We start from the raw sequence: 230686 nt of genomic DNA, 5'->3' as shown, positions 1-230686 counted from the left end.
ACAACGACCCGGGCCCGATCCGCCTCCGCGACACCGGCCAACCGCTCAGCCAACAGACCGGAGGACCCCCCACCCGCCCCCCGCCCCACACGCTTCACCAGCGCCCGCAGCAACGGCGCCACCGCTTCGGTCCGCGCCCGCGAGCGCAGCGCGGGGAGGTCCAGCACTGCTGGGATCAGTACTGGCGGGATCAGCACTGGCGGGGTCGGGGGCGCCGGGGCCAGTGCTGGCGGGACCGGCGCTGCCGAGGCCGGGGCGGATCGAGCCGGGGCTGATGCGTCGGGTCCGACCAGGCCCGCGTCGGATCGAGCCGGGTCGGAGTGAGCGGCGCCGGGCCGATCGCTGTCGGATTGCGTCGCGCCGGACCGAGCGTTGTCGGATTGAGTCGCGTCGGACCGAGCGTTGTCGGATTGAGTCGCGTCGGATTGAGCTGTTTCGTGTCGAGTTGTGTCGTGTCGAGCGGTGTCGGTTCTGGAGGTTGCGGACAGCGCTGCGTCGAACAAGGCCAAGCCCTGCTCGACCGTCATCGCGGCCACTCCGCCTCGCGAGATTCGCCGCAGGTCGTTGTCGCCGAGGTGGCCGGTCATGCCGCCTTCCTTTGCCCAGTGTCCCCACGCGAGTGAGGTGGCGGCCAGGCCCAGGGCGTGGCGGCGGGTGGCGAGGGCGTCGAGGGCGCTGTTGGCCGCGGAGTAGTTCGCCTGGCCCGGGTTGCCCAGCACGCCGGAGATCGAGCTGAACATCACGAACGCCGCGAGGTCCAGGTCCCGGGTCAGGTCGTGCAGGTTCCACGCGGCCTCGGCCTTCGGCCGCAGGACGGTGGCGATCCGCTCCTGCGTCAGAGCGCTGAGGACGCCGTCGTCGAGCACCCCGGCCGTGTGGACGATCGCGGTCAGCGGGTGCTCCGGCGGGATGTTGGCCAGCAGAACACTGAGTGCCTCGCGGTCCGCGGCGTCGCAGGCGACGATGAGCGCTTCGGCTCCGAGTTCGGCGAGTTCGGCTCGCAGTGCGTCGGCGCCCGGTGCCTCGGGACCGCGCCGGCCGGCCAGGATCAGGTTCCGCACTCCGTACGAGGCCGCCAGGTGTTTGGCGATCAGGCCGCCCAGAACCCCGGTGCCGCCGGTGATCAGGACGGTCCCGTCCGGATCGAGCCGCACCGGTTCGCCGGGCGCCGTCGTCGCCCGGACCAGCCTCGGGACCAGCGGGCGGCCGTTGCGGAGTGCGATCTGCGGCTCGTCGGCTTCCCGCGCGCCCGCCAGGATCGGTGTGAGATCGGGGGAGGGGACGTCGGTGTCGACAAGCGTGATCCGACCGGGATTCTCCGTCTGCGCCGAGCGGATGAGACCCCAGACCGCCGCCTGCGCCGGGTCGTGGACCGGCTCCGCGTCGTCGGCGGCCACGCCTCCGCTCGTCAGCACGACGAGGTGGGAATCGCGATCGCCCTCGGTGGCGAGCCAGGTTTGGACGGCCTCCAGGACCTGCCCGGTGGTGTCCTGGATCCGCGCCACTTCGTCCTCGGCGTCGGCCGACTCCACCGTGAGCACTGTGAAATCGCCCCGCTCGACATCCCCGCGAGTCGGGAGCGCCAGCGTCGACCACGCGATCCGGAACAGCGACCGCCACGCCTGCTCCTGCCCGGCGTCGAGCTGATCGGCCCGGACCGGCCGCACCGTCAGGGAACTGACGGAGGCGACGGGAGCCCCGGACTCGTCCGTGATCGCCAGGGCGGCAGTGCGAGCGCCGTCCCCGGCGTCGGCCCGCGTCAGGCGGACGCGGAGCGCGACGGCCCCGGCCCGGTGGATCGCCACACCGTTCCAAGCGAAGGGGAGCAGTATCGTCCCGGCCCCTGAGCTGGCCTCTGAGCCGGCGCCCGAGCCCGCCCCCGAGCCCGCCCCCGAGCCGGCATCCACCCCAGCCGTGGCCAGCGTCATGGTGTGCAGCGCGGCGTCGAGGAGAGCCGGGTGGATCCCGTAGCGCTCGGCCTCCCCGAGCTGCTCCTCGCCGAGCCGCACCTCCGCATAGACGTCATCCCCGTCCAGCCAAGCGGCGCGCAGGCCACGGAAAGCGGGCCCGTAGTCGTAGCCCCGATCGGCTAGCCGGTCGTAGTGGTCTGATACGTCGATCGCGACGGCGGAGGCCGGCGGCCAGACCACGTCGGACCCGGACGGCGCCGCACCGATTCCGACCGCCTCCGCACTGAGATACCCCGAGGCGTGTCGGATCCAGACCGCCTCGGTCTCCTCAGAGTCCTGCGTCACGTCCGGACGGGAGTGGATCTCCACCGCCCGCCGACCGTCGCCGTCCGCAGCCCCCAAGCTCACTTGGAGCCGAACCGCGCCGTGCTCCGGGACGACCAGCGGCGCGGCCAGCGTCAGCTCGTCCAGGGTGTCGGCGCCGACCCGCGATCCCGCGGCGATCGCCAACTCGACGAACGCCGTGCCCGGGAACAACAGCGAGGTGCCGACGGCGTGATCCGCCAGCCACGGATGGGCCGCCGCCGACAAACGCCCGGTCAGCACCAGCGCATCGGACCCCGCCAGCCCGACCCACGCCCCCACCAGCGGGTGGCCGGTCGGATCGAGCCCGAGTCCGGCCGGATCGCCCGAGCCCGGAGGCAGGGCCAGCCAGTAACTCCGGTGCTGGAAGGCGTAGGTCGGCAACTCCACATGCGCGGCCGCGCCCCGTCCTGCCGGCTCCGGCCAGCGGACCGGAGTACCCCCGACCTGGACGCGGGCCAGGGAGGTGAGCAGCGGTGTCCAGTCGTCGGCGTCCCGGCGCAGCGAACCCACGACCGTGGCCGCGCTATGGCTGTCGCCCTGATCAACACTCTCCTGGATCCCGAGCGTGAGCACCGGGTGCGGACTCGACTCGATGAACACGCGGTGGCCGTCATCGAGCAGAGCTTGCGTCGCCTTGTGGAACTCGACCGGCTCGCGCAGATTTCGGTACCAGTACTCAGAATCCAGGCCCGTGGTGTCCAGTCGACCGCCGCTGACGGTCGAGTAGAACGCGATGCTCGAAGCCTGCGGCGCGATGCCTTCGAGATCGGCGAGGATCTGCTCCCGGACCGCCTCCACGTGCGGGGAATGCGACGCGTAGTCCACCGGTATCAGGCGTGCGCGAAGGCCCTCGGCATCACAGGCCGCGACGAGCTCGTGCACCGCGTCGTGGTCGCCGGAAACGACCGTGGACGTCGGACCGTTCACGGCTGCGACCCCCACGCGTCCGTCCCACCGGGCCAGCCGGTCGGCCAACGTAGCGGCCGGCAGCCCGATCGAGGCCATCGTGCCGAGCCCGGCGATCCGCCCGAGCGTCCTGCTGCGCAGGCTGACGATCCGCGCGGCGTCGTCCAGCGACAGCGCTCCGGCGACGTACGCCGCCGCGATCTCGCCCTGGGAGTGTCCGACCACCGCGGCCGGTTCCACCCCGAAGTCGCGCCACGCCGCAACGAGCGAGACCATGACAGCGAACAAGGTCGGCTGGACGACGTCCACCCGCTCCAACGCATCCGGCGCGTCACTGCTGAGCACGTCGATCAGCGACCAGTCCGTATACGGCGCCAGCGCGGCCGCGCACGCCTCGATCTGTGCGCGGAACGCCCGGTTCGAGGCGAGCAGCCGCCGGCCCATGCCGACCCACTGTGAGCCCTGTCCCGGAAAGACGAAGACCACTGCCCCCGCACCAGTACCGGCCGTCCCCACCACCAGGTTTTCGGGAGCGGCGGCACCATGGGCCAGATCTTCGAGTGCTGCGAGGGTGGCCTCGCGGTCGCGTCCCAGGACCACCGCCCGATGCGCGAACTCGGTCCGAGACCGGAGCGCCACGCCCAGATCGGACAGGTTCACCATCGGATCGCCGGCCAGCAAAGCCCGTAGGCGCTCGGCTTGGCCTCGCAACGCCAACTCGGTGCGCCCCGACAGGACCAGGGGAGTCGGGCCGACCGATTCTCCGGGCACGGCCGGAGAGTCCCCGCGGTCGGCCGGAGAGCTCTCAGACTCGGCGGCCTCCGCCGCAGGCGGCTGCTCAATAATGAGGTGAGCGTTGGTACCGCTGATCCCGAACGAGGAGATGCCCGCACGGCGCGGATGGCCGTTCTCGGGCCAGGCCACCGCTTCCGTCAACAGCGAGACGCTCCCCGCGCTCCAGTCCACATGCGGCGTCGGCTCGTCGACGTGGAGCGTGGCCGGAAGCAGGCGGTGTTCCAAGGCCTTGACCATCTTGATGACGCCCGCGACCCCGGCGGCAGCCTGGGTATGACCGATGTTGGACTTGATCGAGCCCAGATACAGCGGCCGGTCGTCGGACCGGTCCTGCCCATAGGTGGCCAGCAGCGCCTGCGCCTCGATCGGGTCGCCCAGCGTGGTGCCGGTGCCATGGGCTTCGACAGCGTCGACCTCGGTGGGCAGGACTCCCGCGTTGGCGAGGGCTTGGCGGATGACGCGTTGCTGGGACGGGCCGTTGGGGGCGGTGAGTCCGTTGCTGGCGCCGTCCTGGTTGACGGCGCTGCCGCGGATCACGGCCAGGACGCGGTGCCCGTTGCGCTGGGCGTCGGACAGCCGCTCCAGCATGACCAACCCGGCACCCTCGCCCCACCCGGTGCCGTCGGCCGACCCGGCGAAGGCCTTGCAGCGGCCGTCCGGGGACAGGCCGCGCTGGCGGCTGAACTCGATGAAGATGCCCGGCGCCGCCAGCACCGTCACGCCGCCAGCCAGGGCCAGGCCGCACTCGCCGTTGCGCAGGGCATTGACAGCCATATGGATCGCGACCAGGGACGATGAGCACGCGGTGTCCACCGTGACCGCCGGACCCTCCAGGCCCAGCGTGTAGGCGACCCGGCCGGACGCCACGCTCGTGGTGTTGCCGGTCAGGTGGTAGCCGTCGAGGTTCGGCCCCGGCTGGTTCGGCCGGGGGGCGTAGTCCTGCGCGATCACCCCGGCGAACACTCCGGTGTCGCCGCCGCGCAGCGTGGTCGGGTCGATCGCCGCGTTCTCGATGGTCTCCCAGGCGGTCTCCAGCAGCAGCCGCTGTTGCGGCTCCATCGCCAGCGCCTCGCGCGGGTTGATGCCGAAGAAGTCCGCGTCGAAGGCGTCGGCGTCGTGCAGGAAACCGCCGTCCCGGACGTAGAACGTGCCGCTGTGGTCGGGATCCGGGTGGTAGAGCCCGTCGATGTCCCAGCCCCGGTTGGTGGGCAGACCGCCGATGGCGTCCCGGCCGGACGCGAGGAGCCGCCACAAAGCCTCCGGGGTGTCCGCGCCGCCGGGATACCGGCAGCCCATGCCGATGATCGCCACTGACTCGTCGCGGCCGTCCGCCGTCGCCCGACCGGTTCCGGCGACGGTCATGGCTGTCGACGGTCGGGATCCCACGGCCTCGGCGACCAGATACGCGGCCAGCGCGGTCGGCGTCGGATGGTCGAAGACCAGCGTCGCCGGAAGGGACAAGGCAGTGGCGGCGCCGAGTCGGTTGCGCAGTTCCACTGCGGCCAACGAGTCGAAGCCCGCGTCCTTGAAGCTGCGCGTCGCGTCGACCGCCTGGGCGTCGGTGTGCCCGAGCACTCCGGCGACGGTCGTCCGGACCAGATCGAGGGCGGTCTTCCGGCGCTCGTCCGGGTCCAGCGCGGCGAGTTGTTCGCCCCAGGACGTGGTCCGCGCGGGTCCGGCTGCCGCGGTTCGCAACCGGGGACGGATCAACGCGCGCAACAGTGCCGGCACGGTGCCGTCCGGGCTCTCCCGGGTCAGCGCGCGCACCGCGGCCAGATCGAGCGGCGCGCAGACGGCGACCGGTGCCGCGCCGGCAAGCGCCGCGTCGAACAGTCCGGTGCCGCGTTCCGGGGTGAGCGGGACGCCACCGGTGCGGGCCAGCCGGGTCCGGGCCGCTTCGTCGAGCGCGGCGCCCATTCCCTGTTCCCACAGTCCCCAGGCCAGGGCGGTCGCCGGCCGGCCGTGGGCTCGCCGGTGCCGGGCCAGGGCGTCGAGGAAGGCGTTGGCGGCGGCGTAGTTCGCCTGGCCAGGGTTGCCCAGCGTGCCCGCCACCGAGGAGAACAGCGCGAAGACCGCGAGGTCGTGGTCCCGGGTCAGGTCGTGCAGCAGCCAGGCGGCGTCGACCTTGGGGCGCAGGACGGTGTCGAGCCGGTCGGGAGTCAGGGTCGTGATGGTCGCGTCGTCGAGGACACCGGCGGTGTGCACGACCGCGTTCAGCGGGTGGTCGGCGGGGATCTGGTCGATCAGTGTCCGTAGTTGCTCTCGGTCTGCTGTGTCAGCGGCAACGAAGCGCGCGTTCGCGCCGAGGACAGTCAGTTCGTCGAGCAGTGCGGCCGCTCCTGGGGCTTCGGCCCCGCGTCGGCTGGCCAGGACGAGGTGCCTGGCGCCGTGGTGGGCGACCAGATGCCGGGCGCACAGGGCGCCGAGGGCTCCGGTGGCGCCGGTGATCAGCACTGTACCGTTCGGGTCCAGGCTGTTCGTCTCGCTGGCTTCGGCGTTGATTTCGGCTGCGTCGGCACGGACCAGGCGCGGCGCGAGCACCGCCTGATCACGGACGGCGATCTGCGGCTCGGCCGCCGCGCGAGCCGTTCCGATGACCACGTCGAGACCAGCGGAATCATCAGTGTCGACCAGGGTGATGCGGCCCGGATACTCGGCCTGCGCCGACCGGATCAGGCCCCAGACTGCGGCCTGCGCCAAGTCGTCGACGTCTTCCGCGGCCGACGTGCTCACCGCGCCGTGTGTGAGCACGATCAGATGCGAGTCCGAGGGCTGATCCGCCGTGAGCCACTGCTGGACCTCGGCGAGCACTCGTGCCGTTGTGGCGTGGACAGCTTCGGGGACGTCGGCCGGTGCGGCGGAGCCGACCGGTGCCGAGGCGTCGAGCACCGTGAATTCGGCACTGTCAGTCGGAGGGAGGTCGCCACTGATGGCCACCCAGTCCACGGCGAACAGCTCGTTCTGGGTCCGGATCGGACGGTCAGGTTCGGCATCCGTCGAGCGCAGCGTCAAAGAGCTGATGCCGAGGACGGGTTCGCCGGTCGTGTCGGTGAGGCTGAGCCATCGACCCTCCGACGAGGCGGTACCACCGGCTTGGGCCCGGACCTGCGCGGCTTCGACGGCGTGGAGGACGACGCCATGGACCGATCCGAGTTCGAGTCCTTCTTCGCCCTCCGCAAGCAGCGAACGAACGGCAGCGGTGATGAGAGCCGGGTGCACAGCGTGCCGACCGGCGTCGTCGCGCTGGTCCTCGGGCAGGACCAGATCGGTGCTGTCCGCCTCCGTGGCCGTGGCCGTCGCCTTCGGACCGCCAGGTTGCACGTTCGTCAGGAAGCCGTGCGCGTGTCGGAGCCACGCCCGATCGTCCCCGGCCTCGTCGCCGCCGGTGTCCGGCCTGGAGTGCACGGTCAGTGCGCGACGGGTTCCGTCCGGGGCGCCGACGGTCAGCTGAAGCCTGGTGGGACCGGTCGGCCGCAGCGGACGGTCGAAGGTCAGCTCGTCGATATAGGGGTGATCGGTGTCGGCGGCGGCCCACAACGCCACATCGAGCAGTGCCGCCGTCTCGGCAACCCATGGAGCGGTCGCGGGGGAGATGCGGCCGGTGTAGAGGATGCCGCCGGTCTCCGGAAGCGTCGTGCTCGCGGACAGGAGAGGGTGCCGGTGGGCGACCAGCCCGGCCGCCCCGGACGGAGCACCGGGGATGATCCAGTACGGCCGGTGCTGGAACGGGTAGGTCGGCAGGCCCGGCACAGCACCCGGCACGGCGCCGGGAGCGGTCGGCTCCTGCCAGGCGACGTCCTGGCCCGTCGTGTGCAGCGTGGCCAATGCGCTGGTCAGCGTCTCGGCCTCGGGACGGTCCGGACGCAGGACGGGCACAGCGACCAGGCCCACCTCCGGATCGGCGGAATCGAGGGCGTCGAACGCGGTCCGCGCGAGTGTTGTCAGGGTGCTGTCGGGACCCAGTTCGAGATAGTGAGTGGCTCCCAGCTTGTGCAGCGTCCGGATCCCGTCGTGGAAGCGGACCGGCCGGCGGATCTGCACGGCCCAGTACTCGGGGTCGGTGAGCCGGTCGGCCTCCGCCACCTCGCCGGTGAGGTTGGACACGACCGTGATCGTCGGCTGGTGGAAGGCGACGGTCTGCGCGACGCGCCGGAACTCCTCAAGGGCCGAGTCCATGTGCGGCGAGTGGAAGGCGTGCGAGACGGTCAGGGCTTTGATGCGACGCCCCTGGTCGCGGAACCGCTGCGCGATGCCCCACACCGCTTCGGCGTCGCCCGCGATCACCGTCGACGCAGGGCTGTTGATCCCGGCGATCGACACCAGGTGTTCCAGGCCGGTGAGCAGGGGGCTCACCTCGTCCTCGCCGGCCTCGACGGCGATCATGGCGCCGCCGGGCGTCGCGGCCTGCATCAGCCGTCCGCGCGCGGCGACCAGCGCGGCCGCGTCCTCCAGGCTCCAGACCTCGGCCAGGTAGGCCGCGCTGAGTTCGCCGACCGAGTGGCCGAGCAGGGCGTCCGGGCGCAGGCCGAAACTCGTCGCCAGGCGGTAGAGGGCTACATGGATCGCGAACAAAGCGGGCTGCGCATAGCGGGTCTCGTTGATCAGTGTGGCGTCCGATTCGCTGATGTCGCCGAGAATCAGTTTCCGGACAGAGCGGTCCAGGTGGACGTCGAGCGCGCCGGTGACTTCGTCCAGGGCCTCGGCGAACACCGGGTACGCCGCGTAAAGTCCGGCGCCCGCACCGGAACGCTGGCTGCCCTGCCCCGGGAACAGGAACGCCAGTCTGCCCGGCTGGGCCAGCCGCCCGACCACGACGTCGGGGGATACGGCCCCGGCTGCCAGCTGGTCGAGAGCGTCGAGGGTCTGCGGCAGATCGCGGCCGTGAATCAGGGCTCGATGTTCGAACGCCGATCGGGTCGTCGTCAGCGCCTGCCCGAGCTGCGGCAGCGAGATATCAGGGCTCAGTGCCAGGTACGACCTCAAGCGAGCGGCCTGGTCCCGGAGCGCCGCTTCCGATTTTGCCGACAGCGGCAGCGCGGTCAGTACCGCCGGCTCGTCCGGCCCGCTCGTCGGTCCACTCGCCGACCGGCTCGTCGGCGCGCCGTCGGCGGCCGCCTCGGGCTCGGGGGCCTGCTCGATGATGAGGTGCGCGTTGGTCCCGCTGACCCCGAACGAGGAGATCCCGGCCCGGCGCGGCCTGCCGTTCCGTGCCCAGGGGACGGGCTCGGTCAGCAGGCTGACGGTGCCGGAGTCCCAGGCCACATGCGGCGTCGGCGCGTCGACGTGCACGGTGGCCGGCAGCAGCCCGTGCTCCAGCGCCTTGACCATCTTGATGACGCCCGCGACCCCGGCGGCGGCCTGGGTGTGGCCGATGTTCGACTTGATCGAGCCCAGATACAGCGGCCGCTGACCGTCACGCTCCTTGCCATAGGTGTCGAGCAGCGCCTGAGCCTCGATCGGGTCGCCCAGCGTCGTGCCGGTGCCGTGGGCCTCGACCGCGTCGACCTGCGAGGCCGGGATCCCGGCGTTGGCGAGCGCCTGGCGGATGACGCGCTGCTGCGACGGTCCGTTGGGAGCGGTGAGTCCGTTGCTGGCGCCGTCCTGGTTGACGGCGCTGCCCCGGATCACCGCGAGAATCCGGTGGCCGCTGCGTTGTGCGTCCGAAAGGCGTTCCAGCACCAGCAGTCCGGCGCCCTCGCCCCACGCGGTGCCGTCCGCGCCGGCCGCGAACGGCTTGATCCGGCCGTCGGCGGCCAGGCCGCGCTGCCGACTGAACTCGATGAAGATCGACGGACTGGTCATCACCGTCACGCCGCCGGCCAGCGCGAGGTCGCACTCTCCCTGTCGCAGGGCATTGACGGCCATGTGCATGGCGACCAGCGAGGAGGAGCAGGCGGTGTCGACCGTGATCGCCGGGCCCTCGAATCCGAGCGTATAGGCCACCCGGCCGGAGGCGACGCTCGTGGTCGTCCCGGTCAGCAGGTAGCCTTCGAGCCCGCGCGGATCGCCCTTGGCCTGGGATGCGTAGTCCTGGGCGATCACTCCGGCGAACACGCCTGTGCTGCTGCCGCGCAGGGCGGCCGGGCGGATGCCCGCGTCCTCCACGGCCTCCCACGCGGTCTCCAGCAGGATCCGCTGTTGCGGTTCCATCGCCAGCGCCTCGCGCGGGGAGATGCCGAAGAAGTCGGCGTCGAAGTGCCCGGCCCGGTCGAGGAACCCGCCTTCGCGCACGTACGAGGTGCCCTCGGCGTCCGGGTCCGCGTCGAACAGGGCGTCCAGGTCCCAGCCCCGGTCGGTGGGGAAGCCGCCGATCGCGTCGCCGTCGTCGGCGACCAGCCGCCACAGGTCCTCCGGGGTGCGCACCCCGCCCGGGAACCGGCAGGCCATGCCGACGATGGCGACCGGCTCGTGGGTCCTGGCCTCCAGGTCGTGCACCCGTTGGCGCGCCTTCTGGAGGTCGGTGGTGGCCCGCCTCAGGTAGTCGCGAAGCTTGTCCTCGTTACCGGCCGCCATCGCGACGGTCCCCTCCCTGGCCTGTGGTGCGCTTGTCGGTGCGGGTGTTCATGACCGGCCGGGGACGCCGAGTTCCCCGTCCAGGGCCTCGAACAGCTCGTCGTCGGTGGCGTCGCCGAAGTCCGCGGACCTCGGCTCGGCGTCGGCGGACCGCCGGGTGGCGCTCCAGGTCCAGAGCACCGATTCCAGCCGGGCCAGGACCGTGGCCAGCGCCGCGGCGTCGCCTTCGGAGCCGACCTCGGTCAGCGCGGCTTCGAGCCGGTCGATCTGGGCCAGCGCCGCGGTCTCGGGGGTCGCCGGGCCGTCCGGGACGAGTTCGTCGTACACGTGCCGGGCGACGGCCACCGGGGTCGGATGGTCGAAGATCAGGCCGGCCGACAGGCGCAGCCCGACCGCCGTGCCCAGCCGGTTGCGCAGTTCCACCGCGCTGAGCGAGTCGGCGCCCAGATCCTTGAACGTCGCCTCGGCGGAGAGCGAACCAGGGTTCGGATAACCGAGTACCAGAGCTGTCTCCGCGCGGACGATCTCGATCAGCGCCTCGATGCCCTCCTCGCGGGAAAGCACTGCGAAGTCCGCCGGCCGGGCCGCCCCCGGGGCGGTCTTGCGAGCTGCGACCCCGGTCGCGGGCCGGCCCCGGTTCGCGTCCCGGACCAGACCGCGCAGGATCGGCGGGACCGGAGCTTGTCCGGCTCGCAATGCACTGAGGTCGAGCACGATCGGCACGGCGTCCGGCCGGGACAGCGCGCGGGCGTCGTCATAGAGGCGTACACCGTGCTCGGGCTCGATCGCGGTGACGCCGCCGCGCCGGAGCCGGCCCCGATCCGCGGCCGTCAGGTCCCCTGCCATGCCGGTGGACCACGGCCCCCACGCCAGGGACAGTCCCGGCAGGCCGGTGGCCTTGCGGTGATGGGCCAGGGCGTCGAGGAAGCTGTTGGCGGCGGCGTAGTTCCCCTGCCCGGGGCCGCCGAGGGTTCCGGCGATCGAGGAGAACACCGTGAACTCGGCCAGGTCCAGCTCCCGCGTCAGATCGTGCAGCAGCCACGCGGCGTCGACCTTGGGGCGGAGCACCGCCGCCAGGCGGTCGGCGGTGAGGTTCTCGATCAGCGCGTCGTCCAGCACGCCGGCGCTGTGCACCACGGCGGTCAGCGGCCGGTCCGCCGGGATCGCGGCGAGCAGTGCGCGCAGCGCGTCCCGGTCCGAGGTGTCGCAGGCCACGAGTTCCGCCTCGGCGCCGAGCCGGGCCAGGTCGTCGAGCAGGGCGGCGGCGCCCGGGGCGTCCTGGCCCCGGCGGCTCGTCACCAGCAGGTGCCGAGCGCCGTGCCGCTCGGCGAGGTGCCGGGCGAACAGCCCGCCGAGGGCGCCGGTAGCCCCGGTGACCAGGACGGTGCCGTCGGGGCGCGGCACCCTGGGCAGCGTGAGCACGATCTTGCCGACGTGCCGGGCCTGGCTCAGGTAGCGGAACGCTTCGAGCGCGTGGCCGACGTCCCAGGACGTCACCGGCAGCGGACGCAGGACGCCCGCCTCGAACAGCGCGGTCAGCTCGGCGAACATCTCCCGGATCCGCTCCGGTCCGGCGTCGAAGAGGTCGAAGGCCTGATAGTCGACGTCCGGATGGGCCGCGGCGACGGCGGCGGGGTCGCGCACGTCGGTCTTGCCCATCTCGATGAACCGGCCGCCGCGCGGCAGCAGCCGCAGCGACGCGTCGACGAATTCGCGGGCCAGGGCGTCGAGAACCACGTCCACGCCGCGTCCGTCGGTGGCGGCCAGAATCCGTTGCTCGAAGTCGAGGGTGCGGGAGGAGGCGATGTGCGCCTCGTCGAAACCCTGGTCGCGCAGCACCGGCCATTTCGCGGGGCTCGCGGTGGCGAAGACCTCCAGCCCCCAATGCCGGGCGAGCTGGACGGCGGCCATGCCGACGCCGCCGGTCGCGGCGTGGATCAGGACGCGCTCGCCGGAGCGGACCCGCGCCAGCCCGGCCAGGCCGTGATAGGCGGTGAGGAAGACCACGGGCACGGCCGCCGCCTGGGCGAACGTCCACCCGGCCGGGATCCGGGCGACGAACCGGTGGTCGGTCACCGCGAACGGCCCGACGCCGCCGGCGAACAGCCCGGTCACCCGGTCGCCGGGTCGCAGTCCACTGACGCCGGATCCGGTCTCGGTGACGATCCCGGCCGCCTCCGCGCCGATGACGGCGTTCCCCGGATACATGCCGAGGGCGATGAGGGTGTCCCGGAAGTTCAGACCGGCGGCCCGGACCGAGATCCGGACCTCCTCGGGAGCCAGGGCCCGCGTTCCCGCATCGGTCGGCAGGAGAGCGAGGTTCTCGAAGGTGCCGGTGGCGCTCGTGCCCAGATGCCAGTCGGCGGACCCGGCCGGCGGTGCCAGCACCGAGGATCCCGCGCCCTGCGGCCGGTTCCGGACCAGGCTCGGAATCAGCAGCTCGCCTCGGCGGACGGCGATCTGCGGCTCGCCGGTGGCCAGTGCGTCGGTGATCGCCTCGTGAGAAGCAGGATCCTGATCGAGGTCGAGGAGAACGAGGCGGCCGGGGTGCTCGGTCTGCACGGCCCGGACCAGGCCCCACGCGGCAGCGTGGACGAGGTTCGAGACGTCCTCTTGCGGGCTGACGGCTACCGAGCCCCGGGTGACGACGGCCAGACGCCTGGCCTCGTTCTCCGGGGCGGCGAGCCAGGTTTGTAGCTGGGCCAGCAGTTCCCGGGTGGCCGCGTGCACGCGGTCGGGGAGGTCCGCGTCGGAACCGGGCTGAGGATCGAGCTGGTGGAGCTCGGCTTCGGGTAGTTCGCCGTCTGCGACGTTGTCAGGAAGCACCCCGGCCGCCGGGATCCAGTCGAGGTGGTAGAGGTCGTCGGTCGCCGGAGCCGGAGCCCGACGGAGTTCGGCCGGGTCGATCGGGCGCAGCACGAGGGCCTGTGCGGTGGCGACGAGCGTTCCGTCGGGTTCGGCCACGTCCAGCGCATAGGAGTTCGAGCCGTTCGGCGTCAGGCGCGCGTGCAGTGTCCTCCAGTCGGCGTCGGGCCCCAGGAGCCTGACACCGTTCCAGGAGAAGGGGAGGAGCGTCTGGGCCGCGTCGCCCAACGCCAGGGTGTGCAGCGCCGAGTCGAGGATCGCCGGACGCAGGGAGCGGCCGTTGTCGTCCACGGACAACTTGTCCGGCAGGGCGAGTTCGGCATACAGAACACCGCTGTCTTCACTCCGCCAGGCGTGGACCAACCCCTGGAAGGAAGGCCCGTAGTGGTAGCCGAGATCCTCGAGCGTGGCGTAGAGGCCGTCGGTCGCCAGCGGCGTCGCCTCGGCCGGCGGCGCGATCGGGGAGTCGACAGTGTGCTGATCCGCCCCGGCCACGACCTGCACCAGGTGGCCGTGGGCATGCCGAGTCCACGTGGCGCCTGCCTCGGACCGGGAGTGCACAGACACGGGACGCCGCCCGGTGTCCGGCTCCGCCGACCCGATCACGAGGTGGATCCGGACCGCGTCGGTCCCGGTCAGAACGAGCGGGCTTTCGATGGTTAGCTCATCCACCTGCGGATGCTCGGTGGCCGACGCGGCACTCAAGGCCAGATCCAGGAAGGCGGTGCCCGGCAACAGCACGGCGCCGCCGACAGCGTGGTCGGCCAGCTGCGGATGCGTCTCCACGGACACCGTGCCGGTGAACAGGACCGCTTCGAGCCCGGGCAAAGCCGTGGTCGCGGTGAGGATCGAATGGTCGAACGGCTTAAGCCCGCCGGTCCCCGCCACCGGCGCGGGCGTCAGCCAGTACGGCTGGTGCTGGAACGGGTACGTCGGCACATCGGCGACGGCACTCGGGACAGAACTGCCAGCTGCCCAGGCCACGCTACGTCCGGTCGTGTACAGGGCGCCCAGAGCCGTGGCGAAAGTGTCGGGTTCCCATCGATCGGCGCGGAGCGTCGGGACGGCGACCGGCTCGGAGGCTTGGAGGGTGTTGTGGGTCAGCGTGGTGAGCGTCGAGTCGGGGCCGAGTTCGAGGAAGTGAGTGGTGCCAAGAGCGTGCAATGCCTTGGTGCCGTCGTGATAGCGGACGGCTTGGCGGATGTGGTCGGTCCAGTAGTCGGCCGTGGTGATCTGGTCGGGGTCGGCCAACGCGCCGGTGAGGTTGGAGGCGATCGGTATGACAGGCTGCTGGTAAGCGACCGTCGCCGCGATCTCCCGGAACTCCTCCAGCACCCTGTCCATGTGGGGTGAGTGGAAGGCGTGCGAGACAGTCAGGGCCTTGACGCGTCGACCGTCCTTGCGGAAGCCCTGGGCGATCTCTTCAGCCGCGCCCGTGTCCCCGGCGATGACGATGGCCTGCGGACCGTTGACGGCAGCGAGCGATACGCGGCCCTCGTACTTGTTCAGCAGCGGTGTGATCTCGTCTTCGGTGGCCTCGATGGCGATCATCGCGCCGCCGGGGGTCGCGGCTTGCATCAGGCGACCTCGGGCGGCCACGAGCTTCGCGGCGTCCTCCAACGACCACAACCCGGCCAGATACGCCGCGCTCACCTCACCGATGGAATGACCGATCACCACATCCGGAGTCACCCCGTGTGCGGCGACCAACCGGTAGAGCGCGACGTGCAGAGCGAACAGCGCCGGCTGCGTGTAGCGGGTCTCGTTGAGCAACGCCGCGTCCGGGCTGCCGGGCTCGGCGAGCACCAGGTCACGAACCGACCGGTCCAAATGGGCGTCGAAAGCGGCGGCGGCCTCGTCCAACGCGGCGGCGAAGACCGGGAAGCTCCGATAGAGCCCGGCCCCCATTCCGCCACGCTGACTGCCTTGCCCGGAGAACAAGAAGGCTGTTTTACCGACAGTCGCCACCTGCCCGGTCACGGCATCCGGCGACGGGCCGCCGACGGCCAGGGCGTCGAGAGCGGCCAGCGCGCGGTCCCGGTCCCGGCCCAGGACGATCGCCCGATGGCCGAAGGCAGCGCGCGTCGCCAGAGCGGTGGCCACGTGGCGCACCTCGTCGGCCGGTCGAGCACGCAGGTACGCGGCGAGCCTGGCCGACTGGTCCTGAAGCGCAGCGCGGCTTCGGGCCGAGAACGCGAGAACCGGCGGCGTCTCGCTCGGTGACGCGTCGTCGCCGACTTCCGCCGGGGGCTGCTCGATGATGAGGTGGGCGTTGGTGCCGCTGATCCCGAACGAGGACACGCCCGCACGCCGGGGATGCCCGTTCTCCGGCCACGGGACGGCCTCGGTCAGCAGCCGGACGGTGCCCGTGCTCCAATCCACATGCCGGGACGGCGCGTCCACGTGCAGCGTCGGCGGAAGCAGCTCGTGTTCCAGGGCCTTGACCATCTTGATGACGCCCGCGACGCCGGCGGCGGCCTGGGTGTGGCCGATGTTGGACTTGATCGAGCCCAGATACAGCGGCCGGTCCGAGGACCGGTCCCGTCCGTACGCGGCCAGGATCGCCTGCGCCTCGATCGGGTCGCCGAGCGTGGTCCCGGTGCCGTGGGCCTCGATCGCGTCGACGTCCGCGGCGCCCAGACCCGCGTCGGCCAACGCCTGCCGGATCACCCGCTGCTGGGACGGACCGTTGGGCGCGGTCAGTTGGCTGCTGGTCCCGTCCTGGTTGACGGCGCTGCCGCGGATCAGCGCCAGGACCCGGTGCCCGTTGCGCTGTGCGTCCGAGAGCCGCTCCAGCAGCAGGAGGCCGGCGCCCTCGCCCCAGCCGGTGCCGTCGGCGGAGTCCGCGAAGGACTTGCAGCGGCCGTCCGGGGACAGCCCGCGCTGACGGCTGAACTCGATGAACGTGATCGGCGTGGCCATGACCGTCACGCCGCCGGCCAGCGCGAGCGTGCAGTCCCCGGCGCGCAGCGCCTGCGCGGCCAGGTGCAGGGTGACCAGGGACGACGAGCACGCGGTGTCGACCGTGACCGCCGGGCCCTCGAACCCGAAGGTGTAGGAGACCCGGCCCGAGGCGATGCTTCCGGCGCTCCCGGTCCCGATGTAGCCCTCGAACCCGGGCGGCGCGGCCTGGAAGAGGCGGCTGCCGTAGTCGTCGTACATCACCCCGGCGAACACCCCGGTTCGGCTGCCGCGCAGGGTGTGCGGGTCGATGCCGGCCCGCTCGACCGTCTCCCAGGCCGTCTCCAGCAACAGGCGCTGTTGGGGATCGATCGCCAGTGCTTCGCGGGGGGAGATGCCGAAGAACTCCGGGTCGAAGTCCTCGGCCCGGTCCAGGAAGCCTCCCTCCCGCGCGTAGGAGCGGCCGACCTGTTCCGGATCCGGGTCGTAGAGTCCTGCGACGTCCCAGCCGCGTCCGGCCGGGAAGCCGCCGATCGCGTCGACCCCGCCGGCGACCAGGCGCCACAGGTCGTCCGGAGTCCGCACCCCGCCGGGGTAGCGGCAGCCCATGCCGATGACGGCGATCGGCTCGGCCGCCGCCTCGGCGAGGTGCCGGTTCTCTTCGCGCAGCCGTTCGGTCTCTTTGAGGGACGCGCGCAGCGCGGTGACGAGGTCTTCGGAGGATGCAGTCATCTGTCTTTCCATGGTCAACGGGCCGTCGGGGATTCGAGGGCGAGCTGGATCAGGCTCGTGACGTCCATGTCGTCGATCGAGGTGGGGGTGGGGGCCGGAGCAGCGGCGGGCGCTGGGGTGCCGGCAGCGGCCGGAGCGGCGGCGTCGGCCGGATCCGCGAGCCGCAGCAAGGCGTCCAGCAGGCCCGCGTCGCGCAGCCGGGTGAGCGGGATCCGGCTGAGCGCCGAGCGGATCCGGGTCTGGTCGTCGGCCGACGGCGCCTGTTCGGCGGCGTCCGGTCCGGGGGCGAGTTCGTCCTGGATCAGCGCGGCGAGGACCGCGGAGGTCGGATAGTCGAAGACCAGCGTGGTCGGCAGGCGCAGTCCGGTCGCGGCGTTCAGCCGGTTGCGCAGCTGCACGGCGCTCAGCGAGTCGAAGCCCAAGGTGAGCAGTCCGCGATCGGGATCGACCGAGTCCGCCGTTCCGTGGCCCAGGACCGAGGCGACGGCGGACTGCACGAATCCGAGGACCCGCTGGGCCCGCTCCGCCTCGCCGAGCCCGACAAGCTGCCGTCGCAGATCGGGCTGGGCCGCGCCGCCGTTCGTCCGGCCGGGTCGGCGCACGAGCCCGTGCAGCACTGTGGGCAGGGCGTTGTAGCGGGCTTGGAGGCGCAGAGCCGCCAGGTCGAGCGCGGCCGGCACCGCCAGCGGATGATTCGCGGCGAGCGCGGCGTCGAACAACGCTGTGCCCTGATCGGCGTCGAGTGGCGTGACGCCGTCGCGCGCAATTCGTGCCTGGCCCGCGTCGTCGAGAACGTCGGCCATGCCCGCGCTCCACAGTCCCCAGGCCAGGGACACGGCCGGCCGGCCGCCGGCCCGTCGATGGTGGGCCAGGGCGTCGAGGAAGGTGTTCGCGGCGGCGTAGTTCGCCTGTCCCCGACCGCCCAGGACGCCGCCGAGCGAGGAGAACACGGCGAAGATCGCGAGTTCCCGGTCCTTGGTGAGCTCGTGCAGGTGCCAGGCCGCGTCGAGCTTCGGCCGCAGGACCGTGTCGAGCCGTTCGGGAGTCAGGGAGCTGAATGTCCCGTCGTCCAGGACGCCGGCGGTGTGGATCACAGCGGTGAGCGGGTGTTCGGCGGGAATCGAGGCGAGCAGTCGGCGCAGGCTCTCGCGGTCGGCGGCGTCGTTCGCGACCACGGTGACTGTGGCGCCGAGCCCGGCCAGCTCGTCGCCCAGCTCGGCCGCACCGGGCGCGTGGAGGCCGCGACGGCTGGTGAGCAGCAGGTGCCGGGCGCCGTAGCGGGTGACCAGGTGCCGCGCGAACAACGCTCCGAGCGCTCCGGTGGCTCCGGTGATCAGGACAGTGCCGTCCGGGTCCAGGGTCGGCGCGCCAGAGGCCGAACCGTCGGCCCGGACCAGGCGCGGAGCCAGGACGACTCCTTGCCGAACCGCGATCTGCGGCTCCGAGGCCTCGCGCGCGATTCGCAACAGCACGCGCGGTTCAACAGCGAGGTCGGCACCGGCACCGGCACCGGCATCGGCATCGGCACCGGCGCTGGCGCTGGCGCTGGCGCTGGAGTCGGAGTCGATGGTGTCGGTGTCGGTGTCGGAGGTGGAGGTGGAGGTGGTGTCGCTATCGAGGTCGATGAGGGTGAGCCGGCCCGGGTGCTCGTTCTGCGCCGAGCGGATCAGTCCCCAGACAGCGGCCTGGGCCAAGTTGGCGACATCCTCCTCGTCGCTGGTCGCGACGGCGTGGTGGGTCAGGACCAGCAAATGCGAGTCCTGCGACTCGTCGGCGAGCCACCGCTGAACCTCGGCCAGTACGCTCCTGGCCACGTCGTGGGCCTGGTCCGGCAGATCGCCAGCACCGCTCCGCGCCGCCACCAGGCCCACATCCAGCACCGTGACGTCGGTCTGCTCGTCCGCGACCGCCCCACCCCCACCGGCCGGGATCGCGCTCCACCGCACCCGGTACAGCTCGCCCCCGCTCCGGCCGACGCCCAGCTCCCGGGGATCCACCCGCCGGAAGGACAGAGTGCTGATGCTGAGGACCGGCGCGCCGGACTCGTCGGTCAGGACGATGGCCAGCGAGTCCGGTCCGGTAAGTGTGGCCTGGACCCGGACCCCGGTGACCGGCCCAGTCCGGCTGCCGTCCTGGTGCAGCGTGATGCCGCTCCACGAGAACGGCAGGTACATGCCCTCGGCGTCCGAGGGGAGCAGCGTGCCCAGCGCCACGACGTGGAGCGCGGCGTCGAGCAGGGCGGGATGGAGCACGTAGCGGGCGGCGTCGTCGTGCTGGGCAACGGGCAGCGCGATCTCTGCGGACGTGGTCCGAGCAGTGGAGTCGTGCCACGCCTCGCCGAGCCCCTGGAACGCCGGACCGTAGTGGTAGCCGAGCTCGTCGAGCCGGGGATAGAAGTCGCCGGTCTCCACCGGCTCCGCCTGCGGCGGCGGCCACGCGCCGGAGGAATCAGGAAGCTGCGGTATCGCATCGCTGGCCCTGGAGGACAGGTGGCCGTGGGCGTGCCGGGTCCACTCCGACGACGTGTCGTCGCCCTTCACCGGACGGGAGTGGACGGCCAGCGACCGGCGGCCGGTCTCGGCCTGCGGCGGACCCAGCGTCAGGTGGAGCTGTACCGGCTCGGCCAGGCTGAGCGGCTGTTCGAGCGTCAGCTCGTCGACGAAGGGATATTCGCTGTCGGCGGCGGCGTGCAGAGCCATCTCCAGGTAGGCGGTCGCCGGGAGGACGGCGTTCGCGCCGATGGTGTGATCAACCAGCCAGGGATGGGTCGACACCCCGATCCGGCCGGTGAACAGGACGGTGTCGCTGTCAGGGAGCGTGGTCGTCGCGGTGAGCAGAGGATGCCGGGAAGATCGCAGTCCACTGGCTTCGGTGCCCGCCGCCGGCGTCGGGTTCAGCCAATAGGGCTGACGCTCGAAGGGGTAGGACGGCACATCCGGCGCGGCGGCCGGATCCCCGATCCGCGGCCACGTGACCGTACGGCCGGTGACGTGCAGCGCGGCCAGCGCGGCGGCGAACGTCTCCGTCTCGTCGCGATCCGACCGCAGCACAGGGGCAACTGTGGGCGCCGGTGCCGCCGCGTCATCGGTGCTGAACGCCGCATGCGTCAGCGCGGCGAGCGTCGAGTCCGGGCCGAGTTCGAGGTAGTGGGTGGTGCCGTGGGCGTGGAGTGCCTTGGTGCCGTCGTGATAGCGGACGGCCTGGCGGATGTGGTCGGTCCAGTAGTCGGCCGTGGTGATCCGGTCGGGGTCGGCCAAGGCGCCGGTCACGTTGGAGATGAGCGCTATCGCGGGCTGCCGATAGGTGACGGTTGCCGCCACGTCGCGGAACTCCTCCAGCACCGCATCCATATGAGGCGAGTGGAAGGCATGCGAGACAGTCAGCTCCTTGATACGCCGACCGTCCTTGCGGAACCGGCGTGCGATGGACTGAGCCGCCTTGGTGTCACCGGCGATGACGATCGCTTGCGGACCGTTGACGGCGGCCAGCGATACCCGACCCTCGTGCTTCCTCAGCAGCGGCGCGACCTCGTCCTCGGTCGCTTCGATGGCGATCATGGCCCCGCCGGGCGTGGCGGCCTGCATCAGGCGGCCACGAGCGGCCACGAGCTTCGCGGCGTCCTCCAGGGACCAGACACCGGCGAGGTACGCGGCGCTGAGCTCGCCGATGGAGTGGCCGATCAAGACATCCGGTGCCAGGCCGTGGTGCTCTGCCAGACGGTGCAGGGCGACATGCAGGGCGAACATGGCCGGCTGGGTGTACCGGGTCTCGTTGAGCAGTGCCGCGTCAGCCTCATCAGGCCGTGCGAACATCAGGTCTCGAACAGGCCGGTCCAGGTGGTGATCCAGCGCGGCGGCGACCTCGTCCAGAGCCTCGGCGAACTCCGGGTACGCGGCGTAGAGACCAGCCCCCATGCCAGGACACTGACTGCCCTGCCCCGAGAACAGAAACGCCGTCTTGCCGACCCTGGTCACCCGACCGGAAACGGCGTCCGGTGATTCGCCACCCTCAGCCAAGGTGTCGAGTGCCGCGAGAGTCCGCGTGCGGCCCTGACCGAGCACGACCGCGCGATGGTCCAGGTCGGCCCGGGCGGTCAGCGCGGCGGCCAGATCGCGTTCCGCCACGGTCGGCGCGGCGTGCAGGTAGTCGCGAAGGCGCGCAGCCTGGACCCGGAGCGCGGATGCGGACTTGGCTGACAACGGCAGAGCGACTGGTCCGGTCGGTCCGGGGTCGGGATCATCCGTCGGCGTGTTCACGGTGCCCCGCGCCGTCGGCGCCTGTTCGATGATGAGGTGGGCGTTGGTACCGCTGATGCCGAAAGAGGAGATCCCGGCGCGGCGCGGATGGCCGTTCTCGGGCCACGGCACCGGCTCGGTGAGCAGCTGAACGGTCCCGCTGTCCCAGTCGACATGCCGAGAGGGCTCGTCGACGTGCAGTGTCGCCGGAAGCAGTTCGTGTTCCAGGGCCTTGACGATCTTGATGACGCCCGCGACGCCGGCGGCGGCCTGGGTGTGGCCGATGTTCGACTTGATCGAGCCCAGATACAGCGGACGATCCGCCGCCCGGTCCTGTCCGTAGGCGGCCAGGATCGCCTGCGCCTCGATGGGATCGCCGAGGGTGGTGCCGGTGCCGTGGGCCTCGACGGTGTCGACCTCGGTGGCGTCGATTCCCGCGCTCGCCAGAGCCTGGCGGATCACCCGTTGCTGCGAGGGCCCGTTCGGCGCGGTGAGTCCGTTGCTGGCGCCGTCCTGGTTGACGGCGCTGCCTCGGATCACGGCCAGGACGCGGTGCCCGTTGCGTTCCGCGTCCGACAGCCGCTCCAGCAACAGCAGTCCGGCCCCCTCGCCCCAGCCGGTGCCGTCGGCCGCGTTGGAGAACGCCTTGATCCGGCCGTCGGCGGCCAGCCCGCGCTGCCGGCTGAACTCGACGAAGATGGTCGGGCTGGAGATCACCGTCACGCCGCCGGCGAGCGCGAGACCGCACTCCCCGTTGCGCAGGGCCTGCGCTGCCAGGTGCATCGCCACCAGCGACGACGAGCACGCGGTGTCGACCGTGACCGCCGGCCCCTCCAGCCCGAAGGTGTAGGCCACCCGGCCGGAGGCGACGCTGCCCGCGCTGCCGTTGCCGACGTATCCTTCGAGCTCCGCGGGGATGTTGGCGAGCAGACGCCCGGCGTAGTCGGAGTACATCACGCCCGCGAAGATCCCGGTGTCGCCGCCGCGCAGCGCGGCCGGATCGATGCCCGCGTTCTCGATGGTCTCCCAAGCCGTTTCCAGCAGCAGCCGTTGCTGTGGATCGATGGCCAGGGCCTCGCGCGGCGAGATGCCGAAGAAGTCCGCGTCGAAATGGTGTGCCCGGTGCAGGAAGCCGCCGTGGCGGGTGTAGCTCGTCCCCGGCCGGTCCGGGTCCGGGTCGAACAGTGCGTCCAGGTCCCAGCCGCGCGAGTCCGGGAACCCGGTCACCGCGTCGGTTCCGGACGCCAGCAGCCGCCACAGGTCCTCGGGGGAGTCGACATCGCCGGGGTAGTGGCAGCCCATGCCGATGATGGCGATCGGCTCGTCGGCCGGGGCCGTCGTCGTCCCCGTTGCCGTTGCGGCCGGACGCGGACGTCCGGCCTCTTCGCGCTCGCCGGTGACCTGACCGTGGAGGTACGCGGCCAGGGCCGCCGGAGTCGGGTGGTCGAACACCAGAGTCGACGGCAGGCGCAGGCCGGTGGCCGTGGCGAGCCGGTTGCGCAGATCAACGCCGCTCAGCGAGTCGAACCCGGCATCACTGAAAGTACGCGTCGGCAGGACTCTGTCGATGTCGGTGTGACCAAGCACCTCAGCCACAATCGCGATGACGAACGAGGCGACCGCCTCGCGCTGCGCGGCATCGGACAGGCCACTGATGCGCTGAACCAGCGACGCGCCGGTCCGTGCCGATGCGGCCGCCGTTGGCTTCCGGGAAGGAACCAGGTCGCGCAGCACCGCGGCCACCCGCGAGGTCCGGGCCTGCTCACGCAGGACGGCCAGGTCAAGCGTCGCGGGAACCAGCATCGCGTAGTCGGTGGTCAGCGACCGGTCGAACAGCTCGGTCCCGAGCTCCGGGGTCAGTGCTATGACACCGTTTCGGGCGATCCGGGACTGCTCAACCTCATTGAGGGTGGCGGCCATGCCGGTGTTCCACAAGCCCCAGGCCAAGGACAAGCCCGGTAGACCGAGGGCGCGGCGGTGGGCCGCGAGCGCGTCGAGGAAGGTGTTGGCGGCGGCGTAGTTGGCTTGACCGGGGTTGCCGACGGTGCCCGCGACGGATGAGAAGAGGGCGAAGACGGCGAGGTCGCGGTCCTGGGTCAGCTCGTGCAGGTGCCAGGCGGCGTCGACCTTCGGCCGCAGCACGGTGCCGAGTCGCTCCGAGGTCAGGGAACTGATCGCACCGTCGTCGAGCACCCCGGCGGCATGAATGACGGCTGTGAGCGGACGCTCGGCCGGGATCGCGGCCAGAACACTCTCGACCTGGTCACGGTCCGCGAGATCGGCCGCGGCCCAGGTGACCTCGGCGCCGAGGCCGGTGAGTTCGCTGTTGAGCTCCTCGTCCCGTCCTCGACGGTTGACCAGCAGCAGATGGCGCGCGCCGTACCGGGTGATCAGGTGCCGGGCGAACAACGCCCCGAGCGAACCCGTGGCACCGGTGATCAGGACGGTACCTTCGGGGTCCAGCTCGGTCCGGTCTCTGTCCGAGTCAGAGGCGGCGACGCGAGTCAGACGCGGGACGAGCAGCGCGCCGGACCGGATTGCCAGCTGGGGTTCGCCGGTGGCGACCGCCGCCGTGACGTCGGCCTCGGAAGCATCGGTGTCGATCAGGATCAACCGGTCGGGATGCTCATTCTGGGCCGACCGAATCAGGCCCCAGACTGCTGCCTGAGCGAGGTCGCTCACGGGATCGTCCTCGCCGGTCGTGACAGCACCCTGTGTGAGGACGACCAGCCGAGAGCCTTCCGGGCGTTCTGCGCCGAGCCAGTCCTGTACTGCCTCCAAGACGCTTCGGGTCACGGCGTGCGTACGGCTAGGCACATCTTCGGGAACCCCGTCGTCGAGGTGAGTCAGTGCACGGAGAATCGCGAAGTCCGGAATCTGCACGGCGGGGGCCGGCGGCAGAGTGTTCCACGCGATGTGGAACAGATCTTGTTGTGGCGTCGCGACCGTCAGCCGCCGGAACACCAGAGCGTCCACCGACAACAGAAGCCGACCGGCGGTGTCCGTGATGCTGATCGTCAGCGTGTCCGTTCCGTTGGGCACGGCACGGACGCGGACCTCTGTTACCGGCGTGCCCACGTCCCCGAACCCGTGCGGGGTGACGCTGTTCCAGGTAAACGGAAGGTAGCTGCCGTCAGAGTCCAAAGGCAGAAGGTCACCCATCGCCACCACGTGAAGGGCGGCGTCGAGCAGCGCGGGATGGAGGAGATAGCCCGAGGCGTCAGCGAGGTGGCCGGACGGTAGTGCGACGTCGGCAAAGACCGCGCCGGACGCGGAGTCGTACCAGGCTGCGGTGAGTCCCTGGAACGTGGGGCCGTAGCGGTAGCCGTGGTCGGCGAGCGCGGGATACAGGTCCTCGGTGTTGACGGCCTGCGCATCGCCGGGAGGCCACGCCGCCGGGAGTTCTGGCAACGCGACGTCGGGCCGCACCTCGGTCGCGAAGCCATGCGCGTGGCGCGTCCAGGTGAGTGCGTCGTCGTCCGGGCGGGAGTGGATCGACACAGAGCGTCGCGATCCGTCCGCGGGGCCGAGCGTGAGGAGCAGCCGGACCGGCCCGGTGAGCGCGAGCGGGTGTTCCAGGGTGAGCTCGTCCACGTGCGGGAAGCCCGAGCTGCCGGCTGCGTGCAGAGCCATCTCCAGGAACGCGGTCCCGGGGACGAGCAGCGCGTCGCCGATGACGTGGTCGGCGAGCCAGGGATGAGTGGCCGGCGCGAGCGTTCCGGTGTAGAGGACCGTTTCGGTGTCGGGCAGGGTGGTTGTCGACGTCAGGATCGGGTGCTGATTCGCCGCCAGCCCGCCGGTTCCGGGCGCGGGCTGGGACGTCAGCCAGAAGTCCTGGTGCTCGAAGGGGTAGGTCGGCAGACCTGGCAGCGGCGTGGCCGCTGACCGCGGCACCCAGCTGACGTCGCGGCCCGTCGCGTGCAGGGTGCTCAGGGCGGCGAGGAAGGTGTCGGGTTCCGGCCGGTCGGCGCGGAGGGCCGGTACGGCGACGGCTTCGAGGTCCTCGAGAGCGGTGCGGGTCAGTGTGCTGAGGGTGGCGTCGGGTCCGAGTTCGAGGTAGTGGGTGGTGCCTTGGGCCTGGAGGGTCCTGGTGCCGTCGTGGTAGCGGACGGCTTGGCGGATGTGCTCGGTCCAGTAGCCAGGAGTGGTGATCCGGTCGGGGTCGGCCAGGGTGCCGGTCACGTTGGAGATGATCGGGAGGACGGGCTGCCGGTAGGTGACGGTCGCGGCGACCTCGCGGAACTCTTCCAGCACGGTGTCCATGTGGGGTGAGTGGAAGGCGTGCGAGACAGTCAGGGCCTTAACACGCTGGCCGTTCTTGCGGACGCGCTGAGCGATCTCCTCGGCCGCGTCCGTGTCCCCGGCGATGACGACGGCCTGGGGACCGTTGACGGCTGCCAGTGAGACGCGGCCTTCGTACTTGTTCAGCAGCGGCGTGATCTCGTCTTCGGTGGCCTCGATGGCGATCATCGCGCCGCCGGGCGTTGCGGCCTGCATCAGGCGGCCGCGGGCGGCCACGAGCTTCGCGGCGTCCTCCAGCGACCAGACCCCGGCGACATAGGCGGCGCTGAGTTCACCGATGGAGTGGCCGATCAGGACGTCGGGCACAAGGCCGAAGGAGGCGGCCAGGCGGTGGAGTGCTACGTGGAGCGCGAACAGTGCCGGCTGCGTGTAGCGGGTCTCGTCGAGCGGTGCGCCAGTCAGGATCAGGTCGCGGATCGGCCGGTCCAGGTGAGGGTCGAGCGCGGCCGCGACCTCGTCCAGCGCCTCGGCGAACACCGGGTAAGCGGCGTACAGACCCGAACCCATTCCAGGGCGCTGACTTCCTTGCCCGGAGAACAGGAACGCGAGCTTGCCCGGCTCGTCGACCTGACCGACCACCACGCCGGGCAGCGAAACTCCCGCCGCGACGGCGCCCAGTGCGGACAGGATCTGCGCCCGGTCCCGGCCCAGGATCACGGCCCGGTGGTCGAATCCGGCCCGGGTCGTCGCCAGCGCGTCGCTCAGGCGCGATGGCGAGACCTCCGGCGCGCTGCTGTAGAACGCGTGCAGGCGATCGGCCTGGGCACGCAGAGCAGCCGAGGACTTGGCAGACAGCAGTATTGGTGTCGGGGTCTGCGGCTGGTCGGATGCGTCAGGGCTGTCCGGCTCGGCGGTCTTGTCAGGGCTCGCAGGCACGCCTGGCGGCTGTTCGATGATGAGGTGGGCGTTGGTGCCGCTGATACCGAACGAGGACACGCCGGCCCGGCGCGGGTGGCCGTTCTCGGGCCAGGTGACCGCCTCGGTCAGCAGCTTGACCGTGCCGCTTGACCAGTCGACGTGCTGGGACGGTTCGTCGACGTGCAGCGTCGCCGGAAGCAGTCCGTGCTCCAGCGCCTTCACCATCTTGATGACGCCTGCGATGCCCGCGGCGGCTTGGGTGTGGCCGATGTTGGACTTGACCGAGCCCAGATACAGCGGCCGGTCGGCAGCCCGGTCCTTCCCATAGGTGGCCAGGAGGGCCTGCGCCTCGATGGGGTCGCCGAGGGTGGTACCGGTGCCGTGGGCCTCCACCGCGTCGACTTCGTCCGGGCGCAGTCCGGCGGCGGCCAGGGCTTGCCGGATCACCCGCTCCTGGGACGGGCCGTTGGGCGCGGTGAGCCCGTTGCTGGCACCGTCCTGGTTGATCGCGCTGCCTCGGATGACGCCCAGGACTCGGTGCCCGTTGCGCTGGGCGTCGGAGAGCCGCTCCAGGACCAGGAGGCCGGCGCCCTCGGCCCAGCCGGTGCCGTCGGCCCCGGCGGCGAACGCCTTGACCCGGCCGTCCGGCGACAGCCCGCGTTGCCGCGCGAACTCCACGAACACCATCGGGCTGGCGATGATGGTCGCCCCGCCGGCCAGCGCCAGGCCGCACTCGCCGCTGCGCAGCGATTGCGCGGCCATGTGCAGCGCCACGATGGAGGAGGAGCAGGCGGTGTCCACTGTCACGGCCGGGCCCTGCAACCCCAGCGTGTACGCGATCCGGCCGGAAGCGACGGACGTCGTGGTTCCGGTCAGGAAGTAGCCGTCCAGATCGTGCGAGTCCTCGTGCGTGCCCGGTCCGTACTGCTGAGCGATCACCCCGGTGAACACGCCGCCGTCGGTGCCGCGCAAGGACGTCGGATCGATGCCCGCCTGCTCGACGGCCTCCCACGCGGTCTCCAGCAGGATCCGCTGTTGAGGGTCCATGGCCAGCGCCTCGCGCGGGGAGATGCCGAAGAACTCGGCGTCGAATCCTCCTGCGTCGTAAAGGAATCCGCCTTCGCGGACGTAGAACTTGCCGGGCGCGTCCGGGTCGGGATCGTATTTGCCCTCGATGTCCCAGCCGCGGTTGTCCGGAAGGCCGGCGATGGCGTCACCGCCGGAGGCGACCAGATCCCACAAGCCGTCGGCGGAGGTGACCCCGCCGGGGAACCGGCAGGACATCCCGATGATCGCGATCGGCTCGTCGGACTGGATCCCGGTGGCCGCCGAGGCGCCGCCGCCGGCACTCGCCACGATGCCGCCGGCCTCGCCGGACACCTGCTCGCGCAGGTACCCGGCCAGCGCGAGGGGCGTCGGATGGTCGAAGACGAGGGTGGCGGGCAGGCGCAGACCGGACGCGGTGGTGAGCCGGTTGCGCAGCTCGACCGCGGTCAGCGAGTCCAGTCCGAGGTCTTTGAAGGTCTGGTCGTCGCGGACCCGGCCGGCGCCGGTGTGTCCGAGTACTGCCGCGACGGCGGTACGGACCAGGTCGATCAGTACCGGATCCCATTGCGCCGAGGGCAGCGTGGACAAACGCTGGACGAGCGCCCCGGACGTCGCCGCCACCCCGGCCGAGCCGCGCGCCGCGCGTCGCGTCACCGTACCCCGGGTCCGCGACCGCAGGATCGGCGGAACGGAATCGGCGTCGGCCCGGCTCCGAAGCTCCCGCCGGTCGATCCGGGCCGGGACGACGGACGGCTCCGCGGCGGCTGTCGCGGCGTCGAACAGTTCCAGGCCGCGGGCCGAGGAGATCGGCTGGATCCCGTTGCGCGCCAACCGGGCTCGGGCGAGTTCGTCCAGCGCGGCGGTCATGCCGCTGTCCTGCTCCCACAGTCCCCAGGCGATCGAGGTCGCGGGCAGCCCGGCGGCGCGGCGGCGGACCGCGAGCGCGTCGAGGAAGCTGTTGGCCGCGGCGTAGTTGCCCTGGCCCGGGTTGCCCAGGGTGCCGGCCAGCGAGGAGAAGACGGCGAACACGGCCAGGTCGGCGTCCCGGGTCTGTTCGTGCAGCCACCAGGCGGCGTCGACCTTGGGACGCAGCACCGCGTCGAGCCGCTCGGGGGTCAGGGAGCTGATGGTCCCGTCGTCGAGCACACCCGCGGTGTGGAGGACGGCGGTCAGCGGGTGCGCGGCCGGAATGCCCGCCAGCAGCCGCCGGACCTCCTCCCGGTCGGCCATGTCGGCGGCCACCACCGACACGTCCGCGCCGAGTGCTGCCAACTCCGCGCGCAGTTCCGACGCGCCCGGCGCGTCCGGTCCGCGACGACTGGTGAGCACCAGGTGGCGGGCGCCGTACCGGGTCACCAGGTGGCGGGCGAACAGCGCGCCGAGGGTTCCGGTCGCGCCGGTGATGAGGACTGTGCCCTCCGGCGCCAGTGCGGGGAGTGCGGTGTCCGGGTCGGCGGCGGTGCGGACCAGGCGTGGTACGAACACTGCGTCGCCTCGGATCGCGAGCTGGGGCTCGCCCAGGGCCCGCGCCGTGGTCAGCAGGGTCCGCAACCGGGGCCCCATCCCGCCGGAGTCCGACTCTGCCACGAGCTCTGGCTGCGCTTCCAGTTCCGGCTGCGCCTCCAGCTCTGCCTCGGCCTCTGCGTCGAGGTCGACCAACGTCAGACGCCCAGGGTTCTCGGACTGCGCCGACCGGATCAGACCCCAGATTCCGGCGTTCGCCAGGTCGGCGACGCCTTCTCCGGACTGGACCGCGACGGCGCCTGCGGTCAGCACGACCAGGTGCGTGTCGGCCAGAGTCTCGTCGGCCAGCCATTCCTGAACGGCGGCCAGGGTGCGTGCGGTGTTGGCGTGCACCTGGCTCGGCAAGTCCGCGTCGGGATCGGTCGGCGCCTGGCGGAGCACTAGCACGTCCGCCATGTCGGCGCTGGCTCCGGCCGAGCTCGGGATCTCCAGCGCGCTCCAGGCCACCCGGTGCAGGTCGTCCTGCCGCGAACGCCGCGTGCTGGGCACATCGAGCACGAACGGACGCACAGCGATCTTCTCGACGGTCGCCACGAGGGCCCCGGCGGTGTCGGTGATCACGAGCGCGGCGGTGTCGGGCCCGGTCGCGGTCACCCGGATCCGGAGCGTCGTCGCGCCGACGGCGTGCAGGGTGACGCCCTGCCAGTCCGCCGCCTGCCGTGGCCGGTCCCGATCGGTGCCGAATCCGGGAACCGCTGCCAGTGCCTGGAAAGCCGCGTCGAGCAGCACCGGGTGGATCCCGTAGTGGTCGGCCTCAGGGGCCTGATCGTCGGTCAGGGCCACTTCGGCGTAGACCGTGCCGCCGGTACCCGCCGTACCCGGCTTCCGCCACACCTCCACGAGCGGCTGGAATCCGGGCCCGTACTCCTGGCCCCGATCGAGATGGTCTTCCAAGAGGTCTGATACGGCCACGGCGGTCGCGTCCGCCGGTGGCCAGACCTCCAGGCCGGTCCCTCCCGCCGGAGTGTCGGCGGTCGCGACGGACAGATGGCCGTAGGCGTGCCGCACCCACTTCTCGGCCCACGGTGCTTCGCCGTCGTCGTGGTCCGCTTCGGTCCCGCCGGAGCCGGAACGGCTGACGTGGACAGCGATCGGACGCCGTCCGCCGCCGCCCGATTCCGGACCGCCGACCGTCACCTGGACGCGGACCTGGTCACCGAAGGGCATTGCGATCGGTGCCTCGATGCGCAGATCGTCCAGCCGGCCGTAACCGAGTGGCCGTCCGGCCTCCAGAGCGATCTCGACGAGGGTGGCGGCCGGCAGCACCGGCACGGTCTCGACGGTGTGGCCGGCCAGCCAAGGCAGCGTGTCGTGGGCCACCCGCCCGGTGAAGATCCAGTCCTCGGAGCCCGCGACGCCGATCGACGCGGCCAGCACCGGGTGGCCGCTGGTGCGCAGGCCGAGCCCGGCGGCGTCGGCCGCCGGGCGCGGGGCGTCGAGCCAGAAGCGCTCGTGGTCGAACGCGTACGTCGGCAGGCCGACGCCGCCGGGCCCGGCCGGGCCCCGCCCGGCCGTCAGCGGCCGCCAGTCGACGGTCACCCCGTGGACGTGCGCGCCGGCCAGCGACCGGGTGAACCGCTCCCAGCCTCCCTGGTCCCGCCGCAGGGTGCCGAGCGCCACCGCATCGGCGATCCCGGCCGGGCCCGAGGTCCGGTCGGCGTCCTCGATCGTCTCCTGGACCCCGACGGTCAGGACCGGATTCGGGCTGGACTCGATGAACACCCGGTGGCCGTGCTCCAGCAGCGCCCGGGTCGCCGTCTCCAGCAGGACGGGTTCGCGCAGGTTCCGGTACCAGTACTCCGGGCCCAGTTCGGCGGTGTCGATCAGCCCGCCGGTCACCGTCGAGCAGAACGCGACCTCGGCGGCGAGCGGCCGCACGTCCGCCAGCGCCTCGATCAGCTTCTCCCGCACGACTTCCACATGCGCGGAGTGCGACGCGTAGTCCACCGGGACTGTCCGAGCCCTGATCTCCTCGGCTTCGCAAGCGGCGACGAAGGCCCGGACGGCCGCGGCGCCCCCGGAGACCACTGTCGAGGACGGGCCGTTGATCGCGGCGACGCCGATGTCCCCGGACGAGCGCGCGATGCGCTCCTCCACCTGGGCGACCGGCAGCGGGATCGAGGCCATCGCGCCGTCGCCGGCGATCTCGGCCAGGATCCTGCTGCGCAGCGCCACGATCTTGGCCGCGTCCGCCAGCGACAGCGCCCCGGCGACGTACGCGGCGGCGATCTCGCCCTGCGAGTGGCCGAGAACAGCGGCCGGGCGCACACCGAAGGACCGCCAGAGCGCGGCCAGCGACACCATCACCGCGAACAGCGCGGGCTGCACCACGTCCACCCGCTCCAGGGACGGCGCCCCCGGCTCCGCACGCAGGACGGCGGTCAGCGACCAGTCGGTGAAGGGGGCCAGCGCCGCCGAACACGCCTCGATCTGCTCCCGGAACACCTCGGACGTGTCCGACAGTTCCACGGCCATGTTCGCCCACTGCGAACCCTGGCCGGGGAAGACGAAGACCGCCTTGCCGCCGACCGGGCCGCCGACCGGGCCGCCGACCGGGCCGCCGTCGGGTCCGCGGACGACATGCGCGGCGGGTTCGCCCCGGACCAGGGAGGCCAGGCCCTGGATCAACTCGTCCCGGCCGGCGCCGATCACGACCGCGCGGTGGGCGAACGAGGGCTTCGTCGCGACCAGGGCGTCGGCGAGGTCTGCGACATCGGCCTGCGCCGCGTTCCCTCCTTGCGGCGTACCCTCCAGGTGGGCGAGCAGCTTGGCGGCCTGGAGCGGCAGGGCCGCGGCCGTCTTGGCGGACAGCACCCATGGCAGCGGCGCCGTGCCGGTATCAGAGTTCGTTCCTACTGTGTTCGGCTCCGCAGCCGGCGCCTGCTCGATGACGACATGCGCGTTGGTACCGCTGATCCCGAACGAGGAGACGCCCGCGCGGCGCGGATGGCCGTTCTCCGGCCACGGCACCGGCTCGGTCAACAACCGGACCGCGCCCGCGGACCAGTCCACATGCGGCGACGGTTCATCGACGTGGAGCGTCGCCGGGAGCAACTGGTGCTCCAGGGCCTTGACCATCTTGATGACGCCCGCGACGCCGGCGGCGGCCTGGCTGTGCCCGATGTTCGACTTGATCGAACCCAGATACAGCGGCCGTTCGGCGGGCCGTCCCTGGCCGTAGGTGGCCAGCAGCGCCTGCGCCTCGACCGGATCGCCGAGCCGGGTGCCGGTGCCGTGCGCCTCCACCGCGTCCACATCGGCCGGCTCCAGCCCCGCGCCCGCCAGCGCCTGCCGGATGACCCGCTGCTGGGCCCGGCCGTTCGGCGCCGTCAGCTGACTGCTGGTGCCGTCCTGGTTGACGGCGCTGCCCCGGATCACCGCCAGGACCCGGTGCCCGTTGCGCTGCGCATCCGACAGCCGCTCCAGCAGCAACAGGCCGGCGCCCTCGCTCCAGCCGGTGCCGTCGGCAGCGCTCGCGAACGCCTTGCACCGGCCGTCGGGGGACAGCCCGCGCTGGCGGCTGAACTCGACGAACAGCATGGGCGTGGCCATCAGCGTCACGCCGCCGGCCAGCGCGAGCTCGCACTCCTCCTGGCGCAGCGCCTGCGCCGCGAGGTGCAGCGCGACCAGGGAGGAGGAGCACGCGGTGTCGATGGTCACGGCGGGGCCTTCGAACCCGAAGGTGTAGGACACCCGCCCCGAGGCGACACTTCCGGTGCTGCCGGTCCCGATGTAGCCCTCGAACCCGTCCGGGGCCGGGGTCAGGCGGGACCCGTAGTCGTCGTACATGACGCCCGCGAACACCCCGGTCCGGCTGCCGCGCAGCGTCCCGGGATCGATGCCGGCCCGCTCGACCGCCTCCCACGCGGTCTCCAGCAACAGCCGCTGTTGCGGATCGATCGCCAGGGCCTCGCGCGGGGAGATGCCGAAGAACGCGGGGTCGAACCGGTCGGCGTCGTGGAGGAAGCCGCCTTCCTTCGCGATCGACGTCCCGGTGTGGTCCGGATCCGGGTGGTACAGGCCGTCCAGGTCCCAGCCCCGGCCGTCCGGGAAACCGCTGATCGCGTCGGTGCCGTCGGCGACCAGCCGCCACAGGTCCTCCGGCGAGGCCACCCCGCCCGGGTACCGGCAGCCGATGCCGATGATCGCGATCGGCTCGGTGTCCCGGGCCTGGAGCCGGGTCAGCCGCCGGCGGGTCTCGTGCAGATCGGTGGTGACCCGGCGCAGGTAGTCGCGCAGCTTCGCCTCGGTCTCGCTGGTCGTCATCTGTCACAGCTCCCTGTCGATGAAGGCGAAGATCTCGTCGTCGGTGGCCGAGCCGAGCGCGGCCACGACCGCGTCGGGGTCCGACGGGTCCGACGGGTCCGACGGGGCGCCGCCCGAACCGCCCGAGCCACCCGACCCGCCCGAGCCACCTGACCCGCCCGAACCGTCGGACCGGGCCCCGACCGGCACGGCGGTCCGCCGGCGGGCGTCGAGGACCAGCTGGAGCCGGTCCATCAGCGGTTCCAGCTCGCCGTCCCCGGCGGGGATCGCGGCGAACGCCTCCTCCAGCCGGGCCAGCCCGGCCCGAGCCGCCTCGGCCGGGGACTGCGCCCCGGGGTCTGCCGCGGCCAGCTCCTCCCGCAGCCGGTCGGCCAGGGCGGTCGCGGTCGGATGGTCGAAGATGAAGCTCGTCGGCAGCACCAGCCCGGTCGCCGCCCCGAGCCGGTTGCCCAGCTCCACCACGGTCAGCGAGTCGAATCCGAGGTCGAACAACCCCCGGTCGGCCTCCACGGCGGCCGCGTTCGCGTGCCCGAGCACCGCCGCGACGGTGCCGCGCACGAAGTCCTGGAGGATCTCCCGCTGCTCGTCCGGGCGCTTGCCGATGAGCCGTCCCAGGAGGGCCGGGGCGACGGAGCCACCAGCTGGATCGGCGCCTGTGGTGCCCGCGGTCCCCGTAGCACTCGGGCCCGCCATCCGGATCTTGAGCAGGCTGCGCAGCACCGAGGAGGTGCCGCCGTCCCGGGCCCGGTTCCGCAGCGCGGGCAGGTCGAGCGCCGCCGGGACCAGCGCGGGCCTCGTACCGCCCACCGCGAGATCGAACAACGCGATCCCGCGCTCGGCGGCGAGCGGCGCGATCCCGCCTCGGGCGAGCCGCGCCTTCTCGGCGTCGCTCAGGCCGTCGGCCATGCCGCTGTCCCACAGACCCCAGGCCAGGGACAGGCCGGGCCGGCCGATGGCGTGGCGGTGGGCCGCGAGAGCGTCGAGGAAGGTGTTGGCGGCGGCGTAGTTGGCCTGTCCGGGATTGCCGATCGTCCCGGCGATGGAGGAGAAGACGGCGAAGACGGCGAGGCCGTTCTCCTGAGTCAGCTCGTGCAGGTGCCAGGCGGCATCGACCTTGGGCCGCAGCACCGCGTCGAGCCGGTCCGGGGTCAGGGAGCTGATGGTCGCGTCGTCGAGGACACCGGCGGTGTGGATCACGGCGGTGAGCGGATGCTCGGCCGGAATCGCGGCGAGAAGCTCCCGGACCTGGTCGCGGTCGGCGAGGTCGGCCGCGGCGTAAGCGACCTCGGCGCCGAGGCCGGTCAGCTCGTCGCGCAGCTCCTCCGCGCCGGGCGCCGCGAGCCCGCGACGGCTGACGAGCAGCAGACGGCGCGCACCATATTGCGCGACGAGATGCCGGGCGAACAGCGCGCCGAGAGAGCCGGTGGCACCCGTGATCAGAACTGTCCCGTCGGAGTCCAACGCCGGTGCGCTGCCAGTCGGGACGGCGGTCGTGCGGACCAGGCTCGGGATCAGGATTTCGCCGTTGCGCACCGCCACCTGGGGTTCGCCCGACCGGAGCGCCGCTTCGAGATCGACGTCGGTGTCGGTGCCGGTGTCGAGGTCGGTGTCAGTGTCGATGTCGTCGAGGTCGATCACGACCAGCCGCCCGGGGTGCTCGTTCTGGGCCGACCGGATCAGGCCCCAGACCGGCGCCTGCGCGAGATCGCAGATCTGTTCCCCGTCGTGGGTCGCCACCGCGCGCCGAGTGACCACGGCCAGCCGTGACGTCGGCGACCGCTCGTCACTGAGCCATCTCTGGACCGCGGACAGGACCTGCCTGGTCACGGCGTGGGCTCGCGACGCCACGTCGTCCGGCGCTGTGACACTTTCGAGCGTCTCGGCGTGGAGAACGGTCGTGTCAGCACTCTGCGCGGGTGCGCCAGCTCTGCCAGAAGGCGCCACCCACTCGATGTGGAACAGGTCCTTCTGGGCAGCACTGGCGCGCGCCGCTTCGAGGTCGCCCGGCTCGATCGGGTGGAGCCGAAGCGAGTGCACGGAGATGACCGGCTCGCCGGAAGCGGACGTGAGCAGCAGACTGCAAGTGTCAGGGCCCGTCGTTGTGATCTGAACGCGCAGCGATGTCACAGATTGCGCGGGAAGACCGTGAGCGGTGACTCCGCCCCAGGCGACCGGCAGATACCGCTGTCCGGTCTCGTCGACGGCGAGAGTGTGCAGTGCAGCGTCCAGGAGCGCGGGGTGGACGAGGAAGCCCTCCGCGCTGGCGCCCTGAGTGTCGGGAAGGGCGATCTCCGTCAGGGTGCTTTCATTTGCGGCATCCCGCCACGCGCCCGCGAGCGCCTGGAACGCGGGCCCGTAGTGGTAGCCGTGGTCTGCGAGGTCGGCGTACCAGTCGTCGAGCGGCAGAGGCTCGGCGCCCGGAGGCGGCCAGGCCGTGGCCGGGTTGGTGGCCGGGGCTTCCGGCGCGACGCTCGTCAGGTAGCCGGTCGCGTGGCGCGTCCAGACGGCGTCACCGGACTCCGGATCCTCCGGCCGCGCATGGACGGTCAGCGGACGCTGTTCCCCGTCCGGTGGGCCGAGGGTCAGGTGCAGCCGCACCGGCTCGGCCAGGTCGAGCGGCCGTTCGAGCCGGAGTTCGCCGAGATGCGGATGCGCTGTCCCGCCGGCGACGGTCAGGGCGAGTTCGAGGAAAGCGGCGGCCGGGAGGATCGGCCTGTCCCCGATGGTGTGGTCGACCAGCCACGGATGGCTGTCCAGGCCCAACCGCCCTGTGAACAGCACGGTCTCGCTGTCCGGCAGTTCGGTCGTGGCCGTCAGGATCGGGTGCTGATACGGCAGCAGGCCTCCGGTCCCGACCGGTGCGGTGGGCGTGAGCCAGTACGCCTGACGCTGGAACGGGTAGGTGGGCAGGTCCGGCCGATCGGCGGTCGGGCTGTCGTGGCTATAGGGAAGCCAGGTGGCTGCCCGATCAGTGGTGTACAGGGCAGCCACGGCCGCGAGGAAGGACTCCTCCTCAGGACGGTCCTTGCGCAGCGCCGGAACCGCCACGGACCGGTCCGGGCCCAGGATCGTGCGGGTCAGCGCGGTCAGGGTGGTGTCGGGTCCGAGTTCCAGGTATTGGGTCGCGCCGAGCGTTCGCAGCGTCTCGACGCCCTGGAGGAAGCGGACAGGGCGACGGATGTGCTCGGTCCAGTAGTCGGCCGTGGTGATCTGGTCGGGGTCGGCCAAGGCGCCGGTCAGGTTCGACACGATCGGCAACAGCGGCGGCCGATAGGTGACAGTGGCCGCGACTTCTCGGAACTCGTCCAGAACCGGGTCCATGTGCGGGGAATGGAAGGCGTGCGAGACGGCCAGGGATTTCGTCCGGCGCCGGTCCCCGAACTCCCGGGCGATCTGCTCCGCCGCGTCCGAGTCGCCAGCGATGACGACGGCCTGCGGACCATTGACAGCGGCCAGCGATACCCGGCCCTCCTGCTTCCTCAGCAGTGGCGTCACTTCATCTTCAGTGGCTTCGATGGCGATCATGGCGCCGCCGGGGGTGGCGGTTTGCATGAGGCGGCCTCGTGCGGTGACGAGTTTGGCGGCGTCTTCCAGGGACCAGAGTCCGGCTAGGTAGGCCGCGCTCAGTTCGCCGATGGAGTGGCCGATGAGCAGGTCCGGGGTCAGGCCGTGGTGTTCTGCCAGCCGGAAGAGGGCGACGTGCAGCGCGAACAGCGCGGGCTGGGTGTAGCGGGTCTCGTTGAGCAGCGACGCTTCCGCCGTTTCCGGTTCCGCGAGAATCAGGTCTCTGATGGATCGGTCGAGGTGCGGCTCCAGAGCTGCGGTGACCTCGTCCAACGCGGCGGCAAACACCGGATGGGTTGCATACAGGTCTGCTCCTGCGCCCGGTCGCTGACTGCCCTGCCCTGAGAACAAGAACACTGTCTTGCCCGCCGCGCCTGCGACACCGGTGACCACATCGGGCGACTGCGTGGCCGAGGCCAGTGCGCCGAGAGCCGCGGACACCTGCGCCCGATCACGGCCGAGGACGACTGCCCGCTGGTCAAAGCGAGTACGGGTGCTCAAAACCTGGGCCAGAGCGGACAGCGGAACGTCCGGGTGCTGATCGACGAACGCGCCGAGCTGCCCGGCCTGGGACCGGAGCGCGGACTCGGATTTGGCCGACAACGGCAGGGATGTCAGGGCATCCGGTCGGTCGGGCCGGTCCGAGCCGGCGGCGCTCGCTCCAGGTGCTTGTTCGATGATGAGGTGGGCGTTGGTGCCGCTGATGCCGAAGGAGGAGATCCCGGCGCGGCGCGGATGGCCGTTCTCGGGCCACGGCACCGGTTCGGTCAGCAGCTGAACGGTCCCGCTGGTCCAGTCGACGTGCCGGGAAGGCTCGTCCACGTGCAGTGTCGCCGGGAGTAGTTCGTGTTCGAGGGCTTTGATGATTTTGATGACGCCTGCGACGCCGGCGGCGGCTTGGGTGTGGCCGATGTTGGATTTGATCGAGCCCAGATATAGGGGTCGGTTGGCGGGTCGGTTTTGTCCGTAGGTGGCCAGGATTGCTTGGGCCTCGATGGGGTCGCCGAGGGTGGTGCCGGTGCCGTGGGCCTCTACCGCGTCGACTTCGTCCGGGCGTAGTCCGGCGGTCGCCAGGGCTTGCCGGATCACTCGTTGCTGCGCGGGCCCGTTCGGCGCCGTGAGTCCGTTGCTCGCGCCGTCCTGGTTGACGGCGCTGCCCCGGATCACGCCCAAGACCCGATGCCCGTTGCGCTGCGCGTCCGAAAGCCGCTCCAGCAACAGCAGCCCGGCGCCCTCGGCCCAGCCGGTGCCGTCGGCGGCGTCCGAGAACGCCTTGATCCGGCCGTCGGCGGCCAGCCCGCGCTGTCGGCTGAACTCGATGAACGTGATCGGGGTCGCCATCACGGTCACCCCGCCGGCGAGGGCGAGCCCGCATTCTCCGCTGCGCAGGGCCTGCGCTGCCAGGTGCATCGCCACCAGCGACGACGAGCACGCGGTGTCGACCGTGACTGCGGGACCCTGCAACCCGAGCGAGTACGAGACCCGCCCCGACGCGATGCTCCCGGCGCTCCCGGTCTTCACATAGCCCTCGAACCCGGCCGGTGTGGACTGGAAGATCTGACTCCCGTAGTCGTCGTACATGAGCCCGGCGAAGACCCCGGTGTCGGTTCCGGCGAGCGAAGTCGGATCGATGCCCGCTCGCTCGATGGTCTCCCACGCGGTCTCCAGCAACAGCCGCTGCTGCGGATCGATGGCCAACGCTTCGCGCGGCGAGATGCCGAAGAAGTCCGCGTCGAAATGCCCGGCCCGATCAAGGAAACCGCCGTGCCGCGTATAGGACGCACCGGCCCGATCCGGATCGGGATCGTAGAGGGCTGCGACGTTCCATCCACGGTCCTCCGGGAACGGACCGATCGCGTCGAGCCCGTCCGCGACCAGCCGCCAGAGCTGGTCGGGCGACTCCACCCCGCCGGGATACCGGCAGCCCATGCCGATGATGGCGATCGGCTCGTCCGCCGCGACCGCCTTCGTCCGGGCCCGCCCCGGCGCGGCAGGCCGCACCCCGGCGAACTGCTCGTCCAGGAACCGGGCCAGCGCCGCCGGGGTCGGATGGTCGAAGGTGACCGTGGACGGCAACCGGAGCGCGGTGGCCCCGCCGAGCCGGTTGCGCAGCTCGACCGCGGCCAACGAATCGAAGCCGGCGTCCTTGAAACTGCGGGCCGGGTCCACGGAGCGGACGTCGGCATGGCCGAGCGCGGACGCGACAGCGCCGAGGACCACGTCGAGCAGAGCCGCTTGCCGCTCGGCCGACGACAGCCCGGCCAGACGGCGCGCGAGCGCCGGATCCGCTGTCCGGCGACCGCGTCCGGGTGCGCCGGGAGTCAGGCTGCGCAATACCGCTGGAACGGTCTGCGCGCCGATGCTGTCTGTGCTCGGGACCGGCGTGCCGATCCGGGCCGGGACGACCACCGAACGGCCATCGGCCAGCGCCGCGTCGAACCACCGCAGACCCAGCTCCGCGTCGATCGGGACCAGCCCGACCCGGTTCAGCCTGGCCGCCTCCGCCTCGGTGAGGGTGGCGGCCATACCGGTGTCCCACAGTCCCCACGCAAGAGACGTGGCTGGTTGGCCGGTGGCGCGGCCGCGACGGACCGCGAGCGCGTCCAGGAAACTGTTCGCGGCGGCGTAGTTGGCCTGGCCCGCGTTGCCGATCAGACCCGCGACGGAGGAGAAGAGGGCGAAGACGGCGAGATCGCCGTCCCGGGTCAGCTCGTGCAGATGCCAGGCCGCGTCCACCTTGGGACGCAGTACGGCGTCGAGCTGATCAGCTGTCAGGGAGCTGATGGTCGCGTCGTCGAGCACTCCGGCGGTGTGGACGACGGCGGTCAGCGGATGCTCGGCCGGGATCGCGTCCAGAAGCCCACGGACCTGGTTGCGGTCGGCGAGGTCGGCCGCCGCGAAGACCACATCGGCGCCAAGACCGGCGAGCTCGTCCCGCAGCGCCTCAGCGCCCGGCGCCGCGAGCCCGCGACGGCTGACGAGCAGCAGGCGGCGCGCGCCGTGCTCTGCGACCAGGTGCCGCGCGAACAGCGTTCCGAGGGAGCCAGTGGCGCCGGTGACCAGGACGGTCCCGTCCCGGTTCAGCACCGACGGCCGGGCCGGTGTTGATGGCGCGGCCTCCCGCGCTAGGCGGGGAACCAGAAGCTTGCCGTCGCGCACCGCGATCTGCGGCTCGCCCGTGCCCAGCGCGGCGTCGAGCTCGGTGTCCGGGCCGTCGGTGTCCGGGCTGTCGGTGTCGATCAGGACCAGCCGTCCCGGGTGCTCGTTCTGGGCCGAGCGGATCAGGCCCCAGACCGCCGCCTGCGCAAGGTCGCCGATGTTCTCGGAGCCGTCGGTCGCGACAGCGCCTCGCGTCACGATTGCCAGGCGCGCGTCTTCCGGCTGCTCGGTGGCCAGCCACTGCTGAACGAACTGAAGAACACTCTTGGTGACTTCATGCACCCTGGCGGGCAGATCGGGCCCGAGGCCGTCGTCGTTGTCGCCGCCGTTTCCAACCTGAAGCACGTTCGTGGCGTCCGAAACGGCCGTTTTCTCAGGAGCCGCAACGCTGTTCCACACCAGGTGCAGCAGAGGGTCGGGGGCACGTCCCGCCTGAAGGCCGCGGATGTCGACGCGGCGCATGGCCAGCGACGCGATCGTGGCGATGGTCGTTCCGTCGATGTCGGTGATCCGCAACGCGAAGGTGTCGGTGCCGATGGAGGCGACCTGGACGCGCAGTTCGGTGGGGTGGATTCCGACTTCGTGGATCGTGATGCCGGACCACGCGAACGGTACGAGCGGGGTCGGTGACGCGTCGCCGTCTCCCGCCTGGTCAGCGAGGTCGATCAGAATGCTGTGAAGTGCGGCGTCGAGAAGCGCGGGATGCAATACGTAGCGTTCCGCCGTGCCGCGCAGTTCCTCGGGCAGTGCGGCGGCAGCGTGGATGGTGATGAGATCCGAGTCCCGCCACGCAGCGGTGAGACCCTGGAACGCGGGGCCGTATAGGTACCCGAGCTCCTGGAGATCGAGATAGAGCTCGGCCGTCGGTAGCGATATCGCACCGGCTGGTGGCCACTGCTCGTCTGTCGGTCCGATCTGCGGGACCTCCGGCGCTTCGCTACTGACGAAGCCGTGCGCGTGACGAGTCCACGTCAGGGCGTTCTCCGGCCGGGAGTGGACGGATACCGGCCGGCGGGGCCCCTCGGCCGGGCCGAGAGCCACTTGCACCTGGACCGGTTCGGTCAGCACGAGGGGCTGCTCAAGGGTGAGTTCGTCGACGTAGGGAAGGTCGGAGTGCGCGCCGACGGTCAGGGCGAAATCGAGCAGTGCCGTACCCGGCAGGAGCGGGGTCTCGCCGATGGTGTGGTCGGCGAGGTACGGATGCGTGTCGAGCGAGAGAGTGCCGCTGTAGATCGCGGTGTCACTGTCCGGGACGGTCGTCATCGCCGTCAGGACTGGATGCCGATGCGCGAGCAGGCCGCCGGTCCCCGAAGCGGCTGGCTGAGTGAGCCAGAAGCGCTGGCGCTGGAGGGGGTAGGTGGGTATTTCCGACGCGAGCGCCGGCGCCGGGGGAGTGCTCCGCGACCACGTGACGTCGCGACCTGCGGTGTAGAGGGCGGCTACGGCAGCGAGGAAGGACTCCTCCTCGGGTCGGTCCTTGCGAAGTACCGGAACCGACAGGGAAGGGTCCGGGCCCAGGATCGTGCGGGTCAGCGCGGTCAGGGTGGTGTCGGGGCCGAGTTCCAGGTAGTGCGTTGTGCCGAGCGTTCGTAGTGTCTCGATGCCCTGGTGGAAGCGGACGGGGCGCCGGATATGTCCGGTCCAGTAATCGGCTGTTGTGATCAGTTCCGGGTCGGCCGGTGTGCCGCTGAGGTTCGACACGATCGGCAACAGCGGCGTCCGGTAGGTGACAGTGGCGGCGACCTGCCGGAATTCCTCCAGCACTGTGTCCATGTGGGGCGAGTGGAAGGCGTGCGAGACGGTCAGGGCTTTGACGCGTCGGTCGCTTTTGCGGAAGCTCTGGGCGATTTCTTCTGCCGCATCGGCGTCACCGGCGATGACGAGAGCCGTGGGGCCGTTGACGGCCGCCAGCGATACCCGGCCTTCGTATTTGTTCAGCTGAGGCGTGATCTCGTCCTCGGTGGCTTCGATGGCGATCATGGCGCCGCCGGGGGTGGCGCTTTGCATGAGGCGGCCTCGGGCGGTGACGAGTTTGGCGGCGTCTTCCAGGGACCAGAGTCCGGCTAGGTAGGCCGCGCTGAGCTCGCCGATGGAGTGGCCAATGAGCGTGTCCGGGGTCAAGCCGTGGTGTTCTGCCAGCCGGAACAGGGCAACGTGAAGCGCGAACAGCGCAGGTTGCGTATAGCGGGTCTCGTTGAGCAGCGCCGCATCTGCGGTCCCGGACTCGGCGAGAATCAGTTCTTTGATGGAGCGGTCCAGGTGAACATCCAGGGCGGCGGCGGCCTCATCCAAAGCGGCGGTGAAGACCGGATAGGCGGCGTAGAGGCCCGCACCCATGCCAGGGTGCTGACTGCCTTGCCCAGAGAACAGGAACGCGAGTCCGCCCGGAGTGCCGACCTGGCCCACGATCGCCTCAGCTGTCGGGATTCCCGACGCCACCGCGCTCAAGCCCTGGAGAACCCGGTCCCGCTCCTGCTCGACGACCACTGCGCGGTGGCTGAAAACGGCCTGCCTGGCCAGTGCGGACGCCAGGTCCGCAGGGTTGGTCCCGGGGTGTTCTTCGAGGAAGCTGGCCAGCTGCGCGGCGCGTGCTGCCAACGCCGCCTCCGACTTCGCGGAGAACATCAGCGGGGGCGGCGTCTCCGTGTCGCGCGGCGCGCCGATGGTGTCCGGTCGCGGGGTCGGCGGCTGTTCGATGATGAGGTGGGCGTTGGTGCCGCTGATGCCGAACGAGGACACGCCGGCCCGGCGCGGGTGGCCGTTCTCGGGCCAGGAGACGGGCTCGGTCAGGAGCTCGACGGCGCCGCTGGTCCAGTCGACGTGGGGGGAGGGTTCGGTGATGTGCAGTGTTGCCGGGAGTAGTTCGTGTTCGAAGGCTTTGATGATTTTGATGACGCCTGCGACGCCGGCGGCGGCTTGGGTGTGGCCGATGTTGGATTTGATCGAGCCCAGATATAGCGGCCGATCGGCGGGTCGGTTTTGTCCGTAGGTGGCCAGGATTGCTTGCGCCTCGATGGGGTCGCCGAGAGTCGTGCCGGTGCCGTGGGCTTCGACGGCGTCGACTTCATCGGGGCGCAGTCCGGCGGCGGCCAGGGCTTGGCGGATCACTCGTTCCTGCGACGGGCCGTTGGGGGCGGTGAGTCCGTTGCTGGCACCGTCCTGGTTGACGGCGCTGCCTCGGATCAGGCCCAGAACGCGGTGCCCGTTGCGGTGCGCGTCCGACAACCGCTCCAGGACCAGGAGGCCGGCGCCCTCGGCCCAGCCGGTGCCGTCGGCCCCGGCCGCGAACGCCTTGACCCGGCCGTCCGGCGACAGCCCCCGCTGCCGCGCGAATTCGAGGAATATGCCAGGCGTGGACATCACGGTGACGCCGCCGGCCAGGGCCAGGTCACCCTCGCCGTTGCGCAGGGCCTGCGCGGCCAGGTGCAGAGCCACGAGCGAGGACGAGCACGCAGTGTCGACGGTGACGGCGGGGCCTTCCAGGCCGAGCGTGTACGCCACTCGTCCGGAGGCCACACTCCCGGTGCTGCCGGTCAGCAGATAGCCTTCGTGGCCGTCCGCAGCCTCGTGCAGTCTGGGCCCGTAATCCTGGGCCATGGCGCCGATGAAGACCCCTGTGTTGGTGCCGCGCAGCGTGTGCGGATCGATGCCCGCGCGTTCGACGGCCTCCCACGCGGTCTCCAGCAGGATCCGCTGCTGGGGGTCCATCGTGATGGCTTCGCGCGGGGAGATGTTGAAGAAGTCCGCGTCGAATCCGTCGGCGTCGTGCAGGAAGCCGCCGCGCCGGGTGTAGGTCCGGCCCGGCCGGCCCGGTTCCGGGTCGAACAGGGCGTCGACGTCCCAGCCGCGAGTGCTCGGGAAGTCGGTGGTCGCGTCGACGCCCTGGTGGACGAGATGCCAGAGCCCTGCGGCGTCGCGCACGTCGCCCGGGTAGCGGCAGCCGATCCCGATGATGGCGATCGGGTCGTCGAGGGCGGCGTGGGCGGCGTCGGCTGCGTGGGCTGCTTCGGAGTCGGCTTGGCCGGTGTCGGCGTCGGCCGCCTGGTCCAGTTCCTTGACCATGAGCCGGACCACGGCTGCCGGTGTCGGGTGGTTGTAGATCAAGGTTGTCGGCAGGCGCAGGCCGGATGCCGTGACGAGTCGATCACGCAGTTCGACGGCGGTGACCGAGTCGAAACCCAGGTCTTTGAAGGTCAGCGCGGTGTCGACGGCCTCGGGGGCGGAGTGGCCGAGCAGGGCGGCGGTCTGTGTCCGCACCAGGTCGAGGACGGTTCGGTGTCGTTCGGTGGCGGACAATCCGGAGAAGCGTCCGGCGGGTGACGGCGCGGTCGGCTTGTGCGGTTCGGCCGTCTCTAGTGTTTCCGGCAACGGCTGGCTGAAGACGAGCGGCGCCGCGTCCGGGCGTCCCTGGAAGTCGACCCAGTGGCGTTCGCGCTGGAAGGCGTACGTCGGCAGGCTCACGCGCTGTGCGGGGACGTCGTCGAAGGCCCGGGCCCAGTCCACGGCGGTGCCGGCGACATGGACCTGGGCCGCTGAGGTGTAGAACCGGCCGAGTCCGCCGTCGTTGCGGCGCAGGGTCCCCACCGCCACGGTCGGTTCGCCGCCGGTGTCGGCCGATTCCAGGATCTCCTGGACGCTGAAGGTCAGCACCGGGTGCGCGCTCGCCTCGATGAAGACGCGGTGGCCGTCGGCGACGGCGGTGTTGAGGGCGGTCTCGAACTCGACCGGCTGCCGCAGATTCCGGTACCAGTACTCGGGATCCAGGCTGCCGGTGTCGACGACCTCGCCGGTCACCGTCGAGTAGAACGCGATCTGCGCGGGCCAGGCCTCGATACCGGCGAGCGCGCTGAGCAGGTCCTCGCGCACGGGCTCCATCTGCGCGCTGTGCGACGCGTAGTCGACGGGAACGGTTCGGGCCCTGACATCCTCGGCCTCGTACGCGGCCACCAGTTCGCTGATGGCGTCGGCGTCGCCGGAGACGACCGTGGCCGAGGGGCCGTTCACCGCCGCGACGGAGAGCCGGCCGTCGTACCCGTCCCGGGCCAGTCGCTCACGAACCTCGGCCACGGCGACCGGGATGGACGCCATGCCGCCGTAGCCGGTCACCGCCGACAGGGCACGGCTGCGCAGCACGACGATCCGCGCGGCGTCCGCCAACGACAGCGCACCCGCGACACAAGCCGCCGCGATCTCGCCCTGCGAATGGCCAATGACCGCGGCCGGCTCGACGCCGAAGGACTGCCACAGCGCGGCCAGCGAGACCATCACCGCGAACAACGCCGGCTGGACCACATCCACCCGCTCCAACGACGGCGCACCGGGCGCCGCCCGCAGGACATCCAGCAACGACCAGTCGACCAGGGCATCGACAGCAGCCGCGCACTCCGAAATCCGCGCCGCGAAAACAGGAGAGGTATCGAGCAGCTCGGTCGCCATGCCGATCCACTGCGACCCCTGGCCCGGAAAAACGAACACAACCTCCCCGCCGGCGGAACCGTTGCCGACCACCAACCCCGCATCAGGCTCACCGCTCCGGAGAGCTGCCAGAGCCCTGCCATATCCCTCACGATCACCGGCCACCACCACCGCACGGTGCTCGAACACCGAGCGCGTAGCCGCCAGCGACAGACCGATGTCAGCAGCGCTCGGCGCGCCCAAGGACTCGACATGCTCAGCCAGCCGCGCAGCCTGACCGCGCAACGCACCCGGAGTACGACCGGAAATCGGCCACGGGAGTACCGGCGGGACTTGCGACAGCGGCGCGACCTGGTCTTCGCTGTCCTGCGCCGCACCGGGCTCGCTCCGATTTCGCGTTCCCTCCGGCGGCTCGGCCAGCACCACATGGCAGTTCGTGCCGCCCATGCCGAATGCGCTGACTCCCGCGACCGCCGGACCGCTCTGTCCGGGCCATGGAGTGAGGCGGTCCTGGACTCGCAGCCTGAGCCGGTCCAGGGGGATGTCGGGGTTCGGGGTCTCGTGGTTGAGCGTCGCGGGCAGTTCGCGGTGCTGGATGCTGAGGATCACCTTCAGCAGCCCGGCCACGCCGGCCGCGCCCTCCAGGTGGCCGATGTTGGTCTTGACCGAGCCGACCGGCAGTGCGTTCTCCGGCTGGCGGGTCGGGGCGAAGAACGTGCCCAGGGCCTCGGCTTCGATCGGGTCGCCGACGCGGGTGCCGGTTCCGTGCAGCTCGACGTAGCCGACCTCGTCCGGGTGCGTGCCGGCGCGGTGGTGGGCCAGGCGCAGGACCTCGCGCTGTGCTCGCGGGCTTGGCCGGGTCAGGCCGTCGGTCGCGCCGTCGTTGTTCACCGCGCTGCCGCGGATGACGCAGTAGACGCGGTCGCCGTCCGCGACGGCGTCGGTCAGCAGCTTCAGCACGACCAGTCCGCCGCCCTCGCCGCGGGCGTAGCCGTTGGCGCGGGCGTCGAAGGTGAAGCTGCGGGCGTCGGGCGACAGGGCGCCGAAGCGGGCCGCCGTCAGCGCGCTGTCCGACAGGATGTTGAGATTTACGCCGCCGGCCAGGGCGGTGCTCGACTCGCCGGTGCGCAAGCTTTCGCAGGCCAGGTGCACCGCGACGAGTGCCGAGGACTGCGCGGAGTCGACGGTAAGGCTCGGCCCGTTCAGCCCGAGCGTGTAGGAGACCCGGTTGGCGATGATGCCGCGGTGCAGGCCGGTGAGCGAATGCCGGTCGATCGCGGCAGGGCCGTAGCCGCGCAGCAGGGTCGCGTAGTCGTCCCAGATGGCGCCGACGAAGACGCCGGTCCGGCTGCCGCGCAGCAGGGCCGGAACCGTTCCCGCGTCTTCCAGGGCCTCCCAGGCCAGCTCCAGGACCAGCCGCTGTTGCGGGTCCATGCCCGCGGCTTCGCGCGGCGAGACCCCGAAGAAGCTCGCGTCGAACTCGTCGATCCGGTCCAGGAACGCGCCCCGGCGGATGTCCGGGCCGGTGCCTTGCTCCTCGGCAGCCGGTGCGGCCGGTGCGGCCGGCGCCCACCGTCCGGCAGGGACCTGCGACACGGCGTCCACCCCGCCGCGCAGCAGCCGCCAGAACGAGGCCGGATCAGGGGCCTGCGGAAGCCGGCACGAGATCCCGACGACGGCCACCGCGAGGTCCGGTGAGGTCCGGGCCTCGGCATCGCCGGGGGAGGCGTACTGGTCGGGCTCACCCGTCATCGCGATCTGCACTCCTCGTTTCAACGGTGCGCGCGCTTCGACGAGCGGCGTCGCGAGGTGCGCCGCGGCTCGACAATGCGCATGGGAAATCAGCTTCGAACAGATCGCTTAAGAGGTGCTTTGCGCCGCCTTCGCGTGCTCTAAGCCGGTTCTAAAGCGGGCTCGGGAGCCCTTCGGCCAGCACTCTGCGGAACGGATGGACGGCATCACGGCCGAACTCCGGCGCGTACGCGAAGAGATGGCCTCCGGCCACCTCGTGGACTTCGCAGGACGCTGAGGTGCTGCGCGCCCAGCCCTCCTCGCCCCCGGCCGAGAGCGGATCGTCGGCACCGCGGAAGACGTGGACAGGTACCGGCAGCGGCTCCGTGTCCTCGGCATGCCGGTAGCTCCGGCACGCCTTCAGATCGTCGCGGGTCAGCGCCGCCGCCGCGGCGAGCCAAGCCGGGTAGCCGAGCAGGACAGGGGACATCCCGCCGAGTCCGACCAGCCACCGGGCCAGCTCCTCGTCGGGCAGGTCGACGACGAGCTCGAAGTCCGGTGTCCGGTCCGGCGGCCCGAACGCGCCGACCAGCAGCGCCGCCGGCAGACTGCGGCCGGCGCGGAGCCGTCGCAGGCACAGGGCGTAGGCCAGGAGGGCGCCCATACTGTGGCCGTAGAACGCGAACGGGCCGCGCGGGTCCGAGCCGAGAACGTCGTCGATCTCCTCGACCAGCCGCGCCAGCCGAGTGATCCTGGCGCACCGTGCCCGGCCTTCGCGACCCGGCAGCTGGACCGGCAGCACCGAGATCCGCGGGCCCAGCCGCTCCTGCCAGTCGGTGAAGGAGGAGGCGGCGCCGCCGGCGTGGTGGAAGCAGTACAGCCGCAGATCCGCGTCCGGATTCGGGTCGCGGGGCAGGTATCCGCCACAGCTGACGCCGCCGCCTGCCCCGCCCCTGCCCCTGCCCCCGCGCCCGTGCCCGCCTCCGCCCCCGCCCCCGCCCCCGAAGCTCACTGCTTGGCGCCGCTCAGCCTGCGCTTCCTCTTCAACCGCGCCGCCAGCATCGTGTACCCGATCACCGCGCGCTTGGCAGCGGGCGCGCCGCGCATGCGCAGGACGGACCAGACCGTCCACAGCCGCACCTCGGCCACGTGCGCCGGCGAGCCGTGCACGTCGTCGTTCTCGATCAGCCGCAGCTTGCGGACCTTGCGGCGCAACAGTTTCACGTCGCTGCGCGGAATGATCTCGTCGCGCTTGCTCGCCGCGTACGCCACCGGGATCCGCAGCGCGGACAGCTCCTCGTCGGTCAAGGCCCAGTCGCGAATATGGTCGAAGACGTCCTCGGACTTGACCCCGGTCAGCTGGGCGAGCGTGTCCACGGTGATCCGGGGCACGGACCTCTGCCACTCGGGGTCGGTGAAGAACCCGCGGACCGGGGCGCCGGTGGTCACGATGCCGCGGATCCTCCGGTCCGTCACGGCGGCGCCGAGCGAGAGGTGGCCGCTGAAGCTCATCGTGAGCGCGTAGGAGTGCGACGTGTCCGCCCGGTCGGCGACGGCGTCCAGGATCTGCGAGATCAGCTTCCGGCTCTCGGCCGTGTAGGGCAGGGTGTTCTCGCCCACGCCGGGCAGTTCGGCCACCACCGCCGCGACGCCGAGCTGTGCGCCCTGCGCCAGCACCGGCGCCCACTGCTCCTTGAGGCTGACGATGCCGCCCATGATCACCAGCAGCGGCTGCGGGTGGTCCTTCGACAGGCCGGCGGCCCAGCACCGCACGGTGCCCTCCGGCAGTTCCACGTCGAGCCGTTCGATCCCGCCGACCGCCTGCCGCCACCGGTCGAAGGCGGCCACACAGGCGTCCTGGGCCTTCTGGCGCGCGGGGCCGTCGACGTAGGGGAAGCGGGCCATCGCGTAGTGCCGGGAGGCGTCGAGCAGCTTGCCGGACGCGGCCAGTTCGTCGCCGGCGGCGCTCCACTGCGCGGTCCAGGAGTCCGGCGCCCCGTCCTCGTCGTTCCGGATCCGGTCGAGCAGGGCCCGGTAGTGCTGCGGCGCCATGCCCTGCGCCTCGGCGTGCACGACCACGTACTGCTTCAGCTCATTGAGATCGTTCATCGGGCCGCGGCCTCCGTCCGGTCGGCAGTCGCGGCGGCCGGTGCGGGGCCGTCCGCCGGCGCCGGAAACTCCTCCAGCGCGGTCTTCAGGTCGGCCAGCAGGTCGGCGGCCTCGGCGCCGTCGATCACCCGGTGGTCGAAGGTCAGGCTCAGCCGCACCACGGGGGCGATCACCACTTGCCCGTCGCGGACCACCGGGCGGTCGGTGATCCGGCCCACGCCGATTGTGACGGTCGTGCCGCCGACCGAGTAGAAGCCGTCCACCGGCCGGTGGCCGAGCGAGGTGACGGCGAAGGTGCCGGTGATGGCCGGGCGCTTGGCCAGCGGCCGCACCGCCCGGCGGAACAGGGCCGCGCCGATCGGCCTGGGCAGGCCGTGCAGGGCCCGGGCGCCGGCGAACTCCGGCAGCACCTCCCCGTCGCCGGTCTGGTACCGGTCGACCTTGCGCTGCACGTCCTCCAAGGTGGCGTCGGCGAGCCCGGGCAGGACCACCGACAGCACCACCCGCTCGCCGTTGACGGTCTTGTCCAGGGTCAGTTTCCCGCTGATCTCCTCGAACCGCAGGACCTTGAGACGCTTGCCGCCGCGCGCGGCGGCGTTGGCGGCCGGATGCTTCGCGATCGCGCGGGCGGCGGCCAGCAGGACGAAGGAGACCGTGGAGTAGTGCCGGTCCCGGGCGTGGCCCTCGGCGCGCAGCTGGAGCACCCGGCTCATGTCCACCTCGGTGTCGAGGAAGACCGGCGAATGGTCCTTGATCTCGCGCAGGAAGTACAGAGTGTGCCGTCGTTCCCGGGCGACGTCGGGCTCTTTCATCGCTTCACCGCCAGATCGTAGATGGCTTGCAGGCTTCTGGCCTCGATCAGCTCCGGCAGCGAGATCCGGCCGCCGGTGTCGCGTTCGAGCACCGTGATCAGCCACAGGACGTGCAACGAGTCCCAGCCGTCGAGCTCGTCCAGGTCCCGGTCCGCGTCCTCGGCCGTCAGGTCCAGCCCGAGCTCGTCGCGCACGAGCCCGATCAGGTCGTCGATGTCGTTCACGCGCTCGCTCTCTCCAGGTCGGCGGTCAGGTCGATGTGCGCCGGGCGGACGAGCGGGGCCGTCAGATCGTGGCGGTAGCGGGCGGAGCCCGCCGGGTCCGCCGGGTCCGCCGACTCCGGGTCCACCCGCTCGAATCCGAAGCGCGGAAACAGCTCCCGGACGATGCCGTTCTTCGCCGTCGGTCGATACGTCCCGAGCACTGCGCCGGCCCCGGTCTCGCGGGCATGGTCGAGCAGCACGGCCAGACACGCCTGCTCGATCCCCCGGGAGAACACCCGGCAGCTGAGCACGAAGTTGTCGATGTGCACGCCGTCCGCCTCGTGCCGGGCGAAGACCGCGCCGACCAGGCCGTTGTCGCCGAAGCGGTCGGCCGAGCGGATCGTCAGGACCAGGGCTCGCGGATCCGCCAGAAGCGCCTGCACATCGGGCGGTTGCAGCCGCGCCGTCGTCAGGTTGAACTGGTTCGTGCGCAGCGTCAGCTGCGACACCCGGGGGACGTCCGCCGGCGCGGCGGCCGCCAGCCGCACCGTGACCTTCAGCTCCCTGAGATAGTCCTCGATCGAGTCGAACGCGTGCAGGAAGTCGGCCCGGTCGAGCTCGTCGCGGTACTTCTCGGTCCGGCTCCGGTCCTCGGCGGTCAGCTCCGGCACGTCGAACCAGCCGTCGGCGAGCAGCCGGTCCACGTGCTCGGCCGGATCCCCGTCGAGGTGCAGGACCGCGACGTCCGGCAGCTCGCGCCGCACCAGCCCGCACTCGAACGCGCTGTCGTCGGCGAACACGAAGGCGTCCACGCCCAGGTTCAGCGCCTTGGCCAGCCGGGCCAGGTTCTCGTGCTTGGGCTGCCAGTTGGCGGTGACCCGGACGAAATCGGCCTCGCGCACGGTCATCTCGGGATGCTCGCGCAGCGCCTGCCCGACCGCCTCGGCGTCGTTCTTGCTCACGGCGGCCAGCAGCACCCCTTGCGAGCCGAGCTGCTTGGCCACCTTCTGCACGGCCTTGAACGCCTCGCCGTGGAACGTGCCGGCGACCTGGATCCCCTCGATTCCGTCGTCGCCGAGGATCCCGCCCCACAGCGTGCCGTCGAGATCGAGCGCCAGGACCTTCTTGGTCCGCCCGACCCGGTTCCGTGCCAGGTGCGCGACCTCGCGGGCGTATTCGGCCAGCAGCTCAGGAGACAGATACGCCTTGGCGTAGACGCCGGTGCGCGGCTCGTATGCCGCGACCCCCTCGGCCAACAACGGATCCAGGTCGATCACGGCCACCCCGGACAGCTCCTCGCCGAGCCGCAACAGCCGGGCGTTGGCCTCCCGCCACACGGCGCCCAGCAGGGCCCGCGACCGGTGGTCCACGAGTTGCGCGGAGAACCTCCGGGGGAGCGGCAGGGTGTTCAGGACGAGTGTGCCGCGAGCCCCGGTGCGGAACTTGGCCGCCAGACCGCTGATGAGCGCGAGCTTCTCGGCGAGCACCTTCTCCACGTCCTGCGGACGCCACGGCACCGGCACTTCGTCGAAGACCACGAAGGGGTCCAGGACGCACAGCGTGAGGTCGGCTTCGCCGGCCCGGATCCCGCCGGCCGGATCCGACAGGTCGAAGACGTACCCGTCGAAGTCGCCGACCCGGGTCCGGGCCAGCACCCCGTGCCGGGCCAGCTGCCCGGTCAGCGGGGCGACCAGCGTGGACAGCGTCCCGTGGCCGGTGATCGCGACCTGCACCTGTGCGGTGGTGGGATGCTCGCGCAGGACCTCCTCCGGATCCAGACGCGCGAGCAACCGTCCGGCGGCGGCCAGGTCGGCGCCGGACAACGGGGCCACCAGAGGCCGCACCTCCGGATAGCGCGCCGCACCGCCGGCCTTGATCAGCTCTCTGAGTTCATCGAGCGCCGCGGGGGCGTCAACGTTCACGGCGCCGGCGCTCCTCGCCCCGGGCCGTCGGAACGTCGTGTGCCATCCATGGATCAAACCCTTTCCAGTGATGGCCCGGTTCGTCCGCCGCCGGGCCGCTGTGACGCAGCTTCGACAGCCATTCTCGGCGCGGCGGCTAAACCGGCCCTAGTCCCGGACTGAACGCCGCCTACGCGGCGTGCGCCGCCGCCTAAGCGGCCACCGCGACCGGAGCGCGCACGGCGAGCTCGCGCTCGAACCGGTCCACGGCACGGCGCAACGAGACCTCCGAGTCCGCGGTCAGGGTCGCCTGGCCGCTGTCGGGATCGAGGGTGAAGGTCTGGTCGAGCAGGAAGTGCCCCTGGACGACCGCCGGCGCGCCCAAGGCGGTGAGGACCGGGCGCAGGGCGTAGTCCAGGATCAGGACGTGCGCCAGGGTGCCGCCGGTCGCCAGCGGCAGGACCACCTTGTTCGCCAGTCCGCTTTGCGGGAGCAGGTCCAGGAGGGTCTTGAGGAGTCCGGAGAAGGAGGCCTTGTAGACCGGGGTCGCCACCACGACCCCGTCCGCGCCGGCGAACAGCTCGATCGCCGCCGCGATCGCCGGATGCGTGGTGTCGGCGTGCAGCAGCGCGGCCGGGGGCAGGTCGCGGACGTCGAGGGAGCGGACGGTGTGGCCGGCGTCGGCCAGGTATCCGTCGACGAGGGATCGGGTGCGAGCGGTCTTCGAGGGGCTGGCGGGGCTCGCGGAGACGGTCAGGATGGTCGCCATGGCGGATGTCGCTTTCGTCGGCTGGACGGCGGCCGCCGGAAGGGCCGCCGCTAGGGGCCGGCCGCGCCGCCGCGCGAGCCGTCGTGGGTGGGGCGATCCGGTGCCACGGACGCCGCCGGTGGAAAGGACACCACGATGAGTCTATTTTGATACGGTGCCGGTGTGTCAAGCCTCTCCCCTGGTGGCGGACGGGCGGGCACGGCTCCCATCCGCATCCCGACAAGGACCGATGAAACCGATGCGCATCTCGGCGAGGACGGACTACGCGATCCGCGTGCTGGTCGAGCTGGCGGCGGACACCGCCCGCCCGCTCACCTGCGAAGGCATCGCCATGTCCCAGCAGATCCCCTACCGCTTCCTGAAGGCCGTGGTCCGCGACCTGCGGGTGGCCGGACTGGTGCGCAGCCAGCGCGGCTGCGAGGGCGGCTACTGGCTGGCCCGGGAGGCCTCGACGATCTCACTGGCCGAGATCGTGGCCGCCGTGGACGGCGAGATGCTGACAATCAACGGGGACCCGCCGGAGTCGGTGCTGTACCCGGCGCCGGCCGGGTCCATGGCGCTGCTGTGGACCGCGCTGCGGGCCCGGACGGAGGACTTCCTGTCCGGGATCAGCGTCGCGGACCTGCTCGCCGGCTCGCTGGCCGTGAGCGCCTGAAACCGTTCGACCGCTTCACCGTTCCGACCGCTTCACCGTTCCGACCGTTCCGACCGATTCGACCGAGGGAAGGCTTGCCATGACCGACCACTGGCACGCAGCGCTGCGGCACGTCCGCGGCGCCGAGCTGAGCGGCGACACCAACCAGACCACCGGCATGACCCGCTTCGAGGCGGTCTCCGGCAAGACGGTCGGGTCCTCGAAGGTGTGGATGGGCCAGACCCACGTCGCGCCGTCCACCAACTCCGGCGACCACCACCACGGCGCCTCCGAGACCTCGATCTACGTGGTGTCCGGCAACCCGGTGTTCGTCTTCGCCGACGGCTCCGAAGAGGTCCGGATCCAGACCGAGCCGGGGGACTACATCTTCGTCCCGCCGTTCGTGCCGCACCGCGAGGAGAACCCGGGGGCCGAGGAGGCCGTGGTGGTGATCGCCCGCAGCAGCCAGGAGGGCATCGTGGTGAACCTCCCGAGCCTGTGGGCGCCGGTGGACCGCGACGCGGGACCCGACGGGTCATGACCGGCCCGGACAGTCCGCTGACGGTCGTCGAGTTCACCGATCCGGCGTGCCCCTGGGCCTGGGGTTCCGAGCCCAAGTTCCAGCGGCTGCGCGCCGCGCTCGACGGCCGCGCGCACTGGCGCCGGGTCTTCGGCATCCTCTTCGACGACTGCGACGACCCGCCGCCGGACCCGGCGGCGGAGGCGGCCTGGTACCACCAGGAGCTGCGGGAGATCTCGACCCACACCGCGGCCCCCTGCCCCGAACGGTTGACGCGGGTCGCCGCCAGCAGCTGGCCCGCCTCGCTGGCCTGCAAGGCCGCGGAGGCGCAGGGTCCTGACGTCGCGCACGCGGTGCTGCGGCGGCTGCGCGAGACCACCTTCCTGGACGGCGAGCCGGCGGACACGCCGGAGCGTGTGAACCGGGCGCTCGACGGGCTTGCCGGCCTCGACGCGGCGGAGCTGGCGCGCGCGGCCGCGAGCCCCGAAGTGCTGGAAGCCGTGCGCCGCGACTGGGCGGAGACCCGCGCGCCGAGCGCCGAAGTGCTGCGGATCACGACGCCCGGACGGCACAACGGCCAGGCCAAACCGCTGGGCGAGGATCCCTCGGACGGCTACCGGTACGCGTTGCCCACGCTCGTCTTCACCGGCCCGGCCGGACGGGCCGTGGTCCCTGGCTGGCGCCCGCTGGAGCAGTACTTTGACGCGCTGCGCGCGATCGCTCCGGGCACCCCGATCGGGGACCCCGAAAGTCAGGGACCTGCGACGTCCCGGGTCTCAAGCAATAAGACACTTTGATGTATCAATTGACAGCGGGGCCCAGTCTCGCCACCATGAGCTGCATGACCCGGATACACCCCGGCGTGGTTTGCCGCTACGTCGACTTCAGGCGCACCTCCAGCGCCCTGTGTTGCCCGGCACCGCGTATCTGAAGGCTCTGCCTTCCCGGGGTGCTCGCGTCCGCTGACGCCTGACACCCGCCCCGGTCGCCCCGGCCTCTTCCAGGGCCGCATCGCTTCATCACTTCCGCAGGAGAGAACCCGGATCGCCGCGTGCCGGCGCGATCCGGCGTCCGCTATGCGCTGCGCGCCCTGACCCTTGCGCCGCGCCGCACCCTCTCCGCTTCCTCAGCTCTCGACTCCCAGCACTCTGTTCCGACGCCGTTGCCCACACCCGTGGTGCCGCCGGGCCGTCGGCGTGCCCGCATACGCCTCGAAAGGCGGACTCCGTCCGATGTCGAACACCGACGCCCCCTCACCCTTGTCTGCCATCGCGTCCACCGTCTCCCGCGGCGGCACCAGCCGCCGGGGCTTCTTCGCGCTGGGCCTGGGCGCCGCCGGCGGAGCGCTGCTCGCCGCGTGCGGCGGCGCCGGCACCGCCGGTACCGGCACCGGTACCACCGGACCGAACGCCCAGCTCGCCGGCAGTGCCTCGGGCACCCTGAAATGGGGCTGGGCGCTGCCGACCTCCTGGGACCCGGTCACCTCCTCCGCGGGCTGGGACGTCCACGCGCTGTCCCTGGCCTACGCCGGGCTGACCCAGGAGAACGAGAAGGGCGACGCGATACCGGCCCTGGCGACCGGCTGGAAGTACAACTCCGACGGCACCCAGGTGACCTTCACCCTGCGCCCGAACCTGAAGTTCAGCGACGGCACCGCGCTCGACGCCACCGCGGTGAAGCAGAGCATTGAGCGCGGCCGGGACGCGAAGAACTCGCTGATCGCCTCGCAGCTGACGGGCGTCAAGACCGTCACGGCGCCGGACCCGGTCACCGTCGTGATCGACCTGGCCCGCCCGGACTATCAGATCCCGAACTTGTTCGCCGGGAAGACCGGGATGATCGTCAGCCCCACCGCGTTCACCGCCGACGCGACGGGCCTGGCGCTCAAGCCGGTCGGCGCCGGTCCGTTCACCCTGACCTCGTACACCCAGAACTCGAAAGCGGTCCTGACCCGCAACCCGAACTTCTGGAACGCCGACCAGATCAAGCTCGCCGGCGTCGAGCTCTACCCGCTGCCGGACGCGGCGACGGTCGTGGCCGGGCTCCAGTCCGGGCAGTACAACCTCGCGCAGATCCCCGGCAGCCAGATCGCCGCCGCCAAGGCCGCGGGCCTGACCGTGCAGGTGATTCCGTCGCTGGTGGTCGCGACCCTGGACGTGAACACCGCGCTGGCCCCGTTCGACGACCCGGACGTGGCCCTGGCACTGAAGTACGCCGTCGATCGCAAAGCCCTGCTCCAGACCGCGAACTTCGGTTACGGCGACGTGGCCTACCAGCCGTTCCCCGCGGGATACGTCGGCAACAACCCGGCGATCGGCGAGCCGTACCCCACCGACCCGGCGAAGGCAAAGGCGCTGCTCGCGCAGTCCAAGTACGGCCCGAACCCGGAGGTGACCATCACCACCTCGACCGCCGCCGGGGTGCCGGAGCAGTTGCAGTCGCAGCTGCAGGCCGTCGGGTTCAAGGTGAAGATCGAGGTCATCCCGGCCGCGCAGTTCACCCAGATCGTCTACGTCCAGCACTCCCGCGCCCTCACCGTGGACGGCTTCGCCGGCCGCGACTCGGCGGCCCAGGCGTTCCAGGTCCTCTTCGGCCAGCAGGGCCTCATGAACCCGGGCCGCACCGTCCCGCCGGAGCTGCTCGACGCGGTGGCCAAGATCGCCGTCACGCCGCTGGACAGCCCGGACTACCCGGCCGTGCTCCAGGCGGCCACCGCGCTGGCGGTGAAGGACATGCCCAACGTCTTCCTCTACACGATCCCGCGCATCCTGGCGCGCTCGTCGAAGGTCTCGGAGATCCCGGCGTACACCGTGGTCCAGCGCTTCGAGGGTGTGACGATCAAGTGACCGCCGTCCCGGCCGCCGAATTCGGATCCGCGCGGGCTCCCGATCGCTCCCGGCACCCCCTTCGGCGCACGGCCCGCACCGGACGCAGCGCAGTGCGGATCGTCGCCACCTCGATCACCGTGTTCCTGCTCGCGTCGTTCCTCACCTACGGGCTCGGCGCGGTCGGCCACGCGAACCCGGCGGCGGCGGTGCTCGGCGACATCGCCACCCCGGCCGACATCACGCGGATGAACCACGTGTTCGGCCTGGACCGGCCGTTGCTCGTGCAGTACTTCAGCTGGCTCGGGCACGCGCTGACCGGCGATCTGGGCACCTCGTACTTCACCAGCGTCCCGGTGTCGCAGAGCGTGGGGCAGGCACTCCCGGTCGACCTCTCGATCGCCGTGCTGGCGCTGACGTTCGCGGTCGTGCTCGGCGGCGCGGCCGGGATCGCGGCGGCGCTGCGGCAGGGCGGAAAACTCGACCGCGCGGTCACTCTGGTGTGCGCGGGGCTGGCGACGGTGCCGCCGTTCGTCATCGGCATCGCGCTGATCGTCGTCTTCTCGGTCTTCCTCAAGGTCCTGCCATCGGGCGGCTACGTCCCGCTCGGCACGGACGCCGGCCAGTGGCTGCGCTTCGCGTTGCTGCCCGCGCTCGCGCTCAGTGTCGAAGGTGCCGCGGCGATCGCGCGCCAGCTCCGGACCTCGCTGGTCGCGGCGGTGAAGGAGAACTACGTCACCGGCGCCGTGGCCCGGGGGCTGCCGGCCCGCCGCGTGCTGTTCGGCCACGTGCTCCGCAACGCGGCCGGACCGGCGCTGACCGTGGTCGGCCTTGAGATCCCGAACCTGATCGGCGGCGCCGTCGTCGCCGAGAAGATCTTCAACCTGCCGGGCGTCGCCCAGCTCGCGCTCCAGTCCGGCTCGCAGCACGACATCCCGCTGATCCAGGGGACGCTGCTGGTCACCATCGGGGTGGTGCTGGTGAGCAACATCGCCGTCAACCTCGTGCTGCTGCGGCTGACCCCGCAGGCACGCCGCCCGGCGGGAGCCGCCGTATGAGGACCCTGCGACGAGCTTGGCGGCTGCCGTCCGCCAAGGTGTCCCTGGCCGTCATCGGGCTGGTGGCGGTGCTCGCGGTCTTCGGCGGCGCCATCGCGCCGTTCGACCCGCTGAAGCAGGATCCGAGCCTGGTGCTGCAGGGACCCGGCGGCCGGCACCTGCTCGGCACCGACTACCTCGGTCGGGACGTTCTCAGCAGACTGATCGAGGGCACCGGGCGCTCCGTCGTCGGCGCGCTGGAGGCCGTGGGCGTGGGGCTGGCGCTGGGAGTGCTGCCGGGGCTGGCCTCGCTGTGGTGCGGCCGGGTCTTCGAGTGGGTGGTCTCCCGGCTGGCGGACGCCTTCATGACGCTGCCCTACATCGTGTTCGCGGTCGCCGTCACCGGCGTGCTGGGCAACACCCTGACGACCGCGATGGTCGCGATCGGCGTGATCCTGGCGCCGCGCTTCTTCCGGATCGCCCGGGCCGCCGGGCTCGGCCTGACCCGGGCCCAGTACGTCGAGGCGGCCGAGCTGTTCGGCGCGTCGAGGTGGTGGATCCTCCGGACGCACATCTGGAGCAAGGTGCTGCCGACGCTGGCGGTGACGGCCGCGCAGGCCATGGCCGCGGCGCTGCTGGCGGTCTCGTCGCTGGCCTTCCTCGGGCTCGGCGTCCAGCCGCCGGCGCCGACGTGGGGCGGGCTGCTCAGCGGCGACCTGCAGTACCTGTCGCAGCAGCCGTGGGCGCCGCTCGCGCCGGGGCTGCTGATCATGGTGGCGGCCGGCGCGCTGAACACCCTGGCCGACGCGATCCGCGACAGCGGAGCCACCGACCTGCTGCCCGGCGGCGGCGAATTCGCGGCCGCCGATTCCGCCGATGCTTCAGACGGTGACGTATCCGCTGACCAGCCCGAGGCGAAGGAGAACATTCATGTCCCGGTCCCAGCTCTCTGATCGCCCGGTGACGTCGGACGGAGCCGCGGCCACCGGCCGGCCCGCGATCGTCGCCGAGCCGGGCGCCGCGAGCGCCGTCGCGTCCGCCGCCGGCCCCGCGTCCTCGGACGCCGCCACCGTGCTGCGGGTCGAGGACCTGCGCGTCACGGTCGGCGGCGGCCGTGCCGAGGCCGTCCACGGCGTGTCGTTCGAGATCCGGCGCGGCGAGACCGTCGGCCTGGTCGGCGAGTCCGGCAGCGGCAAGACCCTCACCTGCCGCGCGGTGCTCGGCCTGCTGGCCCCCGGCTGCGAGCGGTCCGGCGGGCGGATCGACTTCGACGGCACCGATCTGACCGCGCTGGGCCGCCGCGCATGGGACACCATCCGGGGCACCCGGATCGGGGCCGTCTTCCAGGACCCCGCCTCCTACCTCAACCCGTCGCTCACTGTGGGCCGTCAGCTCACTGAGACTGTGCGCGCGCACACCGGCCTGAGCCGCGCCGCCGCCCGCGCGCGGGCCTTGGAACTGTTCGCCGCCGTCGGGCTGCGCGATGTCGAGACCGTCTACCACCGGTACCCGCACGAACTCTCCGGCGGCATGGCGCAGCGGGCCCTGATCGCCATCGCCATATCCGGGGATCCGGACCTGCTGGTGGCCGACGAGGCGACCAGCTCCCTGGACGCGCTGGTGCAGGCCGAGGTTCTGGAGCTGCTGCGCCGGCTGACGGCCGAGCGCGGCCTGGCCCTGCTGCTCGTCACCCACGACCTCGCCGTCGTCGCCGAGGTGTGCGACAAGGTGCTGGTCATGTACCGGGGCGACCTGGTCGAGCAAGGCCCGACCGCCGAGGTCGTCGCGGCCCCGCGGCACGCGCACACCCGGGCGCTTCTGGAGGCGAGCCGATGAGTGCCCTGAGTCCCGACCGCGCCGCCGTCCGCCACGAACCGCTGCTCGCCGTCGACACCGTGACGGTCGGCTACGGCGGCCGCCACGGCGCGCCGGTCCTGACCGAGGCGATCCTCGCCGTGCGGTCCGCCGAGATCGTCGGGATCATCGGCGAGACCGGATCCGGGAAGACCACGCTCGCCCGCGCGGTCACCGGTCTGGTGCCGGTCCGGTCCGGGCGGATCGTCTTCGACGGGACCGAGATCTCCGCGCTGCGCGGCCGGGAACGGCGCGCGTTCCGGCGCTCCGGACGCTTGCAGTTCGCCTTCCAGGACCCGCTGCGCGCCCTCGACCCGGAGCTGACGGTCGCCGAGTCGGTCGGCGAGGCGCTCGCGATCGCCGGCACCGCCGACAAGGCCGAACGCGAAGCGCGCGTCGCCGACGCGCTGCACGCCGTGGGCCTGCCCGAAGGGCTCCTGGACCGCTATCCCGGCCGGCTGTCCGGCGGCCAGCGGCAGCGGGTGCTGCTGGCCCGCTCGCTGGTCACCCGGCCCGCGCTGCTGATCTGCGACGAGCCAGTGAGCGCGCTGGACGCCGCTAATCGCGGCCACGTCCTGCGCCTGCTCGCCGACCTGCGGGACACCACCGCGACCAGCGTCCTGGTGATCTCCCACGACCTGCCGTCCCTGGCCGGCGTCGCCGACCGCGTCGCCGTCCTGCACCGCGGCCGCGTCGTCGAGGAGGGGCCGGTGCGCCAAGTCCTCGAAGACCCGCAGGACCCGTACACCGCCCGGCTCGTCGCCGCCGCGCCGCGCCTGCGCCGCGAACAGCTTCTCACCGCGTCACCGACCCCCGCATCGTAAGGAACCCGCCATGACCATCGAATTCATCGGCATCGCCTCCACCCGGCCCGGCAGCGAGACCGAGACGGCCGCCGTCCAGGGCCCGGCCGTCCAGCTCGACTATCTCAAGGAACTGGCCCTGGCCCACGAGGAATCAGGGTTCGACCGCGTCCTGGTCGCCCACTCCTCGGCCTCCGTCGACGGCTTCACCGTCGCCGACCAGATCCTCACCCACACCACCCGCCTCGCGGTGCTGCTGGCCCACCGCCCCGGATTCGTCTCGCCGACCTACGCCGCCCGGAAATACGCGACCATCGACGCCTTCCACTCCGGCCGGATCGCGCTCCACACCATCACCGGCGGCGACGACCGGGAGCAGGCCCGCGACGGCGACCTGACGGACAAGTCCACCCGGTACCGCCGCACCGACGAGTTCCTGTCGATCGTGCGCAAGGAGTGGGAGTCCGCGGACCCCTTCGACTTCGAGGGCGAGTTCTACACCGTGCGCGGCGGCTGGTCCTCGGTGCGCCCGGAGCCCGGCGGGATCCCGATCTACTTCGGCGGGGCCTCCGAGGACGCGATCCGCGTCGGCGGCAAGCACGCCGACGTGTACGCCTTCTGGGGCGAGCCGCTCGCCGGGATCGCCGAGCGGATCCGCGACGTCCGGGCCGCCGCCGCGCCCTACGGCCGCGACCCGCGCTTCAGCGTGAGCCTGCGCCCGATCCCGGCCGCGACCGAGGCCGAGGCCTGGGCGCGCGCCGCGGAGATCCTCGAACTCACCAAGGAGAAGGCCGGCGAGGCCCGCAAGGCCTGGGGCTGGGGCGGCGACAAGAAGGACTTCGCGGCGGCGCGCGGCTCGCAGCGCCTGCTGGAGTACGCGGCGCAGGGCGACGTCCACGACAAGCGGCTGTGGACCGCCATCGCGAAGGAGACCGGCGCGGCGGGCAACTCCACGGCCCTGGTCGGCAGCTACGAGCAGGTCGCCGAGTCGCTGCTGGACTACGTCGCCTTGGGTGTCAGCACCCTGCTGATCCGCGGTTTCTCGCCGCTGGCCGACGCCCGCGACTACGGCAACCTGGTCCGGCTGGTGCGGGAGCAGGCCGACCGGTCCGAGCTCGCGGCGGTCTGACCGGTGACGACCACCGAAGTGGCCCCGGCCACGAACCCGGCCACGAACCCGACCCCGGCCACGAACCCGACCCCGGCCACGAACCCGGCCCCGGCCAGGACCACGGCAGGGGCCTGACACCGATGCCCTCCCCGACCACCTCCCACTGGGGCGCCTACAGCGTGCGGACGGCCGCCGACGGCGGGATCGCGGTCCAGCCGCATCCCGCCGATCCGGCGCCGTCCCCGCTGCTGGGCAACGTCCCCGGCGCGCTGCGCCACCGCACCCGGGTCGCCCGGCCCGCGGTGCGGCGCGGCTGGCTGGAACACGGGCCCGGGCCCAGCCCCCGGCGCGGTCTGGACGCGTTCGTCGAGGTCGGCTGGGACGAGGCCCTGGACCTGCTGGCGGCGGAGCTGGACCGCGTGCGGACCGGACACGGCAACGAGGCCGTGTTCGGCGGCTCCTACGGCTGGGCCAGCGCCGGCCGCTTCCACCACGCGCAGAGCCAGCTGCACCGGTTCCTGAACGGGTTCGGCGGCTACACCTCGTCGCGGAACTCCTACAGCCTCGGCACCTCGCTCGTCCTGCTGCCGCACCTGGTCGGCGACGCCGACGCCGTGCTGCGCGCCGGCTCCTCGTGGCCGACCATCGTGGAGCACACCGAGCTGATCGTGGCGTTCGGCGGCATCCCGGAGAAGAACGTCTTCGTCACCCCCGGAGGCGTCACCCGCCACGGCACCCCCGGCGCGCTGGCCGAACTGGCCGCCCGCGGCGTCGGCGTCGCCCTGATCAGTCCACTGCGAGCGGACCTGCCGCCCTCCCTGGACGCCGACTGGTTCCCGCTGGTTCCGGCCACGGACGTCGCGCTGATGCTCGGGCTGTCCCACACGCTGCTGGCCGAGAACCTGCACGACCAGGACTTCCTCGACCGCTGCACCGTCGGCGCCGACGAGTTCGCCGCCTACCTCCACGGCCGCGCCGACGGCGTCGTCAAGGACGCCGACTGGGCCGCCGCGCTCTGCGGGATCGACGCCGACCGGATCAGGGCCCTGGCCCGACGGATGGCCGGCTCGCGCACGCTGGTCACCGTCACCTGGTCCCTGCAACGGATCCAGCACGGCGAGCAGCCGGTCTGGGCCGCGCTCGCGCTGGCCGCGCTGCTCGGCCAGATCGGCCTGCCGGGCGGCGGCTTCGGCCACGGCTACGGCTCGATGGGCGACGTCGGCGACCACGGCCCGCAGACCCGGCTGCCGTACCTGTCCCAGGGCCGCAATCCGGTCGGCACGTTCATCCCGGTCGCGCGGATCGCGGACATGCTCCTGAACCCCGGCACCGGCTACACCTACGACGGCGCCGACTACACCTACCCCGACATCCGGCTGGTGTACTGGGCCGGCGGCAACCCCTTCCACCACCATCAGGACCTCTCCCGGTTGCGCCGGGCCTTCGCCCGCCCCGACACCGTGGTCGTCCACGAGCCGTACTGGACCTCCTCGGCGCGGCACGCCGACATCGTGCTGCCCACGACCACCACCCTGGAACGCGAGGACCTCGGCAGCGGACGCCGGGACACCCACCTGATCGCCATGCACCAAGCCGTCGAACCGGTCGGCGAGGCGCGCGACGACTACCTGATCCTGGCCGATCTGGCGCGCCGCCTGGGATTCGAGGAGCAGTTCACCGAAGGGCGCACCGCCCGGGAGTGGATCGAGCACCTCTACACCGGGTGGGCCACCGGATTCCGCCGGGCCGGCCACCCTGTGCCGGACTTCGAGGAGTTCTGGACCGCCGGCGAGTACGAGCTGCCGGCCGGACCGAGCCGGTTCACGCTGTTCGAAGCCTTCCGCGCCGACCCCGAGGGCGCCCGGCTGGCCACCCCGAGCGGCCGGATCGAGATCGCCTCGGCCGCCGTCGCCGGATTCGGGCACGCCGACTGCCCGGGCCACCCGGTCTGGCTCGAACCCGACGAGTGGCCGGGGGCGGCCGCCGCCGCCCGGTATCCGCTGCACCTGATCGCCAACCAGCCCGCGACCAGGCTGCACAGCCAACTCGACGTCGGCGCCGTCAGCCGGGCGGCGAAAGTCGCCGGACGCGAGGCGGTGCGCCTGCACCCCGACGACGCCGCGGCGCGCGACGTCCGGGACGGCGACGTCGTCCGGATCTTCAACGACCGCGGCGCCTGCCTGGCCGGCGCCGTCCTCACCGGGGACGTCCGCCCCGGCGTGGTCCAGCTGCCCACCGGCGCGTGGTTCGACCCGGTCGTCGACGCCGACGGCGGCGTGTTGTGCGTGCACGGCAACCCCAACGTGCTCACCGCCGACGTGCCCAGCTCGCACCTGTCCCAGGGCTGCACCGGGCAGCACGCGCTCGTCGAGCTGGAACGCCTCGCCGGCCCGCCGCCGCCGGTCACCGTCACCTCCCCGCCGCCCCTGCTCCGGAAGGACCAGCTGTGAGCACGCAGAGCCCTGTCCGCCCCCTGCTGCCGACCCCCACCGCGCCCGGCCTGCGCCTGGCCGCGTCCCGGCTCGCCGAGCGCGCGGAGGAGCACGACCGCGACGGGTCGTTCGCCTTCGAGGGCGTGGCCGAGGTCCACGCCGCCGGCCTGCTGACCGCGACCGTCGCCGAGCGCCATGGCGGCCCCGGGACCGGACTGGCCGGCACCGCGGAGATCCTGCGCGTGCTGGGCGCCGCCGATCCCTCGGTCGCCCTGGTCACCGCGATGACGCTGTTCACCCACGCGACCCAGGCCCGGACCGGGTCCTGGCCCGAGCGCCACTACGAGCGGCTGCTCCAGGACTCGGCCGAGGGGCCCGCGCTCGTCAACGCCCTGCGGGTCGAGCCCGACCTGGGCACCCCGGCGCGCGGCGGACTGCCGGCGACGATCGCCCGCGCCGTCGGCGGCGACGCCTGGGAGCTGACCGGACACAAGATCTTCTCGACCGGCGCGGTCGGCCTGCGCTGGCTGGCCGTGTGGGCCCGCACCGACGAGGACCCGGCCCGGGTCGGGTCGTTCCTGGTCCGGGCCGATCCGGATTCGGGGGTCCCCGGCCTCACCGTGGAACCGACCTGGGACCATCTCGGCCTGCGGGCCAGCCGCAGCGACGACGTGCTCCTGGACCGGGTCCGGGTGCCGCTGGACGCCGCCGCCGGGCTCGCCGACCCGGCCGCGACGGACCCGCGGCGTGATCCGTCGCTGGCCGCCTGGAACAACCTCGGCCTGACCGCCCTCTACCTCGGCGTCGCCGAATCGGCGCTGGAATGGCTGATCGGCTTCCTCCACGAGCGGACGCCCTCGGCCCTCGGCCGGCCCCTGGCCACGCTGCCCCGCTTCCAGGACGCGGTCGGCGAGATCGAGGTCGGACTCACCGCCGCCGCGGACCTGGTCGCCGGGCTCGCGCGGCGGTTCGACGAGGGCGACCGGCAGGCCGCCGAGCACTCCGCGGCCGCCAAGCTCGTCGGGACCCGCGCGGCCATCGCCGCGGTGGAGAGCGCCGTCGCCCTCGTCGGCAACAACGCCCTGACCCGCCGCAACCCGCTCCAACGACATCTGCGGGACGTGCTGTGCGCCCGCGTGCACACCCCGCAGGACGACTCCGTCGTCTCGGCGGCCGGCCAGGCCGCGCTCGCCCGCCACCCCCTCAGCCCCGGCACCATCCACCACGGTTAGGAAACCCCTGATGCCCGTCGAGTTCATCGGCATGATCGCCACCAAGCACGCCTCGGAGACCCTGCGCACCGACGGACCGGTCGTCGACCCCGGGTTCACCCGCCGGTTCGCCCGGGCCCACGAGGACGCCGGCTTCGACCGGATCCTGATCGGCTACGGCTCCGGCTTCCCGGACGGCACCCAGGTCGCGGCCTACGCCGCCGCCCACACCGAGCGCCTCGGGCTGCTGATCGCGCACCGCCCCGGGTTCGTCGCGCCGACCCTGGCCGCCCGGCAGTTCGCCACCCTGGACCAGTTCGCCGGCGGCCGCGTCGCCGTGCACACCATCACCGGCGGCAACGACGCCGAGCAGCGCCGCGACGGCGACTACCTCACCCACGACGAGCGGTACGAGCGCACCGACGAGTATCTCGGCATCCTGCGGCGGACCTGGGAGTCCGAGGAGCCGTTCAGCCACGAGGGCCGCTTCTACCGGTTCGAGGACCACTACGCCGAGGTCAAGCCGGCGACCCGGATCCCGCTGTTCTTCGGCGGCTCGTCGGAGGCCGCGTACCGGGTCGGGGGCCGGCACGCGGACACCTTCGCGCTGTGGGGCGAGCCGCTGGCCGAGACCGCCGAGCAGATCGCCTCGGTGCGCGCCGCGGCGGCCGCGGCCGGCCGGACCGACGTCCCCGGTATCTCCGTGTCCTTCCGCCCGATCCTCGGCGCCACCGAGGAACTGGCCTGGGAGCGCGCCGAGCGCATCCTGGAGACCATCACCAGCGGCGGGGGAAGAACCGCGTTCTGGTCCAAGAAGCGCCGGGCCTGGGGCGGCCCGGACGTCCAGCCGGAGAACGTCGGATCGCAGCGCTTGCTGGCGGCGGCCGCGAAGGCCGACCGGCACGACCGCGCGCTGTGGACGGCGCCGGCCAAGGCGACCGGCGCGGGCGGCAACTCCACCGCGCTGGTCGGCACGCCGGAGACGGTCGCGCAGGCGCTGCTCGACTACATCGACATCGGGGTGACGACCATCCTGATCCGGGGCTACGACCCGCTCGACGACGCGATCGACTACGGCCGGCACCTCATCCCGCTGGTGCGCGAGGAAGTGGCCCGGCGCGACATCGACGCCGACGCCGGAATCGGCGCCGGCGCCAAGCCGGAGGCCCTCGTCGGCGCCACCACCGGAGCGGACCTGTGACCAGCACGGAGTCGACGCACGTCTGGCAGCCGGCGTCCGACGGACCCGCGGTGCGCGGGACGGTGATCCTGCTTCCGGGACGGGGCGAGCACGGCGGCGTCTACGAACGCTTCGGCAAGCGGTTGTCCCATGACGCGTACACGGTGCACGCACTCGACATCTCGGCCGATACGGATCTCAGCACCCTGTCCCACCGGATCGACCGAATCGCCGCGCAGGCGAGCGGTCCGGTGGTCCTCGCGGGGTCGGACACCGGTGCGCTTCAGGCACTCGCGCTGGTGTCCGCCGACGCGGTCAGGGTGGACGGGCTCCTGCTCGTCGGGCTTCCGGACACCGAGGCCGGCGCCGAATCCGGCACCGGCACCGGCCTCGGCGCCGACACCGCAGACCCGGAGGAGGCGGGCTGGGACCACGAACTGGCCGCGCGCACGAGCTGCCCCACCCACCAGGCCCGCCTCACCGCCGACGCCGAGTTCGCCAGGGGCAGCCTGTCCGATCCCGTTCCGCCCCACCTCGCCGCGGTCCTTCAGGGGACCGGCGTCGAAGGCGTGGACACCCCGACGCTGCTTCTGCATGGCGGAGCCGACACCGTCGCCCCCGTCGACCACGCCCGCGGCGTCGCGGCCCGGCTCCCGCGAGGCGAGCTGGCGGTGACGACGGACGGCCGGCACGACGTGCTGAACGACATCGTGCACCGCACTGTCGCCGCCGAAGTGGTGCAGTGGCTCGAACGGCTGCGCGGCGGACCCGAGCTGACTCCGCTCATCAGCGTGGAGACCCAGCAGACCTTCGCACTGGCCCGATGACGGATCCCGACGCCGGGAGTGGGCCGGGCGGACCGCTTGGCCCGAGCGGGTCAAGCGGTCCGGACGAACCGAGCGGGCCCGGGCCGATCCGGGCCCACTGGTTCCTGCCCACCTCCGGCGACGGTCGCGAGGTCATCGGCTGGGTGCACTCCGGCACCGCGACCGACGATCCCCGCACGGTCGGACGCCCGCCCGAGCCCGACTACCTCGCCGACGTCGCGCGCGCGGCCGAACGCGCCGGGTTCGAAGCCGTGCTCACCCCCACCGGCACCTGGTGCGAGGACGCCTGGATCACCACCGCGGCCCTCACCCAGATCACGAAGCGGCTGAAGTTCATCGTCGCGTTCCGGCCGGACTCGGTCTCGCCGACCCTCGCCGCCCAGATGGCCGCGACCTGGCAGCGCGTGTCCGGCGGCCGCCTGATGCTCAACGTGGTCACCGGCGGCGACGACCAGGAACAGCGGCGCTTCGGCGACTGGCTGGAGCACGACCGGCGCTACGCCCGCACCGGCGAGTTCCTCAGCATCCTGCGGGGCGCCTGGTCCGGAACACCCTACGACCTGGAAGGCGAGCACTACCGCGTCGCCGGCGCCACCGTCGGCCGGGCGCCCCGGCCGCGCCCGGAACTCTTCCTCGGCGGCGCCTCCGCCGCCGCGGCCGAGGTCTCCGCCCACCACGCCGACGTCCACCTGGCCTGGGGCGAACCACCGCCGCTGCTGGCCGAGCAGCTCGACCGGGTCCGGGAGCGGGCGGCGCGCGCCGGCCGCCGGGTGCGGTTCGGGGTGCGGTTCCACGTCATCGCCAGGGACACCGCGGCCGAGGCCTGGAGCGAGGCCGACCGGCTGCTGGCCGGCATGGACCAGGAAGCGATCGCGGTCAGCCAGCGCAAGTTCCGCGACTCGGTCTCCGTGGGCCAGCAGCGCATGGCCGCCCTGCACGGCGGCCGCACCGACCGGCTGGAGGTCTATCCCAACCTCTGGGCCGGATTCGGCCTGCTGCGCCGGCACGCCGGCACCGCCCTGGTCGGCAGCCACGAGCAGGTGGCCGACCGGATCGAGGAGTACCACCGGCTCGGAGTGGAGCACTTCATCCTGTCCGGTCAGCCGCATCTGGAAGAGGCATATCAGGTGGGGGAGGGGGTGCTGCCGCTGTTGCGCCGCCGGGGACTGCTCGCCGCGCCGGATGTGACAGAGGGCTGACGCGCCTCGCGACGCGGCTGTCCTGGTCCGCACCGGGACAGCCGCATTCGTCTCGCCTTGGAGGTCCCCGAATGGAGATCCCCGAAAGACTCGCTCAAGCCGCCAACCCGGCCCGATAGGCCAAGATCACCAAGTGGACCCGGTCCCGGGCGGCCAGTTTGGTCAGCAGGTGTCCGACGTGGGTCTTGGCCGTCCCGGTGCCGATATGGAGCTGCTCGGCGATCTCGGTGTTGGTCAGTCCTTGGGCGATCAGCGCCAGCACCTCGCGCTCTCGCTCGGTGATTCCGGCGAGGAGTTCTGGTGCCGCCGACTTCTCCGGCTTGTCCAGCTTCTCCGGCTTCTCCAGCTTTCCTGACTTCGTGCCGGCGGGTTCGGGCCGGGCCGCGAACTCCCGGATCAGGCGCCGGGTCACGCTCGGGGCCAGCAACGCTTCTCCGTCGGCGATGATCCGGATCGCGGACAGCAGTTCCTCCGGCGGCGTGTCTTTGAGCAGGAAGCCGCTGGCACCGGCTCGCAGGGCGGCGTAGATGTAGTCGTCGAGGTCGTACGTGGTCAGGATTAGCACCTTCGATGTGCCGACGGTAGTGGCGAGGCCGGATGGTTCGGACGGGCCGGTGATGAGCCGTGTCGCCTCCAGGCCGTCCATGCCGGGCATCCGGACGTCCATCAGCACCACGTCAGGGCTCTCCCTCCGGGCGAGTTCCACAGCGGCGGCACCCGTGCCCGCCTCCCCGACGACCGTGAACCCGTCCGCGGCCTCGACGATCCCCCGGAACCCGGCGCGCACCAACGTCTGGTCGTCGACCACCAGCACCCGGACGGTCATGCGGGCAGCACCGCGCGGACCCGGAAGCCGCGGGCAGGCAGGGGCCCGGCCTCCAGCGTCCCGCCGTAGAGCCCCACCCGCTCCTCCATGCCGGCCAGTCCGTGTCCGCCCTCCGCCACCGGGCCGCCGCGGCCCGAGTCCGTCACTTCCAGGACCAGAGTGTCAGGCCGGTATTCCACGATCGCCCGGGCCGCGTCGATGTGCGCGTGCTTCACCACGTTCGTCAGCGCCTCCTGCACGATCCGGAACGCCGAGACCTCGATCCCGGGCGACAGCTCCCGGCGCTCGCCCCGGACCGTGACGTGGACCCGCACCCCGGCGTCGGCGCAACTGGCGACCAGGCGGTCCAGGTCGGCCAGCGTCGGGGCCGGCAGCAGAGCGGAGGTGTCCGGCGAACTGCCGTCGCGCAACACGCCCAACAGACCGCGCATCTCCTTCAGCGCCTCGCGGCTGGTGGCCTGGATGGTGGCCAGGGCGGTCTTGGCCTGCGCGGGGTCTTTGTCGATGACGAAGTGACCGAACCCGGCCTGGACGTTGACCACGCTCATGGAGTGCGCGATGACGTCGTGCAGCTCGCGCGCCAGACGGATGCGCTCATCAGTGAGCTCGGCGCGCACCGCCTCGGCGTGTTGTTCGCGCACCGCCACACCGTAGGCGCGGTAGCGGCCGACGGCATATCCGAGCGCCCAAGCGGTGATCTGGACCAGCGCGGCCAGCAACCAGTTGTGCCAGAGCTCGTAGGAGCCGAACCAGGTCAGCTGGGTGGCACCGAGCGCGGCGGCGAGCATCGCGAGGCCGACCGGCAGCGGACGCGTCGCGGCCACCAGGTAGACGACCATGCCGCCGGCCACGATGATCTGCGCGCCGAGGCCGTTGGTCATCATCAGGCCGCCGGCGAAGACCACCGCGGCCGTCCACACCGCCAGGACCATCGCAGCGGCGGTGAAGGGGCCGCGGCGGCGCAGTGCCATGGCCAGCCCGACCACCACCACGCCGGTCAGGACCAGCGCCACTTGGGCGTGGGTCGGCTTGGGATAGCCGCGATGGTGCGGGTCGAAGAAGGCCGAGGAGAAGGTCTGGACCTGGTTCCAGGCAGCCGCACCGACCACGATCGCCGCCATGGCGTCCACGACGGTCCAGAGCTGCCGTGGCAGACGTGATCGGTTGGCCATTCGCCCAGCGTAATGACGCCGCGTGGGCCACCACATCCGACGAGAGGCCTATGCCCGTGGTCATAGCCGTGTGGCTGGGCGACGGGATTCTTCGCACCGTGGCCAGACGAAACGGTGGCGGTGCGCGGGCGATGGTGGTGGCGACCTTCTGGCCGTCCCTCGTCCGCGGAGCGCGAATGATCGAGATCCATGACCTCACCAAACGGCACGGCCCGAGGGCCGTCGTCGACGGCTTGTCGTTCACCGTCCGGCCCGGACGCGTCACCGGGTTCCTGGGGCCCAACGGGGCCGGCAAGTCCACGACGATGCGGATGATCCTCGGCCTGGACGCACCCACCAGCGGCACCGCCTTGGTGGTCGGCGAACGGTACCGGGATCTGCGGCGGCCGCTGCGGCAGGTCGGCGCGCTGCTGGACGCTGGCGCCGTCCACCCGGGACGCAGCGCCCGGGCGCACCTGGCCGCGATCGCCGCCGCGAACCGGATCCCGCCAAGCCGGATCGACGAGGTGCTGGGGCTGACCGGCCTGGGCTCGACCCGGGGGCGGGTCGGCGCCTTCTCGCTGGGCATGAAGCAGCGGCTCGGCGTCGCCGCCGCGCTGCTGGGAGACCCGGGGATCCTGATGCTCGACGAGCCGGTCAACGGTCTGGACCCCGAGGGCATCCACTGGATCAGGACCTTGATGCGCGAGCTGGCGGCCGAGGGCCGAACCGTTCTGGTCTCCTCGCATTTGATGAGCGAGATGGCGCTCACCGCGGACCACCTCGTGATCATCGGCAAAGGGCGGCTCATCGCCGACACCCCGACCGCCGCCTTCCTGAAGAATACCTCGCGCACGGACATCCTGGTGCGCGCATCCCGCCCGCAGGAGCTTCGCAGCCTGCTGATGAGTCACGGCGCGCAGGTCGCGGTCGAGGCCGACGGCGCGCTGGCCGTGACCGGCTTGGAGCCGCACATCGTCGGCGACCTCGCCGCAGCTGCCAGGATCGGCGTTCACGAACTCACTGTTCGCAGCGCGTCGCTGGAAGAGGCGTTCATGGCGATCACCGGCGACGCCGTGGACTACCGAGCCGGTTCGATCGAAAGGACCCATCAGTCATGAGCATCCTGACCGCCCCGACCACGCGCGGCGCTGTCGCGTCCGAATGGATCAAACTGCGCACCGTCCGCTCCACCGCGTTCACCGTGCTGGTCGCCGTCCTGGCCGCCGTCCTGGTGGGAACGTTGGACGACACCAGCGCCGCGAACAACTACGCGAGCTGGACCCCCGCGCAGCAGCGCTCCTTCGACCCGGTCCGCTACGGCTTCAGCGGCGGCTTCTACGTCGCGGTCCTGGCTGTGGGAACCCTCGGCGTCCTCTCCGCCTCCTCCGAATACGGCACCGGCCTGATCCGGACCACTTTCGCCGCCACCCCGCGCCGCCGCCAGGTGCTGATCGCCAAGAGTCTCGTCACCGGCGGACTCTCGCTCGCCGTCGGCCTGGGAGTCGCCTTCGCCACGTTCTTCCTCGGCCAGAACTCGCTGTCCGCCCGGCATCTCGACGTCGGTCTCGGCGACCCCCACGTCCTGCGCGCGGTGGTGGGCGCCGGCACCTTCCTCGCCGTCTTCGCTCTGGTCGGACTCGCGGTGGGCGTCGTCGTCCGCCGCTCGGCCGGCGGCGTCGCGCTTCTGTTCGGCCTGTTCTTCATCGCGCCGATGGTGTTCGGCGCGCTCAGCGACACGCTCGGCGGCTGGACGCTCCAGACCGCGTTCGAATCGCTGAGCACGACGATCACGCTGCCTCCGGACGCGGCGCGGCCGTCGGCGGGGCAGGCGGTGGCCGTCTGCGCCGTCCACTTGGTGGTGGCCTTCGCCGGAGCCGCGCTGTTGATCGAACGGCGGGATGCCTGACCCCAGTAGCCGACACAGAGCGACACGATGGGAGGCGGATCACCCTTCCTTCGGCAGATCGAGGTGCTCACGCAGGGTGCTGCCTTGGTATTCCGTGCGGTAGGCGCCACGGTCCTGGAGTTCCGGCACCAGGGTGTCGACGATGTCAGCCAACGAAGACGGGATGAGGTGCGGCGTGATGTTGAAGCCGTCGACGGCCCGGGTGCGGACGTAGTGGACCCATTCGTCCGCGACCGTCGACGGAGTGCCGACGAAGGTGCGTTGGCTGGGCTGGACTTCCAGGACGAGCTCGCGGATCGACAGGTCGCGTTCCTCGGCCAGCTCACGCCATTTGCGAATCCGCTCTGCCTTCCCGGTGCGGTGCTCGATGGAGATGGTGCCGCGGGAGGGATCCAGCTCGCTGTCGGTGGGCTCGATGTCGGGCAGCGGGCCGTCCGGGTCGTAGGCGGACAGGTCGGTGCCCCAATACTGTTCGAGGAAGGCGATGGCGCGAGGGCCGGACACCTGCTCGTCGCGCACCCAGCGGGCCTTGTCCTGGGCCTCGGCCTCGGTGCTGCCGAGGACGACGGCCGCGCCGGGCAGGATGCGCAGGGAGTCGGCGGTGCGGCCGTGACGGGCCAGGCGGGCGCGCAGGTCGGCGGCGTAGGCCACGGCCTTCTCGTAGGCGATGTTGGCGGAGAACACGACGTCGGCGTGGCGGGCCGCCAGTTCGCGGCCGCCGTCGGAGTCGCCGGCCTGGAACAGGACGGGGCGGCCCTGGCGGCTGGCCGGAACGGTCGCGGTGGCCCGCAGCCGTACCAGTTCCGTGTCCCACTCGACCGTGTCGATCGCGCCCGCGCGGGCCCAGGTTCCAGTTGTGGCCGCGTCCGGTCCGTCGGCGACGGCGTCCGGGGCCCAGGAGGCCCACAGCGCCTTGGCCGCTTCGACGAACTGGCCGGCCCGCTCGTAGCGGCGCTCGTGTTCCAGCCAGCCGCCGTGCCGGAAGTTCTCACCGGTCCAGGCGTTGTCCGTGGTCACCACGTTCCACCCGGCCCGCCCCTCGGACAGCAGGTCGAGGCTGGCCAGCCGACGCGCCAGGTCCGCGGGGTAGTTGTAGGTGGTGTTCTGGGTCGCGACCAGACCGATCTTCTCGGTCACCGCGGCCAGCGCCGAGAGCTGGGTGATGGCGTCGGGGCGACCGGCCACGTCGAGGTCGTAGACCCGCCCGCGGTTCTCCCGCACCCGCAGGCCCTCGCCGAGGAAGAACGCGTCGAACAGGCCGCGTTCCAGCAACTGGGCGACCTGGACGAAGGTCTCGATCTCGGTGTGCGGCGCGGCCGACGGGTCGCTCCAGATCAGCTGGGGCCCGACGCCGGTGAAGAACACTCCCAGATGGACCTGCGCGTGCGGGTCGTACGGCGCGCCGGTGGACGCGGTCACATCAGTGCTCGTGTTCACGTGCGTGTTCAAGTCCGTGTTCGCGTTCGTGTCGGTCATATCGCTGTCCTGACGGCGTCCGTGGTCGCCGCGGCGGCGAACCGGTTGGCGGGGCGGGCCAGCCCGAGCGTGTCGCGCAGGGTGCGGTCGGGCTCGGGCGCGCGGTGCAGCCTGGCCGCCGCGAGTGCGGGCAGGACCTCGGCGGTGAGCACCGGCAGATCGACGGCGAGCACGGCGGGATGCAGCCTGACCCCGTCCACGACCTCGGCCAGGCCGATCAGCAGCTCGGTCAGCTCGGCGGCCGGGCCGACGTGGCGCAGCCGGCCGGTCTCGGGCCAGTGGCTCGCGGCCTCCAGCGCGGCGAGCCGATCCTCGGCGGGAACGTCGGCATCGAGCACGACCTCGATCTCTGCGAAGACCAGCGGGGCTCCCGCGTCCCGAGCCGCCTTCGCCCGGGCGGCGATGCCGAACGGATCGGGGTGCCCGACCAGGACGACGTCGACCTCGGCGTCCAGCTCCAAGGCATCGGCGGCGAGCACGACGACCTGGCCCTGCGGCGGGCGCGGGGTGATCAGCGGACCCTTGACCGTGAAGTCGCCGCCCTGGAAGTCGATCGGGTGGACCCGGTCGACGTCCAGATAACGGCCGGTGGCGACGTCCTTGATCACGGCGTCGTCCTGCCAGGAGTCCCACAACGCGCGGGCGACGGCGACGACGTCCGCGGTCTCGCGCCGCAGCGCGTCCGCGGTCCGCGGCAGTCCGCCGACAGTGGCGAGGGCGTCCTCGCTGTTCGCGGCGCCGACGACCCAGGCCGCGCGCCCCTTCGACGTGTGGTCCAGGCTGGCGAGCTGGGTCGCCAGGTGGAAGGGCTCTGTTGTGGTGACGTGGAGGGTCGGCGCCAGCCCGACGCGGTCGGTGACGACCGAGACGTAGGCGGCGCGGGTCCCGGCCTCGATACGTCCGGCGGCGTCCGGGCCCGCACCGCTGCCGGGCTCGCGGTCAGTCTGGCGGTCGGTCTGGCGGTCGGCTTCGCGGTCGGTCTGGCTGCCGGCCTCGCGATCGGGGCGGCCGACGTTCGGCGGCAGCGGCCCGTCGTCGAAGGTGACCAGGGCGAAACCGGCCCGCTCGGCCTCGGCCACCACCTTCCGGACCGCGGCCGGGGTCAGCACCGCGCCCGGCGGGCGGCCGGAGTGGCGCCACGCGGCGGGGTGGGCGCCGTCGCCGTCCACTTCCAGTGCGAGATGGAACCCGCCGCCGCGAGGGCTTCCGGTTCCAGCGTGTTCAGCGGTTCCAGGCGGATGGTGCGTCACGAAGCATGCCTCCAGTCGTGGTTCTTTTCCGGCGCGGCGCGGCTCACGCGACCAGCGGCAGCAGGTCGGCGAGCCACTGGTGGGTGTCCGGCAGCAGGGAGTCCGCCGGCCGGTCGCGGCCTCGATCCAGCTGATCGCCGGGACCACCGACGCCGGTTGTCTGGGGTGGAGCGCGACCAGCGCGCCGTCCGCGGCCAGGGTGATCTGGGCCGCCCTGGGGATGGCGCCGCCGCCGCGCCGTTCGCCGAGCGCGGCGAAGTAGCCGCTGACGAGGCGCACCGCCGGTCCGTACGCCCGGCCCGGGCGGTCGAGCGCGTCCGCCAGGTCCAGGCCGTGCACGACGGCTTCCACCAGGCGGGTCACGGTGTAGTCGGCCAGCGTGATGTCGCTGGCGGCGCCGCCCAGGACCAGGCCCGGGTCCCCGGACCGCAGGATCGCCGCGGCCGTCGAGGCCGCCACCTCGTGCAGCCCGGCCAGCTCCGGGAGCCGGGCCCGGGCCCGCGACCCGGAGCTCGCGACCGAGCGGGCCTGCTCGGCGATGAGCGAGGAGAACAAGCCCGAGCCCTGATACCAGTCCAGCGCGTCCTGGATCGGGGAGCCGTCCCCGGACGGCGGGGTGTGCGCCATCCGGAACACGTGCTCGGCGTTGGTGATGGCGTGCCCCAGCAGATCGGCGACCCGCCACCCGGCCAGGCGGGTCGGCGCCCGCCAGCCGGCGGAGCGGACCGACCGGAGCAGTTCGTCCAGGAGGAAGTACTGGAACGCCAGGGCGTCGCAGACGTCGTCGAAGGTCGGCGGCCCGGGCCAGCGCCACCAGGGGAAGCGGTACGGCTCGGGAGCCGGCCGCGGGGGCCTGGGCGCCTTTCGGGCCCGGCTCTGTCGTCTCAAGGCCGTGGCCGGGGTCGGTGTCAACGCCTTCGATCCTCTCGCGGCGCCCGGCCGGGCCGGCGCTCACCAGGTGGAGCAGTAATTCATATAAACCTTATGGAGATAGTAGAGCACGAGAGAACGGCGCCCGCACGACCCCGATCACGGCATGGACCTGCGTCCTCCAGAGTGTGAGACGCCAGTGGCAGTCCGGGCGCCCGCCCCGACATGATGAAGCTCTCCACAAACCACACTTGCCCAGTAGGCATTCGTAAGCGCCCGCGAGCTCGGCCGAGGAAGACCCCGATGAGCACCACATCTCCGAAGATCAGCACTCTGTCCTTCCTGACCCCGGGCAACTTCCCGGACGACGATCCGTACACCGGGCTCGAACAGACCCTGGCCCTGTTCGAGCTCGGCGAACGGCTGGGCTTCGACGGGGCCTGGATCCGACAGCGGCACCTGGAGCACGGTGTCGGCTCCGCGGCCGTGTTCCTGGCGGCGGCGAGCCAGCGCACCCGCCGCGTCGAACTCGGCACCGCGGTCATCCCGATCGGCTACGAGAGCCCGTTCCGCCTGGGCGAGGACCTGTCGATGGCCGACGTGCTGTCCCGGGGGCGGTTGCAGGTCGGGCTCAGCGCCGGTACGCCGCCGCACGCGGACCTGATCGGCCACCTTGTCTTCGACGGCGACTGGCGGACCTACGACCTGTCCTACGGACGCATAGCCCGGCTGCTGGCGAACCTGCGCGGCGACTTCCTGGGAGACCAGGACACGGTCATCCAGTCCCCGGGCAACACCCAGCGGCCCCGTCTCCAGCCGCACAGCCCCGGGCTGCCCGACCGGATCTGGTACGGCGGCGGCAGCGGCCGGTCGGTGCGCTGGGCCGCGGAGAACGGGCTGAACCTGCTGACCGGCAACATCGTCTTCGGCGAGGATTCCGACGACTTCACCACCGCGCAGCTGGCCCTGCTCGCCGACTACCGGCGCCTCGTCGACCCGGCGCGGCCGGCCCGCGTCGCGCTGGGCCGGGTGATCGTCCCGCTGGACGGCGCCGACCGCGCGACCCGGCAGAAGTACCGCGAATACGCAGCGAGCCGCCATGAACGCACCCTCAAACCGCAAGGCGAACGCCGGGTCCTGTTCGCCCCGGACCTGGTCGGGACCGCCGAGCAGATCCTCGAACAGCTGGCGGCCGACGCCGTCCTGGCCCAGACCTCCGAGCTGCGGCTGGAACTGCCCTACGAGTTCCACGGCGACGACTACGAGCAGATCCTGCACGACACCGTGGCCCTGATCGGCCCGGAGCTGGGCTGGACCGCCGCCACCGACGCGCAGGTCCGGACGGCGGAGCAGCCCGCGGCGTCGGCATGACGCACGCACCCGCCCCGACCACTCCCCAGCCGCTCGACGGCGGCACGTCCGCCGCGCCGGCTTCCTCCACCCGCAACCCGTTCGCGGCGCTGGCCGTCCGCGACTACCGCATCTACCTGTTGACCGGCCTGATCTCCAACATCGGCACGGCGATGCAGCTGATCGGCCTGGACTGGTTCGTGCTGACGCGCACCCACAGCGGGACCGCGGTCGGCTGGACCACCGGGCTCCAGTTCGCCCCGGTGCTCCTGTTCGGGCTGTGGGGCGGAGTGCTCTCCGACCGTTACAACCGGCGCGTCCTCCTGCTGACCGCGCAGACGCTCTACGCGGTGCAGGGGGTGATCCTCAGCATCGCCGTATTCAGCGGCCACGCGCCGCTGTGGCTGATCTACTTCCTGTCCTTCGGACTGGGCTGCGTCTTCACCGTGGAGAACCCGGCCCGGCTGTCGTTCGTCACCGAGCTGGTCGGCAGCGCCCTGATACCGAACGCGGCCGGGCTCAACATCCTGTCCCTCAACGTGGCGCGCCTGGTCGGCCCGGCCATCGCCGGGATGCTGATCGCGGCCGTCGGCACCGGCTGGGTGTTCGCGATCAACACCGCGTCCTTCGCCGTCGTGATCGCCGGCCTGGCGGTCATCCGGCCCGGGCCGGCGGCGACGCCCCGGGCCCGGACCCCGTGGAAGGGCGCCGGCACCGCCGGACTGCGCTACGTCGCCGCCCGACCGCGGCTCCTGGCGGTCCTGGCGATCTTCGGGCTGGTCATGACGTTCGGGGTGAACTTCCCGATCACGCTGACGCTGTTCGCCGGACAGGTCTACCGGGTCGGCTCCGACGGACTCGGCTTCATGTCCACCGCGCTCGCGATCGGCACGATCGCCGGAACGCTCGCGGCGTCGTCGCAGCGGGCCGCCCCGCGGGTCGGCAAGGTCGTGGTCGGCGCGGTGCTGTTCGGCGTCGCCGAGACCGCCGCCGCGCTGGCGCCGAACTACCTGGTGTTCCTGGCGCTGCTCGTGCCGGCCGGGTACGGATTGATGGTGCTCAACACCGCGGTCAGCGCATACGTGCAGACAGAGGTCGACGAAGCCGTACGAGGGCGGGTGATGTCGGTCTACACAGTGGTCGCGATGGGAGGAACCCCGATCGGCGGCCCGGTGATCGGCTGGATCAGCCAGCACGGCGGCGTGCGCTGGGGAATGGGAATCGGCGCGGCGGCCTCCATCGCCTTCGCGGGACTGATCGCCCTCTGGCTGGCACACCGCCTGGCCGAGCGGAGTCCGGCGACCGCGCCGAGACCGCAAGCGCTCCCGCCCGTGACGATCGCCTCTCCGCACAAGTGCCGGACGGTCGTACCGGCGCCCAACAGTGAATGCGAGGCCTGATCAGGGGTCCGGCCGATCAGGCCTCGCAGTCGGTGACAACGCCGTCATCGCGTCCGCGACCGAATAAGCAGCGCCCTCAGATCCCGGTGTGAGTATGCGCGGCCCAGAACGTGGGCGTGGCGGGGTAGTCGCCACGGAGCGCGCGGACGGCGTGGTGCAAGGCTCGCGCCGAGCCGGCGGTGTCGGGCGGTGTGCTGCCGTCGCTGGTGAGGCGGGTGTAGAAGTCGGTGGCGATCTGGGTAGCACTGCCGTCGTCGACCGGCCACAGCGTGCCGATCGCGTTCCGGTAACCGGCCAGATGGAAGGCGCCGGTCAGGTGGACGGCCTCGTCGGCCAGGCGCGGGTTGGTGGAGGACGTGTCGCAGGCGGACAGATAGGCCAGCGAACCGGTCAGACGCAGGGCGCTGATGTCGGCGACGGTCAGCGGGTCGGTCTCGTGGTCGTGCAGGATCAGCCGGGAAGCGGCCGGGTCGGTCCAGTCGGCCAGGCCGTGGCAGGAGAAATGCGCCACCGGGTGGGTGGGGAGCGCCGCGAGGACCTCGGCGCGGACGGGATGGCCGGGTCGCGAAGCCGCGGGAATCAGGGCGGCGACGGCCTCGGACTCGGCCTCCACCCCGGTCAGGGGCGTGGTGCCGGGCGCGTCGGGCACCGCGACGATCAGGGTCGCTTCGGTGACGGCCGGCCGGTGCGAGCGGGCATATGCCAGGGCTCTCACAGTCAGGGTGTAGGAGGAGACGACTCGGTCCAACACTGTGCGCGGAGCCGCCTTGACCGCCGCGTCGGCGTCGCCGAGGTCGCGATGATGGCCTGCGGCGTGCACCGGCAGGTAGCCGGTGACGCCGACCGGACACCACCACAGCCGCGTCCAGTCGGCGTCCTGCGGGGGAAGGCCGGTGCGGCCCAGCGCGGTCAGGACCGGGTCCGCGACGACGTCCCACAACCAGGCCAGCACGTCGAGGATGTCCTGCTGGGCTGCTTTGCGCGCCGCAGAGCTCTGATCCAGGGAGGTCGCGATGCGACGGGCTTGGAGGAGTTGTTCGGCGCGGTCGCTGGCGTCCTGCCGAGTGAGCCGGTCGAGGTTGACGACCCGCACCGGGTTCGCGGCGTCGCCGGTGACGACGAGCGCGTCGGAGCGGGCGGACGCGGTGGTGAGGAACACGATCGGACCATCAGCGGCCTGGGCGGTGAGCTCCGTGATGTCCGGCGCGGCCAGGAATCCTGCGAAGCCGTCGACCGTACGAATCCGGCCGACCAGGCTGTCCCATTCGCTCTGGGCCCGCTGCCGGGCCTGGGCCAAGTCTTCACCGCGCGTCCGGTCCGGCCGGCCAGCGGCAGCCCCCGCGGCACTGCTTGTCCGGCCCGAGGAGCGGTCCAGCGCCTCCCGGCGGTCTCGCAGGTCCTCGAACTCCCGGGCCAGCGCGGGAGCATGCTCGCGCAGCCGGGCCACATCGTTGCCGCGGGCGTCGATGACGTCGGCGACCAGCATTCCCCGCGTGGCTTCCAACAGCTCCACCGCGCGCTGCGGATCCCCGGCGGCCAGCGCGGCCGCCGCGGCCACCTCCGCGAGGGAACCGATCCGGCCGATCCGGTGCTCCCGGTCGTCGCGAGCCAGGGTACGGAGATTGACCTGCGGCAGCAGGGCCACGGCCGACTCCGCCGCAGCCAACCGCTCGCCGACGTCGGTCAAGAGGGCGGCGAGTTCACGGTGGGCTTCAAGCCGCACCAGCACAGTGGCGGCGGTGATCCGCGAGGCCGTCCGATAGACCTGTACCGCCTCGGCCGAAGCCTGGGGATCACCGGTCCGCTCGAACAGCGTCCGCAACGCATTGCCCAGGTTGCACAGCCGGGGCGCGCGGTCGGGATGGTCCTGCGGGGTGGCCTGGACGGCTTGCCGCCCGACGTCCACCGCCTCGGCCAGCTGCGCAGTGTCGCCGGTCCGCCCGAACAGCGTCTGCAACGCGGCACCGAGGTTGTTCAGATGACCGGCGCGTTCGGGGTGGTCGTCCGGGGTGGCCTCGATGGCCTGCCGTTGGACGTCCACCGCCATGGCCAACGGCCCCGTGTTGCCGGTCCGTCCGAACAGCGCCTGCAACGCGGCGCCGAAGTTGTTCAGATGTCTGGCGCGGTCGGAGCTGTCCTGGGCGGTGGCCTCGACGGCTTGGCGGCCGGCCTCCACCGCCTCGGCCAGCAGCGCGCCGTCCCCGGTCCGCCCGAACAACGTCTGCAACGTCGCGCTGAGGTTGTTCAGGAGCCCGGGGCGGTCGGGGTGGTCCTCGGGCGTGGCCTGGACGGCTCGGCGAGCCGCGTCCGCACCCTCGGCCAGCAGCGCGGTGTCGCCGGTCCGCTCGAACAGCGGCTGCAAGGTCGCGTTGAGGTTGCTCAGGTGTCTGGCATGGTCGGGATGACCTTCCGGCGACGCCTGGACGGACCGCCGCCCGACTTCCACCGCCTCGGCCAGCAGCGCCGTGCTGCCGGTCCGCACGGACGACGCCCGCAACGCGAGGCTGAGGCTGTTCAGGTTTCCGGCGAGGCCGGGATGGCCTTCGGGCGTGGCCCGGACAGCTCGGCGGGCGGTGTCCGTGGTCTCGGCCACCAGCGCGATGTCACCGGTCCGCTCGAACAGGGCCAGCAGCGTGACGGTGAGGTTGCTGAGACACGCAAGGTGAGCCGGATGGTCCTCCGGGATCATGGGCAGGGCATCGCGGAAGAGGCCGACGGCTTCAACCAACTGCGGCAGTCGACCGCTGTTCTGGTAAGCCCTGGACAAAGCCGTGGCGCGCCCGACCATCAGGTCGACGCGCTCGGCTTCTTCGGTCTTTGCCGTGGAATGGGCGAAGAAATCGCGCAACGGCGCGGGGACCGCACTGGGCGCGAGCCGGTACACCGGAAGCAGAAAGCGCACTGCGGCATCGAATTCCGCCTCTTTGGCGTCCTCGGGAAGCGCCTGGAAACGTGACCAGTGGAACAAGCCGAGCGCCAGCGAGGCCTCCAGATCCTGCTCGGGATCCGTGGCCCGGGCCAGGGCCGCGGCCTCCTCCGCGGCCGCGCCGGTCAGCACCCCGGCCACGTCCTCGGCGTCTCCGAGTCGCTCCAGGCGACGCCGGAGTGCGAAAAATGCGGCGTCACGAGCATCCATATTCTGCGATCCCTCTCCCCGGCGGAACTGTTCCGAGAGAGTATCGCAGCGCACGATGACTTGCTTTTGTCATTGAGTCGCATCAAAACCGCCGATTCCCGGTATCGGCGCTGACCGCCAATTCCTGTGTACTCAGCGACAAGACGCCCGACTTCCGGCCCGGCACTGTTGGCGCCGTAAGCGCAGCCGACAGTTCGCTGAACAGCTGAAAGGGCCCCTCATGACAAACCCGAACGCTTCTCCCCGCTTAGCCGACGGCGCGGTCCTCGCGCTGCGGCTCGGCCTCGCGATCGTCTTCGTGGCACACGGTTCGCAGAAACTCTTTGGAATGTTCGGCGGCGGCGGTATCTCCGGAACCGCGAAGTTCTTCGCCTTCGTGGGAGCACACCCGGGGACTTTCTGGGCCGTGGTCGGCGGCGTCGCGGAGTTCGGCGGCGGACTCGCCGTGGGGCTGGGGCTGCTCAGCCGTGCGGCCGCGGCGGTACTCGCCATCGACATGGTGATGGCGGTCGTCCTGTACAACGCCGACAACGGCTTCTTCTCGGAGAAGGCCACCGGCGGCTGGGAGATCAACATGGTGCTGGCCTGCATGGCGCTCAGCGTCGCACTCACCGGCGCGGGCCGAGTCAGCGCCGACGCCGTGCTGCACAACCGCTTCGGTTCCGACGGCTGGACCGGCCGAGTCCTGAACCTCGCCGCCTGAGCAGACGCCCATCAGCACCGGGCGCGAGAGGATCGACCTCTCGCGCCCGGCGCCGGCTCGTACGCCGGGAAGATCTCCACCGGCGTTGCCCTCCCCGCCAACGCACCCGCGGGGAGGAGCGGCTCTCCTCTAGGGAAGCGACCAAATCTGGTTCGAGCCGCCATTGCAGTCCCAAATATCCAGCTGAGTGCCGTTGGCCGTGCTGAACGCCGGATCGTCCAAGCACTTGCCGGAGTTCGGGTTCAGAAGCGTGCCGTTCGACTGCGGCTGCCAGACCTGGGCGCCGGTGCCGTTACAGTCCCAGAGCTCCACCTTGGTGCCGTCAGCCGTGCCGGCGCCGGTGACGTCCATGCACTTCCCGAGCACCTGCAGAGTGTTGTTGCCCGGCACGGTCCACTGCTGCGCGGTGCTGCCGTTGCAGCCGTAGATCTGGATCGAGGAGCCATTGGCGGTACTGGCCGCGTTGTCATCCACGCACAGCGACGGCGAGGCCGAGACACCGGCGAGGATCGGACCGGACACCGAACCGCCGGCGCCGCTCCACTGCTGGTTGGCGCCGCCGTTGCAGGTCCACAGTTCCAACCCCGAACCGTTCGGGTTGGTGGTGCCCGTGACATCGAGGCACAGACCCGATTGGACGCCGACGATCGTGCCGTCGGTCTTCATGGTCCACTGCTGATTCGCCTGGCCGTTGCAGTCATAGATGGAGACGGGCGTCCCGGCCGTGGTCCCGGCGCCGAACGCGTCGAAGCACTTGCCCTCCAGGCCCAGCGTCTTCGCCGAACCGTTGTAGGTCACGCTCTGGTACGGGCCGCCGTCGCAGTCCTGGATCTGCAACTGCACGCCGTTGTAGGTGGTGCCCTGGGGCGCGTAGGCGCACCGCCCCGACAGCTTGCTGACCAGCGGCGCACCGATCGTCGCGGCACCGGCCACCGGAACGACACGCAGCAGCCGGGACCCATGGCTGGGTACTGACGCGCTGAACGAGCCGGTGAAGGTCCCGAGGTTGCTGTGGCTCCACAGATCCCGGACCGTCGCGCCGCCGTTGAAGCCCAGGTCGGCGAAGTTCGCGCTCACGGTGGCGGCCGAACCGCTGAGATTGAACAGGCCGACGGTGTAGCTCCCGTCGCCGTTGGACGCCCACCAGGTCTGCTCCGGCGCGCCCGACACGACCGGGTGCGCCGGCCGGCCCGTCCGATCCACCCCGAGCACCTCGTCGTTCGTCAGCAAGGCCAGGTCGGCGGACGTCATCCGGGTCAGGTCCGTGCCCAGGATCAGCGGCGAGGAGGTGATCGCCCACAACGACGTCTGCGTCCGGCGCTCGTCGTCGGTCAGACCGACCGACGCCCCGTTGCCGACTTCGAGCGAGTCCGGATCGGCCCAGCCGCCGGGGGCGTCGTACTGCGCCCACGCGGGCAGGTCGGTGAACCGGACCGCGACCTTGGACCAGTTCGTCAGGGTGCTGCAGTAGCACTCGACGTCGTCGTCGACGCGCCATCCGTTCGCGTACTGCCGCCAGATCGGGCCGTTCTTGACGTCCAGGGAGTTGGACAGCTCCAGGTGGATGGTCCGGCCGGTCTGGTTCAGCGCCTGCGACCAGTGCTCGACGTCCGCGGTGTCCCCGCCGCTGCCGCCGACCCCGTCGATCTTGAGGTAGTCCACGCCCCAGGAAGCGAGCTGACCGGCCCAGGAGTTGAGGAACGCCTGCGCGGCGGCCGGGTTCTTGGCGTAGTCGATGTAGTACATCGCGCCGTCGTGGAAGTTGAAGTTCGGCTCGTAGCTGGTCGTGTTGGAGACGATGTCCCGCGCGTGGAACGAGGTCCCCTGGATGGGGGTGTTCTGGTTGTAGGCCGCCACCGGGATGCCTGGCGTCACGTACATCCCGAACTTCTCGCCGTGATTGTGAACGTAGCTCGCGACCGCGGACATGCCGTTCGGGAAGCGCGACGAGTCGATCACCCATCGGCCGTACGCGTCGACGGTCGTCCCCGGATTCAGGTAGTAGAAGTCGTCGATGTTGATGTAGGTGAACCCATGAGCGACCAGCCCGGTCGAGGACATCGCGGCGGCCTGCGCCTCGATGTCGGCCTCGGTCGGGTTGTACCGGACCGAGCTCCAACTGCTCCACCCGGCCTGAGGAGTCAGGGCGGCGCCGTTCGCCTGGGCCCGCGCCGGGGCCCCGCCGGCCCCGATCCCGACCATGACCGAGGCCACCAACGAGAGCGCGCTGAGCAGACGGGACAGCACCCTGCGCTCCGGCAGGGGAGGAACGCGGCGCGAACGCCGCCTGAAGGGATTCATGGGTGCTCCAACTCTGATACCGGAAGTGCGGGAAATCGCCCGACCGCGGGCGGGGACCGCGTCCGCACCCCGTAAGCATCAGCGTCCTGATGGCTGCCGCGTCCGCTGCCCAGTGAACACCGGGCTCGATGGCTCGTCAAGTAAAACGAACAGGAAACAACGCAACCGACCGCAAGGTGACGCGACATGCGCCCGCCTCCGAGGTGTGGTTTGGGATGCCATATTCCGTCATAGCCTGCGAGAAGAGGCGAGCGCAAGGCCTTGCGTCGGCACGACTTACGAGTGTCAGGCCTCAGGGGTCTTGACGCCGTTTAAACACAGCCGCACAATGTCGGAAACGTTTCCGATGCGTGGTGAACGCCATCGAAAGCGTCCTTGGCGTCATTGCTCGGACGGACGGCCCTCACCGTCCGGTTCTCTCCTCGGCTGTTTGGTGCGGTCGGCCGGGGCCATCGCACAGGTCGCTCATTCTTGAGACGTGTAAGAACCGGACCCGAAGGAATCTTCATGAGATTCAAGGACACCCCGCTCCGCCATGCCCGGAACCGGACCGGCGCGTTCGTCGGCGCGGTCGCGCTGGCCACCACGAGTCTGGCGGTCGCCACCTCCACGGAGGCCGCCGCGCAGGCCGCCCCGAGTGCCACGGTCACCCCGAACGCCACGGCCACCGGCGCGATCACCGGATATCAGGGCCTGTGTCTGGACGACTACGGCAACTCCAACGCCAACGGCACCAAAGCCGACGTCTACACCTGCAACGGGACGCCCGCCCAGCAGTGGACGGTGGCGGCCAACGGCACCTTGCAGATCAACGGCAAGTGCCTGGACATCACCGGCGCGGCCACCGGCAACGGCGCCCTGATCGAACTCTGGGACTGCAACGGCGGCGGCAACCAGGTCTGGCAGGCCCAGCCCAACGGCGAACTCCTCAACCCCGTCTCCGGCCGCTGCCTGGACGACCCCGGCTTCAACGCCACCCCCGGCACCCAGCTCGACCTGTGGGACTGCAACGCCGGAGCCAACCAGATCTGGCACCTGCCCACCGGCTCCGGGGGAGGCGGCGGCACCGGCGGCCAGCCGCCGGCGTCCTTCTGGGGCAACACCGCCGCGATCCCCGCGGCCACCCACGTCCTGGAACTCAAGATCGAGAACCAGACCAACGGCCAGTACCCCGACAGCCAGGTGTACTGGAGCTTCAACGGCCAGACGGCGTCGATCGCCCAGCAGCCGTACATCGACATGCCCGCCAACTCCGCCGGGCGCATGTACTTCTACCTGGGCTCCCCGAACGGCCCGTACTACGACTTCATCGAGTTCACCGTCGGCGCCTCCTCGATCAACGTCGACACCACGCAGGTCGACCGGTTCGGACTGAAGCTCGCCCTGCTGCTGCACGGCCACGACGGCTCCGACCAACAGGTCGGCGTGAACTACTCGACCTTCCAGGAAAGCCGCTCCGCCACCTTCCAGCGGTTCGTGAACTCCGTGCCCGCCGAGTTCAAGGGCCTGGGGACCGACCAGGCGCCCTACGGCATTCCGGCTCCCGGCAACGACGCGGCGTTCCAGCCGGGCGGCTCGCATGCGAACTACTACAGCGCCTACGCCGCGTCGGTCGGTGACTCCTCGGACACCACCGCGCAGATCTTCGGTTGCGCCGGCACTCTGGCCACCAACGCCCAGTTCTGCGCCGCGATCAACCGCCACGTCGCCCAGCTGCCGGTCGGCCAGCAGTCCACGCCCGGCCTGTTCTACCAGGCCGCGTCGGCCAACTACTACGCCCAGTTCTGGCACCAGAACTCCATCAACGGCCTGGCGTACGGCTTCCCCTACGACGACTACGCCGGTCAGTCCTCGGACATCAGCGTGAACAACCCGCAGTACCTGGTCGTCGCCGTCGGCTGGTAGCCGGCCCGTCATCCGCACACCGAGCACTGAACACAGAGCACTGAACACTGAACACAGAGCACTGAACACCGAGGAGTCGACCATGCCCTTGCGCAAAAGCGCCACGGCAGCACTAACAGCCCTAGCCGCAGCGATCGGCAGCACCGGACTGATGGCCGCGAGCGCGGATACCGCGTCGGCGGTGACCGTGGTCAATTGGCCCGCGCACGTGTTCGCACCCTATGCGGACACCTGGAGCAGCAACATCACCCTTAACGGCGTGGCGAGCAGCTACGGCACGAAGTTCTTCACCATCGCGTTCGTCGACGGCGCAGGCTGCCACTGGAACATCGGCCAGCAGTCCTCCTTGCAGTCGCAGATCTCCGCGCTGCGCTCCCAAGGCGGAGACGTCTCGATCTCCTTCGGCGGCTACACCACCGACCTCAACCTGACCGAGATCGGCGACGCCTGCTCCACGCCCCAGGCCGCGGCGGCGCAGATCGAATCCGTCGTCACCACCTTCGGCGTCACGCACCTGGACTTCGACATCGAGGCGAACTCCCTGACCAACTCGGCCGGAATCACCCGCCGCAGCCAGGCCCTGGCCCAGGTGCGCTCCTGGGCCAACAGCAGCGGCGTCCCGCTGTCGGTCTCCTACACCCTGCCGGTGCTGCCCTCCGGCCTCACCGGCGACGGGCTCAACGTCGTGCGCAACGCGGTGGCCAACGGCTTCACGCCCGACATCGTCAACGGCATGGCCATGGACTACGGCACGTCCGGCACCCAGATGGGCAACGCCGCCGACCAGGCGGTGGACGCGCTCGCCGGCCAGGTCGCCGGAGTCTTCGGCATCTCCACGGCCGCGGCGTACGGACGGATCGGCGTCACCCCGATGATCGGCCAGAACGACAGCGCGGGCGAGATCTTCACTCTTGGCGACGCCTCGAACCTGGAGTCCTACGCCGCCTCCAAAGGCGTGGCGCTCTTGTCCTACTGGGACCAGAACCGCGACAACGGCGGCTGCCCCGGACAGACTTCCGCCTCGGGCACCTGTAGCGGACTGAGCCAGAACACCGGCGACTTCGCCACCACCTTCCAGCGCTTCACCGGAGGCGGCACCTCCGGCGGCGGCCGGACCGGTCCGGTGACCTCCGGTATGGCCGGCAAGTGCCTGGACGACTTCGCCGGGTCCAGCGCGAACGGCACGAAGGCGGACCTCTATTCGTGCAACGGCACCGGTGCGCAGCAGTGGACCGTGGCATCGAACGGGACGCTTCAGATCAACGGCAAGTGCCTGGACATCACCGGGGCGGCGACCGGCAACGGCGCGCTGGTCGAGCTGTGGGACTGCAACGGCGGCGGCAACCAGCAGTGGACCGCCCGCAGCGGCGCCCTGGTCAACCCGGTCTCCGGCCGCTGCCTGGACGACCCGGGCTTCTCCACCACCGACGGCACCCAGCTCGACCTCTGGGACTGCAACGGCGGCGTCAATCAGAAATGGACGACACCGTAGAGGGCTGCTAGACCGCGCGGCGGAGGTCTGCTGTCCTCCGCCGCAGAGTCCTGCTACATCCCGCTGCCGCGCCGGTCCCGGCGCAGGAAGACGAAAGCGATCGCGCCCAGTGCCATGGCCGTCAGCAGCCCGCCGGTGATCAGACCGAGGTGGCCGCCCAACGACACCGCGTGCGCGGTCGCCGCTGCCGAGACCCCGGTGGTGTGCGGGAAGGTGATCAGGGCCCGCGAGGTCTTGTCGAGCAGTCCGCTGCGTAGTTCGATCGTCGCGTTCCAAGGTCCGTCCGGTACCGGGTCGGTGATCACGACCCGGACCGGTTCGGACTGCCCGGGTGCGAGCGTGGTGCCCAGGGTGACCTTGTAGGGTCCCGCGGTGAGCGATCCGTTGGTCGCGGCCAGCGTGAGCGCGCCCGACATGTCGACCGCCCGGCCGCCGGTGTTGTGGACCATCGCCTCGACGAAAGCGTGGTCCTGCGCGTCGCGGTGTGCCGTGAGCGTGTCGACGGTGAAGTCCGCGGCGGGCGGATTGTTGCCGCCGACCGAGAGGTACATCCGGATGCCGACCCGGTTGACCTGGGACACGGTGCCCGGGTTGGCCTGGGCGACCTCGGCCAGGACGACTCCGTACCGCTCTCCGGGCGCGGCGTCCTTCGGCACGGAGATGGTCACGGTCGCGTCCGTCGCGCCTCTCGCGGGGACCACGACGGCGTCCTGGTCCAGACTCGTCCAGGTAGTCAGCTCATTGACAGTGTGTTCCGGCTGCGGGACGAACGAGCCGCCGGCGACGACCGCGGCGTCCGGATAGACGGCGACCTTGAGCGGCTGGTGCGCGGTCGTCGAGATCTCGATCCGGCGGTGCACCACGGTGCCCGGGGTCAGATGGTCGATGATGTAGGCGCCGGCCCGGGGATCGCCCGCCTCGCTGACCGGGACGTCGAGCAGCCGCACACCGAAGCTGCCGCCGTCGGCCGCGGGTTGCTGCGGGGCGGTGGCCGTGCTCGTCGGCCCGGGGCTGGGGCCGAAGCCGTCCGTGGCGATGGCGGTGGACGAGGCGTCGAGGGCTGCGGCGGGAACGGATCCGTGAGCGGGAACGGATCCGAGGGCGGCCACGGTCAGAACCGCGGCCGCCGCTACCGCGCGGGCGGGAGTGCGCAAGAGTCGGGCCGTTCCTAGATCACGGTGTGGACGAGAGTGCTGGTGTACGTCCCCGGTGCCTGGCCGGCGGGAACGTTCAAACCGATCGTCGGGGTCCACGTCGCGCTGTTGATACCGGCAACGGTGGCGGTGGCGGTGACGACCGCGGTGTCCGGGTAGAGCGGCGGCCCGGGCGGCGTCGTGCCCACCACGGAGATGTTGCCGGTCGGGGTGACACCGCCGGTGTCGTAGTTGCTGTTCGGGCTGGAGGCGGGAATGAAGTGCCCGGCACCGTCGCCGAAGTCGTTCGCGTGCATGAACGCCGTCCACCCCGAAGCGACATTGCGGTTGTCGTTGACCGTGACGGCGGCGAGCGTGGCGGACACTCTCCGCGCGGCGGTGTTGTCCACGGTGCCCAACGTGACGTTCCCGGTCGGCACGGTGATGCTCAGCGCACTGTTACTGGTGACCTGGACCGTCAGCGGCGTGTTGCCGGTGGTGTCCGCGTCGGCCGGAAACACGGTGGACAGGCAGACAACCGCGGCCGTGACCAACGGCACGACGACGGCGCGAGGCGCACGAAGACGCATGCCGGCTCCTTTCACGAGGGGTGGAATCGAGGGGTGGAATCGAGGGGTGGATAGAGCGATGGATCGAGGGTGGATCGATTCGGTCCCGACCGTATTGATCACGGACTCCATCACCGCGCCGGACACGCCATTCCCGTGATTAGTACGACCGCGATACCGCCAGGCGGATGAACGGCGGCCGGAGCCGCGGGTTCGGACGAAAGATCCTTGCCGCCCACCGGTCGCCTGGTTGCACGTTTCCAGAGCGTCAGGGCACTCATTGGTATGACCGAAGAACCTGGCGAGAACATCCCGGCAAGGGATCGGCGACGTGCTGAAGGATCCTTCTTCGAGGCGGCCCGGGCAGATCGCGCGTTCCTCAGCGCCGCCGCTTGTGCCATCAGTAGCGTGTACGTCACCACGCAGTCGGCTGTCGCGACGACAGATGCCGCGGTGGTGGCCGTCGTGCTGTTGGTGCGGTCGGCCCGGCGACGGTGAGGCCGGCGCCGAGGCCGATGTCGTCCTGGCTTATGACAGACAGCTGATAGCGGGGAAGGACAGGTGTCGATGGACGCGGAGGCGTTCTCGTCGTTCTTCCGCAGCGAATACCCCAGGCTGGTCGTCCACCTGATAGCCAGGGGGTACGCCGATTTCGCCGAAGACGCCGCCGAGGAAGCGATGAGGGAGGCGTACCAGAACTGGGCGACCATCTCCTCGCCCGCCGCCTGGGTCCGCACGGTCGCGGTCCGCGTCGCCGGTCGGCTTGCGGCGCGTGAGCGCCGACGGATCCAGGCGGAGGGAGCGTACGGGCATCAGACGTCGCGACGTGAGGTGCTTTCTCCCGAACTCGCCGCGGCGCTCTCCGAAGAACAACGTGATGTTGTGGAGCGGCTCGCGGGGATGCCGGAGGTTCGCCGACAGGTCCTGGCCCTGGCTTTCGACGGGTATAAAGTCAAAGAGATCGCCAGCGAACTGTCCATGCTGGAAGCCACTGTCCGCTCGCATCTGAGGCACATCCGCAAGGCGCTCGGCCCGAACGACGGCGGAACGGGAGGGGCGGTGTGAACATCGCAGGATCCGAACCCGACGACGAGATCGAGACGCTGACCCGGCTCCGATCGGCCGGTGAGGGGCTCGCCGAAGCCCTCGCCCCGGCCCTCGACATCGAGGCCCGCCTGGCCCGCGTCACCGGCGCCGCGTCCGCTGCGGAGACGGCGCCACCCAGAGAAACGGTCGTCGTCACCATGCGCCAACTTCTGGACAGCGGCGTGCACTTCGGGCACCAGACTCGGCGCTGGAACCCGAAGATGAAACGGTTCATCCACACCGAGCGCAACGGCGTCTACATCATCGACTTGGTGCAGTCGTTGTCCTACATCGACCGCGCTTATGAGTTCGTCAAGCAGACCGTCGCGCACGGCGGCACGGTGATGTTCATCGGCACCAAGAAGCAGGCTCAGGAGGCCATCTCCGAGCAGGCGACGCGCGTGGGCATGCCCTACGTGAACCACCGCTGGCTGGGCGGCATGCTGACCAACTTCAGCACCGTTTACAAGCGTATCCAGCGCCTGCGCGAGCTGGAGTTGATGGACTTCGACGACCCCGCGTCCTCCGGCCTGACCAAGGAGGAAGCGCTGTCCTTGAGCCGCGAGAAGGAGAAGCTGGAGCGCACCCTGGACGGCATCCGCGACATGTCCCGCCTACCGTCGGCGGTGTGGATCGTCGACACCAAGAAGGAGCACATCGCAGTCGGTGAGGCGCGCAAGCTGCGCATTCCAGTGGTGGCGATCCTGAACACCAACGGCGACCCGGACGAGGTCGACTACGAGATCCCCGGCAACGACGACGCGATGAGTTCCGTCGCCCTGCTGACGCGAGTGGTCGCCGACGCCGTCGCCGAGGGCCTGATGGCCCGGACCGGGCTGGGTACCGCCGCGAACGCGCTGGTCCACGACCCGCCGCTGGCCGACTGGGAACGCGATCTGATAGCCGCGGACGATGCCGAGACCGGCGAGACCGGCGAGGCCGCCAAGGTCGCCAAGCTGACCCAAGCGCCGATGACCGGCGAGAAGCCGAATGACGGCAGACTGGCCGGTTGACCACGGTGCTGATGCGCTACGGGCTGCCAGCAAGACAGGGCTCTACCGCGACGGCGGCGGTATTACCAGCGTCGCCAACACCGCGCGGTGGTCGGTCCGCGGCACGTCGTAGACGTGCACTGATTCGATGCCGATGGGAGCGGCCGCCAGCACATGGTCCAGGGCCACCGGTGGGATGAACGGATGTCGTCCATACGGACCCCAGGTCCCGGTGAAGCCCTCGCCCACGGCATTGGCCGCGTCGCGGTAACCATGGCCGATCAGACTCCGCAGCGGAGCATGATCGAGCGTCGCATTGAAGTCGCCGGCGAGGACGCGCAGTGTCCCCGGCGGCGTGTCGGCGGCGTACGGCTCGCGCGCCAGATCGGTGCGCCAGCAGTGGAGTTGGCCAAGGCTGAACGGCGAGCAGGTGTGGGCCGACTCCAGGAGCACCGGCATGCCGCCGGCCTTATTTACCGTCGCGTGGACCTGGTAGAAGCCACCCCAGTTCTTGCGATAGCCAGGCTCCTGGAGCGGCAGCCGCGAGAACATGGCCGATCCAGCGGCCAACGCCGAGGGATGACTCACCCGGTAGGGCAACAAGTCAGCAATGCCGGCCCGATCGAACCCCGCCTCAGCCTCCGCAGTGAGCTCCTGCACCAACAAAACATCCGGATGCCGAGTACGCACCAGCGCGACCACCGCATTCACATCCGCATCACCAAGACTGAGATTCGCGGTCATGACGCTCAACTCGGGCCCGCCAGGCCGCGCCGCCGCCGCAGAACCACCAAAAGCCCGCGGGAGGACACACACAGTGAGCGCGACAGAAGCGATAACCCCGAGCCCAGCCGCCAGCCATTCCCTACGCACCCCAGCGACAACCAGCGGGACAAGCGACAGGAGCGCAACGTACGGCGTGAACGCCAACACCTGCGTCGCCGGCGTGTAGGCGAGCACATTCGTCTCCAGCCCCGCGACCCGCACCACAGCCCACACAGGCGCCACCGCGAGCATCGCAAGGTAGGCCCAGCGACGTATCCGAACGATGGCAGGTCTCCGGCCTGGAGCGGCGCCCACCGGGCCGAGCGTTTCCATGAGAAGACAACCTAGCGGGCCTGCACGGCACATGATCAAGCCCCGGACAGCGAGTCCGACGAACTGGTCGTCGGCCGCCGGCTGTGCACATCGAGCACCCATGCCGATCGTGAGTCCTTCGACCCCATAGCGTTCCCAACCCGTGCCACGCGCGCCCCACACTCGATCTCATGACATGGGGGCCGCCGCCGCACTTCAGGAGACATCGCAGGGTCGGGATCGGCGGGATACTCGCCGGAGTGATCGGGCTGGCCACCGTGTTTCCCGTGATCGGATTCGTGCTGATCAACGAGTTCGGGCGGCGGGACTGTCCGCCGGCGCAGAAGCAGACTGCCGCCGACCTCTACAACGTCATCTCCGCGACTGTGGTCTCGCCCACGGTGTCGCACAGCCCCACCTTCTGCGACGGCGACGATCCCAACCCCCAAGTCGTCGCGGCCTTCAACGGCCCGTCCTCCGCCCCCGACGTCGTGGCCGCTTACCGTCGGCACGCGGCCGAGGTCGGCTGGCGTGAAGGCATGGCCATCGGCTCGTTGTGGCTGTGCTTCGACGGCGCCCTCGCCGACGGAACACGGATCGAGGTCCAAGTGTCGCCGAACACCGAAGCCAACGACGGCACCGCCCCGGCGTTCTTCGTGACGGGCTTCTACTCAGGCGGCCCCATGAACGTGGCCGCCTACTGCCACGACTCCCGGTAACGCCAGCTCCTTACAGAATCAGTTCCTCACATAGATCGTGTACTCCGGATTCGTGAACCCCACGTGGTACGCCGACAGCCCCGGCCACGACTCCAAGAAGTAGAACACCTGGTCCACGCCACGCGTCGGGGAGTTCCGCATCACCAGCACCTGCGCCCCGACGACGTTCGGATCCGCCAGCGCCTTCTTCCACACGTTCTGCGAACCGGACTTGGTCCCCTCGTAGATCACCCGGTCCAGGACCCGATAAGCGACCCGCTCGTTACCGACCAGGTTCACCATGATCGGACCAGTGGTCTGATGCTGAAGGTAGTTCTCAGCCTCGATCTGGAACTGCTGGCTGCCCTCCTCGTTCAACGACTCGCGGAGCAGCACCACCTGGTGGTTCGAGTGGACATACGCCGACATCCCGAGCAGGGCGGCGACCACGGCGGCCGAGACCGCGACGGTGGCGCCGTCGCTGAGCCGCCGGGACACGCGCGCCGTAACCCCGACCCGAGCCTGATCCGCCAAGTAGCCGATCAGAATCGCGGCCGGGATCAAGCCGATCAGGCCGTAACGGACGTTCAACAGGTCGCCGTTGACCGGCGGTATACCGATCGGCATCTGCCCGGATTCCAACGAGTACACGTAGAACGGCAGCAGCGTAAGCATCGCCAGGACCGGCAGCGCGCGGGCAGCCAGGCGCTCTCGATACAAGAACACCACCAGTCCGACGACAGCCAGCACCAGAACCAGCAGACCCATCGTCGAGATCATGGTCTGGGCATAGGCCTGCAAGCTCTTGGGCCAGCTGCCCACCTCGATGTCGCCCTGACGCCGCGCCATCTGCGCCTTGCTGGAATCCGGCCCGTTGTAGAAGTTCAACGGGTTGCCGGTGACCATCCAGTTGTAGACGAACCACAACGTCGCGGACACCGCCGCACCGAAAGCGACCCAGACCCCGGCCAGCCCCCTGACGTCGCGCCACGTGTGCCCCTGCTGCCGCGCGATGATCACGACGCAGACCGCCAGGACCGCCGACAGCACCCAGGCCTCGTACCGGCACAGCATGGCGAGCGAGTTGGCCACCGCCGCGTTGAGCAGATGCGTGGCCCTGCGGCTGCCCGCCCACTTGATGAGTTCGTAGACCGCCGCCAGTGTGAACGCGTAGAACGGCAACTCGTCCATCGCGGTGGTCTGCAAGAAGAGGATATTGACGTTGGTCCCGAACACAGCGGCCGCGATCACGCCCGCCGAGCGCCGACCATCGCAGAGTTCGACGACAATGCGGTAGATCAGAACCGTGGCCGCGACGTAGGACAGCCCCGACACGATCGACCCGGCCAGGCCGGTGACGTACAGCGTGGAGTTCCACGCGAACAACGCCTGCAATATGTGCGGCAGCGGGAGCCAGATGGTGCCGAGCTGCGCGATACCGGTGGTCCGGCTCGCCAGCACCCGGCGGCTGATCTCCAAGTGCGAGTAGGCGTCGTGGAAGCCGAGGGTCTCGCGGTTCAGCGCGAAGTGGACCGTCGCCACGACGGCCAGCACCGTCGCCACCCCGGCCACCACCCACACCACCAGATCACGCGGCGTGGCCTCGGGCTTGTCGACCCGGCTCGCCGAGCGGCGCGGCAGCAGGATCTCCTGCGTCTCGGACAACTCCCGGCGCGGTGCCGGAATGACGGGGATCGTGTCGCTCACTGCCCCTCCCAACCGCTCGCGAAGCAGGACTTGATGGCCTCGTCGCCGCGCTGGACGAACGATCCGGGACCGTTCGGGTCGGCGTGCGACGGATCCGTGTAGGCGTCGAGATTCCAGAAGTAGAGGCCGTCCATGTTCAGGGACCGGGCCGCACCGCACGCGGCGGTGAACCAGTCGATCTGGATCCTCGGGTTCACGGCCTGCCCCGCCACCTCCCACTTCACCGGCTGCGAGTACGCGCCGTCGGTCGCGACGATGCCGACCTCCTGCATCACCGTCTTGCTCAGCGTCGAGGCCGGACGGTGCTTGAGCCACGCCGTCCACGCCGAAGTCAGCTGCGCGACTGTGGCGTCGTTCGACACCTTCAGCTCCGGATAGGCGTCGATCCCGGTGACGGCGTTCGGAATCGCCGCGAGGCCGTCGGCCCACTCGGTCCAGTTGTCGGCATAGGCCAGCTGGCCGCTGAACCGCTGGCCGGCGGCCGTGGTCAGCGTCTTCCACAAGTCGGTGTCGTGAACCAGCGAGTCCAGTTCGGCGCCGACGACGAACGTCGCCGCTTTCGAAGCCTGGGCCTGGTCCAGGTACGGATTCAGCACGGCCTGGTACGACGCGAAGAACGTGGTGGCGTCGACCGGCCGGATTGAGCCGCGCCAGTCACCCTGGGAGTCCAGGATGTTGGCCTCGTCCACGAGCGGCCGGACCGTGGTCCGCAACCCGCGCGCCGACGCCTCGGCGAGCACGATGCCGAGCGTCGCCGGGCTCGGCGTCTTGCCCGGTATCGTGTAGGCCTTGGTCGGACGGACGCCGTCGACGTAGATCGGGAACGAGATCGCGACGCTGTTGGCGCCGAGGCCGACGACGTAGTCGAACAGCCGGTCGGCGTTGGCGCGCGCGGTCGCGGCGTCGTCGAGGTCGTGCCAGTAGACGTGGACGCCGAGCTGCGCCTTCGCGGCCTTGGCGGCGGCCGATATCTGTGTCGGCGGCTCGGCGGCCGGTGCCGGCTCGGTCGAGCCCGCCGGCGAGGAGGGCTGCGAGGAGGCCGGCGAGGAGGCCGGCGAGGAGGGCGGCGCGGAAGGCGACGACGATTCGCTCGACGTGGCACCGCCGCTCGGTCCGGCGACATCCGGCGCGGTCGTGCCGGCGGCCTCAGGCTTCGGGCCGCCGGACGGGATGGACGGTGCGAGCTGGGAGCACGCCGATAGCCCGAGTGCCGACAACAGCAGTGTCGCCGCTATTCGCTTACTCATCCGAGGCCGCCCTTCGCGGACACCGAGAACTCCGCCGATGCGGCTGTCGAGACCGGTGTCTCCGCTGCGTAAGCAGGCTGATAAGACGGCTGATGAGGCGCCTGATGAGCCGACTGTTGAGCAGGCAGGTGCAGGAAGATGTCATCGTCATCGGGCACCTCGTGCCCGTGCGGCGTCTTGTGCCACCCGCGCCGACCGGTGATGAACTCGAACACCGCGATGTATGTGGAGCGGCTCATCCACAGCCACATCACCTGCGCGAAGAACATGTACCGGATCAGCCCGAACCGCCCGCGAGTGCGCTCGGCCTCCTCCAGGCACGTCCGTACCAGCTCGTACAGGATCCCGAAGTTGCCGATCACCAGAAGCATGGTCGCCGGGTAGTACACGGCAGCCGGGAACAGCCGGTCGATGTACTGCGAACCGGTCACGACGTAGGCGACGCTCAAGCCGAGGAACACCGGGTTCAGCAGATACGTGACCGGCGTGCCGATCATCATCAGGATGAAGCACAGCCACCGCATCGGCCCCATACGCCGAGCCGTCCGCAGCGGATGCCGAGTGTGCACGAGCCCGGTCTGGAGATACCCGCCCTTCCACCGCCGCTGCTGCTTGTCCACCACCCGGATGCTGACCGGCGCCTCTTCGAGCGTCACCGACGACAGCAGCTCGATCCGATACCCGGCGGACACCAGACGCGCGGCCAGGTCCGCGTCCTCGGTCAGGTTGTGCGGGTCCCACACGTCGCCGTTCGGCAAGGCCGCGTCCAGCAGCGCGCTGACCCGGAAATGGTTCGACGTGCCGCCCAGCGGCACCGGCAGCCCCAGCCGCGCCAGCCCCGGCAGGAACCGCCGGAAGTGCACTTTGTAACCGATCCAGTACAGAGCGGTGATCCAGTTGGTGTCGTCGTTCCAGAACTCCAGCTCCGACTGCACGCACGCGATGTCGCGCGGCGCCGCACGGAACGTCCCCACGGCCTTCAGCAGCTGGTCGGGCTCCGGACGGTCCTCGGCGTCGTAGATGGTGAGGTACTTGCAGCCCTCGGCCACCAGCAGCGGCATCGCCGCGTTCATCGCGTTGGGCTTCGTCTTCGGGCCGCCCGGCGGGATCACCACCACTCGGAAGTGGTCGTAACGCCCGACGATCCGCGACGCGTCGGTGTCGGTATCTGCGTCGCCGCCGCCGTCCCCGTGGAACCGCAGCCCCAACCCTCGCGCCGCCGCCAGCGTCTCCTCGTCATCGGCCTCGATGAGCAGGTACGCCCGCAGCAGCTCCGTCGGATAGTCCAGCTGGCCCACGCGCCCCACCAGCTGCGGCAGCATGTTGGCCTCGTGATACACCGGCAGCAGGATCCCGTAGCGCGGCAACCGGTCCCGCGACGTCAGCGGGATCCGCTCCAACGGCTGGTGCCCCCGGCCGGCGACGGTGACCACCAGCTTCAGCAGGGCGAAGGCCGCGTAGAAGGCGATGCAGACACCGATCACCACACCGAGCGTGAGCATCGGATCCAGCACCGCCCCGATGAGCACGAGCCCCATCAGCACCAGGACCAGCACGGTCTGACCATCACTGAACAGACGCTCCGCCGTCCTGGCGTCACGACTGCGACGACTGCTTATGCGACCGCCTAACGCCATGGATTCCACCTTGAGAGCCGGGGTCGACCAGTCCCGGGGTATGCGTCAGCGATCGACTGCGAGCCGGTCAAGGTCGGGAAACGGTTGAGCACCGACCCATGACAGAAGGTGGATGCGCAGAGGAGAACACTCGGGGCTCCGTTGCCCCGCTATTGGATCAAGAAGTTATCAGAGTTTCTTACTGACAAACGACACCGTCTCATCATCTAGGTGCACGCTTAGCAAGCAAGTGGTTGATATTGAGCGTGAATGCCGCTGATCTGGACAGACGGGTAAAAATCTCGCATGCGTAAAGAGATCAAGGCATCACGTTCGGTAGCACTTCACGCGCTGTCAGGGAAGCGGCACCGTCTGATCCAAGCTCGCTACCGCCCCCACCAGCAAAGTCGGCGCTCCGCCGAGTCGCCTCCTGAGGCGACTTGGTAATCGCTCGGTAGCTGAACGTTATTACCGAATCTTCACGGCTTCGGCGGCGAGGGCCATGTCGTCGACTGCCAGATGATGGAATCGCGAAATCCCGCCACCCGGTACCGCGGCCCGCCGACCCCCGGAACAAGCCCTCTTTCCCGGTCCGCCAGTGCACTGCGACACTCGCCCTGGGGGACTCCGCTGGGGAGGACACCGGGAGGGGATGGTTCATGTCCGGCCCGATACCGGCAACAGACGCGCAGTTGCAGCAGCTTGCTCAGCGCGGCGCGCAGACCTGGAACGACAGCGTGGGGCGGGACTTCGAAGCCCAGTTCGGTGCGCACGCCGCGCCGACGCTGTTGACCGGTGTCCCGGCCGGGCCGCGCCTGAGCTTGTGGACGGATTTGCTCCTGCAATTCGTGAACCAGCGGCGTGCCGAGTTCCAGACCGTGGTGAGCGGCACCGTCCGGCTGATCACCGACCAGGCGTACGCCGCGCTTCAGGCGTTGACGCCCCGGCCCACCGATCAGGACCTCGGCACTGTCGCGACCGCGAACCGGCTGGCAGCCACAGCGGTCGCGGCTACCGACGCCGAGCACGCGGCCGCCGCGTCGATGGAGAGTATCGGCGCCGCCATCCGGGAGTTCGCCGCACGCGCCGCGCCGGCCGAGGCGTTCCGTGCCACTCTCGACGCGCAGAACGCCGCACTGAGCACCGAGCTACCGGCCCGCCTCGCTCGCCTTCAGCGGATCAGGGCATTGGTGGACGCTCAGAAAATCGACATCCTCGCGGTGATCCCGGTCGGCGTCTGGGCGACGCAGCTGGCGGCGTCGAACGCACTGAGGGATCTGCCGAGGCTCGCCCACGACGCCGACGACGCCCTCAGGCGCTCGTCCACCGGCACGCTCGCCGACCAGGAAGCGGCGGTCACCACGGCGTACGGAGTCCCGCTCGCCGCCGCGGCGGCGGCGAACCAGGCGTTGGGGGAGGCCCTGGAAAGCCTGGCCGAGCTGGGATTCGGGCTGATCAACCATCAGCCCCGGTTCAACGAGGGATTCATCCCGATCGCCAAGGGGCTCCAGCAGGGCATCGCGGCCTATCAGACCCTTGAAACTCAGGGCGTGGACATGTTGCACGCGTTCTGTATCGGAGACGCGTTCCTTGGAGCTCAGGCAGTGAACACGGTGGCCGGTGTCTTCCCAGCCACTGTCTCGGAAGAGATCCTCGTCGACGTGCTCAGGACCCTCGTCGACTACGCCACCAAGAACTCCGGCGATCACGACTGCTGGAGTGCCCTATCCCATATGGCAGTCAACATGGCGGAGCAGTATGGGTTCTACCAGCCGCGACCCCCCGTCGTCGCACACTGATTCATTTGCGAGCGACCGTTACGACAGCTGAGATGGTTTTGGGGGAGTCTTGAGCACGGAGAGCAGATCAAGCACGGCGCTCTACTATCCGTTCATGGATGTGCAAGTCCATTCGTGGCTGCTGAATTCGATCCTGTATTGGGAACGGATTCTCACCATTGTCCCCGAGCGTGACATCGCGCACGGGTCGCCGGCTCTCGAACCACTGGTGGAGCGCCAGTGGCTTGCTCCGCTCGCCATCGACAGAAACGAGAGGAGAGCCGCGGTCAGGAAGGCGAGTCTGCAAACCCTGCACCTGCTCGACTCCGGAGCCCTGATACCGGAACGCGTTCCGATAGGACCGCTGAGGCATGCCGACGCGCAGATCCACGAGTGGGTGGACGCCGACAAGATCGATCGCGGTCTGTGGCCCTACCTGCTGGCCAAGAAGATCGCGATACGGGACGCCAAAGACTACTGGTGCTATCACATCGACAAGCACGTCTTCGAGGTGCACATGTCGCTGCTCGCGACCCACCTGGCGCGGGCCTCGAACCTCCCGCTGGTGACGGACAACAACGACATCGCCGATCTGGCCGAGGACCTTGCCGTCCGGATCCGGGAAGAGGCGGCCCCGCCACGGAAGCGACGCCTGTTCCGCACTCCCAAACCCGTGGAGAGCAGCCCGGATCCCCGCGACTACGTGGCGCGGATATCCATCCAGGTGGCCGGGATCCGTCCGGACACGCCGGTGGCCAAGGTCGTCGCGTTCCGCGAGAAGCACCTGGCGGAGCTGGAGAGGTTCCGATCGGCGGTCGCCAAGCTCAGCGCGGATATCGCGGCGAGCGGCATCGCCGGCCGCGAGGAGATGGAGGCCGCCGCGCGGGAGGCCTTCCTCCACGATGTCCGACCCTCGGTCGTGGAGCTCGACAAGGCTCTGAGACTACAGAGGATCGAATCGACGCAGCTGGCGCTGTCCGGAGCGATGCTGACCTCGATGCCGTCCTGGCTCGTCCAGATGCCGCATTTTCTGCAATCGACGACTCAGCCCTTGGCAGTCGCCGCGATGGAAGGACTGACTCTGTCCGCAGTGGCGATCAAGCACGAGAAGAACCGTCGGCAGCTGCTTCGCGAGAGCCCCTTCGCCTACGTCTTGGCGGCGCGTCAAAGCCTTGGCGGACGACGACCGCCGAAGATCGAAACCATCCTCAGCGCCATGGAGTCCGGTATGTCGCTGGAACGAGAGCGCGAGATGCTGCAGTGGTGATGCCGTCCGCCACCGCCTTTGGTGCGTCCGTCGACTACGCCGACCGCCGGTGGCAGATCTGGCGCACGCGCGCCGATGGAGAAGTGACGCTCCTCGCCCAGGACCCCGAAGCACGACCCACCTTCCGCCGCGTGTCCTGGGATTCGGTGACGCCATGCTCGACACCGGCGGTAGGTCCGTCGCGCGCCGAGGAGATGCTCCAACGCTTCCACCAGCAGAGCCGCGCGGCGGAGAGCGACAATGCGCGCCATCTCAAGAAGGTCGAAGTCCGCTGGCTGCGCGAAGGACCACCTAGCGAACTGACCGCATCCGCGCCGGGATCACGTGTCGGATACGTCGTCGCCACCCTGTGCCCCATGACGCGCGGGCACCTCGCCATGGCGCAGGCCGCTGTCCAGGACCTCGACTTGGACGCCGTCTACTTCATGGTGTGGCCCTTCACCTACATCCGGGGCTTCCACAGTTCCCCATTGGAGCCTTGGGCAGCCCGCCAGCAGCACCTCGACTGGCCGCTCCGCATGCAGATCGCCAGACGCTCGATCGCAGACTTCGGCGACACCCGCATCCGCCTCCTCGAAGCTGCCCAAGACTGGTACGGCGAGTCCTCGCGCATGTATTCGCGAAAAGACCCATCGTCCGTGTACTGGACCGGTACCTGGTACGTGACACGCAAGCTCAAGTTCTGGCTGGAGCGCGTCACGCCCGGCCCGTTCGCTCACTACGCCGTCTGCGGCACCGAGCAGTTGGCACGCGATGTCGCAGTCCTCGTTGAAGGCACCGCCGACCGGCTTGCCTGGTCGACGTACTCCATCGCCCACCACCTCACCCTGCACAGCGTGTACGCCAGCCCTCGCCCGATCCAGCGTGAGGGGGTGGAGGCGTTCGCGCCTCCCGAGGGCGCCGCGAACGACGTGATCTTCGGCTCGGAGACCCCCATGAGCCGGATGTGCGCCACCGACGTACGGTTCGGCACCATGCCGCCGGCACCACTGGACGAGCTGGTCATGCCGGGGGCCGCCGCGCTGATCCGGGGAAACGGATGGTGGGGGTATAACTAGCAGATCTTTAGCTGCTGGGGTTACGTGAGCTGGTGACGGCAGCTGGACGGTTCGCTCGAGCGCAACGAACAGCGGATCGCGGCCTGGCGACAGGAGACGTGGCCGGTCTGGTCTGTATCAAGCCGGGACAGTGCTCCCGCCTGCTCTACCGCGCATGCGTCGATCGGGGACCGCGCAAGAACCGGCGCAAGGGCTTCGACGAGACTGACTACGCCGACTCCGCCGGGCCGGATCGCCTTGGCGCCTGCTCGTCCACGAACCCGGACCGTCGGCATCTCGCACCACGTGACCAACCGGCCAACCTACGGCGGCGTGGCGCTGCCGGACACAAACCGCCGCCAGACCTATGTCTTGCAGGCCACCGAGTTCGATGAGCCCTACAAACGCAACTGGGACCGAGCCGCCCCGCCTCAACCACCAGCAGCGGAGACATAACCTCCTCCATTAAAGATTTCTAGCAGATACCGGGTTTTCCACCCGGAAGCTGTAACCATGGTGCATTGTGCGCATCCGAATCCCCCGCTCCCAGCCCGGCTCCCGGCGGCCGGTCCGCGTCGGCGTCCTGCACTCGCTGACCGGGCCGGTGGCCATCGCCGAGAAGCCGATCGTCGATGCCACGCTGTTCGCGATCGACGAGCTCAACGCGGCCGGCGGCGTGCTGGGCCGGACGGTCGAGCCGGTGGTGGCCGACGGCTGTTCGGACTGGCCGACGTTCGCCGCCGAGGCGGAGCGGCTGATCGGTGAGGAGGGCGTGGCGGCGATCTTCGGGTGCTACACGTCGGCGAGCCGCAAGACGATCATCCCCGTGGTCGAGCGGCACGACAGTGTCCTGTTCTACCCGACCTTCTACGAGGGCATCGAGGACTGCGAGCATGTCGTCTACGGCGGCTCGACGGCGAACCAGAGCATCCTGCCGGCGGTGGCCTGGTTCCTGGACAACCGGGGGAAGCGGTTCTTCCTGGTCGGCTCGGACTACGTCTACCCGCGCTCGGTCAACGCGATCGTCAAGGACGCGCTGCGGGCGCTCGGCGGCGAGGTGGTCGCCGAGGTCTATCTGCCGCTGGGCCAGACCGACGTGGCCGGGACGGTCGCGGCGATCAACGACCTGCGGCCGGAGGTCATCCTCAACACCCTGGTCGGGGACACGAACGTGCCGTTCTTCGCCGCGCTGCGCCGGTCCGGGGTCACCCCGCGGTCGATCCCCTCGCTGTCGTTCGTCGTCGCCGAGTGCGAGCTGGCCTGCATGGACTCCGAGCGGATGGCGGGGGACTACATCGCCAGCAACTACTTCCAGTCGATCGCCACGCCGGAGAATCAGCGCTTTGTCGAGGCGTTCCGGCGGCGGTACGGCAGTGACCGCGTCATCTCCGACACGATGGCCTGCGCCTATTCGAATGTCCGGATGTGGGCGCAAGCCGCGCAGGAATGCCGGGACACCGCGGCCCCGGCCGTGCGGCAGGCGATCCGCGGCCAGCGGTACACGTCCCCGGAAGGTCCCTGGTACGTCGACGAGGAGAACCTCCACGCCTGGAAGCGCAGCCGGATCGGGCAGATCCGCGCCGACGGCCAGCTCGACATCGTATGGACGTCGGACCATCTGATCAGGCCCATGCCCTACTCGCCCTACCGGACGCGCCGGGAATGGCACGAGATGCTGACCGGCCTCTACGAAGGATGGGGCCAGAGCTGGGCATGCCCGGTGCCGCCGGACACGCCCGAGGCAGTGTCCTGGTCGCGCGTCGAGCCCGCGGAACGCGGGGCGTGCGGGGCCCGCGTCGTCGCGCAGCGGCAAGGAGCCTCCGGAGCGCCGCGGGTCCGGCGGCCCAAGCAGCAGTGGCGGCTGCATGTCAGGACACGCGGTTAGGAGTGGTTTGGCCCGGCCCGCGTCAGTCCTCCAGATGCGACATCCCCGACAACACCGTCGAGAAGGCGTCCGGCTTGACCTTCAAGTCGCCGGAGAACGCCGCGTCCAGCTCCCCGATCAGGAACAGCACGAAGGCGATCGTCCCGACCGTGCTGATCATCACCAGCCGGTCCCGGACCGCGCCGGTCAGGCCGAAGGCCTGGGCCAGCGCCACGATGATCACCGAATCGGCCACCATGAGCAGCCACAGCGCCGTCGGGATCCGCTTGGCCGCCAGCAGCAGGCGCTGGCGCCGGCTGTCGTCCAGCTCGGTGAGCAGCGCCATGGAGTGCGCGTACAGCGGGTCGTCGCGCTCCGGCGGACCCAGGAGCGTGTAGACCTCCCACAGCTCGGCCAGCGCCGCCCCGGCCCGCTCGCTGGTGCCGCCGCCGGCCAGCCGCGGCCACTCGTCGTGGATGACCAGCCGCGCGTAGGTGCGTGCCGCGCCCTGGACCTGGCGGCGGATCCGCACCGGGAAGCCCCGCGACACGCGTTCCAGGTCGGCCAGCGCGTTGGCCTCGCGGGCGGTGACCGAGTCGGCGTCCGACATGGACTGCCAGACGACCACGACGACGAACCCGACGATCAGCGCGAAGAACGTGCCGACCAGCGCCAGGATCACGCCGAGCAGGCCGTTGTCGTTGCCGGCCAGTCCTCGCGGGAACAGCCAGTGCCCCAGCGGCACCGTCAGATCGGCCACGGCGGCGACCCCGACGATCCGCAGCACGCCGGCCAGCCAGACCGGCCGGTCCTCGGGCAGGAAGCGGAGGCCGAGCGCGGCGCCGGCACCGACGGCGGCTTCGCAGATGATCAGAGCATCGATGAGATCCACTCCGCCCCGGAAGCTATGACGCCTGACAAAGAACGCTAGTCATGTTACAGCGGACTAATGCTCGATATCGGGCGTAACGACCACGACGGCGAGTCGACGACCAGCCCGCTCGGGGCCGGCCACCAGTCGATGAAGTGTTGTCAGTCCCGCGTGCCACACTGCCAACGACCCGAGCCGACCGCTGGCCGCCCGCATCACCATGGCGGGTTCCCGCACCTTGATCGCAGGGGACTACCACCTCTGCGCCGGAGGCATCGTGAAACTGCTCCTCACCTCTGCCGGAGTGAAGAACCCCAGCATCCGGCAGGCCGTCGTCGACCTCCTCGGCAAGCCCATCGAGGAGGCCGACGCCCTGTGCATCCCCACGGCCGGCTACGGACACCCCATGGGGAGCCCGGCCGGTGCCTGGCGCTTCATCACCGGGCAGGCCACCACCCCGATGTGCGAGCTGGGCTGGAAATCCATGGGCGTCCTGGAGCTCACCGCCCTGCCCAGCATCGGCACCGAGCGCTGGCTGCCCTGGGTCGAGCAGGCCGACGTCCTGCTCGCCAACGGCGGCGACGCGCTGTACCTGTGCCACTGGATGCGCCAGTGCGGCCTGGCGGATCTACTGCCGTCCCTGCACGAGAAGGTGTGGGTCGGGCTGAGCGCCGGCAGCATGGTGATGACGCCCCGCATCGGGGAGGACTTCGTCGGATGGAAGTCGACCACCGGCAGCGACGAGACGTTGGGCGTCGTCGATTTCTCCATCTTCCCGCACCTGGACCACCCGGCCCTGCCGGAGAACACCATGGCCGATGCCGAACGCTGGGCGGCCACCCTGTCGAACCCGGCCTACGCCATCGACGACGAGACCGCTGTCAAAGTCGTCGATGGCGTTGTCGAGATCGTCTCCGAGGGCCACTGGCGACTCTTCTGAAGGTCGTCCGAAGCTCACCCACCCGCGATCTTCTCCCGCCGGAAGTAGTCCAACGCCGCCTCGTGCAAGGGCACCGGCTCCGTGAAGATCGCCTCCGCCCGGTTCAGCAACTGCCCGGTGGGCACGCTGCCGATCACCTCCGGATGCGCGAACAGGGCTGTGATCACGTCGCGCACAATTCGATCAGGGGTCTGCGACGTCGTCATCAGCAGGTCCGGGAACGCCACGGTGTCCACGCCGTCCACTCCGGCGTAGGTCTCGGCCGGGATGCGGCCCTGGTGGTACACCGTCCCGTACTCGGCACGGAGCGGCGAGACGACGTCGCCGAGGGGGACCAGGCGCAGGCGTTCCGTGTGCGCCGCGTCCACGACGCGGCCCGTGGGCAGGCCGCCGGACCAGAACACGGCGTCGACCTCGCCCCGGTCGAGGGCGTCGAGCCCCTCGGACAGGCCGAGTTCGGATTCGACTGCCTGCCCGGACAGCCCGGCGGCGGTCAGGATGCGCCGCGCGACGAACGCCGTGCCGGACGTGCTACCGCCCACGGCGACCCGGCGGCCGCGCAGATCGGCCAGGCCGGCGATCGGCGATTCCGCCTTCACGACGAGGTGGATGTAGTCGTCGTACAGGCGGGCCACGGCGCGGTAGTCCGTTCGCACGGTCGCCGGCGCGCCGACCGGCCGAACACCGGCCATCGCGTCGGCCACGGCATCCGCCGCGCAGATCGCGAACGTGGCCGACCCGGCGGCCAGGCGCCGCAGGTTGTCCACCGAGCCGGCGGTCGACAGGACACTGACTTGCACGCGACGGCCCAGCGACGCGGTCAGCGCCTGGCTCAGGGCGGCGGCATAACGGGCGTAGACGCCGCCGTCGACGCCCCCGGCGATCACGATGCGCTCCGGAGCCGTCGCATCGGCGCCGCAGCCGCTGGCGACGGCGGCGACGGTGGCGAGGAGGAGAGCGACAAAGAGTGCTGACATCCGGTGCAGACGGCCCCTCCACCCCACCTCGGCCGACCGCCGGGCCGTCATTGATCCGCCTCCGCGAGGCCGCCATCGCTCTGGGAATCGCACGAGAAACCGCTGGTTGTAGCTTTCTCTACAGGTAGCCGAACCGTCACACAGAACCCTCGCGGCTCCCGCCGCACGAACGTCATCGACCCCTCATTGAGCTCGATCAAATGCCGAGCGATGCTCAACCCCAGCCCCGTCCCCTCAACATTCTGATGCCGCGCACTGCGCCAGAACCGGTCGCCGATGCGCGCCAGTTCTTCCGGCTCCACCCCGGGCCCGGAATCCAGCACTTCGATCAAGGCCGAGTCGGCGCCGCCTTCCACCCGGACCACCACCTCGTCCCCGGCCGGTCCGAACTTGATCGCGTTGTCGAGCAAGGCGTCCAGTACCGTGCCCACCAACACCGGGTCCGCCAGCGCGACGACCGCCGGGTCGCCGGGGGAGTGCGCCGCCTTCGCCGGTTCCGCCTCGTCACCGCCCCCGACCGCCAGCCGCAGCCGCGTCCCCTTCTCCGCGGCCAGCGGCCGCCACGCCGCGAACCGCTCCCGAACCAGCCCCACCACCTCCACCGCCTCCCGCCGCACGGCGACCTGCTCGGCGGTCGCCAGCTGCAACAGGTCGTCGATGATCCGCACCAGGCGCTGCGCCTCGTCCTGCACGTCCGTCAGGTCCGCCGCCCGTTCCGGCGGCAGATCGACTGCCAGGATCCCCAGCCGCAGCATCAACGCCGACAACGGGTTGCGCAGCTGGTGCGAAGCGTCCGCGACGAAAGCCCGCTGGCGCTGCATCGTGTCCTCCACCGCGGTGCCCATCGTGTTGAACGACGAGCCCAACCGCCGCAGCTCGACCGGCCCGGCCGCCGCCGGCACCCGGGCCGACAGCTCGCCGGTGCTGATCCGGTGCGCCGCGTCGTCGAGCACGACGATCGGGCGCAGGATCCAGGACGCGATCCGGGACGCCAGCGTCACACATCCGGCCAGCACCAGCAGATCGGCCGCGATCAGCAGCGCCCACATCCGCCCCACCTGCCCGCGCAGCGCCCGGCTGTCGGAGACCACCAGCACCGCGCCGACCAGCTGGCCGTTGTGCCGGGCCGGGACCGCCAGCGCCAGCGGCCGGGACTCCCACGGCCAGATCCGGGCCGGCTGGTCCCCGTCCTTCAGATGGCGGGCCGCGTCCAGCTGCGCCGGGATCTCGGTGCCGGCCGCCGGCAGCAGACCGGCCAGGGCGTGCGGTTCCACGGCCCCGGTCGTGGCCGCCGGGTCGTCGAAGCGCACCCGCACCGCCACGATCCGGTCGTGCACCTCGTGGTACCGCTCCAGCTCGCCGTCCAGGACCGCCAGATCGTCACGGGTCCGGGCGTCCTGCAACACCGCGGCGAACCGGTTGGCGTCGTTGAGCCGATCCAGGTACACGGCGTGCTGTTCGGAGCTGGCGACGCCGCGCGCCAGCGGGACCGTGAGCGCCAGGAGCACCCCGGCCATCAGAACCGTGAGAATCGCGATGAGACGGAACCGCATAGGCTATCCGGCACGCAGGCGGTAGCCGACGCCGCGCACAGTCTCTATCAGATCCGGCATTCCGAGCTTGCCGCGCAGCGACGCGACGTGCACCTCCAGCGTGCGGCCGGTCCCGTCCCAGCTCGAACTCCAGACCTCGGCCAGGATCTGCTCCCGCCGGAAGACCACCCCGGGCCGCCGCGCCAGCAGCGCGAGCAGGTCGAACTCCTTGCGGGCCAACGCCACCGGGCGGCCGTCCACCTCGACCGTGCGGCCCGCGGTGTCCACTCGCAGCGGGCCCGCCGCGAGCAGCCGGGACGGCGGCTGCGGATCAGCAGTCTGATGATCGGCGGCGATCCCGGCCCGCCGGGTGACGGCGTGGATCCGCGCGATGAGCTCGGTCAGGTTGTAGGGCTTGACCACGTAGTCGTCGGCGCCGAGGTTCAGGCCGTGCACTCGCGAGCGCACGTCGGCGCGCGCCGTGGCCATGATGATCGGCGCGTCGCAGTGCCGGCGGATGTGCTCGCACACCTTGAAACCGTCCTGGTCCGGCAGCCCCAGATCGAGCACGATGACCTCCGGCGCGGGCCCCGCCGGCGCGGTGGCGAGCGCCACCGCCTCGGCCCCGGTGCGGGCGCACGCCACCTCGAAACCGTGCCGGAGCAGGCCGTCTCGCAGGGCGGCCAGGACCCGTTCGTCGTCCTCGACCACGAGCAAACGCATGGGGGCATTATGCGATAGCCCTGTTTCGGCGGCCGGTTCCGCCGCGGGGAGGAAATGGTGCCCGATCGGGATTTGACCGGGCACCGCGGCGGTGAAAAGGCCGTCGGCCGTTGTCGGATCGTTGTCGACGGCTATGCGACGGCGTCCTCGATCGTGGCGGCCGGCACCACCGGCGCACCCTTTCGCGCCCGGCTCAGCCACCGCTGCGCCAGCTGGGCGATGCTCGAAACGCTCATGTTCAGCGCGATGTAGATCGCGCCCAGGACGACCGTGGTCGGCACATAGTTCTGATACGTGACCTCGATCGTGCCGCCGGCCAGCAGCAGCTCCTGATAGGTGACGATCCGGCCGAGCGCGGTGTCCTTCAGCGTCACCACGCACTGGCTGATGATCACTGGAAGCATGGTTCGGACCGCCTGCGGCAGCAGGACCAGCGTCATCACCTGGGTTTTGCGCAGGCCCAGCGCGAAGGCGGCCTCGCGCTGGCCGGAGGGCACGCCGTTCACGCCGGCCCGGAACACCTCGGACAACAGACTGCCGTTGTACAGGGTCAGCGCGATGACCACGGACCACAGCGGCCCCAGGCTCTCCGGGAACGCCGCGAACAGCCCGATCATCATGATCAGCAGCGGGATGGCCCGGAACACCTCGACCACGAGGTTCGCCACCCAGCGCACCGGCGCGTGGTCGGACAGCCGACCGGCGGCCAGCACCGCGCCGAACGTGATCGCGAAGGCGATGGCCATGGCGGCTGCCTTCAGCGTGTTGCCCAGGCCCTCCAGGATCGTGCTCCACACGCTGGGGTCGTCGAACGGCAGCCACAGGTCGGAGACGAACTGCCCGCGGTCGTTGAACCGCACGACGATCCAGGCCACCGCCGCGACCAGGGCCAGACCGGACAGGACGGACGCCGCGAGGATCCGGCGCCGGGCGCGCGGTCCGGGCGCGTCGTAGAGGAAGCCGGTGTCGTTCACGCGTACCTCCAGGTCCGCTCGATCAGCCGGAACACCGCCGAGATCACGAAGACGACCACCATGTAGCCGACCGCGATGCCGATGAACAGCGTCCAGATCTTGTCAGCGTACTCATTCAGCAGATCGTGCAGGGCGCCGGCGCCCTCGGCCACGCCGAACCCGGCGGCCACGGTGCTGTTCTTCCACATCGCGATCATCGTGTTGCCCAGCGGCGGCACCGCCGCGCGCAGCGCCTGCGGCAGGATCACCAAACGCATGCTCTGGCCGAACGTCATGCCGACGGCGCGGGCCGCCTCGGCCTGGCCGCGCGGCACGCTCATGATGCCGGCCCGCACAGCCTCGCAGACGAACGCCGCGGTGTACGCCGACAGCGCCCAGATCGCCCAGGTCAGCGGCTCCGCCGTGAACCCGAGGTGCGGGATTGCCGAGGTGAAGACCATGAAGCACAGGACGAGCGGGGTGTTGCGCAGCACCGAGACGTAGGCGGTGCCGGTCCAGCGCAGCGGGGGCACCGGACTCACCCGCATCACGGCCAGCAGGGTCCCGGTGACGAGGGCGAACAGCGCGGCCCAGCCGGAAAGGATCAGACCCTCGCCGAACGCGTCGAGGATGACGGTGTGGTTGTCCCACAGAAAGCCCACCTGTTGCCTCCCTTCCGCACAGTTGGTTGAGATTGATTCCTGGGTTCGTCCGGGCAGCCGTGCCTGCTGATCAGCCGTTTGCTACGTCTTGCTCGTCAGGTGCGGCTCCGTAAGCCGGAGCCCCCAGGGATCGATCATCCAGTGGATTATCAGAGGTTTGATCCGGGGCGGCCCGCCGCCGTGCCCGCCGCGGAGCGGGCCGCGCCGGGCGGGCCGACCGGATCAGTACTTGTCGACCGCCGGCGGTGTCGGCGCCTGGGTGCCGGCCTGGCCGAGCGTGGCGTTGTACGCCGCGGCCCAGGAGCCGTCGCCGTACGCCTTGGTCAGCTGGTCGTCGAGCCAGGCCCGGAACGCGGTGTCGTCCTTGCCCAGGCCGATGCCGTACTTCTGCTTGTCAGGGTTCACCGACACCGGCAGGTACTTCAGCTGGCCGGCGGACTTGGCCGCGTAGCCCTGCAGAATCGCGCCGTCGGTGGTGACCGCGTCGACCTGGCCGGTGCCCAGCTGGTCCACGCACTGCGAGTAGGTCTCCAGGCCGACCGCGGTCGCCTGCGGGATGTTGGTCTGGATGTTCTTGAAGGAGGTCGAGCCCTTGGCCGAGCAGACCTTCTTGCCGGCCAGGTCGGGCAGGCCGGCGATCTTGCTGTCCTTGGCGACCAGCAGGTCCTGGTCGGTCTCCAGGTAGGGGCCGGCGAACGACACCTTCTGCTTGCGGGTGTCGGTGATCGAGTAGGACGCGATCACGATGTCCACGGTGCCGTTCTGGATGAAGGTCTCACGGTTGGCCGAGACGGCTTCGACCCAGTTGACCTGTTCCGGCTTCAGGCCGAGGTCGGCGGCGATGATCTTGCCGATCTCGACGTCGAAGCCGGTGTACTTGCCGCCGGCCGGATCCTTCAGCCCGATCCCGGGCTGGTCGATCTTGATGCCGATGGTGATCTTGCCGGCCTTGTTCAGCTTCTCCATCGTGCTGCCGGCCGCGAACGACGCCGACGTGGCGACGGTCACGGACGGGGCCGGGCCCTTGTTGTCCGAGCCGTCGGCCTTCTTGGCGCTGCTGCAGGCCGACAGCGCGGACGTGCCGAGGGCGGCGGTCAGGGCAATGGCGGCGATGTGCTTGGTGCGCATCGGAGTATTCACCTCGTGGTTTCTCGAAGGGTCCGGGACTTGCGCCCCGGCAGCGGGCAGCGTCGTACGGCGGCGGCGCGGGGTGACGCCGCTGCCGTACCGGAATTCCGGCCTGGCCGGATCAGTGATGCAGGACCTTGGCCAGGAAGTCCCGGGCCCGGTCGGACGTGGGGGAGGTGAAGAACTCCTCCGGCGTGCTCTCCTCGACCAGCGCGCCGTCGGCCATGAAGACGACCCGGTCGGCGGCCGACCGCGCGAAGCCCATCTCGTGGGTCACGACGATCATCGTCATCCCGTCGGCGGCCAGCGCGCGGATGACGTCGAGCACCTCGCTCACCGTCTCCGGGTCCAGCGCGGAGGTGGGCTCGTCGAACAGCATGAGCTTGGGCTCCATCGCCAACGCCCGCGCGATGGCGACCCGCTGCTGCTGCCCCCCGGACAGCTGCGCGGGGTACTTGTCGGCATGCGCGGCCAGCCCCACCCGCTCCAGCAGCGCCCGCGCCTTCGCGCCGGCCTCCTGCTTGCTCCGCTTCCGCACCTTGACCTGGGCGAGAACCACGTTCTCCAGCGCGGTCTTGTGCGCGAACAGGTTGAAGGACTGGAACACCATCCCGACATCCGACCGCAGCCGGGCCAGCGCTCGGCCCTCCTCGGGCAGCGGCACCCCGTCGATGGTGATGGTCCCGCCGTCGATGGTCTCCAGCCGGTTGACGGTGCGGCACAGCGTCGACTTGCCGGATCCCGAGGGCCCGAGCAACACCACGACCTCACCCCGGTGCACCGTGAGATCGATGTCCCGCAGCACATGCAGCGCGCCGTAGTGCTTGTTGACCCCGGCCATGACCACCAGCGGCTCAGCCACCCCGACCGGAGCGGCCGAGCGGTCGTCCGAGGCCGCGGCGGGCTGCGTCATGGGTCTTCTCCTTCGAACAAAAGGGCGCTTGGTTTCGCGTCAACGTAGACAGGGCGGCACCAGGCAGTCAGCGGTCTTGAGCGAAAACTGAGGTTGGGCCCCGCTGCCCGCACGGCCCCGGAAGGACCCGATACCGGCCCATAACATCCGCGCCAAAAACCGCCGCAATATATACGAGCACTGATTCCATCGCTACCCTGACCGGCGAAGCCCGGCGACCGCCGGGCCCCCGCCACCGCGAAAGGCCCTGCGATGTCCCCACGACCGTCCCGCCTCGCCCTGGCCCTCGGCGCGACCGCCCTCGCCGCAGCCGCGACCGCCACCACCGCCACCACCGCCCACGCCGCCCCGGCCGGCGCCTACAAGCTCGTGTACGTGCACAACTACCAGGACGCCAACGCTCTCGCCGAATGCCGGACCGCCGGCATAGCCGGCGTGTCCGCCGGCAGGTGGGACTACTACCGGTGCATCGAACTCCAGGGCCCGACTTATGTGCAGCTTCAGGGGTGGCTGAACATCAGCTGATGTGCGAAAGGGGGCGGCTCCCTATGGAGCCGCCCCACAAAATCAACAGCCTGAATAACCCCGATTCTCAGCGATCGCCCACACCCATCCGACTCCTGAGATTCTCACCAAGGTCCTTGTCGACAGCAGTGAAGTACTCGACGGCGCGCGCCACGATCGGTGCCTCGACCCCGTCCCGCAAATGCCCCTCGATATTGCCGACCAAGCGCTCCCGCGCCGCGTCGTCAAGCACGTTACGCACAAGGTTTCCAGCCTGAACGAAGTCGTCGTCTTCCGCGTGCGCCGTGTACGCGTGGTGCACGAGTTCGGCGGTCTCGGTGGAGAAGCTCGCGGGGTCGGTGAGTTGCTGTTCCTTCGCCGATGGGCCGCCGTAGCTGTTGGGGGCGTAGACGGCGCCGGTGTTGGCGGGGGTGTGGCGCATGGCGCCGTCCTTCGCGTACGAGTGGATGTCCACGATCGGTTGGTTCGGCGGGAGTTCGCTGTAGTTGGTGCCGATCCGGTAGCGGTGGGCGTCGGGGTAGGAGAACATCCGGCCCAGCAGCATCTTGTCCGGTGAGGTGCCGACGCCGGGGACCAGGTTGGACGGCTCGAAGGCGGCCTGTTCGATGAAGACGTGGTAGTTCTCCACGTTGCGGTCCAGGGTGAACTGCCCGACCTCGATCAGCGGATAGTCGGAGTGCGGCCAGACCTTGGTCAGGTCGAAGGGGTTGAAGCGGTAGCCTGCCGCGTCCTCGAACGGCATCACCTGGACCGACATCTTCCACTGCGGGAGGTCGCGGCGCTCGATCGCCGAGTGCAGGTCGGCGAGGTAGTGGTCGGGATCGGAGCCGGCGAGCTCGGTGGCCTCGGCATCGGTGAGGAAGTCAATGCCCTGCATCGTCTTGAAGTGGTACTTCACCCAGACCTTGGCGCCGGCGGCGTTGATCCACATGTAGGTGTGGGACGAGAACCCGTCCATGTTGCGCCACGTCTTGGGAATCCCGCGGTCGCCCATGAGCCACGTCACCTGGTGCGCCGACTCCGGCGAGCCGGTCCAGTAGTCCCACTGCATGTTGTGGCTGCGCAGGTGGGTCTTCGGGTCGCGCTTCTGCGATCGGATGAAGTCCTGGAACTTCATCGGGTCCCGCATGAAGAACACGGGGGTGTTGTTGCCAACCATGTCGTAGTTGCCGTGCTGGGTGTAGAACTTCAGTGCGAAACCGCGCGGGTCGCGCCAGGTGTCCGGCGAACCCAGCTCCCCGGCGACCGAGGAGAACCGGGCCAGCATCGGGGTGACCCGGCCGGGCTGGAACAAGTCCGCACACGTGTACTGGGAGACGTCGGCGGTCACCTTGAAGGTCCCATGCGCGCCGCCGCCCTTGGCGTGCACGACGCGCTCGGGAACCCGTTCCCGGTTGAACTGCGCCATCTTCTCGATCAAGTAGTTGTCGTGCACCACGATGGGGCCGTCGGCACCGACGCTCAGCGAGTTCTCGTCGCTGAGCACTGGCGCGCCGGCGTTGGTGGTCGTGGTCGGGACTGGTCCGGTGCCCTGGCTCATACGACATCGCTCCCTGCGGACTGCCGGCCACGGATCCTCCGCGGCCGAACGCGATCTCCCCCGACGCATCCAATCACCACCGGCCGTGAGCAGCATTTCCGCACGTTCACCGGACTTGCTGTTTACGACCGAATGGAGCAGCCAACCACCTTCTCGACGATGGGAATCACGGGAGGGGACGGAGGGACGGATGGATACGGCCGTCGCAGTGAAAGGCCGCGGCATCACCAAGGTCTTCGGTGACGTCGTGGCGCTCGACCAGGTCGACCTGAATGTGGCACAGGGCCAGATCCACGGCCTGGTGGGCCCGAACGGCGCCGGCAAGACCACCTTTTTGGGGTTGCTATTGGGGCTGGCGGTCGCTGACGAGGGAAGCCTGGAGATCCTCGGCACTCCGGTGGGCCGTGCCCTGGCAGCGCCGGATGGCGTCTCAGGATTCGTTGACGGACCGGGCCTCTATCCCGCACTCACCGCGAAGCAGAACCTTGTCGCACTCGCCACGCTGCGCGCCGGCGGCGCGGGCACCGCGTCCGTCGACGAGGTCCTGGAGCAGCTGGGGCTTGCCGAGGTCGCCGACGACAAGGTCCGCGGCTTCTCCCTCGGCATGCGCCAGCGGTTGGGCCTGGCGGCGGCGCTGCTGACCCGGCCGCGGCTGCTGGTGCTCGACGAGCCGTCCAACGGCCTGGACCCGGTCGGCAAGAGGCACGTGCACGGCGTCCTGCGCCGGATCGCGGCCGAGGGCACGGCAGTGGTCCTGTCCAGTCATCGGATGGATGACCTGGAGGCGCTGTGCTCCGAGGTCACCATCCTCGCCACCGGGCGCGTGGTGTTCACCGGCCCGTTCAAGAAGCTCTCCGACGAGAATCGCGACCTCGACTACCGGCTGCGCACTTCGGATGCCTCCGCGGCTCGCGCCGTCGCCACATCGACTTCGGGCATCACCATCGTCGAAGGTTCCGACTCCGCGACGCTGACGGACCTCGACGTGGTCGTCGTACGAGCGCGCGTGGCGGCTCTGGACGAACTCGTGGCCCGGATCGTGCGCGCGGATATCGCAGTACGCGAATTGGCTCCCGTCGTCTCGCCGCTGGAAGCGGCGTTCCTCGCCCTGACCGAGCAGGAGGCCGACCGATGACCGCGACCATTGCCGACATCCCCGCCGACGCCCACGCCGCCGGGCCCGGGACAGCGGGCTCGCCCCCGGTCCCGGTGACCCGCATCCTCCACTTCGAGCTCGTCAAGCTGTTCTCCACGTGGCGGGTACGCCTGCTGATTCTGCTGAGCTGGCTCGGCCCGGGCCTGCTGGTCTTCGCGATCGACAAGCAGAGCACCCTGCCCTCGGACACCCTGTTCGGCCGGTGGATGCACACCACCGGCTGGGCCGGGTCGCTGGTGGTGCTCGGCGTCGCCGGCACGTGGGTGCTTCCGTTGATCGCGTCGCTGGTCGCCGGGGACGTGTTCGCCGCCGAGGACCGGCTGGGAACGTGGCGGCATCTGCTGGTCGCGGTCCGGTCGTACCGGCGCCTCTTCGCGGCCAAGGCGATCGCCGGCCTCACCGTGATCCTGCTGCTGGTGACCGGCCTCGCCGCTTCCAGCGTGGAAGGCGGACGACTCGCGGAGGGGAGCCGCCCGCTCGTGGGCCTGGACGGCCACCTGCTCACCGGCGGCGACGCGTTCGTCAAGGTGCTGCTGGCCTGGGCGTGCGCGCTGGCGCCGACGCTCGCCCTGGCCGCCATCGGCCTGCTCGGCTCCGTCGCGCTGGGCCGGTCGCCGATGGGTCTGCTGTTGCCCATGCTGGCCGCCCTCGGGATGCAGGTGGCGCAAATGCTTCCGCTGCCGGTCGCGGTGCGCGTGGCCCTGCCCGGTTACGCGTTCATCTCCTGGAACGGCCTCTTTACCGATCCCCAGCAGCTCGGACCGTTGCTGGTCGGTGTCGGGGTCAGCCTGGCCTGGGCCCTCGTCGCGACCGCGCTGGCCTATCGGCTGTTCCTGCGCCGGGACTTCACCAACCCCGACAACGACGGCGCGGGACGAAGGGTACTGACTTGGGGAGTCGCACCGTTGGCCGGGCTGCTGGCCGCGACGGTCGGTGTCGTCGCCGTCGCGACCGGCGCCAAGGTCGCGACCGGCTCCGGCGTCGGTCAGGACAAAGTGCAGCGGTCGGTGGCCACGGTGTTCGCGCATCTCTACCGGTTGCAGCAAGCGCAGATGTATCACCCGCCGATCACCGAAGCGCAGTTGCGGACGGCCGCGGTCTGTTCCAAGAGCGACGGGCTCGGTGCGCAGCAGGGGCCCGGCAACGACTGGCGCTGCACGGTCTCCTGGCTCGTTCCCGGCAGTACCGTCACGGCCCAGGCTCTGTACCAGCTCAACGTCACGGCGAACGGACGGTACATCGCCGACGGAGACGGACCGCAGCAAGTGAACGGCTACTTCTTGATCGTCACCCCGGGCCGGGTGACGACGAACCCGTTGTGGCAGTTCGACGGCGACGTCGATCTGCTCGCAGGCCACTGATTCCCGTGCCCTGCGCCTGGGACGGGAAACGAGGGATGAAACCTTGGCGACCGTCTAAATGTTCTTATTCGGGATCCTTGCGGTGATCTTGTCTTGTCGTGACGATACGCGACAAGGGGTTGGCCACGCCCCATCACGGGAACCTTCGGGAGGAGATTCGATGGCAAGGTGGAAACTCCGCATTGCGGGCGTCGCAGTACTAGGGCTCGCATTGGCCGGACTGGAGCTGGGGACGGCCTCGGGACAGGGCACGACCCGGCCGGAGACCGGTCCCGGTTCCTGCACCTTGAAGGGATGGAACCCCAGCACCGATCCCTTGAACGCGGCCAGCCTCCCGGTCGGACAGCGGCCGCAGAGCTACAAGCCGGACGACTACGACTGCACCGGCGCCGTGTTCGCGGCGCCGGGCGTGGAATTCTCGAAGTTCCCGCAGCCCAAGAACTTCGCCATCTCCAACCAGACCGTGTCGAAGGTTGACCAGGCCGGGGTGCAGAACTATTCGGCGCCCACGGCGGCCGTGAACCCGCTGGCGCCGTACTTCCCGCCGTTCCAGCACTTCGTCATCATCTACCGCGAGAACCACACCTTCGACGACTACCTCGGGGACTGCGCCAGCACGGTCGCGGCCGGATGCAACGGGCAGGTGCAGAGCACCAACCACGTGAGCTCCGTACCGAACCTGCACAACCTGGCCAAGACCTACGGCCTCGACGACGCCTACAGCACCGGTGTCCAGCCGCCTTCCGGGCCGAACCACTGGTTCCTGTTCTCCGGCCAGTCGTCCTCCAGCTCGCAGCAGCAGTCGTATCCGGCCGCCACCGGGACGCAGTTCGACCGCTTCCTCACCGGCGCCAACGGGCCGGCGGACGAAGGCACCAACGCGTGCACGCCGCCGACCGGCAGCGGTAGCGGCAGCAGCCCGTACACGTTCGTCATGAACGGCGACTTCTACTGGATGCTCAACAGCGGCAGCGGCTATTGGAAGAACCCCGCGACCGGCAAGGTCGAGGTGCTCCCGCCGAACCGTCCGGGCACCAACATCCCCGAAGAGTTGCACTACAACGAGTACGCGTGCTCCAACCAGAGCCTGCCGGACAGCACGATCTCCAACGACTACATCAACTTCGTCAACACCAACGGCCTGCCGGCCTACAGCTACGTCGAGCTGTTCAACGACCACCCCGGCACCTACCAGGACATCCCGGGCAACGACACCGCGACGAACAACGTGGTGAGCTCCATCATGAACAACGCGGCGTACAAGGACAACACGCTGATCGTGGTGACCGAGGACGACACGCAGAACGGCAACAACGGCCCGGACCACGTCAGCAACACCTACCGGGTGCCGCTGGTCGTCATCGGCTCGCCGACGTACGTCAAGCAGCACTACCTGAGCCACGTCGCCTACACCACCAGCAACGTGCTGGCGGCGATGGAGCGCACGATGGAGAACGTGCACTCGGGCATCATCGACCCGAACGACAACCTCGGCCTGTCGACGTTCCCCATGACCAGCAACGACCAGTCCGCGCTCGGCGACCCGCTGGAGGACTTCTGGGCGCAGGGCACGACGCCGCTGTCGGCAAAAGCCACCGGCACGCCGAGCACCGGCAACGCACCGCTGGCGGTGACCTTCACCGGCACGGCCACCGGGGGCACCGCGCCGTACAGCTACAAGTGGACCTTCGGTGATGGCGCGACGAGCACAGCGCAGAACCCGAGCCACACCTACACCGCGGCGGGTACGTACACTGCGACGCTGACAGTGACCGACAGCTCGTCGCCGGTGAAGACGGCCACATCGCAGGTCACTACGACAGTCAGCGCTGTCGGCAACCCGTTGGCCGCTTCCGCCTCCGGGAGCCCGACCTCGGGGCAGGTGCCGCTGAGCGTCGCCTTCACAGGGACCGCGACCGGCGGCACCCCGGCGTACAACTACGCCTGGACCTTCGGTGACGGCGCGACGAGCACGGCGCAGAACCCGAGCCACACCTACAGCACCGCTGGTACCTATACCGCGACGCTGACCGTCACCGACAGCGCTTCGCCGGTGAACTCCGCGTCGTCGACCGTCACGATCACCGCCTCGCCGATCGCGGCCACGGTGCCAGGCGCCCCCACTGGTCTGACCGCGACTCCCGGGACCGGCCAGGTATCGCTGAGTTGGACGCCACCGGCCAACAACGGTGGTGAGAACATCACCGCCTACCACGTGTATCGCGGCACGGCGAGCGGCGGCGAGACTCTGCTGACCAGTGGTGGGTGCAGCGGCCTGGCGGCGGTGACATCGTGCACTGATACCGGCCTGACCGCTGGGCAAACGTACTACTACAAGGTCACAGCGGTGAACCCGCTCGGGGAGGGCGCGCAGAGCAACGAAGCCTCCGCCACACCGACCGGTACCGGCTGCCAGGCGCAGCAACTGCTCGGCAACCCCGGATTCGAGAACGGGAGCTCCAACCCCGCGCCGTGGGTCGTGACCTCGACGCACACGCCCTTGTCAATCATCAGCAAGAGCACTTCCGAGTCGGCACGCAGCGGGAGCTGGTACGCCTGGCTCGACGGCTGGGGGAAGGCGACGACGGACACCGTCGCGCAGACGGTGACGCTGCCGGCGAGCTGTACGAACTACACGTTCAGCTTCTGGTTGCACGTCAACACAGCCGAGACCTCCACCTCGTCTGCCTATGACACGCTCAAGGTCCAGGTACTCAACAGCTCCGGGACGGTCCTGAGCACATTGGCGACGTACTCCAACCTCAACCACAACACCGGATACACGCAGCACAGCTTCAGCCTCGGCGCCTACGCGGGCCAGCAGGTGACGCTGAAGTTCCTCGGTGTGGAGGACTACACGCTCCAGACCTCGTTCGTCCTCGACGACACCGCGCTGAACGTCAGCTGACGGTATCAGTGCTTTGATTCCGGGCGGGAGACGCGTGCAGACCGCGTGAACCCGCCGCCGTCCCGGCATCCTCGCGATGCCGGGACGGTTTTCGTTGTCGTCCATCCGTGTGATGTTCGCTCGCTGGCGGCGCGTATGAGTACTCGGATGTGCCGTAAGGGGCAGAATGATCTATAGAAGGGTGGTTTGCGAATTGCGATTGGAGTTTGAGTGATTGTGGCTGCGGCAGCGTTGTCGGCGCCGGACGGCGGGACGGCCCCCGTGCTGCGCAAATTGCCGCAGGTGACGGCGCTGTTCTGGGCCTTGAAGACCGTCGCGGTGACCCTTGGCGAGACTGCGGGCGATCTTTTGGGGATCAGTTTCGGGCTCGGCTATGCGACCACCGCGGTTGCCTTCGCAGCCTTCTTTCTGGTGGTGATCGTGGCGCAGGTGCGGTCGTCCCGGTTCCGTCCGGCGCTGTATTGGGCCGTGGTCCTGGCCACCAGCCTGGTCGGCACCGAGATCTCCGACTTCCTCAACCGGGGCTTCGGCCACGGAAGCGCCCAGCACGGCATCGGCTATGGCTGGGGCGCGACCCTCCTGACCGCGGTGCTCGGGCTGGTCTTCCTCGTGTGGTGGCGGACCGGCCAGACCTATGACGTGGAGAACATCATCGGCCGCACTGGCGAGGTGCTGTACTGGACCGCGATCTTGGTTTCGAACACGCTGGGCACTTCCACAGGGGACTGGCTCGCCGACGAGACCGGGCTTGGTTTCCGGGGAGCCTTCGCGCTGATCGCTCTTGTGCTGCTGCTGATTCTGGCGGTGCACTACCTGACTTCGGTCAACAGCGTGTTCTTGTTCTGGCCGGCCTTCGTCCTCACTCGGCCCCTCGGCGCCGCCGGGGGAGACGCGCTGACGAAGTCTGCCGAGCAGGGCGGTCTCGGGTGGGGGACCGCGGGCGGCAGCGTCGTGCTGACCGCCCTGCTGGTCCTGCTCATTGCGTACCAGACGCGGGATGTGGGACGCAGGACCCTGTCTACGGCTCCGCTCCAGTAACCGATTCGACGCTCTAGTGTTCGGGGCTGCCGTTTCTACGAGTTTTCAGGTACTCGAAGAGGATCGGCAGCAGCGAGAGTAGGACGATCACCAGGGTGATCGGGATGATGTACTTGTCGACCTTGTCAGCGCTGATCGCATTGCTGGCGAAGCGTCCCAGCAGCAGGACACCGACACTCCAGAGCACGCCGCCGATCGCGTTGTAGACGAGGAACCGGCGCGCGGACATGTCCAAGGTGCCGGCGACGGGGTTCATGAACGTCCGCACGATCGGAATGAACCGCGCAAGGATCACGGCCTTCGCCGGACCGTACTTGATGAACACCTCCTCGGCCTTGTCCACATGCTCGCGCTTGAACAACCGGGAGTCCGGCCGGTTGAACAACCGCCGGCCGTACCGCGCACCGAGATAGTGCCCCAACTGCGCGCCCGCGACCGCACAGATCGGCACAGTGAGGAGCAGCAACGGCAACGAGAGGTGCTGGGCACCCTTCCCACTCAACGTGAGCAGACCGGCGATGAACAGCAACGAGTCACCGGGCAGGAAGAAGCCGACCATAAGGCCGGTCTCGGCAAAGACGATGGCGCACACGCCGAGAACAGCAAAGTTCCCGAGCGCCTGGATCCAGTCGTGAGCGTTGATCGGATTGAAGGCCATCGGCGACGAGGCCAGGTCCAGGGCAGTGGATAGAGACACGACCCACATGCTACAGCGTGTAGTAAGATAAGTGGCGACGACCGATGGTCGATGAGCACAACATGTGCCCGCGCTGGCCGAACCCAAACGGCCGGAATGCGCACCCCGCCAGCATCGATTTCGCCGAAATAGCGGCTGGCGGAGCCTGGATGAGGAGATGAGCTGTTGGCAGCCCGGCGCTGGAGTCGGCGAGCGCCGACATCGGGTGGCCCATGAGTTCGTGGCCCATCGGTCGCGCGACCTGCGGAGCGGCAGCCGCTAGCGCGCAGCAAATGCGCCTTGGCTAGCGGCTACTTTGTTAGGCAGCCAGCCGCCCCGGGAGCGACTGCGATGTCGGGCAGCAGGTGTGCCTTGGCTATCGCTGCGCTGCTGGGCAATAGCTGCATCGGTCAGCGGGTGTGTTTCGGCAAGCGGCTGCGCTGTCAGGCAACATCTGCCTTGGGGAGCGGGGCTGCGCTGTTGGGCAGCGGGCGTGCCTTGGGCTAGCGGCGGCATGGGTCAGCGGCCGCGCTGCCGAGCCCTGAGCCGTTGGTTCGGTACAGCCCTCCTCAACCGGCGTCGTCTGATGCGGTGGCGTCGGTCGCGGTCGCGGTCGCGGTCGCGGTGGCATCGGCCGTCGTCGCATGGATGGTGAATATCTGATCGAGTCCGGCCCGCGCGAAGATCCTTGCGACTCGGCCGGGTACGGCTGCCAAGGCCATTGTGGCGCCGGCCGCTACCGTGAGTCTTCGGGCGACCAGCATGGCGGTGATGCCGCTGGAGTCGCAGAAGGCCAGGTCGCTCAGGTCGATGACCAGGCCGTGGTTCGGGCTCAGGGGCTGGGCTTCGACGGCGGCGCGGAGTTGGGGGGCGGTGTGGAAGTCCAGGTCTCCGGTCAGTTTGAGGATGCGCCAGGAACCGCCGGTGCTGGTGGCGATGGCCAGGGCGTTCACTGTGGTTCTCCGTCTGCCGGATGTGGGGGCACGCTCAAAGCCAGTAGTGCGGTGTCGTCGTCCAGGCCTTCGCCGAACGAGTCCAGCAGCTTGGTCAAGGCGTGGATGAGGTGCGGGGCGGTTGTGGGTGCCAGACGAGTCGCGAATGCCAGCAGTGCCGTGTCGCCGAATCGGTCGTCGTGCGCGTCGGCATCGACCGGCGCCTCGGCATCGACCGGCGTGTCGCTATCGACCAGCGCGTCGGCATCGACCAAGGCTCCGCCGCCATGCGCCTCGGTCAGCCCGTCCGTATACAGCAGCAGCGTGTCGCCCGGCCGCAGGCGCACGGTGGTGGTGGCGATGTGGACCTCCTCCAGGACGCCGATGAGCTGGCCGCCGGGGGTGGGGAGGTAGGCGGCGGTGCCGTCGGCGGACAGCAGCAGGGCCGGCGGGTGGCCGCCGCTGGCCAGGGTCGCGGTGTAGCCGTCGCCGTTGGGGTCGGGCGTCAGCAGTCCGAACACGACGGTGCAGAATCGCAGGTCGGGGCCGGGGAACTCCTGGTTGAACACCGCGTTGACGTTGGAGAGCACCTCGGCCGGGTCGGAGTCGAAGACCGCCGCTGAGCGCAGTGCGTAGCGCGCGAGCGAGGTCACCGCCGCGGCGACGGCGCCTTTGCCGCACACGTCGCCCAGGAACAGCCCCCACTTGCCGCCGGGCAGCGGGAACAGGTCGTAGAAGTCGCCGCCGACCTCGTCGACGGAGGCGATGGCGTAGTGCGCGGCGACCTCCGTCCCCTCGGGAGCGGCCAGGACCGGCGGGAGCAGCGTGCGCTGCAGTGTGGCGGCCAGGCGGCGGTAGCCGTCGCTCCTGTCCTCGGCCAGTCGGAGGGCTTCGTCCGCCGCAGCGTGGGCCGTCTCAGCTTCCTGACGGGCCCGCAGCAGCTCGGTCTCGTAGGCGCGGCGGTCGCGGGCGTCGGTCACCGTGGTGCGGATCAGCAGCGGCTCCCCGCCGGCGCCCTTCTTGACCACGGACGTGACCAGCACCGGCAGCCGCCCGCCGTCGGCGGTCCTCAGCTCCAGGGCGATGCCGTTGACCTGCCCCTGCATCTGGAGCAGCGGGGCGAAATGGGTCTCGTGGTAGAGCTTGCCGCCGACGGTCAGCAGGTCGGAGAAGCGCATGCGGCCGACGACGTCGGGCCGGCGGTGGCCCAGCCAGTCCAGCAGGGTGGTGTTGATCTTGGCGATGCGGCCGTCGAGCATGGTGGACAGGTAGCCGCACGGGGCGTGTTCGTACAGGTCGTCGGTGCTGTCCTCCAGCAGCGCGGAGAACTCGGCCCGCTCCTCGTCGTGGCTGCCGCATCCCGCCGTCGCGCCCGATTCCGACGCGGATCCCGGCGGCATCAGCCCGCACCCCCGACGAAGCCCGCGCCCCCGACGAACTCGGCGATCGCCTCGGCGGTGGCCTCCGGCGCGCTGAGCTGCGGGCAGTGCCCGGTCGCGTCCAGCGTGACGAGGGTGCTGCCGGCCACCTGTGCGTGGACGAACGCGCCGACCTCCATCGGCGCGATCGCGTCCCGGGAGCATTGCAGTACCAGCGTCGGCACGGCGACCCCGGCCAGGTCGGCGCGGTGGTCGGACAGGAACGTGGCGCGGGCGAAGGACGCGGCGATCACCGGATCGGTGCGGCAGAAGCTGTTCGTCAGCTCCCGGCCCAGCTCCGGACGCTCCGGGTTGCCCATGATCACCGGCGCCATGGCTCGCGACCAGCCCAGGTAGTTGCTGTCCAGAGATTCCAGCAGTTCCTCGATGTCCTGCGCGCTGAACCCGCCCCGGTAGGAATCGTCGTCGATGTAGCAGGGCGACGGCGTCAGCAGCACCAGCTGCGCGAACAGCTCCGGCTCGCGGACCGCGGCCAGCACCCCGATCATCGAGCTGACCGAGTGCCCGACGAACGTCACCGGCCCCAGGCCCAGGTCACGCAGCACGTCCAGGACGTCGTCGGCGTAGCCCGCCAGCGTCGCGTGCCGCTGCGGGCTCCACGCGGACAGGTCCGAACTCCCCGCGCCGAGGTGGTCGAACAGCACCACGCGGAACCGCCGGGCCAGCGTCGGCACCACCAGGTGCCACATGTTCTGGTCGCATCCGAACCCGTGCGACAGGACGACCACCGGCGCGTCCGGACGCCCGGTGACTGTCACGTTGTTTCGCGAGCGGATGTCAACCACCAGACCATCGTGTCACTAATACGCGGCGCGCATCGCCACCGGTGCCGGTGAACTTCACGGCCGCCCTGCGCGGTCGGGCGGGCGGATGCGGCTCCGGACGGTCGCGGCGAGCCGCCGCACGCGCGACAGGACCCTGATGACGGCTGGCAGAACGGCCGAGGGAGCCGAACCGTCCCCCGCGTCGGACGCGATCAGTTCATTGATCCGATCACGGTTGTCGGTCTTCGTCCGGGTGAGCCGTGTGGCGGCTTCGAACCTCGCGTGGGCATCGGCGATCCGGCCGGGGATGCTGTCGCGTTGTGCTTGCCGCAGCGCCTCGTAGGCCTGAAGGCTGTCCGCGATGGCGGCCTCCAGCTGTTCTTCCGCCAGACCGCGCATGGCGTACAGGTCCCGGCGCCAGGCCAGCCGCACGATGGTCTCGGCGTCGTGCACTAGGCTGCCGGGATCGGGGACGGACGGCGCGGCGCCGGACCTGATCGAGGACCCAGACCTGGCGGCCCGGATGCGACGGAAGACAGCCATCCGCGGCGCCCGGTTCACAGGCCGGCCGCGCGGGAGACGGGTCCGCCGGTGTGGCCCGGGGATTGCCCGGACAAGGAAATGTGTATGACTCCGCGCCTTCGACGAGGCGCGACGTGAGTCAGCAGCTGGGCCGCAGACGTGAGCGGCCAGGGCGGACACGGAGCCGCGCCGGTTGTTAGCGCCGGGGTCCAGGACGCTCGGGGTAGCGCTTCGCAGCTTACACCGGTCGACGCGAACACGTGTTCAAACGTGTATTCATCCGGTGCGGGGATTCGCTCTTTGTTGTTCTGCCGGCGCGACCCCGACACCGACTTCCGCGACCATCCCGCCACAGGCCGAGGCCGCCGCTGCGGCAGCAGCGACGGCCCGGTCGTGGGTCGGTCGGTCTCGTGGTCCGGCATCGCCAACAGCGTCGTCATCCTCTGGCGGGCGCTATCGCGTTCCAGCGGGCTTAGTGGCGCAGCCCGTGGCGGCGGCTGGTGCCCAGGCCGCGTCCGCCACCGTCGACCAGGTGCATGATGCCCAGCAGCAGGATCGCTCCGGCGAAGGCGGTGATCCACGTGGAGATGTTGAAGAAGCCCTGGATATTGTTGACGTGGAACACCTTGTCGGCGATCCAGCCGCCGAGCAGCGCTCCGGCGATGCCGATCACGGTGGTGACGATGATGCCGTGCGGACTGCCCATGACCTTGTCGGCGATCAGGCCGACGACGAGTCCGAGCACGATCCAGGCGATGATGCCCATGATGGGTCCTCGTATTCCTCCCGGCCTTGCCGACCGGATTCTCGGGAATTGATTTTGGCGTCCACCGGGTACCCGATTCGCCACGACCAAACGGTGAAGGTTCAAGAAAATCTCAAGCCTGACGAACCGACGCCTCGATTCCGTTCCACGACGCGGCCGTCGCCCGCGAGATGTTCGGCACCGGCAGGCAACGCTGACGTGGCCCCCGCCCCGGCGAGGCTGCTGGAACCGTGTTGTGGGCGACAGCAGTGCTCTGCGAAGATCTGTTCGCCGAGTCGCCTGCTGCCGCGGGCGGTCGTTTCGCTGGTACGTGGAGGTCGGTCGTGCGTTCGCGTCCTATTGTGTTCGGCGCGGTCTGCGCTGTGGTCGCGTCGTTCGACGTCGCAGCGCCCGGGCTTGCGCATGCCGCTTCCGTCATTCATGTTCGCCAGGTCTCGGGCTGCTCGGACACGGCTGCGAACGCCGGCAGCGACGCGGTGCCCTACTGCTCGATATCCGCCGCGGTCTCGGTGGTTCAGCCGGGGCAGGAGGTCGAGGTCGGGGAGGGTACCTACAAGGAGTCGGTAACGGTCTCCCGTTCGGGCACGCCGCAGGCTCCGATCGTCATCGCCGCCGAACCGGACACCCTGGTCTATCTGCAAAACTTCATCGATAATGCCCACTCGGGCCCGGTGCCACTGAAGCTGGACCATGTACACGATGTGACCGTGCGCGGTCTCAGAGTCCAAGGGTCCGAGCAAGACGCGGTGCTCGTCGACGGCTCCAGCGACGTAGTACTCGATCACCTGTTCGCCAGCGGCGGGGATTCCACTTCCTCGGTCGAGGTCACCGGCGGGTCGTCGAATGTCACGCTCAGCCGTAGCAATTTGGGCGGTTATGAGGCGCCGGCCGTTCTTGTCCACGGCGGTTCGCGCGATACCACCATCACCACGAACAACCTCGGCCTCGGGCAAGACGGCATCGTTGTCGACGGCGCGACCGGGACGGTCGTCACCAGCAACACCGTGTGGAAGTTGAAAGGCAGCTCCGTCGTCCTGAAGAACGGCGCCACCGGCTCGACGGTCGAGAACAATGTGCTGATTCCCCCGCGGACCGCCAAGCCCGCCACCGACACGCCGGTGTTCTCCGTCGACGCGGCCTCCGCCCCGAACACCGTCGCCGACTACAACACCGTCCAGGCCGGTGCCGGGTACGCCGCCTATTCCTGGGCCGGCGCCGTCCAGCACACCCAGGAAACCTTCACTCAGGCCAGCGGCCAGGGCACCCATGACATCGTCCAGATCGGCGACGAGCAAAACGGCGGGTGGCCGTCCTACTTGGCCGTGGAAGGCGATTCGCGGATTGATTCCGCCAATGTCGCCGCACCCGGGGAACTGCCCTCGGACATCGATGGCGTGACGGCGCTCGACGATCCGCGGGTCAGGAACACCGGGACCGGCAGCGGGTACCGGGACCGAGGCGCGTACGAGTTCAAGGATCCGCTGGCGAGCGGCGACATATCCTTGGTGCCGGCGGCCGCGCCGATCGGCGTTCCGGTGACGATCAAGGTCAATCCGTCGGTCGGGTGGTCCAAGAACCTCACCTACACATTCACCTTCGACGACGACAACCCCACGACCGTCTCCGGCCCGGACAGTACTGTGCAGCACACATTCACGACTGTCGGAAGGCGGACCGTGCGCTACCGGGTCACCGACGACCTGGGCGCTGAAACCCCCTGGCTCGGTGTGTACTTCGAGGCCGGTACGCCAGGCGACCCGCTCGTCCCGGTCCTGTCGACCAGCTCGCTTGGCGTTGAGTACGACTACCGCGGCCGGCCCGCCGTACGGATCGTGGTCGGTATGTACCCATCGCGGGATCCGTGGGAGATCACCCAGGCGTACGTCGACTTTGGCGATGGCACGCCGGAGCAAGGGCCTATTTCCGTCGATGCGAACCAAGACCTGGACCAGGACCATCTCTACTACGCCTCCGGCACCTACACCGTGAAGTTGACCCTGACCGACTACATCGGCCGGACCGCTTCGACGACTCAGAAGGTGACGGTCACTGTCCCGACCCTGCCCGCCACTCAGGCGACGGTCCACCGGATCGGAGGCGGAGACCGGTACGACACGGCGCGGTTGGTGTCCCAGGCCCAGTGGAAGGACGGAGCCGCGAGTGCTGTCGTCCTGGCCCGCGGAGACCAGGCGCCGGACGCCCTGGCCGGAGTGCCGTTCGCGGCGCGCATGGAAGGCCCGTTGCTGCTCACCGATCCCAAGAGCCTGGACCAGGAGACCAAAGCGGAGATCGCTCGCGTCACCGGCGGTCCGTCGGCGGACAAGACCGTGTACATCCTGGGCGGAGACTCCGCGGTGTCCCCGTCGGTCGAGTCCGGGCTGCGTGCCGCCGGGTACCACGTGGTGCGCTATCAGGGTGCTGACCGGTTCAAGACCGCGTTGGCGGTGGCCTCGGCGTTCGGGAACTCCTGGCGCGTGATCGTCGCCACCGGGCAGGACTTCCCCGACGCCGTGGCGGCCGGGCCGCTCGGCGCGCGGGAGAGCGCACCGATCGTCCTGTCGGACGGCAACGCGCTCGACCCGGCGACCGCCGCTTTCATCCTCGCGCATCAGGAGATCGAGCCGGTCGGAGGATTCGCCCAGCGCGCCGTCGCCACGCTGAACACCACGGGCAGAACGGTCGACCAGACCCTCTCCGGGCCGACCCGCTACGACACAGCCGTCGCGGTGGCGAACGCGCTCATCCAGCTGACCGGCCAGGCGCCGACCGGCGTGGGCATCGCCTCGGGCCAGATGTTCCCGGACGCGCTGACCGGTGGCACGTACGCCGCCCACCTGGGAATTCCCCTCCTGCTCACCGAGCCCACGGCCCTGCCCCCGGCGACCCGGATCCCGCTGACCGGATGGGCGAACTCGCTGGCGACCGTCACGGTCTTCGGCGGCGACAAGGCCGTCACCGGCGCTGTCGTGGACGCCGTCGCCGCCGCGGTGAAGGGCACGGTCAAGTGAGCCGCGCGGGCCACCACTGGCCCGCCGAGTTCACGGAGCTCCGGGTGACGGTGCGCACGACCTTGTGGTCACCGAGGTAGTAGAAGTAAGGCAAGGGGTTTGGCGACCCGCCTGACCTGCGGGACGCCGCGGGATGGCTCACGCCACAGATCGCGCCGCAGCCCACACCACAGCTCACGCCACAGAGCGCAGCGGAGTCGCCGGTTCCGCCGCCGTCCTGGCAGCCGCTCCGGCTTCGGCGGCAGGGCTCTCGGCTTCCCGTCCCCAGCGTCGGGCCAGCACCGTGCACGCCATCAGCTGCACCTGGTGGAACAGCATCAGCGGCAGCACCATCAGGCTGAGCTCGTGGCCGGGGAACAGCACAGCCGCCATCGGCAGCCCGCTGGCCAGGCTTTTCTTCGATCCGCAGAACACCAACGTGACGCGCTCCGGGCGGGCGAAGCCCAACCGGATGGAGGCGCGGCCGGTGATGGTCAGCACCGCGCCCAGGAGCACCAGGCAGCAGCCGATCAGCGCCAGCAGCCGGAGCGGGGACACCGTGTGCCAGATCCCGGCGACCATGCCCTCGCTGAACGCGCTGTAGACCACCAGCAGGATCGAGCCGCGGTCCACCAGCGTCAGGACCTTCTTGTGGCCGGCGATCCAGTCGGCGATCCAGCGCCGCGCCAGCTGGCCCAGCAGGAACGGGAGCAGCAGCTGCGCCACCAGGGAGGTCACCGCGCCGCCGTCGACCCGGACCGTGCCGCCGAGCAGGAACGAGGCCAGCAGCGGCGTGACCACGATGCCGGCCAGGCTGGAGAAGGAGGCCGCGCACACCGCCGCCGCGACGTTGCCGCGAGCCAGCGCCGTGAAGGCGATCGAGGACTGGACGGTGGAGGGCAGCAGCGTCAGGAACAGCAGCCCCTTGGCCAGCGTGGAGCCCAGCAGCGGGGTGGCGGCCGCCTCGGCGGCCAGGCCCAGCAGCGGGAACACGACGAAGGTGGAGGCGAGGATGGCCAGGTGCAGGCGCCACTGCTTCACGCCGTCCAGCGCCGCACGCGGGGAAAGGCGCGCGCCGTACAGGAAGAACAGCAGGCCGATGACGACGACGGTGACGTGCGACAGCCCGTCCGCCGCCCCGCCGCGCACCGGGAGCAGGGCCGCAAGCCCGACGGTGCCCAGGATGGCCAGCAGGTACGGATCGACGCCGACCGAGGTCAGGCGGGCGCGGACGGACTTCGGGCTGATCATGCGGGATCCTCGCGGTAATGAGCCCCGGCGGTCGGGCCGGGAGGGTGTTCGTCGGCTTGGGCAGCCAAGTCGAGTAGGTCTTCATCGGCCCCGGGGGCACCGACCAGGCACAGGCCGACCGGCGCGCCGTCGACGATCGCGCCCGGGATGCTCAGCGCGGGGGCACCTGCGGCGCCGGCCAGACAGGTGAGTCCGACAATCGCTGCGCGCAATGCCGGATCGGCGGCCAGCTCGGTGCGGCCTGGTCCTCCCGGAGCACCCGGCCCGCCGCCCAACCGCAACCGCAAGGGCGCCGGCGCCGGCGCCGTCGGGATCGCCAGCACCGTGCCGTCCCCGAGCCGCGCCACCAACCGCTCCCCGAGCCCGCGCACGACAGCCCGGCCCTCCTCGCACTCCGCAGCGCCGACCCGCCCGGCGTTCTCGAAGCGCGCCCCGACCCCGGGCCCGAACTCCGGCCGCTCCCGCGTGATCCACGCGCCGTGCGCGCCCCACGCCTCGAACGCCTGGACCAGGCTGAACGCGGCGCGCCCCGCGTGCCACGCCTCCAGGCGGTCGAACATCGGCGTGCGGTCGACGGGCAGGTCGAACCGCGCCAGCTCCCGGGCCAGCGCCTCGCGCACGGCGGGAGCCGCCTGCGACCACAGGTCGGCCGGGGCCCACAGCCGGGCCGGCGCGGCCGTTCCGGGCGCCGGGTCGAGCAGCACTCCTGCCGCGACCGTCAGCAGCTCCAGACGCCGGGTCAGCAGCCCCGCCACGTCGAACGACGGCGCCAGCGGCACGATCCCGTCCGCGGGCACGCGGCCGTGGGTGGGCCGCAGGCCGTACAGGCCGCAGTAGGACGCCGGGATCCGGATCGAGCCGGCGGTGTCGGTGGCCAGGCTCAGGTCCGCGAGCCCGCCGGCCACCGCCGACGCCGCGCCCCCGGAGGAGCCGCCGGTCAGGCGGTCCGGCGCCGCCGGGTTGGGCGCGGCGCCGTAGTGCCGGCTGGTCCCGCCCAGGGAGTAGGCGAGCTCGTCGGTGTGGGTCTTGCCGACGACGGTCGCCCCGGCGGCGCGCAGCCGGGCCACCGCCGTGGCGTCGCGGGCCGGGACGTCGTGCGTCGCCAGCCAGCGGGGATGGCCGGCGCCGGTGGGCAGCCCGGCGACGTCCAGGACGTCCTTCACCGCCAGGCGCACGCCGCCCAGCGGGCCGCCGCGGTCCTCGGCGGCGTCCAGGACCGGGATCCAGCCGACGAAAGCGTCGTTCACCCCGGGGGACTGCGGTGTCGGCTGCGAGCCGGAGGTCTTCCTGTTCATCACCGCGCCACCAGTCCGGCCAGGTCGGCCTTCGGTATCCGGCAGTGCACGCCCTTCACCAGATCGACGACCTGCGAGACGTGGAAATCGCAGGCGGCTGACAGGTACGCCAGCGCCACGGCGGACGGGACCCCGAACCGCTCCCCGAGGAACGCGATCGCGGCCCGCGCGGCCCGGCGCAGCGCCTCGTCCAGGTCCGGGTCCAGCCCGATCACGACCTGGTCCGCCGCGGTCTCGGCGAACGGTGCGGCCAGCGCCTTGGCCATCCGCCGCATCGGCTCGTCGGTCCGGAGCGTCAGGCGCACGGTGGCGCGCAGCGGCGCCTCGAACGCGGTCAGCGCGACCTCGCCGTCCCCCTGGGAGAAGTGCGGGTCGCCCGCGGCGAACAGGGCGTTGTCCACCTGCACCGGCAAGTACAGCTTGGCGCCCTCGGTCAGGAGTTTGATGTCGAGGTTCCCGCCGTGCGCGCCCGGCGGCACCGAGTGCACCGGCGCTTCGGTGGCCGAGGCCACCGCGAGGATGCCGAGGAACGGGGCCAGCGGCCAGCGCAGGGCCCGGCCGCCGGGCAGCGGGAGCCGGCCGAAGCCGTCGTCGTCGGCGTGCGCGACCAGGCACACCGGCGGGACGGGGGTGCTCGCGGTGCCCGCACCGCTCGCCCCGCCCGCACTGCCCGCCCCGCCCGGACTGCCCGCGCTGCCTGCACCGCCTGCACCGCCTGCACTCACCTCGGCGCGCGGGTACTCCCCGGCCAGCGCACCGCGCCCGTGCCGGTTGCTGATCACGCCGTACGGCGCCCGCCGCCGCAGCGCGAGCACCTCCACCTCCAGCACGTCGCCGGGGCGCGCGCCGGGGATCGCCACCGGGCCGGTCACGATGTGCGGCCCGGCCTGCTCCGGCCGGTGGCGCAGGGCGGCGGCGATCCCGACGGCGTCGGCCAGCAGCCGGTCCCGGCCGATCCCGGCGGCGCCGAAGAAGGCCGCCGGGTCCCCGCCCTGGTCGGCGAGCAGGCCCTCGTGGCTGACGGTGTCGAAGGTGACGGCCGTCCCCGAGGCGGCGGTCAGGACCGGCCGGCTCGCGGCGTTCGGCAGCAGCCCCCACGCGACGGTCTCCGGCGTCGACGGCAGATAGGCCGCGCCGTCGATCGGGCCAACGCCCGGCTGTAGTACGTTCACAACGAGCCCCCTCGGAAGTCGGTCGGGGTCGATTGTATGCAATCGAGGTGAGTGGTGGGACGCGGGGTCGAGGTATCGACGGAACAGGCTCCGGCCAGCGGCGATGGCGCCGGCGAGCCGGATGCCGGGCCGGACACCGGGTTGGCCGCCGGGCCGGACACCGGGCTGGCCGCCGGGCCGTCCGGCGTCGGGCCCGAGCCGCCGCGCCGGGCCGGCAAGGTCTCGGCGAGCGAGGTCAGCCGGGCGATCCGCGACGACATCATCCGCGGCGTGCACCCGCCCGGGTCGCGCCTGGCCGAGGAGGCGTTGTCGGCCCGGTACGGGGTGTCCCGCGTGCCGGTGCGGGAGGCGCTGCGGACGCTGGAGGCCGAGGGCTTCGTGCGCTCGCGCCCCTACGCCGGCGTGGTGGTCGCCGAGCTCGACGACGCCGAGGCCGAGGACCTGCTGGAGATCCGGGCCCGCCTGGAGCCGCTGGGCGCCGGCCGGGCCGCGGCGCGGCGCACGCCGGAGCAACTGGGCCGGCTCAAGGAGCTGCTCCTGCTGGCCGAGGACGCGCTGACGGCCGGCCGCCTGGCCGAGCTGGCCCGGCTGAACAGCCGCTTCCACGAGGTACTGGCGCAGGCCTCCGGCAGCCAGACGCTCAGCCAGCTGGTCACGCAGCTCAGTTGGAAGATCGCCTGGGTGTACGCGATCGAGCTGCCGCGCCGCGCCGAGGACTCCTGGCGGGAGCACGCCGAGATCGTCCAGGCCCTGGAAGCCGCCGACCCCGAGCGCGCCTCCGCGGTCGTCGCGCGCCATATTTCCCAAGCTCAGAAGGCCTATCGGCGCCGGGACACCGGGCCGGCGGCCCGGGTTGAGGATTCCGAAACCTAGCCGTTGCGCAGCGCGCGGATTCGCGCAACATGCTTTGTATACAAACTGCGGCATGGCTGATCTCCTGATCCGGCGCGCCCGGGTGGCCGACGACGCGCCGCTGTGCGACATCGTGATCCGCGAAGGGCGGATCACCGCGATAGTGCCCGCCGGAATCGCCGAGACTGGCGAGACCGGCGCTCCCGACCCGGCCGCCGGGACCGCCGAGACCGGCGCCCCCGACCCGGCCGACCCGGCCGCCGGGACCATCGACTGCGACGGCCGGGTCGTCATCCCCGGCCTCATCGAGTCGCACCTGCACCTCGACAAGGCCCTGCTGGACCGCGAGAAGCCGAACCCCGACGGCACACTGGCCGGCGCCATCGCCGTGACCGGCGAGCTCAAGCGCGGGTTCACGGCCGAGGCGGTCCGCCGCCGGGCGCGCGCCGTCGTCGAGGCCGCGATCGGCCACGGCACGACCCTGATCCGGGCCCATCCCGACGTGGACCCGATCGTCGGGCTGCTCGGGGTCGACGTGCTCCTGGGACTCCGCGAGGAGTACCGCGGCGCCGTCGAGATCCAGGTGGTCGCCTTCCCTCAAGAGGGGATCATCAAGGCCCCGGGCACCCTGGAGCTGATGCGCGAGGCGCTGCACCGGGGCGCGGACGTCGTCGGCGGCTGCTCCTACAACGAGGCGACGCTGGAGGACTGCCACCAACACGTCGACACGGTGCTGGACCTGGCGGTGGAGTTCGGCGTCCCGGCCGATCTGCACGCCGACTTCGCCGACGGGCCCGGGGACCCGCGCTACGCCCTGGCCGAGTACATCGCCGACGCGACCGCGCGGCGGGGGCTCGAAGGCCGGGTCGCGCTGGGGCACATGACCTCGCTGGCCGGCCGGGAGCCCGAGGACCGGGCCGCGGCGCTGAAGCGGCTGGCCGCCGCCGGGGTCGCCGTGGTGCCGCTGCCGTTCACCGACATGCACCTCGGCGGCCGGGGCGACGACACGGCCGTGCGCCGCGGCGTCGCGCCGGTGCGGGAGCTGTGGGAGGCGGGGGTGACGGCGGCGTTCTCCTCGAACAACGTCCGCAACGCCTTCACCCCCTACGGCAACGCCGACCTGCTGGACGTGGGCCTGTTCCTGGCCCAGATCGGCCACTTGTCGGGCCCGGCCGACCTGGCCCGGGTGCTGGCGATGGCGACCACCGACGCCGCGGCCGTGGTCGGCGTCGCGGATCGCTACGGGCTGCGCGTCGGGGCGCAGGCCGACCTCGTCGTGCTCGACACGCGCGCCGTCGCCGACGTGCTGCTGGACCGGCCGGTGCGCACGGCCGTGGTCAAGGCCGGACGCGTCGTGGCCCGGACCACCCGGGCCACTGAACTGGCCCTCGCGACGCGTTCCACGGCCTGACCCGGCCCGGCCGTGTCAGACCCCTGCTCTACCTCGGCCCCATCTGTGTTCCGCCTGTGTTCCGCCTGTGTTCCGAACGACCGCCGAACAACCCGATCAAGGAGTGTCCTGTCATGCGCGAACGCATCCCCCACGAGATCGCCGCGTCGATCCTGGCCGCCACCAGCGCCTTCATCGGCGGCACCGCGCTCAACCTGCCGCCGTGGGCGATCTTCATCTCCTGGGCCGGGACCTTCCTGGCCGGCGGCCCGAGCCTGCCCGTGGCCAAGCGCTTGTGGTACGCCATGCCCGCCGGCTCGGCCTTCGCCCTGGCCATCGTCTACACCGACCAGCACATCGGCGACAAGTTCGGCTCCGGCCGCGTCGCCCAGGACGCGATGCTGGCCCTGATCATCCTCGTGATCAACAGTGTCCTGATGTACGCCGGGCGCCTGAAGGCCCTGTCCCTGATTCCCGGCATGTTCCTGGGGTTCGCCTCCTACTTCGCCACCTTCTTCGGCGGATTCGGCTTCAAGGAGGGCAACCTGTGGGCCGCGTGGGTCAGCGTCGTGGCCATGAACGCCCTCGGGCCGGTCTTCGCCTACCTGTCGGGCAAGCTCACCTTCCCGGTGGCCACCCCCGCCACCCCGGCGACCCCGGCCGAGACCCCCGTCGCGCTCCCGGCCACCGCCGATGCCTGAGCTGCCGGTCGACGACCCCGCGGCGCTGGCCGAGGTCCTGGAGTCCTTCGCCCGCTATGAGAAGGCCCTCACCACCAACGACATCGCAGTCCTCGACGAACTCTTCCACGACAGCCCGAACACCGTGCGCCTGGGCGCGGGCGAGGAACTGTTCGGCTACCCGGCGATCGCCGAGTTCCGCCGGGCCCGCCCGGCGTCGGGACTGGCCCGGGACGAGGTCCGGTCGCAAGTGACGGTCTACGGCGATGCCTTCGCGGTGACCAGCTTGGTGTTCACCCGCGAAGGGACCGTCGGATTCGGGCGGCAGACGCAGTCGTGGGTGCGCTTCGCGGACGGATGGCGGATCGTGGCCGCGCACGTGTCCCAGCGCGGCTGAAGCAGACCGCGATCCCGAACGGCGTCCTGCCTCGGCCGGAATGATTCCGGCCGAGGCAGGACGCCGTCCGAATGAGCGCCGCGCCGATCGAGTTCGGCAACGACAGCGGCCACGACAACCGCAACGGCAGCCACAACGACAATCGCAACGACAATCGCAACGACAGCCGCGCCGCCGGCCGGGATGTGAACGTCCCGTGCAGCGTTGCCCCGACCACTTGTGAGCTGCCTGACAGCACCTTCAAGATCTGCCCGTGACCTCGAACCGGTATCTATGGCGGACAGCCCTCATCGTCGCCCCGTCCACCGTGCTCACCATCCTGATCGCCCGTGGCCCACGGCTGATACCCGTCGGCCTCGTCTTCGCCGCACCGACTGCGCTGTGGATCGGCGGCCTCCTTCTCTGGCGCCGAGCCAACGCCGCGACAGCCCTACGCCTCCTGGCCTCCGCCCTCGGCGTGCTGCTGATGATCTGGTGGGGCATGGCCGTCATGGCGATCGAGGCCCTGGCCCACCAATGAAGATCCGGCGCCCGAGGCGTCGCTCGGCTGCTGCTCGGACAGCAACAGCTGGGCCGCGCGGACGATATGGCGGGCGGAGATCTCCGCGGCGTCGAGTTGTTCGGCCGGAGTGCGCGAGTCGGGCATGTGGCGAACCGCGAGATGGGCCAGGGGAGCCGGGTTGCGGTGGTCGGCGAGGGTGGTCATCACGGCTTCGCCGAGGCCGCCTTCGGGGTGGTGGTCCTCGGCGATGATCACGGCCCGGGTCCGGGCCTCGCGGGCGACGGTGTGATGGTCCAGGGGCTTCACCGAGTACAGGTCGACCACGCGGGCCCGGACTCCCAGGCCCTGGAGTTCGTCGTGGGCCTTGAGCGCCTCGTGGACGGTGACGCCGGCGGCGAAGATGGTGACCTCGTCCTCGTCGGTACGGCGCAGGGTCTTGGAGCCGCCGATCGGGAACTCCTCGCCGGCGGGGTAGATCACCGGGTACGCGCCGCGAGTGAGTCGCAGATAGCTGATACCCGGCAGGTCGGCGACGGTCGCGGTGAGGGCCGCGGTGGCGGTGGCGTCAGCGGGATACAGGACTGTGGATCCGTGGATCGCGCGCATCATCGCGAGGTCCTCCAGAGCCATCTGGGAAGGGCCGTCCTCGCCGATCTCCACGCCGCAGTGCGTGCCGGCCACCACGAGGTTCGCCTGGGAGATCGCGGCCATGCGGATGAAGTCGTGAGCCCGGGTCAGGAACGCCGCGAACGTCGCGGCGAAGGGCTTGAAGCCGGCCGCCGACAGGCCCACCGCCGTGGCGATCATCTGCTGCTCGGCGATGTAGCTCTCCAGGAACCGTTCGGGGCAGGCCTTGGCGAACTCGTTGGTGTACGTGGAGTTGCCGACCTCGGCGTCCAGCACCACGAGGTCGGGGCGGGCGGCCAGAGCGGCCAGGGTGGCTCCGAACGCCTTGCGCGGGGCGACCTCACCGCCGTCGTCGAACGTCGGCAGGGTGACAGGGCCCTGATTGTCGGCGACCGCCGCCGCCTTCTCGCCGGTCGGGGCGCGGCCCGCCACCCGCAGCCGGCGCAGGCCGCCGAGTTCGGCGATCGCCCGCTCGGCCGTCTCCGGCGGCAGCGGCTTGCCGTGCCAGTCCGGGCTGTCCTCGATCTCTGAGAAGCCCCGGCCCTTGCGGGTGTGGGCCAGGATCACCGTGGGACGCGACGAGGACGCGGTGCTGTGCAGCGCGCCGTCGATCTGCGCCAGGTCGTGGCCGTCGATCGGGATCACCTGGGCCCCGAACGCCTCGGCGCGCCGGCCGTAGGCGTCCAGGTCCCACCCCAGTTCGGTGGGACCGCGCTGGCCCAGCCGGTTCACGTCCACGATCACGGTGAAGCCGCCGAGCTCGTGGCGGCGGGCCGCGTCCAGGGCCTCCCACACCGAGCCCTCGGCCATCTCCGAATCGCCGCACAGCACCCACACGCGGTACGGATCCCGCTCGGTCCCGCGTTCCCGCTCCCGCAGCCGGGCGGCCAGGGCGATGCCGACGCCGACCCCGATGCCCTGCCCGAGCGAGCCGGTGGCGGCGTCCACCCACGGCAGCCGCGGGGTGGGGTGCCCCTCCAGCAGGCTGCCCGCGCGGCGGTAGGTGACGAGCTCGTCGTCGGTGACGACGCCGGCCGCGCGGTACATCGCGTACAGCAGCGGGGAGGCGTGGCCCTTGGAGAAGATCAGATGGTCGTTGCCCGGGCAGTCCGGCAGCTCCCAGTCGTAGGTCAGATGCCTGGCCATCAGCACAGCCATCAGGTCGGCGGCGGACATGCCGGAGGTGGGATGCCCGGAGCCGGCGGCGGTGGAGCAGCGGATCGCGTCGACGCGCAGCTGCTGGGCCAGTTCGAAGACCCCCGGCAGAGCGGTGTCCTGGTCGATGGTGCTGGTGTTCTCGTCGTGGACGGTCATCGAGACGTCCCTTCGGATCGTCGGGAAATGTCGCCCGCGTACCCCCGTGCCCCCTCTCGAACCTCCTCGCGGCGCAAGGGGCGACAACTGGGGAACCGGCCGTTTGAGGTGCCGCGGTCCGGGCAGGCGAGGGCTTCATCGTTCGTCATGGCGTCCTCACAGGCCGTCACCGATGAAAAGGGAGGACAACCCCGTGAGCACCGTCGAAGCATCCGTCGAGGTCGACGTCCCGGTCACCGTGGCCTACAACCAGTGGACGCAGTTCGAGACCTTCCCCCACTTCATGAACGGCGTGGAGGAGGTCCGCCAGCTCGACGACCTGCACAACCACTGGGTGGTCAAGGTCGCCGGCGTGCGCCGCGAGTTCGACACCGAGATCACCGAGCAGCTGCCGGACCAGCGCATCAGCTGGCACACGGTGGGCGGCGACCTCCAGCAGATGGGCAACGTCACCTTCGAGCGGCTCGACGACGCGCACACGCGCGTCACCATCCAGCTGGACTGGGACCCGAAGGGCGTGGTCGAGAAGGTCGGCAGCGTGGTGGGCGCCGACACCACCCAGGTGAAGGCGGACGCCGAACGGTTCAAGACCTACATCGAGGAGCGCAACACCGAGACCGGCGCGTGGCGCGGCGAGGTCGGTCCGCATACCGGGCGCGGTTCGAGCAGTATCGATCCCATGTGAGGCCCCCGCCGGCCGGTGTCGATCCTCACAGGGGATTCCCGCCGGCCGGCGCTCAATCCGCTTTCGGTTCGCTCAGCCCGCTTACGCCTACCGCTCGCTCAGTCCGCTTCCGGTTCGCTCAGTCCGCTTCCGGTTTCAGATCCGCGACGAGCAGGGCGATGTCGTCGTCGTTCCCCTGTCCGAACCCGGTGAGCAGTCCGTCGCAGAGTTCTTCGAGGCCGCGGTCCGCCCCCTTGGCCACTGCGGCCTCGAAGGCGCTCAGCGTCTCGTCCAGGCCCACGGCGCGGCTCTCGACCAGTCCGTCCGTGTACATCACCAGCCGGGTGGGTCCGCTGAGCCGCACCGTGGTCGTGGTGAACCGGGCGCCGCCCAGGCCCAGCAGCTGGCCGTGGTCGGTGACGAAGGCCGTGACGCCGCCGGTCACCAGCAGCGGGGGGACGTGGCCGGCGTTCGCGACGTGCATGCGCCGCCGGTCGGGGTCCACCAGGACCAGGCACACCGTGACCGTGACCAGCGGGCGGTCCCGGGTCAGCAGGGTGTCCAGGAGCTCCAGGATCGTTTCCGGAGGGTGCCCCTCGACGGCGTAGGCGCGCAGGGCGTAACGCACTTCGCCCATCAGGATCGCCGCGTCCAGCGAGTGGCCGACGACGTCGCCGATCACCAGCAGCAGGCCGCCGTCCTCGGTCGCGATGGCCTCGTAGAAGTCGCCGCCGATCTCGGCGTGCGTGCTGGCCGGGACGTAGCGGACGGTCAGCTCCACGCCGGCCGGGCGGGGCAGCCGGGCCGGCAGGAACGACCGTTGGAGCTCCAGCGCGAGCGCGTGCTCCTCGGCGTAGTTCCGCAGCGATTCCAGTGACAGCGAACAGGCCTGCGCGATCTGCACCAGCAGCCGGAGGTCGTCCTGCGACGGCGGGGCCTCGACGGCGACCGCCACGCAGACCGGCGGACGGCCGCCGTGCGCGCGCACGGCGGCGACCAGGACGTCGCCGGTCAGCTGCGGTCCGGGGACCATGGCGCGCCAGCGCGCGACGGGCACCAGCATCGTGCGCGCGCCGCTGCGGGTGCCGAGCACGCTGTCGGCGATCCGGTCGAGCAGGTCGGCGTCGATGTCCTCGGAGACCATGGGCGAGCGGCCGTCCAGCTGGAAGGTGCGGACCGGTTTCCCCGACAGGCTCAGGTACACGCTGGCGGAATCGGCTCTCAGCACGCTGCGCGTCCCTTGGACCGCCGCCTCGGCGAACTGCTCGTACCCGGTGGCCCCGTGCAGGGCCAGCGTCGCCTCGTTGAGCTGCAACACCCGCGCGGCCAAGGACTGGGCCGCGCGCCGGGCCCGGGTGTAGCGCAGCACCGCGGTGATGGTGGCGAGCAGCTCGTCCGGGTCCACCGGCTTGGTGAGGTAGGCGTCGGCACCGCCGTGCAGGCCCTGGGCCCGGTCGCTGACCGAGACCGCCGACGCCGAGATGTGCACGACCGGGACGTCCGCGGTCGCCGGGGTCTCCTTGATGGTGCGGCACAGTTCGAAGCCGGTCATGTCGGGCAGCGCGATGTCGAGGACGGCGACCTCGGGCAGCGGTCCGGGGCCGGCCAGCAGCTCCAGGGCCTCGGTGCCGTCGGCCGCCTCCAGGACCTCGTGGCCGGCCCGGCGCAGCCACTGCGTGAACACGTACCGGCCGGTCATGTTGTCGTCGACCACGAGGATCAGCCCGGGCCCGTCGTCGGGGGCCGGAGCGGTGCTCATGCCGGAGCTCCCCGGTCGGGTTCCGGCTCCAGGTCCGGCTCCAGGTCCGGCTCTACCTCCGGCTCCACGTCCAGATCCAGGTCCAGCTCCACCGTGCGGGGCAGCGCCGCGATCACCGTGGTGCCCTCGCCGACCGCGCTGGTCAGGGTGATCGTGCCGCCCAGCAGCGTCACCAGGCTGCGGGCATAGGGCAGCCCGAGGCCGGTGCCCGCTTTGCCGCGCTGATGCGCCCCGCGCACCTGGTGGAACTCCTCGAAGACCTTCGCCTGCTCCTGCGGCGGGATGCCGATGCCGGTGTCCTCGACGACGAACTCGACCAGGTCCGCGCGGCCCGCCGCGGCCCGGACGCTCAGCCGGACGTGTCCGGCCTCGGTGTACTTCAGGCTGTTGCTGATGAGGTTGCGCAGGATCCGGGTCAGCATCGTCTCGTCGGTGACCAGGTCCGGCAGCTCCTCCGGCGCCGGGAACAGCAGCGCGACGGCGGGATTCGGGTCCGCGGCCGGCCGCAGGACGGACTCCAGCCGGGCGAGCAGCAGGGCCAGGTCGACCGGGCCCGGCTGCGGGGTGAGCTGTCCGGCCTCGGCCTTGGCCACGTCGAGCAGGTCGTCGACGAGGTCCCGCAGCGTCTCGCCGGAGGCGGCGATCAGGCCGACCTGCTCGCGCTGCAAGGCACCGAGTTCCTCGGGGCCCGACACGGCGAGCAGCCGGCTCAGCCCGATCACCGAGTTCAGCGGGCTGCGCAGCTCATGGCTGACGTTCGCCCAGAACCGCGTCTTGGCCTCGCTGGCCTCGCGCAGCCGGCGGCTCTTGTCCTCCAGCTCGGCGTGCAGCGCGACGACCCCGATGTTGGTCTGCTCCAGCTCGCTGGAGATCTCCGCGTAGAGGTCCAGGACACCGGCGTTGGCCCGTTCGAGCTCCTCGTTGCGGAGCCGCAGCTCCTCGCTCCGGGCCCGCTCCGCCTCCAGGGCGGCGACCAGGTCCTGCGGAACCGTCCGGCGCAGGGCGACGCCGCCCCGCTGCTCGGGGCCGCGCTCGGGGCCCCGCTGCTCCGGGCTCCGCTCCGAGCCCCGCTCCGGCCCGCGACGGATCAGGCCGCGGATCAGCCGCCGGGCGGACTCGGGCGCGTCGGCGGCCGACCGATCCGACTTCGGCGGAACCGGGTTCGACGGAACCGGGTCCGACGGAACCGGGTCCGAAAGCTCTGGGTTCGGCGCATCGCCGTCCGTCCAGCGGATGGTCACCTCCAGGGTCGGCACAGGACGCGGCGTTCCTGATATCCGGGCCGGCGCCCGGTCAAACGCCTTCGGCCGCGAGATCACCGGAGGTTCCGGAACCGCGACGCACGGTGCGGGCGGCAAGCCTGCTCAAGGCAGCCGGCGCCCCCGCCGGGCGAGCCTTCGACGCGTCAGCTCCGCGAGGCGCCGTGCCACGGTGCTCATGAGGTCCTCTCGTCGGCGGCGCTCATACTCTGCCCGGACGGAGACCCACAGGCAGAACAACGCCAACGGCACCTCGACGCCCAGAGCCAGCACGAGGGCGAAGACGAACTCCTTGAATGTAGGCGCTGAGAGCACGTCGAACCACGCGTCTATGAGCAACATCACCGCGGTCATTCCCGCCGTGACCTCCACATATGCCCGCCGGCGCAGCAGCGACCAGCCGGTCCGTATCAGCAGGGCGCACAGCAGCAGGTCGAAGCCGACCCAGGAGGCGTTGTAGTGCGCCGCCTCGGACTTGTCCGGCAGATAGACGGCGAGGTTCGCTGTCCAGGGCAACGTGAAGAACCCCAGGACGAGGAGCAGCCATCCGGTCCAATGCGGGACATTGCGAGGCGGGGCCACCTTCGCGCCGATCCCGGAAGCGCTCTGGTCGGTCACGGGTCCGCCATCCGATTCCCCCTCGCCGGCGCCACGCCCCGGTCCGGGAAACGCGGCAGTGCTGCTGGATTGCCAGGCTTATAGGCGGATGGCGCCTCTTCAAACACCTGATCACATGGTTCGGCGGGAGCCGGACAGTCCCGGCCGGTTCCACAGCGCGCGGACCGTCTTCCCCGTCCCGGATGGATGCACGACCGCCTCGAACCTGGTGACCAGCTTGGAGACGATGTGCATCCCCATGCCGCCGGCGGTGCCGTCGGAATTGGCCATGCGGATCGAGGGGGTGACGGTCTCCCGGTCCTCCACCTCGATCACCAGCTGCCTGGACGAGGCACTGACCACCAGGCTCCACCAGCCGCCGCCGTGGATCACCGCGTTGCTCAGCAGCTCCGACACGACGAGCTGGACGGCGCCCGAGTCCGCCCATTCGCACCGGTGCCGCAGGTGCTCGGCGGTGATCCGGCGCGCCTCGGCCAGGTCCGACTGGTCGGACGTGACGTGCAGCCGGCTCTGCTCGCCCAGGCCGGCGGCGGGCATCGCCGTCCTGTCGCTCTGGTAGACCTCCGCGTCGCTCGTCATAGTGCCCGGTCCTTCGTGCCGATCGCCTCACCCAGGTCATTGGTGAAGCGGAACGCGTCAAGGAGATCGGTGACCTGGAACAGCAGGTGCACCTGGGGACGCAACGGGCCGACCAGCCACAAGTCGGTGGCCGCCCGCGCCCCCAGCAGCAGATGGAGCACGGTCGAGTCGGCGAACTCCATGCGGGACAGGTCGATGACGCCGCGTCCGTCCGGCCCGGCCTCGTGGAGCGCCACGAACGCGCCGGTGAGCTCGTCGAGCGAGTCCAGGTCGACCTCTCCCGCGAGCGCGACCACCGGGACGCCGCCGATCCGGGTGACCGTCACGTGCACCGAATCGGGATCCTGGTCTTCAAGGCCGATCGCGCCGACGCCGAAACCGTCGAGACTGCGGGCCTCCGTCGCCGACAGCAGGTCGCCGACACCGGCGACGGAGAGCAGCGCCGCCAGCCGCGCGGACTGTCGCACCAGCACCAGCCGCGCACCGGTCTCCGCGGTCTCCCGCCGGGCCATCAGCAGTGCGGCCAGTCCGCTGTAGTCGCAGGCGCGCAGGTGCGCGCAGTCGATCAGCACCCGGTCGCCGGCGGCGCGCAGGCCCGGCAGCAGCGTCCGGAAGATGTCGAGGAACTCCTCGGCGCTGTCGTGGTCGAGGTCGCCGCGCAGCACCAGGTCGGCCGCCGGACGATCGCCGGCCTGGCCGGCCTGGCTGGCATTGCCGGAATGGCCTGCATGGCTGGCATGGCCGGTATGGCCGGAGGACACCGCCTCCAGGATGGGCTCGGTCATGCCGCCCGCGCTTCCATCGCCGCGTGCCCGGCGGCGTTCAGGCTCGTCGCGCGGGGGAAGTCCCGCAGCTGGGTCCCCAGCAGGTCCAGCGCGCTGGTCAACGCGTGCGGGGGGACGCCGCGGTCGGAGAGGATCGCCCGCGTCCACGCGATGAACCCGGCGAACAGCGCCGCGTCGTCGACGTAGAGCGCGCTGGCCAGGAACCGCACGATGTGGTCGATGTCCTCGATCGTGTACTGCATCTGCTGCGGGGTGTAGTCCCGCATCGCCGGGACCTGCTCCTGGAGCGCGGCCACGATCGCCGAGACGATCCTGGACCGGTTGGCGGCGACGTGCGTGTACTCCTGATCGGCCAGATGCGGCAGATCGTCGACGGCCTGATGCGGCGGGCGCGGGCGCGGCAGCGGCCGGTCCAGCACGGCGAGGGCGGCCCGCGCGTCCCCGGCCCAGGCGTCGGCGCCGAGCAGGCGGGCGTACTCGCCGTGCGGGCCGAACGCCGCGCCGCCGGCCAGGACCGGCACCGAGGCCGCCTGGCACGCGGTGATCGCGGCGTGGGCGTCGGGAAGCCGCAGGGCCAGGGTCGCGGACAGGGCGACGACGTCCGGTCCGCTCTCGTGGAGATGGGAGATCAGGTGCGGGCCGGGGACGTGCGCGCCCAGGAAGTCCACCCGCCATCCGCCGAGCGAGAGCACCTCCGCGAGCAGCCGGGCCGGCATGGCGTGCCACTCGCCGTCCACGCAGGCCACGGTGACCCGACCGCGCGGCGCCGGGGCGTGACGCCGGTATCCCGGATGCCCGCCGAGCGCGGCCAGGACCCGGTCGCCCAGCGCGGTGGCGGCGTGCTCCTGGGCCACCGTCAGCAGGTTCGCGGCCCATTCGGCGCCCACGCGGGACTGCGCGGCGCCGACGAGGTCGAGCACCACGGTCTCTGCCGGGACCCCGCAATCCAGCGCGGACCACGCCGTCGCCAGCGCGGCGGACTCGTCCCGGGCCATCAAGGCGTCCCAGTAGCCGTCGACCGTTTCCGCGGTCAGGACGGCGGGGGCACCGGTGGTCCCGTCCCGGCCGGAGTGCGAATCGATCGACCAGTCGCCGGTCTCGCCCATCTCTGATGTTCTCTCCATGTTCCGTTACCCCCGCTCTCTGTCCACGCGCTCCTCGCCGGTGCGCCGTTCGCCAGTGCGCCGCGCGCCCACGGCTACCCGACCGGAGCCGGCGGCCGGATCGGGGCGATCGGCGCGGTGATCGCCACGACCGCCATGTCGTCCCGCCGGTTCGACGTCAGCCATTGCTCCGCGAGCATCTGGATCCGCTCGACGACGGCCTCGGCGGGCAGCCCGGCACACCCGGCCAGCGCCTGCTCCAACCGGTCCGCGCCGTAGTGCTCGGTCCCGCTGAGCCCGCCCACCGCGTCGGTGATCCCGTCGGAGTACAGCAGGCAGGTCTCGCCCGGCGCGAGCAGGAACTCGCTGCTGGTGGCCCGCACCGACTCGACCGCCCCGATCAGCGTGCCGCGGCTCGCGGCCCGCTCCACGGAGCCGTCGGTCCGCACCACGAGCGGCGGCGGGTGGCCGCCGCAGGTGACCCGGACCGCCACCCCGTCCGCCACGCTCCGGGCCGAGGCCAGCACCAGGGTCGCGAACCGGGTGTGCCGGGAGCTGAGCAGCGCCCGGTTGAGGGACTGCAGCATGCGCTCGTGGTCGCTCTCGACCGTTCGCAGCACACTGATACTGGTCCGGATCCGCCCGGCGAGCATCGCGGCCGCCACGCCCTTGCCGGACACGTCCCCGAAGACCACCAGGACGCCCGGATCGTCGGGCGTCGGCCCGTGGAAGTCGTAGAAGTCGCCGCCGAGGCGCTGCTCGTCGCCGGCCGGCCGGTAGCCCCCGGCCAGTTCGACGCCGCCGACCCGGGTCAGGCTCGGCGGCATCAGGTCCTCGGCGAGCGTGCGGGCCAGCGCCGACTGCCGCGTGAACAGCAGCGCCGCGCTGATCGCGGCGCCGGCGCGCGCGGCGAACACTCGGGCCAAGGCCTCCTCGGACTCGGTGAACCGCTCCTGGCCGCGGCCGCGCAGCAGGACGAGCGCCCCGGCCGGGATCCCGTTGCCGGGCAGCGGGGTGACGATCAGCGAGCCCGGCTCCTGGAGGTCGCCGGGGACCAGCCACCCGGGCGCGGCGGCTGGATCGATCCAGCGCGACGGGACCGGGGGGAAGCCTTGCAGGGCCTCGGACAGCCCCGGGACCTCGGCCGGATCCACGCGCAGCGTGCGGCGCTCGACGGCGCCGGAGCGGGCCACCCTGGTGATCGCGATCCGGCGCCGGGACGGCGGTGCCACGACCACCGCGACCTCGGCCAGGTGCCGGGCCGCGAGGGTGGCGGTGATCTCCAGCGAGCGCTCGACGTTGAGGGAGGACATCAGCTGGTTCGACGCCTCGACCAGGAAGGCGGTGGCGCCCGCGTCGAGCGCGGATCCGGGTCGGCGGTGGCCGGAGGCCGGATCCGAGCCGGAGTCCAAGCCGAAGTCCGAGCCAGAGTCCGAGCCGTCGTCCGAGCCGAAGTCCGAGTCGTCGTCACCGGCCAGCCACCAGGCCAGCCGGCCGCCGGGCCAGCGGCTCGCCGTCCCGCGCACCAGGCGGTTCCCGATCCGGCCGCTCGCGTGCGGTCGCCCGGCGGCGTGCGCTTCGGCCAGCCAGCGCGGGACGCAGTCCTCGAAGCCGGCGTCGACCCGCATGCCCGGGACCGCCTCCACGGCGGCGGGATTGGCGTCGACGACCCGGCCGCCGCCGTCCACGACGACGACGGGGAACGGAGCCAGCGCGAGTATCGACGCCACGGTCGATGGGTCGAAGCTCTCCGTCGCCGATTCGGTGGACACTGGTTGACTCCCTTCGCAAACGGCTCTCCAGTTTTACCTGTCCGGCATGCGTCATGGCATACCAGGGGAGGGCGCGAGGCACGTCGCGCTTCTCCGCCGCTCCGGATGACCAGTTCGGCGAAGATCAAACGGGTCACCGGTGGACGGTGGTCAGCTCCGTGAGCCCGGAGATCGCGAGAACCGGCTCCAGCAGCGGGTTCGCGACCAGTTCGATGCGCTCGGCATGGGCGAACAACACGCTCAGGCCGGCGCTGTCGAGATACTCGACGCCCTCCAGGTCCACGACGACGGGGCCGGGCGTCTGTTCCAGCGCTGTGGCCAGGATCCCGGTGGTGCTCATGTCGATCTCACCGGCGACCGTCAGGACGGTCACACCGTCCGGCCTCCGGCGCGGAGTCACGGCAAGGAGTGCGGTCATGGCTCGATCCTCGTCTGCATGCGGACAGTGGTACCGGCCGGTCCCGGGGTGACGGCGACCTGGCCCATGAGCGCGCGCATGATCGTCAGACCGCGTCCCCGGTCGGCGGCGCGCCCCTCCTGCGGCGGCTTCCAGCTGCCGCTGTCGGTGATGGTGAGGTGCAGGCTGTCGACGTGCGCCTCGGCCCGGACGTGGACGGTCTGGCCGAGCGCGTCGCGGTGACCGTGCTCGACGGCGTTCGCGCACGCCTCGCCGACCGCGACCAGGACCCGCTGGACGGCGGCCGAGGACAGGTTGCACTGGTCGAGCCAGCCGCGCAGCGCCCTGCGGACCGGCGCCAGCTGCGAGGACTCGGCGGCGAAGGAGATCTGCAAGGGGGCCGGATGCCGGTACATCAGCAGGGCGACGTCGTCGTCGTAGCCCTCGGCGGGGGCCAGGCTGTTCATCACCTCGGTGGCGAGGTCGTCGATCGCGGTGTCGCGGCCTTCGCGCACCGCCGCGCCGGCCTGGTCGATCCCCGCGCTGAGCGGGCGACGGCGGCGTTCGACGAGACCGTCGGTGTAGAGCAGCAGCGTCGAGCGGGCCGGAATCGCGCAGACGCCCTCCGGCCGGACGCGCTCCGGCCGGACGGCCAGCGGCAGTGCCCTGCCGTCCTCCAGCAGATGCGTACTGCCGTCGGCGTGGACGAGGATCCCGGGGGGATGCCCCGCGCTGGAGTACGTCAGGCTGCCGGCCTCGGGATCGAGCACGCCGCAGAACACGGTCGTGCACACCGCTCCGGGCACGCCGAGCGCGAACTGGTCCAGCACCGTCAGCACCTGGGAAGGGCTGGTCTCCTGCAAAAGCAGCGCGCGGCAGGCACTGCGCAGCTGCCCCATGACGCTGGCCGCCCGCAGCCCGCGGCCGACACAGTCGCCGACCACGATGCCGATCCGCCCGTCGGCGAGGCGGACGGTGTCGTACCAGTCCCCGCCGACCTCCAGCGGCCGGGTCGCCGGCTCGTAGCGGACCGCGAATCCCTCCGGCAGCGACGACGGGCCCAGGATGGCGCGTTGCAGCGCGATCGCGGTCTCCCGCTGCTGGTCGATCTGGTGCGCCCGGGCCAGGCCCTGGGCCAGGTGGCTGGCCAGCAGGGACAGCAGCAGGAGGTCCTCCGCCGAGAAGGGCCGCGGCTCGGCCGGTTCCAGCCACAGCACCAGCGGGCCGTCGGGATGCTCCAGCAGAACGCCGGCGCCGCCGTCGTCGGCGACCGTCGTGAGGGCGGGTTGGTGCCGCAGGTCCGCGATCGCCTGACGGCGTGCGGCGGGGAGACGGCGCCAGGCGAGCGCGGCGTCGGTGGGGTCGCCCGAGTCGGTGGCGTTGGCGCCGTCAGCGGCGTTCGTCGTGTCGGAGGCGTCGACGGTATCCGTCGCATCCGTCGCATCCGTCGCATCCGTCGCGTCGCCGACGTCCGTGGTGGTGAGCTCGGGCTCGTCGCCGGAACTGAAGACCGCGGCCACGACCGACCGCGCACGCCACAGCCGCTTCAACTCCAGCAGCGCGCCGTCCACCGCTTCCGGCAGGCTGGCCGCCCGCGCCAGGCCCGCGCCCAGGGCCGCGAGCGCGCCCTCCCTCTGGACCGCGTAGTGCTCGGCGGTCACATCGCGGAACGTCCCGACGATCACGGTGCGATCCGTATCGGGATCCCGGACACGGTCGCTGGCCACGCTGATCCACACCCGGTGGCCGTCCCGGTGGGTCACCGGGACGGTCCGGCTGCCGCGGTCGCGACCGGGCGGCGCGGTGAACGCCTCAGCGGCCTGCCGGTGAGCCTCCGGCTCGGTGCCGGCCTCGGGCCACCAGGGGTGGTCCGGGCGGTAGGGCAGGCCCTCGGGGCCGTAGCCCAGGATCGCGCCGAAGGCGGCGTTCGCCTCGACCACGGTGCCGTCCTGCTCGCAGACGAAGAACGCTTCCTGCAACGAGTCCACCAGCGCGTTGCGCCACCGGATGTGGTGGTTGCGCAGCCGCGAGAGCTCGATGTTCGCGCGGGCGCGGGCCAGGAGTTCGGCCGCCGCGAAGGGCTTCACCAGGTAGTCGTCGGCGCCCGCGTGCAGCCCTTCGATGGACGCCTCCTGCCCGGCGCGCGCCGACAGCAGCAGCACCGGCACCGACGCGGTGCGCGGATCCTCCCGCAGGGCGGCGACCAGGGCCAGGCCGTCCAGGTGCGGCATCATGACGTCGCTGATGACGAGGTCGGGCGGCGCCGAGGCGACGGCGGCCAGGGCCTGCCGGCCGTCCGCGACGGCGCTGACGTCGTAGCCGGCGCCGTGCAGGAGCCGCATCAGGTACTCGCGCATGTCGGCGTTGTCGTCGGCGACGAGCACCCGCCCGGTGGCCGGCTCCGGCCGCCCCGGATCGGCCGCGGAGGCCTCGCCGCGCTCGCCGCTCGGAAGGCCGGCCGATTCCTCCGGCATCCAGCGCAGTGCCTCCTGAAGGAACGGATCGGCGCCGGCGGCCGTCGCGTCCGTTCGGGGCTCGGCCGCGTACACGGCGTCAGCCGGCAGGTGGGCCGAGCCGAAGGGCAGGCGGATCGTCAGACACGTGCCCTCGCCCAACGCCGAGGTCGCGCTGATGGTGCCGCCGTGCAGGGCGATGAGCTCCTTGGCCAGCGCCAGTCCGATACCGCTGCCCTCGGTGGAGCGCGAGCGCGCGCCCTCGATGCGGTGGAACCGCTCGAACAGCCTGGGCATCGCCTCCGGCGCCACCCCGATCCCGGTGTCGGCGACGTCGACCCGCGCCTGACCGTCCTCGGCGCGGACCGTCACCCGGATCGAGCCCTCGAAGGTGAACTTCAGCGCGTTGCTCAGCAGGTTGAGGACGACCTTCTCCCACATGTCACGGTCGATGTGGACCGGTTCGGGCAGGGGTTGGCAGTCGACCTCGAAATCCAGGCCGGCCTTGACGACGGCGGAGTGGAACACGCTGGCCAGTTCGCGGGTGACCGCCGCGAGGTCGACCCGCTCGTAGACGGCCCGCATCCGGCCGGCCTCGATCCGGGAGAAGTCCAGCAGGTTGTTGACCAGCTTGCCCAGACGCAGGCCGTTGCGGCGGACGACCTCCAGGTCGTTCCGCACCTGCGGATCCGCGTCGGCGAGCCGGTTCTGCAACTCCTGGACCGGCCCCATGATCAGCGTGAGCGGCGTGCGGAACTCATGGCTGATGTTGGAGAAGAACGCGGTCTTGGCCCGGTCGAGCTCGGCCAGCTCCTCGGCCCGGCGCTGCTGGGCCTGGTAGCTCCGGGCACTGCCGATCCCGGCGGCGACGTGGCCCGCGACCAGCTCCACGAAGGACCGGTAGCCCTCGTCGAGAAGCCGGTAGCGGTTCAGGGCCGCGACCAGGAACCCGTACGGCCGCTCGCCCTGCTGCCGCAGCGGCACCACGAGCGCCTGCGACGGAGCGAGTTCCCAGGCCCCGGTCGGCAGGTCGGCGAACGGCGCGCCGTCCAGGGGCACCACCGCGCTCTCGCCCTGAGCGGGTACGTCGAGCGGCCACGGCGCCTCGGACCCGGCGGCCAGGACCGGCGCGGCGGCCGGATGCCCGGCCGGGATGCCGGTGGCGGCCGCGAGCCGGGCCCCGCCGTCGTCCTGATACAGATACGTCAGGGTGAACGGCAGGTCGTACGGATTGCGGCCGAGCTGCGCCGCGGCGAAGTCGAGCAGCTCCCGTTCGGTCCGCACCACGCCGGGGTCGGACCCCAGATCCCGCAGGGTGGCCATGCGGCGCTCGCCGATGATCCGTTCGGTGTCCTCGCTGACGACGCAGAGCATGCCCACGACGCTGCCGTCGTCGTTGCGGAGGGGGCTGTAGGAGAAGGTGTGGTAGCTCTCCTCGGTGTAGCCGGACCGTTCGACGAACAGGCGGAGCGCCTCGTCCCAGGTCGCCTCACCGGTGGCGAGGACGGTCTGGATCCGGGGGCCGACGTCGTCCCAGATCTCCTGCCACACCTCACGGGAGGGCCGGCCCAGCGCCCACGGGTACTTCTGCCCCAGTGTGTCGCGCCGGTAGGCGTCGTTGCAGAAGAAGGTCAGGTTCTCGCCCCAGCCCATCCACATGGCGAATTTGGACGCCAGCAGGATGTTCACGGCCGTCTGCAGGCTCACCGGCCAGCCGTCCGGCGGCCCGAGCGGCGTCGCCGACCAGTCCACGCGCGCCAGGTCGGCGCCGACCGTCCGGTCGACCGCGAAGACGGCGGGCCTTTCGCGCGGCGGCCCGGATGCTTCGCCGTCGTCTTGACGCGCCACGGGGTGCCCTTCGTTCGCCGGAGCCTTCATACGTTGTGCCGAGCTCGGGGAGCTCGCGGATCCCGTGGACCGGGCGGACCGAGTGGATCCGGTGAATCCCGTCGCTCCAGTTTGTGAAGTCGACCTTCGCGCCTTCTATTCTGGGGTGAGCGTAAAGGTGCCCCCACCGCACAGGAGCCAAGGTGACCGAACGCACTCTGACCGTATTGCACCGCGAGGACCCCTCGGGGGCCGTCGTGCTGACCGTGGCGGGCGAGCTCGACCACCACACGGCGCCGCGCCTGGCCACGGTCGTCCGGGAGGCGCCGTTCGCGGCGGACGAGCCGACGATCATCGATCTGACGGAACTCACCTACTGCGATTCCACCGGCCTGACGGTCCTCGTCGCCGCTTATCAGCGCAGCAAGGAAAAGGGCGGCGCGCTCACGCTCGCGGGGCTGAACACCGATGTGATGCAGCTGTTCAAGATCGTGGGCTTCGACCAGATCTTCACCTTCGCGCCCACCGTCGCCGAGGCCATCGGCGCCTGAGCCCGCTCCTGGTACGGAGTGCTCCGACCGTTCCATCTCCGCCTCCCATGCAGCTCGACGACATCGAGGTGCCCGTCTAACCCGACGGCGCGGCGATAAAACAGGGATGTGGCTGCGGGGCCTACTTGTGGTCGATCTTTTCGCGAGGCGCGGCGGGTTCGCATTTCGCGTGTCCCTTGCCGTGGCCGGTGAGGCATTTGGGGGTCGGGGTCGTCGGCTTCGGCTTCGGTTTGGGGGAGGGGCTGCGGTTCGCAGGCTGTTCCAGGACTTTTGCCGGTATCGGCGCGCCGCCGGGCTGGGGTGTGGTGGTGGGGGACGAAGTCAGGGGAGCTGCCGGTTCACTGCGCACCAGCCCGGCCGCGCCCGCGCCCGGAGCGGACGGGAGCGGAGTACGGCTGGTGCCCGGGGTGCCGCCGTACGCCGTCCAGTCAGCGGCCATGCCGACGATCCCCATGGCGGTGATCATGGTCACACCGACCACACCCAGGCGGCGACGCGGAAACCACCGCGCTTTGCGCGACGCCGGGACGCTCATGGCGGCGATGGCCGGCACGATCACGTCCGCCGGAGCCTCGGGCAGGCTGTCTCCCGCCTCGGCCAGACTGTCCTCCGCCTCGTTCACCATGGTCCGCACGTCATCAGCCGACGGACGGAGCGACGCTTCCCTCGCGGTCATCGCGCGCAGCACCGCGTTCCACCCAGGTCCCAGCCTGTCCGGGATGTCAGGGCTCCGCAGCGCGTTGGCGACCGCGCGTTCCAGGGGCGTGCCGCGGTACTCCCGGCGCCCGGTCAACGCCTCCAGCAGCACCAAGCCCAGCGAGTAGACGTCGGAGGCCGGCGCCGCCGACAGCCCCTCCGCCTGCTCCGGAGCGAGGTAGCCCGCGGTGCCGACGACGCAGTCGGCGCCGGTGAGCACCGGACTGTCGTCGGCCCGGGCGACGCCGAAGTCCGCGAGATAGGGGGTCCCGTCCTCGGCGATCAGCACGTTGCTCGGCTTGACGTCGCGGTGCACCACACCCCGGGCGTGGACGTACGCCAGCGCCTCCGCCAAGGCGATTCCCACCCGCTTGACGTACCGCGGCTCCACGGCGCCCTGGGCTATCAGCTTCTCCAGCGTCGTACCGCGGACCAGCGGCATGACGATGAACCGGGTCCCGTCCCGGCTCTCGCCCGCGTCGTACAGCGGCAGCAAATGCGCATGCCCCATCGAACCGAGAATCCTGATTTCCTCGCCGACCCGCTCGATGCCCCGGTCACCGACAGCCGCACTACGGAAGACCTTCACGGCCACGGGGCGCTCCAGCACGGTGTCGAGCGCCTCGTAGACAATCGCGGTAGCGCCCTCCCCTATGAGGGAGCCCACCACGTACCGGCCCTCCATATCCATCAGCTGTCCCTTTCCGCTTCGCCCGACTTGCGCCGCGGTCTACCCGGCAAGGCACAAACCATGCGCGACCGTCCCCCACCCACCCCGAGACAAGGATCACGAGAAGCACGCCAGGCCCAAGTTGACAGCGCCGTCGGCGGTACCGAAGACTTACCGCGCATCGTCAGCGGCTCAACGCTCGACGGATCGACCGCCGGGAGCAGCCATGAAGTTCTCTTGCACATCACGACGAGTCGCGGACCACGTGATCCTCACCGTCGCCGGCGACGTCGACCTCGCCGTCCACGCCGCCTTCCAGGCCGCCCTCGACGAACAGTGGCAAGGCGCAGAGAACCTCGTCATCGACTGCTCCGAGATCACCTTCCTGGACTCCATGGGCCTGCGCGTCCTGGTCCAGGCCCTCCAGACCGCCACCACCAACAACCACACCTTCGCCCTGGCAGCCCCTTCAGCGCCGGTACTCCGCGTCCTGGAACTGGCCGGCGTCCAGAGCCTGTTCCCGGTGGTGGACTCGATTCCGGACGATGGCGATGATTCGGACGGCGAGCGCTGAGGTTGTCCTGATTACGACACCGCATCGCCTCTGAACGCGCGAGGCGGTTGGATAGTGTGCCGTTCATGACGAATGCACAGGTGATGACCGTGCTCGGGCCGATCAAGGCGTCCGAGCTGGGGCGGACGATGCCGCACGAGCATCTGCTGTGCAAAGAGCTCGGCATGGGGGAGGGGCCGCTCGACGATCTCGACGGTGCCATCGTCGACCTTCGTGCGCTCAAGGACGTGGGCGGCGGGGCGATCGTGGATCTCACCTCCGGTGGCCTGGGGCGGCAGCCGGGGCAGCTTCGGCGGGCGTCGGAGGAGTCCGGGGTGCACATCGTCATGGGCGCGGGCTGGTATCGCGAGTCGTTCTATCCCGAGGACTTCAACCAGGTGTCGGTCGGTGAGCTCACGGAGCGGTTGCTCGCCGACATCGCGGAGGGCGAGGGCGGCATCCGGCCGGGTGTGATCGGCGAGATCGGGGCGGATCACGCGTATCTCTCGGGTGTGGAGGAGCGGGTGTTGCGCGCCTGTGCCCGCGCGCAGCTGCAAACCGGGCTCGGGATCGTGCTGCACGCCGTGCTGAGCGAGGTCGGTGCCTGGCAGCTCGACGTGCTTGAGGAGGAAGGCGTCGACCTGCGGCGGGTCGGGGTCGGGCATTGCGATCTGTACCCGAATGTGGACTATCACAGCCGGCTCGCGCAGCGCGGTGCCTTCGTGATGTACGACACCCAGAGCTTCCCCAGCGAGGAGCTCGCCGCCACGCGTATCGCGAACGCCGCCGAGATGGTGCGGCGCGGCTACGGCGAGCAGCTGCTGATCTCCCACGACGTGTGCACGCCGAGCGGCCGACGCGCCGGCGGCGGACCCGGCTACTCGCGCACCATCACCGACACCATGCCCGGCCTCGTCGAAGCGGGCGTCGCCCCCGAGGTCACCGAGCAGATCATGACCGCGAACGTCTGGCGGCTGCTCGCCGGAACCGACTGAAACAGCTCGCCGAAGGTCTCACCGGCTGAACTTTCCTGAGTTCGGCCGCCACCCGGGGTAGCATCCCGTCTTGAGACCATCGACGGGAAAAGCGGGTACACGCCTCGGTCTGCGATGGTGGGACGGGGCGTTCGCTATGCGGTTTGGACTGTTGGGCCCGTTGTCAGTGGTGGACGATCGAGGCGGGACGCTCGAAGTGTCCGCCCCGAAAAGCAGGTCGGTGCTCGCGATGCTCCTGCTGCACGCCAACCGCGTCGTTACTCGGCCGCAGCTCGTCAGCGCGGTGTGGGGAGACGATCCGCCCGCGAGCGCCGCGTCCTCGTTGAAGAACCATGTCGTCCAGCTGCGCCGCCTGTTGGCGGGCAGCCAGGTCGGTGGCGCCGATCGGCTCCGGACCGTCGGATCCGGATACCTGCTCCAGGTGCGCGCCGGCGAACTCGACTCCGACGAGTTCGCCGAGCGGCTGAGCGAGGCGCGCGCGGCCCGGCAGGCTGAGGACTGGGAGCTCGTGCGCGTCCGGACCGGGTCGGCGTTGGCTCTGTGGCGCGGCGATCCGCTGGACGATCTCGCCGCCTCGGGCGGGGACCTGCATTCCCGCCTTCAGCATCTGGTGGAGGCGTTTCTCACAGCGCTGGAATGGCATTTCGACGCGCAGCTGTACCTGGGCCAGCATCGGGAACTCCTGCCCGACCTGGTCGCACGCACCGCCGAGTACCCGCTGCACGAGACCCTGCACGGCCAGCTGATGACCGCCCTGTACCGCAGCGGGCGGCAGGGCGAAGCGCTCCGCGTCTTCGGGCAGGTGCGGAAGCGCCTGCGCGACGAGCTGGGCGTCGATCCCGGCCCCGAACTCCGCCAGCTGCACAGACGGCTGCTGATCGCCGATCCCTCGCTGTTGTGTCAGGCCCGCCCGCCGGAGGGAACTTCGCCCGAGCGGATCCAGCCGGAGGGAACTGCGCCGGAGGCCACCGCGCCGGAGAACACCTCGGCCGACCACGATCAGGACACGCAGTTTCGAGCCCTGAGCCGCCCGGCGGCCCGCTCCCAAATCCCCGCCGACACCGCCGCGTTCGTCGGCCGCACCGACGAGCTGAACCGGCTGTGCGCGATGGCGGAGCAGGCCTCGGCCGGCGCGGCGACCGGCGCGGTGGTCATCTCCGCGATCGACGGCATCGGCGGCATCGGCAAATCGGCCCTGGCCGTCCACGCGGCCCACCGCCTGCGCGCGGCGTTCCCCGACGGCCAGCTGTTCATCGACCTGCACGGCCACACCCCGGGCGTCGCTCCGCTGACCCCGGGCGACGCCCTCGAACGGATGCTGCGCTCTCTCGGCGTCTCCCCGCAGCTGATTCCCGGCGACCCGGACGAGTGCGCGGCCTTCTACCGGGACCGGCTGGCGGACACCAGAACCCTGATCGTCCTGGACAACGCAGCCGGCTCCGCCCAAGTCAGACCACTGCTGCCGGCTGCCTCCGGCTGTCTGGTCCTGGTCACCAGCCGCCGGCGCCTGACCGGCCTGGATGACGCCCACCACCTCGCCCTGGACGTGCTGTCCCCCGAGTCGGCGCTCGCGATGCTGCGGCGGGTCGCCGGTCCCGGCCGCGTGCCCGACGGCGACCCGGCGGCCGCCGAGCTGGTCGAGCTGTGCGGCCGGACGCCGCTGGCGATCCGCATCGTCGCGGCCCGGCTGCGCAACCGGGAGCTGCTCCGGCCGCAGGACCTGGTCGACCGGCTGCGCGACGAGCACGGCCGGCTGGAACGCCTCCAGGACGAGGACCGCAGCCTCGCGGCCGTCTTCGAGTCCTCGCGCGCCGTGCTGCCCCCGGCCGAGCAGCGCCTGTTCCGGCTGCTCGGCTCCGTCCCGGGCCCCGACATCGACGTCCATGCCGCGGCCAACCTCCTCGGCGAGGATCAGTGGACTGCGGAGCGTCTGCTGGACTCCCTGCTGGACCACAGCATGCTCTCTCAGTACGCTGCGGGCCGGTACCACCTCCACGACCTGCTCCGGCTCCACGCCCGCGCCGCGCGGCCCGACGACCCCACGTCGCCCCACGAGCGGGCGGCCGCGCTGCAACGGCTGGCCGACTACTACCTGCACACGAGTGCCGTCGCCGACCAGTATCTGGCGCGGCAGACGCGCCCGCGCACGTCCCCGGCCGCCGCCTTCGTGCCGCCGCCGAGCAGCGCACCGGAGCTGCCCGACCGTCGCAGTGCCCTGGCTTGGATGCGGGCCGAGCGGAACAACCTGCTGGCGTCGGTGGCCGCCGCCGGCGCCGAACACGCCGTCGCCCTCACCTCCGCGATGGGTGCGTTCCTGCAACTGGAAGGTCCCTTGACGCTCGCCAAGGACCTGCACGAGGCAGCGGTGGCGGCGGCGGGAGAGATCGGCTTCCGGGGCGCCGAGGCCGGAGCCCTGGTCGACCTCGGCCGGGCCCGGACCGCGGCCGGCGAGTTCGCCGCGGCCGGCGAACTGCTCGAGCACGCCCTGAAGCTCTACCGGGACCTCGACGACCGCTGCGGAGAAGCCCATGTGCTCTACGCGCAGGGCGTGGTCCGCCACCTGCGCGGCGACTTCGAGGCCGCCCGCGAGCTCAACGAGAGCGCCCGGGAGATCTACCGGGAGCTCGGCGAGCGCCGGGGCGAGGCGACGGCCCTCTACGGCTTGGGCCGCGTCGCACTGGTCACGTCGGACCACCGCGCGGCGGCCGACCTGCTGGGGCAGTCCGCGGCGATCATGCGGGAGGTCGGCGACCGGCACAACGAGGCCAACGCCCACTGGGACCTGGGCCGCGTGCGGCAGGCTCAGGGCGACTACTCGGCGGCTGCCGAACTCCACGAGCACGCCCTGGCCGTGTACCTCGACCTGGACAGCAGACACGGCGAGGCCAACACGCGGTGGAGCCTGGGAGGTGTCCGGCGCGTCACCGGCGATCTCGCGGCGGCCGGCGAGATGCTCGAACGGGCCCTGACTCTCTTTGTGGAGCTCGGCCAACCCGACGGCGAGGGCTACGCGTGTCTGGAACTGGCCCGGGTGCGGCACGCCGGCGGCGACGCCGCGACCGCCGTCCGCCTGCTCGAACGGGCCCTGGCCCGGTTCCGGCGCATCGGTAACGGCCACGGCGAGGCCAACAGCAATCTGGCTCTGGCCCGGGTGCGGCAGGCGTGCGGCGACTTCGAATCCGCCGGCGAGCTCCTGGCGAAGGGGTTGGGTTTTTTTCGCGACGTTGACGTCCAGGGCGAGACCGAGGCGCTCAACGACCTCGGTGCTCTACTGGCGCAGACTCAGGGTCCGGAGGCGGCGCTCGTTCCCTATCGCCGGTCTTTGGAGCTTGCCCGCGGACTCGGCAGCCCCCTGGACGAAGCCGCGGCGCTGACCGGTATCGCGCGCTGCGCCGCCCGGCTCGCCGACCACGCCGCCGCCCTGGACAGTATTCAGCAGGCTGTTTCGCTGTACCGGCGCATTGGCGCCGCCGACGCGGAATCGGCAGCCGCGTTCCTCGCGGAACTGAAGGCCGACGGACCCGCAGAGAGCTGAGTTCAGGCGGCCCGGACCCGGCGCCGCCCTCGCCATTACCGGTACGTTCCCGGTTCGTTGCCCACGCCGACAATGATCGAACACGTCGGTTCACCGGCGCCGCGCGCGCCGCAACACGACGGGGTGTGAAGACCTTTTCCCACGCTACGTCGCTGACTCAACGCAGTTGGGAACAGCGGCGTCCGCCAACGCGGGCGTCGGGGTCGGTCCCACTCCGCAGGCAATGCCATTCACCCGATGTTCCGTGCCCTGTGCTCTCTGCTTCCTGCTCCCTGCTCCCTGAAAGGAACGTCACCGTGAGCGCTTCTCGTGAGACCACCGTTCAGGCGTGGAGTTCCTCTCCACAAGCGCACCTGCCCAGACTCGTGGTCGGAATCAGCGGGGCGACCGGGATCGCTTATGGCGTCCGGATTCTGGAGCTCGCACGCAAGGCAGGCGTTCAGACCCATCTGATCGTCACCCCGGCCGGGCAGCAGACGCGGGCGCACGAGACCGGCCTGTCGGCAGCCGACCTGGCCGCGATGGCCGACGTGGCCTATCGCCCCGCCGACGTCGGCGCGGCTATCGCGTCCGGCTCCTTCCGGACGGCCGGGATGATCGTCGCGCCGTGCTCCATCAGGACCCTGTCCGCGATTGCGTACTCCAACGGAGACAACCTACTGACTCGGGCCGCCGACGTGACGCTCAAGGAGAGACGGCGGCTGGTGCTGATGGTGCGCGAGACGCCGCTGACGCTGGGGCACCTGCGCGCGATGACAGCCGTCACCGAGTCCGGCGGGATCGTGATGCCGCCGGTCCCGGCCTTCTACCTGCGGCCGGAGAGCGTCGACGACATCGTCGCGCACACCGCCGGCCGCGCCTTGGAACTGCTCGGCATCGACGTGCCGGACCAGCCCCGGTGGGGCGAATGAGACACCCGCGACCGTACGACCGCGAACGAAGGACGACCCGGCAGTGAGACATCTGAGAAGCCTGCGCGAGTTCATCGACGAGCTGGAGAGGATCGGCGACCTCCACGTCGTCGACAAGGAGGTCGACTGGAACCTGGAGGTCGGCGCGGTGATCCGCCGCTGCTACGACGTGCAGGCCCCGGCGCCGCTGTTCACCAACCTCACCGACTACGGTGACAGCGGCTTCCGACTGTTCGGCGCGCCCGGTGCGCTGTCGGCGTCGGGTCACCCGCTGGCCCGCATCGCCCTGGCGATCGGCCTGAACGCCGCCGCCTCCGGCCAGGAGATCGTCGAGGCGCTGGCCGCCGCGCGCTCCAAGCCGGGCATCGCGCCGGTCGTGGTGGAGCGCGACGCCGCGCCGTGCAAACAGAACGTCATGCTCGGCGAGGACATCAACGTCCTGAAGTTCCCGACCCCGCTGATCCACGGCAACGACGGCGGCCGGTACATCCAGACCTACGGCATGAACATCGCGAAGACGCCGGACGGTGCGTGGACCAACTGGTCGATCAACCGCATGATGATCCACGATCGCAGCACCCTGGCCTGCCTGATCCCGGCGCCGCAGCACCTGGGGGTGATCCGGCAGCAGTGGATCGAGCGCGGGGAGCCGATGCCCATCGCTCTGGCGATCGGCGTCGAGCCGGGACTGCCCTGGGTCGGGGGCATGCCGATCCCCGAGGGCGCCGACGAGTCCCACTACCTGGGCGCGCTGTTCGGCGAGGGCATCGAGGTGGTGCCGGCCGAGACCGTGGACCTGGTGGTCCCGGCCACCGCCGAGATCGTCATCGAGGGGCACATCGCGCTGCCGGACGAGACCGTCATGGAAGGGCCCTTCAACGAGTTCCCCGGCTACAACGCCACCGAGGCCGGCCCGAAGGCCGTGTTCCACATCTCGGCGATCACCTACCGCGACGGCGCCATCCAGCCGGTCGTCGCGGCCGGCCCCCCGGTCGAGGAGGACCACACGATCATCGGCACCACCTCCGCGGCCGAGATCCTGTACCTGCTGCGGGAGGCCGGCCTGCCGATCGCCTCGGCCTGGTACAACTTCGAGGCGGCGGTCCACTGGCTGACGCTGGCCGTGCGCCAGGACTGGCACGACACGACCGGACTGGGCTCGCACGAGCTCGTCGACAAGATCGCCGAAGTGATCTTCCACGGCAAGCCGTCGGTCAACGCCCCGAAGATCCTCCTCGTCGAGGACGACGTCGACATCACCGACCTCGCCCAGGTGGTGTGGGCCTTCGCGACCCGCTCGCACCCGGACGTCGGCCGCGGCGCGTTCCACTACCCGCCGGCCGTCAGCGACCAGCTCGCGGTGTACCTGTCGCCGGAGGAGGCGCACACGTTCTCGGCCGGAAAAGTCGTCTACAACTGCCTGCTCGCGGACCTCTACCCCCGAGGCCGCCGACCGGTGAAGGGCAGCTTCGAGAACGGCTGGCCGGCCGAGATCCAGGAACGCGTCCTGAAGAACTGGACCGAGTACGGCTTCTGAGAGCCGGGGAAGTGAGCTCGCCATGTGGGAGTACGAGTACAGCGTCGAGGCCGAGGTCGAGCCGAGGGCGGTGTTCGGGCTGTGGACCGACGCCGAGAACTGGCACACCTGGAACGACGGGGTCGGCGCGGTCGAGGTGCACGGCCCCTTCGCGGCCGGCACCGAGTTCACCATGACGCCGCCCGGCCAGGACACGGTCACGATGCTGATCGCCGACGTCACCGAGGACCGCGGCTTCACCGACGTCAACATCGAGTTCGACGACGTGGTGATCACCACGTTCCACCGGATCGAGGACCTCGGCGCCGGCCTGACCCGGGTCACCTACCGCACCGAGATCACCGGCGACGCCGCCGACACGGTCGGCGCCGAGGTCGGCCCGCTGATCTGCGCCGACTTCCCGGACGTCGTCGACGCCCTGGTCGCCCGCGCCGCCCAGCTCGGCGCGACAGGCTGACGGCGCACCTGCCTTTTCCCGAATGCACACCTTCGCAAGTCCGCCACCATCAGGAGAGAGACCGTTGAAACCCCCCAAAATGCCGCGCCGCTTCGCCGTGCTCGGTGTGTCGGCGTTCAGCCTGGCCACCGTCATAGGCTTCTTCGCACCCGCTCAGGCACAGATCGACCCGAACGCCGGAAGCCCCACGACATCGGTCGTGGACTGCGGCGACGGCAGCACCGTCACCCTGGTTTCACCGCACCCCGGCTTCAGCGCCGCGTCGGCCACCGACGCCCAGCTGGAGGCCAACGGTCTGCCGCCCCGGCCCCAGGACGCCGCGGACCTGGCCGAGTGGCAGAGCTTCGTCGCCATGCCGAACGACCCGACACCCCACTGCGGGACGGCCGACGGCCACGTTCGCACCAGCCACCCGATCGTCGCGCCCGGCACGTCGGACGCCGCCCCGGCCGCCGTGACCCCCGACGTGGGGTCCAGCGCCAACTACCACTCGGCGAACTGGTCCGGGTATCAGTCCTTCAATAAGACGTACACGGACGCCTACGGCAAGTGGAAGGTCCCGAATGCCGGCGCCCGGCCGTCGAGCGCCTTCACCTACTCGTCCACCTGGGTCGGCATCGGCTCCGGGAACTCCCGGTCCCAGCCGCTCATCCAAGCCGGCTCCGACAGCTACAACGAGGGCCAGCCCTGGTACGACCTCTGGTGGGAGATGTACCCGCAGAACAGCTCGCAGTCGATCGGCATCGTCTCGCCGGGCGACACCATCTACTCCCACGCGCACCTGACGGCCAACAACGACTGGGTGATCGTCGAAGACCTCACCAGCGGACTGGGCAAGGGCCAGACCCACAGCTACAAGACGACCGGGTTCTCGACCTCCACCCAGGCCGAGTGGATCGTCGAGCGCCCGGACTTCGGCGGCACGCTCTACCCCCTGGCGGACGCCCCGACCACGTTCCAGGGCGCCACCGCGTCCGGCCCCGGCTTCAGCGGCACGACCTTGAACCTCCTGCCGCACTACACCTGGACGATGTACAACTGCAAGAACGGGCCGAACAAGATTCTCGCCCAGCCGGGCACCATCAACAGTGCCGGCGGATTCCCGGTCAGCTGGAAAAGCTACGGCGTTCAGGGCAGTTGGGGCTGCACCGTTTGGTAGCCCAGGGCCAAGTCGCGCGCATTCCTGTTTCCAGTCCTCAGTTCTTCATGTCGCCGGGGCGGATCACGTCTCGGCTCGCTATACCGCTTTCGGAGTTGCAATGTCCCGTCTGAAGAAGCTCATTCCGCTCGCCGCCGTCATAGTGGCGACTCCACTCATCGTGACAGGCACCGCGAGCACAGCCAGTGCCGCCAGCACCATCACCTGGAAGACGAACGGCGTCTGCCTCGGCTACGCCCTCTCGACCTTCGCCAACAACGTCTCGAACCTCGACAACGTGTGGACGGAGGACTGCAGTGCCCCGGGCTACAGCTCCGTTTACTGGATCGACAGCAACGTCACCTCCAACATCTGGCTTGAGCACCCCGACGTGGACACCAGCCTGTGCCTGACGGCGTACAAGGACCACTCGGTCTACTTCGAGCACTGCAAGGCGAACAACAATTACGAGCGCTGGCGCGAGATCCACGTGGGCAGCGTCTGGCACCTCCAGAACGTGGCCACCGGCGAATACCTCAACGGCGGCGGCACGTACAAGCAGGTCCACACCAGCACCTACGCGCAGGCCTGGACCTGATCCGTCGCGGGGCTCAGTGCCCTGACAACTAGCACGACGGGCGGGAGGGCCTCGTAAGCCCTCCCGCCCGGGTTCTTGATGACCGTGGCGTCGTGCGTTCAAGGATTCTTCTACCTCAGCAAGGGGCTTCTATGATTCCTCAGTACTCGCTGGCCGAGCGCGACCGGCGCTGGGCCCTTGCCCGCGAGCTGATGGCCGCCGAGGGCGTCGAGGCGCTCGTCGTCTACGGCGAGCACGAGTGTGCGGACCTCGCGCCGTTCGCTCCCGACGCGTTCTTCAGCAACGACCGTCCGGGTTCGTTCGTGGTCTTCTGCCGCGACGCCGACCCGGTGCAGCTGGTCTGGTCGAACATGTCGATCCAGGACAACATCGAGGCGCGCAAGCGCGGCGACGAGCTGTGGATCGCGCCTGCCGACATCCGGGCCGGATCCGTCGTCCAGGCCGGCAAGAACGCCGCCGGCATCATTGAGGTGCTCCGTGAGAACGGCCTGGACAAGGCCGCCATCGGAGTGCTCGGCCTCGACATCTACCCGCCGTTCCACCTGAACCCGCCGATCCCGCACCTGCTGTGGAAGCAGGTGCTCGACGAGCTTCCGGAGGCGGTTTTCAAACCGGTCGGTCAGAGCTTCATGTTCGCGACCATCTGCATGTCCGACGAGGAACTGGCCGTGCTGCGCTACTCCGCGGCGGCCGGCGACGCCGTGGCCGAGGCGATGTTGAAGGGAGCCGCACCGGGCGTCAGTGAGGCCGAGCTCTACGCGGACGGTATGGCGGCGGCGTTCCGGCTCGGCTGCGCAGCGCCGGACATGCTGCTGTGGTCCGGCCCCGGGTTCGTCGCCTGGGGACCGCCGGCCTGGTCGTACCGGCCGCAGGCGCCGCGCGTCCTGGAGGACGGCGACGTGGTGCTGGCCGAGGTGTTCTGCCGGTTCGGGATGAAGGAGACCCAACACCAGGTCGCCATCGCCATCGGCGAGGTGCATCCGGACGTGGAGGACGCCGCCGCGATCGCGCGCGCGGCCTACGAGGCCGGTCTTGCCGTCGCGGAGGTCGGGAACACCTTCGGCGACATCGCCGAGGAGATGCTCAGGGTATTGCGAGAGGCCGACGCCTGGAACATCCACCCGATGGTGCACACCCTCAACCCCTACGGGCCTGTGTGCGGCTTCGGATCGGGCCTGAAGCGAGTCCCGGAGGCTCGCCAGTACGGCCGGCTGTTCGAGCTGCCGACCATCGGCGGCGAACTGCCCCTGGCCCCGGGGATGTCGCTGTCCTTCGAACCGAACGCCGTCGTCGGCGGCAAGGCCGTCAACCTCGGGGGGACGGTCGTCATCGGCGACGACGGTCCGATCGAACTCAATCCCCTGACCGCGCAGCTCCTGCGCGCCTGATGGCCGTCGGCCCTGCCGCCGACGCGCCCCGACTCCGCTCCACCCCGCCCCCGACCTCGCCCCGAGGCCGCCCCCTGAACTTCGGAGAATCCCCATGATCGAGATCGAACACCGCGCGACCTTCCCACAGACCGCCGAGCAGGTCTTCGCCGCCGTCGTCGACTTCCCGACCCTGCCGCGCTGGCAGGCCGACGTCCTGGCCGCCGAACTGACCTCCGCCGACCTCGCGCTCGGCGCGGTCGTGCACCAGGTCCGCAAGGTGATGGGCAAGCGCACCGAAACCGACTTCACCGCCACCGAGTACGTCGCCGGCGAGCTGCTCACGCTTGAGACCGCCGCGGACGTCAAGCCCGCGGTCCGGCAGCGCTACCGGGTCACCGCCGACGGCACCGGCAGCGTCGTCGAGTTCCAGCTGCGTCTGGACGGCGTCCCGAAGATGGCCGAACACCTGGCCAAGGCCCAGCTCGGCAAGAACGTCCCGAAGATGTTCAACAACCTCGGCGCGCTGCTCGCGGGCGTTTCCGTCGGCTGAACCGTACGGAACGTTCGTCGTCGGACGGACCGAGCCGGCAACGGTTGCCGCGAGCAGCGACCTGGTCGACCATTGCTCGATGCTGAGTGACGAGGCGTTGGCCGCGAAGTTCGACGACCTCTTCGAGCGGGGAAGGCGGGCGGTGCTCACCGGGACCCATCAGATCGACGTGCCGCCGACCGACGACGGCCGGTGGGGCATCTCGGTGGTCCTCCGGCCGGACCCGCGGTCGGCATCGCGCTTGGCGCAGGTGACCGGCGAGCTGATGGAGCGGGCCGGCCGGCGGCATTGGCCGACCGGCTCAGTGAACTCGGTCCACTTCACGGTCCGGGCGCTGGAGCCGTACCGGGCCGTCGTCCCCGTCGACGACGAGCGCGTGGCCCGCTACCGCGCCGCCCTGTCCGCGGCCGCCGCCCGATCCCATCCGATGGAGCTGCGCCTACGAGGGGGCAAGATACAACGGCCGGCAGATGGTGCCGGCGCCACTGGCCGCCGCGGCGTTCGACGGCGCCTCCCCGAGCCCTGACAAGCCGAGAGGATGACCGTGAGCGGTTACCTGACGCAGCTCGCCGACTTGATGGGACGTCCGGCGAGCACGGGTTTCCCGGTCGACTGGACGACGGTCGAGGCTCAGCTCAGCCTAGGGTTGCCCCCCGATTACAAGGCCCTGGTCGAGCACTTCGGGCCCGGCACGTACGACGCCTTCGTCACGGTCAACGTCCCGGGCATCGCGGCTAAGCACTACGACCTGGTGGAACAGGTGAGGTCGTTCGGGCAGGAGCAGGAGAGTGAGAACTCGGGCTTCGCTCCCCACGTCCTGCAACCTGCGGCCGGCGGGCTGGTGCTGTGGGGCGCGACAGTCTCCGGAGACCTGTTCTTCTGGGAGCCCCGGGTCCCGGACCCGGCCGCTTGGCCGGTCCTGGCCTGGGACGTCGAAGACGGCGACTACTTCACCTTCGAGGGCGGGACGGTCGAATTCCTGCTCCGCTTCTTCGACGGAACGTTGGAACCGGACCTGCCGATGATCCTGCCGCGTGAGGGGACAGCGCCGATGCTGTTCGCACCGGACCCCAACGCCCTTCGCTGAGGGCGCCGGGAAGTCCGCCTCCGCCTAGGAACTCCGACGTCACGAGCCCCGGTTCCGCCAGTCACAACAACCGGTCGACCAGCCCGTCGACGTATTCCGGCGTGAGCGGGCCCAGGCCGAACAGGACACGGATATACATCGGGGCCAGCACATGGTCCAGTACGCCGAGTGCGTCGGGCGCGGTTTCGCCGCGCTCGCGGGCGCGGTCGAGCATGGACTGGAGCTGCCGGGTGCGCTCGGCGCGGAGTTCCTCGCCGGCCTGAAGGCCCTGCTGACCGGAGTTCGACAGGGTGACGACCAGGCGCAGCAGTGCCAGGCCCTCGGGGCCGGTGATCTCCCGGGCCACGGCGGCCGCGTACGTGCGCAGGTCGCCGGCCAGGGTGCCGGTGTCGGGCATCGGCGAGCGCTCGTTGAGGTAGGTGAGCGTCACGTCGGCGAGCAAGGTCTCCAGGTTGCCCCAGCGGCGGTAGATGCTGCTGTCGGCCACGCCCGCGCGGGCTGCGATGTCGGCGACGGAGAACGTGCCGTAGCCGCGCTCGGCGATCAGCTCGGTCACGGCCTGGTGCACCGCTGCTCCGACGCGGGCGGCGCGTCCGCCGGGTCGTCGGGCTCGCTGTTGTTCCTCCATGCCGACCACCTTAACGCAGTAATGGGTTGCGTTTGTGGCGCGCGTCGCCGTACAGTCCCCTTAACGCAGTCAGTTACTGCGTTAGAGCGTCACGGGAGCGACGCGACCACCGATCCCACCGGTCCCGCCACTCCCACCCATCGAGAGGAACCCCCTTGCCTGGATCACTTGGGTCGTCCGCCGGCAGCCGCCCGAACCGGGCAGTCCTGCTCGCGGTGACCTGCCTGGGCCAATTCATGGTGCTGCTCGACAACACGATCGTCGGAGCCGCGCTCCCCGACATGCAGCGGCGGCTGCACACCGGGCTGACCGGCCTGCAGTGGATCGTCGACGCCTACGTCCTGCTGGTCGCCATGCTGCTGCTGACCGGCGGCGTCTTCGCCGACCGCTTCGGCCGCAAGCGGATCTACTTGGCCGGAGTGGCGGTGTTCACCGCCGCGTCCGTACTGTGCAGCCTCGCGCCGTCGGTCGGCTGGCTGATCTCCGGCCGGGTGCTGCAAGGCGTGGGAGCCGCGGCCCTGAGCCCGGCCTCGCTGGCCCTGCTCGCCGCCGCCTATCCGGCGCCGCAGGAACGCGTTAAGGCGATCGGGCTGTGGGCCGGATTCAGCGGCATAGGTCTGGCGGCCGGGCCAGTCGCCGGCGGCGTGCTGATCGACGCCTTCGGCTGGCCGGCCATCTTCCTGGTCAACCTGCCCATCGGCGTGGTGCTGCTGCTGGTCGGCCTGCGCAGCCTCGACGAATCCCGCAATCCGAAGGCGCCCGCGGTCGACGTCCCGGGCACCGCGCTGTCCGTCCTGGGAGTGGGGACGCTGACCTACGGACTGATCGAGGGCGGCGGGCGCGGCTGGACGTCGCCGCTGATCCTGACCAGCTTCGCCGCCGCGCTGGTCCTCTTCGCCGCCTTCATCGCCGTCGAGGCACGTCGCGCGACCCCGATGCTGCCGCTGCGCCTGTTCCGGCAACGGCTGTTCACCGTGTCCAACACCGCCATGATCGTCGTGGGCTTCGCCCTCATGGGGTCGACGTTCTTCTTCTCCCAGTTCTTCGTCGACGTCCAGGGCAGCTCCATCCTGCGCGCCGGCCTCCAGACCCTGCCGACCTCCCTGACCATGGTGGCCGTCAGCCCGGTCGCGGGACGGCTCGCCGCCCGCCACGGCTTCCGCATCGTGGTCACCACCGGACTGACCCTGGCCGGCCTGGGCCTGCTGGGACTCGGCACGGTCCACGCCGCCACCGCCTACAGCGACGTATGGTGGCGCCTGGCAGTGGTCGGCGCGGGCTTCGCCTTGACCATGTCCCCACTGACCGGCGCCGCCATCCAGGCAGTCGACCCGGCCGAAGGCGGCCTGGCCTCAGGCGTCAGCAGCACCACCCGCCAGATCGGTGCGGTCCTCGGCGTGGCAGGCCTCGGAGCCGTCGTCCGCACCCGCCAATCCACCGGCGCCTCCTTCGAGACCGGCCTCGACAGCGCCTTCCTCGTGGCCGGCGCCATCACCCTGGCCACGGCCGTGCTCACCGGCCTGTGGCTGACGAAGTCCAGGCCCGATGCCGAGCCCAAGCCCGAGCCCGACGCCGAGTCCGTACCATCTCCAGTCAGCCCACGGCAGATTGTCGAACCTGTACGATAAGGGCTCTGATGTGCGCTTCGGCGTCGCGGCGCTGCGCTGTCGCGACGCCGTCGCATCGGTGTTTCTGAGCGCGGCGGGATTTGGGGAGACCGGTGGTCATGGCGGACAAGACTGTCGGAGAACCGGCGCCCTGGCCGGCGCTGTTCGCGCCGGAAGAACGCATGGGGTGGACGGTCACTGATCGGGACCAGTTCCGCCAGGCTTTCACCGAGCCCCCACCCAACCCCGCGCCGCCCGCCGAGGGCAAGGAAGACCGCCTCCAGATCGTGCGGCGCAAGCTGCCCGGACGTCTGGCCTGGACGTGGAGGTTGGCGGCGGCCGGTGCGGTGGTGGGTTGGACGGTGCTCGTACACGGCGATACCAAGCCGGACCACCACCTGTCGCCGCAGTCGGTGCTGATCTCGGGTGCTATTGGTGCCGTCGCGGTGGCTGTGCTGTGGGTGGGCTTGCTGCTCGGACATCTGTCCTTGGTCCGCCGGTACGGATCCCGCCGTCAGACGGTCGCAGTGCATCGTCACGAGGCTGCCCTGGAGGCTTGGTCGGCCCGCAAAGCCGCTTTCGAGGACCAAGAGACTCAGCGGGTGTCCTCCATGCCGCGCTGGCTCTCCACCCCGGCACCGGGACATCGCCGTATCGATGTCGTCGGCGGGAACCTGTGGGGCTGGGAAGCGTTTCTGACGGTGTTCGGAGCCTCGGCCCTGGCCGCTCGCGGCCCGATGGTGGTCCTGGACTTGTCGGGCGAACAGATCGCGGGCGAACTGGCGCGCGGGGCGACCGCCTCAGGCCTGGACGTCGACGTGCAGCTGCTGCCGACCGAGTCGGCCGACAGCGACCTGCTGGTCGGCTTGGACGTGCCGTCGCTGGTGGACATCTTCATCGAGTCGTTGCACGGGGGCGACAGCAAGGCCACACGCGGCGAACGCGTACTTGACGCCCGGCTGTTGGGCGCGCTCTGCGACCAGCTGGCCGCGGGCGGCCTGACGATGGCCCGAATCGCCGCCGGCGCCAGGATCCTGCTGAACGAGCCCTACGCCGGCGACGAGCTGTCTCCGACCGAACGCGACGCCCTGGCAGGCCAGGTGTTTTCCGAGTCGTATCGAGAGCAGTCCTCCAGCAGCCTGCGCGTGATCGAAGCGCTGGCGGATTCGCTCAGTGGGCTGGGTCAGCGTTCTCAGCGGCGGCCGGCGGCGGATCTGCAATGCATGGCGATGTCCACGACGTGGCGCAGCGGGGTCGGGGATTTCCTGGCCGACCTGGTTGTGGCGTGGGCGGCACGGCGAATCGCCATGGACGCCGAGGTGGCGACGTTGGTGGTGGCCGGCGCGGACGAGCTGGCGCCCCGACACCTGGAGCGGTTGTCGGACCTGTGCAATCGGCGCGGGACCCGACTGGTCGTGATGTTCCGCCATCTGCGCCAGGAATCGTTCGAGATGCTGGGCGCGGGACCAGTGGTGTTCATGAACCTGGGCAACCCGCAGGAGGCGGCGCGCGCGGCGGACTTCATCGGTCATGAGCACCGCTTCGAGATATCCGGTCTGACCCGGACCCTCGGGGGAGAGCAGACGCATAGCCTGTCGGACAGCGATGGCGGGTCGGAAGGCTTGTCACAAACTGTCGGCAGGGACAGCGGAATCAGGTCCGCCGGCCTGACTCACGCGCCGTCGCGCAGCTGGGGCCGGTCCCGGTCGCAGACCCGCAATAGTGATCGGAGCTGGGGCCAGACCTCAACAGCTTCGAACAGCGACAAGTGGTCGAATACGGAATCCGCGCAGCGGGTCTACGAATACACAGTGGAACCGCGGGTGCTGCAGCAGCTCCCGGACTATGCGATGGTCCTGGTCGAGCACACCGCCGCCGGCGTCGAGGTCAAGGCCGTGGAGATCAACCCTGACATTCCATTGCTTCAGCAGACGGAGCCGGAGCCGGCAGCCGGCTGGAGCGCACCGATGAACACCAATCCTCGGCAAGCGGTCGACGGATTCGCGGTCGACGATGCGATCGGGCCATGGCCGGGCTCGCCGAGGGCCGTCGCCGAGGCGGAACAGGATTCCGGGCGACGGCCGGCGAAGGGGCGACGGAACAGGTAAGACGGGCAAATATCCCCGATGGAGCTATGTGGCGCCGTGGCACGGCAGCGTCGAGGAGACGTTCGCCGCGTTGCAGAATCAGGTCTTCGCCGAGTTCTTCAGCAGCTGGCCAGAAGCTGACCGTCCCGCCGACATCGCTGAGCTGTGGTCCGGCGACGAGAAGGACGAAGACAGTTGGGCGGGCTTCATGGGCGAGCACTCCCCGCTGTACGACGACGATGGCCGCTGGACCGGACGTTGTGTGGTGCTCCACGGAGACGCCGCTCCCGAGGCTGTCGCGTTCTGGGGTCATTCAGGGGACTGATAGCGACAAGCGGGACGTCGGTGATGGCGCCGAGCCGGCGGCGGAACGAGCTCAGGATCCTGCGACCCCCGTTCCCGAAGCTGTCGGCCACGCACGAAGCGCCGCGTCGGCGATCGCTTCCAGCTCCTCCGTCGTGGCTCCGTCGCGCGCCAGCGCGGACATCCCGCGGATGACCGCGCCGTAATATCCCGCCAGAACGTGCACATCGGTCTCGGCGGGGAGTTCGCCGGCGCGGACGCCCTCGGCCAGCTTGGCCGTCAATGCCACCGCACTCGCGGAGCGGATGTCGCGGAGGCGGTCGGCCACCTCGGCGGACTGCGGCGAGCAGTTGGTGGTGGCCGAGATCAGCAGGCAGCCGGGTGGGCGATCGGGCCGGGTGTAGGCGGCGGCCGCCTCGTGAAGCAGCCGGGCGATGGCGCCCCGGGCGGTCGGCTCCTCTGCCAGCGCGCGTTGCGTGAACGCACCGTAGGTGCGCAGGTAGCGATCGAGCGCCTCGAAGAAGAGGGTGCGCTTGTCGCCGAAGGCGGCGTACAGGCTGGGGCCGCCGATGCCGAGTGCCGATCTCAACTGGGCGATCGACGTCGCCTCGTAGCCGTGCTCCCAGAACACGGCCATCGCGCCCTCAAGGGCTTCTTCGCGGTCGAACGACCGGGGTCTTCCGGTGCGCATGAAGCAATTGTATACCGATCGTTCGAGAAGTCTGCTAGCTTACTTCTCGAACGATCGGTACAGAAGTTGAGGAGACACTGATGCTCACTGTGGGACTGCTCCTGCGCATCGAGGCCAAGCCGGACCAGGCGGAGGAGGTCGAAGCCATGCTCAAGTCGGCCGTGGACCACGTACGGCACGAGACGGCCACCGTCGTCTGGTTCGCGTTCCGGCTCGGACCCACCACCTTCGGGGTCTTCGACGCCTCGGTCGACGAGGCCAACCGTCAGGCGCACCTCGACGCCAACAGCGGCGCACTGAGCGGCGAACTCGCCGCGCGCCTGTTCGCCGAGTCACCGTCCGTCGAGAAGGTGGACGTCATCGCGGCCAAACTCCCCGCCGCCTGAGCCACCGCCACACCATGAAGACCGTCCGCATCGACGACATCGACATCGAATACGAGGACACCGGAGCCGGCGAGCCATCGCTCCTCATCCACGGCTCCAACCTCGCCACCGGACTCGCACCCTTGGCAGCGGCACTGGCCACGGCAACCCCGCACCGCCGCCTGCTGCGCTACCACCGCCGCGGAATGGCCGGAAGCGGCGGCCGCACACTCCCGATCGGCGTAGAGCGTCAGGCCACTGATGCGCTAGCCCTGCTCGACGCCCTCGGCCTCGACTCCGCACACCTCGTGGGCTACTCCTACGGAGGCGTGATCGCCCTTGAGACCACGCTGACGGCACCAGAGCGAGTAAGAAGCCTGATACTCCTTGAACCGATCCTGATGCAGGTCCCCGGCGGCACCGAATTCGCATCCGGCATGACAAAGATCCTCGACCTCTACGCCGAGGGCGACCTTACCGGCGCCGTCACCGCCACCTTCGCCGGCCTCGGCGGCCCCGACTGGCAAGACCTGGTCGCGACCGCCGGGCCGAACGCCCTCGACCAGGCCGTCCGAGACACCGAACTCTTCTACCAAGACGAGTGGCCCGCCCTCAACACCTGGACTCTGGACACCGAAGCCGCCGGCACCTACCCCGGACCAGTGCTATCCGTGGTCGGAACCGAGAGCGGCCCCTTCTTCCAAGCAGGCCGAACCCTTCTCCACAAGGCCTTCAACACATGCACCGACGCCGACATCCCCGGCGCGAACCATCTGCTCAACCTCCAGGCACCGGAGCGGATCGGCGCAGCGATCGCAGCGTTCGACCGCGCGTCCAACCAGTAGTGCTTTGTTAGGCCTGATCCGGTGTCATGCTGCGAGGTGTGACACCGGATCAGACCACGACGGAGACCCTGGGCCTTGCACGGATGATCGACGAAGCGCAGATCCACTGGATCGCAATGGGAGACAGAACACATCGACTCCCGGTGGTCATGCTTCACGGCGGCCCGGGCTTGCCCGACTACCTGGGCGATGTCGCCGCCATGATCGCGGATCTTGCGCCGGTATACCGCTACGACCAGCGCGGCACAGGCCGATCCGAGTGGCAGGGCCATCATTCCCTCGCCCGCCATGTCGACGATCTCGCCGAACTGCTGGACGCGTGGGGCGCGTCCAGGGCGGTGCTGATTGGGCATTCCTACGGCGCCGATCTGGCGAGCAGATTCTGCCTGGCGCACCCCGATCGGGTGGCTGGGTTGCTGCTGCTGTGCGGACCGTTTGTTGGCGACTGGCGAACTGCGTACCGAGCTGAACGCGCCCGCCGCATGACCACGCCACAGCAGGAGCGACTTGGCAAGCTGGAGGCGTTGGCACGTCGCACAGAAGAACAAGAAATCGAGCTGCTCACTCTGGCCTGGTTCACCGACCACGCCGATTCTCACCATGGCCGGCGCCGGGCCGCGCACGAGGCCCGCAGACGCCGCCCCGTCAACTGGGCCATGAACAGCGAACTGAGCAAGGAAAACCATGCGGATCCGATCGAGCAGCACCTCGACGAACTACGAGCGTGCCTGCCGACGCACACCGAACTGCTCGGCGGGGTCGCTGATCCCCGGCCCGTATCGGCACTGGAATCACTCGCACGCCGCCTCGAAGTGCCGTTGACTCGGATCGACGGTGGTGGGCACGAACCCTGGTTGGAGCAGCCCGAGCACGTTCGCAGACACCTGCGACGATTCGTGCAACGGGCTGTTAGCCCGAGCTGACCGCTCGCGGGCCGCGTGGGCAAGGCGATCGACCTGGCACAGTCCTGTCAGCCTGGCAGCACGCTATGTCAGGGTTCCGTTATATGAGCTTTGAGCCTTGAACCCGCGGGTTAAGAGAGGCCTGAGCGAGCCTCGCGGAGCCATCGCTCGCCCATGGCGAATACGAGTGCTGTCTTGCCCGGACGCCACCCGCTTGCAATGATTCCCGCGATACCCGAATCGTCGGGACTTCCCGTACCGCCTGGAAACGGTGCTTTCACATGCCTTCGCGCTCCGTGCGCAACCGGGGCAATTGCAGGCGGTCTGGTCGGTTGCCGCTGCCATCGCCCAGGCGTAGCCGACCCTGACCCCACGCCGTGCTCCATCCCACAGGCCGTACCGCCAGCCAGCCGTGCCCACGTCCCGAAACGGAGCCACGCCCATGAGTCGCACCCGACGCCTCCGCGACCACGTCCGCCACCTCCGCCACCACCTCCCCACCCCCGTCGGCCGCTCGGTCACCGCAGCAGCCCTGCTCGCCGCCGCCGGGCTGCTGCCGCTGCCGACCGCGCACGCCACCGCGAGTTCCACCACCTGCACCGGTACCAGCCAGCTCGCCTACAGCCCCGGTCTCAAGCTCACCCCACGGAACGTCGTCTTCACTGAAACCGACACCATCCCCACCTGCACCTCCACCGACACGACTCTCACCAGCATCAACACTTCTCCCTATGGCTACCCCATCGCGGGCGCCACCTGTGACGACATCTCAGCCGCCACCAACACCGGCGAGTTGGTCCTGCACTGGAACAACGGCCAGACCTCCACTCTCAGCGGCCTGGTCGGCGAAGAGACCATCACCGACGGCATCCTGCAGGACACCGCCACCGGCACCGTCATCGCCGGCGAATTCAACGGCGCCGCAGCCGTCATCAACTGGACCTACATCGTCAACCCCCTCGCGTGCCTCAGCACCGGCGGCCTCACCACCCTGAACGGCACCGTCCTCGTCCAGATCACCGGCGTGTGACCCAGCCAGAGCGACCTTCCGCCACCGCAGGACATGGCCCCTCGTCGGTCCACCACCACCCGAAGGACTTCACGATGACCAGCACCCGGCACGCCACCGCATCCCGCCCCCGATCGGCCCGCCGCTCCGCAGCTGGCTCCGCCGCCGTCCTGCTAGCGGCAACTGGATTCAACACCCTGCTTCCTGCCGGCCCCGCGCACGCCACTGCCAGTACCCTCACGTGCACCGGCACCAGCCACCTCGCCTACAGCCCCGGCCTGACCTTCACCCCGCAGACCGTGACCGTCACCGAGACCGACGCCTACACCTGCACCTCCACCGACACCACCATCACCAGCGGATACACCTCCGGCTCCTTCTCCGCGACCGGCGTGTCCTGTGCGTACGTCACCGTCGCTCCCGACCGCTACCGCGTCACCTGGAACAACGGTCAGACCTCCCGCGTCGCCTTCACCGAGACCGAAGTCACCGTCACCGGCGGAATCCAGCAGTACGTCGGCACCGGGACTGTCACCTCCGGCGAGTTCACCGGCGCCACCGCCGTCTTCACCTGGGTCTACCTGCCCCCCAGCCCCCTGGACTGCCTGGCCCCCGGCGGCCTCACCAGCCAGGACGGCACCGTCATCGCCGACATCACCGGCCTGTGACCGCCGGCCTGTCTGGGGGTGCCTCCGGTGAGGGATTCGGAATGGTCTGACGACTCGCTGGGCATGAACCGGCGGATCAGTAGGCGTGACTTCCTGGACGGTGTCGCGCTGGTGATCGGCTCGGCTGCCGCCGGGCCGCTGCTGGGCGCGTCCCCGGCCGCCGCCGCGGCCTCCTCGCGGCCGGGCAACCCCGGCGGGAGCGGGTATCCACCGGCGTTGACGGGAATGCGCGGCAGCTACGACAGCACGTTCGCGATCGCCCACGCGCTGCGCGACGGCACGTTCTGGGACCACGCCGGCGAGCCGAGGCCGGTTGACGGTCCGTACGATCTGGTCGTCGTGGGCGCAGGTATCAGTGGTTTGAGTGCGGCGCACTACTACCTGCGCGACGTGAACCCCAAGGCGAAGATCCTGATCCTGGACCCGCACGACGATTTCGGCGGCCACGCCAAGCGCAACGAGTTCACCGTGGCCGGCCGTACGCTGATCGGGGCCGGTGGCTCGGAGACGATCGAGAGCCCGGGCACCTATCCGCCTGAGGCGTTCCAGGTGTTCGACGATCTCGGCTTCGATCTGACGAAGTTCCCGTCCACATTCGCCGACCCCACGTTCTACGCCCGCAACGGCGCCGGCGGCCAGGCGACCTTCTTCGCCAAGGAGGTCTGGGGTACCGATTACCTGGGTGCCGGCGGGCTCGGGGAGATCCCGGCCGAAGCGCCGCTGGACAGCGCTGGCAGGAACAAGCTTCTCGAAGTGTTTGCCGGCGACCGGAACTATCTTCCAGGCCTGACACCGGAGCAGACGCTCGACGTGCTTCGGCAGATCAGCTACGGCGCCTTCCTGACCCAGTACGCCCAGGTGACCGGCGACGCCTATCGCTACCTGCTGCACGCCACCGCCGTGTTCACCGGCGTCAACGTCGACCAGTTCCCGGCCCTGGACGCCGCCGCCTCCTTCTACCCGGGCACCACAGCCCTGAACCTGGACTTCACCCAGGGGCCGTGGCCCGGCCTGTCCAAGACCATCGCCCGATTCTGGGCCGGGGGTGGCGACGACATCGAGTATCAGTTCCCTGACGGCAACGCCTCCATCGCCCGCGCCCTGGTGCGCCGCCTGATCCCGCAAGCGATCAGCGGCAGCACCATGGAGGACCTGGTCACAGCCCACTGCGATTACAGCCGACTCGACCATGACGCCTCACACCCGCGGATCCGGCTGTCCAGCACCGTTGTCCGCGTGCAGCACTGGCCGGACGGCCGCGGCGTGGACGTCGCCTACGTCCGCGGCGGCACGCTGTACACCGTGCGCGCCGGTGCGGTGGTGATGGCGTGCTGGAACGCGATGATCCCCTACATCGCCCCCGACCTGTCCGACGCCCAGAAGGCCGCTGGACACCAAGCGGTGAAGTACCCGCTGATCAAGGCGAACGTGGCGGTCACCAACTGGCGTCCGTGGCAACGCCTGGGAGTCTCCAAATTCATCGTCCCCGGCGGCTTCTGGGGCAGTGCGTACCTGGACACCCCCGTCAACATCGGCGACTACCGCTTCCCCACCGGTCCCGACGACCCCATCGTCATCACTCTCTGGGCGGCGCTCACCGCCCCCGGCATGGACCGGCAGGCCGGTGCCAGACAAGGCCGCACCACGCTGACCCGCCTGACCTTCGCCGACCTGGAACGCTCGATCCGCGATCTGCTGGCCCGCACCCTGGGCCCCCACGGCTTCGACCCGGCCGCCGACATAGCCGCCGTAACCACCAACCGCTGGGCCCACGGCTACGCCCGCTGGTACAGCACCCCCTTCGACCCCTTCTGGCCAACCGGCCCCACCCCCGCCGACATCATCGGCACCCCCGTCGGCCGCCTCACCGTCGCCACCACCGACCAGGCCAACCACGGCTTCGTCGACGGAGCCCTGGAATCGGCCTACCGCGCCGTGCAATACCTCGCCACCCTGCACTGATCTACGGCCCTGGTCCGCAGGGCCGGCTGCCCGAGCGCCCGCCCCCACCGTCCCCGCAAGAGGCACGGCGGCCTACGACAGCGCCAAGCCGAGCAGGCTCAGCCCCGCCCTGCCGCCAACCCGGTCCAGCGCAGCGCGCCAGCCGCCGTGAGTGCGCCGCCGAGGACCGATCCCGTTGCGGCGCACTGATCCGCTGCCCGGTCTCTTCCGAGGGGAGCGGATCGGTTCCGAGCAGAAAGCCTGCCGTTGGCACCATCGTTCAGGTAGAGGGATCCGCATGTTCGTGCCCGCATAATGATCGGCCGGATCTGCCTACAACGGTCGTCGAAGCGTTCTCCTCAGCGCGGTGCCGGGCCTCCTCCTACGTGCTCTCGGACCGCTTGGACCCCTCGGGCCCCTTGGACCGCACGCGATACCGCAGATACAACGCGTCAGCCCCCTCCAGCGAACGCACCAACTCCAGCTCATGGTGATCCGGGGGCAGGTCTTCGAACAGCCGGCGGCCCTGTCCCAGCAGCACCGGCACGAGCTGCAACTCCATCTCGTCCAGCAGGCCGGCGCGCAAGCATGCCTGCGCGACGGACGCGCCGTGCAGGAGGATGTCGCGGTCGCCCGCGGCCGCCTTGGCCTTGGCGACGCAGGCCTCGATGCCGTCGGTGACGTACGTCGCGTGGCCCGGGGCCGGTTCGTCCGGTGCGGAGTGGGTCAGCACGAAGATGGGTACGCCGTCGTGGTGGTCGCCGTCCCAGCGACCCGCGAAGTCGAAGGTTCGGCGGCCGGTGATCACGGCGCCGGTCGCCATCGCCTCGTCGAAGACCACCGTGCCGGGTCCGCTGGTGGGCCGGTGCGACCCGGGGTCCACGCCGCCGGGGCTCAGCCAGTCGTGGAGGCGCTCGCCGCCGATCCCGAACCCCCGTCCCGGGCCGTCCTGCGGGCCGGAGATGAACCCGTCCAGCGACATCGACATGTAGAGCACGATGTTGTTCATGGCCTTTTCTCCAGTTCGGTCGGTGCCTCGTTTTCGGTCAGTGCCTCGTTTTCAGTCGGTGCCTCGGTGTCGGCCTCGGTGACCAACAACCGCGCGTCGGTGACGTTCTCGAAGCGGGTGTCCCCGCCACGAATCAGCACGTAGTGCGCGGTAATCGTGGCCTGATACAGGCGCATCGGCCCGGCCGGGCCGACGTCGTCCGGTTCGAGGCGTTTGCCGGTCGGCAGCCGGTCGTTGAGCAGTGCGAGGGACGCGGCGCACTGTTCGTCGAGGACGAAGCCGGCTGTCGCCTCCAGATACAGCGCCTCCGCTTCGCCGACCGGCACGCTCGTGTCGAAGACGGTGATCGCCACGTCCGACCGGGCCGCGATGTTGCGGGAGTGCCGGCTATCCGGTGCCGAGACCCACACAATGCGATGGGTGCCGTCCGGGGCGAAGAACACCGGGCTGACCCACGGCCGCCCGTCGTCGTTCGTGGTCCCGATGACCAGGTAGCGGTGCTGGCCGAGCAGGCGCGGAACGGTCTCCCACATCATCGACCCGCACCGATCCGGCGCAGATGGACGACCGCGGGGTGCGACGGGAACGGTGACTCCATCTCCGCCACCCCTGCCGCTTCGACGACCAGCGGAGCCGCCGTCACGCTCTCGCGGGCCGTCACGTCGAACCACTCGACCCGATAGGAACCAGGAAGGACGTCGATCGCGAGCACCCTGCCGTCACCATGCGGCTCCAGCACGAGGTACTCGCTGCCGGGGTTCACCAGCGCGTACCCGGTGGAGGCGATGTCCTGGCGCGGAACCATGTCCACCAGCTCGACCCGTTCAGCGAAACGGCGGGTGTCACCCATGGCCCACCGCGCGGCTTCGTAGAACTCGAACGGCGGTACGCCGGTGTCGGCGGGGGCCTTGCCGGTCGGTTCCAGACCGGCGATCAGCCCGTAGTCCATCAGAAGCGGGTGGTGCCCGCGCAGGAACGACTTCCAGGCCCACAACGCGTCGCCGTGACCCGGCGCGTAGTGGTCGGTGTCGCTGAGCACCACACGGGTGCCGTCCGCCACCGGCGGGTCGGCGAACCACCGCGACGGTGCCGACCCCGGCGCCATCGGGTGGCCGCCCTGGGCGAAGATCTCGTCGTCGTAGCCGGGGGAGACCCACTCGGCACGGCTGCGCAGCAACGGCTCGTTGACCTTGGTCTGGTCGGCGACGGGGAACTGCATCGTCATCCCGATCGGATGCGTGGCATAACCGTGTTCTGATTCGTGCCGCTTGACGACGTCGATCACCCAGTACTGCCAATCGGTGGAATCGCCCCAGACCGGAGGCTCGTCCATACCGAGGAAGTCGGCGATCTCCTTCGACACCGAACCGTCCCCGGAGGACTCGTTGGCCACCTCCCACAGCACGTTCGGCAGATCGTGCAGCGTGTCGACGACCTTCCGCACATACGCTTCCTGATACGCCGCGATGCGCGGATCCAACGGCAGGACCTGCAGATCGTTGATCGAGGCCGCCGCGACACCGTTGACGTTGTTGGCCGCGTGGAAGGGATGCCCCTCGATGTGGTCCGGCGGCGGGCTCAGGTGCAACGCCCAGCCGTCGAACAGCATGACGCCGACATAGAAGCCCGCCTCGCCGGCCGCGACGACGCGCTCGCGCAGCCGGCCGAAGTACGCGTCGTCGAAGTGTTCGAGATCGAAGCGGGGCTTGCCGTCCTTGGCCGGGCCCGAGCCCGGGCCCGAGCCGTCGGCGCCGGTACGCGCCCACGGCTGCGGCGACATGTCCAGGTGGTAGTTGCCGCCCGCCGCCTGCGACCGGAACTGCTCCCAGCGCCAGAGCCGGATGAAGTTGTGTCCGCGCTCGGTGAGGAACCGAAGGTACGCCGCGAAGTCCAGCCGCTCCGGCTCGGCCGGGCCCGAGGGACCCGGGCCCATACCGTCGTGGAAGTTGTTCCAGATGTGTGATCCCGTCAGATACACCGCGCGTCCGGCGTCGGGTCCGGAAGCAGGAGTGAAGTAGCGAGGGTTCGTTTTCGAGACGACCAGTGGCCCAGTGGCCGGTCGTGGTGTGGATGTCATGGATCCAGCCTGCGCCCCGCGGACGCGGACTACATCTGCCACCTGGCCGATCTGCCGGGTCCCTGTCGGACCTGGCATGGTGTGTTCCATGGGCGGCCCAGGCGATCAGCGGCACGGGTGGCCGACAACCGTGCGCCCGGTCGCCCGAGTGCCCCACAACCTTCAGGGCCAGCTGACGTCGTTCGTCGGACGCGGCCCGGAGCGGGAGCAGGCCGCGGTGCTGCTGTCCCGGCACCGGCTGGTGACGTTGACCGGGCCTGGCGGCGCGGGCAAGACCAGGCTGGCCGCTGAGCTGGCCGCTGAGCTGACAGCCGAGCTGTTGGCCGATCCGACGGCTCAGCTGGTCCCCGAAGCCGCCGACCGGCCGCCTGCCGCTGACCAGGCAGAGCCGTACACCGACGGAGTCTGGTGGGTGGACCTGGCAGTCGTCGGCGACGGCGCGGGCGGAAACGCGAACACGGCCGTGGCGGAAGTGACTGCTGAGGCGGTTGGCGCCCCGGATCTGGGTACACCGCTGCGTGCGCTCACGACCTACCTGGCCGACCGGCGCGCGCTGCTCTGCCTGGACAATGCCGAACACCTGCTCGACGCTGTCGCCGGCGTGGTGGAGACCGTTCTGCGCAGCTGCCCGGCGGTCACCGTCCTGGCCACCAGCCGGGAACCGCTCGGCGTGCCGGGCGAGGCGGTACTGGCCGTGCCGCCGCTGTCGGACGAGGACGCGTTGGCCCTGTTCGTCGACCGCGCACGCTTGGCGCAACCCTCGTTCGTGCTCGACGAGGCCGCGGAGACCGCTGTCCGCTCCATCGCCACGCACCTGGACGGCATCCCGCTCGCGCTCGAACTGGCCGCGGCCTGGGTACGGACCCTCACCCCGCGCCAGATCGAGGCCGGCCTGGACGACCGGTTCGCGCTTCTGGTGCGCGGACCCCGCGGCGCGCAGCGGCGGCAGCGCACGCTCGCGGGGTCGATCGACTGGAGCCACGCGCTGCTCGACGACGTCGAGCGCGCGGTATTCCGGCGGCTCGCCGTCTTCGAGGGCGGGTTCGGAGTGCCGGCGGTACGGGAGCTGTGTGCCGGAGGGCCGGTGCCGGAAGCGGAGGTGCTGCCCGCGCTGGGGCGGCTCGTCGACAAGTCGCTGGTCGCTACCGACGAACACGGTGGCGAGCTGCGCTACCGGCTGCTGGAGACGATCAGGGCGTATGCGGCTGCCCGCCTGGCGGAGGCGGGGGAGGAGCGCCGGGTGCGGGACCGGCACCTGGTTTGGTGTCTACAGTTCGCCGAGGCCGCCGAGGCGGATCGTGAGCGAGATTCCGACGGGTGGCGGCGCGCGTTGTTGGCGGAATACGACAACTTGCGTGCCGGGCTTGAGTGGGGCCTGGCGGATCAGAGGTCTGCCAAGAATGGGGACTCTGACGATGGTGTCGGTCGCGCCGACCGCGCCGACCGCGCCAGCCGCACCGACCGCACCGCTCACACCGACCTCGCCGCAGGCCGCCGTCTCGCGGCATCGCTCGCATGGTTCTGGCACTTCAGCCGTCGTGGCCGCGACGGCCTCGTCTACCTGCGCCAAGCGATCGACCACGCACCCCACGAACATTCCCGACTCCAAGCCCGGCTTCTGACCGGCCTCGCGCTCGTCGCCGACACCGCCAGCCCACTCGACGTCGAACACGACGCGGCCGAGCGGGCCCTCGACCTGGCCACCGAGGTCGGCGACGAAGGGCTGCGCGCGCTGTGCCTGAACCTGTCGGCCGTCGGCTCCTTCTATACGGACTTCGACACAGCATGGGACCTGTGCGAACAGGCTCGCGCGGCGACCGAAGCCGGCGGGAACGACTTCGCACGCGGCGCGGCGCAGGCGCTGCAATCCGTCATCCTGCACCTCCGCGACCGCCACGCCGAGGCCGAAGCGCTGATGGACCAGACCGTCCTGAACCGTCTCCGGCACCATCGCGGCGTCCTGTCCACAGTCCTCGTCTACCACGCAGACGGCGCCTTCGCCCTCGGCGACATGCGGCGCGCGCTGGACCTGGCCGCGCAGGCGGTGCTCGTCGCCGAGCCACTCGACGACTACCTGCGAGTCGGGATGGCCCAAGCCGTCCTGGCCCGGATCAAAGCACTGACCGGCGATGTGGACGGCGCGGTGGCGACGATCGCCCCGGTGCGCCGCCTGCTCGCGGCCGCCGACGGCGACGTGTTCGTGCCCTTCCTCGACCAGGCCATAGCCGTCGTCGAAGCGCGCGGAGGCGAGCCCCGGGCCGCGATCCCCTGGCTGCGGCGGGCCGCGGCCTCGACCGACCGCGGCCTCCCGACCTGGATCGCCGGCACGGCACTGCCCGGACTCGGCGCGGCGCTGGCCGCCGATGGACGCCGCGACGAGGCGGCCGAGGCACTGGCCACGGCGCTCACCGTCACCCGACGTCTCAACCTTCCGGGCCCACTGGCACAGGTGTACGCAGCCCAGGCCGAAGCAGCCGCCGCAGACCATCCCGACGGCCTCGTACGCGCCACCGAACTCCAGCACGCAGCCCTGGCCCTCCACGTCGACCACAACCTGCGCGCCTTCCAACCGGACGACCTCGAAGCCCTCGCCCGCTACGGCGCTGCCCTCCGCCCCACCCTGGACGACGTCCGCATCCTGCACGCCGCCCAAACGGCGCGCGCCGCCATGGGCCTGCCCCGCACGGTGCGACAGCAGGAAGCCGCCGAAGCCACAGAACGTCAGCTGCGCCAGGCCCTGGGCGACCCCGCCTACACCGAAGCCGCAGCCGCTGGCGCCCGACTCACCCTGGACCAGGCGGTCACCCGGGCCCGCCGCGCCCGCGGCTCGCGCGGACGCCCCAGTACCGGCTGGCCCAGCCTCACCCCCACCGAGCTCGAAGTCGTCCGCCTCGTCGCCGAAGGCCTGACCAACCCCGAGATCGCCGCCCGCCTGTTCATCAGCCGCGGAACAGTCAAAACCCACCTCTCCCACATCTTCGCCAAGCTCGACACGGTCAACCGGACGGAACTCAGCGCCGTGGCGACGAGCCGTGGGCTGTCGGGCTGAACTCACCCGATTGGCTCATTCCGTCCTGCGGCGCGGCCGGCCTCGTCCGGCGTCCCGGGAACCACCAGTTGGCGCTGCCCAGCAGCGACATGGTCGCCGGGACGAGGATGACGCGGACGAGGGTTGCGTCCAGGGCGATCGCGGTGGCCAGGCCCAGGCCGAGCATCTTGACGATGGGCGAGGAGTCGGCCACGAAGCCGAGGAAGACGGCGGTCATGATCAGGGCGGCCGAAGTGATGACGCGGCCGGTGGCGGCGATGCCGCGGGCCACCGATTCGGTGGTGTCGCCGGTGGCTTCGTACTCCTCGCGGACGCGGGAGAGCAGGAAGACCTCGTAGTCCATCGAGAGGCCAAAGAGCACTGCGAAGAAGATCGTGGGCAGCGGGGAGGCGATGGGAGTCGTCGCGTCCAGGCCGAACACGCTCTTGAGCCAGCCCCACTGGAACACCGCGACGATGACTCCGTATGCGGCGCCGATCGACAAGAGGTTGGTCAGAGCCGCTTTCAGCGGTATCACGACCGAGCGGAAGACGAGCAGGAGCAGCAAGAACGAGGCGGTCAGGATGGCGGCGAGAAAGACGGGCAGCGTCTTGTCGAGTTGCCGGGTGAGATCGTCGGTCATCGCGGTCAGTCCGGTCACGGACACGTTGGGCGGGAGGAGAGCGCGGACGCGTTCGAGAGTCCGGGACGTGGCCGGGTCGGAGGGGGCGGTCGTGGGAACTGTGGTCAGCACCACCGTGTCGCCCGTGGGGGACAGGAGGGGCTTGCCGACTGTGGCGATGCCGGGATCCGCCGCGATGCGCCTGGAAAGCGCCGGGACATCGGTACTCGCCTCGCGCAGGTCGGCCACGACGACCAGCGGCGCGTTCACGCCGGGGCCGAAGCCTTCGGCCAGCAGGTCGAAGGCGCGGCGGTCGGTGGTGCTCGCCGAGTCGCTGCCCGAGTCCGGGAACGTCGTCTGCATCTTCAGCGCGGGCATGGCCAGGACGATCAGCACCGCCGAGGCGGCGAAGAGGTACCGCAACGGCTTCCCGGACACGCGGTGCGCGAAGCGCCACCAGAGAGTGTGTTCGGGCCGTTCGACGCGACGTCGGCGCCCTGGCAGGCGCCCGCGGTCGATGCGGTCGCCGAGCAGCGACAGCAGAGCCGGCAGCAGCGTCAGGGCGGTCGCCACGGCGATCACGACGACCAGCGCTGTGCTCAAGCCCAGGGTGGTCAGAACGCCCAGCCCGGTCAAGGTGAGCGCGGTCATCGCCAGGACGACCGTTCCGCCGGCGAACACGACGGTCGGGCCGCCTGCCCGCATGGCGTTCGTCAGCGCGGTGGCGTTGTCCTGCCCTGATACGCGGTTCTCGCGGTAGCGGACCGTGATGAACAGGGCGTAGTCGATGCCGACTCCGAGACCGATCATCGCGGCGATGGTCGGTGCTCCGGTGGCGACGTCCATGGTGTCGGCCAGCAGGGTGATGGCAGCCAGGCCGGCGGCGACGGCCACCAGGGCGAGCGCGATCGGGACGAGCGCGGCCATGACCGTCCCGAAGGCGACGACCAGCACGACCAGCGCGACGAGCAGGCCCACTGCCTCGGTGCCCGAGGAAGGCGGCGCGGCGTTGACGTACGCCGCTTCACCGCCGAGTTCCGCGGTGAGGCCCGCGGTACGAGCCGGTTCCAGGGTTTTGACGATCGCTGTGATCGGCCCGAGCCCGAGCTCCCGCGAGGGGCGGTCGAACACGATCTCTGCGAAGCCGATGCGTCCGTCGGGCGAGATCGTGCCCGAGGCGAACGGATCGGACACCTTGGTGACCTTCGCCGTCGTGCCGATCCTGGCGACCGCGGCGTCGACGGCCGGCCGGAAGCGATCGAGCCGCTGGCCCTCCGGCGCCGCGAACACCGCCATGGCGCTGCCGTCCGAAGCGGTGGGAAAACGCTCCGCAAGCAGGTTCGTCGCTTTCTCGCTCTGGCTGCCGTGGGCTGCCAGGTCGTCGGCGAACGTGCCGCCGACCGTGGCCGCCAGCCCGATGACGGCGCCGACGGCCAGCACCCAGGCTCCGATGGTCGTCCCGGGTCTGCGCATGCTGAACTCGGTCAGCCGGCGGACGATCCGCCCCACAACACGCCCCACGACAGTGCTCCTTCGTTTCGGCGCCGGCCTTGGCGCCGGCGTGTCCGGATCCACTGTCCGGGGCCGAGCCGGAGGGGTCGCCCGCCCGCGGATCGGGTTGCGAACCCGTCGCCTGGCGGGGCTCGCGTTCCGGCTCCCCGTCCCCAGGGGGAGTGCCGTCCCCGTCCGCAGGGGGATGACCGGGGGTCCGACCTGGGCCTACGGTGAGCGTGGCTTCCCGCGACCGGAAGCCGGGACAAGGCGGAGGGAGCCGCGGGTTGTCGACTTCGGGTGTGGCGCAGGGGCGGTCCACGGCGCCGGGACGGTCCATCGCGCCGGGACGGTCCACGGCGCAGGGACGGTCCGCGCGGTGGTTCCGGGGGCCGTTCGCCCGCTGGCCTCGCGTCGCCGACGCCACGCTCGCGGTGATCATCCTCCTGATGGCCCTGTTCCTGAAGGACGGTCCGCGCGACTCGGTGGTCCCGCGCCGGATCCAGGATGTGCCGCTGGTCCTCCTGCTGGTCGCCGCGGTGGTGTGCGCGGCGCAGTATCGGCGTCGCCGAAGCCCTCTGATCGCGCTGGGCTTGGCTTTGAGCGGCTGGGCCGTGACGCTAGGAACGGACTCCGCGGACGTCGGCGCCGCGGCGCTCATCGCGCTGTACAGCACAGGGCGGTACAGCGATGACAGCGGCCGATGGACGCGCGTGGGCATCGGCGCGTCCCTCGTCGTGGTCAACCTCGACGGGCTCGTCCACCGCAAAGCGATCGGTGACGACGTCTTCGGCACCTTCGTCGTCTTCGGCGTGTGGTACGTCGGGCACCGCCTTCGCCTGCGGGCCGAGCGCGCCGTCCAGGCGGAGCGGGAACAGGCCGCTGAGGCTCGCCGGATCGTGAACGAGGAGCGCACGCGTATTGCGCGCGAGCTGCATGACGTGGTCGCCCACCGGGTCAGCTTGATGACGGTGCAGGCCGGGGCGGCCAAGGCCGTCGCCGTGATCGATCTCGAAGCGGCGATGCGGGCGATGGGAGCGGTCGAGGAGGCCGGACGGGAGGCCCTGGAGGAGCTGCGGCACCTGCTCGGGGTTCTGCGACCGGACACCGATCCGGACGGGCTCGGTCCGCAGCCCGGGCTTGCGGACCTGGCCCGGCTCGTGGCGCAGATCCGCGCGGCGGGCCTGGACGTCACCGTGGCCGGCGAGGCGATCCCGCAGGATCTTGTCGCCAGGGTGGACTTGTTCGCCTACCGTATCGTCCAGGAGGCGCTCACCAATGTGCTGAAGCATGCCGGGCCCGGGACGCGGGTCGAGGTGAGGCTGGGCCTGGAGAACGGGGGTATCGCCATCGAAGTCCTCGACGATGGTCGTGATGGTCGTGATGGTCGTGATGGTCGCGATGGCCGTGGCGGCCCGCTGCTGCCCGGGCCGGGCGGCCGCGGCAGCAGCGTCGGCGGCGGCATTAGCAGCGTCGGCGGCCACGGCATAGTCGGCATGCGGGAGCGTGCGCTGCTGCTCGGCGGCACCCTGGAGGCCGGACCGCGTCCGCACGGCGGATTCCGCGTCGCCGCCCACCTGCCGGCCGACGGCGAGGCCCGATGACCATCCGGGTCGCGGTGGTCGACGACCAGGCCCTGGTCCGCGGCGGTTTCGCCATGATCCTCGGAGTCCAGCCGGACATCGAGATCGTCGCCGAGGCCGGGACGGGACTGGAGGCGATCGAGGCGGCCCGCACGCATCGCCCCGACGTGATCCTCATGGACATCCGAATGCCCGGCATGGACGGCCTGGAGGCCACCTCCCGGATCCTGGCCGAAGCCGACTGGAACGTCCGTGTCCTGATCCTGACCACCTTCGACCCGGACGAGTACGTCTACCAAGCCCTCCGGGCCGGCGCCAGCGCCTTCGTCCTCAAGGACATCCCCACCGATCAACTGGCCGTAGCCGTACGCACAGTCGCTGACGGCGGCGCACTCCTGGCGCCTACGATCACTCGCCGCTTCATCGACCGCTTCACCCGTCAACCCCTCTCCAACACGGCCGTCCGTAACCGCCTGGACCGCCTCACGCAACGAGAACGCGAGGTAGTAGCAGCGATCGCCCGCGGATCCAGCAACCCCGAGATCGCTGCGGAGCTGCACATCGGCGCCGCCACGGTGAAGTCCCATATTTCGAGCATCCTCACCAAGCTGGGCCTGCGTGACCGCACGCAGATCGTGATCTTCGCCTACGAAAGCGGTCTGGTCGAAGCGGGGGACCGCGATATCGGGAACTAGAACTGGCGCGCAGCGGGGGAGGCTGCGGCGTTCACCGTCGGGCTGGCGCGGATTGGCCCTACGGCCCCTCGTCCCCGCGCTTGCCGGCCGCTGCGAGCCGTGACTTTTTGGCCTTGTTCCCGCAGGTGTTCATTGAGCACCAACGGCGGTTGGCGCCGTGGCTGGTGTCCAGGAATAGGCCTGCGCAGTCGGGGTTTTCGCAGGTCTTGATGCGGGTGCGCTCGGCGCCGCCGAACACGTGGATGGCGTCGGTGGCCAGGATTCCGAGCGCGTCGCGGGTCGTAGCTGTCGGCGTCAGGCGCCAGGTCGCGGTGTCGCCGACCAGCTCCGCTCTGGCTTGTCCGACGGTCGCGGCTGTGTTGAGGGCACGAACGTCCCGGGTGGCTGGGGTTCGCTGCGCGGCGATTGCCGTGCCTATGCGGAACAGTGCCTCGCGCAGAGCGACGGCTTCGCCTAGGTCGGTTGCCGATACATCGGCGACAGCGATTCCGGCGGCTTGCAGCCAGAGCTTCAGGCGCCCGGGGTCGGACAAACGATCACGCGGCGCGGTGCTGCCCCGGTCGCTGACGGTGGCCGTGAAGCGGAACGCCAGGACTTCGTTGTCCAGGCGGAACACCCGGCGTGCGTCCTCCGTCATCCTTGCCTCCTCGGCAGACCCATCGCTCTCTGAACTGTCTAAGACGGTTCGACATCAGGATACAGCCGTGTCAGTATTGAACCGTCTAAGACGGTTCAGATGAGAGGGCGGAACGATGGACGTCGCGGTCATCGGCCTGGGAGCGATGGGCAACCCCATCGCACGCAATCTTCTGGAAGCGGGCCACACGGTCACGGTGTGGAACCGCACCGCCGCGGCCGCGGACGGCCTCGTCGCCTCCGGAGCCCGCCGGGCAGCCACCGTCGCCGAGGCGATGGCCGTCCCGGTGGTGTTCTCCATGCTGTCGGACGATCGAGCCGTCACCGAGACCTTCCTCGATTCCGGCGTCCTGGCCCAGGCCTCGCCCGGCACGGTGCACGTGAACCTCGCCACGGTGAGCGCCGACCTGGCGCGCGAGGCGGCGAAGGCGCATGCCGAGCACTCGGTCGGATACCTGGCCGCCCCGGTGTTCGGCCGCGTCCCCGTTGCCGAGGCCGGCGCCCTCAACATCCTGGTGGCCGGCGATCGCGCCCTGATCGAGCGGGTCCAACCACTGCTGGACGCCATCGGATCGAAGACCTGGCTGCTGGGCGATCGCCCGGAGCAGGCCAACGTCGTGAAGATCCTCGGCAACTACCTCATCGCCTGCGCGATCCAGTCCCTCAGCGAAGCGGTCAGCGTTGCCGAAGCCCACGGCATCGACTCCCCACACCTCATCGACCTCCTCACCTCGACCCTGTTCCCCGGGCCCGTCTACACCGGCTACGGCTCGGCGATCGCCGAACGCCGCTACCAACCCGCCGGCTTCACCACCGAACTCGGCCGCAAGGACCTCCACCTGGCCCTCGCCTCCGCAGCCGACCGCGACATCCGCCTCCCGATCGGCGAGGTGCTTCGCCAGGTCTTCGAGCAGGCGCTCGCCGACGGACGCGGATCCGACGACTGGGCAGCCATCGCGGAGCAGCAGCCGCGCTGAGCGAGTTGTTCGCCAGAATCTTGAGTCAGGTGCCTGATGGGGACGTCAGGCACCTAATGAGGACGTCAGGCTCCTGATGGCGTGTCGGGCGGCCGGGAACCTTCCATCCGCCGACCAGCCCGATGCGGGCTGCCCCAGGACGAGGCCCGCCGAGTCAACAGTTTTATCTTGGCAGCGCCTTGTCGACGCACTGCTACTCCCCGCAAAGTGCGGGGAGTAGCAGTGCGGACCGCTGTGCGGTCGGCCCTGTTTTTGGGATCGCTGTCGCCACAGCGTCCCGGTTTTTTGAACCGCCCGGGTCACGACCAGGCAATTGCGAAGCATGACCCATCATGGCGGGGTTGGCGCCTCCCCGTCTCCGACTCGGACAGGCTCATGGCCGAAAACGGGCCCGACGTTCTGAACTTCCCGGTGCCGCGGGGAGAAAGCCCAGACCGCTGAAGTATTGCAAAAAGGGCACCCGGGGCGGAAGTTTTGGCCAAATCGCGGCCATTAACGCGTCCCTGCCCAACCTTGGACAGTAATCGCCTTAACTTGCCTCGCGATCACCCCTAGTTGCGCGATTCTTCCAGTACTTCCGACGCCAGGGATCGCCATCCCGGCCGAGGTTTCGCTACTACGGGTCACGACCCACCCCTCAAGAAAGGGGAAAATCGCAGTGATTGCGAAGTATTCGCATAGGCGGCGCAGCCAGCCAGGCACGAGGGCAATCAGGCAAGCGTCGACTGCGGCCGAATTAATCATCGTCGGCGCAGTCCTCACCACATCCGTGGCCCTCATCGCCATCGGCTGCCCACCATTCACCGCCCCCACCATCGCCGGCTCCGCAGGCCTGGCAGGCGTCAACGCCGCCCGCCACCTGAACAACCGCGGTGCACAACGGTGACAGACAACACCCACCTGGAGTGCCCACCCCCGGACAAGCCAGTCCCGGGACGAGACAACAACCCACCGTGCCCCCTGAACCTCACCACAGTCCCCGAACTCATCGACTGCATGAGCCGCACTCTGGCCTGGTCAGGCATGTCACTCCGACGCATCGAGGAACGCTCCACCACATTCGGCCGACTACCACGCAGCACACTGTCGTACATGCTCAAGCACCGCAAAACACTGCCGACGGAGAAGCAATTGAGAGCATTCGTCTACGCCTGCAAGATCGGCAACCACTGGGAAAACTGGCGCATCACCCGCGAAGCCATCGAGCGCGAAGACACCCGTAGCAGACGCTGACTCGCAGCTCCGCGAAGGGCCCCGGTGGCCGGACAGATATCTGGCCGCCGGGTTTGAGGGCGCCGCGCGACTTGAGAATGCGATGCGACTGGCGGTAATCCTGATGCCTTAGCGCAAAGGTGCTGTCGCCTTGCCGCCTTGGGGTAATGCTTTGCCGGGAAGGTCAGAAGTCTCCTCGCCTCGGAACTATCCCGCTCGTGCGTGGACTACAACGAGACCAAGAAGATGCTGCGCCAGGTGATGGGACCATCCCCGCTCGCGCGGGGACCACAACCACACGTTCCCCCAGCCGGCGGTGCCGAAGGGACCATCCCCGCTCGCGCGGGGAGCACGCGAACCGGCCGCTCGCGTTCCTGAGGTAGCCGGGACCATCCCCGCTCGCGCGGGGAGCACACTGCCGGACTTGCCGCCTCACCTGTCCATGCTGCCACGCCTCATCGGTTTCATTGAAACAGACATATCTAAACCTAGCGGTCTGTTTCCAAACCGCCGCCGTCAGCTTGCCTTGCTCCACCCACTCCTGGCAGGTGACGTCGATACGGCAGGTCCCTCCACGTCGACCAGCACCTCCCCAACATGACCCTCCCGTTGCCGGCCACGCCGCCAGTGAGAAGCATCTCTTACTTTCTTGACACACGAAAGATACGGCTCCAGACTCCGTCTTACCGCTCCACCGATCAGGACTCTGTCGCGGTACCCACGCCGTGACGAGTGCCTTCGACGTGCGCTTTCACGGGTTTGGTGCCGCGGTGTCGGCGGCCTGGCGACACCGCGTCGCCGGGTCGGAGTCTTACAGGAGGTGCGTATGGCGATCTCGCGACGAGATCTGCTCAGGGTTGGCGGGACGGCGGTGGTCGGTGGGGCGCTGTTGTCCACCGAGGCCGGTTCCGCGACGGCCGCAACAAGCGCGGCGGGAGCCGCCCCCGGCGCGGCATCCCCGCCACCGGCAGCAGCCCCGACGGTGGCGCCGGACACGATCGACCGCGACAGCGTATTCACACGCGGCGGCTCAGGGCCGTTGTACTGGTCGACGTACGGCTACGACTACCCGAACAACAACGCTCAGTCGCAGGCCAGCTGGCAGGCGAACGTCACCTGGGTGGCGAACAACCTCAAGTCCTACGGCATCAACATGGCCTGTACGGACGGCTGGGTGGACTACACGCAGGCCACGAATGCCCACGGCTACATCCTGAACTACCAGGACACGTGGGCGATGGGCTGGGCCGGGATGGCCTCGTACCTGTCGAACCTCGGGCTGCGGATGGGGGTGTACTACAACCCGCTGTGGGTGACCAAGGCCGCGTACAACGACCCGACCAAGACCGTGATCGGGCGTCCTGATGTGCCGATCTCGGCGATCGTCACCGCGGGCGACTTCTTCGGCGGGAGCAAGGGCACCCAGGAGATCTACTGGGTGGACGTCACCAAGGACGGCGCCAAGGAGTACGTCCAGGGCTACATCAACTACTTCAAGCAGCTGGGCTGCGTGTACCTGCGCAGCGACTTCTGGGCCTGGTATGAGACCGGCTACGACCAGAACATGGGCACCGTCGGCGTCAACCACGGCAGCGCCAACTACGCCACCGCGCTGGGCTGGATCAGCGAGGCGGCCGGCGACGCCATGGAGCTGAGCGTCGTCATGCCGAACATGCTCAACCACGGCCAGAACGAGCGCAGGTACGGCGACCTGGTCCGCATCGACGACGACTGCGGCAGCGGCGGCTGGAACTTCCTGTCCGGCGGGCGCTCCAGCTGGCAGAACTACTGGACCCAGTGGCACACCCCGTTCCTGGGGTTCACCGGCTTCTCCGACGCCTCCGGGCGCGGCCAGCTGATCCTCGATGGCGACGTCCTGGAAATGAACAGCTTCGGCAGCGACGACGAGCGCCGCACGGCCCTGACGCTGTTCGCCATGGCCGGATCGCCGCTGATCGTCGGCGACCGCGCCGACAACATCGGCTCCTACCTGAGCTTCTGGCAGAACAACGACATCCTGGACATCAACAAGGCGGGCTTCGTCGGCAAGCCGCTCTACCGCAACGCCAACCCCTTCTCCACGGACGCCACCAGCCGCGACCCGGAGACCTGGATGGGCCAGATGCCCGACGGCACCTGGCTGGTCGCGCTGTTCAACACCACCTACTCCACCGTCACCAAGTCGATCGACTTCGCCGCCGTCCTGGGCCTGTCGGCCGGCGGCGCGGTGCACGACGTGTGGAACAACACCGACCTGGGCCAGAAGACCGCGCACTCGGCCTCGATCCCCATGCACGGCGTGTCCCTGATCAAGATCACACCGGCCGGAAACGGTGCGCCGATCTACCAGTCGCAGGTCGCGGCCTGGGCCGGCGGGGCGATGTTCGACGACGCCGCGGCCGGCTACAGCGGCAATGGCTACGTCGACGGCCTGGGCACCACCAACGCCAGGGTCGTTTTCGGGGTCGCCGGGGCTGGGGCCGGGGCCGGCGCCGGGCCCGGAGCCGGTGGCACCACTCCAGTCACCGTGCGCTACTCCAACCCCGGAAGCGCGGCGACCCTGACGGTGTCCGCCAGGAACGTGGCGGGAACCGTCTCGGGCAGCACGACCGTGAATCTGCCGGGCACCGGCGGCGCCGGCACCTGGGGCACGGCCACCATCAACCTCACACTGGCCTCGGGCACCAACCTGATCACCTTGCAGCGCACGGCCCAGGACACCGGATCGGTGAACCTGGACTGGATCCAGGTCGGAGCGTCCACCGGCGGATCCACGCCGCCCGGCGCACCGGGGACCCCGACCGCGTCGAACATCACCGCCAGCGCGGCCACGCTGACCTGGACGGCCGCCTCGGCCGGCACCAACGCGATATCCGGCTACCAGGTGTTCGAAGTCGGCAACCCCGACACGATCGTCGCATCGACGAACACTGACACTCTGACCGCGACCGTGAGCAGCCTGACCGCCTCGACGCATTACAGCTTCTACGTCAAGGCCAAAGACAGCGCCGGCTCTCTCGGCGCAGCCTCCGGCACTACCTCGCTGACCACCACCTCCTCCGGCGGCTCCGCGCCACCGAGTGCCCCGGGACTCCGGCCGCCTCGAACATCACTGCCAGCGCGGCAACGCTGTCCTGGACGGCCGCCTCGGCCGGCACCAACGCGATCTCGGGCTACCAGGTGTTCCAGGTCGGTAGCCCGGACACCGTGGTGGCCTCGACCAACGCCAGTACCCTCACCACGACCGTGAGCGGTCTGACCGCTTCGACGCAGTACGGGTTCTACGTCAAGGCCAAGGACAGTGCCGGCACCCTCGGCGCAGCCTCCGCTACCACCACGGTCACCACCGCAGCGGCGTCCGCCGTCGCCACGGTGGCCTACGCCGTCCAGAGCGACTGGGGCTCGGGATTCTCGGCCTCGGTGACCATCACGAACACCGGCAGTACGGCAATCAACGGCTGGACGCTGGCGTTCGCGTTCCCGGGCAACCAACAAGTCGGCGGCGGCTGGAACGCGAACTGGTCGCAGAGCGGCCACACCGTGACCGCGACCAACCAGGGCTTCAACGGCACTATCGCCCCCGGAGCCTCGATCCAGGTCGGCTTCACTGGCACCTACAGCGGCAGCAACGCCAAGCCCACCGCGTTCACTGTCAACGGCCAACCCGCCGCCATCGGCTGATCCGCAGCCTCCTGCTCATCGGTTGCCGAGGTCGCCAAGGCGGCCGAGGTCGCCAAGGCCGCCGAGGTCTCCGAGAACCACTGCTCCCACAGGGAGGGGCGTCTCCCATTGGCACTGGGAGACGCCCCGCTACCCATCGTCCGCCCGTAAGCCCGCGAGCGCGACGGCTATCCCACCCACAGTGTCCTGTAAAAGGGACGCGGAAAGAATCACTATGCGATTGGGTACACGACGAAGAGTCCTGACCTCCCACCTTCCGGGAGGAAACCCGCAGCAAGCGCGCCGACGGCGCCACGCAGGCTTCGCGCTGGCGGCGCTGGTCGCGGGCGTAATCGGCTGGATCCCGAGCCTGAGTCAAGCCACGCCAGCCGCAGCCACGACCGCATCAGGCTCAGGCAACCCCGGCGTCACCCGCACCCAGCAGGTCTTGTCCAGCATCACCACCGACAAGTCTCGCTACGCTCCCGGCGACGCCGTCACCGTGACCATCAAGGTCGCCGACAAAACCGGCAGCGACGTCAACGGTGGCGCCGTCAGCCTGTATGTCATGGCGTTGCAGACCGCGGCCGGCAGCCCGCTCTCCCAGCCCCTGACCGTAGCCAACGGCGCCTCGACGACGCTCACGTTCCACTGGACCGCGCCGTCGACCGACTACACCGGCTACCTGGCCAGCGCCGTGGCCACCGACGCCTCCGGCAAGGCGCTGGACTCGATCAACATCGGCGTGGACGTGTCCTCCTCGTGGGCCCGGTTCCCGCGCTACGGCTACATGACCAACAACTCGTTCGGGAACCAGAGCCTCTCGACGTCGCAGGCAGCTTCGATCATGAACACGATGTCGAACTACCACATCGACGGCCTCCAGTTCTACGACTGGCAGTACAACCACGACCAACCGCTGTGCGGGACGGTTAGCTCCCCATGCGCCTCGTGGATCGACGACGGCAACCAGAAGACCGTTTACGCGTCAGCGGTCAAGAACCTGGTCGGTGCCGCCCACAACGCCAACATCGTGGCCATGCCCTACAACGCCATCTTCTCGGCGGACAACGGCGCCTGCTGCGGCGCTCCGGACTACCACTCCCAGGGCCTGGGAGTCAGCCCGCAGTGGGGCGTGTATCAGGACACTGTGCACAGCAAGCCCCTGGCGTTCTTCCAGTGGGACTACATGGATCCCAGCAACCCCGGCTGGCAGCAGTACCTGATGGGCCAGCAGAACGCTGCGATCCAGGCGTTCAACTTCGACGGCTACCACGGCGACACCTTCGGGGACCCCGACACGGTCGACTACAACTACAACGGCCAACCGGTCGGTGTCACCAGCAACCCGTGCACCACCGACACCGACGGAGCGACCAGCACCACTCCGGTCCACAACGTCGCCGGCTCCACCACCTGGCTCAGCGGCACGTTCCCGTCGTTCCTGTCGTACGCCAAGAGCGCGCTGGGTTCCGGCAAGTACCTGATGTTCAACCCGGTGACCTACGACCACGCCCACTGCGAGGCCAACACCAGCGCGGTGGACCTGCTCTACACGGAGCTGTGGCCCAACGACCGGGACCAGTACTGGGACTACAACGCCTTGAAGCAGGCCGTCGATCAGGGCTTCTCCGAGAGCGCCTCGGTCAGCTCGAACGGCCGCGGCAAGTCGCTGGCCGTCGCGGCCTACGTCGACTTCGCCGAGGGCGGTGGCGGCACCTTCAACACCCCCGACGTACTGCTGCTGGACTCCACTCTCTTCGCCAGTGGCGGCAGCCACGAGGAACTCGGCGACACCGGCCAGATGCTCGACTACCAGGAGTACCGCGCCGGCGCCACCCCGATGAGCGCCTCGCTGTCCCAGTCGGTCCAGAACTACTACGACTTCATGACCGCCTACGAGAACCTGCTTCGTGACGGCCAGACTGCCACCAACCAGGCGGTGACGATCGCCGGCCAGACGGTCAGCAACCAGGCCACGCCCGGCGACGTCTGGGCGTTCACCAAGCAGGACGCCGACCACGAGATCATCCAGATGATCAACATGGTGGGCCAGTCCAGCAACCTGTGGCAGACCGGCAAGTGCGACATGTGCTCGCACACCACCTCGGCCCATCCGGCGCCGACGCAGCTGACCGACGTGCCGGTGAAGTACTACTACCGCAACACCCCCAAAGCCGTGATGTTCGCCTCGCCGGACTACAACAACGGCACCACCTACCAGGTGCCGTTCACCACCGGCACCGACTCCGGCGGCAACTACGTGTCGTTCACCGTGCCCAGCCTGAACTACTGGGACATGGTGTACACCAGCCAGACCGGTCCTGGTGACGCCCCGATGCTGCCCGGCAGCGGTCCGGCGCCCACCGCCCCCGGCGCGCCGGGCACCCCGGCCGCGTCCGCCATCACCGCCACGGCCGCGACGCTGTCCTGGACGGCCGCCGCGCCGGGCACCAACTCCGTCGCCGGGTACGACGTCTACCGCGTCGGATCCCCGGACGCGGTCGTGGCCTCCACCAGCGGCCTGTCGGCCACGGTCACCGGCTTGTCGCCGTCCACCGCCTATCAGTTCTATGTCAAGGCCAAGGACTCCACGGGTCTGACCGGCACGGCCTCTGGTATCGCATCGCTGACCACAGCTTCCTCCGGAGGGTCCACGCCGCCGGGCGCGCCAGGAACGCCGACCTCGTCGAATGTCACGGCCAGCGCGGTGACCTTGTCCTGGACGGCGGCTTCGGCGGGCACCAACGCCATCGCCGGCTATCAGGTGTTCGAGGTCGGCAGCCCGGACACGGTGGTGGCGACGACGAGTCCGAGCACCTTGAGCGCGACCGTGAGCGGTCTGACCGCTTCGACGCAATACGGGTTCTACGTCAAGGCCAAGGACAGTGCCGGCACCCTCGGCGCAGCCTCCGGCACCACCACGGTCACCACAGCCTCGCAGCCGTCGGGCGGCGCGAAGGTGGCCTACGCCGTCCAGAGCGACTGGGGCTCGGGATTCTCTGCCTCGGTGACGATCACGAACACCGGCAGTACGGCGATCAACGGTTGGACGCTGGCGTTCGCGTTCTCGGGCAACCAACAAGTCGGCGGCGGCTGGAACGCGAACTGGTCGCAGAGCGGCCACACCGTGACCGCGACCAACCAGGGCTTCAACGGCACCATCGCCCCCGGAGCCTCGGTCCAGATCGGTTTCACCGGCACCTATAGCGGCGCCAACACTGCGCCCACCGCGTTCACCGTCAACGGCCAACCCGCCACCATCGGCTGACCACAGGCGCGCTGCCTGGCATTTCACGAGCTAGGCAGCGCGCCGCTCCAACCACCAGGAAGGGAGTCATGACCGGCGCATTCGAGCCATGGCACATCCTGCTCATAGTCGGGATCGCCGTCGTCCTGTTCGGAGCGAAGCGTCTTCCTGTCGCCGCACGCTCGATGGGGCAGTCACTGCGCATATTCAGAAGCGAGCTGCGGCAAGCCGTCCACGACGGGGAACCGCCGCCGCCCACCCTGCCGTCGCCCACCCTGCCACCCTCCACCCTGCCGCCGGTCCAGGACCCGCGGCGTGAGCACCAGGACATCTCCGATATCGCCGACCGGCGGCCCGTCTAGCCAGCGGCGGACAACTTGTGGGGTCGGCCCGCGCAACAGTCGCGCGGGCCGACCCCGATCTTCTTTCCGCTGGTAGCGCCTCTAGCAGCGCACGCACCGGCCATCTCGGATCCCGCACAGAGCTGCGCACACAGCCGCGCGCAGCCGCGCACAACCATGTCCGCCAGCCCCAGCGGGGGCCCGCTGATTCGTGACCCGGCCGTGACCCCTAACTATCTTGACCCAAGAAAGTAACTCTCCCTACGATAGCCGCACACCGGCCCCCCAGGGCCGTCGGCAGGCCGCAGAGCAGACCTCTCCGGTTCTTCGACCTGCTCATTCGTCGCCGATACTCCTCGGACTCCTCGGACTCCTCGGACTCCTCGGACTCCTCGCGGACGCAGGCGAACGGCGTGTGTCACACCCTCATTCGGACACAGGAGGACACCAAGTGCGCTCCACGAAATACGCGGTTGTCACGGCGTTGGCCGCGGCCGTGTCGCTGGCGCTGGCCGGCTGCGGGAGCTCGTCGAGCTCCGGCGCCTCTCCGGCCGCCGGCAGCGGCGGCGGAAAGACGCTCGTGGTCTGGGACTACGAAGCGAACGACAACGCCGCGGGCATAGCCCGGGCCGAGGCCATCAAGGAGTTCCAAGCGGCCCACCCCGGCGTCACCGTGAAGTTCGAGGCCAAGAGCTTCGACCAGATCCAGCAGAACGCCGGCATGATCCTCAACTCGAACGACGTGCCGGACGTCATGGAGTACAACAAGGGCAACTCCACCGCCGGCATGCTGTCCAAGCAGGGCCTGCTCACCGACCTGACCAGCCAGGCCACCGCGCGCGGGTGGGACAAGACACTGAGCTCGTCGCTCCAGACCACCGCCAAGTACACCAACGGTGTCATGGGCGGCAGCGCCTGGTACGGCGTTCCGATGAACGGTGAGTTCCTGACCGTCTACTACAACAAGGACCTGTTCGCGAAGTACAACATCGCGGTCCCGACCACCTTCGACCAGTTCACCGCGGCGATGGCCACGTTCAAGAACGCCGGGGTCACCCCGCTGGGGATGAGCGGCGCGGACTACCTGGGCGTCCACCTGTTCTACGAGCTGGCGCTGTCCAAAGCCGACCGCAACTGGGTCGACGACTACCAGCTGTTCAAGGACAAGGTCGACTTCAAGGGCCCTCAGCTGAGCTACGCCGCGAACACGTTCGCCGACTGGGTGAGCAAGGGCTACATCAGCAAGGACTCCGCGGCGGTCAAGGCGCAGGACGAGGCCAACGCCTTCGAACAGGGCAAGATCCCCATGTTCTTCTCAGGGAACTGGTGGTACGGCAGCTTCCTGACCGAGATCAAGAACATGCAGTGGGGCACCTTCCTGTTCCCGGGCAACACCCTCCAGGTCGGCTCCAGCGGCAACCTGTGGGTCGTGCCCACCAAGTCCAAGAACAAGGACCTGGCCTACGACTTCATCAACACCACCCTCAGCAAGCCCGTGCAGAACCTGATGGGCAACAGCGGCGGCATCCCGGTGGCCGCCGATCCGGCCGCGATCACGGACCCCCGCAGCAAGGACCTGATCGACGAGTTCGACTCGATCACCTCGCACGACGGCCTGGCGTTCTACCCGGACTGGCCGGTCACCGGCTACTACGACACCCTCCAGCACGCCGTCCAGGAACTGATCAACGGATCCAAGAGCCCGAGCTCGATGCTCGACTCCATCGGCGCGGTCTACAAGCAGAACGCCCCGCAGTAGCCCTCGCCAGCCATACGTCCGGCGGGGCGAGTGTGAGGGCTCGCCCCGCCGGCGCTCCACGAAGGAACACCATGTCGGCACCCAAGAAATACCGCATGCCCAGCGAGGGCGGATACGCCCTTTTCCTGGTTCCCGGTCTGCTGCTGTGCATCGCGGTCGTCATCGTCCCCTTCATCGCCACCGTCGTCATCAGCTTCACCCGCTGGCAGGGGATCGGCTCGATGAAGTGGATCGGCGCGGACAACTACACGCGCCTGCTGCACGACGAGAACTTCTGGGCCTCGTTCAAGAACATCGGGATCCTGATCCTGGCCATGGTGGTCGTCCCGACCCTGATCGGACTGTCCCTGGCCGCGGTGCTGTTCGACTACGTCGCCAAGCGCTTCGGCCCCCGCATCGCCGCCGCGCTGCGCTCCAGCTTCTACCTGCCCCAGGTGCTGCCCGTCGCGGTCACCGGCGTGGTGTGGGGCTGGATCCTCAATCCCGACTACGGCGCGCTCAACACTGTGCTGGACAAGGTCGGGCTGCGTTCGCTGGCCCACAACTGGCTCGGTGACCCGCACTACGCGCTGCCCACCGTGATGGTCACCCTCACCTGGGCCCAGATCGGATACCCGCTGGTGATGTTCATGGCCGGCCTGCAACGCGTCGACCCCGAGCTGTACGAGGCCGCGGAACTCGACGGTGCCGGCTGGCGCCAGCGCTTCCTGCGGGTGTCCGTGCCGATGATCCGCCCCGAGATCTACGTGGTCGTGGTCACCACCACGATCGCCACCTTGAAGATCTTCGGGCAGATCTTCGTGCTGACCGGCGGGGGACCGGGCAACTCCACGCTCGTGCCGTCCTACTTCGCCTACAAGAACTACTTCCAGAACGCCAACGTCGGCTACGGCTCGGCGATCTCCACCGTTCTCACCGTGATGATCGTCATCCTGGCCGTCGTGTTCCTGCGGGTGCAGGCCCGCAACCAGAAGACGGAGAAGCCGTGACCACCCGAACACTGCCCAAGCCGACGGCCTCCCGCACCCCGCGCAAGACGGACGGCACCGGTCGGCCGGCGCGTCGGCCCGTCCGGTACGTCGTCCTCTCCGGACTGGTCGTGCTGGCGCTTCTGGTGCTGGCGCCGTTCCTGCTCGTCGCGATCAACGCGGTGAAGACGCCGAGCGAGTACGCCAGCGGCGGGCCGCTGTCGTTGCCCGGCGGGCTGCACCTGTCCAGCCTCATCGACTTCTGGAACCGCTCCGACTTCGGGTTGATGCTGATCAACAGCTTCCTGATATCCCTGGGCGCGGCGGTCATCGGCGTGGTGTTGTCCACCCTCAACGCCTACGCCATCGGCATCGGGCGGATGCGGGGCCGGAACGCCTTCCTGATCTTCTTCCTCATCGCCAACGTGCTGCCGCAGGAGGAACTGGTCTACCCGCTCTACTACGCGGCCAAGTCCCTGAACCTCTACGACTCCCGCACCGCTCTGATCATCATTTTCGGTGTCATCCACAGCGCGTTCGGCGCCTACCTGCTGTCCTCCGTCTACGGCGAGTTCCCCCGCGAACTGCTCGACGCCGCCTCCGTCGACGGGGCCGGACGGCTGCGAACGCTCTGGCACGTGGTCATCCCGATCAGCCGTTCCACCCTCACCGTGCTGTTCACGTTCTTCTTCATCTGGACCTGGAACGAGTTCTTCTTCCCGCTGATCTTCCTGGTGTCCAACAACAAGCAGACCGTGCCGGTGGCCTTGGGGCTGCTGCAAGGGCAGAACATGATGGATGTGACCACGACCAGTTCCTCGGCGCTGCTGGGCATCCTGCCCGCCGTCCTGTTCTTCCAGCGCACCATGAGCCGCGGCATCACTTCCGGCGCCTTGAAGTGACCCGGAGGCCGCCCGCGCGGCCCGACCCTGCCCGACCCAGCGGCCTCGACCCCGCGCCCCGCCATCCGCAGCACGACCAGCAAGGAGAATCCCCAGTGAGCCCCGAACGCCCATGGTGGCGCGACGCTGTCGTGTACCAGGTCTACGTGAAGTCCTTCGCCGACGCCGACGGCGACGGCACCGGCGATCTGGACGGCCTGGCCTCCCGACTGGACCATCTGGATCGGCTCGGCACCGACGCGCTGTGGCTGAGCCCCTGCTACCCCTCGCCCGGACGCGACGGCGGGTACGACATCGCCGACTACTTCAGCATCGACCCGCTCTACGGAGGTACCGCGGCCCTGGACCGTCTGGTCAAAGCCGCCCACGACCGTGGTATCAGGATCCTGCTCGACATAGTCCCCAACCACTGTTCGGCCGAACACCCCTGGTTCCAGCGTGCACTGCGCGCGCCGGCCGGCTCGCCGGAGCGGGCCCTGTTCCACTTTCGGGACGGCCGCGGCGCCTCGGGTGAGCTTCCTCCGAACAACTGGCAGTCCATGTTCGGTGGTCCTGCCTGGACGCGCACCACAGACGCCGACGGTGACCCCGGACAGTGGTACCTGCACCTGTTCGATGCCTGGCAGCCCGATCTGAACTGGAACCATCCCGAGGTTCGCGAGCACTTCGAGGCCGTGCTGCGGCACTGGTTCGACAAGGGCGTCGACGGTTTCCGCATCGATGTCGCCGCCATGCTCGTCAAAGCCGACGGGCTTCCCGACCGTCCCGGTCCCGACGGTCTGGACCCGGCCGCCAACCAGCCCGCCGTCCACGACATCCACCGCGCCTGGCGCGCCGTGGCCGAGGAATACGCGGGGGACAGGGAGCTGATGCTCGTGGGGGAGGTGTGGGCGCCGACCGCCGAGCACGTCACCGCTTTCATCCGCCCCGGCGAGCTGCACCAGGCGTTCTACTTCGACCTGATGGCGCAGCCATGGGACAGTGCCGCTTTCCGCGCCAGCACACAACGGGCGCTGCAAGCCCTGGACGCTGTAGCGGCAGGCCCGGAACCAGCCGGGTCGCTCGCCTGGGTGCTCAACAGCCACGACGCGCACCGCTCGGTGTCCCGCTACGGGCTGACCCACGCCGAACCGGTGAAGTCCCCCGACGAAATGGCCGACGTCCTACGTCCCCGTGGACGCGTCGACATCTCTCTGGGACAGGCCCGAGCCCGCGCAGCCCTACTCTTCCAGCTCGCTCTCCCCGGAGCGGCCTATCTCTACCAGGGCGAGGAACTCGGCCTGCCGGAAGTCATGGACCTGCCCGACGACGCCCGCCAGGACCCGATCTGGACCCGCTCGGCGGGCCAGGAGCACGGCCGTGACGGATGCCGGGTGCCGTTGCCCTGGGCCGGCGACGACCCGCCCTTCGGGTTCAGCCCCGCCGGCGCGCGTCAGGCGCCTTGGCTGCCCCAGCCGCAGTGGTTCGCGTCGTACGCCCAGGACCGCCAGGCCGCCGATCCCCAGTCGACGCTGAACTTCTATCGCAGTGCCCTGGCAGCACGCCGTGCGCTGCTGGCGGATCTCCCCGACGAGGTGCTCTGGGGCGAGGCCGGGCAGATCCGCGACGACGTGCTCGTCTTCACGCGGGGACGGCTGACGGTGGTCACCGTCTTCGGCGACGACCCGCTGGATCTACCGGAACAGCTGGGCCACGTAGTGCTGGCCAGCTCCCCGATGGAAGGCACACGGCTCCCCGGCAACAGCGCCGCGTGGCTGACTCAGAGTTCGTAGAAAGCGCCGGTATCGGGCGTCAGTGCGGCCACTGCCTCACGGCGGATCAGCCCACTGACGACCCGACGGCTTCGCGGATCACCAGGCATCCGGCACCGCGAGCCCACATCAGGTCGTCCGCGTGGTCCACCACCAGCTCGCAGTCCCGTGCCGCCGTGGAGAACGCGTGCTCCCTCCAGGACTGTTCGCAGGCGGGCCCGAACAGGTCGTAGGCCGAGGCCCGCTCGCCGGTCAGCACGATCCGCTGCGGGTTGAACAGGTTGCAGACCGTGGCCAGGCCGAGTCCCAAGGCCGTGCCCATCGCCTCGAACGCCGCCATGGCCCGCTCGTCCCCGGCCCGTGCCGCCGCGATCGCCTCGTCGATGTCGGTCGTCGTGCCGCCGTGCTCGGCGATCTCCCGCAGCACGGCCCGGTCCGAGGCCACCGTTTCCAGGCAGCCGCGGTTTCCGCAGTCGCACAGCACTCCGTTCGCTTGCAGTGGGATGTGGCCCAGCTCTCCGGCCAGACCAGTCGCACCGGGGTATAGCTGACCGCCGAGCAGCAGCCCGCAACCCACGCCGGGGCCGGTCGTCACCAGCACGAAGGAGTCGATGTCGCGGCCCGCGCCGAACCACCGCTCGGCGATCGCCAGCGCGTTGACGTCGTTGTCCACGACCGTGGGCAGGCCGGTGGCCTGCGCCAGGGGTTCTGCCACGTCCACGTTGTCCCAGCCCAGGACGCCCGAGTGCAGCACCCGCCCCGATGCGGGGTCGACGTGACCGCCGAGCCCCACACCGAGGCCCAGGATCTGGCCGTGCACCGCCGGATCGGCGGCGAGTTCGCCGGTTACCGCGACCGCGGCCTCCAGCGCCTCGACAGGATGGTGACCCTCGGTCAGCAGTCGCGTGCTCTGGGCAAGCACCCGGGCTTCGAGGTCGGCCAGGACGCCGGTGACCGATCCGGGCGCGATCTTCACGCCGATGACCGCATAGCGATCCGTGGCGACCCGCAGCAGCCGGTGCGGTCGCCCCATCCCCGAGCTCCTGGCGCCCACCTCGACCACGTAACCGGCCTCGATGAGCGGGTTCACGACTTTTGTCACGGTCGACTGCGACAGGTCGGCACGTCGGGCCAGCTCGGTCCGCGACAGCGGCCCGGCGGTGAGGATCTCCGCGAACAACTGGGTCTGTGTCGCGTCCGCGATGCTGCCTGCGGACTGCACACGGACCGGTGCCGCCAGGCCGAACCGGATCCGCTCGCTACCGACCGTCATCAATGCCCCGCTCGCGTCTCGACGACATACTTTCTTTACTTATGATAGTTGAGGGGGTCAATCCGCCGGAAATCGCGTCCTCGGCAGGTGGCGCGGTCCACGAACGCGACTTTATCGCGGCCTGGTGCGGAGCGGAGCGGTGGCGGCCGAAGCAGGCCCAGGCCGGTCCTGCCCGGGCTCGCCTTCAGTGACCTGCAGTTACCTTCAGGGCTTTGACACCTGCTTCTCCAAATGCGCCTTGAGCGCGCGGTTCTGCAGATCGAAGTCATGCGCGGTCTTCTTGATCATGCCGCCGACGAAGGGCACCAGGAGGCCGGAGAAGGTCTCGGCCTGGGTCAGGCGGGTCCGTTGGCCCGGCAGTTCGGTCAGCACGAAGCTGTGCTCGCCGTCGAAGACCTTCGGCAGGACGAAGCGGCCCAACCAGCGCAGCTCCCGTCCCGGGTCGGCGACGGTGACGACGGGCCGGAAGGTGACCGGCTTGCCGTCGCTCGGATACATGCGGTTGGTGAGGCGCTGTCCGACCTCGACCCGCCCCGAGCATTCGCGCATGACCGGGTTCCAGTCGCCGCTGGACTCCCGGTCGGCCAGGACGTCCCACACCTCGCGCGGCGCGGCGTCGATCTCTATCTCGGTGGTGATGGTGGTGCTGAACACGGGCATGCGGACTCCGGGGTGGGGTGCGGGTGCGTTCTGGTCTCTGCCGTGGGCCGGCAGTCGCCGGACGCGCATCGTACGTCCGTTCCTTTATGGATGACAATTGATGGTCAGCATCCGGAGCGGATACGCAGGACTCTCGCATGACCGGAGAACGTCTCGGCAATATTCGGGTAACGTCCATAAAGTGTCTCGGCTTCAGGCCGCTTATTCGCCGAAGTGCCGGAATACTGCCCGAACATTGCTGGCCGGTCTGGCAGGCCTGCCAGACCGGCCAGGCCGGGTCGTCTTCGGTGCCGTGGCACGCGGCTACGGGATCGCCCAGTGCTGGTTGGCTCCGTTGTCGCAGGTCCAGATGTCGAGCCGGGTGCCGGCGGCGGTGGCGAACCCCGGGTCGTCCAGGCACTTGCCAGAGGCCGGGTTGACCAGGGTGCCCGCGTTGACGGTCCATTGCTGGGCGCCCGTGCCGTTGCAGCCCCACTCCTGGACGAGCGCCCCGTTGCTGGTGCTGCCGCCGCTGACGTCGAGGCAGTTGCCGTTGATGCGGATCGTTCCGTCCGCCTGCCGGGACCAGATCTGGGCTCCGGTGTTGTTGCAGCCCCACAGCTGGACGGCGGTTCCCGCGGCCGACGAGCCGGTGTTCAGGTCGACGCACTTGGTGCTGTCGACGGCCGACACGATGGTGCCGGTGGCCGGGGTCGGCTGCGCGCCGGTCAGCGTGATGTCGACGGTGTGGTTGCCGCTCAGCGTCGTGGGGATCGTGTGGTTGGTCGTCGTGGTCCCGTCGAGTTTGAAGGCACTGATGACGTTGCCCGCGCCGTGCAGGGCGACGGTCAGGGTCGCATTGCGGTAGGGCATGCCCGACAGCGTCGCGTCGCCCCACCCGGCCGGCAGCGTCGGTTGGAAGGTCAGCCCGCCGGTGCCGTACTTCATCCCGAAGGTGTCGGTGTAGATCATGCGCAGGTAGGCGGTCGCGGACCAGGTCTGGTCCGGGGCGGCGCTCCAGTGGCCGCCGGTCTGCCAGCCGCCGTCCACCGCTCCGGTCTGGGCGTTGTAGATCTCTGCGAACTGGCCGCTGGCGTTGGCGAGCGAGGCCAGGCTCTGGACCTCGTTGGCGAAGCGGGACTGGTTGCCGGCGGTCGCGGCGGCGTCGGCCCAGTAGCCCTCGACCATCGGCCAGACGACATTGTTGTGGCGCCCGGGCTTGCTGTCGCTGTATCGCGCGAAGTTCGGATATGTGTCGACGATTCCGCGCGGCTGCACATGCGTGTTCTGGAGGATCGACTGTGTCTGGGTACTGTCGGCGATTCCGAACAGGATCGCGAATGCGAGCCCTGTGCCCTCTTCTGTCTGGTCGACCTGCCCGGCCATGCCGTCGTTCCCATGGACGAAGTAGCCGTAGGTGCCCCGGCCGGGGATCCAGAGATACTGGTTGATCTTTGACTTGAGGGTGTCCGCCGAGGAGTTCAGCGTCGCCACGTCGCCGCTGGGCCTGCCGAGGGCCTGCGCCATCAGGGCCGTGGTGCGATAGGCGTTGTAGTAGAGCTCGTTCGTGCTCAGGGTCATCATCGAGTTGGTCGCCCCGTAGCTCCCGACGTAGCCGCCCTGGCTCTCGGTCGCGTCGGCCGGGGGCGCGGGGTAGCCGGCGATCCCGTCGTTGAAGAAGGCGGGGCCCTGGAACAGGCCGTAGGAGCTGTTGAAGACCTGGCTCTTGCGCAGGTTCAGGGTGTTGACGGCGGTCTGATAGGCGTTCGCCAGGAAGGTCTGATCGCCGGTCACCAGGTAGTGGTTCCAGGCTCCGGTCATCCACACGACCTCGTCCCAGGTCTCGTTGTCCTGCTGGAGGAGCAGCTGGCCGTTGGACTGCTTGACCACGACCGACCACAGCGTGTTGGCGGCGACCTGCGGCTCCAGCGCGCTGGCCGCGTTCCAGGAGTTCACGGTCGCGTCCCGCGTCCACGGCTGCGAGTAGCCGCCGCCGGCCCGGACGAACGTGCCGGGGGAGGAGGTCATCAGGCCGGAGGAGTTGTAGACCGAGGGGTCGTAGGGGACCGTGTTGACGTCGAGCAGGTTCGTCAGGGCCTTGGTGTAGGCGGCGCCGAGGCCGGCCTGGGTGGCGGAGTTGGCGAAGCTCAGCGTCGGGCGGCTCGCGGTCGCGGCGGCCGCGGTCGCCGAGGTGGCCGAGCTGGCCGAGGCCGAGGTGGCGTTGGCCGAGCTGGCCGTGGCCGACTCCGCGGCGAGACTGCAGGAGAGTGCGGCGACCAACGCGGAGGAAGTCAGGAGACTGAGGTTGCGAAGTCCGCGTCTGGGGCGGGGCCGGTCCATGGGATCCCTTTCGATGCCGCTGCGCGCGCGAGTGTCCGGAATGTGGGAACGTTCCCATCCTGCGACCCTCAGTGGAATACGAAGTGACGGGACTGTCAAGGTCTCGCAGCGCGGGATTGGTGGATTCTCAAAGGGCGAAACGGGCGGTTCTGCTTGACAACCCGGCCCGTGCGTACTCTACTCACCGACGATGTGTGAACGTTCACACATCGCGCTGAGGCGCAGATCCACCCTGCGCCGCATCGGCGACGACGGTGGCAGGCGGCGCCGGTGGCAGGCGACGCCGGATATCCCGTGCGTGAGGAAGGCGGAAGTCGATGACGAGGCATATGGGGGCTTCTCGGAGAGCGGCTCTGGTCGGATCGATCGCGGTGGCGTCGATGTGGGGAGCGGGATCGGCGGCGCAGGGCGCCGGCGGGGCGGACGGGTCGCCGGGACAGGCGCGTCCCGCCGCCCACGCCGTGGCCGACAAGTCTGCCGCGGTCCCCGCGGCGACTCAGCCTGTGGCGATACGGCTGGAGCCACTGGGTGCCTCGATCACCTACGGGTATCAGAGCTCTACCGGCAACGGCTACCGCGGCCCGCTCTACGACGAGCTGACCGGCGAGGGGCACCAGCTGGACTTCGTCGGTTCGGTCCGGGCCGGCACGATGGCCGACCCCGACAACGAGGGCCACTCCGGCTACCGCATCGACCAGGTGGCCGCCCTGACCGACGCGTCGCTGGCCACGTACAAGCCCAACGTGGTGACGCTGATCGTCGGCACGAACGACCTGTTCCAGCAGTACCAGGTGGCCACCGCGCCGGCCCGGCTGAGCGCGCTGGTCGACAAGATCCTGGCCGACGACCCCGGCGTCACCGTCGTCCTCGCCGACCTGCCGGTCTCCACCGACGTCAACGTCGCCGCCGGGGAGCCGGCCTACAACGGCGCGATCGCCCCGCTGGTCCAGGCCAAGCAGGCCGCGGGCAAGCACGTGCAGTACGTCGACATGGGCGCCCTCACAGTCGCCGACCTGGCCGACACCGAGCACCCCAACGACGTCGGCTACCAGAAGATGGCCGACGCCTGGAACGCCGGCATCCAGGCGGCCGCCGCTGCGGGCTGGATCGTCCCGCCGACCAGCCTCGGCGCGCCGTCCGCCGCGAGCGAGGGCGCCGTCGCCTCCGGCGTCGCGGGCAAGTGCCTGGACGTCAACGGCGGCAACAGCGCCAACGGCACCGCCGTACAGCTGTGGTCCTGCAACCGCTCGACCGCCCAGGCCTGGACCTCCTATTCGGACGGAAGCCTGCGAGCACTGGGCAAATGCCTGGACGCCACAGCGGCCGGGACCGCGAACGGGACCAAAGCAGAGCTCTACGACTGCAACGGAACTGCGGCGCAAGTCTGGCAGTCCTACAAGGGCGGCCTGCGCAACCTGGTCTCGGGTCGCTGCCTGGACGATCCGAACGCCTCCACCACGGACGGCACCCAGCTGGCCCTGTGGGACTGCAACGCCGGCGCCAACCAGAAGTGGACCCTGCACCCGGCGACCGGCCCGGTCACCGCGGGCCTCGCCGGCAAGTGCCTCGACGACGCCGGGAACGCCGGCGCCAACGGCACCAAGGCGGATCTGTGGACCTGTAACGGAACCGCGGCCCAGCAGTGGAACCTCGTCAACGGCTCCCTGCGGATCAACGGCAAGTGCCTCGACGTCACCACCAGCGGTACCGCGAACGGCACCCTCGTCCAGCTCTACGACTGCAACGGCAGCAGCGCCCAGTCCTGGCAGCCGGGAGCGAACTCCAGCCTGGTGAACACCGGCTCGGGCAAGTGCCTCGACGACCCGGGATCCTCCACGACCGACGGGATCCAACTGGACATCTGGACCTGCAACGCCGGAGCGAATCAGCGCTGGACGCTTCCGTCCGCGTAGTGGGTCGCCGCATGCGTTTGCCGCACAGATCCGGAGAACCTCGCCAACACCTTCAGGAGTGGAAGATGTCCCTGATACGCAGACAAGTACTACGTCCGCGACGTTCCATGCTGCCGATAGCGGTGGCGGCGGCGATGACCGTGGCGAGCCTCGGCCTCGCGGGCAGCGCCATGGCCGCGAACCCGCGCGCCGTACTGGCCGTGCCGGCCGCCGTCCCCACGGCCGTGCCCGGCGCACCGGCCGGTTTCACCACCACGTGGTCCGACGACTTCAGCGGCGGCTCCAACGCGGGCCTGAACACCGGGACGTGGAAGTACGACACCGGGCCGGGCAGCAGCTTCGGCACCGGTGAGATCGAGACGATGACCAGCAGCACCTCGAACGTCTTCACCGACGGCAACGGACACCTCGTCCTCAAAGCCCTGCACTCGGGTTCGGACCCGAACTCGGGCTGGACCTCCGGGCGGGTGGAGACCCAGGCGGCGACCTTCGGCGCGCCGGCCGGCGGCGTCGTCATGATGCAGGCCTCGATCCAGCAGCCGAATCTGAACACCTCCAACGGCGCCGGCTACTGGCCCGCCTTCTGGATGCTCGGCTCGACGCTGCGCACCGGGACGGTCTGGCCGGGCTCCGGCGAGGTGGACATCCTGGAGGACGTCAACAGCCGCAGCTCCGTGTTCGGGACGCTGCACTGCGGCGTGAACCCGGGCGGCCCGTGCAACGAGTCGACCGGGATCGGCAGCGGGGAGCGCGGCTGCGGCGGCTGCCAGACCGGCTACCACACCTACGCGGTGCAGATCGACCGGTCGGTGTCGCCGGAGCAGATCCGCTGGTACCTGGACGGCGCGAACTACTTCACCGTCAACGCCACCCAGGTCGACGCGACGACCTGGGCCAACGCCGTGGACCACCCGTTCTTCATCATCTTCGACCTCGCGATGGGCGGCGGATTCCCCGCGGCCTTCGGCGGCGGCCCCAACAGCGCGACCGCCTCCGGCGGCCAGATGAACATCGACTACGTGGCCGTCTACAACAAGGCACCCGGCGGTTCCGGCGGTGCGGGCCAGGTGGCATCCGGAATGGCCGGCAAGTGCCTGGACGACCTGGCCGGCGCCACGGCCAACGGCACCAAGGCCGACCTGTGGGACTGCAACGGCACCCCGGCGCAGCACTGGCAGTTCGTCGGCAGCACCCTGCAGACCAGCGGCAAGTGCCTGGACGTCACCGGCTTCGGCACAGCCAACGGCACCCTGGCCGAGCTGTGGGACTGCAACGGCGGCGCCAACCAGGTCTGGCAACAGGGCGCCAACAACTCCCTGGTCAACCCGGCCTCCGGCAAGTGTCTCGACGATCCTGGCTTCGCCACGACCAACGGCACGCAGCTGGACATCTGGGACTGCAACGGCGGCGTGAACCAGAAGTGGACCATGTCCTAGCAACTCGTCCGGGTGAGGGCGCCGGGTACAGCTGCCGCTATGGCGCTGTTCCCGGTGCCGCCGCCTTGCCATCGTCAAGGCCAGCCTGCTTCGGCGGCCCGTCTGATGCAGCCGGTCGGTGTCCGCACCGTTCCGGCCGCGCCGGGTCAGCACAGCTGATATTCAGGGATCTTGGCCTCGCTGGCGAACTTGTTGGCCATCCACATCATGGCGTGCAGGGCCGTCCGGTTCGCGAACGTCCAGTCGCGCAGCCGTATCCGCCGTTGCGTGGGCGGAGCCAGGAACGGTCCTGCGCTGCCTGAGCGCGCGATCTTCGTGGGCTTATACATCCGCTTGTCGTACGCGGCGAGGGCGGCGGCGTGATCCCCACTGTTGGCGACGAGCTCGCCGGCCAGTACGTAGGCGCCGATCAGCGCCAGGCCGGTGCCGAAGCCGCCGAGGGTGTTGCCATAGCCCGCGTCTCCGAGCAGGGCGACGCGGCCCCGCGTGAAGGCGGACATGCGGGTGCGGGCGAGTGCGTCCAGATAGAAGTCGGGTGCGTCGCGGCAGGCTTCGAGCATTTGCTGCACGCGCCATCCGGCGTCGGCGAAGTGGTCTTCGACGAAGCGCCGTTGTGATTCGGTGTCGGATCGGTCGTAGCCCGCCCGGTCGGCTTTGAAGAGGAACAGGCTCGGCGCCTTCTGTCCGCCGAGCACGGCCAGACGGCCCGGCGTGTTGTAGGCGTAGGCGACGGCGCGGCCGTCCGGTCGGCGTGTCTCCAGACCCGTGGTGGGTGCCTGTCCGGAGGCGAGCGCGTAGTAGTAGCCGAGCGGTAGCACGCACTCATCCTCCGGGCCGAAAGCCAGGGCCCGGACCGCCGAGTGCATTCCGTCCGCCCCGACCACGAGGTCGAAGCGTTCGGCGGGGCGGCGGGCGAATTCGACCTCGACCCCGGTGGCGGACTGCCGCAGGGCGACCACCTCGTCGCCGAACACGTACTCGGCGACGTCGGCGCTGGCGCGGTGCAGGATTGTCACCAGGTCTCCGCGCAGGATCTCCACGTCTCCGCCGAGGAACTCTCCCGGGATCACGGCCTTGACCCGCTCGGCCTCGTCGATCAGGCGCCAGTCCGTCTTGGCGGTCTGATGCGCGTAGACCTCATCGAGTACGCCCATGCGAGTGAGTACATGCCGGTGGGTGCGTCCCTTGAAGTCGACGGCCTGTCCGCCCGGGCGCGGGCCGGGCGCCTTCTCGACGACGGTGACGTGAAAGCCGTTGCGGCCGAGCCAGCCGGCCAGCGCCGGCCCGCCGATGCCGGCTCCGGAGATCAGGACTTTGGGGTCGGGCATGAGTGGGTCCCCCTGCTTCAGAAAAATGCGTCTCATGGACACAGTAAAGAATGGCGTACCATGGACGCAATTCGAGGGTGCCGGGAGGGCGACGCGATGACCGCACAGAGCCGGGACGACGCACAAGCACGGCTCAGCGGCGTGGCAGACCTGCTGTGGCGCACGAGGCCGCCGGGCCGGCGCGGCCCCAAACCCAAGCTCACTCCGGAGCAGATCGCCGACGCCGCGATCGCCATCGCCGACCGCGGCGGCCTGCCGGCCGTCACGATGCAGCACGTCGCCGACGAGCTGGGCACCGCCAAGATGGCGCTGTACCGCTACGTCCCCGGACGCACCGAAGTCGAAGCCCTCATGCTCGACCGCGCTCTGGGCACGCCCTGCGAGCCGGAGCAGGACGCCTGGCAATCAGCGCTCACGCGCTGGGCGACGAAACTCTACGAGTGCGCCTCCCGGCGGCCCTGGTCCATCGAGCTCATCCAGCGCCCGCACCTGCCCGGACCGAACGAGCTCGCCTGGTTCGAAGCCGGGCTGTCCGCGATGGGGGAGCTGCCACTGGAGGGCGGCGAGAAGCTCGACGCGCTGGCGATGCTGTCCGGCCATGTCATGTCGATCATCAGGCAGCAGGCTGCGGGCCTCACGCCGGAAAGCGAACTCGCCGCGGCCCTCGCCCCGATCCTGGAACAGCGAGCCGGCGAGTACCCGCTGACGGTGGCGGCCTTCGCACAGTCGGAAAAGAGTGGCCGCGACGGCGCCCTGCGCTTCGGCATCGAGCGGATGATCGCAGGCATCGAGGCACTGGCCGCCGAACGCTTGAGGGGCCGTCAAAGCAAACGCTGACCGGAAGCCGCCGAGTGCGCGGCCTCTGCGCAGTCCGCCGGGCTGTGGCGTAACTCCGACATGTCAGGACCCTTCCGATCATTCTGTCCGGTTGGTATATACCAATCAGGCGCAGACAATCGAAAGGATCTTATATGCCTGGGTCGGGAATGAGTGCGCTGAGACGGCGGCTCGCTGTCGCCGGGGCGGTGGTCGCCCTGGCAGCGGCCGGCTCGGCGATGCCTGCGTCGGCGTCGGCGTCGGCTTCCGCGTCGGCGTCCGCGTCGGCCGCACGGGCGGCGACGGCGACCACACGGATCAGCTCAAGCAGCGCGGGAGCCCCCGGCAACGCGGAGAGCGACGCCCCGTGGGCGACCGCGGACGGGCGCTACGTCGGATTCAGCTCCAGCGCCACCAACCTGGTGCCCAACCAGACGAACTTCACCGAGGACGCGTTCGTCCGTGACCGCGTCACCGGCACGACCGAGCGGGTCAGCATCGCCACCGACGGCACCCAGGCGGTCTATCCGAGCAACCGGCCGCGGATCACCGCCGACGGCAGGTACGTGGTCTTCGACACGTTCTCGCCCAACCTGGTCCCCGGGGACACGAACAGCCGGACCGACCTGTTCCTGCGCGACCGCACCGCGCACACCACCACCCGGATCAGCGTGAGCGCCACCGGGCAGCAGAGCAACGGCGACAGCTACTGGGCGTCGATCACGCCGGACGGCCGGTACGTCGCCTACACCTCCGACGCGACCGACCTGGTGCCGGGCGTCGCCACCGCCTACGACAACGTCTACCTGCTCGACCGGCAGACCGGCAGCCTGCGCGTGGTCAGCGAGACGGCCGCCGGCGTGCTCGGCGACGCCACCAGCCAGACGCCGGTGATCAGCGCGGACGGCCGGTACGTGGCCTTCGAGTCCCAGGCGGGCAACCTCGTCGCCGGCGACACGAACAACGCGATGGACGTCTTCGTCAAGGACCTGACCACCGGCGCCGTCCAGCTGGTCAGCGTCACCGCCGCGGGCCAGGAGTTCAGCGGCGGCGGCGCCACCGGCGACGGTGTCGACATGTCGATGAGCGCGAACGGCCGGTACGTGACCTTCGTCGGCCAGCCGCCGAACCAGAACGCCCAGCTCTACGTCCGCGACCTGGTCCTGAACACCACCAAACTGGTGAGCGTGGGCTCCGACGGCAAGCCGGGCACCGGCGGCACCTATGAGGGCTCGATCAGCCCGAACGGGACCTCCGTGGCCTTCACCACCGGCTCGACCAACATCGTGCCGGGCGCGCCGCCCTACTTCAACTCCTACGTGCGCAACCTCGTCACCGGCACCACCACCCTGGCGAGCCTGACCTCGACCGGGGCCCCGATCACCGAGTCCACCGGCGAACTCGCCATGAGCAACGCCGGATTGTGCTTCCAGTCCTACGCCAACAACGTCGTCCGCGACACCGTCGGCCGGATCGGGCAGATCTACTTCCATCCGCTGTAGAGAACGGCGGTCACCGGGACCCTTTTGATCCCGGTGACCGTCCATCCGCCCGCCGAGCCCGCAGAAAGCGTGCCGAGCCCTCCGAGCCCGCCGAGCCCCCCAGCCCTACGGCCACTGCGGCGTCACAGCCGAAACCGTGAACACCACCACCAGATCCTTGATCAGCTCCCGCGTGAACCAGGACCGGACAGCCGCCGTGTCCGGCAGCTGGAACTGCCACTCTCCCAGCGGCGACGTCCCCACGAACGTCCGCCACGGCGCCGCGCCCGGGTGGCGGGTGCCGGCGACGCCGCCGCCGGTGACCACCTGGCCGGTCGTGACGGCCGCGCCGGGCGTCACATGCGTGACCGAGAGCACGGTCAGCTCCTCGGCCAGCGAGTCGTCGCGGACGGCGAACAGCGTGAGCTGCTCGACCTCGATCCCGTCGAGGTTGCGCGGGAAGTCGTCGGCGGTCAGCGGCAGCGTGAGGCGCATCCGGTCGGCCGGGTCGTCGAGCGCGTCCGGGTTGTTCAGCGCGAACCAGGCATCGGAGAACTGGTCCCGCACGCTGAACGTCGCGTCCGCGCTCACCGTGCCCGACAGGGTCCTGATCACGTCGTCCCGGTACTCCGTGCTGGACAGCGCCGTGTACTCGACGGTGAGCAGCACGTCGGAGATGGTGCGGTAGTCGAACGGGTTCGCCGGCTTGGGCAGCTCCAGCTGCCAGACCGTGTCGACGCCCATGCCCTCGAACGGGCCCAGCTTGCCGTCCTCCGGAGCCAGCTCGAACAGGCCGGTGGCGTTGACCGCCGAGGTGAAGGCGATCGACTCCGGGTCGCGGCGCATGGTGACGGTGTCGAACGTGTCCCGCACCACCACCGCCCGCGACACGCCGGACGCCGACAGGGTGGCGCGCAGGCCGCGCACCGGCGGCAGCAGCGCCAGCACCGACAGCCGGATCCGCTTGACCAGCCGCAGGTAGTGGCCGGGGAACTCGGCGTCGAACAGGCTCTGCGGCGTGGCGAAGGTGAGCACCCCGGTGTTCCGGAACTGCTGCATCTCCACGGCGGCGAACCGGGACAGCGGCAGCGTGTGGGTCAGTTGCAGCTTGCGCCGGTCGGTGTCGAAGGCGAACTGGTCGAGCTGCGCGATGTCCTGGAGCAGCCGCTCGGCCGCGGTCAGGCCGCGCCGGTCCGAGCTGACGCCGAGCGCGCCCGGGTCCGGCGGACCCTGCCAGTAGTCGGCCTGGATCAGCTCCCGGCTCGGCTCCTGGCGTTCGAAGGCCAGCTGCGCCTGCGCGAGCCGGGCCAGCGTGGTGGCTTGCTGAAGGAAGTACGCGTACACCCCGCCCAGCACCCCGCTCATCCACTCGAACAGCGCGCTGTTGGTGAACTTCGTGGCCAGGAAGTCGGCGGTCTGCGTCGCGTGTTGCAGGTTGAGCGCGGCGATGCCCTGGTCGGCGACCGCGATCTGCTGCTGGGTCTGGGCCGAGGTGATCTGGTTCTCGCCGATCTCCACGTCCCGCGTCGCGACGGCGCGCTGGAACAGCCAGTCCTGCTCCCGGCGCTCGAAGCTCGCCTGCAGGCCGTCGACCTGGGCGTCCAGGGAGGCGGCCTGCGACAGGGCCCCGGCCGTGGCGGTGGCCCCGCCCAGGATCGACGTCGGGTTCTCGATCCCGTTGAGTACGGAGCTGAGCCCGGTCAGCGCCGCGACCCCGGTCGCCAGGTCCGCGGCTTCCCCCAGGTGGTCGAGCTGGTCCTGTTCGTGGGAGTTCAGGCCGGCCGCGATCAGCTGGTCGAAGTGGCCGGCCTGGAAGGCGGCCTTGTCGCGCTGGGTCTGCGCCGCTGTGACGGCCTCCCCGGCCGCGGTGACCTTCAGCCCCTCCACGCTCAGCGCCGCCCCGGCCGAGGCCAGGTCGCGCTGGGCCTGGGCCTCGCTGTACGCGGCGTTGTCGGCCTGCACCAGCGCGGACAAGTAGGTGGCCTCCACCTGCTGGGCGGTGGTGACCAGGTTCTTCGCCCGCTCGATCAGGGTGCTGTACCGGTACTGGCTGGGCAGCGTACTGGACCCGCCGGCCGACAGGTCGGTCTGCCCGGCGATGTTCAGTCCGGCGTGGATCTTCGCCAGGCCGTTCGCGGCGCGCTGCCGCAGCGACTGCCAGACCGGGTTCTCCGGGAAGGGGATCCCCGGCCCGAACTCCGGCTGTGCCTCGGGCAGCCGCAGCAGGTCGACAGCCGTCTGATAGAACGACTGCGCGCGGGCGTTGGAGTCCGGCGTGCTCCGGCTGAACTCCGCGTCGCCGAAGCCGAGGAAGCACTCGATGATCGACATCACGGTGAACTTCGTGTAGGCGCCCTTGCGCTTGCGCGCGGTCAGGTGCGGGTTCAGCTCGGCGGTCCGGGCCAGCCAGTCCGGCAACCGGCCGAAGTCGGAGGTCAGGGTCGCCTCGAAGCCCAGGCCGGTGTAGATCAGGCGGTCGGCGCCGGGCAGGTTGAAGGCGAACACGGTCCGGTACCAGTCCAGGGCCGCCTGGAAGTTGCCGGAGTCCTGGAGCTTGCGCCCCACCGCCATCGGCACCAGCCAGAACACCTCGCGCACATGCTGCGGGACGTCCTTCTCGGCGGTCAGCCCGGAGGTCAGGGCCGCGCAGGTCTGCCGCAGGGCCGCCAGGTCCTGGTTGGTGCGCTGGTCGGTGAGCGTGAACCCGGCCGGCAGGCCCGGCGCCTGCGCCGCGCTGTCCCGCAGGTAGCGCGCGACCGGCCCGCGCTCCGGATCGGGGTTCCGGGCGTCGCCCGGGCTCAGCGAGGGCCGCCGGGCGAGGTCGACGAGCAGCGCCTGGAAGGCGGCGGTCGGCACCAGCTGGATGTCGTTCGTGACGAACTCGTCGACGAACGCGTTCGGCCGCACCTGGTTCTCCGGGTAGGCGAACGTGGTGATCGCCGACCGCCAGCGCGGGTACGACGACAGCCAGACGAACTCGAGGTCGAAGTCGGCCAGGTTCTCCTGGACCAGGGTGTCCCCGCCGGGCCCGGCGAACACCCCGGACCGGGCCCCGACCAGCAGCTCCTGCACCGAGTCCACGGCCTGCACCACCCGGGAGGTCCGGGCGTCCGAGGCGGCCTGCAGATCGATGCCCAGGTGCCGCGACAGCCGCTCGGCGGTGACGGCCGCGGTCTCGGCCGGGCTCTGCCGGGCGCCGAGCTCCGCGAGCAGCGCGTCGCGCAGCGCCGGCAGCGTGCGCACCTCGACGGAGTCCACCCCGTCCTGCGCCGCCTGGTCCAGATCAGCGGCCTGCTTCGCGCGGACGTGGACCGTCCGCAGCCACTCCAGCCGCAGGTTCGACGGCCGCCGCCAGCGCTTCGGGTCGGCCGGCCCGGCCGAGTTCAACGCGGTGTCGACCACGAACGTCCCCGGGGCCAGCACCACGTGCGCCGCCCGCTCCTCGATCCGCCACTGCCGGAACAGCCGGCTCTTGCGGCTCTGGACCAGGATGGAGCCGATGTCCTGCCACTCGTCCTCGGTCAGCGTCGCGCCGGCCACCAGCTGCCGGAGCCGGACCAGGTAGCGGTACGCGTCCGGGGACACCCCGAACGGGAGCAGCGCCTCGCGGATGTCGACGCCGGCCGCCTCCTGCGCGGTCAGCGCCGCGAGATCCAGCGAGCGACCGTCGGTGGTCAGGGTCGCGGCGGTCAGTGCCGTGTCGAACCCGGCGGGGGTGCGGTTCGCCCCGGACAGCGCGGCCGCCTCGTCGGTGAGCAGCTGCGCGACCTGCTGGCCGCGCTGCACCCACAGCACGCGCGCCGGATCCGTGGCGTCGCGGACCACGAAGTCGCCGTCGTCGACCAGGTCCGGGTCCACCACCGGCAGCGCGCCGGCGGCCTGGTCCCGGTCCCGCTGGTCGTCGGAGAACCACTGGTCGCGCAACGCGTCCCGCTGCCACAGCAGCAGCTGCGCGGTGAGGTGCGGGACGGTGAGGTCGTCCGGCGCGGTGGTCCGGAAGCCGAACAACGTCTCCAGCTGCGCCTCGGTCAGGGTGGCGGAGTCCAGCAGCAGCTGGTCCAGCCGGTCCGGCCGGGTGGTGGAGGTCAGCACCCCGATCCGCGCGCCGAGCGCGGCCCGGGTGGCGTCGTCGGCGCCGCGGGCCAGGCGCAGCTCGGCGAAGTCGGTTCCGATGGTGCGCAGCAGCGCCTGGTACGCGGTGAACCGGTGGTTCCGCTCCAGGGCGTCCGGCGGCGCAGTGGTGAACTGGGTCCGCAGGATCTCGACGGCGAGCCGCGGCTGGAGTACGTCCCGGACCGCCTCGGCGTGGTGCGCCGGATCCAGGATCCCGGCCAGCGGCTGCTTGATCCGGGCGGCGACGTCGGCGACCGCCGGCGCGCCGGCCGCCCCGGCGATGCGCAGGTCGCGGTTGGCCAGGCCGAGCAGCTCGGCCAGATAGGACGTGGTGTCGAAGGCCAGCTCGACCGGTCCCTGCGGGATCTTCACCCGGACCGAGACGAACACGGTGGCCGAGCCCTCGTTGCCACGGGTGTCGGCGGCGAATATCTGGACCTTGGTGCGGCCGACCGGGAAGTCGAGGTTGTTGATCGACCAGCTCACGGCGGTGTTCGGCCCGGTGACCGAGTCGGCGTTGTGCCGCGGGCTCTCCGGGTCGTTGTCGTGCTGCAACGTGTACTGGACGGTGGCGATACCGGAGGTGTCCGTGGCGGTGCCGGTGATCGCCGGAACGTGGAACGGCGGCTGGTCGACGGTCTTGTCGTCCTCGAAGGCGTTGACCGAGACCTGGGGCGGGACCGAGTCCGGGATCTCCAGGACCAGGTGCAGGCTGTCGATGATCTGGAAGGAGAAGCTGTCCCCGGGATTGTCGGGGGTGAGGACGATCACGGTGGCCTCGAAGGTGACCGTGACCGGGTCGCCGTGGTGTGCCCCCGCCGGCGCGCTGCCGGTGACCGACCAGGTGTTGTCCGGGTTGATGGTGGCGGCGGTCTTCGGCCCTCCAGGGACGAAGGAGACGAAGATCGCGTTGAGGCCCTCGGTCGCGTTCGGCTCGGGCGGCGGTTGTCCGTCGTCGCCGATGAACCCGCGCACCTCGAACGGGGTGGACGGAACGGTGCTGCCGTTCGGTGGACTGCTGAATCCGACTGTGATGCCCATGAAAAAGATTCCTCCGTGAGTGTTTGTGGACCGCGAGAGCAGCGAGCGCGACTACAGCGGAGCGGTGATGATGGCGGCGATGGCGGCCAGCCCGATCCCGATGATGGCCACGACCCCGTAGTTGCGAGCCGCCTGCTTGTGCTCCTCGGGAGTCAGCGGCCGCGGGCCCGGACTGTCGCTGTCGCCGGGGCCGTCGCCGTCGACCGGTCCGAAGGGGCCGGGCTTCTCAATGATGAGAGGCGGATCCGGCGTCTTCCGGAGGGACTCGCGCAGCGAGTCGCGGTCGGAGTCCGTGGCGGACTGTCTCTGCTCCGGCTGTCGTTCTTCCCGCCTTTGTTTGTCACTATCGCTGTAGTTGTAGCCGATCTGTCCCGGGATCACCCGTCCGGCCTCGTCCCTGATCAGCCAGAGGCTGTAGACACGGATGAACTCGCCCTTGTCGACCACGACGTTGGTGAGCACGACGTTCTGCTCGAAGGCGCTCGCCTGGTCCAATACCGTGCCGGGCTTGTAGAACAGCGGGTTGCCGGGGAACGCCAGCTTCTGCCCGAACCTCACCTGCTTGTTCACCTGCGCGGTGGTGCGGGACGAGCCGACCAGGCGGGCGGGCTTGAGCTCATAGACGTGTCCGACCTTGACCCCGTCCTCCAGAACGTTGATCAGCAGGTCGAGCTCGCCCCGGGACTTGCCCGACAACGACCCGCCGGGCGCGGTCAGGATGCCGTTTCTGGCCAGATCCGCCGCCAGGCCCTGGGTGTCGACGCGGGCGTCGTAGCCCAGGTACTGCAGCCGGCCGGCCAACACCGGGAGGATGTCCCGGTGGGCCTCCGACCCGAGGACCGGCGGGACCTTCTGCGTCAGGTCCGGGCCGATGGCCGGCGCGCGCCCGTCGGGGTCCACCAGGCGCAGCGGGTTGGCCTTCGCGTACCAGTAGGAGTTGAGCACGTCGGCCGTCGGCGGACTGACCGGGTGGCCCAGGCCGCCCAGCGGTTCGCAGGACACCCAGCGCGCCGTCCACGGCGCGTAGTACCGCGCGGAGGTGAGGACCAGTGAGCTCTCCTCCTCGCGTTCCTTGCCCAGGAACCGGAAACGCTTGAGGGTGAAGCTGCCGAAGCTGGTCTCGCCGTACGGCGTGTACTCCTCGCGGTTGATCACCGCGCCGGTGCCGTCCAGCACCGCGGTACTGCTGCCGAGGTGGTCGGTGAGCTGGTAGCTGGTCGCCGGGCTCTTGTCGCCGGGGCGGGCGGGGCCGGTGCGGAGCAGCGCGACCCGCCGCCGGACGTCGAACACGTGCAGATGGTTGTTCTGCCCGGGGGCCGTCCCGCCCCAGCGCTGGTGCTCGAAGGCCTCGCCGATGTAGTGGGTGACGTCCACGGTGCCGCCTTGGCGGCGCACCAGCTTCTTCACGCGCTCACCGTTGGTGTCGTACAGGTACTGCACGTGCACCGACGGCTCGGAGCCCGGCGTCTGCGTGGCGAAGGCCTTGAGCCGGTCGGCATGGTTCCAGGAGAAGTGCCGCGCGGCCGCCTCGCCGGTGGTGTTGCCGTTGGCGTCGTAGGTGTAGTCGATCGGCGTGCCGCCGACGGTGAGGCGGTGCAGCCGGTCGTTGGCGTCCTCAGGGATGAACCCGCGAGTGAACGAGCCGCCGGTGCCGGTGTGGCTCAGCGAGGTCAGGGTATTGACCTGGTCGTACTGGTAAGCCTCCTGATACCCCTTGGCCTGGGTCCGGTCCGCACCGCGCGGCGCGTCCAGCCACGGGTCGCCGGTCGGCGGGGATGCGAACTCCCGGCCGGTCGCGGTCAGCAGCCGGTACACCGGGTCGTAGCCGAACCTCCGGTTCAGCGCGTCGCCGGAGCCCAGGAGCTTGCGCAGCACCGGGTCGGTCTCGGTGAGCGCGTCGGGATTGTTCGGGATGCCGCTGCCCGGCGTCCGGTCGCGGAATCGCAGGACATTGCCGACCAGGTCGTAGTCGTACCCGTGGTCCTGGACCGCCGCGGTCCCCACCGGTTGGTAAGTGAGGTCGTCGGCGGTCGTGAACTGCTCGCTGCGGGTCCGCAGCAGCCGGAAGGTGTCCCGGTCGTAGGCGTGGCGGGTCATGGTGCCGTTGCCGTAGGCGATCAGCGAGCGCTGGCCCTTGGCGTCGTAGGCGATCCGGGAGACGTGGACGACGCCGCCGAGCTGTATCCGGTCCACCGCGCCGGACCGGTCGTAGGCCAGGGTCAGCACCTGCCGCTGGCCGCCGGCCTCGGCCGGGTACGTGTGGCTGGTGATCCGGCTGAGCGCGTCGAACCCGGAGGTCGTCTGGTAGGAGGTCGCCTCCAGCAGCGCCGCGTCGTGGGCGCTCTGGGTCTGACCCGCGACCGGGGTCCAGTCGACCTGGAACGGCGTGATGTCCCAGCCCTTGGCGGCAGCGTTCTGATACACGGCGGCCACCGGAGCGTCCGCGATCACCCGGCGCCCCGTGGACAGCACGTTGCCGAGCAGGTCGGCGCGGTCGGTGGTGACCAGGCCGGCGTCGTCGTACTGCCGGACCGGGCGGCCCAGCAGGTTCACCGCGGCGGCCGCGGCCCGATCCGACGCCGGCTGCGCCGGATCGCCGGCGTCGCCGTACTCGATCCGCTGGCGCAGGGTCGTCGGCCCGGCCTTGTCGTCCCGGGCCCAGAGCCGGATCGGCCGGTGCAGCCGGTCGAACCCGCCCAGTTGCAGGGCGCCCTTGGAATCGCGGCTCTCGATTGCGCTGCCGAGGGCGTCGGGAATTGTGTCGCGACGGCCGGCGTCGGCGCCGTCGACCCGCCAGCGCCGGCCGAGCAGGTCGAAGGCGTAGCCGAAGGCCTGGCGGCCGAGGGCGTCGGTGACCGTGAGCAGATGGCTCTGGATGTCGTAGGTGAACCGCGTGGTGAGGAGGGCGTCGGGCTGCTGGCTCGCGGCGGTCCGGGCGACGCTGCGCACGGTGCGGCCCAGCGCGTCGACCTCGATCGAGGCCGGGGTGTCCCAGCTGCCGGCGAACGCCTGTGCTGCGGCGCCATGGGTGCGGCCGGCGTTGTCGTTCGCGTCGTAGGTGTACGTCTCCCAGGGCGTCGGCTCGAACGCGGCGGGGTCCTTGAGGTCCGCCGGAACGCCGGTGACGACCAGGCGCTCGCTGGCGTCCGGCTCCACGGTGCGGACGGCCTGGCCGCGCGGGTCGTAGAAGATCAGGGTCCGGCGTCCGAGCTGGTCGGCACCGGGCGGCGCGTAGGCGTAGTCGGTGCCGAAGTAGGGCTCGTATTTCTGGACGACCTGGCCCTTGTTGTCGTACACCTGGAGCCCGCTGACCACGACGTTGTCCGGGTCGGCCGGATTCCGGGTGCGGCCAGTGGTGGCGCCGGGCGTGCTCAGGTCGGCCGCGGGGATGATGTCCGTGCCGAACACCGGGTCGCCGAACAGGGTGTCCTCGGCCTGGGACCGGACCTGCACGATCCGGCCGAACCCGTCGGAGAACTGGACCGAGGTGATGGTCTCGTCCCGTTGCCCGGGCGGTATCGAGGTGTCGGTGTCGAAGTGCACGCGGCGCTCGGTGCGGTCCGACACGGGCTGTCCGCGTTCTGCGAAGGCCAGCAGGTCGTACGTGTGCCGGACGCTGGGCTTCGCGCCGTCGCCGGTGCCGTCGGCACCGTGCACGGACCGGGCGGCCAGCAGGCCCGAGGGCGTGTAGGCGGCCGTGGAGGTGTTGCCGTTGACGTCCGTGACCCGGCTGGGCTGCAGGACGCGGTAGTCGTGGTCCGCGGTGACGCTCAGGCCGGCGGCGTCGGTGGACTGCACGGCCAGCAGGTCGTGCTGGTCGTACCCGACAGTCGTCGAGGAGCCGAACGGGTCCAGGGCGGCGATCACCAGGCCCCGCGGCACCCGGGCGGGGTCGTGGACGTCATAGCGCCGGCGGGCGCCGACGACGTAGTAGCCGCCGGGCGAGCCGGGGACGTCGGTGTCGGCGTAGTGCTGGTAGCCGGCCAAGGGCGCGGTCAGGGTGCGAAACTCCTGCGGGTATTCCGCGGGCCAGGTAGTGACCCCTGCGGGGTCGAGGAACACCGGCCGCGGGGTGACGGCACCGGGGGCGGCGGGGTCGAACAGGGTACTGAGGAACCCGTCCGTGAACGCCAGCGTCTCGGTGCGGACCGGCAGTCCGTGCTCGCCGATCGCGCCCAGCGGCAGGCCGGCGAACGCCTCGCCGTCGTAGAACGTGCGGCTGTGGCCGATGAGGCGCTGGGTGGTGACGGGGCTGGGGGCGGGGGTGGGGCCAGGGCCGGCCGCGGCGCTCGCCAGGTCCAGGGCCGGGGTGCGGCCGTCGTTGACGATCTCCAGGACTGTGGTGCTCGCGACCCGGTCCACCAGGTAGTGGTCCGCGTCGTCACGGCGCGCGTACTGGAACGTGGTCCTCGTGGCCAGATAGGGCTCGGCCGAACTGGCGGCCACCCGGGGATCGCGGCCCCTTGGCACGGCGATCCGGACCTCGCCGATCGGCAGTCCGTAGGTGTCGAGGCCGGATTGCACGGTGAACTGTGTCAGCGGCTCGGTGCCGCGTTCCCACTGGGTGGTCCGGGTGGCCAGCGGGACCGGGAGGAAGACCCGCTCCCGGCTCTCGCCCGGTCGCGGCGGCGACTCCTCGCGGACGCCGGGCAGCACCTCCACCACGGTGTACGGCCGGTCGGCGCGGGAGGTGCCGTCCAGCGCGTACAGCTCGGAACGCAGCGGATGTCCCCGCATCGCTCGCAGTGCACTGCGACGCACGGTGCGGGCCAGGCCGTTGAGGAAGGCGGTCGTCTCCGGCGGCCGGGTCAGCATCGGCGCGTCGCCGGGCCAGTACTCGCTGCTGAGGTCGAGCTCGGTCCAGTCGCCCGCCTCCACGGCGGCGACCGGGCCGGGGTGGAACCAGCTCCGGGTCAGGGTGGGCGGCGAGAAGTGCCCGTCCGGAGCCGCGCCGGGACCGGTCTTCGGCGCGTCGGCGAAGGACTCGGTGTCGAACTGCTCGACCCGGGCGAACCCGCGGAACTCGCGCTCCACCCCGTCCCAGTAGCCGTGGTGATAGCGGTACTCGGTGGTCAGGCGGCCGCCGGAGATCGCGTCGACGACCTCGACGTGCGAGACCACCTGCACCGGGAACGGCAGGGTCGTGCGCCACCGGGTCGCCGCCTTGGCGTCGTCGCGCAGGAACTCCTGGGTGGACGTCCCGTAGCGGATCGAGGTCTGGGCGCCGAGATGGTTGTCGATCCCGGTCAGCAGGTGCGGCTTGACGCCGCCGGTGGGATCCAGGAACCACAGGTGCGGGCGGCCCGAGCCGTCCGCCGGGCGGCTGAACAGCACCCCGGAGGTGCCGGTGCCGTGCAGGTCGGCCAGCTGGACGTGGTCGGTGTCGACGAGCGGCGGGATGCCGGAGATCACGATCGGTGCGGGGGTCCAGGCGTTCCCGGACTGGTTGCCCCACAGCAGGATCCTGCGGTCGTCGACGTAGAGCAGGTCCGCGGCCCCGTCGCCGTCGAAGTCGCCCAGCAGGATCCGGCGCGGGTCGTAGCCGTCGGGCAGGCGCGGCGCGTGCCGCATGACGACCGGCTCGCCCCAGCGATTGCGGCCCAGGTTCGGCCAGTACTGGAAGCCGCCGCTGCGGATCAGGACGATGTCGTCCAACCCGTCGCCGGTCATGTCAGCCAGCCGGATCCGGGGGTCGGCGAGGTCGACGTCCGGGGCCGACCCGGCGGCCGGCAAGGACTGCGCCCAGGCCCGGCGCGGGTCGGGGTCGTTGAACGTCGCCAGCAGCCCCCGGGCGGTGGTCTGCAGGACGTCGGTGATGCCGTCGCCGTCCAGGTCGACGAGCTTCACGCCGGGATCGGCCGGGCTCGCGGCGGGAGCCAGCCGATAGGGCTGGAAGGACTGGCGCCGCCAGCCGCCGCCGAAGGCCATCGGAAAGTAGCCGGCCGGATTGTGGCCCCCGGTCAGGGACACCAGAAGGTCCGGGCGACCGTCGCCGTCGGCGTCGATCAGCTGCACGCCGGGATCGGCCAGGCTGAACGGCGGCGCCTCAGCCATCGGCCGCGGCAGCTCGAAGCGGCCACCGCCAGCGTTGGGCCAGTACCGCGGCGTCCCGTCGAACTGCACCAGATCCGGCAGACCGGCACCGCGCAGGTCCACCAGCGCCATAGCCGGATCGCCGGGCGCCGCGGCCGGCAGCGCGGGGCCGGTCAGCGGTTCGAACCGGCGGCCGGCGGGGTCGAAGGCGGTGTAGGTGAAGGTCAGCGGTGCCAGCGGCTCGGTGGTGGGGGAAGCGGGGGTTGGGGTTCCGGCTCCTGCTGCTTCGTCGATGCCGACGACGTCGATCCGGGTGAGCAGCGAGACGCCGGTAAACGGGGCGGAGGTGTAGCCGACCCGGTACTCCCTGGCCACGCGGCGCGTGCCGTCAGCGGTCTGAGTGGCGATGCGGATGGTTCGACAGCGCAGCGTGGTACGCACCTCGAAACCAGGCCGCCGGTCGGAACGCGCGTCGGGACGCGGCTCGTAGTCGAACTCGACAGCGACGAGGAACGAGGGGTCGTCACGGTCGCCGTAGTCGGCATAGGAGACGCGAGCGAGCAGCGGGTTGTCCCACCGATGGCCGGACTCGTCACCGTGGTCACTGAGGTACTCGTACCGAATCACGTTGCCAAGCGCGTCCCGGGCCTCAGTGAGCTGCCAGGCGAACACCCGACCCGGGTTCGCCGGATCCACGACCGCGGCAGGATCGCGCCAGCCGGCACCCGCCCCAGCCGGGCGAGCAGTACCGAAGCGAGCCACCGAACCATCCCGACCCCGGACCTCCCAGCGATCCCCGCTGGCATCGACAACGTGGTCGATCCGCGCGAACTGGCCCTCAGTACGGGGCCGATAGCGCGTCCGCCCGCCCGCCGGCGCAGCCACCGGCACCAGGTCATCAGCCCCGGCCAACACGAACACATCAGCCGCCTCCCCATGCGGCCCCGGCCCGTCCAGATAACGCGGCAGCCCATGAGACGTCCGCCGGGCAATGCTCCCAACACCCAGCGCCCACCCCAACCCGAACACACCGTTCCCATTCCCGGTGCTGTAACTCAACGCAAGCTGAGGCGCGAGCCCCAACCGCCCGCCCGGAACCACGACGGGCACCGAGAAGTTCCCTGTCCCAGTAAACAAATCCGGACTGAACTTCTCTCCCAGCCCACCAACCGCCCCCCCACCCTGCGGAAGCGAAATCACCGAACCAGCGGTGACCGTATCGGCCGCCACGTCTCCCATGCTGTACTCCCCCTGAAGCAGCACTCCACCTGATACACCTGGCACTTGGAGTCTCGCGATGAGCGTCGACGGTACGTCGACAGTTCGTCGACAGTCGTTCCCGCAGGTGGGGGGCGGGATGGCTCGCGTATCCTCCGGCAGCGATCGCGCCACCGTCACGCCTGCATAGCGCAACGATGGCGCCAGTCCAGGCTCCCCGTGCCGTCGGGTCAGACCGGTCACTGAAACAGGGTTCTGATTCACAACGCAAGTACGATCCCTGAGCTAATCCACCCTGATCCACCTGACCCGCCCTGAACACCACCGGGAGCCAGGATGAGCAGCACCACCCCCGCAGCCACTCACCATCACCACAGTCTTCCCTCAACTGGCCCCGCTGGCCCCCACGGCGACCCGGCTGCATCCCCGCCCCGGTTCGCCGTCACCGCACACCACCTCGGCCGGCGGACCGCTCCTATGGCCCGCCGCCGAGCCCTGGCCCCACTGCAACGGCCCCCACCCACCACACGGAATACCACCCACGTCCCTCCACGCCGCCCGCCCGCGACAGCTCACCCCCGGCCGCCCCTGGCCCGAAACCCCGGTCCCCCTGCTGCCGGTGGCCCAACTCCACACCCGCGACATCCCCACCCTGCACCCACCAACCGAAGCCAACCTGCTCCAAGTACTGTGGTGCCCCTTCGACCACCCCCCAGAGCCCAAGCCCAAAACCGCCCTGTTCTGGCGCTCCACCACTACGATCACCGACACCCTCACCACCCCACCCGAGCCACCAGCAGTACACCCCGACTAGGTGCCGGAACCATGCCTGCTCACCCCACGGGCCGGCCCCCCAGGAGTTCTAGACCCCCTACGAAGACCAAACCACCCGCGCCCCAACCACCGCGCACCCAACACGAATCGAGCTCGCCGGAGGATACGACCTCCAGCTCTACACCTGCCCGAACGCCCCGGAGCACCCACACCGCCCTGATCCAGTGAGGACTCCGCCGAGATCTCGCCGGAGTCACGTCTCCGGTGCGCACCCAGCGCCCGCACGCAGGTTGCGATTTCTCGTGGAGGACCTCGTGCACGGGCTTGCGGCACAACACCGAGGTTCCGCCTCCGCGTGACTTGCATGGAACCTCGGCAACGCCACGCGCGTGGACGCACGCCGAGCGGGGAGCGTTCCTACGCTAACCCGGCTGCGATCGTAGCGGCGGCCAAGCTCGAGGTGATCGCTTCTCGTGCTCGCCGTCGAAGGCTCCTGGAGTTCGGCAACTCATCCTTATGGCGCCACCGCGACATCGTCCAAGATACGGCGCCGACGCAGATGGAGCCCCGTTGCCTTTGGAAAAGTAAACCTTTTCAGCGGCCACCGCGCCGATGAAGTGGCGGCAGTCCACGGCCTGCCCCGGCGTGAGTGCAACGCTAACGGCATCCTGCAGACGTCGTCCGCTGCATGGATCTTGTTGCTCAGCCCGCCTCGGGGCCGGCCGAGCCGGGCAGCCACAGCGCGGGCCCTTGCGGCGTCGCCATGCGTCAGTACGATCCGCACCCGCCGACGTGTCCTTGATGTTCGCACTGGGCGTGGCCTGCGGCGCGCCACTCACAGCACTGGCGGCTGGCAACGGCCCGGTAGCAGCCACTGGCGACCGCAGCTGGATCAACGCCCACTTGGCATCCGTCACATCACAACGCGCCACACCCGAGTTCTGCCAGCCACCGCCGGACCTCATCAAGATCCGAACCCCGAACCGCTCCTGGCCGATCAGGATCAACGAAGTCAGTTGTCGGCAAGCACACCGCTGAATCAGGCCCCAAACGAAACGGACAGTCGTAGATCGTCGGAAGATTGATGAGCGCAGTAAAAGGAACGGCTCGCAAGCTTCCAGCGCTGTTCTACGACTTTCGGCCCCGATCGCTGGACAGGCACGCGAGTCTTGCTCAGGCCACACCGATCTGAACCCCGCCTTCGCGCGACCAGAAGTCCTTGCGAGATCGCCCGTTGATCTCGTGGGCTCAGCATGAGAGGGCGTGCAAGGTAATTGGCGGCGTCACACCCGACTTGGTAGCCAGTCGCTAAGAGTCTCCGAAGCTCTCAATGAGGGCCGCTAGCGTCGACTTGGCTTCCGGCGCCCATTCGGGATGTCCGCTGTCAACAGCTTCCCGAAACATGATTGCCGCGTTTTGGAGCTCGCCTTCCTTCCCATGAGTGCCATCCCACATTGAGAACATGCCCAGCCAGTAGGCCGCTTGCGGACGGTATTCCGGGTGTCCCGAATCGTGAGCCGCCCACAGGTGGCGTCTTCCCATCATGACCCTGTTTTGGGAGGCGTACAGCAGGCCGAGGGCGCAATGCCCGGCGGGCGTCCAGTCGGTGTGACCGGTGTCGATCGCTGTCTGATAAGCCGCGATAGCTTCCTCTATGCGCTCCAACTTCTCCAATATGTGACCATGCATCAAGGCGGCTTCACCGCGTGCCGCCGGATTCTCCGGTCCGTATCCCATCTTGGCCATGTCCAAGGCTTCGGGACTGGGTCCTTCGAGCCGGTATATGCGCTCGCTGAGTTTCACGGCCGCGATCGGCGAGTATTCGGGATCACCGACCTCCAGGGCGCAGCGGTACCAGCCGTCGATGGTCGGCGCTTCCGCGTCCAGAGCTTCGTGGCTGGCCGCCAGCATCATCGCAGTCTTGGCCTTGAGCTTTGGAGCGGCGAGCGTCAGCGAATATTCGAAGTTGGATATGGCTGTCTGATAGTCGTGAGCGTCATGGTGGGCGATGCCGATGTTGAAAGCAGCTTTTGCTTGAGTCTCCTGATCGCCGAACTCCAGGGCCGAGGTCCAGGCCTGGATTGCCTGAGCAGGCTCGCCGGCTTGCCACCGCAGGCCGCCTTGACTGTTGGCCGCTAGTGAGCTGAGTTGGAGATTCGGGTGCAGTAGTGGCCGATGGCGTCGATGATCTGCTCGGCGTTTCGGGTCCATCTGAATGGCTTGGCGTTGGTGTTCCACAGCATGATCCATTCCTCCAGGGC

General features: G+C 70.3%; 145 protein-coding genes and 2 pseudogenes (1 of these 147 cut by a window edge). 82 read left to right on the top strand and 65 right to left on the bottom strand.

Annotated elements, in window-relative coordinates; genetic code table 11:
* The 10 genes from ABD481_RS00735 to ssuE form a co-directional block, all read right to left on the bottom strand.
* On the bottom strand, positions 1 to 10454 hold the 5' portion of the coding sequence (locus tag ABD481_RS00735) for an SDR family NAD(P)-dependent oxidoreductase (RefSeq protein ID WP_425559089.1). Its footprint begins 481 nt before the window's first position; only the first 10454 of its 10935 coding nucleotides appear in the window; the start codon lies at positions 10452 to 10454; its stop codon lies beyond the left edge, outside the window.
* 84 nt (positions 10455 to 10538) lie between these two features.
* Positions 10539 to 17006: an SDR family NAD(P)-dependent oxidoreductase gene (locus ABD481_RS00730; RefSeq protein WP_425559082.1), complete on the bottom strand. Its 6468-nt coding sequence runs from the start codon at positions 17004 to 17006 to the stop codon at positions 10539 to 10541.
* Positions 17003 to 33181: an SDR family NAD(P)-dependent oxidoreductase gene (locus ABD481_RS00725; RefSeq protein WP_425559088.1), complete on the bottom strand. Its 16179-nt coding sequence runs from the start codon at positions 33179 to 33181 to the stop codon at positions 17003 to 17005. Before ABD481_RS00725 ends, ABD481_RS00730 begins: the two co-directional genes overlap by 4 nt.
* A 42-nt stretch (positions 33182 to 33223) precedes the next feature.
* The gene (locus tag ABD481_RS00720; protein WP_344663476.1) at positions 33224 to 47110 is read right to left on the bottom strand and encodes an SDR family NAD(P)-dependent oxidoreductase; all 13887 of its coding nucleotides are present in this window, start codon (positions 47108 to 47110) and stop codon (positions 33224 to 33226) included.
* A gap of 151 nt (positions 47111 to 47261) precedes the next feature.
* Positions 47262 to 48101: a thioesterase II family protein gene (locus tag ABD481_RS00715; RefSeq protein ID WP_344663475.1), complete on the bottom strand. Its 840-nt coding sequence runs from the start codon at positions 48099 to 48101 to the stop codon at positions 47262 to 47264.
* The gene (locus tag ABD481_RS00710; RefSeq protein WP_344663474.1) at positions 48098 to 49198 is read right to left on the bottom strand and encodes an alpha/beta hydrolase; all 1101 of its coding nucleotides are present in this window, start codon (positions 49196 to 49198) and stop codon (positions 48098 to 48100) included. The genes ABD481_RS00715 and ABD481_RS00710 overlap by 4 nt, the downstream gene beginning before the upstream one ends.
* Positions 49195 to 50010 carry a 2-oxo acid dehydrogenase subunit E2 gene (locus ABD481_RS00705; protein ID WP_344663473.1) on the bottom strand — a complete coding sequence of 272 codons (816 nt, stop codon included), beginning with the start codon at positions 50008 to 50010 and terminating at the stop codon, positions 49195 to 49197. Before ABD481_RS00705 ends, ABD481_RS00710 begins: the two co-directional genes overlap by 4 nt.
* Complete coding sequence (locus ABD481_RS00700; protein WP_344663472.1) at positions 50007 to 50234, bottom strand: acyl carrier protein; 228 nt, start codon at positions 50232 to 50234, stop codon at positions 50007 to 50009. The genes ABD481_RS00705 and ABD481_RS00700 overlap by 4 nt, the downstream gene beginning before the upstream one ends.
* Complete coding sequence (locus ABD481_RS00695) at positions 50231 to 52135, bottom strand: HAD-IIIC family phosphatase (RefSeq protein WP_344663471.1); 1905 nt, start codon at positions 52133 to 52135, stop codon at positions 50231 to 50233. The genes ABD481_RS00700 and ABD481_RS00695 overlap by 4 nt, the downstream gene beginning before the upstream one ends.
* 190 nt (positions 52136 to 52325) lie before the next feature.
* Positions 52326 to 52883, bottom strand: coding sequence for an NADPH-dependent FMN reductase (gene ssuE / locus ABD481_RS00690; protein WP_344663470.1), 558 nt, complete (start codon positions 52881 to 52883; stop codon positions 52326 to 52328).
* A 238-nt stretch (positions 52884 to 53121) separates the two neighbouring features.
* Between ssuE and ABD481_RS00685 the strand changes: the two genes are divergently transcribed.
* From ABD481_RS00685 to ABD481_RS00620, 14 genes are all read left to right on the top strand, one after another.
* Positions 53122 to 53538, top strand: coding sequence for an RrF2 family transcriptional regulator (locus tag ABD481_RS00685; RefSeq protein WP_344663469.1), 417 nt, complete (start codon positions 53122 to 53124; stop codon positions 53536 to 53538).
* A 79-nt stretch (positions 53539 to 53617) separates the two neighbouring features.
* On the top strand, positions 53618 to 54058 hold the full coding sequence (locus ABD481_RS00680; protein ID WP_344663468.1) for a cupin domain-containing protein: 441 nt from the start codon (positions 53618 to 53620) through the stop codon (positions 54056 to 54058).
* Positions 54055 to 54834: a DsbA family oxidoreductase gene (locus ABD481_RS00675; protein ID WP_344663467.1), complete on the top strand. Its 780-nt coding sequence runs from the start codon at positions 54055 to 54057 to the stop codon at positions 54832 to 54834. Before ABD481_RS00680 ends, ABD481_RS00675 begins: the two co-directional genes overlap by 4 nt.
* Positions 54835 to 55269: 435 nt before the next feature.
* On the top strand, positions 55270 to 56883 hold the full coding sequence (locus ABD481_RS00670; protein ID WP_344663466.1) for an ABC transporter substrate-binding protein: 1614 nt from the start codon (positions 55270 to 55272) through the stop codon (positions 56881 to 56883).
* Positions 56880 to 57920 (top strand): ABC transporter permease, encoded by a 1041-nt coding sequence (locus tag ABD481_RS00665; RefSeq protein ID WP_344663465.1) that lies wholly within the window; start codon positions 56880 to 56882, stop codon positions 57918 to 57920. The genes ABD481_RS00670 and ABD481_RS00665 overlap by 4 nt, the downstream gene beginning before the upstream one ends.
* The gene (locus ABD481_RS00660) at positions 57917 to 58852 is read left to right on the top strand and encodes an ABC transporter permease (protein WP_344663464.1); all 936 of its coding nucleotides are present in this window, start codon (positions 57917 to 57919) and stop codon (positions 58850 to 58852) included. The genes ABD481_RS00665 and ABD481_RS00660 overlap by 4 nt, the downstream gene beginning before the upstream one ends.
* Positions 58830 to 59735 carry an ABC transporter ATP-binding protein gene (locus ABD481_RS00655; protein WP_425559080.1) on the top strand — a complete coding sequence of 302 codons (906 nt, stop codon included), beginning with the start codon at positions 58830 to 58832 and terminating at the stop codon, positions 59733 to 59735. The genes ABD481_RS00660 and ABD481_RS00655 overlap by 23 nt, the downstream gene beginning before the upstream one ends.
* Positions 59732 to 60577 (top strand): ABC transporter ATP-binding protein, encoded by an 846-nt coding sequence (locus ABD481_RS00650; protein WP_344663463.1) that lies wholly within the window; start codon positions 59732 to 59734, stop codon positions 60575 to 60577. The genes ABD481_RS00655 and ABD481_RS00650 overlap by 4 nt, the downstream gene beginning before the upstream one ends.
* 10 nt (positions 60578 to 60587) lie before the next feature.
* Positions 60588 to 61685 carry an LLM class flavin-dependent oxidoreductase gene (locus ABD481_RS00645; protein ID WP_344663462.1) on the top strand — a complete coding sequence of 366 codons (1098 nt, stop codon included), beginning with the start codon at positions 60588 to 60590 and terminating at the stop codon, positions 61683 to 61685.
* A 122-nt stretch (positions 61686 to 61807) separates the two neighbouring features.
* Positions 61808 to 64117 (top strand): molybdopterin-dependent oxidoreductase, encoded by a 2310-nt coding sequence (locus tag ABD481_RS00640; RefSeq protein ID WP_344663461.1) that lies wholly within the window; start codon positions 61808 to 61810, stop codon positions 64115 to 64117.
* Positions 64114 to 65331: an acyl-CoA dehydrogenase family protein gene (locus ABD481_RS00635; protein ID WP_344663460.1), complete on the top strand. Its 1218-nt coding sequence runs from the start codon at positions 64114 to 64116 to the stop codon at positions 65329 to 65331. The genes ABD481_RS00640 and ABD481_RS00635 overlap by 4 nt, the downstream gene beginning before the upstream one ends.
* A gap of 10 nt (positions 65332 to 65341) precedes the next feature.
* Entirely contained in the window at positions 65342 to 66511 is a 1170-nt protein-coding gene (locus ABD481_RS00630; protein ID WP_344663459.1) for an LLM class flavin-dependent oxidoreductase, read from the top strand.
* Entirely contained in the window at positions 66508 to 67317 is an 810-nt protein-coding gene (locus ABD481_RS00625) for an alpha/beta hydrolase (RefSeq protein WP_344663458.1), read from the top strand. Before ABD481_RS00630 ends, ABD481_RS00625 begins: the two co-directional genes overlap by 4 nt.
* Positions 67314 to 68516, top strand: coding sequence for an LLM class flavin-dependent oxidoreductase (locus ABD481_RS00620; RefSeq protein WP_344663457.1), 1203 nt, complete (start codon positions 67314 to 67316; stop codon positions 68514 to 68516). Before ABD481_RS00625 ends, ABD481_RS00620 begins: the two co-directional genes overlap by 4 nt.
* A 94-nt stretch (positions 68517 to 68610) precedes the next feature.
* On the opposite strand, the gene ABD481_RS00615 is transcribed toward ABD481_RS00620, so the two are convergent.
* Together ABD481_RS00615 and ABD481_RS00610 are read right to left on the bottom strand one after the other, a co-directional pair.
* Positions 68611 to 69342 carry a response regulator gene (locus ABD481_RS00615; RefSeq protein ID WP_344663456.1) on the bottom strand — a complete coding sequence of 244 codons (732 nt, stop codon included), beginning with the start codon at positions 69340 to 69342 and terminating at the stop codon, positions 68611 to 68613.
* Complete coding sequence (locus tag ABD481_RS00610) at positions 69339 to 70514, bottom strand: sensor histidine kinase (RefSeq protein ID WP_344663455.1); 1176 nt, start codon at positions 70512 to 70514, stop codon at positions 69339 to 69341. Before ABD481_RS00610 ends, ABD481_RS00615 begins: the two co-directional genes overlap by 4 nt.
* 176 nt (positions 70515 to 70690) lie before the next feature.
* On the opposite strand from ABD481_RS00610, the gene ABD481_RS00605 reads away from it, so the two are divergent.
* The gene (locus tag ABD481_RS00605) at positions 70691 to 71614 is read left to right on the top strand and encodes an ATP-binding cassette domain-containing protein (protein WP_344663454.1); all 924 of its coding nucleotides are present in this window, start codon (positions 70691 to 70693) and stop codon (positions 71612 to 71614) included.
* Entirely contained in the window at positions 71611 to 72402 is a 792-nt protein-coding gene (locus ABD481_RS00600; RefSeq protein WP_344663453.1) for an ABC transporter permease, read from the top strand. The genes ABD481_RS00605 and ABD481_RS00600 overlap by 4 nt, the downstream gene beginning before the upstream one ends.
* Positions 72403 to 72441: 39 nt before the next feature.
* On the opposite strand, the gene ABD481_RS00595 is transcribed toward ABD481_RS00600, so the two are convergent.
* Positions 72442 to 73878 carry an NtaA/DmoA family FMN-dependent monooxygenase gene (locus tag ABD481_RS00595; RefSeq protein ID WP_344663452.1) on the bottom strand — a complete coding sequence of 479 codons (1437 nt, stop codon included), beginning with the start codon at positions 73876 to 73878 and terminating at the stop codon, positions 72442 to 72444.
* A complete protein-coding gene (locus tag ABD481_RS00590) occupies positions 73875 to 76040 on the bottom strand; it encodes an LLM class flavin-dependent oxidoreductase (protein WP_344663451.1) in 2166 nt (721 codons plus the stop codon). The genes ABD481_RS00595 and ABD481_RS00590 overlap by 4 nt, the downstream gene beginning before the upstream one ends.
* Positions 76041 to 76301: 261 nt before the next feature.
* On the opposite strand from ABD481_RS00590, the gene ABD481_RS00585 reads away from it, so the two are divergent.
* Entirely contained in the window at positions 76302 to 77369 is a 1068-nt protein-coding gene (locus ABD481_RS00585; RefSeq protein ID WP_344663450.1) for an LLM class flavin-dependent oxidoreductase, read from the top strand.
* Entirely contained in the window at positions 77366 to 78748 is a 1383-nt protein-coding gene (locus tag ABD481_RS00580; protein ID WP_344663449.1) for an MFS transporter, read from the top strand. Before ABD481_RS00585 ends, ABD481_RS00580 begins: the two co-directional genes overlap by 4 nt.
* A 76-nt stretch (positions 78749 to 78824) precedes the next feature.
* Here the strand turns inward: ABD481_RS00580 and ABD481_RS00575 are convergent, their stop codons facing one another.
* Positions 78825 to 81884: a CHAT domain-containing protein gene (locus tag ABD481_RS00575; RefSeq protein WP_344663448.1), complete on the bottom strand. Its 3060-nt coding sequence runs from the start codon at positions 81882 to 81884 to the stop codon at positions 78825 to 78827.
* 220 nt (positions 81885 to 82104) lie between these two features.
* Between ABD481_RS00575 and ABD481_RS00570 the strand changes: the two genes are divergently transcribed.
* Entirely contained in the window at positions 82105 to 82587 is a 483-nt protein-coding gene (locus ABD481_RS00570; RefSeq protein ID WP_344663447.1) for a DoxX family protein, read from the top strand.
* Between the two features lie 129 nt (positions 82588 to 82716).
* Here the strand turns inward: ABD481_RS00570 and ABD481_RS00565 are convergent, their stop codons facing one another.
* Positions 82717 to 84888, bottom strand: coding sequence for a ricin-type beta-trefoil lectin domain protein (locus tag ABD481_RS00565; protein WP_344663446.1), 2172 nt, complete (start codon positions 84886 to 84888; stop codon positions 82717 to 82719).
* A 507-nt stretch (positions 84889 to 85395) separates the two neighbouring features.
* Between ABD481_RS00565 and ABD481_RS00560 the strand changes: the two genes are divergently transcribed.
* Together ABD481_RS00560 and ABD481_RS00555 are read left to right on the top strand one after the other, a co-directional pair.
* Positions 85396 to 86793 carry a beta-1,3-glucanase family protein gene (locus ABD481_RS00560; protein WP_344663445.1) on the top strand — a complete coding sequence of 466 codons (1398 nt, stop codon included), beginning with the start codon at positions 85396 to 85398 and terminating at the stop codon, positions 86791 to 86793.
* A gap of 82 nt (positions 86794 to 86875) precedes the next feature.
* A complete protein-coding gene (locus tag ABD481_RS00555; RefSeq protein ID WP_344663444.1) occupies positions 86876 to 88285 on the top strand; it encodes a ricin-type beta-trefoil lectin domain protein in 1410 nt (469 codons plus the stop codon).
* A gap of 53 nt (positions 88286 to 88338) precedes the next feature.
* Here the strand turns inward: ABD481_RS00555 and ABD481_RS00550 are convergent, their stop codons facing one another.
* Together ABD481_RS00550 and ABD481_RS00545 are read right to left on the bottom strand one after the other, a co-directional pair.
* Positions 88339 to 89439, bottom strand: a complete 1101-nt coding sequence (locus tag ABD481_RS00550) for a peptidase (RefSeq protein WP_344663443.1) — start codon at positions 89437 to 89439, stop codon at positions 88339 to 88341.
* Positions 89440 to 89453: 14 nt separating this feature from the next.
* Positions 89454 to 90008, bottom strand: a complete 555-nt coding sequence (locus ABD481_RS00545) for a hypothetical protein (RefSeq protein ID WP_344663442.1) — start codon at positions 90006 to 90008, stop codon at positions 89454 to 89456.
* Positions 90009 to 90272: 264 nt separating this feature from the next.
* Here ABD481_RS00545 and ABD481_RS00540 point away from each other — a divergent pair, with 264 nt between their 5' ends.
* The 3 genes from ABD481_RS00540 to rpsB all read left to right on the top strand — a co-directional run bounded on the left by ABD481_RS00540 (position 90273) and on the right by rpsB (position 92086).
* Complete coding sequence (locus ABD481_RS00540) at positions 90273 to 90485, top strand: hypothetical protein (protein ID WP_344663441.1); 213 nt, start codon at positions 90273 to 90275, stop codon at positions 90483 to 90485.
* A 69-nt stretch (positions 90486 to 90554) separates the two neighbouring features.
* A complete protein-coding gene (locus tag ABD481_RS00535; protein WP_344663440.1) occupies positions 90555 to 91052 on the top strand; it encodes an RNA polymerase sigma factor in 498 nt (165 codons plus the stop codon).
* A 179-nt stretch (positions 91053 to 91231) separates the two neighbouring features.
* Positions 91232 to 92086: a 30S ribosomal protein S2 gene (rpsB, locus tag ABD481_RS00530; RefSeq protein ID WP_344663617.1), complete on the top strand. Its 855-nt coding sequence runs from the start codon at positions 91232 to 91234 to the stop codon at positions 92084 to 92086.
* Between the two features lie 42 nt (positions 92087 to 92128).
* On the opposite strand, the gene ABD481_RS00525 is transcribed toward rpsB, so the two are convergent.
* Positions 92129 to 93163, bottom strand: coding sequence for an endonuclease/exonuclease/phosphatase family protein (locus ABD481_RS00525; RefSeq protein WP_344663439.1), 1035 nt, complete (start codon positions 93161 to 93163; stop codon positions 92129 to 92131).
* Positions 93164 to 93429: 266 nt separating this feature from the next.
* On the opposite strand from ABD481_RS00525, the gene ABD481_RS00520 reads away from it, so the two are divergent.
* Complete coding sequence (locus ABD481_RS00520; protein WP_344663438.1) at positions 93430 to 93861, top strand: hypothetical protein; 432 nt, start codon at positions 93430 to 93432, stop codon at positions 93859 to 93861.
* 18 nt (positions 93862 to 93879) lie between these two features.
* Here ABD481_RS00520 and ABD481_RS00515 read toward each other — a convergent pair whose 3' ends face one another.
* Genes ABD481_RS00515 through ABD481_RS00505 form a run of 3 tightly spaced genes read right to left on the bottom strand, consistent with a single transcriptional unit; the run spans position 93880 to position 98350 of the window.
* A complete protein-coding gene (locus tag ABD481_RS00515) occupies positions 93880 to 95547 on the bottom strand; it encodes an ArnT family glycosyltransferase (RefSeq protein ID WP_344663437.1) in 1668 nt (555 codons plus the stop codon).
* A complete protein-coding gene (locus tag ABD481_RS00510; protein ID WP_344663436.1) occupies positions 95544 to 96794 on the bottom strand; it encodes a glycoside hydrolase family 113 in 1251 nt (416 codons plus the stop codon). Before ABD481_RS00510 ends, ABD481_RS00515 begins: the two co-directional genes overlap by 4 nt.
* Positions 96791 to 98350, bottom strand: coding sequence for a glycosyltransferase family 2 protein (locus tag ABD481_RS00505; protein WP_344663435.1), 1560 nt, complete (start codon positions 98348 to 98350; stop codon positions 96791 to 96793). The genes ABD481_RS00510 and ABD481_RS00505 overlap by 4 nt, the downstream gene beginning before the upstream one ends.
* A gap of 719 nt (positions 98351 to 99069) precedes the next feature.
* Here ABD481_RS00505 and ABD481_RS00500 point away from each other — a divergent pair.
* The 4 genes from ABD481_RS00500 to ABD481_RS00485 all read left to right on the top strand — a co-directional run bounded on the left by ABD481_RS00500 (position 99070) and on the right by ABD481_RS00485 (position 104377).
* Positions 99070 to 100209 (top strand): hypothetical protein, encoded by a 1140-nt coding sequence (locus tag ABD481_RS00500; protein WP_344663434.1) that lies wholly within the window; start codon positions 99070 to 99072, stop codon positions 100207 to 100209.
* Positions 100210 to 100303: 94 nt separating this feature from the next.
* Positions 100304 to 101455, top strand: coding sequence for a hypothetical protein (locus ABD481_RS00495; RefSeq protein ID WP_344663433.1), 1152 nt, complete (start codon positions 100304 to 100306; stop codon positions 101453 to 101455).
* Positions 101452 to 102513, top strand: a complete 1062-nt coding sequence (locus tag ABD481_RS00490) for a nucleotidyl transferase family protein (RefSeq protein WP_344663432.1) — start codon at positions 101452 to 101454, stop codon at positions 102511 to 102513. The genes ABD481_RS00495 and ABD481_RS00490 overlap by 4 nt, the downstream gene beginning before the upstream one ends.
* 502 nt (positions 102514 to 103015) lie before the next feature.
* On the top strand, positions 103016 to 104377 hold the full coding sequence (locus tag ABD481_RS00485) for an urea ABC transporter substrate-binding protein (RefSeq protein ID WP_344663431.1): 1362 nt from the start codon (positions 103016 to 103018) through the stop codon (positions 104375 to 104377).
* 22 nt (positions 104378 to 104399) lie between these two features.
* Here the strand turns inward: ABD481_RS00485 and ABD481_RS00480 are convergent, their stop codons facing one another.
* Positions 104400 to 105248: a bestrophin-like domain gene (locus ABD481_RS00480; RefSeq protein WP_344663430.1), complete on the bottom strand. Its 849-nt coding sequence runs from the start codon at positions 105246 to 105248 to the stop codon at positions 104400 to 104402.
* A gap of 256 nt (positions 105249 to 105504) precedes the next feature.
* On the opposite strand from ABD481_RS00480, the gene ABD481_RS00475 reads away from it, so the two are divergent.
* Positions 105505 to 106167 (top strand): Type 1 glutamine amidotransferase-like domain-containing protein, encoded by a 663-nt coding sequence (locus ABD481_RS00475; RefSeq protein ID WP_344663429.1) that lies wholly within the window; start codon positions 105505 to 105507, stop codon positions 106165 to 106167.
* 14 nt (positions 106168 to 106181) lie between these two features.
* Here ABD481_RS00475 and ABD481_RS00470 read toward each other — a convergent pair whose 3' ends face one another.
* The 7 genes from ABD481_RS00470 to ABD481_RS00440 all read right to left on the bottom strand — a co-directional run bounded on the left by ABD481_RS00470 (position 106182) and on the right by ABD481_RS00440 (position 112983).
* Positions 106182 to 107144, bottom strand: a complete 963-nt coding sequence (locus ABD481_RS00470; protein WP_344663428.1) for a TAXI family TRAP transporter solute-binding subunit — start codon at positions 107142 to 107144, stop codon at positions 106182 to 106184.
* Between the two features lie 47 nt (positions 107145 to 107191).
* Positions 107192 to 108697, bottom strand: a complete 1506-nt coding sequence (locus ABD481_RS00465; protein ID WP_344663427.1) for a HAMP domain-containing sensor histidine kinase — start codon at positions 108695 to 108697, stop codon at positions 107192 to 107194.
* A 3-nt stretch (positions 108698 to 108700) separates the two neighbouring features.
* Positions 108701 to 109399, bottom strand: a complete 699-nt coding sequence (locus ABD481_RS00460) for a response regulator transcription factor (RefSeq protein WP_344663426.1) — start codon at positions 109397 to 109399, stop codon at positions 108701 to 108703.
* 131 nt (positions 109400 to 109530) lie between these two features.
* On the bottom strand, positions 109531 to 110373 hold the full coding sequence (locus ABD481_RS00455) for an amino acid ABC transporter permease (protein ID WP_344663425.1): 843 nt from the start codon (positions 110371 to 110373) through the stop codon (positions 109531 to 109533).
* Entirely contained in the window at positions 110370 to 111014 is a 645-nt protein-coding gene (locus ABD481_RS00450; protein WP_344663424.1) for an amino acid ABC transporter permease, read from the bottom strand. Before ABD481_RS00450 ends, ABD481_RS00455 begins: the two co-directional genes overlap by 4 nt.
* Before the next feature lie 222 nt (positions 111015 to 111236).
* Positions 111237 to 112142: a glutamate ABC transporter substrate-binding protein gene (locus ABD481_RS00445; RefSeq protein ID WP_344663423.1), complete on the bottom strand. Its 906-nt coding sequence runs from the start codon at positions 112140 to 112142 to the stop codon at positions 111237 to 111239.
* Between the two features lie 121 nt (positions 112143 to 112263).
* Positions 112264 to 112983: an amino acid ABC transporter ATP-binding protein gene (locus tag ABD481_RS00440; protein ID WP_425559087.1), complete on the bottom strand. Its 720-nt coding sequence runs from the start codon at positions 112981 to 112983 to the stop codon at positions 112264 to 112266.
* Positions 112984 to 113307: 324 nt separating this feature from the next.
* On the opposite strand from ABD481_RS00440, the gene ABD481_RS00435 reads away from it, so the two are divergent.
* Entirely contained in the window at positions 113308 to 113580 is a 273-nt protein-coding gene (locus tag ABD481_RS00435) for a hypothetical protein (RefSeq protein ID WP_344663421.1), read from the top strand.
* 67 nt (positions 113581 to 113647) lie between these two features.
* Here the strand turns inward: ABD481_RS00435 and ABD481_RS00430 are convergent, their stop codons facing one another.
* Entirely contained in the window at positions 113648 to 115120 is a 1473-nt protein-coding gene (locus tag ABD481_RS00430; protein WP_344663420.1) for a catalase, read from the bottom strand.
* A 190-nt stretch (positions 115121 to 115310) separates the two neighbouring features.
* Between ABD481_RS00430 and ABD481_RS00425 the strand changes: the two genes are divergently transcribed.
* The 4 genes from ABD481_RS00425 to ABD481_RS00410 all read left to right on the top strand — a co-directional run bounded on the left by ABD481_RS00425 (position 115311) and on the right by ABD481_RS00410 (position 121583).
* On the top strand, positions 115311 to 116255 hold the full coding sequence (locus ABD481_RS00425; RefSeq protein WP_344663616.1) for an ABC transporter ATP-binding protein: 945 nt from the start codon (positions 115311 to 115313) through the stop codon (positions 116253 to 116255).
* Positions 116252 to 117637 (top strand): ABC transporter permease, encoded by a 1386-nt coding sequence (locus tag ABD481_RS00420; protein WP_344663419.1) that lies wholly within the window; start codon positions 116252 to 116254, stop codon positions 117635 to 117637. Before ABD481_RS00425 ends, ABD481_RS00420 begins: the two co-directional genes overlap by 4 nt.
* A gap of 160 nt (positions 117638 to 117797) precedes the next feature.
* On the top strand, positions 117798 to 120545 hold the full coding sequence (locus ABD481_RS00415) for a PKD domain-containing protein (RefSeq protein ID WP_344663418.1): 2748 nt from the start codon (positions 117798 to 117800) through the stop codon (positions 120543 to 120545).
* A 210-nt stretch (positions 120546 to 120755) separates the two neighbouring features.
* Positions 120756 to 121583: a COG4705 family protein gene (locus ABD481_RS00410; protein ID WP_344663417.1), complete on the top strand. Its 828-nt coding sequence runs from the start codon at positions 120756 to 120758 to the stop codon at positions 121581 to 121583.
* A gap of 13 nt (positions 121584 to 121596) precedes the next feature.
* Here the strand turns inward: ABD481_RS00410 and ABD481_RS00405 are convergent, their stop codons facing one another.
* The 6 genes from ABD481_RS00405 to ABD481_RS00380 all read right to left on the bottom strand — a co-directional run bounded on the left by ABD481_RS00405 (position 121597) and on the right by ABD481_RS00380 (position 126682).
* The gene (locus ABD481_RS00405; protein WP_344663416.1) at positions 121597 to 122289 is read right to left on the bottom strand and encodes a DedA family protein; all 693 of its coding nucleotides are present in this window, start codon (positions 122287 to 122289) and stop codon (positions 121597 to 121599) included.
* 539 nt (positions 122290 to 122828) lie between these two features.
* Positions 122829 to 123212, bottom strand: a complete 384-nt coding sequence (locus tag ABD481_RS00400) for an STAS domain-containing protein (RefSeq protein WP_344663415.1) — start codon at positions 123210 to 123212, stop codon at positions 122829 to 122831.
* Positions 123209 to 124591, bottom strand: a complete 1383-nt coding sequence (locus ABD481_RS00395; protein ID WP_344663414.1) for a SpoIIE family protein phosphatase — start codon at positions 124589 to 124591, stop codon at positions 123209 to 123211. Before ABD481_RS00395 ends, ABD481_RS00400 begins: the two co-directional genes overlap by 4 nt.
* Positions 124591 to 125415 (bottom strand): alpha/beta fold hydrolase, encoded by an 825-nt coding sequence (locus tag ABD481_RS00390; protein ID WP_344663413.1) that lies wholly within the window; start codon positions 125413 to 125415, stop codon positions 124591 to 124593. Before ABD481_RS00390 ends, ABD481_RS00395 begins: the two co-directional genes overlap by 1 nt.
* Positions 125416 to 125469: 54 nt before the next feature.
* Positions 125470 to 125847 (bottom strand): hypothetical protein, encoded by a 378-nt coding sequence (locus ABD481_RS00385; RefSeq protein WP_344663412.1) that lies wholly within the window; start codon positions 125845 to 125847, stop codon positions 125470 to 125472.
* A 541-nt stretch (positions 125848 to 126388) separates the two neighbouring features.
* On the bottom strand, positions 126389 to 126682 hold the full coding sequence (locus ABD481_RS00380; protein ID WP_344663411.1) for a GlsB/YeaQ/YmgE family stress response membrane protein: 294 nt from the start codon (positions 126680 to 126682) through the stop codon (positions 126389 to 126391).
* Positions 126683 to 127005: 323 nt separating this feature from the next.
* Here ABD481_RS00380 and ABD481_RS00375 point away from each other — a divergent pair, with 323 nt between their 5' ends.
* A complete protein-coding gene (locus ABD481_RS00375) occupies positions 127006 to 129690 on the top strand; it encodes a cell wall-binding repeat-containing protein (protein WP_344663410.1) in 2685 nt (894 codons plus the stop codon).
* A gap of 174 nt (positions 129691 to 129864) precedes the next feature.
* On the opposite strand, the gene ABD481_RS00370 is transcribed toward ABD481_RS00375, so the two are convergent.
* Genes ABD481_RS00370 through ABD481_RS00360 form a run of 3 tightly spaced genes read right to left on the bottom strand, consistent with a single transcriptional unit; the run spans position 129865 to position 133387 of the window.
* Entirely contained in the window at positions 129865 to 130920 is a 1056-nt protein-coding gene (locus ABD481_RS00370) for a bile acid:sodium symporter family protein (protein ID WP_344663409.1), read from the bottom strand.
* Positions 130917 to 132215 (bottom strand): amidase family protein, encoded by a 1299-nt coding sequence (locus tag ABD481_RS00365; protein WP_344663408.1) that lies wholly within the window; start codon positions 132213 to 132215, stop codon positions 130917 to 130919. Before ABD481_RS00365 ends, ABD481_RS00370 begins: the two co-directional genes overlap by 4 nt.
* Positions 132215 to 133387: an acetamidase/formamidase family protein gene (locus tag ABD481_RS00360; protein WP_344663407.1), complete on the bottom strand. Its 1173-nt coding sequence runs from the start codon at positions 133385 to 133387 to the stop codon at positions 132215 to 132217. The genes ABD481_RS00365 and ABD481_RS00360 overlap by 1 nt, the downstream gene beginning before the upstream one ends.
* A 165-nt stretch (positions 133388 to 133552) precedes the next feature.
* On the opposite strand from ABD481_RS00360, the gene ABD481_RS00355 reads away from it, so the two are divergent.
* The 5 genes from ABD481_RS00355 to ABD481_RS00335 all read left to right on the top strand — a co-directional run bounded on the left by ABD481_RS00355 (position 133553) and on the right by ABD481_RS00335 (position 136963).
* The gene (locus ABD481_RS00355) at positions 133553 to 134260 is read left to right on the top strand and encodes a GntR family transcriptional regulator (RefSeq protein ID WP_425559086.1); all 708 of its coding nucleotides are present in this window, start codon (positions 133553 to 133555) and stop codon (positions 134258 to 134260) included.
* Positions 134261 to 134312: 52 nt separating this feature from the next.
* Entirely contained in the window at positions 134313 to 135650 is a 1338-nt protein-coding gene (locus tag ABD481_RS00350) for an amidohydrolase family protein (protein WP_344663405.1), read from the top strand.
* A gap of 113 nt (positions 135651 to 135763) precedes the next feature.
* A complete protein-coding gene (locus ABD481_RS00345) occupies positions 135764 to 136330 on the top strand; it encodes a DUF1097 domain-containing protein (RefSeq protein WP_344663404.1) in 567 nt (188 codons plus the stop codon).
* Entirely contained in the window at positions 136323 to 136706 is a 384-nt protein-coding gene (gene hpxZ / locus ABD481_RS00340; protein ID WP_344663403.1) for an oxalurate catabolism protein HpxZ, read from the top strand. The genes ABD481_RS00345 and hpxZ overlap by 8 nt, the downstream gene beginning before the upstream one ends.
* 71 nt (positions 136707 to 136777) lie before the next feature.
* Positions 136778 to 136963 carry a hypothetical protein gene (locus ABD481_RS00335; RefSeq protein ID WP_344663402.1) on the top strand — a complete coding sequence of 62 codons (186 nt, stop codon included), beginning with the start codon at positions 136778 to 136780 and terminating at the stop codon, positions 136961 to 136963.
* Positions 136964 to 137136: 173 nt separating this feature from the next.
* On the opposite strand, the gene ABD481_RS00330 is transcribed toward ABD481_RS00335, so the two are convergent.
* The gene (locus ABD481_RS00330) at positions 137137 to 139149 is read right to left on the bottom strand and encodes a transketolase (RefSeq protein ID WP_344663401.1); all 2013 of its coding nucleotides are present in this window, start codon (positions 139147 to 139149) and stop codon (positions 137137 to 137139) included.
* A 193-nt stretch (positions 139150 to 139342) separates the two neighbouring features.
* Here ABD481_RS00330 and ABD481_RS00325 point away from each other — a divergent pair, with 193 nt between their 5' ends.
* Positions 139343 to 139834: an SRPBCC family protein gene (locus ABD481_RS00325; protein WP_344663400.1), complete on the top strand. Its 492-nt coding sequence runs from the start codon at positions 139343 to 139345 to the stop codon at positions 139832 to 139834.
* A 118-nt stretch (positions 139835 to 139952) separates the two neighbouring features.
* Here ABD481_RS00325 and ABD481_RS00320 read toward each other — a convergent pair whose 3' ends face one another.
* The 9 genes from ABD481_RS00320 to ABD481_RS00280 form a co-directional block, all read right to left on the bottom strand.
* Positions 139953 to 141572 carry a SpoIIE family protein phosphatase gene (locus ABD481_RS00320; protein ID WP_344663399.1) on the bottom strand — a complete coding sequence of 540 codons (1620 nt, stop codon included), beginning with the start codon at positions 141570 to 141572 and terminating at the stop codon, positions 139953 to 139955.
* The gene (locus tag ABD481_RS00315) at positions 141569 to 142828 is read right to left on the bottom strand and encodes a sensor histidine kinase (protein ID WP_344663398.1); all 1260 of its coding nucleotides are present in this window, start codon (positions 142826 to 142828) and stop codon (positions 141569 to 141571) included. Before ABD481_RS00315 ends, ABD481_RS00320 begins: the two co-directional genes overlap by 4 nt.
* A 108-nt stretch (positions 142829 to 142936) precedes the next feature.
* A complete protein-coding gene (locus tag ABD481_RS00310; RefSeq protein WP_344663397.1) occupies positions 142937 to 143449 on the bottom strand; it encodes a hypothetical protein in 513 nt (170 codons plus the stop codon).
* A 111-nt stretch (positions 143450 to 143560) separates the two neighbouring features.
* Complete coding sequence (locus tag ABD481_RS00305; protein ID WP_344663396.1) at positions 143561 to 144028, bottom strand: ATP-binding protein; 468 nt, start codon at positions 144026 to 144028, stop codon at positions 143561 to 143563.
* Positions 144025 to 144813 carry an STAS domain-containing protein gene (locus tag ABD481_RS00300; protein ID WP_344663395.1) on the bottom strand — a complete coding sequence of 263 codons (789 nt, stop codon included), beginning with the start codon at positions 144811 to 144813 and terminating at the stop codon, positions 144025 to 144027. The genes ABD481_RS00305 and ABD481_RS00300 overlap by 4 nt, the downstream gene beginning before the upstream one ends.
* Complete coding sequence (locus ABD481_RS00295; RefSeq protein WP_344663394.1) at positions 144810 to 145937, bottom strand: cobalamin B12-binding domain-containing protein; 1128 nt, start codon at positions 145935 to 145937, stop codon at positions 144810 to 144812. The genes ABD481_RS00300 and ABD481_RS00295 overlap by 4 nt, the downstream gene beginning before the upstream one ends.
* 74 nt (positions 145938 to 146011) lie before the next feature.
* Positions 146012 to 147688 carry a PP2C family protein-serine/threonine phosphatase gene (locus ABD481_RS00290; RefSeq protein WP_344663393.1) on the bottom strand — a complete coding sequence of 559 codons (1677 nt, stop codon included), beginning with the start codon at positions 147686 to 147688 and terminating at the stop codon, positions 146012 to 146014.
* Between the two features lie 133 nt (positions 147689 to 147821).
* The gene (locus tag ABD481_RS00285; protein ID WP_344663392.1) at positions 147822 to 148106 is read right to left on the bottom strand and encodes an STAS domain-containing protein; all 285 of its coding nucleotides are present in this window, start codon (positions 148104 to 148106) and stop codon (positions 147822 to 147824) included.
* Positions 148103 to 152386: a SpoIIE family protein phosphatase gene (locus tag ABD481_RS00280; RefSeq protein ID WP_344663391.1), complete on the bottom strand. Its 4284-nt coding sequence runs from the start codon at positions 152384 to 152386 to the stop codon at positions 148103 to 148105. The genes ABD481_RS00285 and ABD481_RS00280 overlap by 4 nt, the downstream gene beginning before the upstream one ends.
* A 182-nt stretch (positions 152387 to 152568) precedes the next feature.
* Here ABD481_RS00280 and ABD481_RS00275 point away from each other — a divergent pair, with 182 nt between their 5' ends.
* Positions 152569 to 152916, top strand: a complete 348-nt coding sequence (locus ABD481_RS00275; RefSeq protein WP_344663390.1) for an STAS domain-containing protein — start codon at positions 152569 to 152571, stop codon at positions 152914 to 152916.
* A 121-nt stretch (positions 152917 to 153037) separates the two neighbouring features.
* Here ABD481_RS00275 and ABD481_RS00270 read toward each other — a convergent pair whose 3' ends face one another.
* The gene (locus ABD481_RS00270; RefSeq protein ID WP_344663389.1) at positions 153038 to 154303 is read right to left on the bottom strand and encodes a serine/threonine-protein kinase; all 1266 of its coding nucleotides are present in this window, start codon (positions 154301 to 154303) and stop codon (positions 153038 to 153040) included.
* Between the two features lie 205 nt (positions 154304 to 154508).
* Here ABD481_RS00270 and ABD481_RS00265 point away from each other — a divergent pair, with 205 nt between their 5' ends.
* The 12 genes from ABD481_RS00265 (at position 154509) to ABD481_RS00210 (ending at position 167013) form a co-directional block, all read left to right on the top strand.
* A complete protein-coding gene (locus tag ABD481_RS00265; RefSeq protein WP_344663388.1) occupies positions 154509 to 154856 on the top strand; it encodes an STAS domain-containing protein in 348 nt (115 codons plus the stop codon).
* Positions 154857 to 154921: 65 nt separating this feature from the next.
* Positions 154922 to 155830 (top strand): phosphotriesterase family protein, encoded by a 909-nt coding sequence (locus ABD481_RS00260; RefSeq protein ID WP_344663615.1) that lies wholly within the window; start codon positions 154922 to 154924, stop codon positions 155828 to 155830.
* Positions 155831 to 156026: 196 nt separating this feature from the next.
* Positions 156027 to 159365 (top strand): AfsR/SARP family transcriptional regulator, encoded by a 3339-nt coding sequence (locus tag ABD481_RS00255; RefSeq protein WP_344663387.1) that lies wholly within the window; start codon positions 156027 to 156029, stop codon positions 159363 to 159365.
* A gap of 353 nt (positions 159366 to 159718) precedes the next feature.
* The gene (locus ABD481_RS00250) at positions 159719 to 160276 is read left to right on the top strand and encodes a UbiX family flavin prenyltransferase (RefSeq protein ID WP_425559085.1); all 558 of its coding nucleotides are present in this window, start codon (positions 159719 to 159721) and stop codon (positions 160274 to 160276) included.
* Positions 160277 to 160319: 43 nt separating this feature from the next.
* Complete coding sequence (locus tag ABD481_RS00245) at positions 160320 to 161813, top strand: UbiD family decarboxylase (RefSeq protein WP_344663385.1); 1494 nt, start codon at positions 160320 to 160322, stop codon at positions 161811 to 161813.
* Positions 161814 to 161835: 22 nt separating this feature from the next.
* Positions 161836 to 162270, top strand: coding sequence for an SRPBCC family protein (locus ABD481_RS00240; RefSeq protein ID WP_344663384.1), 435 nt, complete (start codon positions 161836 to 161838; stop codon positions 162268 to 162270).
* Between the two features lie 64 nt (positions 162271 to 162334).
* Positions 162335 to 163429 (top strand): G1 family glutamic endopeptidase, encoded by a 1095-nt coding sequence (locus tag ABD481_RS00235; protein ID WP_344663383.1) that lies wholly within the window; start codon positions 162335 to 162337, stop codon positions 163427 to 163429.
* A 100-nt stretch (positions 163430 to 163529) separates the two neighbouring features.
* Positions 163530 to 164006 carry a hypothetical protein gene (locus tag ABD481_RS00230; protein WP_344663382.1) on the top strand — a complete coding sequence of 159 codons (477 nt, stop codon included), beginning with the start codon at positions 163530 to 163532 and terminating at the stop codon, positions 164004 to 164006.
* A gap of 131 nt (positions 164007 to 164137) precedes the next feature.
* Positions 164138 to 165394: a M24 family metallopeptidase gene (locus ABD481_RS00225; RefSeq protein ID WP_344663381.1), complete on the top strand. Its 1257-nt coding sequence runs from the start codon at positions 164138 to 164140 to the stop codon at positions 165392 to 165394.
* A 94-nt stretch (positions 165395 to 165488) separates the two neighbouring features.
* Positions 165489 to 165926, top strand: coding sequence for an SRPBCC family protein (locus ABD481_RS00220; protein WP_344663380.1), 438 nt, complete (start codon positions 165489 to 165491; stop codon positions 165924 to 165926).
* A gap of 79 nt (positions 165927 to 166005) precedes the next feature.
* Positions 166006 to 166452, top strand: coding sequence for a hypothetical protein (locus ABD481_RS00215; protein WP_344663379.1), 447 nt, complete (start codon positions 166006 to 166008; stop codon positions 166450 to 166452).
* Positions 166453 to 166470: 18 nt separating this feature from the next.
* The gene (locus ABD481_RS00210; RefSeq protein ID WP_344663378.1) at positions 166471 to 167013 is read left to right on the top strand and encodes an SMI1/KNR4 family protein; all 543 of its coding nucleotides are present in this window, start codon (positions 166471 to 166473) and stop codon (positions 167011 to 167013) included.
* A 61-nt stretch (positions 167014 to 167074) separates the two neighbouring features.
* Here the strand turns inward: ABD481_RS00210 and ABD481_RS00205 are convergent, their stop codons facing one another.
* A complete protein-coding gene (locus ABD481_RS00205) occupies positions 167075 to 167641 on the bottom strand; it encodes a TetR/AcrR family transcriptional regulator (protein ID WP_344663377.1) in 567 nt (188 codons plus the stop codon).
* 155 nt (positions 167642 to 167796) lie between these two features.
* Here ABD481_RS00205 and ABD481_RS00200 point away from each other — a divergent pair, with 155 nt between their 5' ends.
* From ABD481_RS00200 to ABD481_RS00190, 3 genes are all read left to right on the top strand, one after another.
* On the top strand, positions 167797 to 169269 hold the full coding sequence (locus ABD481_RS00200; protein WP_344663376.1) for an MFS transporter: 1473 nt from the start codon (positions 167797 to 167799) through the stop codon (positions 169267 to 169269).
* Between the two features lie 98 nt (positions 169270 to 169367).
* Positions 169368 to 171356, top strand: a complete 1989-nt coding sequence (locus ABD481_RS00195; protein WP_344663375.1) for a hypothetical protein — start codon at positions 169368 to 169370, stop codon at positions 171354 to 171356.
* A gap of 28 nt (positions 171357 to 171384) precedes the next feature.
* Entirely contained in the window at positions 171385 to 171660 is a 276-nt protein-coding gene (locus tag ABD481_RS00190; protein ID WP_344663374.1) for a hypothetical protein, read from the top strand.
* Between the two features lie 51 nt (positions 171661 to 171711).
* Here ABD481_RS00190 and ABD481_RS00185 read toward each other — a convergent pair whose 3' ends face one another.
* Positions 171712 to 172329, bottom strand: coding sequence for a TetR/AcrR family transcriptional regulator (locus ABD481_RS00185; protein ID WP_344663373.1), 618 nt, complete (start codon positions 172327 to 172329; stop codon positions 171712 to 171714).
* Between the two features lie 80 nt (positions 172330 to 172409).
* Between ABD481_RS00185 and ABD481_RS00180 the strand changes: the two genes are divergently transcribed.
* The 6 genes from ABD481_RS00180 (at position 172410) to ABD481_RS00155 (ending at position 178080) form a co-directional block, all read left to right on the top strand.
* Positions 172410 to 172715: a putative quinol monooxygenase gene (locus ABD481_RS00180; protein ID WP_344663372.1), complete on the top strand. Its 306-nt coding sequence runs from the start codon at positions 172410 to 172412 to the stop codon at positions 172713 to 172715.
* 14 nt (positions 172716 to 172729) lie between these two features.
* Complete coding sequence (locus tag ABD481_RS00175; protein WP_344663371.1) at positions 172730 to 173539, top strand: alpha/beta fold hydrolase; 810 nt, start codon at positions 172730 to 172732, stop codon at positions 173537 to 173539.
* A gap of 38 nt (positions 173540 to 173577) precedes the next feature.
* Positions 173578 to 174462, top strand: coding sequence for an alpha/beta fold hydrolase (locus ABD481_RS00170; RefSeq protein ID WP_344663370.1), 885 nt, complete (start codon positions 173578 to 173580; stop codon positions 174460 to 174462).
* Between the two features lie 421 nt (positions 174463 to 174883).
* Positions 174884 to 175471: a hypothetical protein gene (locus ABD481_RS00165; protein WP_344663369.1), complete on the top strand. Its 588-nt coding sequence runs from the start codon at positions 174884 to 174886 to the stop codon at positions 175469 to 175471.
* A gap of 74 nt (positions 175472 to 175545) precedes the next feature.
* Positions 175546 to 176118: a hypothetical protein gene (locus tag ABD481_RS00160; protein WP_344663368.1), complete on the top strand. Its 573-nt coding sequence runs from the start codon at positions 175546 to 175548 to the stop codon at positions 176116 to 176118.
* A gap of 27 nt (positions 176119 to 176145) precedes the next feature.
* A complete protein-coding gene (locus ABD481_RS00155; RefSeq protein ID WP_344663367.1) occupies positions 176146 to 178080 on the top strand; it encodes an NAD(P)-binding protein in 1935 nt (644 codons plus the stop codon).
* A gap of 361 nt (positions 178081 to 178441) precedes the next feature.
* Here the strand turns inward: ABD481_RS00155 and ABD481_RS00150 are convergent, their stop codons facing one another.
* The 3 genes from ABD481_RS00150 to ABD481_RS00140 are packed head-to-tail and all read right to left on the bottom strand — an operon-like array spanning position 178442 to position 181145.
* Positions 178442 to 179068 carry a dihydrofolate reductase family protein gene (locus ABD481_RS00150; RefSeq protein ID WP_344663366.1) on the bottom strand — a complete coding sequence of 209 codons (627 nt, stop codon included), beginning with the start codon at positions 179066 to 179068 and terminating at the stop codon, positions 178442 to 178444.
* Positions 179065 to 179604 carry a pyridoxamine 5'-phosphate oxidase family protein gene (locus ABD481_RS00145; protein ID WP_344663365.1) on the bottom strand — a complete coding sequence of 180 codons (540 nt, stop codon included), beginning with the start codon at positions 179602 to 179604 and terminating at the stop codon, positions 179065 to 179067. The genes ABD481_RS00150 and ABD481_RS00145 overlap by 4 nt, the downstream gene beginning before the upstream one ends.
* A complete protein-coding gene (locus tag ABD481_RS00140; RefSeq protein WP_344663364.1) occupies positions 179601 to 181145 on the bottom strand; it encodes a hypothetical protein in 1545 nt (514 codons plus the stop codon). The genes ABD481_RS00145 and ABD481_RS00140 overlap by 4 nt, the downstream gene beginning before the upstream one ends.
* Positions 181146 to 181293: 148 nt before the next feature.
* Between ABD481_RS00140 and ABD481_RS00135 the strand changes: the two genes are divergently transcribed.
* The gene (locus ABD481_RS00135; RefSeq protein WP_344663363.1) at positions 181294 to 184194 is read left to right on the top strand and encodes a helix-turn-helix transcriptional regulator; all 2901 of its coding nucleotides are present in this window, start codon (positions 181294 to 181296) and stop codon (positions 184192 to 184194) included.
* Here ABD481_RS00135 and ABD481_RS00130 read toward each other — a convergent pair.
* Positions 184157 to 186316 (bottom strand): MMPL family transporter, encoded by a 2160-nt coding sequence (locus ABD481_RS00130; RefSeq protein ID WP_344663362.1) that lies wholly within the window; start codon positions 186314 to 186316, stop codon positions 184157 to 184159. The two genes, ABD481_RS00135 and ABD481_RS00130, sit on opposite strands and share 38 nt — an antisense overlap.
* A 257-nt stretch (positions 186317 to 186573) precedes the next feature.
* Here ABD481_RS00130 and ABD481_RS00125 point away from each other — a divergent pair, with 257 nt between their 5' ends.
* Entirely contained in the window at positions 186574 to 187890 is a 1317-nt protein-coding gene (locus ABD481_RS00125) for a sensor histidine kinase (protein WP_344663361.1), read from the top strand.
* Positions 187887 to 188564 (top strand): response regulator transcription factor, encoded by a 678-nt coding sequence (locus ABD481_RS00120; protein ID WP_344663360.1) that lies wholly within the window; start codon positions 187887 to 187889, stop codon positions 188562 to 188564. The genes ABD481_RS00125 and ABD481_RS00120 overlap by 4 nt, the downstream gene beginning before the upstream one ends.
* A gap of 58 nt (positions 188565 to 188622) precedes the next feature.
* On the opposite strand, the gene ABD481_RS00115 is transcribed toward ABD481_RS00120, so the two are convergent.
* Entirely contained in the window at positions 188623 to 189201 is a 579-nt protein-coding gene (locus ABD481_RS00115; RefSeq protein WP_344663359.1) for a CGNR zinc finger domain-containing protein, read from the bottom strand.
* A gap of 115 nt (positions 189202 to 189316) precedes the next feature.
* On the opposite strand from ABD481_RS00115, the gene ABD481_RS00110 reads away from it, so the two are divergent.
* From ABD481_RS00110 to ABD481_RS00065, 10 genes and pseudogenes are all read left to right on the top strand, one after another.
* Positions 189317 to 190177: an NAD(P)-dependent oxidoreductase gene (locus ABD481_RS00110; RefSeq protein WP_344663358.1), complete on the top strand. Its 861-nt coding sequence runs from the start codon at positions 189317 to 189319 to the stop codon at positions 190175 to 190177.
* A gap of 996 nt (positions 190178 to 191173) precedes the next feature.
* A complete protein-coding gene (locus ABD481_RS00105) occupies positions 191174 to 191410 on the top strand; it encodes a hypothetical protein (protein ID WP_344663357.1) in 237 nt (78 codons plus the stop codon).
* 805 nt (positions 191411 to 192215) lie between these two features.
* Positions 192216 to 194396 (top strand): annotated as a pseudogene (locus ABD481_RS00100) (fibronectin type III domain-containing protein); the annotation flags it as partial.
* Between the two features lie 101 nt (positions 194397 to 194497).
* Positions 194498 to 195070, top strand: coding sequence for a cellulose binding domain-containing protein (locus ABD481_RS00095; RefSeq protein WP_344663614.1), 573 nt, complete (start codon positions 194498 to 194500; stop codon positions 195068 to 195070).
* Positions 195071 to 195497: 427 nt separating this feature from the next.
* Positions 195498 to 198320, top strand: coding sequence for a glycoside hydrolase family 66 protein (locus ABD481_RS00090; protein WP_344663356.1), 2823 nt, complete (start codon positions 195498 to 195500; stop codon positions 198318 to 198320).
* A gap of 68 nt (positions 198321 to 198388) precedes the next feature.
* The gene (locus ABD481_RS00085) at positions 198389 to 198661 is read left to right on the top strand and encodes a twin-arginine translocase TatA/TatE family subunit (RefSeq protein ID WP_344663355.1); all 273 of its coding nucleotides are present in this window, start codon (positions 198389 to 198391) and stop codon (positions 198659 to 198661) included.
* Between the two features lie 430 nt (positions 198662 to 199091).
* A complete protein-coding gene (locus tag ABD481_RS00080) occupies positions 199092 to 200399 on the top strand; it encodes an ABC transporter substrate-binding protein (RefSeq protein WP_344663354.1) in 1308 nt (435 codons plus the stop codon).
* A gap of 71 nt (positions 200400 to 200470) precedes the next feature.
* Positions 200471 to 201388 carry a carbohydrate ABC transporter permease gene (locus ABD481_RS00075; protein WP_344663353.1) on the top strand — a complete coding sequence of 306 codons (918 nt, stop codon included), beginning with the start codon at positions 200471 to 200473 and terminating at the stop codon, positions 201386 to 201388.
* The gene (locus tag ABD481_RS00070; protein ID WP_425559079.1) at positions 201385 to 202269 is read left to right on the top strand and encodes a carbohydrate ABC transporter permease; all 885 of its coding nucleotides are present in this window, start codon (positions 201385 to 201387) and stop codon (positions 202267 to 202269) included. Before ABD481_RS00075 ends, ABD481_RS00070 begins: the two co-directional genes overlap by 4 nt.
* Positions 202270 to 202364: 95 nt before the next feature.
* Positions 202365 to 204041: a glycoside hydrolase family 13 protein gene (locus tag ABD481_RS00065; protein ID WP_344663352.1), complete on the top strand. Its 1677-nt coding sequence runs from the start codon at positions 202365 to 202367 to the stop codon at positions 204039 to 204041.
* Between the two features lie 46 nt (positions 204042 to 204087).
* Here ABD481_RS00065 and ABD481_RS00060 read toward each other — a convergent pair whose 3' ends face one another.
* The 3 genes from ABD481_RS00060 to ABD481_RS00050 all read right to left on the bottom strand — a co-directional run bounded on the left by ABD481_RS00060 (position 204088) and on the right by ABD481_RS00050 (position 208212).
* Positions 204088 to 205293, bottom strand: a complete 1206-nt coding sequence (locus ABD481_RS00060; protein WP_344663351.1) for an ROK family protein — start codon at positions 205291 to 205293, stop codon at positions 204088 to 204090.
* Positions 205294 to 205497: 204 nt separating this feature from the next.
* Positions 205498 to 205953, bottom strand: a complete 456-nt coding sequence (locus ABD481_RS00055) for an SRPBCC family protein (protein WP_344663350.1) — start codon at positions 205951 to 205953, stop codon at positions 205498 to 205500.
* Between the two features lie 303 nt (positions 205954 to 206256).
* Positions 206257 to 208212 carry a ricin-type beta-trefoil lectin domain protein gene (locus ABD481_RS00050; protein ID WP_344663349.1) on the bottom strand — a complete coding sequence of 652 codons (1956 nt, stop codon included), beginning with the start codon at positions 208210 to 208212 and terminating at the stop codon, positions 206257 to 206259.
* Between the two features lie 377 nt (positions 208213 to 208589).
* Between ABD481_RS00050 and ABD481_RS00045 the strand changes: the two genes are divergently transcribed.
* The gene (locus ABD481_RS00045; RefSeq protein WP_344663348.1) at positions 208590 to 210185 is read left to right on the top strand and encodes a ricin-type beta-trefoil lectin domain protein; all 1596 of its coding nucleotides are present in this window, start codon (positions 208590 to 208592) and stop codon (positions 210183 to 210185) included.
* Between the two features lie 65 nt (positions 210186 to 210250).
* Positions 210251 to 211621 carry a ricin-type beta-trefoil lectin domain protein gene (locus ABD481_RS00040; protein ID WP_344663347.1) on the top strand — a complete coding sequence of 457 codons (1371 nt, stop codon included), beginning with the start codon at positions 210251 to 210253 and terminating at the stop codon, positions 211619 to 211621.
* Positions 211622 to 211767: 146 nt separating this feature from the next.
* Here ABD481_RS00040 and ABD481_RS00035 read toward each other — a convergent pair whose 3' ends face one another.
* Entirely contained in the window at positions 211768 to 212949 is a 1182-nt protein-coding gene (locus tag ABD481_RS00035) for an FAD-dependent monooxygenase (RefSeq protein ID WP_344663346.1), read from the bottom strand.
* Positions 212950 to 213045: 96 nt separating this feature from the next.
* Between ABD481_RS00035 and ABD481_RS00030 the strand changes: the two genes are divergently transcribed.
* Entirely contained in the window at positions 213046 to 213786 is a 741-nt protein-coding gene (locus ABD481_RS00030) for a TetR/AcrR family transcriptional regulator C-terminal domain-containing protein (protein ID WP_344663345.1), read from the top strand.
* A 149-nt stretch (positions 213787 to 213935) separates the two neighbouring features.
* Positions 213936 to 215267, top strand: coding sequence for a TolB family protein (locus ABD481_RS00025; RefSeq protein WP_344663344.1), 1332 nt, complete (start codon positions 213936 to 213938; stop codon positions 215265 to 215267).
* Positions 215268 to 215372: 105 nt separating this feature from the next.
* Here ABD481_RS00025 and ABD481_RS00020 read toward each other — a convergent pair whose 3' ends face one another.
* Both ABD481_RS00020 and ABD481_RS00015 read right to left on the bottom strand, forming a co-directional pair.
* Positions 215373 to 220400: a Tc toxin subunit A-related protein gene (locus ABD481_RS00020; RefSeq protein WP_344663343.1), complete on the bottom strand. Its 5028-nt coding sequence runs from the start codon at positions 220398 to 220400 to the stop codon at positions 215373 to 215375.
* 51 nt (positions 220401 to 220451) lie between these two features.
* Entirely contained in the window at positions 220452 to 227672 is a 7221-nt protein-coding gene (locus tag ABD481_RS00015) for a SpvB/TcaC N-terminal domain-containing protein (RefSeq protein WP_344663342.1), read from the bottom strand.
* Between the two features lie 598 nt (positions 227673 to 228270).
* Here ABD481_RS00015 and ABD481_RS00010 point away from each other — a divergent pair.
* Positions 228271 to 228465, top strand: coding sequence for a hypothetical protein (locus tag ABD481_RS00010; RefSeq protein ID WP_344663341.1), 195 nt, complete (start codon positions 228271 to 228273; stop codon positions 228463 to 228465).
* A 1268-nt stretch (positions 228466 to 229733) separates the two neighbouring features.
* On the opposite strand, the pseudogene ABD481_RS00005 reads toward ABD481_RS00010, so the two are convergent.
* Positions 229734 to 230686, bottom strand: a pseudogene (locus ABD481_RS00005) (hypothetical protein); the annotation flags it as partial.

This window comes from Catenulispora yoronensis (assembly GCF_039531695.1).
GTDB classification, from domain to species: domain Bacteria; phylum Actinomycetota; class Actinomycetes; order Streptomycetales; family Catenulisporaceae; genus Catenulispora; species Catenulispora yoronensis.
This window is presented reverse-complemented; position numbering and strand designations above follow the sequence as displayed.

What these genes read in the sequence shown, in the direction of transcription:
- ABD481_RS00720 (WP_344663476.1), bottom strand. Translation starts at nt 47,110, where the DNA reads ATGACGGGTGAGCCCGACCAGTACGCCTCCCCCGGCGATGCCGAGGCC.
- ABD481_RS00710 (WP_344663474.1), bottom strand. Translation starts at nt 49,198, where the DNA reads ATGAACGATCTCAATGAGCTGAAGCAGTACGTGGTCGTGCACGCCGAG.
- ABD481_RS00705 (WP_344663473.1), bottom strand. Translation starts at nt 50,010, where the DNA reads ATGAAAGAGCCCGACGTCGCCCGGGAACGACGGCACACTCTGTACTTC.
- ssuE (WP_344663470.1), bottom strand. Translation starts at nt 52,883, where the DNA reads ATGGCGACCATCCTGACCGTCTCCGCGAGCCCCGCCAGCCCCTCGAAG.
- ABD481_RS00685 (WP_344663469.1), top strand. Translation starts at nt 53,122, where the DNA reads ATGCGCATCTCGGCGAGGACGGACTACGCGATCCGCGTGCTGGTCGAG.
- ABD481_RS00680 (WP_344663468.1), top strand. Translation starts at nt 53,618, where the DNA reads ATGACCGACCACTGGCACGCAGCGCTGCGGCACGTCCGCGGCGCCGAG.
- ABD481_RS00675 (WP_344663467.1), top strand. Translation starts at nt 54,055, where the DNA reads ATGACCGGCCCGGACAGTCCGCTGACGGTCGTCGAGTTCACCGATCCG.
- ABD481_RS00670 (WP_344663466.1), top strand. Translation starts at nt 55,270, where the DNA reads ATGTCGAACACCGACGCCCCCTCACCCTTGTCTGCCATCGCGTCCACC.
- ABD481_RS00660 (WP_344663464.1), top strand. Translation starts at nt 57,917, where the DNA reads ATGAGGACCCTGCGACGAGCTTGGCGGCTGCCGTCCGCCAAGGTGTCC.
- ABD481_RS00655 (WP_425559080.1), top strand. Translation starts at nt 58,830, where the DNA reads ATGTCCCGGTCCCAGCTCTCTGATCGCCCGGTGACGTCGGACGGAGCC.
- ABD481_RS00650 (WP_344663463.1), top strand. Translation starts at nt 59,732, where the DNA reads ATGAGTGCCCTGAGTCCCGACCGCGCCGCCGTCCGCCACGAACCGCTG.
- ABD481_RS00645 (WP_344663462.1), top strand. Translation starts at nt 60,588, where the DNA reads ATGACCATCGAATTCATCGGCATCGCCTCCACCCGGCCCGGCAGCGAG.
- ABD481_RS00640 (WP_344663461.1), top strand. Translation starts at nt 61,808, where the DNA reads ATGCCCTCCCCGACCACCTCCCACTGGGGCGCCTACAGCGTGCGGACG.
- ABD481_RS00630 (WP_344663459.1), top strand. Translation starts at nt 65,342, where the DNA reads ATGCCCGTCGAGTTCATCGGCATGATCGCCACCAAGCACGCCTCGGAG.
- ABD481_RS00620 (WP_344663457.1), top strand. Translation starts at nt 67,314, where the DNA reads ATGACGGATCCCGACGCCGGGAGTGGGCCGGGCGGACCGCTTGGCCCG.
- ABD481_RS00615 (WP_344663456.1), bottom strand. Translation starts at nt 69,342, where the DNA reads ATGACCGTCCGGGTGCTGGTGGTCGACGACCAGACGTTGGTGCGCGCC.
- ABD481_RS00610 (WP_344663455.1), bottom strand. Translation starts at nt 70,514, where the DNA reads ATGGCCAACCGATCACGTCTGCCACGGCAGCTCTGGACCGTCGTGGAC.
- ABD481_RS00605 (WP_344663454.1), top strand. Translation starts at nt 70,691, where the DNA reads ATGATCGAGATCCATGACCTCACCAAACGGCACGGCCCGAGGGCCGTC.
- ABD481_RS00600 (WP_344663453.1), top strand. Translation starts at nt 71,611, where the DNA reads ATGAGCATCCTGACCGCCCCGACCACGCGCGGCGCTGTCGCGTCCGAA.
- ABD481_RS00595 (WP_344663452.1), bottom strand. Translation starts at nt 73,878, where the DNA reads ATGACCGACACGAACGCGAACACGGACTTGAACACGCACGTGAACACG.
- ABD481_RS00585 (WP_344663450.1), top strand. Translation starts at nt 76,302, where the DNA reads ATGAGCACCACATCTCCGAAGATCAGCACTCTGTCCTTCCTGACCCCG.
- ABD481_RS00580 (WP_344663449.1), top strand. Translation starts at nt 77,366, where the DNA reads ATGACGCACGCACCCGCCCCGACCACTCCCCAGCCGCTCGACGGCGGC.
- ABD481_RS00575 (WP_344663448.1), bottom strand. Translation starts at nt 81,884, where the DNA reads ATGGATGCTCGTGACGCCGCATTTTTCGCACTCCGGCGTCGCCTGGAG.
- ABD481_RS00570 (WP_344663447.1), top strand. Translation starts at nt 82,105, where the DNA reads ATGACAAACCCGAACGCTTCTCCCCGCTTAGCCGACGGCGCGGTCCTC.
- ABD481_RS00565 (WP_344663446.1), bottom strand. Translation starts at nt 84,888, where the DNA reads ATGAATCCCTTCAGGCGGCGTTCGCGCCGCGTTCCTCCCCTGCCGGAG.
- ABD481_RS00560 (WP_344663445.1), top strand. Translation starts at nt 85,396, where the DNA reads ATGAGATTCAAGGACACCCCGCTCCGCCATGCCCGGAACCGGACCGGC.
- ABD481_RS00555 (WP_344663444.1), top strand. Translation starts at nt 86,876, where the DNA reads ATGCCCTTGCGCAAAAGCGCCACGGCAGCACTAACAGCCCTAGCCGCA.
- ABD481_RS00545 (WP_344663442.1), bottom strand. Translation starts at nt 90,008, where the DNA reads ATGCGTCTTCGTGCGCCTCGCGCCGTCGTCGTGCCGTTGGTCACGGCC.
- ABD481_RS00540 (WP_344663441.1), top strand. Translation starts at nt 90,273, where the DNA reads ATGACCGAAGAACCTGGCGAGAACATCCCGGCAAGGGATCGGCGACGT.
- ABD481_RS00535 (WP_344663440.1), top strand. Translation starts at nt 90,555, where the DNA reads ATGGACGCGGAGGCGTTCTCGTCGTTCTTCCGCAGCGAATACCCCAGG.
- rpsB (WP_344663617.1), top strand. Translation starts at nt 91,232, where the DNA reads ATGCGCCAACTTCTGGACAGCGGCGTGCACTTCGGGCACCAGACTCGG.
- ABD481_RS00525 (WP_344663439.1), bottom strand. Translation starts at nt 93,163, where the DNA reads ATGGAAACGCTCGGCCCGGTGGGCGCCGCTCCAGGCCGGAGACCTGCC.
- ABD481_RS00510 (WP_344663436.1), bottom strand. Translation starts at nt 96,794, where the DNA reads ATGAGTAAGCGAATAGCGGCGACACTGCTGTTGTCGGCACTCGGGCTA.
- ABD481_RS00500 (WP_344663434.1), top strand. Translation starts at nt 99,070, where the DNA reads ATGTCCGGCCCGATACCGGCAACAGACGCGCAGTTGCAGCAGCTTGCT.
- ABD481_RS00495 (WP_344663433.1), top strand. Translation starts at nt 100,304, where the DNA reads ATGGATGTGCAAGTCCATTCGTGGCTGCTGAATTCGATCCTGTATTGG.
- ABD481_RS00470 (WP_344663428.1), bottom strand. Translation starts at nt 107,144, where the DNA reads ATGTCAGCACTCTTTGTCGCTCTCCTCCTCGCCACCGTCGCCGCCGTC.
- ABD481_RS00465 (WP_344663427.1), bottom strand. Translation starts at nt 108,697, where the DNA reads ATGCGGTTCCGTCTCATCGCGATTCTCACGGTTCTGATGGCCGGGGTG.
- ABD481_RS00460 (WP_344663426.1), bottom strand. Translation starts at nt 109,399, where the DNA reads ATGCGTTTGCTCGTGGTCGAGGACGACGAACGGGTCCTGGCCGCCCTG.
- ABD481_RS00445 (WP_344663423.1), bottom strand. Translation starts at nt 112,142, where the DNA reads ATGCGCACCAAGCACATCGCCGCCATTGCCCTGACCGCCGCCCTCGGC.
- ABD481_RS00440 (WP_425559087.1), bottom strand. Translation starts at nt 112,983, where the DNA reads ATGGCCGGGGTCAACAAGCACTACGGCGCGCTGCATGTGCTGCGGGAC.
- ABD481_RS00435 (WP_344663421.1), top strand. Translation starts at nt 113,308, where the DNA reads ATGTCCCCACGACCGTCCCGCCTCGCCCTGGCCCTCGGCGCGACCGCC.
- ABD481_RS00430 (WP_344663420.1), bottom strand. Translation starts at nt 115,120, where the DNA reads ATGAGCCAGGGCACCGGACCAGTCCCGACCACGACCACCAACGCCGGC.
- ABD481_RS00425 (WP_344663616.1), top strand. Translation starts at nt 115,311, where the DNA reads ATGGATACGGCCGTCGCAGTGAAAGGCCGCGGCATCACCAAGGTCTTC.
- ABD481_RS00420 (WP_344663419.1), top strand. Translation starts at nt 116,252, where the DNA reads ATGACCGCGACCATTGCCGACATCCCCGCCGACGCCCACGCCGCCGGG.
- ABD481_RS00415 (WP_344663418.1), top strand. Translation starts at nt 117,798, where the DNA reads ATGGCAAGGTGGAAACTCCGCATTGCGGGCGTCGCAGTACTAGGGCTC.
- ABD481_RS00405 (WP_344663416.1), bottom strand. Translation starts at nt 122,289, where the DNA reads ATGTGGGTCGTGTCTCTATCCACTGCCCTGGACCTGGCCTCGTCGCCG.
- ABD481_RS00395 (WP_344663414.1), bottom strand. Translation starts at nt 124,591, where the DNA reads ATGCCGCCGGGATCCGCGTCGGAATCGGGCGCGACGGCGGGATGCGGC.
- ABD481_RS00380 (WP_344663411.1), bottom strand. Translation starts at nt 126,682, where the DNA reads ATGGGCATCATCGCCTGGATCGTGCTCGGACTCGTCGTCGGCCTGATC.
- ABD481_RS00370 (WP_344663409.1), bottom strand. Translation starts at nt 130,920, where the DNA reads ATGATCAGCCCGAAGTCCGTCCGCGCCCGCCTGACCTCGGTCGGCGTC.
- ABD481_RS00365 (WP_344663408.1), bottom strand. Translation starts at nt 132,215, where the DNA reads ATGAACAGGAAGACCTCCGGCTCGCAGCCGACACCGCAGTCCCCCGGG.
- ABD481_RS00350 (WP_344663405.1), top strand. Translation starts at nt 134,313, where the DNA reads ATGGCTGATCTCCTGATCCGGCGCGCCCGGGTGGCCGACGACGCGCCG.
- ABD481_RS00345 (WP_344663404.1), top strand. Translation starts at nt 135,764, where the DNA reads ATGCGCGAACGCATCCCCCACGAGATCGCCGCGTCGATCCTGGCCGCC.
- hpxZ (WP_344663403.1), top strand. Translation starts at nt 136,323, where the DNA reads ATGCCTGAGCTGCCGGTCGACGACCCCGCGGCGCTGGCCGAGGTCCTG.
- ABD481_RS00335 (WP_344663402.1), top strand. Translation starts at nt 136,778, where the DNA reads ATGAGCGCCGCGCCGATCGAGTTCGGCAACGACAGCGGCCACGACAAC.
- ABD481_RS00330 (WP_344663401.1), bottom strand. Translation starts at nt 139,149, where the DNA reads ATGACCGTCCACGACGAGAACACCAGCACCATCGACCAGGACACCGCT.
- ABD481_RS00320 (WP_344663399.1), bottom strand. Translation starts at nt 141,572, where the DNA reads ATGAGCACCGCTCCGGCCCCCGACGACGGGCCCGGGCTGATCCTCGTG.
- ABD481_RS00305 (WP_344663396.1), bottom strand. Translation starts at nt 144,028, where the DNA reads ATGACGAGCGACGCGGAGGTCTACCAGAGCGACAGGACGGCGATGCCC.
- ABD481_RS00300 (WP_344663395.1), bottom strand. Translation starts at nt 144,813, where the DNA reads ATGACCGAGCCCATCCTGGAGGCGGTGTCCTCCGGCCATACCGGCCAT.
- ABD481_RS00295 (WP_344663394.1), bottom strand. Translation starts at nt 145,937, where the DNA reads ATGGAGAGAACATCAGAGATGGGCGAGACCGGCGACTGGTCGATCGAT.
- ABD481_RS00285 (WP_344663392.1), bottom strand. Translation starts at nt 148,106, where the DNA reads ATGACCGCACTCCTTGCCGTGACTCCGCGCCGGAGGCCGGACGGTGTG.
- ABD481_RS00270 (WP_344663389.1), bottom strand. Translation starts at nt 154,303, where the DNA reads ATGGATATGGAGGGCCGGTACGTGGTGGGCTCCCTCATAGGGGAGGGC.
- ABD481_RS00265 (WP_344663388.1), top strand. Translation starts at nt 154,509, where the DNA reads ATGAAGTTCTCTTGCACATCACGACGAGTCGCGGACCACGTGATCCTC.
- ABD481_RS00260 (WP_344663615.1), top strand. Translation starts at nt 154,922, where the DNA reads ATGACGAATGCACAGGTGATGACCGTGCTCGGGCCGATCAAGGCGTCC.
- ABD481_RS00240 (WP_344663384.1), top strand. Translation starts at nt 161,836, where the DNA reads ATGTGGGAGTACGAGTACAGCGTCGAGGCCGAGGTCGAGCCGAGGGCG.
- ABD481_RS00230 (WP_344663382.1), top strand. Translation starts at nt 163,530, where the DNA reads ATGTCCCGTCTGAAGAAGCTCATTCCGCTCGCCGCCGTCATAGTGGCG.
- ABD481_RS00225 (WP_344663381.1), top strand. Translation starts at nt 164,138, where the DNA reads ATGATTCCTCAGTACTCGCTGGCCGAGCGCGACCGGCGCTGGGCCCTT.
- ABD481_RS00220 (WP_344663380.1), top strand. Translation starts at nt 165,489, where the DNA reads ATGATCGAGATCGAACACCGCGCGACCTTCCCACAGACCGCCGAGCAG.
- ABD481_RS00215 (WP_344663379.1), top strand. Translation starts at nt 166,006, where the DNA reads ATGCTGAGTGACGAGGCGTTGGCCGCGAAGTTCGACGACCTCTTCGAG.
- ABD481_RS00205 (WP_344663377.1), bottom strand. Translation starts at nt 167,641, where the DNA reads ATGGAGGAACAACAGCGAGCCCGACGACCCGGCGGACGCGCCGCCCGC.
- ABD481_RS00195 (WP_344663375.1), top strand. Translation starts at nt 169,368, where the DNA reads ATGGCGGACAAGACTGTCGGAGAACCGGCGCCCTGGCCGGCGCTGTTC.
- ABD481_RS00185 (WP_344663373.1), bottom strand. Translation starts at nt 172,329, where the DNA reads ATGCGCACCGGAAGACCCCGGTCGTTCGACCGCGAAGAAGCCCTTGAG.
- ABD481_RS00180 (WP_344663372.1), top strand. Translation starts at nt 172,410, where the DNA reads ATGCTCACTGTGGGACTGCTCCTGCGCATCGAGGCCAAGCCGGACCAG.
- ABD481_RS00175 (WP_344663371.1), top strand. Translation starts at nt 172,730, where the DNA reads ATGAAGACCGTCCGCATCGACGACATCGACATCGAATACGAGGACACC.
- ABD481_RS00165 (WP_344663369.1), top strand. Translation starts at nt 174,884, where the DNA reads ATGAGTCGCACCCGACGCCTCCGCGACCACGTCCGCCACCTCCGCCAC.
- ABD481_RS00160 (WP_344663368.1), top strand. Translation starts at nt 175,546, where the DNA reads ATGACCAGCACCCGGCACGCCACCGCATCCCGCCCCCGATCGGCCCGC.
- ABD481_RS00150 (WP_344663366.1), bottom strand. Translation starts at nt 179,068, where the DNA reads ATGAACAACATCGTGCTCTACATGTCGATGTCGCTGGACGGGTTCATC.
- ABD481_RS00145 (WP_344663365.1), bottom strand. Translation starts at nt 179,604, where the DNA reads ATGATGTGGGAGACCGTTCCGCGCCTGCTCGGCCAGCACCGCTACCTG.
- ABD481_RS00140 (WP_344663364.1), bottom strand. Translation starts at nt 181,145, where the DNA reads ATGACATCCACACCACGACCGGCCACTGGGCCACTGGTCGTCTCGAAA.
- ABD481_RS00120 (WP_344663360.1), top strand. Translation starts at nt 187,887, where the DNA reads ATGACCATCCGGGTCGCGGTGGTCGACGACCAGGCCCTGGTCCGCGGC.
- ABD481_RS00115 (WP_344663359.1), bottom strand. Translation starts at nt 189,201, where the DNA reads ATGACGGAGGACGCACGCCGGGTGTTCCGCCTGGACAACGAAGTCCTG.
- ABD481_RS00110 (WP_344663358.1), top strand. Translation starts at nt 189,317, where the DNA reads ATGGACGTCGCGGTCATCGGCCTGGGAGCGATGGGCAACCCCATCGCA.
- ABD481_RS00105 (WP_344663357.1), top strand. Translation starts at nt 191,174, where the DNA reads ATGAGCCGCACTCTGGCCTGGTCAGGCATGTCACTCCGACGCATCGAG.
- ABD481_RS00085 (WP_344663355.1), top strand. Translation starts at nt 198,389, where the DNA reads ATGACCGGCGCATTCGAGCCATGGCACATCCTGCTCATAGTCGGGATC.
- ABD481_RS00075 (WP_344663353.1), top strand. Translation starts at nt 200,471, where the DNA reads ATGTCGGCACCCAAGAAATACCGCATGCCCAGCGAGGGCGGATACGCC.
- ABD481_RS00060 (WP_344663351.1), bottom strand. Translation starts at nt 205,293, where the DNA reads ATGACGGTCGGTAGCGAGCGGATCCGGTTCGGCCTGGCGGCACCGGTC.
- ABD481_RS00055 (WP_344663350.1), bottom strand. Translation starts at nt 205,953, where the DNA reads ATGCCCGTGTTCAGCACCACCATCACCACCGAGATAGAGATCGACGCC.
- ABD481_RS00045 (WP_344663348.1), top strand. Translation starts at nt 208,590, where the DNA reads ATGACGAGGCATATGGGGGCTTCTCGGAGAGCGGCTCTGGTCGGATCG.
- ABD481_RS00040 (WP_344663347.1), top strand. Translation starts at nt 210,251, where the DNA reads ATGTCCCTGATACGCAGACAAGTACTACGTCCGCGACGTTCCATGCTG.
- ABD481_RS00035 (WP_344663346.1), bottom strand. Translation starts at nt 212,949, where the DNA reads ATGCCCGACCCCAAAGTCCTGATCTCCGGAGCCGGCATCGGCGGGCCG.
- ABD481_RS00030 (WP_344663345.1), top strand. Translation starts at nt 213,046, where the DNA reads ATGACCGCACAGAGCCGGGACGACGCACAAGCACGGCTCAGCGGCGTG.
- ABD481_RS00025 (WP_344663344.1), top strand. Translation starts at nt 213,936, where the DNA reads ATGAGTGCGCTGAGACGGCGGCTCGCTGTCGCCGGGGCGGTGGTCGCC.
- ABD481_RS00020 (WP_344663343.1), bottom strand. Translation starts at nt 220,400, where the DNA reads ATGGGCATCACAGTCGGATTCAGCAGTCCACCGAACGGCAGCACCGTT.
- ABD481_RS00015 (WP_344663342.1), bottom strand. Translation starts at nt 227,672, where the DNA reads ATGGGAGACGTGGCGGCCGATACGGTCACCGCTGGTTCGGTGATTTCG.